Raw genomic sequence first — 226,389 nt, 5'->3', positions numbered from 1 at the left:
GGGCGCTGGCAAGGATGGCAGCAGCGCACAGGGCAAAGGCAACGGCAATGGCAATGGCAACGGCAACGGCAACGGCAACGGCGCCGTGACCGGCACGGGACAACGCATCGCCGCCTTCTTCAACCGCGACATCCCCAGGCCGGACAAGGCCTCGGTCCGCTACGGCGGCGACGGCCAGGACCTGTTCGACCACGGCAGGGGCCAACTTTCCACAGTGTTCGCGCCGGCCATACGCAAGGGCGCCGGACGCAAACTGGGCAAGGGCGGCGAGCTCGCCAACCGCTTGTTTGTGAACAGCTGGTACATCATCGGCCCGTTCGAGGGCAAGCATGGGCGCGAGATGTTCGCCACCGACAGCTATCCGCCGGAGCAGGCCGTGATCCTGGACGCGGCCTATCGCGGCAAGGACGGTCGCGTGCTGCGCTGGCGCTACGTGGACACGCCGGGCTATCCGCTGGTGCCGCCGGACCCGGTGGAGGACAGCGTCTACTACGGCTACACGGAATTGATGGTCGACGAGGCGCAGGATTTGTCGGCGTGGATAGGCGCCGATGACGACGTTCAGCTATGGCTCAACGACCAGCAGGTCTGGGCGGGCGGCAACGTCAACAAGCTGTGGTTTTTCACCCAGGTCTACGACACGCAACACGACATGGTGCCGAACTATAACCTCACCGAGGGCAGGGTGCCGGTGCATCTAAGGAAGGGGCGCAATAAATTGTTTTTCAAGCTGTCCAACGGGCCCAACGGCCTGTTTTTCTCGCTGGTGCTGACGCCGCGCTAGGCTGTGGCTTTCTCAGTTGTAATGCAGCCGTGACAAAGTGTGTATTTCCGAACCAGACTGGTTCGGTAGAATCGCTGCCCTACCATAACCTCTTTTTTCGGGCTGTACGTTGAAAAAATCGATACTCGCAGTAGCCGTTGCCGGCGCCTTGCTGGCGCAGATTCCCACCCAAGCCGTCGAGCAGGCGCCGCCTTCCCAGGCGCAGTCGCCGGCGCCGGCCACGCCAGTCAAATCCACCTTCTTCGAGACCATCCTGGCCGCCGCCAAGGAACTCTCGGCGGCGATGGGCACGCAGCCCGATGTCGCGAAGCAGATGGAGATTTTTTCGAAATTTGAATTCTCGCCTGCGTTGCGGCCCAAGCTGAAGGAAGTGTTCGGCAGCGAGCACCTGATGCCGGTGCAGCGCACCAACGGCCCCAAGGGGCAGGTCATCTACACGGCCAAGCTGGTGCCGCACACCTACCTGGACGAGAATGCGGTGGCGTTTTCGTGGGCCGAACTCATGTCCAAGACCACCGTCAATAAAGCCGGTACCACGCTCGATTCCGTCATGACCTGGCCGTCCGTGTCCATCGTCGGCACCTCTGCCAGCGGCACGATGGAGAAGATGAGCGGGGACATGCGGAAAACCCGCGCGAAGGATGGCGTCTGGTATGGCCCCTTCGGGATGAAAATTGGCGCCGTGTCGTTGCGCGGCGCCGCGCCGGGCAGCTCGGAATTCAAGGAAAACACGCGGCTGGAGGACATCGCCGTCAATGCCGGGGTTGCGCAACACGGCAAGAAGGCCGACGTGAACTATGCGTTCTCGATCAAGTCGATCGTATTCGGCGGCGACCATATCGACCGCGCCAATATTGGCCTGCACATCGTGAACCTGCCGGCGCAGGCCATGGCGGACATCAACCGTCAAATTAGAACGGTGCAGGGCAGCGGCCTGGCGGCTGACGCCCAGGCTGAGGTGATGATGCGGTCCATGAAGTCGTTCGGCAAGAGCATAATGACCAGTGGCGCCAGCCTGGTGATCGACGATATCAGCGCCGCCTATCACGGCAATACGGCTTCGATTAAAGGCCGCGTGGATTTCGACAAGGTGGTGGAGGCCGATTTCAACGCGCCGATTGAGCTGGGCAAGAAGGTCATCGCGCGCTTCGACGTGCGCCTGCCGGTGGCGATGGTGAACGATGTCTCGCGGGTGGTGGCGGGCAAACAGGTGAATGCCTCGGCACCCAACAGCGCCGAGCAGATCGACCTGGCGGCCAAGAACATCGCCGGCATGGTGATCGGCAAACTGGTGAACGAGGGCTTCGCCGTGATGGAGAAAGGCGAACTGCGTTCGACCATCGAAATCAGGAACGGCAAGCTCACCTTCAACGGCAAGATCATCCCGATTCCCGGCATGCCGAACGGTGACCTGGTGCAGGTCTATCAAAATGCGAAGGCGGCGCCTGCACCTGCTCCCGCTCCGATTCCGGCGCCAGCCAGGCAGTAAGCGTTAGCGCAGCATGTCGCCCGCGATCCAGTCCAGCACTGGCGGGCGATGCGGCTTCCAGCCCAGTTGCGTGCGCGCCCGTTGTCCGCGCACGCGGCTGTTGCAACCCAGGCCGTACGAGGCCATTTCATAGCCCCATTCTTCCTTGGCCTGCTCCAGCGGCCAGTCCTGCGGCTCGCCCAGGTTCAGCGCGCGGGCGATGGCGGTGCTCATATCGCGGAACGAAGCCTCGCCGTTTTCGACGAAGTAGAACGCGCCCGCCTCGGTCTTCTCCAGCGCCAGCAGATACAGGTCGACCACGTCGTCGATGTGGACGTTGGACCAGATGTTCAAGCCGCGGCCCACATGGCGCACGATGCCGCTCTTGCGGGCCTGCTTGAGCAGGCGTGGCAGCTGCACGCTGTCGCGCGGCAGCGCGCCGTGGCCGTAGATCAGCGTATTGCACAGCACCGCCGAGCGCACGCCCTTGCCGGCGGCGGCCAGCACCAGGTTGTCGATGGCGACGCGCGCCGCCTTGTCGGCGGTGGGGGCGGGGAGTTGGTCTTCGAAGTAGATGCGGTCCGTGCCTTCGCCGCCGGAGGCGTCGCCGACGATGCTGGAACCGCTGGTGTGCAGGAATACCTTGCCGGAGCCGGCCAGCGCGTCGACGAACGCTTCGACGGCCGCGCGGTTGTCGCTGGAGGCGGCGTTGATGACGGCATCCGCCGCCTGCGCCTGGGCGATCAGCAGATCGCGGTCGTCAAGGGTGCCGACCACGCCGGTCACGCCGATGGAGGCCAGTTCCTGAAGCTGCTCGGGCTGGCGTACCAGGCCGGTCACCTGATGGCCTGCGCGCACCAGGCCCGCTGCGATGGAACCGCCGATAAAGCCTGCCGCGCCGGTAACGAATATTTTCATGCTGTGCTCACTAATCAAATTGGGGAGCCAGCAGTATGGGGACGAACGCCGCGCGCAAACAGCCCGCGCGGCGCAAAGTACTTTTGAATATCAGGCAAAGATCAAGCTCAACCCTTGCGCTGCTTGCGCTTGGCGACCACGCCCAGCACGGCCAGGCCGCCCAGCAGCATGGCGTAGGCGTCCGCTTCCGGCACCGGCGCGGTGGCCACGGCGAAGGACAGGTTGTCGGCGTAGCCGTCGTTGTAGGAGCCGGCTTCGCGGGTCATGGTCAGCGTGATGCCGACGTTGAGTGCGCCCACCGGAATGTAGCCTTGCGCGTCGCGCAGCAGCAGGCCGGTCTGGTTGGCGCGCTCGCCGTTGGAGACGGGACCGATGCTGGCGCTGCCCAGCGCCGTACCGCCGCTGCCGAAGAAGGTGGCGGTCAGCGTGGCGTTATCGTTCTGCGACGCATAGCCACCCAGCCAGGCCGACAGGTCGTAGCGCGATGCGCCGGTGTTGATCGCGGCGCTCAGCGACGACAGGTCGATGGTCTGGCTGGCGGTCGACAGCGCGTTGCTGTCGCCGCCGGCGAAGAAGTAGCTGCCACGGTCGGACGGGCCCGGATCGGCCGGGAAGGGGAAGCCGCCGCTGGCGCCGTATTGCACGACGGTGAACGCGGAGGTGGTGGCCCAGCCGGTGGTGCCGGTTTCGGCGTTGCCGTTGGCGATCAGGTTGGCACCGAACGAGGTGGCTTGTGCTGCAGGCGCCAGCGCCAGCGTGACCGCTGCGGCAGCGGCAAAAGTGGAGAATCGCATTGCAGTCCTTAAAATAGGATGAAAAGTGATGCTTATTTTACTAGCAAAAAAAGCAAAAGTAAAATCGGGTGGCGGGGTGTTTTGCACTGTAGTGGTGCATCGGACTCGCTTTGGTGCGAAAAATGTCTTTACGCCGCCGCCAGCCCTCCACAGAGCTGGCATGACGCTTGCATTACGTTAGGCATGCCTGATACCACCGCATCCAGAGAACTCGCCGCCGGCCACAATGCGTGGCAGGCCAGCCTCACCCTCGGCTTTGCCGACGATGGCGGCACCACGCGGCTGTTCGACAATCTGCACCACGGCCCGCTGCGCGTGCAGAAGGCGCTGTACCCGGAAGACGCCAAAGTGTGCCACGCCATCGTGGTCCATCCGCCGGGCGGCGTGGTGGGTGGCGACCAGCTGGCGATCAGCGTCGGCGTCGGCGCGCAGGCGCATGCCTTCCTCACCACGCCCGGCGCCGCCAAGTGGTACAAGGCCAACGGCAAGGTGTCGCGCCAGAGCGTGCGCCTGACCGTGGGCGCGGACGCCGCACTGGAATGGCTGCCGCAAGAAACCATCTTTTTTGATACCGCTAACGTGGTGCTGGAACAGCACGTCGAACTGGCCGCCGGCGCCACCTACATCGGCTGCGAGATCCTGTGCATGGGCCGGCGCGGCTCCGGCGAAACCTTCGACACCGGCACCGTGAGCCAGCGCAGCAGCATCCGCCGCGACGGCAAATTGATCTGGTGGGAGCAGGGCGCGATGCTGGGCGGCCGGCTCGACAGCCCGCTGGCGCTGAACGGCAAGACCGTCTGCGCCACGCTGATCGCCGCCGGCAAGCAGCTCAGCGCCGCCGTGCTGGCCGAGATCCGCGCCGATATGCAAGCCGACGGCGAGCACGTATTCGGCGTCACCCAAACCAGGGGCGTGCTGGTCGCGCGCCACCTGGGCGACGACAGCGAAACCGCGCGCCGCCTGATGCTCACCATCTGGCGCCGTTTGCGCCCGCACCTGCTGGGTCGCGCGGGCGTCACGCCGCGCATCTGGCAAACCTGAAAACCTGAGAAACACCATGGACCTGACACCAAGAGAAAAAGACAAGCTGCTGATTTTCACCGCCGGCATCGTGGCGGAACGCCGCCTCGCGCGCGGCCTGAAACTGAACTACCCGGAAGCGGTGGCGCTGATCACCTGCGCCATCATGGAAGGTGCGCGCGACGGCAAGACCGTGGCGCAGCTGATGTCCGACGGCACCCGCATCCTCACGCGCGCCGACGTCATGGAAGGCATCCCCGAAATGATCCCGGACATCCAGGTCGAAGCCACGTTCCCCGACGGCAGCAAGCTGGTGACCGTCCATAACCCCATCCCCTAAAGGAGGTCATCATGATCCCAGGTGAATACATGCTCGAAGAGGGCGAGATCGGCCTCAATGAAGGCCGCGCCACCGCGACCGTCGTGGTGACCAATCAGGGCGACCGGCCGGTGCAGGTCGGATCGCATTTTCATTTTTTCGAAGTCAACACGGAGCTCAAGTTCGAGCGCTGGAAGGCCTACGGCATGCGGCTCAATATCGCCGCCGGCACCGCCGTGCGGTTCGAGCCGGGGCAGCAGCGCACGGTGGAACTGGTGAAGCTGGGCGGCGACCAGAAGGTCTTCGGCTTCAATGGCAAAGTCATGGGCAAGCTCGATCCCAATCCACCGAAGGGCTGATATGGTTACAATCTCGCGCCGCGCCTACGCGGAAATGTTCGGCCCCACCAAAGGGGACCGCATCCGCCTGGCTGACACCGAACTGTTTATCGAAATCGAACACGATTACGCCACCTACGGCGAAGAAGTCAAATTTGGCGGCGGCAAAGTGATCCGCGACGGCATGGGCCAGTCGCAGCGCGTGGCCGCCGAGGTGATGGACACGGTGATCACCAACGCGGTGATCGTCGACCACTGGGGCATCGTCAAGGCCGACATCGGCCTGAAAAGCGGCATGATCGCCGCCATCGGCAAGGCCGGCAATCCGGATATCCAGCCGAATGTGACGATGGCCATCGGTGGCGCCACCGAGATCATCGCCGGCGAAGGCATGATCGTCACCGCCGGCGGCGTCGACACGCACATCCACTTCATCTGCCCGCAGCAGATCGAGGAAGCGCTGATGAGCGGCGTCACCACCATGATAGGCGGCGGCACCGGCCCCTCGGCCGGCACCTCGGCCACCACCTGCACGCCTGGCCCGTGGCACCTGCACGCAATGCTGGGCGCGGCCGACGCCTTCCCGATGAACCTGGGCTTCCTGGGCAAGGGCAATGTGTCGCTGCCGGAGCCGCTGGAGGAGCAGGTGCGCGCCGGCGCCATCGGCCTCAAACTGCACGAGGACTGGGGCAGCACCCCGGCCGCCATCGACAACTGCCTGTCCGTGGCCGACCGCATGGACGTGCAGGTCGCCATCCACAGCGACACGCTCAACGAAGGCGGCTACCTGGCCGACACGCTGGCCGCTTTCAAGGACCGTACTATCCACACCTTCCACACTGAAGGCGCGGGCGGCGGCCATGCGCCGGACATCATCGCGGCGGTGGGTGAATCGAACGTGCTGCCGTCGTCGACCAATCCGACCCGCCCGTTCACCGTCAACACGCTGGACGAGCACCTGGACATGCTGATGGTGTGCCATCACCTCGACGCCGCCATCGCCGAGGACGTGGCCTTCGCCGAATCGCGCATCCGCCGCGAGACCATCGCGGCCGAGGACATCCTGCACGACATCGGCGCGATTTCGATGATGTCATCCGACTCGCAGGCCATGGGCCGGGTCGGCGAAGTGGTGATGCGCACCTGGCAGACCGCGCACAAGATGAAGGTGCAGCGCGGGCCGCTGGCGCCGGATTCCTCGCGCAACGATAACTTCCGCGTCAAGCGCTACATCGCCAAGTACACGATCAACCCGGCCATCACGCACGGCATCGCGCACGCGGTGGGTTCGCTGGAAGTGGGCAAGATCGCCGACCTGGTGCTGTGGAAGCCGGCCTTCTTCGGCGTCAAGCCGCAGACGATTTTAAAGGGCGGCATGATCGCCGCCGCGCAGATGGGTGATCCGAACGCCTCGATCCCGACGCCGCAGCCGGTGCATTACCGGATGATGTTCGGCGCCTTCGGTGGTGGCTTGAAGAAGTCCTTCACCTTTGTCTCGCAGGCGGCGTTCGACGCCGGCATCGGCGACCAGCTCAAGTTGAACAAGACGCTGATCGTCGCGAAGAATATGCGCTCGCTGCGCAAGTCCGACATGATCCACAACGGCGCCACGCCGAAGATGAGTGTCGATCCCGAAACCTATGAAGTGCGCGCCGACGGCGAACTGCTGGTCTGCGAAGCCGCGGCCGTGCTGCCGATGGCGCAGCGCTATTTCCTGTTCTGACTATGCTGACACTGCACACAAAAATCCCTCACGCCGACATCATCGCCGCGCAGCTGGTGCTGCCTTACGAGCTGCGCGAGAAGTGCCGCCTGCGGGCCACGCTCGACACCGGCGAGGACGTCGCGGTGTTCACCGTGCGTGGCACCGTGCTGCGCGACGGCGACCTGTTGACCGGCGAGGACAAGCGCGTGGTCAAGGTGGTGGCCGCGCCGGAGCCGACCTACAAAGTCACCTGCGCCGATGCCCATACCTTGCTGCGCTGCGCTTTCCATCTGGGTAACCGCCACACGCAGGCGCAGGTCGGCGACGGCTTCCTGCGCATCCGCGCGGATGCGGTGTTGAAGGAGATGCTGGCCGGCTTGAGCGCGACGGTGGTGGAGGAGATGGCTGCCTTCGAGCCGGAGTCGGGCGCCTATGGCGGCGGGCATGCGCATCATCACGACGGCAATCCGCTGGCGCCGATTCCGCTGCGCCAGAAGATCCATCGTCCCGGCGACGCCAAATGATGGCCCCAGCGCCGTCATTCCCGCGCACGCCGGAATCCATAGAACGCCGGCATGCACGCTCAGCATGGATTCCCGCCTGCGCGGGAATGACGGGATGATGCAAGCCTCGGCGCTGCTTCATCTGCTGCAATTCGCCAGCCCGGCCCTGCCGATCGGCGCGTACAGCTATTCGCAGGGGCTGGAGGCGGCGCTGGAAACCGGCATCGTCCACAACGCCGACACTGCGCGCGCCTGGATACTGCGCCATCTGCACGAAGTGGTGGCGCAGTGGGAGGCGCCGGTGTGCTGGCGCCTGATGCAAGCCTGGTCGCGGCGCGACTGGCAGGCCGTATCCGAATGGAGCGAACGCTTTATCGCCTCGCGCGACAGCGCCGAGTTCCGCGCCGAGACCATCCAGATGGGCTACTCGCTGACCAAGCTGGTGGCGGAACTGGGCTTCGTCGACGCCGAAATGCTGGCGCGGCTGCAGGGCGAAGCGGAAGTCGCGCTGCCGACCGCCTTCGCCTGCGCGGTCGCCGCGCTGGACATCCCGCACGACGCCGCATTGCTGGCGATGCTGTTCGCATGGGCCGAGAACCAGGTGCTGGTCTGCGTCAAATCCGTGCCCCTGGGGCAGGTGGCGGGCCAGCGCATGTTGCTGTCGCTGCGGGCCGACATCGAAGCGGCCGCCCGCCACGCGCAAACCGTCGCCGACGACGACATGAGCAACTGGGCGCCCGGCCTGTCGCTGCTGTCGATGCAGCATGAAGTGCAGTACAGCCGTTTATATAGATCCTGAAGAGAGAACCAACATGACATCAACTTCCAATCCCCTGCGCGTCGGCATCGGCGGCCCGGTCGGCTCCGGCAAGACCGCACTGTGCGAAATGCTGTGCAAAGGCATGCGCGATCACTTCGACATGGCCGTCATCACCAACGACATCTACACCAAGGAGGACATGGAGATCCTGCTGCGCGCCGACGCGCTGCCGGCCGAGCGCCTGATGGGCGTGGAGACCGGCGGCTGTCCGCACACGGCGATCCGCGAAGACGCCTCGATCAACCTCGAAGCGATCGCCCGCATGCAGGCCGACTTCCCCAATCTTGATCTGATACTGGTCGAATCGGGTGGCGACAACCTGGCCGCCACCTTCAGCCCGGAGCTGTCGGACCTGACGATCTACGTGATCGACGTGGCCGGCGGCGAGAAGATCCCGCGCAAGGGCGGCCCCGGCATCACCCGTTCCGATCTGCTGATCATCAACAAGACCGACCTGGCGCCGCACGTCGGCGCCGACCTCGATGTGATGGCGCGCGACGCCAAACAGCAGCGCGGCGCGCGGCCGTTCGTGTTCACCAATCTGCGCAGCGGCGACGGCGTGGCCGCCGTCATCGATTTCATCCGCGAGCAGGGCTTGCTCGGCCAGACTCCACACTTTGCAAAGGAACTCCAATGAAGAAGCGACACATCGCGGCGGCAGCCTTGCTGGCACTGGCCGGCGCAGCGGCATCGGCCCACCCGCAAACGGGCGGCGCGCACACGCATGGCTGGTTCGACGGTTTTGCGCATCCGTTCACCGGCCTCGATCACCTGCTGGCGATGCTGGCGGTGGGGATCTGGAGCGTGCGCCAGTCCAACGCGCGATGGCTGTCGGCGACCTTCCTCGGCATGATGCTGGCCGGCGTGCTGACCGGCGCGGCGGGGCTGGCGATCCCCGGACTGGAAACCGGCATCGCGCTGACGGTGGTCTTGATGGGCGTGCTGGTCGCGACCGCGGCGCGTTTGCCGGTGGCGATGGGTGCGCTGATGGTGGGCGCGTTCGCGCTCTTGCACGGCAACGCGCACGGCCACGAATTGCCTGAGGCGGCAAGCGCCGTCGGGCTGCTGGCCGCCAGCGCGCTGCTGGTCTACGGAGGAAGGATGTTGGGGCGTGTCAGCCCGACGCTGGCGTTGAAGTTGTCCGGTGCCGCGATCGCCGCCACCGGCGTGATGCTGGTGGCGACGGCCTGAGTTCAGTCGCGCGCTTCGGTGCGGCGTTCCTGCAGCACGATGGGCGCCGCCTTGGCGGGATACAGGCCCTGGTGGCCTTCGAAGCCGGCGCGGATGGCGGCCAGGTCGGTTTCCTGGTCGCCGGTCAGGACCAGGTGATCGACCAGGCCCAGCGTCTTGTTCGGATAATCGATATACACCAGCACCAGCGGCACCTTGGCCTCCAGCGCCAGATGGTAGAAGCCGCTCTTCCAGTTGGGACGATAGCCGCGCGTGCCTTCCGGCGTGATGCCGACCCAGTACCAGTCGGCCGCGTTCATGCGCTGCGCCTGCAGCTTGATGGTGCCGCTGGGCGTGCCGCGCTCGACCGGCTCGCCGCCCAGCGCGCGGAACCATGTGCCCAGCAGCGGGATTTTGAACAGCGCATCCTTGGCCAGCCAGCGGAACGGCAGGTTCAGCGCCCACTTGCCGAACAGGCCGACCATGAAATCCCAGTTGGACGTGTGCGGATAAATCACGGCGATGCCACGCGGGCCGGGAAGCGGACGGAACAGCATGCGCCAGCCGAACAGGCCCAGCACGCGCAAGGCGGTGCGCTGGCCCCAGCTCGGCAGATCGGCCGGCTTCAGTTGAAATTCGCTCATGTCCTGCTCCTGTCTTTGTTTTTAACTTATTTTCACTATTGACAGGCTGGCATATCCCTCGTCAAAAAAACCGCGCAGGCATTCTATATGGACGCCGAAGGCGCGGCAAGCTCCTTGTTTTTTGTTTTATTTGAAAGGTTGAACTTTTTCTACTCTTTTTCGTCCAACGCTCATGACGAAAAAAACCATACTCTGCCTGGCAATCGGGTGTCCCGCCATACCGGACACGCTCAAGGCCGCAGTAGAGGGATGGGAAGTATGCAGCGCGGTAACGCTCGCCGAGGCGCGCCGGCAATTGAGGTCGCGTCCGCTGCCAGTGGGGGTGCTGTTGGTGGAGGCGCATGACGAGCAGCTGTGTATCGCGGTGGACGGCTTCCTGCACGAGCACGGGGATGTGCACTGGGTGGCGGTATTGCATGCGCCGGCGCTGGAGTCGCCGGCCTGGCGCCAGCTGGTGCACGATCACTGCGGCGATTTCCACACCTGGCCGCTCGACGCCCAGCGGCTGCGACACACGCTGGGGCATGCGCACGGGCTGGCGTTGTTGCGTCCGCCATCATCGTCATCGCCGCTGGCGGGGCGCGCGCATGCCACGCAGGGCCCGACGCTAACCGGACAATCGGCCGCCATCGCCAGGCTGCGGCGGCAGATCGTCAAGGTGGCGAGCGCCAGCGCGCCGGTGCTGATCGGCGGCGAGAGCGGCAGCGGCAAGGAGCTGGCGGCGCAGGCCGTGCACGCGCATTCGCCGCGCCGCGACGGGCCGTTCGTGCCCATCAATTGCGGCGCGATCCCGGCCTCGCTGATCCAGTCCGAACTGTTCGGCTACGAACGCGGCGCCTTTACCGGCGCGGCGCGCGAGAAGCGCGGGCTGATCGAGACGGCCCAGGGCGGTTCCATCTTCCTCGACGAGATCGGCGACCTGCCGATGGAGCTGCAAGCCAATCTGCTGCGCTTCCTGCAGGAGAAGACCATCTACCGGCTCGGTTCCACGCGCAGCATCGCGGTTGATGTGCGGGTGATTGCGGCCTCGCACGTCAACCTGGCGCAGGCGGTGGCGCGCGGCGCCTTCCGCGAGGACCTGTACTACCGGCTCAATGTTCTGGCGCTGGATGTGCCGCCGCTGCGCGAGCGGCGCGAGGATTTGCTGCCGCTGGCCGAACAGTTTTTCCACACCTATGCCAGCGAGCGGGCGCCGCGCGTGCGCGGCTTCAGCGGCCGGGCGGCGCAGGCCATTCGCGACTACGACTGGCCCGGCAATGTGCGCGAGCTGCTCAACCGCGTGCGGCGGGCGATGGTGATGGCCGAGGGACGGCTGATCCTGCCGCACGACCTGGGCCTGAGCGCGGAGCCGGCGCCGCGCATCGCCGCGCCGCTGGACGACGCCCGCATCCGCGCCGAGCGCGACGCCATCGACGCCAGTCTGCAGCGGGCCGGCCGCAACATCACGCTGGCCGCGCGCGACCTCGGTGTCTCGCGCATGACGCTGTATCGCCTGCTGGCCAAGCACGGCATTGCGGCGCCGTCGCGTAGTTGTTACACCGCCGCGCCGCCCTCGAAATAGCCGCTGGCGCTGGGACGGAGCGCGCGGCGCCACTGTCGCGTTGTCACATCGGTGTGACGTTCTGCGTCGGAGTGTGCGTGACGGCATGGCCGGCCGGCTAGCGGCGCCGCCGAATTGTTCAGTGTTTTCAACGGTTTGCGCGCGCGGCACTGGCGGTGGCATCAAGTTTGCAGAAGAGGTGAGGGCCGGGAGATCGGTCCCCTGGCACCCATTCCATCAACCGTACAACCTGTTAGGTAGGGAGCAGCTATGAAGAAAACTTTGATCAGTGCGGCCATCGCGCTGGCGTTTGGCGCAGGCGCAGCGTATGCGCAAACCACCACGCCACCAACGGTGACGCAATCCGGCGCGGGCGCGCATGCGAACGACAACTCTTTGGCGGTGCAGGACAGCAGCAACAAGAACAACAATAACAACAGCACCGGCGGCGCGAGCGCCAGCCAGCTCGGCGCCGCCGCTGCCAACAACGGCGGCACGGCCACCGCAACGCTCACCAACGCGTTCAACACCTCGTCGGCCAACGCCACCAGCACGCTGAACGGCACTGTCACCGGCAACACCGTGCATGACATCGGCAACAACGCCAGCAATGCCGGCAGCAGTGTCGGCGGTGTCGGCAATGGCGGCGTCGGCGGCTCGGCGACGGCAGGCGCGGCGACCGGCACCGGCGGCTATGGCGGGGACAGCTATGGCGGCAATGGCGCGGCAGGCGGCGCGGGCGGCAACGCCACCAACGGCAGCGCCAGCAACGGCTCGCCGTCGGTAGGTGGCAGCACTGGTGGCATCGGTGGTAGCGGCGGCGCGGCTACGGGCGCCACCAGCGGCGCAGGCGGTGCCGGTGGCGCCGGCGGTGCGGGCGGCGCGGGTGGACGCGGCGAGTTGGCGGCCGGCGGCGCCGGTGGCTTTGGCGGCGCCAGCGGCGCGGCCACGGGCGGCGCGGGCGGCGCCAACGGCGGTTCGACCGGCGGCAACGGCGGCATGAGCGGCGCCGCCACCGGCAGCAACGGCGGCAGCGGCGGCACGACCGGTAACGGTGGCGCGGCAACCGGCGGCGCCGGCGGCATGGCGGGGGCGGGCGGCGCGGGCGCTGCCGGCGGCGGGGCCGGCAGCGGATCGGGCGCGGCTCACACTACCGGCACCGGCGGCGGCGCCGGCTCCGGGGCGGCGTCGTCGGCCAACAACAGCGGCATGCCAGGCGGCACCGAACCCACGGCCACGACACCACCGAGCCAGACCTCGACCGGCACCAGCGGCGCAGGCACGGGGGGGGCCGGCACGTCGGGTAATGCGACCAGCAGCACCGGCACCGCCACCGGCGGCGCGGGCGGCGCCGGCGCGGCGGGCGGCGCCAGCGGGGCCGGCGCGGCAGGCACGGGCGGCAGCAATACGGCCGGCAACGGCGCGGCAGGCGGCGCGGCCACCCGCGGCGCCGGCGGCGCCGGCGCGGGCGTGACGCAGCCCGGTGGTGCCGGCGCGGCCGCCACCACGGGCGGGGGCGGCGCGGGCGGCACCGGTGGTGCGGCCACCAGCACCGGCGCGACGGGCGGCGCCGGCGCGGCCGGCGGTGCCGGCGGCAACAGCGGTGCGGCCAGCAACACGGCCGGCAATGGCGCGGCAGGCGGCGCGGCCAGCGGCGGCACGGCCAGCAATGGCAATCCCACCAACGGTAGTTCGACCGGCGGCGCCGGCGGCACCGGCGGTGCTGGTGGCGGCGGCAACACCGCGGGCGCGGGCGGCAGCGGCGGCACCACGACCGGCGGCGCTGCCACGGGCGGCGCGGCAGCTGGCGGCACTGGTGGCGCGGGTGGCGCCGTCTCGGTGTCGGCCGGGACGTTCAACATGTCCAACACCATGAGCAATGTGGGCCAGTCGGCGGCCGGCATCATGGTCACGGCGCAGAACAGCGGCATCGCTTCACTGGTGCAGCAGAGCGTCAACGTCCAGGCCAACCTGTCGGTCGGCAGGTAAGGCGGGCGCGGGACGCGGGCGCGGCGGTACAGCGCGTGCGTCCCGCCATCTACAGGGGGTACGGTATGCAGATACCAGTCATCATGAGTGTATGTGCCGCGTGTGCCGCGCTGGCGCTGGCCGGCCAGGTGGCGGCGGCGCCGGTGATTCCACCGCTGGCGGAGCCGGTCGCGCAATCCCTTCCGGCGCTGCTGCCGGATGCCATTGTCATCACGGCGGCCGATCCCGCCGGCTTTGACGGCACCGCCGTGCCGGACGCCAAGCTGGCCGGCAAGCGCGCGGGAGCGGAGGCGGTCAACAGCGATATGCAATTAAGCGGCGCCGTCAGCGGCAACACGGCGGTCAATGTCTACACCGGCGCCAACGCCATCAGCAGCGGTGCGTTCAGCAACGCCTCCGGCTTGCCGGTGGCGATACAGAACTCCGGCGCCAATGTGCTGATCCAGAACGCCACCATCATCAATATCCAAATGCAATGAACAAATCAGCATGCATCATCGTCCTGGCCGCCCTCGTGGGCGGCCAGGTACGTTCGGCGGACCTGCCCGGCGTGGCGGGCGGCAGTTACGCGCTGCACGTCACCAGCCTGAAGGAGGCGCGCTTCCGTTCCACCGTGCGCCAGCAATTCGACTTCAGTTGCGGCTCGGCGGCGGTGGCGACGCTGCTCAGCTACCACTACGACACACCGGTCAACGAACGGCAGGTGTTCGACGCCATGTACGCGCAGGGCGACCAGCAGAAGATACAGCGCGAAGGCTTTTCGCTGCTGGACATGAAGCGCTACCTCGCCACGCAGGGCTTTATCGCCGACGGCTACCAGCAGCCGCTGGACAAGCTGGCCGAGGCGGCGTTCCCGGCCATCGTGCGCATCCGCGAAAACGGTTATGAACATTTCGTCGTCATCAAGGGGCTGGAGCCGGACCGCGTGCTGCTGGGCGATCCGGCCGGCGGCACGCGGGCCGTGCGGCGCGCCGATTTCGAGGCGCTGTGGCAAGACCGCTTGCTGTTCGTGATCCACAACTGGCAGGGCAAGCCGCACTTCAACCAGGCGGCGGACTGGCACGTCGCGCCGCGCGCGCCGCTGGGCGAGGGCATCAACCGCACCAGCCTGACCGACATCACCCTGCCCAAGAACGGCAGCGGCAATTACTGAACGGAGGCGCGCATGCGCATTAGCATCCTGACCGTGCTGCTGGCCTGCGGGGCGGCGGCACACGCCGGCGATATGCCGGACCCGACCGACGGCTGGACCGCCGTCGACGATGCGCGGCTGGAACAGGCGCGCGGCGGCTACGACCTGGGCAACGGCCTGGTGGTCTCGCTAGGTGTCGAACGTTTGGTTTCGATCAATGGCAGTGTTGTAGCGAATAGTCGTTTCGCGATCGCCGATGTGACAAAGTTGAGCGCTGCGGAGGCACAGACGGCCAGCGATGCGCTGGCCGCCGTGGTGGTGCAGAACGGCGCCGGCAATGCGGTCGATCCGCTGCCGGCCACGTCGGGACTGGGCGCCTTGCTGATACAAAACAGCGTCAACGACCAGGCCATCCGCAGCCAGACCACGATCAGCACCACCGTCAGCAACCTGGCGTTGCTCAAGGCCGTCAACTTTGAAAGTCTGTTGCGCGATGCCCTGAGCGGGGCGGTGGGGCCGAAATGAACGCGAACACAACTCAGGAGGGCAGCGATGCGAGGTGCAAGATGGCAGGGCGGCGCGGTGGCGCTGTGGGCGTTGGCGGCATGCGCGGCGGCGCAGGCGCAGGGCGGCGGGCCGCCGCCGGGCGGCGATGCGCAGCCGCCGGCGGTGGCGCCCCTGTTCGAGCAGCCCGGTGTGCTGACGCCGCGTGGCAAGCTGGTGCTGGAGCCGTCGGCGCAGTTCGGCTATTCGTCGAGCAACCGGGTGGTGCTGGTCGGCTACACCATCATCCCGGCCTTGCTGATCGGCCTGGTCGATGTGCGCGAGGTCAAGCGCAACACGCTGACCGGCGCGGTCAGCCTGCGTTACGGCCTGAGCAATCGCGCCGAGCTGGAGCTCAAGCTGCCGTATGTGTACCGCTCCGACTCCACCGTCAGCCGCGAGATTTTCACCGGCACCGGCGTCGACAATGTGTTCGAGACCAGCGGCAAGGGTGTGGGCGACGCTGAGCTGGCGGTGCGCTACCAGCTTAACCAGGGCGCGCCGGACCGGCCGTACTACGTGGCCGGGCTACGCGTCAAGTCGCGCACCGGCACCGATCCCTTCAGCGTGATCACCGATTGCACCAAGCGCTGCGTGGGCCCCAACGCCACCGGCACCGGCCTGCCGCTGGAACTGCCGACCGGCTCGGGCTTTTACGCGGTGCAGCCCAGCCTGACCTGGCTGTACGCCAGCGACCCGGCCATCCTGTTCGGCAGCATCAGCTACCTGTACAACATCAAGCGCAGCAACGTCAACCGCAAGGTCCTGAACGGCGAGTGGGAGCCGCTGGGCACGGTGGCGCCGGGCGCCGTGGTGGGTTTCAATTTCGGCGTCGGCCTGGCGCTCAACGACAAGGCGCTGATCAGCCTGGGCTACGACCACAACTCGATCGCGCGCACGCGCCAGAACGGCGTGCCGGTGCCGGGCTCGGTGCGCACCCAGCTGGGCACGCTGTTGATGGGCCTGTCGTACCGCCTCAGCGACAAGCGCACCATCAACATCGCGGTCGGCGCCGGGCTGACGCGCGACACCCCCGATGTGCAACTATCGTTCCGCATGCCGATGACGTTCTAGGCGCGTGACCGGGGAAGCGGATTTTGCGGTATCGTAGCGTCTCTTGACAGGCAAAATAACAGGGACGCTATGATCACGACCACCTTGACCCGATCCGCCGCCGTGCTGGCGCTGGCGGCCGCTTGTTCGATGGCGCAGGCCGCCGCGCCGATGGCCAGGGTCCAGGCGCCCGGCTTTTACCGCGTGATGCTGGGTGAATTCGAGGTGACCGTGCTCAACGACGGCAGCATCGACCTGCCGGTCGATCATTTGCTCAAGCAGCCGCCGGCCAAGACCAACGCGGCGCTGGCCAGGGCGTTTCTGAAGAGCCCGGTGGAAACCTCGGTCAACGCCTTCCTGATCAACACCGGCAGCAAGCTGGTGCTGATCGACGCCGGCGCCGCCAGCCTGTTCGGCCCGACCGCCGGCAAGATGCTGGCCAACTTCAAGGCGTCCGGTTACAAGCCCGAGCAGGTGGACGAGATCTACATCAGCCACATGCACGGCGACCATGTCGGCGGCCTGGCGGCCAACGAGCAGCGGGTGTTCCCGAACGCGGTGGTCCGCGCCGGCAAGCTGGACGCGGATTACTTTCTGAGCCAGAGCAACCTGGACAAGGCGACCGGCGAAGAGAAGGAAGACTTCCAGGGCGCGATGATGTCGCTGAATCCCTACATCAAGGCCGGCAGGTTCCAGCCCATCATCGCCAACAGCGAGCTGGTGCCGGGCATCAAATCGTATCTCAACGGCGGGCACACGCCGGGCCATATCACCTACGTGGTCGAGAGCGCGGGGCAGAAGCTGGTGCTGCTGGGGGATTTGCTGCACGTGCAGGCGGTGCAGTTTGAGCATCCCGAGGTCGGCGTCAACTTCGACAGCGACAGCAAGGTGGCCATCGCCGAGCGCAAGGAAGCGTTCGCGGCGGCGGCCAAGGGCGGATACCTGATCGGCGCCTCGCACCTGTCGTTCCCGGCGCTGGGCCATGTGCGCGTTGACGGCAAGGGCTACGACTTCGTGCCGGTCAACTACTCGTTGCCGCGTTAGACAAACCCGCCAGCCTTAAGCGATACGCCTGCCGCGCCACTTAGGGGTCGGACCCCGCATGGGGTCCGACCCCGCCTGGCCGTGCGGGTCAGGCCAGCGCCGGATAGTCGGTGTAGCCTTCTTCCGCGGGCGCATAGAAGGTTTCGGCCTTCCACTCGTTCAGCGGCGCGTCCAGCTGCAGGCGGCGCGGCAGGTCCGGGTTGGCGATGAAGGCCTTGCCGAAGGCGATGGCGTCGGCGGTGCCGGCGTCCAGCACTTGCTGCGCGGTCTGCTTGTCCATCTTTTCATTGGCGATGTACACGCCGCCGAATGCCTTCTTCAGCACGGGCCCCAGGCTGTCCTCGCCGACCGCCTCGCGCGCGCAGATGAAGGCGATCTTGCGCTTGCCCAGCTCGCGCGCCACGTAGCCGAAGGTAGCGGCCGGGTCGGAGTCGCCCATGTCGTGCGCGTCGCGGCGCGGCGCCAGGTGCATGCCGACGCGGCCCGCGCCCCAGACGTCGATACAGGCGTCGGTCACTTCCAGCATCAGCCGGGCGCGGTTCTCGATCGGGCCGCCGTAGTTGTCGCTGCGCTGGTTGGTTTTGTCTTGCAGGAACTGGTCGAGCAGGTAGCCGTTGGCGCCGTGGATTTCCACGCCGTCGAAGCCGGCCTTCTTGGCGTTTTCCGCGCCCAGCTTGTAGGCGGCGACGATGCCGGCCAGCTCCTCGGTGTCGAGCGCGCGCGGCACCGGATAGGCGCGCTGCGGACGCAGCAGGCTGACGTGGCCGTTGGCGGCGATGGCGCTGGCAGAGACCGGCGCTTCGCCGTTCAGGAAACTCGGATCGGAGATGCGGCCCACGTGCCACAGCTGGGCGAAGATCACGCCGCCGGCCTGGTGCACCGCGTCGGTCACCAGCTTCCAGCCTTCGACCTGCTCGTCCGACCACAGGCCCGGCGTGTCGGCGTAGCCCACGCCCTGCGGCGTGACGGCGGTCGCCTCGCTCAGGATCAGGCCGGCGCTGGCGCGCTGCACGTAGTACCTGGCCATCAGCGCGTTCGGCACGCGGGCGCCGCCGACGGCGCGGGCGCGGGTCAGCGGCGCCATGACGATGCGGTTTTTCAGCGTGATGTCGCCGAGGATGAGCGGGTCGAAAAGATTTGCCATGATGAGTTTCCTATAAAGTCATTTGATCGATGAAGGCCCGGATGGTCGCTTCGTCGCGTTTGAAATAATTCCATTGCCCCACGCGGTGCGACGTGATCAGGCCCGCCTTGAGCAGGGTGGCCAGATGCGCCGACACCGTCGATTGCGACAATTCACAACGCCGGTCGATGAGGCCGGCGCACACCCCCAGGCTCAGCGGGTGCTGCTGCTCCGCGAAATACACCTCGGGCTCCTTCAGCCACGCCAGGATCTGGCGCCGCATCGGGTTGGCGAGGGCTTTATGAATAGCGTCTATGTCCATTTGCATGTAACGATATATGGATCGTCTTTTTCCGATTTCAATATCGTGATCTTACGATATAAAAGAAAAACGTGCTGACGGCCAAAAAATCATTTATGTTATGGGAACATTGTTCGAAGTTTAATGAGGGCCGTATGTCGAGTCATTACCTGGATGTGGCCATCGGGCTGTCCTACACCTTCCTGGCCGTGAGCCTGCTGTGCAGCGCCACGCGTGAAGCCATCGCCTCGCTGTTCCAGACCCGCGCCAAGGTGCTGCTGGACGGCGTGCTGACCCTGCTGCACGAGCCGGCCGGCAAGCATCGGCTGCGCGGCATCGTCCCGTCGGTCATGCGCTTCCTGCGCATGGACAAGGGCTTCGACCTGGCCAAGCTGGGGCCGGATTCGCTGTCGGCCGCCGTCATGACGCATCCGCTGATCACCGGCCTGGCGCAGCAGGGCCGCATGCCGTCTTATATTCCTTCGGCGATTTTCGCGCGCGCGTTCATGGCGACGCTGACCGCCAAATACGGCAAGGGCCAGACGGCTACGCGGCTGCTGGCCAACATCGGCAACGAAGGCCTGAGCCGCACGCTGCTGGCGCTGATGGGCGAGGGGCCCGACGACCTGGGCGCGCTGGAAAGCGCCGTGCGCACCTGGTACGACACGGTGATGGACCGCATCACCGGCTGGTACAAGCGGCGTTCGCAGCTGGTGCTGTTTTGCGTCGGCCTGTTCTACGCGGGCGCAATGAATATCGATGCGCTGCAGCTAAGCCAGCGCCTGTGGCGAGACAACGGCGCCGCCGCCGCGCTGGCGCAGCAGGGCGCCGACGCCATGGCGACCGGCCGCATGAAGCCAACGGCGGCCGCGCCCACCGACACGCCGATGAGTCAGGTGGTCGAAGTGAAAAAAGATGTGCAAGCGATGCAGGCGCTGCCGATCGGCTGGCCCTCGTCGCGCTTTGACGGCGTTGCCGGCAAAGGCTACGGCGCCTTCATGGCCGCGCTGGCGTTCGCGTTGATGGGTTGGATCGTCACGGCCTTCGCCTCGTCGCTGGGCGCGCCGTTCTGGTTCGACGGCATCGGCTGGCTGCTGGCCTTGCGCGGCAGCGGCGCCAAGCCGGCCGCCGAACCGGCGCCGGTGGTGGTCGAGACCATCACCTTGCCCAGCCTGAACGGCGTCAAGCCGGCCGGCAGCTAAGCGCCCAGCTTGGCCTCAGGCGAAGTGCAGGGCCAGCGCGATTAGCGCAGGCAGGGTCTGGATCAGCAGGATGGAACGCTTGACGGTGACGCCGCCCCACACGCCGGCCACCGCCACGCAAACCAGGCCGAACACCGTGAAGGCCGAGCCGATCGCCGGGTTCGGATGCGCAAAGCCGACCACCAGCGCCGCCACCAGGAAGCCGTTGTAGCACCCCTGGTTGGACATGGCCGGCTGGACGATGTCTGCCTTTTCCTGCGTCAGCCCGAACACGCGGCGGCCGCGCGTTTGAAACAGCACGGTCTCGAGCAGGACGATGTAGACATGTATCAGCGCCACCAGGCCGGTGACGATCTGCGCCAGTAATTGCATGGATGCTCCTCCTTGTTATTGATGGAGCATTATGGCCTGTGGCGGGCGCGGCGGGAAGTCGCCAGCAGAGTTTAGCCGTCAATGCTATAGTTTCCGCCAATTTTGGAGACACTTGATGACCTGGATAATCCTCATCCTGGCCGGCCTGCTGGAAGTGGCGTGGGCGGTCGGGCTCAAATACACCGACGGCTTCAGCAAGCCGCTGCCGACGGCCCTGACGCTGGCCGCCATGGCCGGCAGCGTCGCCATGCTGGGCCTGGCGCTGCGCACGCTGCCGCTGGGCACGGCCTACGCCATCTGGACCGGCATCGGCACGGTCGGCACGGTGATCTTCGGCATCGTCGTGCTCAACGAACCGGCCAGCGCGCTGCGCCTGGGCTGCATCGCCATGATCGTCGGCGGCATCGTCGGCCTGAAACTGTCGACCGTCTGATCAGAAACCGGGATTGGCGCGCGTGAGGTAATACCATTCGCTGTGGGCGCCGGCCGCCGCGTCGGGGAACAGGATGCGGCCGTCGAACTCGGCCAGCACTGCCGTACCGTCGGCGCGCGTGCCGATCTGCTCGCCTTGCCGCACCGGATCGAAGCTGGACCAGGCGCGGCTGAACTGATCGTCGGCATGCTGCTTGTCGTAGACCGCCACCATGCTGAGCGCCTCCATCGCCTCGTCGGCGATGGGCTCTGGTGATGGCGCATCGATCAGGCCAAGGAAGGCGAGGGTGTTGACGATGGCGCGATAGCCGACCTCCGGCGCCTGCGGATCGGCGTGCTGGCCGCATTCGAGCGTCAGCGCGTAGCCGCCGGTGCTGCGCATGTATTCGGTGGTGCCCATGCCGTAGCGCAGCACGGTTTCCAGCTGGCTGTCGCCGCGCAGGCGGCGCTGCACGCCGGCACCGTAGGTGCGCAGCCAGCCATCGACAAAGCGCCGCACGCCAAGCCGGCGCGCCATCGCGCGCTCCTGCTGCTGGTGCCTGAACGGCTCCAGCGGACCGTCGTTGTTGCGCGGGCCGACCATGACGAACGGTTCGCTGGCGGCGTTGAACGAGTGCAGGTCCAGCAGCACCTCATGCTGCGCCAGCAGCGGGCATAGCCAGTTGGCCACGCGGTCTTCGAAGTCTTGCGGATTCGGATTGGGGAACAGGTTGCGGTTCAGATTGCGTTCGCCGGAGCGCTCGCCCTTGGCGTAGGCCAGCGGATTGGCGATAGGGACGAAGGTGACGCTGCCCTGGCGTATCGTCAGCGCGCCGCTGTCGAGCTGCTGCATCACGCGCGTGATGGCCTTGGTGCCGCAGGTCTCGTTGCCGTGTACGGCGCCGGTGACGATCAGCCGGGCGCCGGGGTGTTGGCCGCTGTACTGGTGGGACTTGAATTGCAAAGCGCCTGCTGCCGTCATGCCTGTCTCATCGATATCTCGAAAAGTGCAGTTTATACTGATTGACTGCCGAGGGTAAGATGAATCGAGGTGACTGAGAGCATGCTTTGTTGCTTGGGCGTTGCATAATCGATGCGCCTCCAGTAGCATGCGTTTTGAATTCGACAAGTGCATTCTGCATACTCCCCACCATGCTATGGACGCGCGGGCGCCCATTTTTTTATCCGACGAAAGAAATTGATGAGTCGATTGTTTCGGCCCGAAGCGGTCGCGCATAAGAACCAGCGTCTGCATGGAGTGGTGATCTTGGCGCACACATGGTCGAACGTGGCCTTGACAGCATTTTTCTGTTCGATCGTGATAGCAATTGTGGTGTTTGCTTGTACCCACGGCTTCACCCGCAAGGAGACGGTCAGTGGAGTAGTGGTACCTGACCGCGGAGTGATACGGCTGGTGGCGCCCCAATCCGGCGTCGTGACGAATATCCAGGCTAAGGAAGGCGAGTTGCTTCGGGCGGGTGATCCTGTGTTTGTGCTGACCAGCGAGCGCACCAGTACAAAAGGGGATACTCAAGCATCCATTAACGACGCGCTGTCTTCACGGATGGCGCATCTGCGCAAGGAAATCGAACAGCAGGGCCTTCAGACGAACAACAAAGGACAGGACATTGCTGTGCGATTGGATAGCCTTAACGCCAGCTTGAAGCAACTGGATGGAGAACTATCCTTGCAGCGCCGCAAAATAGAAATCGCGCGTAACTTGTCGGCAAGCTTGAATAGCCTTGCGGCAGAAGGAAACGTTTCAAAGAACGCCGCCAGCCAGAAGACCGCCGAACTGCTTGAGCAGGAAGCTCGAATGTCCAGCACCGAAGGGCAGCGTCTGGGCGTCTTGCGCGACATCTCCGCGCTTTCGGCACTGCGCAGCGACCTGCCGCTACAGCGTGGCCGCGAAGCCTCTGAACTCCAGCGCAGCCTTGAAGAACTCAAGCAGCAAGCCAGCGAAAGCGAAGCCAAGCGCCAACTGGTGGTGCGCGCCAATGAAAGCGGCAAGTTGGCTGGCATCCTCGTCGATCAAGGGCAAGCCGTTTCGGGCGAACAACGACTGGCCTCGCTGCTGCCGAAAGACAGCAAGCTCGAAGCCGAACTCTATGTGCCCACACGTGCCGCCGGTTTTGTCCGGCCGGGCACGGAAGTGCTGCTGCGTTATGACGCCTTCCCTTATCAAAAATTTGGACAGTTCCGCGGCCGCGTACGCGACGTCTCGTTGACCACTGTCGCGCTTGGCGACTTGCAGCCGAACGCTGCCGCTTCATCCGAACCTGTCTACCGTGTGCGCGTACTGTTGGATGCCCTGGACGTGAAATCGCCGAGAGGCGTGCATGCATTGAAACCAGGAATGCAGTTGTCGGCCACGCTAGTGCTGGAGCATCGCACATTGGTGGAGTGGGTATTGGAACCCTTGCTCGGCATTTCCGGCCGCTTATGATGGAGCTGTACTGAATGGAACGGATAGGACTGTACCGTAGCGTGCCGATTTATTTGCAGACCGAGGCCAGCGAATGCGGCTTATGCAGTCTGGCGATGGTGGCAGACTACCATGGCTATCGCACGGACCTGGCATCCCTGCGACTGCGCTTCCCCATTTCGCGCAAGGGGGCGACGCTGGAAAGTCTGATCCGCATTTCGCAAGTGTTGAAGCTGGACAGCCGGCCGGTGAAATTGGATATGCACAATCTGCCGGAGCTTCGGCTGCCGTGCGTAATCCATTGGGACATGGATCACTTCGTTGTGCTGGTGTCGGTATCCTCCCGCCGCGCGGTGATTCATGATCCGGCCATCGGTGTGCGCACCTTCACGATGGCTGAGTTCAGCAAACACTTTACAGGTGTCGCGCTGGAACTGAGCCCCGCTTCGGATTTCGCACCGGCCAATCACAAGCTGCAATTTACATTGCGCGGTTTGATGGGAAACGTGACCGGTTTGAAGCGGGGGCTGACGCAGATTCTGCTGCTGGCATTGGCGCTGGAAATTGTATCAATCTCATTGCCTTTTTTCTTGCAGTGGGTGGTGGACCATGCGCTGGTCTCCGCAGATCGGGATCTGTTAACGACGCTGGCGTTGGGCTTCGGCCTGCTCATATTGATACAGGGCGCGATTGGCGCCGTGCGCGGGTGGTCGGTCGTGGCGATCAGTACCCAGCTCAATTTCCAATGGCTGGGAAATGTCTTTGGCCACATGGTCAAGCTGCCGTTGGAGTATTTTGAGAAGCGGCATGTTGGCAACATCATGTCGCGTTTCGGTTCCATCACCACCATCCAGAAAACCCTGACGGGTGGCTTTGTACAAGCGATGGTTGATGGTGTCATGGTCGCCGGCACGTTTGGCATGATGCTGCTGTATAGCCGGCGTCTGGCTTGTATTTCCTTGATCGCGGTGGCGCTGTATGCCTTGATGCGCTGGGTTTTGTTCCACAGTTTGCGGGCGGCGACCTCCGAACAGATCGTTCATGCCGCGAAACAAACCACCCATTTCTTCGAAACCGCAAATGGCATTCAAAGCGTGCGCCTGTTCGGCAAGGGCGAGCAACGGCGCTCGGGATGGTTGAATATTCTGGCGGAACAATTCAATGCCGAACTGCGCATCCAGCGTATCCGCATCAGCTACGAAACGGCGCAGACCTTGCTCTTTGGTCTGGAGCGTGTGCTGATAGTCTGGCTTGCTGCCACTGCGGTTATGAATAATGTGTTCACGACCGGGATGTTGTTCGCGTTCGTCGCCTACAAGGATCAGTTCTCGACCAGGCTGGCGGCACTGGTCGATAAGGTAGTGGAGTTCAAGATGTTGAAGCTGCACGGCGAGCGCGTGGCTGACATCGTATTGGCCGAGGTTGAACTGGCGGGGCCACATGATGCGGACGAAGTCGATATTGAGCATGTCTTGCCGAGCATCGAGTTGCGGGGTATTTCATTTCGCTATTCGCCGACCGAGCCTTATGTGTTCGAGAATATCGATCTTAAAATTGAAGCAGGGGAGAGCATTGCGATTACTGGTATCTCAGGCGGCGGCAAGACGACCCTGGTCAAGGTCATGCTGGGTCTGCTCACGCCTACACATGGAGAAGTGCTGGTCGGTGGCCAACCAATTCGGAAGCTGGGGTTGGCCACCTATCGGAACATGGTCGCGACTGTAATGCAGGAGGACCGCTTGTTCTCCGGCTCTATCGCGGAAAATATCAGTTTCTTTGACCCTATGCCCGAATGGAAGCGCATCAAGGAATGCGCGCGACTGGCAGCGATCGCGACGGAAATTGAAAGCATGCCGATGGGGTACAACACCATCACTGGTGATAGTGGAGTGGGCATCAGTGGTGGACAAAAGCAGCGGATATTGTTGGCACGTGCGTTGTACCGGCAACCGCGCATACTTGTTCTTGACGAAGCGACCAGCGAGCTGGACATCGACAACGAAAAGAACGTCAACACCACAGTCAAATCGATGGGACTCACGCGGATTGTCGTGGCTCATCGGACGGAGACGATTGCTAGTGCAGATAGAGTGGTTGGACTAAAGGATGGCAGGCTGATCGCTTCAGGGGAGCATGCTGACTTGCGCGTTGCAGGCGCGTAGTCCGACGCCTCGTATGACGGCGTCGGACTGAACGTGCTGACTCTTACTGTTGCGGCTCGTTTATTATTTGCGGACCACCGGTAACAGCCGAGTATTCGTTGAACGAAAGGTGTTGAATTTCGGTTGGGGTAGTAACGCCTGGACTTTTCTCGATAGCTGCTGAGCGAATTTCTTTCAGCGATACGAATAATGGATTTTTGGCGTTTGCGAAAATCGAATTTTGCATAATTTTCCCTAATTTAGAGTTGGGGATCATTTCCCACTTGGAAATTCGAAACTTACTTATCAGTTTTCTGGTACATTTTGGACTTGTGGGGCGCCGGCTACAGCCGAGCATTCCTCAATTGCCAGAGGGGAAATCTTGGTCAGAGTATCGGTGATCGGATTTTGCTCGGCCGTGGACGACTCAACTTTTAGTACCGATGTCGACAAGGATTTTTTGATATTTTTAAACAATGTATGGTTCATAATTTGATCCTATGATTGTTGAGGAGATAGTGAGTCACATTGAATGCGTAATCTTCATTGCGCCCCAATTACTATTGGCAGACGTACATGATCCACACAGCATTCGTTTATTGCTGTCCTGGTCTATTGTCCACTTACGACCATCCGGCAACAGCCGAAATCTTTAACTGATCTGGTAAGGAGAGTGTGCCAAGACCAGGCTGTTTGGTCACTTAATTAGGTTCGTTCCTGACTTGTGGAGCACCCGCAACAGCCGAGTATTCTTTGCTGGTCAGGGACTGAATGCCGTGCATTGCGATAATGGTCAGATTTTCTTCGACAGCTTCCGAGCGAATTTTTGGCGCCGACGTAGAGAAGACTTCTTTGATGGATGTAAAGAATGTATTGCTCATAGCAACTAAGACTTTCTAATGTTGTGATTTATATTCACGCTGACCATCGACGCCCTACAAAAACTTGATATTCCAAGGTTACTGTTGTGGATCGTTCTGGACTTGTGGGTCGTGCATGAATTCCACGCCGTCTTCGTCTTTGAAGTTAAGTGTGATGTACAGTGTCACCTTGGAAGTGTTGGCGTCGCTGAAGGTCAGCTGTTTTCCGCTGGTGCTGACACTGGCTGCGCTAAGCTGATCATTATTCTCGGGAACGACGGTCATGCCGGTAAAGACGATGTTGCTTGTTCCGCTGTCAAAGATCTGGTAATTGACCACGGTATCGGCCTGCGTCACGACAGGCATCGTAGGCGCGCTTTCTACTTTGTAAGTGCCGGCGGTGCTGCCTGGTTTAACTTTAACCAGAACGTTGATGAATTGGGTCGATGGATGCAGTTTGCTCATTAGTTTACTTTCTTCAGTGGGTGGGTGGACAGGTAACGCAGGTATTCAGGGTCACGGTAGGACATTGTTTCTAGTTGTGTACGTACTGACGCCGCAGCCTCGTGTTGATTCAGGCAGAATTGAGCCTTGACCCACGGCGCGAGCACACGGAAATCCGCGCTGCCCTTGACGAGCGGACTTAGCATAGCCTGTGCGGTGCGGCAATGTCCGCGCCCAACTTCATTTTCTTGTGATTCTTGAAGTTGCGAGCTAAGCAGCAGCGCATCGACCAGCACGTTGCGGATCACCTGATCGTTAGGTGCCGAAGCATGCAGCCGCTGTAATTTCTCGACTGCAGGTACTAAATTGACTGTTGCTTCCACTTTTCTTCGATTATGTAGATAGATAGCTGCCTTGCGTTGTTGCACATTAGCCAGCATAGCCTGTAGGTTGAGTTTTTTTGGTTCAAGCTGACTCAGTTCTTCGAACCGCTGTGCCAACCAGTCTAGTTGTCCCAAGATTAGATCGGAGCGCTGTTCGCTGTCATTGGTTTCAATGATGCGCAATTGAGCTAAATACAGATTGCGTTGCCAGATGCGATTGCTCGGATCTTTTTCCACGACTTGCTTTAGTAGTGCCTGGGCTTGGAGAAGATCGCTATGGCTGGCTTTCATTTTGCCGCGCGCCTGTTTTACTTCGGATTGGTGCGACCAAGCCGACGACAATTGCTTGACCCATTGACTCTCTTCTGGATATGTCTTGTGTAGCTCTTGTAGTAGCGCCAGTTCGCGGTCATACAATGTCTCCGCCAATGCCAATTGGCCCAGTTGCAACTGCGTACTAGCTTGCCATGATAGGCTATCAGCTAGATCCGAGGTTAATTGCTTGTCCTTGGGCGCTTTGGCATATGCGCTCGTCTTAAGGTCCACAGAAAGTGCGAACTCGCTGGCTGCACGTGGTATATCGCCGCGCCGCAACGCCACGGTGCCGAGGTTGTTGTGCGCGTAAGATTGTTCGATCCATGCCTCGACCGCTAGAGGCGCAGCGGCGGCCAGGCGGTCAGCGTAACCACGATACTCTTCAAAATACTGTTGAGACTTCTCCCATGCTTTCTGATCCAGCTGAATCTGGCCAAGCCAGAATGCGTTCTCACCTGCGCTCTTGAGCAACACTTGGTCGGTTGATTTTTTTTGTAGCTGGGTCAGTAGTATGCGGCGGCCAGCTAGCAGGGCTGTGCTGGCGCCGACCGGATCTCCTCGTGCGATCCTGACTTCGGAAATCAATTGCAGTGACTTGGCGCGTTGCGCCTGTGCGGTATCACTATCGTCGCTACGTGCTGGATCGGACAGGTACTTCAACGCGCGATTGCTCACGCTGTCGAGCAAATCCAGCTTGCCCAGTGGCCGCAGCTTGTCGACGAAGTCGCCCAGCATATAGCCCATTAATTCCTCGGCCTCGGTGCGGTGCCGCTCGGCCGCCTGTTGCGCCGAGCGCGCCATCAGGAACAGGCCGCCGGCCAGCAGCGCCAGGCCGGCCATCACAATCGTGATCGTCAACCGCAGCCGCTCGCCGCGCCGAACGCCCTGCAGCGAGGCCTGGACGAAGGCTTGCTCCTGCGGCGTGAAGCTGAAGCCGCTGGTCTTGAGCAACTGGCGCGCCTGGTTCGCCTGGGTGCCGGACGGCAGCAGCATGTCGAGCTTGCGGCCGCTGTCCTGCCAGCGCCTGGCTTGCGCGCTGATGCGGCTGCGCACCTGCAGGGCCTGGCGATGTTCCTCGATCCACGCCACCACGCGCGGCCAGCGCCGCAGCAGCGCTTCGTGGGCGATGCCGAATGCCGGCGCGCCGCCGTGCAGATCGCTGACGAACAGGTGGGCGTCGACCAGCGCCTGCACCAGCGCGTGATCGGCCTCGTTGCGCAGCGCCGACCACGGCACGCGGCGCGAGGTGACGGTGGACTCGTCCTCGGCCACCAGCACCAGTTGCGACAGCACATGCGGCAAGGCGGCGATCTGCGCGCTGCCCAGCGCCGAGATGACTTGCTCCGCGCGCGCGCCGATCGCGCCCTCCAACCCGCCCAGCGCGTGGAAGCTGGCGTGGCTCAACTCGCCGTCGGCGCTGCGCAGGCGATACAGCTCCTGCAGGCAGTATTGCAGCAGCGGCAGCGTGTCCGGGCCGGCCCTGGCGGCGTCGATCAGCACCTGGTCCAGCGATTCGCCGCTGGTCGCGTCGACCGTGTAACGCAGCTGCGCCACCTGCACCGGGTGGCGGATGATCTGGGCGATGTCGGCCGCGCCGGGCGGCGCAAGGTCGAAGTGGCCGCCGCGCAGCTTCATGCTCATCAGCGCCGGGTAGGCCGTCAGATGCGGGTAGAAGTCGTTGCGGCAGGCCAGCACAAACAAGATGCAGCCGGAGCGCGCCAGCTGGTCGAGCACGTGGATGAACACGGCCCGTTCCTGCTCGCCGATATGCGGCAGCCGGAAGATGGCTTCGAAGCGGTCGATGAACAGCATCAGCCGTATCGTCGGCAGCTGCGCCTGCAACTGGGCGATCAGGCCCGGCAAGTCTTGCGCCATGCGCTGGGCCAGCGCCGCGGCGCTGGTGTGCTCAAACAGCAGACGGCCGTCCAGTTCGGCGTCGAGCAGCACGCTGGCCAAGGTGTCGAGCAGGCTGGCCTGGCCCATGTCGGCGCAGTCCAGCTGCAGGTGGCTGGCGATCGCCAGCCCGGACTCGGCCGGGGCGGCGCCCGCTTTCAAGGCGGGAATCAGGCCAGCCTGCACCAGCGAGGTCTTGCCGGCGCCCGACGGTCCCAGCACCAGCACCATCGCGCAGGCCGCCTGCACCTGGCTGACCACCACCTGCACCAGCTGGTCGACGCCGAGCTTGCGGCCGAAGAAGATCGCGGCGTGCTGCTCCTCGAACGCTTCCAGCCCGCGGAACGGCGAGGCATGCAGCCAGCTGCCGTTGCTGACGTCGTCGTCATAACTCAGCTCGGCCAGCAAACGATAGCCGCGCTTGCGGATGGTTTCGATATAGCGCGGTTCGAGCGCCGAATCGTCCAGCGCCCGGCGCAGCTGGGTAATGATTTTGTGGACCGCGTTGTCGCTGGGGGAGATGTCGCCCCAACACGCGTCGAGCAAGGTTTCGGCGGACACCACCACGTGCGGATGCTTGCATAAATGCAACAAAACATCCATGGCGCGCGGCTCCAGTTGGCGGTTCAGGTCGCCGCAACTGAGGGTATTGGTGGCCGGATCGACCCGCCACTGCCCGAAACGAAAGCTCTTATGGTTCACACGGACCTTCTTTGTTTGAAAATAAATGCTTTGTAATCAATCACTTGAGCTTCGGAAGGTTTTCGGAAGGCCAAATCTGGATGGAATGACTACAGTTGTTCCATATCTACATCTTTTGCAAATACTAACATTAACGCGGGGAAACCACAGCCCCCATCTACTGGAGATGTCATGATTGTTCTGACTGGCCTGAAAGCGCCATTTGAATTGACGCAGCACGCCATTGCCATCAAACAGCAGGGGATTGATTTCGCGATCCGTTATTACAGCCACCAGGCGGGCAAGAGCCTGTCGCTGGCCGAGGCGCGTTCGCTGACCGACGCCAGCATCCAGATCGGCGCGCTGTGGCAGGCCGGCGGCGACCACCTGAACTATTTCAGCCGCGCCCAAGGCTGCGCCGACGGCGCCGCTGCCTACCTGATGGCGCAGCAGGTCATCACGCAGCCGTCCGGCTCGGCGATTTACTTCGCGGTGGATTTCAATCCTTCGGTGGACGCCATCGGCGGCCCGGTCAGCGCGTATTTCGAAGGCGTCAACCAGGCCTTCCGCGCGGCCGGGCCGGGCGAGCCCAAGTACCAGGTCGGGGTGTACGGCTCGGGCGCCTGCTGCGAGGCGATGTTGCGCAGGGGCTTGGCGGCGCTGAGCTGGTTGTCGCAGTCCCCGGAATACCACGGCTCGCACGACTATGTCGGCTTCAACCTCAAGCAACTGGCTGCCGCCAGCCTGCCGGTCGATGATGGCAAACACATCAGTGTTGACCTGACGCGCACTAACGACGGCTATCCGGCAGGTCTGTTCAGGGTGCTGTGATGCAGACGATACAATTCACCGAAGCGGTCTCGCTGAAGACGGTCAAGCCGGCCAAGACGATTTTTCTCAACAACACGGGGCAGGATGTGGTGCTGAAGTTCGTGACCGCGCCGGACATGCTGCTGTCGGCCTACACCATCAGCAATGGCGTCAGCGCGGCGATCGACTGTATCCGGCTGGGTGCGGTCGAGTACTATTCCGGCCACAGTCACAATTACGCGATCGCGGCCGGCAGCACGGCGGTGCTGAGCGTGGCCGACAACGTCGTCAACATGGTGATCTCGCCCTGATTTGTTAAGATGCGGAATGAATCCAACTTCCCAGGGCCGCAATGCCGGCCTCGACACCTTGCGTGCGCTGGCTATTGCGCTGGTGTTTGCCAACCATTACATGCTGTTTGTCAGCGGTAGCCCGACCTTCGGCTGGTTCAGCGAGATTGGCTGGACGGGTGTCGACTTGTTTTTCGCGCTCAGCGGCTATTTGATCGGCAACCAGATTCTCGGCGGCATCCGGCGTTCGCGGCGGTCGGACGAAGGCGAACGCTTTTCGCTGGCGCGCTTTTACGCGCGCCGCCTGCTGCGCACCTTGCCGAATTTTTACTTCGTGCTGGCGCTGTACGCCTTGTGGCCGGCCTTTCGCGGCACGAACGTGCTGCCGCCGCTGTGGAAGTTCCTGACTTTTACCCAGAATATCCAGCTGATGCCGGGCACGGCGTTCTCGCATGCCTGGTCGCTGTGCGTCGAAGAACAGTTTTATTTCCTGCTTCCGGCCGTCGCGTTGGCGATCGCGGCATGCCGCAAGCCGCTGCTGCTGGGTTGGCTGGCGGTGATCGGCACGCTGCTGGCCGGCATGGCGATTCGTAGCCATCTGTGGATTGAGTATGTCGGGCCGGAGGAGCAGGGCGGTTTTCATTACTACACGCTGATTTACTACTCATCGTTGTGCCGTTTCGATGAATTGGTGGCCGGCGTTGCGCTGGCGCTGCTGAAAAACCACCATGCCGGCGCGTGGACACGGCTGACCTCGCGCGGCAACTGGGCGCTGGCGGCAGGCGCAACGATGCTGGCGTTGACCTGGTCGCTGTTCATCGAAGATCACTACGGCTATCCGATGACGGTGATCGGCTATCCGATGCTGGGCTTGAGTTTTACGCTGCTGCTGGTGGCGGCCTTGAGTCCCGGCTCGCTGCTGCAACGGCTGCGGGTGCCGGGGGCGGCCAGCATTGCGCTGTGGTCGTACGCGATCTACTTGACGCACAAGACGCTGTGCGTGCTGCTGCGGGCGCCGCTGCAGGCCGAGGGGTGGGGGCCGGATAGCTGGCAGGCCATCGTGCTGATGAGCGCGGCCAGCCTGCTGGCGGGCTGGCTATTGCATCTGCTGGTGGAGACGCCATTCATGAAGCTGCGCGACCGCTACGTGCCGGGCAATTTCGCCCGGTCGGCCGCTCCGGCTGGCGCCGTCGCTTAAGTTGATTGAGTAGTCGCGCCATCCGACTACCTCAAGTAGCGGGCGATATCCGAACCTTGGTCAGGCTTCCGAGCGCTCCACTACCACCTCGCTAATTTGCAGCAAGGGTTGTATGTCCGTGTAATTGGCTATGTCGCCCCTGATCTCCAGCGCGTGCGGGGCGCGGGCTGCCAGGTAAGCTTCGACAGAAGTGCAGATGAAGTCGCACTTGGCCACGTAAACAGGGGCGGAACCTGGAGCACCACCGGTGATGCCCTTGTCCACCGTGTAGTACAGACACGCAGCGCCGAGCCGTTGTTTCACCATCGGCATATGCGTCTCGCGGTAGTAAGCATGGTCGAATCGCGCGCCTGCGGCGTACGGGTACATGACACTGACTTTGATCATCCGGTTTTCTCCTATGGTTGCACGGTAATCGAGGCGCCGCCACCCGCGAAGGCGACATCGAAGTCGCCGGTATCGGGCGTGGTCAAGGGTGGAGGCCTCGATCGTAGCATGGGCTTGCCGAGCTTGCTTCAATTCAGCTCGATCACGCTGCTGGCCATCATGTTGCCGGCCGCAGGATCGCGGCCGCCTCTATGCTTTCTGGTCCAACTTTCGAGGCCGCGACCTGCGGTCAGCCTTCACTTGGGAAAAGGCGCGGGATTTGCCAGGTAGTCCTTGAGCATGCGCGCGAACTGGCCGCCGTCGTTCGTGATGTCCGTCGACGTGTCACCCCCGGGACTGAAGCTGATCGCGAATACGCCGGCGTCCGAGTACTGCTTTGTATGCGTCAGCATGTAGTGGACGTGGTTGTCCCGATAGTGCTTCGGAGTTCCGCCGGGAGTGTTCGAGGGCACGCCCATTGGTGTCTGCCAGAACAGGATCGGTATGCCGCCCATGCGGTTTCGCACCGTGGTCCACGTATCGAGGGCTGTGTTGAAATTCGGTGTGGTGACGTTGTTCTCGTCCAAGTAGAACGGGCCGGTGCCACGATTCGCACACTCGGCCACGGGCACGGGGACTTCAAAGCAGCCTGCGTCGCGATCACTCGTCTGCGCCACGATGAAGTCGGCCTTGTCTGCGCCGAGTTTTGCCATGAAGCCGCCGGTTTTGTCCGGGTCCCCATACCACAACGACACGGGGAAGCCCATCCTCGTCTTGGGCGCTAACGTCCGTCCGAGCTTCAACAGGCAACCGACGACGCCGACGACCGTATTCGGTTCGCTGGCGCATTCCGGCACCGAGGTCACGAGCGCCGGAATCTTCATCGGGTCGCCGCCGGGGGCAGCGCCCTCTGCGAAGCCCCAGAAGTCAGGCTCGAGGTTGACCAGGGCGGGACGGCCGGTATCGTTGATCTTCTGGAACATCAACCTGACTTGCGACCAGTAGGCGGCCATGAACCCCGCGTCGACAAGGACGGTCATGTCGTTACCCCGCCAGGAAGGCATCTGGAACAGGGTGAACATCGGCACGGCGCCCACGGCCGCGACGTCGCCGGAGAATTTCGTGATGACGCCACCGTCCGGATAGCCGTATTGCCATTGAGGCCATGCGTTACCGCCGCCGCCAGAGTTGTAACCCGTGACCGCCACCAGGTAGGTATCGATGATGTCCGGACGGATCCCCTGGGCCTGCATCTCTGGGATAGGACTGGCCGCGCCGAGGCCCACGAGGAGCCGGGCGGGCTTGCCGAGGGCTTCGCTGAGGGCTGCGCTGGACGACGGAGCGGGAGTCGGGGTCGGAGTCGGGGTTGGAGTCGGAGTCGGAGTAGGAGTAGGAGTAGGAGTAGGAGTAGGAGTAGGAGTAGGAGTCGGAGTCGGAGTCGGAGTCGGCACGGCGCTGTCGCTCGAACCGCCCCCGCCGCAACCGGCCAGAATCAGCGACAGCAAGAGCGCGCGAGAGATAATCTTTGTTGTCATGAAAATTTCCTGATTACTTATTGAAAAAAAAAGGGCCCACGCGGCCACGCGTGTTCCAAGCACCGGAAGCCAAGCTTGCATACGAACTGGCGATCCAGGCCCAGTAGCTGGTCAAATAAAAAGCCGGCTTCTGGTACGAAACCGGCTGCAAAGTGGAAATTTTATGGATTTTTAATTACGGCACTTTTAATAGTGACGGAACCTGCCGTTGCAGAGAATAGGATACCTACTCCAGCCGCATTCGGAATGCCAAAAGCAGCACACGTAAATTCCGTATCTTGACCTGCAACCAATGTTTTATTGCCAGTCACGCACTTAAATTCAGCAGCAGCCCAATCGGCGGAGTATGTATAGAACTGGAACAATTCAGTCATCCCGCCATTTCGATTTGAAACAAACGTTTGATCAAAATTAAGGACGACTTTCAAGGTTTTGCCACTCCAATTCACTGGATTGGCAAAAGTATAAGCGGCAGCAGCCCCCCCTTGGTTGAGAGTAAATTGCATATCCGCAGTTGAACTATTATTTGTAGCGTTGCCATTCAAGGTCCAACTATTTGGGCCGGCAGCCAATCCGACAGCTTTCCCAGCGCCTACTAAAAGTGCATTCAGTATTTGTGGATCACCCACCGCCGGAATACTACGGTCGAATATGAGGGCTGGAGTAACCCCGATCTCCCATGCGAACGGCAACATGCCATTTGCAAGCGCCGCCTTGGCGACATATTGATTGTAATATGCACGCGAAGCGCGATGCATGGGCATATCAGCGCAAACTGACGGCGAACGCAACATCGCAGCAAACTCCCCCAGCACAACTGGAATCCCCTGGTCCGCAAATTTCGCTTTCATTTTGGCAAAATATTCATCGACAAAAGGCTCTTCTTCCCGAGTCGAGTTGCGGTAAGTATCTGTAATCGAATGGAAGCCGTTACCCCAGTAACAAAACACCTGTGAATACGATGCGTCTTCACCCTGGTTAGTAAAACTCCATGGGTACCAATGAACTTCAGCCATTTGACGACCCGTTACAGTGTCGGACGGCATGGAATACCAATTATCGACAGCCAGACCGATGTCGGTTCTTGGGGCTTGGATCACCAGCACGCGATGAGCGTTTCTGCCGCCCGTCGAACGAACCGCATCGACAAATGTTTGGTGATAGCTATTTAGAATGTCTATTTCCCCTGACTCGACAGCATCAGGCTCGTTGGCGCTGGCAAACAAGACATGCTCGTCAAAGTCACGCAGATGCGTGGCAATTTGCTCCCAGTAGGCTTTCTGTTTCGCGTTGACAGCGGCTTGCGTTTGTGCGGAAAAATTAACTCTGTTCTCCAACCAACCGCCATCCCAATGGATGTTAAGGACTACGTACAACCCGTTATCCACCGCATACTGCACCACTTGCTTTACGCGGTTGAGCCAAGCGTCGCTAATCTTTCCAGTTGCCCGATCGGCATACTGATCCCAGGATACGGGGATCCGAATCGCGTCAAAACCGCTGTCCTTTACCAATTTGACATACGCGGCAGAAACCATCGGCTGGCCCCAGCAAGTCTCTCCCGGCGTGTCGCAACCCCAGGCCTCCATTGTGTTTCCAATGTTAGTTCCCAGCTTTATTTTGGCAGCCAACTGGGTAGCGTCACTGCTCATGCCAGTCGCATCCGGGGCAATGGGGTTGGTGTTGTAGCTAGGATAATGAGGAATCGTAATCGTAAAAGCTTGCGTGGTCTGTGCGCCGCAATCATTGGTATAAACAGCTGTTGCAGTACAGCTAGCACTCGGTGTTACGTATTGTTCACGCGCCGAACCTGATGTCCCACAGCCACTCCATGACCAGGCCCCGCCTTCTGTTGGTCGCGGTCCAAGTATGAGTTGATTTCCATTAAACGTTGCAGCTGTTTTTATATTCCAGTTGCCATTTGCATAAATATAGGGTGTTACCGCAGTTGGCGTGCAAGTCTGAGCATGCGCGTTCACAACGCTTCCTAATAAAGCCATTAGAACGGATGTGAATACTAAACCTTTTTTCTTCATTTTAATTACCTCATCATTATTAATATGACAGGCATACGTAGAAAGCATGCCCGCGAGCCAGCCACTTCTGGAATATTCAGGTACTACATCCTTTTATTGCCGGAATTTGCGGTGTGGCATGCGATGGTGGAAGCAACTTCTTCATGAAACTCGCTTTCGTTAAGGGCCGTTAACGGTGATGTTGTGTGGCGCCAGACGCGACAGGGGCGAACAGGCGCACGCGTCCGTTCGACCGGGGCACTTCAGGCCGCCGAGGAATGGGCCAAGCAAACGGCCGGATTGCTCAGGATGGCGTCGGCCTCGAAGACGAAGGCGATCGCGGCAACTGCCACGGCCAGCGGAACTGTCCTCATTATTTGCGTCGGCGACCGGGGCGGTAGCGGAATCTGGTCCACGTCTGGAGCATAGGCAGTCCATTTTGCGCAACCATATCGCTGGCAAGAAAATTTCTTGCAAACCGCAGAAATTGCAAGGTATTGTTGCTGTAGTGTAAATCCGTCGTGACATCTGGCGGTGGGGCGGGCAAGCGGCGCGGAAGAAATGGCTGCCATGTCACGGTCCAACCGTGGAGCCAGCGGTTCAGCCGGGGTGTTCAGGCTGAGTGGTTGCGATGAGGCGGTTCAGGAGAGTGATTCTGATGGGACGCTGACGGCGGGCTGCTCGTGCTGCCGCTGCTGGGTGGCAAGGATCCGGAATGACTTCGGCGTGCATCCAAATTCTTCCTTGAACAGCTTATTAAAATAAGGAACATTCGAGTAGCCAACCATATACGCGATTTCCGACACAATGGCGCTGCTTTTCTCAGCCAGCAGCCTGGATGCTTCAGTCAGCCGCAGTTTATTCAGGTAAGCGGTGAATGTCATGCCAAGTTCGGATTTCAGCACTTCATTGATTTTATAGCGTGTCGCGCCGGTCCCTTCCGCCACGGTTTCCAGGTCCAGGTTGGGATCGGTATAAGAGCTGCCGATATACCGCAAGACCGACGCCTTCTCCTTGTCCTTATACGCTTCCACAGTTAACTGGCGATAGGCCGCCAACGGCAAATTGATTTTCATTTTTGAATCCACACTGGCCAGCAGTGCGCGGGAATAGGCCAGAAAAAACCAAACGCCAAATGCCATCCATCCACCCAGGATAATGACCACCAGCGCGACCACATAGCGGTAATCGCGGCCATGCAATGTCAGTTCGCTGATTTCAATATAGACATCGACATTGCGTGGAGTAGCGGCGGTGGTGCCAAACATGACTTTCCCGACCCTGTCCAGTTTATAACCCGTGCCCCCCAGGTCCTGCTTCATCGTAGGAAACCACCATTCTGGAATAAGCAGCCGGGCCAAGTCGAGCGTCACCCGCATGCCCTGTTCATTGCACGAAAAATACGTTCTAGGTGGACGGTAAGTCCCGTACTTGCCTGGCTCGGAAAATTTTTCATCGAAGGTGGACACCTCGAACGCCATGGAAGTGGCCAGTGAACATTTGGCAACGAAGGAAATGGTACCGAACTTCGACCAATCCTCGTGGATCTGCCGTCCTTTGCCGTCATAGAGTTTCAGGTCGCCGGCGGCAAAAGGAGGCGCGTTCACGTCCTTCAGCTTGAAGTCGAAGCGCAGCCGGTCACGCGACGTGTCGTGTAAGCGCACTGACGACGCTCCGCCAGCTTCCACGTCGGAATACGTTCCGGAATGCCAGCCGGAGTCATATTTACCCACCGGCGACAACGTCTGTTTCGGAAAGGCCCGGGAAATAAAAAAAACTGCCAGCAGCGCGTCCACGACGAGCAAGGAAATCAGCGTCAGCAGCGCCTTTTTATAGAACTCATGCATATAGTTATGGGTATTGAACTGTCTCGGGGCAGCACGTTTTGACGGCTACGGTCCGGGCATCATAGCAGGCGAAATATGGACGGTTCCAAGTATTTTCGTAGCGGACGAACCTAACGCCGACGTGCGGATGCCGAAGCGGGTGTCGTAACGGTCGATCACGCGGCCGCCCTGCAGCACCGTTGTGGTCCAGGCGTAGAGATTCGGCTGCTCCGTGCTGTTGCGGCAGACGCCGTCGAACTCGAGTGAAATGCGCCGTCCCTTGTCGGCGGCGGGAATGTGGAACAGCTTACGCTACCGGCCGACGGGTGCCGTGACCGGAGTCCTTGGCCGTATCGCGCGGATGGCCGAAGGCGAAGCGCCAGCCGCTGTCGATGTTGATGACTGCCGCTTGCGGCCACTGCGGCGGCAGCCGGCACGCAGGCGGCGCTTGCCAGCACGAGTTTTTGTTCAAGATAATACTGATGGAGACGGTGCCGCGCGGCACCGTCTTATCGACCTATTTGTCGAACCTCACGACCATGGTTTGACCGCCGTAGACCACCGATTTGGTCGCCTGGCCACTCGCGATTCCCTTGCCATTGGTGTCATCGGCCATCACCAGACTGAAGGTGCGCTGTTTTACCATGCCAGGATACGCGCCCTGGCGCGCGCCTATCGTCAGCGTCCTGGCCGCGTCGTTCCACACCAGCGTGGTGCGGGCAGACTGGCCCTTCTCATAGTTGTAGGTTTCGTTGTCATCGTCGTAGAGCGTGAACTTGCCGTCTGCGCCAGGATAGATGCGGATCTCATACGCCGCCTCCGGTTTTTCGGTCGCATATTGCAGCACTGGCCCCATCGGAAGAATGCTCCCGGCGCGCACATACAGCGGAAAAATATCGAGCGCGGCCTGGCACGTGACCGTCGTGCCGCCGGCGTGGCGCTGGTTGGTCCAGAAATCGTACCAGCCGGCCGAGTTGGAAATACGGGGCAGGTAGGTCGTCATCGCCAAGTCCAATGCCGGCGTAGCCTCCTTCTGCGCGCGGATGGCGCTCGGCGTGCGCCAGGCCAGCCGCAGGTTGCGATCCAACGCGCCCTGATAGTACTCAAGCTTGACGTTGATGCGCTGCCCTTTGTGCAAGGTCTGGCTGGTGCTGCGCAGCCGTTTGGCGCCATCGGTCCAGTTGTCGATGACCAGCGCGCCATCGAGGTACAAGCGGGTGCCGTCGTCGCCTTCGGTGGCAATTTCATACTCGCCATCCTCGGGCGCCTCCAGCGTGCCGGTCCAGCGCGCCGAGAAGTTATCGAGCGAGCCAAGGCCCGCGGGAATATCGGCCAGCGGCGGTCCGGGCCATGCATGGTCTATCGTCGCGTCAACCACCTGGCCCTTGGCCGTTTCGAAGTTGCTGCCCTCAAAATACTGGCCCGCCAGGCCTGGCTTGCCATCCGGCGTGCGAAGGTAGGCGGCCGGGATCGTCGCCGGGGGCGGTGGGTCGATGCGATACATCTGCCGCGTGACCGGGTGCACCAGCAGCGAAGGCCCGAACATGAAGGCATCATTGATGCCGAAGGTTGCCTTGTCGTCCGCAAAATCCATCGGCAAAGGACGCATCATCGTGTAGCCATCGCTGGTGACCTTGGCGCTCAAGCCGTAGATGTACGGCAGCAGCCGGTAGCGCAAGTGTACCGCGTCGAGCAGCGACTTGTAGACCTGCGGATCGAGCGTTTTGAAGATGTACGGCTCGCGCTCGATGTCCGTTCCATGCACGCGCATGATCGGATTGAACGCGCCATACTGGAACCAGCGCGCAAACAGTTCGCGATAGGCCGGACTCTTTTCGCCTTCCGGGTAGTCGCCGCGAACGAAGAATCCTCCGGTATCCTGGGTCCAGTACGGGTTGCCCGTGACCGTCACGTTGACGCCGCCGCTGATCTGCTTGCGCAGCGTGTCCCAGCTCGAGCGGATGTCGCCCGACCAGGACGCCGCGGCAGTGCGCTGGGCGCCGGCCCAGGCCGAGCGGGTCAGCGTGAATACCCTTTGATTGCTGGTGGCGCGCTGGCCGTCGTAGGTGCCCAGTGTCGTCATGAGGGAGTAGGGATTGAGGTAGCGCGTGAAGTCGCCCAGGGCATTGCGTCCGAGCGCCTTGATGTCTTCCTCGTTCTGGACCGGATCGCCGGCGGCCGAACCGACTTCCACTTCGGTGCCATCCATCCAGAGCGCGTCCACGCCCTTGTCGAACAGGCCCGACTTGACATGCTTGAAGTAGATCTGGCGGCCTTGGGCGCTGTAGGCATCATAGATCCTTGCCTTCTTCGAAATCCAGTGCAGCGGCTCGAAGCGCAAGCCGTGCTGATCGAGTTCCTTGGCAAGCGCGGTGTCGTTGCCTATCGACGGCCAGATCGAGACCATCAGTTTCATGTTGAGCTTGTGGATGCTGTCGACCATGCCTTGCGGATCGGCATAGCGGACCGGATCCCAGGTCATGCCGCTCCAGCTACCGTCCTTGTCGCTGCCCCAGTACTGCCAGTCTTGGACGATGTAATCGAGCGGGAACTGCTCCTTGCGGAAGGTTTCGGCAACCCGCACGATATTGGCCTGGTCGACATAGCGCTCCTTGCTCATGAACAGGCCGAACGCCTGCTTGGGGAACATCGGTGCGGCGCCGGTCAGGGCGCGGTAGTCGGCCACCACGTCATCCATCGACGCGCCGCCCATGAAGTAGTAGTCGACGCCGCCGGGGGCGCTTTCCGCCCACAGTCTGGCGCCGTCGGCCCCATCGTGAAAGCGCATCTTCGAATAGGTATCCCACAAGATGCCGTAACGCTCGGACGACATCATCACCGGGATGATAATGCCCAGGTTGGTCTGGACCAGCAGCAAATCCTTGTTGCGCCGGTTGATATCATCGCTGTCGGTGTAGCCGAAGCCGAGGATCGCTTCGTCGGGCTTGAGCGTAAACCGGTTTTCTACTTCGTAGGTCGGCGCGCCCGAGATGTCGACCTGCTTGATCGATTGCGGATCGTTGGCCTCGCGGGTGTACAGCCGGCCGGTGCCGTCCATGAAGCTCAGGGCGCCGGTCTTGCGGTCGATGCTAACGCGCAGTTTGGCGCTCTTGAGCGTCACCGTGTCCGCAGACTCCTCGATAACGAAAGCCACGTTGGCCGGCTTGTCGACGATGACGATGCTGCGGTTCTTCCAATGGTTCTTGCCCAGGTTGGCGTTCACGCGTACGGTGGTGGGGCCATAGAAAATCACGTTCTTGCTGACCGCGCCGATGCGGAACTGGACGCCATTCTTCAGGCGAACGAAGCCGAAGCTACCCTGGCTGGCGAGCTGTGCCGCAGCAAAATGTCCGTTCAGGTCAATGCCGGTTTGCACCGGCGCAGCAGCAACTGCCGCCGAGAGCCCAAGTGCAGTGACGGCAATGGTACTACGTAGTGGTCTCATGCTAGGCAATTGCGTCCCCTCTCTCAGTTGAAATCGTTTTCTTTAGCAATCCGATTATGCACCCATGCAAAGGTTCTTGAAAATAGTGAAACTCGCCAATTCTCATACTCAAAATTAGCAGGAGTTTCGGAGGTTTCCACATTTCACGCCAGCATTGATAGAACGCCAGGGCTGTCGATAGCGGCGACGATGAGAATACGCGGCTGATACCGGAACTATGTGGTTCCCATGGAGCAGGGGAGTGGTGGGGAGCGGATCGGTCATTGCGGGAAGTACCGTGGAGCCGGGCGGCGCTCCCCATATGCATACGTCTGAGCGTGACGAGCTTGCTTTAATTTAGCTCGATCACATCGAACGGCGACTGCATCGAACTGAGGAAGGCCATGACGCTGCGCGCGCGTTCGCCCATGTCCTCGTGGCGGGTGGCGGCGATGGCGGCGCGCAGGCCGGGGATCACCTCGGTGATATGCGGACTGTCGTAGGCGGCCACCAGCAGCGCCGCCAGTTCGCTGGCGCGGCCACGGTTGTTGCGCATGCGCTCTTCCAGCATTGCCAGCAGCGCGCGCTGCATGCGCGGCGTCGGGTTGGTGATGTAGCCGAACACCAGCGGCGTATTGTCGATCGCCTCGCACAGGCGGCCCTCGATCTGGTCCGGCTTGACGTCGGAGGCGATGTCGAAATAGGCGCCGTCCCAGTGTGTCCGTTCGTACGGATGGCCGGGCGGGAAGGAGTCGGCCGTCTCAAAGCCGAGAACGTGGCTCAGGTAACGTAGCCATTTGAGGATAGTGGGCATCATGTCGGCATTTTATCCTGAGTGACGACACTCTACCGGACCTGATGCGCATCAGACGCTTTTGCTACGGTGTCCGGGCATTTGCCATCAAGACGTAAAATCACGTTAGCACTGCCAATTCGCCAGGAGTCGATAATGTTTGATCGCGTTGCGCTACTCGTTGGAAGGAAGCTGCGTTGAAGCGCTTGATGCGTGGCTTGCTTGCGGTACGCGACAAGCACAAGGAAAGCTAGAGGACCTTATCGAAATAGGCAGCCGCCGGGCAGTGTATTTGTCCGGCGGCTGTTGCAACCTTATGCGTGGGCTTCCTCGCCCAGCTTGCCGGCGCGGAAATCTTCAACGGCGGCGAAGATCTCGGCCTGCGTGTTCATCACGAACGGGCCGTACTGCGCGATCGGCTCGTTCAACGGCTGGCCGGCCACCAGGATCAGCCGGCTGGCTTCCGCCGCGTGCACCGTCACACCATCGGCGCCTGCGGTATTCGCCAGGATCGCCATCCGGCCCGACGCCACCGCCTTGTCGCCGACGCTCACCTCACCACGATACGTGAAGATGAAAGCGTTGTGGCCTTCCGGCAGCGCCTGGCTGAAGCTGGCGCCGGCAGGCAGATGGATGTCGAGGTAGATCGGCTCCGTCACCTCGCGCTGCACCGCACCTGCCACGCCGTGGCTGCTGCCGGCGATGACTTTGACCGCCACGCCGTCGGCCGTGGTAAAGGCCGGCACATCGGCGCCATTGAAATCGCGGTACCACGGCGCCTGCATCTTGCTCTTGGCAGGCAGGTTCAGCCACAGCTGGAAGCCTTCCATCACGCCTTCTTCCTGCTCGGGCATCTCCGAGTGGATCACGCCACGGCCGGCGGTCATCCATTGCACGCCGCCGTTGGTCAGCAAGCCTTCGTTGCCGGCGCTGTCCTTGTGACGCATGCGGCCTTCGAGCATGTAAGTCACGGTTTCAAAGCCGCGGTGCGGATGGCTGGGGAAGCCGGCGATGTAGTCGTTGGCCTGGTCGCTGCCGAAATTATCCAGCATCAGGAACGGGTCCAGCCGGCGTTGCAAGGGCTGTGTCAGAACGCGATTGATCTTGACGCCTGCGCCGTCCATTACGGCCTGGCCGCTGATAACGCGCTCTACGCTGCGGGGGGTGTTTACTTGATCGGTCATGTCATGCTCCTTGGTTTTCGTTGCTGTTAACCCGCACTGCCAGGCAGGGTCAGACCCCGCACGGGGTCTGACCCTTAAGTGGTGAGGCAGGCGTATCGCTAAACGCTTGCGGGGGGGGGCTTACACCAGTACTGCGTTGATCTCTGCTTCTGCCGACGCCTGTGCCTTGGCCACCGCTTCCGGGCCCATGCCCAGGCCTTCGGCGAAGACATATTGCACATCGGTCAGGCCCACGAAGTTCAGGAACATCTTGATGTGTGCCAGTTGCGTGTCGGTCGGCGCGTCGCGGTGCATGCCGCCACGGGCCAGCGCCACATACACTTTTTTGCCGGTCAGCAGGCCGACCGGGCCGGTCGGGCCGTACTTGAAGGTCACGCCGGCGCGGGCAATCGCGTCGAACCAGCTTTTCAGCTGCGCGGTGATGCCGAAGTTGTAGGTCGGCGCACCGATGACGATCACGTCGGCAGCCTGGACCTGGGCGATCAGCGCGTCGTCCAGCGCCACGCGGGCGGCCTGGGCTTCGGTGCGCTGGTCGGCCGGGGTGAACAGGGCTTGCAAGGTCGGCTCGTCGATCACCGGATGCGGATCGGCTGCCAGGTCGCGGCGCTGCAGCGTCGCGGCTGGATTGGCGGCGCGGACCTTGGCGACGATGGCGTCAGCCAGGCGGGTGGATTCGGAACCGGTGCTGCGGGCGCTGGAGTTGATTTGCAAGATGTTCATGGTTTTGCTCCTGATGTTGGGTTTGTGCTGCGATGGAGTTACTTTAATCGTTTCAAATTCATTCCGGAAGTCGTTAAAATGGATAACATTAATCCACTGATGGAACAATGAAGGAGAAAATGCGTGGAAATCGACCCTGGCGACCTGCTGTTATTTGCCCGCATCGTCGAATGCGGCAGCTTCAGCCTGGCGGCGCAGCGGGTGCAGCTGCCCAAATCGACGGTATCGCGCCGGATTTCGGCGCTGGAGGCGCATCTGGGCGAGCGCCTGCTCCAGCGCACCACGCGCAAGCTGGTGCTGACCGAGTTCGGCGCCAGTCTGCTGGAGCACGCGCGCCGCGTGGCGGACGAAACCGAGCAGGCCGGTGCCTTGGCGCAGCACCGGCAGGGCGCCCCCAGCGGCCTGCTGCGGGTATCGATGCCGGCCGACTTCGCCAACGTGGCCATGGGCACGATGATGACGCGCTTCATGAGCCAGTACCCGGCCATCTCGCTCGAGCTGGACCTGTCGCCGCGCCGGGTCGACCTGGTGGCGGAAAATTTCGATCTGGCCATCCGCATGGGCAACCTGCCGGACGATTCATCCCTGGCCGCGCGCCGCGTCACGCTGAGCAAGATCGCCTTGTACGCTTCGCCGCTGTACACCTCGCTGCGCGGGCTGCCCGAACATCCGGACGACCTGTTCAAGCACGACTTGCTCAGCCTGCCGCCCCGGCTGAACGGCCTGATACGCTGGAAGCTCTTGCGCGGCAAGACGGAGTGGGAGCGCGAGTTGCCGGTGCGTCTGCTGGCCAACTCGCCGGAGCTGCTGGTGCGCATGGCGACCACGGGCGTGGGGATCGCCGCCTCGACCGAGCTGTTCGCGCGCGAGCATTTACAGACGGGGGCGTTGGTGAGGGTGCTGCCGGAGTGGTCGTTCCCGGTCGTCACCGGGTGGGCGGTATTCCCCGGCCGCCGGCTGATGCCGGCCAAGACCAGGGTCTTCCTCGATATGCTGGAGGCCGCCTTCGAGGAAGGCCGGCCGGTTGTTGCCTAGTAAATTATCAAGGAGGCGTTCAGTAGTGATGTTGCGTTAGTCGCTATACTTGTAGTTAAGAATTTCACTGGAGATGTGATGGAAATACCTATGGAGCGTACTGAGTTATGGAAAACAGCGTTCAACCCAAAAAACCGGCAAGACCATGCGTTGCAATGTGACCTTCTTATTGTTGAATTGGCAAAATTTCGAAGCAAGGTTGGTCATTTGGTCAGTCGAATTGCACAAGTTTTACCTGGATTAACGGTACATGACCTAACACATTTGGATGCGCTTTGGAATGTTGCTGACATGATTGCGGGTCCTCAATACCCCCTAAATCCCTTAGAAGCATTTATTTTTGGTGGATCCGTTCTCTTACATGATTCGGCAATGTGTTGGGAGGCATATTCTGATGGACAAATTGGAGTTCGTGCTGGAAATGTATGGCGCGATTGCTATGCGGTAGAGTGTGACAGAATGGTTAACGCGACTTCCGCAGAGCGAGAGTTGGCAGCGGATTTTTCTGCTCTTCGGAGTTTACATGCGCAACAGGCCAGTATCTTGACAAAAAGGAAGTGGAAACATCCCGACACAGGAAAAGAGATAACGCTAATCGATGATCCAACTTTAGATATTCATATTGGGCCACTGATAGGAATGATTGCTGCTAGCCATCACTGGGATATTCAGACATTAATCGACAAACTGCCAAGGCAATTCAATCCGCCCCCAGACTATTCACAATGGCCTGTTGACCCTGTAAAAATTGCTTTGTTGCTTCGATGTGCAGATGCAGCCCATATCAATCACTCACGCTCCCCCGATTTTTTATATGCATTAATTCGGCAAAAAGGAATATCAAAGTCGCATTGGCAGGCTCAAAATAAAATGATGGGGCCTAATATTGATCAGATGGATGTAAATAGAGAATCTATTCTATATACCTCAAGTACCTCCTATCTAGAGGATGACTGTGATTCCTGGTGGGTGGCATATGATTCGATATCGATCGTGGACTCTGAAATAAAAGCGTCTAACTTGCTATTGACTTCAAGAGGAAACCATAATGCTCCAGCTTTTAAAATCCGTTGCGTAAAAGGAGCTAATAATGTTGATGATATCTCAAGAATGCTTAACACGGAAGGCTGGGATCCTTGTAATGCCAAAATACATGTTAGTAATATCGAGGCATTGGTAAGGAATCTCGGCGGTGAGAAGTTGTATGGTGAAAATGCCAATAAGGTTGAAGTTGTTTTGCGGGAAATTATCCAAAATTCACGCGATGCGATCGCCGCGCGACTTTTCTTTGATGACATGTTCCAAGGACTTATAACTATTCGGTTGAAGGAAATCAATTCCGAGAAATGGATATATATTGAAGACAACGGGTTAGGCATGTCCTACGATGTGCTCACAGGAACTTTGTTGGATTTTGGAACAAGTTTTTGGAAAACAGCATTGGTTCAAAAGGAGTTTCCCGGCCTTCGGGCGTCAAAATTTAAGCCTGTTGGTCGATTTGGAATTGGTTTTTATTCAATATTTATGATTGCGGAAAGTGTAACCGTAGCTAGTAAAAAATGGGATGCTGGTGCTGATGATGTAAATTCTCTGGTATTTAAGAATGGTTTGACCTTTAGGCCAACCCTTAAGAGAGGACGGGTATCTGATTTTAATCCCACACTCTCTACCCAGATTCGGATAAAGTTAAAGAATGAATTTTTTGACTTGGAAAGGCCGATAGAAATACACTCGGGACACGCGGGAGTGCCTAATCTCTATCCCAATATTCAAGCGCTAATCGGTGCACTTATTGCTGGGTTAGACGTTGATTTGAAAATCTTTGACGAACTCGGGGAGAGTACGTTCTTTGAAAAAGTAAATTTTTCTTCAGAGCTGAATTCTTCTAATTTTCTTAAGCGAATTTCATTCGCGAAATATCAGTTTTCGGCAACTGAAACTAATGCATATATCGAACAACATTCTATTAGGATGCGTCCCTTGTATGTTGATGGGAAAATTTTAGGCATGGCTGCGATATCAACGATGGTTCATAATAAGAATAGACTGGGACTTCGAACAATCGGGGGGCTAGCAGCATCATTGCAAGGTGGGATTCCAGATGAATTTATTGGATATGTTAACTTTGAAGTGAATTCGGCAAAGCGGGATGCGGGATCAATGTCTGTTCCAAAAGATGTTTTGATGAATTGGTGTATGGAGCAGCTTCAAATACTGAATGGCCCCCAATACGAGATTTTTGAGCGTGCGATCGCTGCAATACATGCCTCAAATCTTGGTTTCGATCCGATTGAACTAGGAACTGTTTGTATTAGGCAAGCTGGGGTAGTGAAATTAATGAGACACCGTGATGTGGTGGATTTGCTATTATTGGAACCGCTGGTGATTTTTAAAATGATCGAAGCGGCTCATGTAGATGTATATTGTGATACATCTAAGATAGATGATTTATGTCATCTCGTTCCCTTGTGTTCGGGGCCGTATTTATCCTTGGAGTTCGATGGAGCAACACCTCGGAGAAATAACGGTCTTATTGGTTGCTTGCATCGCGCTATTCTAGATCGAGGATTATTGCCTGTTTGGACTGTTGAAAGTTCCAATGTAAAATCCGTCTTCGGTATGGCAGAGAAGTTAGTGCTGTCGATCTCAAGTGAAAACAAGAGTCAATAAAGACAATTGAATCAGCGAGTTAAATTAGCCATGGCCTGGCCCAGCTGGACGGCGCCGGCCGGTTGCCACGCCGGATTGAAGCTCAGCACGTCCTTCGGGAACAGCATGACGACGGTCGAGCCCAGCAGGAAGCGGCCCAGTTCCTCGCCTTTTTTCAATACGATATTCTGGTCGTCGTACTGCCATTCGCACACATGCGGCATGCGCGGCGGATTGACCACGCCGTGCCACACGGTGGCCATGCTGCCGACGATGGTGGCGCCGACCAGCGTCATCACGAACGGGCCGTGGGCGGTGTCGAACACGCACACCACGCGCTCGTTGCGGGCGAACAGGCCGGGGATGCCGCGCGCGGCCGCCGGGCTGACCGAGAACAGCTCGCCCGGCACGTAGATCATGCGGGTCAGCTTGCCGTCGCAGGGCATGTGGATGCGGTGGTAGTCGCGCGGGCTCAGGTACAGGTTGGCGAAGCTGCCGTTCTGGAATTTGGCGGCCAGCTCGGCGTCGCCGCCGACCAGCGCGGTGGTGCTGAAATTGTGGCCCTTGGCCTGGAAGATCTGGTCGTCCTTGATGTCGCCGAACTGGCTGATGCGGCCGTCAATCGGGCAGATGAAGTCGGCGTCTGCGATCGGCCGGGCCTCGGGGCGCAGCGCGCGAGTGAAGAATTCGTTGAAGCTGGCGTAGTGGGAGATGTCCGGATCGAGCGCCTCGTCCATGTTGACGTTGTACTTGCCGACGAACCAGCGTATCAGCCAGGTGGTCTTGCTGCCGCCCTTGGCACCGGCCACGCGGCCGGCAAAATTGGTCAACGCTCCCTTGGGAAGCAGGTAGTGTGGCAGGACTGCAAGACGAGACACGATAGGGTATCCATACAATGAACGATCGCGCATTATAGCGCCGGGGTTTAGGAATTCGCACTAAACAATATGGCTGTCTTGTTAAATGCGGAACATTTTGAATCAAACAAGGCATAATGCAAGCTCCCCACTTGTCCGACAACTTGCCTTTCTAGAATTATGCCCGCCCGCCAACTCCGCCTGACGCAGATCGCTGCCGCTGTTTTGTCCATTTTCATCGCCGGCGCCGCCCGTGCCGAGGCCCCGGAAGCGCCCGCCAAACCGGCCGAAGCCGCGCCGATGCAGAAGGTGGAAATCAAAGGCGCCGCCGCCACCTACGACGCGCGGCGCGACGATACCGCCAGCAAGACCGTCATCTCCAGCGCGGAAATCCAGAAATACGGCGACACCTCGGTCAACGACGTGCTCAAGCGCGTACCCGGCATCACCGTCAGCGGCGCGGCCGGCCGCAGCGGCGGCGAGATCCGCATGCGCGGCCTGGGCAACGGCTACACCCAGATCCTGATCAACGGCGAGCGCGCGCCGGCCGGCTTCGCTATCGACAGCCTGTCGCCCGACGTCATCGAGCGCATCGAGGTGCTGCGCGCCGCCAGCGCCGAGTTCAGCACGCAATCGATCGCCGGCACCATCAACATCGTGCTGAAGAAGGCGCTGAAGGCGGCCCAGCGTGAAGTCAAGTTCAGCGAGGCCAAGGGCAGCAAGTTCAGCTCGCCGTCGGCCAGCCTGCAGATGTCGGACAAGCTCGGCAGCACCTCCTACTCGTTCGGCGGCAACGCCTGGCGCTATATGTACAACCGCATGACGCCGTCGTTCGACAGCGGCACCGACGCCGCCGGCATCCCCAACCTGGACCGCGCCGCCACCTCGCGCGACCAGGGCCGCGCCAACGGCATGAACCTGTCGCCGCGCATCAACTGGACGCTGGACAACGGCGACACGCTGACCTCGCAAACCTTCGTCAACCTGAACCAGTTCGCCAGCAACAGCCACAGCCGCACCACCACCACGCTCGGCAAGGGCCCGGACTACGACCGCATCGACAGCACCTTCAGCAGCTACAACGCCTTCGGCCGCACCGACCTGAACTGGGTACACAAGCTGGAGGAGGGTGCCAGGCTGGACTTGAAGGCCGCCGTCAGCGACAACCGCAACACCGCCGATTCCCTTCAGTTCGGCGGCAACAACGGCATGCCGGCCACCTTGGAGCGTACCGTCGTCTCGACCAGCAGCGAGCAGGGCTTCAGCACCCAGGGCAAGTATTCGCGGCCGCTGACCTTTGGCGAGGCGCCCGCCGAGCACGCGCTGGCGATGGGCTGGGACGCCGGTTTCACCCAGCGCGACGACAGCCGCAGCCAGCGCGAGGCGGCGCTGCCGGGCAGCACGCCGGACAACAGCGACGAAGGTTTCTCGGCGCAAGTCACGCGGCTGGCGCTGTACGGCCAGGACGAATGGAACCTGACGCCGCGCTGGTCGCTCTACACCGGCCTGCGCTGGGAGGGCCTGGACACGCGCAGCGACGGCAACACCTTCGACGCCGTGCAGCAGCGCTCCAGCGTGTTCAGCCCGCTGATGCAGACCCTGGTCAAGCTCCCCAACAAGAAAGACCAGCTGCGCCTGGCGCTGACCCGCACCTACAAGGCGCCGTCGACGGCCAGCCTGACTCCCCGCAAGTTCACCTCGACCAACAACAGCCCGACCGAGCCCGACCGCCGCGGCAACCCGCACCTGAAGCCGGAACTGGCGCTGGGCCTGGACGCGTCGTTCGAACACTACTGGGGCGAGGGCGGCCTGCTGAGCGCCAGCGCCTCGATGCGCCGCATCGAGAACTACACGCACCAGGGCTTGCTGTATGAAGACCAGCGCTGGGTCTCGACCTCGATCAACGACGGCCGCGCCGAAACCCGCGGCATCGAACTGGAAGCCAAGTTCCCGGTGCGCGCGCTGATCGAGCACGCGCCGGCGCTGGATGTGCGCGCCAGCGTCAGCCGCAACTGGTCGCGCGTGGAAAGCGTGCCCGGCCCCGACAACCGCCTCGACCAGCAGACCCCGCTCAGCGCCACGTTGGGCGTCGACTACAAGAGCCCGGACGGCATGCTCAGCACCGGCAGCAGCTTCAGCTTCCGCAACGGCGGCCTGGCCCGCCTGAGCGGCACCCAGGGCGGCTACACCAGCGTGCGGCGCGACCTGGACCTGTACGCGTTGTGGAAAATAGACACCCAGAACAATCTGCGCTTCGCCGTGTCCAACCTGCTGGCACAGGACTACACCACGGAAAGCCTGTACAGCGACCCCAGCGGCACGCTGAACCGGCTGACGGTGGCCAGCGGCGAAACCCAGTTGCGCGTCACGATCGAAAAGCGTTTTTGAGGGCATGATTCCTTGGTGCGATTCCATGGTGATATGATGCTGCGATGTACTTCTTGCAGCGGGCCTCCCCTGAAAAAGCCTAAAGTTACCGAGATTATCCAGTCCGACGACGACAGCCTGCGTCTGGCGCTGGCCGAGGTGCGTGATTTGCAGCGCACCGTGGTCGTGCTGCGCTCGGAGCTGGAGCTGTCCCACAACGAACGCCAGCACGCGGTGCAGGACGCCCTGTCCTTCGCCCACAGCGAGATCGCCCAGTTGCGCGAGACCGTCGCCGCCCTGCGCACCAGCCTGGAACGGCTGACGCAGGAAAAGCTCGACGCGCTGCAACAGGCCAGCACGCTCCACCACGGCGAGGTCGCCCAGCTGCACGACACTATCCGCGCCCTGCGCGACACGCTGGAGGCCCGCGCATGAGTGCCAAGCCCGCGATCCGCAGCGTGCCGGCCAAGCCGCTCGTCAAGAGCGAGGCCGCATCGGCGCAGGCGATGGCCGGGGCCCAGCGCAAGCGGCTGCGCCAGGTCGAGCTGCTGCTGGAAGTGTCGCGCCGCATGGCCGCCTACGATACGCTGGACGAAATCCTCACCGCGCTGATCGACGTCACCACCGAGGAGCTCGACGCCGAACGCGGCACGCTGTTCCTCAACGATGCCGAGACGGGCGAGCTGTTCTCGCGCGTCGCGCAGGGCAATATCCAGCGCGAGATCCGCTTCCTCAACCACACCGGCATCGCCGGCCACGTGTTCACCACCGGCGAGGCCGTGAGCATCGCCGACGCCTACGCCGATCCGCGCTTCAACCGTTCCATCGACGAGCAGACCGGCTTCGTCACCCGCAACATCCTGTGCGTGCCGATCAAGACCTTCAAGGGCGAGATCATCGGCGTGTCGCAGACGCTGAACAAGCGGCGCGGCAAGTTCACCCGCGCCGACCTGCAACTGCTGGAGGCGCTGACCACGCAGGGCACGCTGGCGCTGCAAAGCGCGCGCTTCCTTGAAAGCATGAAGAAGATCCGGCGCCAGGAGATGGAATTCATCGACGTGGTGTCCGAGGTGACGGCCGATATCAAGCTCGGCTCGCTGCTGCAGAAAGTGATGGGCGAGGCCACGCGCCTGCTCAACGCCGAGCGCTCAACCCTGTTCCTCAACGACGAGAAGACCGGCGAGCTGTGGTCGGAAGTGGGGCAGGGCCTGGAGTCGCTGCAGATCCGCCTGCCCAACACGGCCGGCATCGCCGGCGCCGTGTTCACCTCCGGCAAAACCATCAACATCCCGTACGCCTACGCCGACCTGCGCTTCAATCCGGCCTTCGACAAGCGCACCGGCTATTTCACGCGCTCCATCCTGTGCGTACCGATCGTCAACAAGGCCGGCAAGATCATCGGCGTGACGCAGGTGCTCAACAAGCGCGGCGGTCCGTTCACCCACGAGGACGAATCGCGGCTGCGCGCCTTCACCGCGCAGATCTCGATCGCGCTGGAAAACGCCAAGCTGTTTGCCGACGTCCAGCAGATCAAGAACTACAACGAGGCCATGCTGGAGTCGATGTCGAACGGCGTCATCACGCTGGACGGACAGGAGAAGATCGTCACCTGCAACGCTGCCGGCCTGCGCATCCTGCGCACCGCGGCGGACGGCATCGTCGGCCGCCAGGCGGCGGATTTCTTCGGCGCCGCGAACACCTGGGTGATGGACAAGCTGCACCACGTCGAGGAAAACCAGTCGGCCGAACACCTGATGGACGCCGAGCTGGTGCTGGACGACGCCACGCTGTCGGTCAACTTCAGCGTGCAGCCGCTGCTGTCGATGGAGAAGAAGCGCATCGGCTGGATGCTGATGATCGAGGACATCTCCAGCGAGAAGCGCTTGCGCTCGACCATGTCGCGCTATATGGACCCCGGCATCGCCGACCAGATGGTGGCCAACGGCGCTGAAATGCTGGGCGGTAAAAACGTGCCGGCTACGGTGCTGTTCTCGGACATCCGCAGCTTCACCACCATCACCGAGCAGCTGGGCGCGCAGGGCACGGTCACGCTGCTCAACGAATACTTCACGATGATGGTCGACTGCATCCAGCGCGAAGAGGGCATGCTGGACAAGTTCATCGGCGACGCCATCATGGCCGCCTTCGGCATCCCGGTCGGCCACGACGACGACGCCGACCGCGCGCTGCGCACCGCCATCGCCATGATGAATGAGCTGAGCGCGTGGAACCAGCTGCGCGCGCGCGAGGGCAAGCCGCCGGTGGAGATCGGCATCGGCCTCAACACCGACCAGGTCGTGTCCGGCAACATCGGCTCCAAGAAGCGCATGGACTACACCATCATCGGCGACGGCGTGAACCTGGCGGCGCGGCTGGAATCGGCCTGCAAGCAGTACGGCGCACGCATCCTCATCAGCGAGTTCACCTACCGCGCGCTGCGCGGCACCTACCGCCTGCGCGAGGTGGACATCGTGGTGGTCAAGGGCAAGACCCAGCCGGTGTCGATCTACGAAGTGATGGACTTCCACAGCGAGGACAGCTACCCGAACCTGGTGGAGGCGATGGGCCTGTTCCGCAATGGCCTGCAGAGCTACCGCAAGCGCAACTGGGCCGCCGCCGGCAAGCTGTTCGACGAGGTGCTGGCGCTCAATCCGCACGACAAGGTGGCCGCGCTGTACATCGAGCGTTGCGGCCACATGGCGGCCAACCCGCCGCCCGACGACTGGGACGGCACCTTCGTCATGGAATCGAAGTGAAGATCCCCCGCAGCACGCTGGAGCAATGGCAGGTATTGCAGGCGATCGTGGAGTGCGGCGGCTATGCGCAGGCGGCCGAGGCGCTGCACCGCAGCCAGTCCTCGGTCAGCTACATGGTGGCCAAGCTGCAGGAACAGCTGGGCGTGGAATTGCTGGAGATCGACGGCCGCCGCGCGCGCCTGACAAAAAGCGGCGAGGCCTTGCTGGCCAAGGCGCGCGAGCTGCTGGGCGACGCCTTCCAGCTGGAGCAGCTGGCCGTCAGCCTGTCCGAAGGCTGGGAGCCGCAGGTGGGCATCGCCGTCGACAGCCTGTTCCCGGTCGAGCTGCTGGTGCAGGTGCTGCGCGATTTCGAGCCGTGGGCCAGGCACACCCGCGTCAACCTCGAGGAGACCGTGCTGTCCGGCTCCGAGGATGCGCTGCTGGAAAAGCGCGCCGACATCGCCATCGTCAGCCGGGTGCCGCCCGGCTTCCTGGGCGATACGCTGATGGATATCGAGTTCGTCGCCGTGGCCCATCCGTGCCACCCGCTGCACGCGCTGGGCCGCGAGCTGGAGGTGGACGACCTGAGCCGCAACCTGCACATCGTGGTGCGCGACTCCGGCACGCTGAACCCGCGCGACCACGGCTGGCTCAGCAGCACCCAGCGCTGGAGCGTCACCAGTCCGCACACGCGCATGGAGATGATATGCAGCGGCCTGGGCTTCGGCTGGCTGGCCGAGCACAAGATACAGACCCAGCTGGAGCAGGGCTTGCTCAAGCCGCTGCCGCTGCGGGTGGGGCAGCGCCGCAAGCTGTCGCTGTCGCTGATCGTCGCCAACCCGGAAGTGGCCGGCCCGGCGACCTGCCGCATGGCCAATCTGATACGCAAGGTGGTGAAGGACGGCATCGTGCACCGGCCGCTGTGCGAATGATTTTGTAACTGAGAATTATTCGCATCCTTGGTGAGCTTTTAGTATAATCGGCCTCCTCTTTTGAAGCCGAGTCCAATGTCCGCAGCCCACCACCACGCTCACCGATCGCCGCGCCGCCTGCGCCGGACCATCCGTCCCGGCGTGCTGTGGCTGCACCGCTGGCTGGGGCTGACGCTGGGTTTGCTGCTGGTGCTGGCCGGCTTGAGCGGCAGCCTGCTGGTGTTCCGCCACGAGCTGGACGCCGAACTGAACCCCCAGCTGGTCCATAATTCCGTGCCCTGCGACGCCGCGCTGGATGTGGCGGGCGTGGTCGCCAGCCTGCAGCGCGTTTGGCCGCAAGCCAAGGTCAGCTCGGTATACCTGCCTACCCATGCCGGCGCCAGCTACGGCCTGTATTTCAAGGCGCCCGGCGTCGCCGACAACGAAGCCATGCTGGACTCATGCAGCGGCGCCTTGCTGGGCAGCCGCAATCGCGATGAAGTCGGATTTGACGCCCTCCATCTGGTGCCGACCGTGCTGCGCTGGCACGACAGTCTGCTGCAAGGCAAATCCGGCCGCGCCGCACTGGGATGGCTGGCGCTGGCCTGGGTGGCGCTGCTGATCGCCGGCCTGCTGCTGGCCTGGCCGGCGCCGGCGCAAGGCTGGAAGCGCGCCTTGCACGTCAACTGGCGCCAGAACGCCTATCGCAGCCATTTCGACCTGCACCGCTCGGCCGGCTTGCTGGCGATGGTGCTGATGCTGGTGGTTGCTGTCACCGGCTTCTACAACGGCTTGCCGGAGCTGGCGCGCGTGCTGGTGGGGCAGGTGGCGCCGGTCAGCACCGCGCACCGCGGCGTCGCCATGCCGGCCGTGCAAAAAGGTGAAACCACGATCTCCTGGAACGACGCCAAAGCCATCGCCGAGCAGCGCCTGAGCGATGGTGCCGTGCTGCTTGCGCTGCAAAGCTTGCCCGACCGCGGCCTGTACCAGGCCCGCCTGCGCCGCGCCGACGACTGGCAGCGCACCGGCACTTTGCGCCTGCTGATCGATATCCGCAGCGGCGCGGTAATTGAAACAGTTAATCCCCTGGCCGGTACCGGCGGCGACCGCTTCCTGGCGTCTTTATTCCCGCTGCATTCAGGCCAACTTGGCGGCGCCATAGGCCGCTGGCTTATGGTGATTGCTGGTTTGCTGCCGGCACTATTCTTTATAACGGGACTTTCCACCTGGGTATTGCGGCGCCGTCGTAAAAGCGTCTGATACGCGCTTCATTTGAACGACAGTTGTGGAAATTATTCGTTTTTATCGCTATATTGGTATTTGTCACATATATCTCTGGAGAATCAGCGCAAAGTTATGGTAAATTGCGCTAATCAATTCTCACACATTGTCACTAGTGGTTTTTTTAGAATCTAACCCGCCGATAAGAAGGAAATAAGATGACGACTTACCAGGAATACAAAGCAAAGATCGCCGAGCTGGAAAATCTGGCCGAAACTGCCCGCAAAAATGAAATCGCGCAGGCCAAAGAGAAAGTCACGGCTATCATGCGTGAATACGGCCTGACCGTGGCGGATCTGGGCGGCGTGGCCAAGGTGAAGACGGTCAAAACCCGCGCACCGGTGCCAACCAAATATCGTGACGATGCAACCGGCCAGACCTGGACCGGCCGCGGCCGCGCGCCGAAATGGCTGGAAGGCAAGGACAAAGAGCAGTATCTGATTAAGTAAGCCTTACTCAGCAAGCGCGCTGCAAGGCCGGGGTCGGGGTTTATATTCTTATAAACCCCGACCCCGGCCTTTCTCTTTTGGGACGCGATCCGTGATGCGCGGTGCCGCAGTATTATTCTCCGCTTTAATTTCCACCGTTACTCCGGCCGCGCAGACTGCCGCCATATTGTGCAGCGTTGCTTTTGTGATGAAACGCGGCCTTGTTTTGCGCCGACCTTAAGGAAGCGCTAAGGTTAGTGCAGTCTGTCTAGACCGAGCACAGCCATTTCATGCGATGATAGCGGAATGGCATCAATCCCTCTTTTTCCGCTTAATACCATCCTGTTCCCGGACGGGCATTTGCCGTTGCAGGTATTTGAAGTGCGCTACCTGGACCTGGTCAAGCGCTGCATCGCCAACGGCGAGGAATTCGGCGTGGTCCCGCTGCTCGAGGGCAGCGAAACGCGCATCCCCGACATGCAGGAAACCCTGTCCGACGCCGGCACCATGGCCCGCATCCTGGAGTGGACCGCGCCGCTGCCGGGACTGCTGCAAATCTCCTGCGTCGGCACCACGCGCTTCCAGATCAAATCGGCCGAAAAGCTCAAGCATGGCTTATGGGTGGCCGAGGTCGACGAGGTCGCCGAAGACATGGTGGTACCCGTCCCCACCGAGCAGCAGGACGTCGCCAACGCGTTGGGCTCGCTGATCCGCTCCCTGCAGAAGAAGCAGATCTCCACCGCCAACATGCCGCTGGCGCCACCGTACCGGCTGGACGAAGCCGGCTGGGTGGCGAACCGCTGGTGCGAGCTGCTGCGGCTGGACGTGGGCGAGAAGCAGCGCCTGCTGCTGCAGGAGAATCCCGTGCTGCGCCTGGAGCTGATCCAGGACGTGCTGAGCGAGAACGGCCTGCTGGATTAGGCCTGGCACCATGGCGGCGCTCCTGGCTGGCCCTATTGGCAGCGCGGCGCCGCTGCTACACTTGCCTTATTGTCCACATCATCCGGCCCGCCATGTACCTGCAACCCGCTTTCGCCGAAGACCGTCTTGAAGTCCGCCACGGCCTGATGCGTGCCTTTCCCCTGGCCACGCTGATCCTGGCCGATGCCGACGGCGTCACCGCCGACCTGATTCCCTTCATGCTGTACGCCGACGAGGGCGACAGCGGCCTGGGCGTGCTGCGCGCCCATGTGGCGCGCGCCAATCCGCTGTGGCGCAAGCTGGAGACGGCAACGCAATGCCTGGTGGTCTTCCAGGGACCGGACGCCTACATCAGCCCGAGCTGGTACGAGACCAAGCGCACCACGCACAAGGTGGTGCCGACCTGGAACTACGCGATGGTGCAGGCACGCGGCGCGGGCAGGGTGGTGGACGATCCGTTCTGGCTGCGCCGCCTGCTCGACCACCTGACCGCCGCGCACGAAGGCGGCCTGCCGCAGCCGTGGGAACTGGACGACGCGCCGGCCGATTTCATGGCCGCGACGATGAAGGCCATCATCGGCATCGAGATCCCGATCGACAGCCTGGTGGGCAAATGGAAGGTCAGCCAGAACCGCAGCGGCGCCGACCAGCGCGGCGTGGTGGCGGGCTTGCAGGATGGCGCGATGGCCGGGCTGGTGGCGGAACGCCTCAAGCCCGACTAATCAGCCGGCGTGCGCCTCGCTGGCCTCGTCCAGCGCGTGCACGCGCATCGACCACGTCACGCCGGCCACCAGCAGCAGCATGGCGGCGATCTCCAGCCCGCGCGGCAGCTGCTGCTTGTAGATGCAGCCGTACAGCAGCGCGAACAAGGTCTCGAACAGGAGCAACTGGCCGGACAAGGTCAGCGGCACCTTGCGGCTGGCGATATTCCACAGGTGGTTGCCGATCACCGATGCGCCCAGTGCCAGCAGCGCATTGACGATCCAGAACAGCGTCCAATCGCGGCCGCTGGCCACAGCCCCGGCGCCGGTCACGTCGGCATGGAACAGCGCCAGCCCCGCCAGCGCAATCGCCAGCGCGATCACGCCGCTCGACAGGCCGTACAGGGCCGACCACTCGCCGCTGCTGAAATGCGGATTGCGCTTCAGGTAGCGCGCATTGTCCACCGAATACCAGGTCCAGCACAGCAGCGCGCCGGCGGCGCACAGCACGCCGAGGGTCTTGTCGGCCAGCGGCGCGCCGTTGCCAGCGTCGTGGGTGAAGACGTCGACGTTGACGCAGATGATGCCGGCCGCCACCAGCAGCAAGGGCAGCATCAGCTGCTTGAGCGGTACCGAGCCGTGGTCCTTCTGGCCGACCAGCGTGACGGAAATCGGCAGCACGCCGATGATCAGCGAAGTGGCCGCCACGCCGGCGAACTTGACGCCCAGCGCTAGCAGCATGTAGTAGACGATGTTACCGGCCAGCGCGTGCTTGAGCATCGCGATCATGTCGCCGCGGTCGAGCTGGCGCAGCAGCGCGGGCAGGCGCGACGCCATCAAACCGCCGGCGATCAGGCCGTAGGCGATGTAGCGCCCGCAGGCCATCTCCAGCGGCGTGAACGCCGTCAGCAATTCCGGCACGATGAACACCATGCCCCACATGGCGCCCGCCAGCAAGCCGCACAACACGCCATGCCACATGGTCGATATCCTCAGTAGTTTGTGCGCAGCCACCACACGGCGGCCAGCGCGGACAGGTTCAGCGCGACGCTGCACCAGTAGGCGATCTGGAACGAGGTCTTGACCGTCTTGTGACGCAGCCAGCGCTGCGCCAGCAGGCCACCGGGCCAGCCGCAGGCCAGGCCCCACAGCAGCAGCGTGCTTTCGGGCGTGCGCCGCCGGCCCTTGATCGCGGCCGACTTGTCGACCGCGTAAGCGATGAAGCAGATGACGCTGGCGACGCCGTACGCCGCCGCAAGCCACAGCAGCGCAAGCTGCGAGGGCAGGGCGTCCGGCGTCACCGGGTTCAGAAGTAGCTCAGGCCGAGGGCGGCCTTGACTTCGTCGGTGGTGCGGGCCGCCACTTCGCGCGCGCGCATGGTGCCTTCCTTCAGCATCTGCATGATGTAGCCCTTGTCCTGCGCCAGCGCTTCGCGGCGGGCGCGGATCGGCGCCAGCATCTCCTGCAGCACCACTTCCAGGCGCTTCTTGACGATCGAGTCGCCCAGGCCGCCGCGCACGTAGTGGGCCTTCATTTCGGCCAGCTTGTCCTGTTCAGGATCGAAGGCGTCCAGGTAGATGAAGGCGACGTTGCCCTCCAGGTGGCCCGGATCTTCCACGCGCAGGTGCAGCGGATCGGTATAAACCTTTTTCACGGCGGCGGTGATCTCGGCGGCGGTGGCGCCCAGGTTGATCGTGTTGCCCAGCGATTTGCTCATCTTGGCCTTGCCGTCGGTGCCCGGCAGGCGGCCGATTTCCGGCACCAGCGCCTTGCACTCGACCAGGATGTCGCGGTTGGCCAGGCGGTTGAAGCGGCGCACGATCTCGTTGGTCTGCTCGATCATCGGGATCTGGTCATCGCCGACCGGCACGATGGAGGCCTTGAACGCCGAGATGTCGGCCGCCTGCGAGGCCGGGTAGGTCAGGAAGCCGGCCGGGATGTCGCGCTCGAAGCCGCGCAGCGCGATCTCGGTCTTGACGGTCGGGTTGCGCTCCAGGCGCGCCACGGTCACCAGGTTGAGGTAGTAGAAGGTCAGCTCGGCCAGCTCCGGGATCTGCGACTGGATCAGGATGGTCGACTTGGCCGGGTCGATGCCGACCGCCAGGTAGTCCAGCGCCACTTCGACCACGTTGCGGTGCACCTTGTTGGTGTCGTCCATATTGTCGGTCAGGGCCTGGGCGTCGGCCAGCATGATGAACTGCTTGTATTCGTGCTGATAGGCGACGCGGTTGCGCAGGCTGCCGACGAAGTGGCCCAGGTGCAGCGGGCCGGTGGGGCGGTCGCCGGTCAGGATCACGGTCGGGCCTTTGGGCGCTGCTGGCGTGGTGGCGATTACTTCGGACTGTTCGGTCAGGCTCATCAGGGGTTCCTTTACGTTGCCCCGGTCTGGCGCGACGAATATAAAAAACGCCACCAGATGAGGGCGGCGTTGATAAAAATATCACATCACTATGGGTAGACAGTGGCCGCGCGCTAGGAGCGGCGCCAATTCAGGCAGGCGTGAAGTGTGGTGTAAAAAATCATGCGCGTATGGTTGCAGTTCAGCGCCGGTCTGTCAAGGTGTGCGGCGCCGCAAGGCCGGCAGCGGGATTCGGAACTGGATTGATTACTCGCGGTCTGATACAAAGGAGATTAAAATGGCCGACAACTTCGATTCCGTCGCATTTATGGATACCCTGACTGAAGGCGGCATGCCCGAGAAGCAGGCCAAGGCGCTGGCCTCGGCGATGTTCCAGCTGATCGACACCCACCTGGTGACCAAGAGCTATCTCGACATGCGCCTGGCGCAGCTCAAGTCCGAGTTGACCCAGTGGATGGTGGGAGCGATGATCGTCCAGACCGGGTTCACCGCCGTGCTCTTCAAGCTCATGCACTAATCGTAACGATAAGGTAGTATTGCCGATCCCGAGCAATACCCCCTTACCGGAGCAGATATGCGTGACCTTGCAGTTGCAGTGCTTTCCACCCTGATGGTCTCCGCCGCAACGGCGCAAACGCCCACGGCGCCCACGCCGCCGATGGCGCCCGATATCCCCGCCAAGTTCGACACCGCCGTCCCCAACGCCGACTACGTCAAGCGCGACCTCATGATCCCCATGCGCGACGGCGTCAAGCTGCACACCGTGATCGTCATCCCCAAGGGCGCCGTCCACGCGCCGATGGTGCTGAGCCGCACCCCCTACAACGCCAGCGGCCGCACCCAGCGCAACGTCAGCCCCAGCGTGCTGGCCACGGTCGGCCAGGGCGACGAAGTGATGATGGAAAACGGCTACATCCGCGTCTACCAGGACGTGCGCGGCAAGTACGGCTCCGAGGGCGACTACGTGATGACCCGCCCGGTCAGGGGCGCGCTCAACGACACCCGCACCGACCACTCCACCGACGCCTGGGACACCATCGACTGGCTGGTCAAGAACGTCCCCGAAAGTAACGGCAAGGTCGGCATGATAGGCTCGTCCTACGAAGGCTTCACCGTGCTGATGGCACTGGTCGATCCGCACCCGGCGCTCAAGGTCGCGGTGCCGATGAGCCCCATGGTCGACGGCTGGCGCGGCGACGACTGGTTCCACAACGGCGCCTTCCGCGTGCCCAACCTGAGCTACATCGCCGGCCAGACCGCCGCCAAAGGCAGCGGCAAGACCATGGCCACCGGCGTCTACGACGACTACGAAGGCGTGCTGCGCGGCGGCTCCACCGCCGACTATGCCAAGCAGTTCGGCCTCGACCAGCTCAACTTCACCCGCAAGCTGTTCGAGCATCCCGCCTACGACAGCTACTGGCAGCAGCAGGCGCTGGACAAGATCCTGGCCAAACGCCAGATGAAGGTGCCGACCATGACCGTGGTCGGCTACTGGGACCAGGAAGACATCTACGGCGCCTACGCCTTCTACTCGGCGGTCGAGCCGCAGGACACCGCCAACAACAAGAACTTCCTGGTGGTGGGGCCGTGGCGCCACAGCGGCGTCAATTACGAGGGCTCGAGCCTGGGCGCGTTCAAGTTCACCGGCGACACCGCGCTGGAATTCCGCCGCGACGTGATGCAGCCCTTCCTCGACCAATACCTGAAGGACGGCGCGCCGGCCGCCGACACGCCGCCGGTGCTGTTCTACCAGACCGGCGTCAATCGCTGGCAGCGGCTGCAGCGCTGGCCGCTGGCCTGCGAGGCCGGCTGCCCGGCGCCGCTGAAACCGATCTACCTGAAGCCCGACTTCAAGCTCGACTTCGACGCCCCGCAACCGGGCGCCGGCTTTGACGAATACGTGTCCGACCCGGCCAAGCCGGTGCCGTTCGTGCCGCGCCCGGTGCACATGAACGATGCGAACGTGTGGCGTCCGTGGCTGGTCAGCGACCAGCGCGGCGTCTCCGACCGCACCGATGTGCTGAGCTACGTCACCGAGCCGCTGAAGGCGCGCCTGCAGATCTCCGGCGCCCCCATGGTCAACCTGTACGCCTCGACCACCGGCACCGACACCGACTGGGTGGTCAAGCTGATCGACGTCTACCCGGACGAGGTGCCGTCGCAGCCGGAGCTGGGCGGCTACCAGCTGGGCATCGCGATGGACATCTTCCGCGGCCGCTACCGCAACAGCTTCGAGCATCCGTCGCCGATCACGCCGGGCGCCGTGGAGAAGTACCGCTTCGCGCTGCCGAACGCCAACCACGTCTTCCTGCCCGGTCACCGGGTGATGGTGCAGATCCAGTCCAGCTGGTTCCCGCTGTACGATCGCAACCCGCAGACCTACGTGCCGAACATCTTCTACGCCAAGCCGGCCGACTACAAGAAGGCGACGCTGCGCGTGTACCACGCTGGCGCCGAGAGCAGTGCGCTGGAGCTGCCGGTGGTGGAGGGAAAATAAGCTAAACGGAATAAACCGTTTAGCCTAGCGCGGACGCACGTTGTCGTTCAGTATGTCCGAGTGGAAGTGGCGGCGGTAGCCCTCCATCACCTGGTTCGACTTGCCGATTTTTTCCAGCATGTCGAGCAGCACCCGCTGGTCTTCCGGCTTGAGCGCGCGCGACACGTAGGCGCCGCTGTCGTGCCACGGCAATTCCGGGATGGCTTCCATGCGCAGCTTCTCCTGCAAGCCCTGGACCCGCGGATCGCGCCGGATCGCGCCGGCCATCAGCGTCGGTCCCATGATGGTGAGGTCGGCCGAGCCGGCATTGAGCAGGCGCGCCACCGCCACCACGTCGACCTCGACGAACAGGCGGCCCTGCTTGGCCAGCTCGTTGACCAGCGCCGTATATTCCTCGCCGTAGTCGAAGCCGCGCACCACGGCCACGCGCAGGTCGCGCCGTTCCAGCAGGTCCTTGGCGTTGGAGATGGGGGCGCGCTGGCCGGCCACGGAAATCAGCATGGCGCGGTGGCTGATCATCGGCACGAAGGCGCCCAGCAGATCGCGCGACGGCGTGCGCGAAGCCGGCACCAGCAGGTCCGCCTTGCCGTCCTTGAACATGGCCACCTGGCGCGCGCGCGGCACCACGGTGAAGACGAAGTTGCAGCCGTTTTTGGCGCCCAGGATGCGCAGCAGGTCGGGATAGATGCCGCCGATATGCGAGCCCTCGATTTGCACGCTGGCGCCGCTGGCCGACACCGGCACGGCGATGTCGCGCGAACAATCGGCGGCTACAGCGGCGCTGGCGGCCTGCAGCAGGCCGGCCGCCAGCAGCATGACGAAACCGCGCCGCTTCATGGCGTGGCGGCCTGCAGGTGGTGGCGGCTGAAGTAGCGCTGCGCCACCACGATGGCCAGGGCCTGCATCACCGCGCACAGGTAGAAGGTGCTGCCGATGCGCCAGTCGTCGGACGGCAGGTGGCTCACCTCACCCAGGATGGCGGCGCCCAGCAGCGGCATGAAGATCACCCACAGGCTGCTGACCGATTGCAGGGATCCCATCAACTCGCCCTGTTCATTGGGCGCGGTGGCTTTGGAGATGATGCCTTGCAGCGCAGGGCCGACCGCGAACGACAGCACATTACAGAGGATCAGCACATACATCATCCAGCCGTGCGTGGCCAGGCCGTACAGCAGATAGGTGATACCGCCGGAGCACATCCCCAGCAAGGACAGGCGCACTTCGCCGAAGCGCTTGATCAGGAGGCCCAGCAGGCCGGCCTGCACCACGGCCGCCGTCAGGCCGACGCAGAACAGCGCCGCGCCGTTCTGGCCCGGCGTCCAGGCGAAGCGGAAGTGGGTGTACAGCACCCAGGTCGTCTGCAGCATCATCTGCGCGCAGGTGACCAGCGCGAAGGTGATCACCAAGCCGCGGATGTCGGTGCGGCGCGCCAGCTTGAACAGCGCCGACAGCGGATTGATCTTGGCCAGGCTGAACGGCGAGCGGCGCGCCGCCGGCAGCGATTCCGGCACCACGAAATAACCGTAGACGAAATTGGCGGCCGACAGCGCGCCGGCCACGTAGAACGGCAGGTGCAGGTCGACGCTGCCCAGCAGCCCGCCCAGCATCGGGCCGCAGATGAAGCCCAGGCCGAACGCCGCGCCGACCTTGCCGAAGCTCTTGGCGCGGTTCTCCGGCGTCGAGATGTCCGACGCGTAGGCCGACGCCACCGACATGCTGGCCGACGACATGCCGCCCACCACGCGGCCGATGAACAGGCAGGCCAGGTTGGGCGCCCACGCCGTGGTCAGGAAGTTGATGCACATGCCGGCCATCGAATACAGCAGCACCGGGCGGCGGCCGATGCGGTCGCTGACGGCGCCCAGCATGGGCATGAAGATGAACTGCATCAGGCCGAACACCGCGCTCATGATGCCGTACCAGTAGGCCTGGTTCTCGCGCGAGCCGACAAATTCGCCGACCAGCATCGGCAGCACCGGCACGATCAGGCCGATGCCCAGCATGTCGATGAAGACGCAAATCAAAACGAAGTTCAGATTGCCGGCGGGCGCGGCGGCCGGTATGGCCGTTGCTGCGGTATCGGGAGGGGTCATGTGATCGGTAGGCAGAGGGTCAGGGCGCCGCCGGGCTGGCGGCCCACTCGGCGATGAAGCTGTCGCGGAAGGCGGCCAGCTCGCTGAAGCGGTTTTGCGCCAGGCGGCGTCCGGCCGCCGTCTGCATTTTGCCGGGCAGGGTGGCCAGCTTGGTGTCGATATGGTCGAGCGCATAGGCCTTTTCGTCGAGCTCGCGGTGCAGCGCCATCGGATCGTCGGCGTGCGCCAGCGCGGTGCCCATGCGGCCGGCCGTGTAGAACAGCCGCGCCAGTCCAACCGCACCGAGCGCGTCGAGGCGGTCGGCATCCTGGACGATCTTGGCCTCGATGGTTTCGGCGCGGATGGCGGCGGAAAAACTGTGGCTTTCGATCGCATGCGCGACGGCGGCCAGTTTGTTGGGCGGGAAATCGAGTTCGGCCAGCTGGCGGCTGGCCAGCAGCGCCGCCTTGCGCGAGGCCAGGTGGCGTTCGGGATCGTTCTTGGGCAGGTTGACCAGGTCGTGCAGATAACAGGCGGCCAGCACGACCAGCGCGTCGGCCTCGGGATAATCGTCCAGCAGCAGGGCGGCGTTGCGCCAGACCCGGTGCAGGTGATTGGTGTCGTGTGCTCCATCGGCTCCGGCGGCGGCACTGGCCAGGCGAACCAGGCGCGGGTGCCAGCTGTTCAGCAAGCTGTTCATCATTCTCCAGTGATGTCTTCGGCGATCAGTGTTCAGATCATACAGCCTGATTCCGCCGTTGTGCAGGGTTACGTGGCGACGATTAAAAATTGTTTGCTTGCCAAGTACGATGAGATTGTGCAAAATGCAACCATATTTGATAATAACAGGCATGATGATGCGTAACTTGCTGGCGCTTGTACCGATATTGACGGCCCTGGTCTGCGGCGATGCCCTGGCACTGGACGACACGCCGACCGTGGCGCCGCATTTCCAGATCAAGGGTGAGGACATGCGCCAGGCCAGCGCGCGCCCGAACACCCCCACCGGCACGCCAGCGCCGGCCAAACGCGTCGAAGCCGAGGCCCCCAAACCGGAGCCGCAGGCCCTGAACCCGCGCGCCGTGGCCATCACCGTGCTGCGCCCGCTGCCGGCCCAGGCATATCAGCTGGTTGAAAAACCGAGGTGGAAACTGCGTTAAGGTTATTTATTGCTTTGGCGCATTTATTTGCTGCGCCTTTACTTGACTTGAGGTAACATTGCTGTCAATCACTTTGGCAATGAAGGAAACCCCATGTCTGCTACCGTAAGCGAACTGCACGCAACGACTCCCGCCGGCGAGTATTTGGCCTTCACGCTGGGCCAGGAAGAATACGGCATCGATATCCAAAAAGTAGCCGAGATCCGCAGCTACGAAACCCCGACCCGCATCGCCAACGCGCCCGATTTCGTCAAGGGTGTGGTCAATCTGCGCGGCCTGATCGTGCCGATCGTCGACATGCGCATCAAGTTCAGCCTGGGCACGCCGTCGTACGACCAGTTCACTGTGGTCATCATCCTCAACATCGGCCACCGCGTGGTCGGCATGGTGGTGGACCGCGTCTCCGACGTCACCACGCTGATGCCCGAACAAGTCAAGCCGGCGCCGGAAATCGGCTCGGCCATCAACACCGACCACATCGTCGGCCTGGGCACGCTCGACGAGCGCATGCTGATCCTGATCGATATCGACAAGTTGATGTCCAGCGCCGACATGGGCCTGGTCGAAAAAACCGCGCTGGCTGCGTGATGACGATGCCGGCGTTGCGCCTGACCAGCCGCGCTTAAACGTCGCCGCTGTCGCCGGGCGATCTATCGATTGCCTGCTGCGACAAGCGGTCCGCGTCACCGTTGCGGTGGCGCGGCACCCAGCGCAGGCTGACGGTGCCCAGTGGCGCCATCAAGTCCATCACGTGCTGGCGATGTTCTTCCAGTCCCTTCGCGCCGCGGCCGGCGGCCACCGCCTGCGCGGTCAGGTTCACATCATTGACCACCACCTGGCTGTCGCCATGCACCATCAGGCCGGTAGCGCCCAGGCGTGCGGCCGCTTCCAGCAAGGCCGCCAGCGCCAGGTATTCCGCCTCGCCGCTATTGCCATATCCGGCGCGGCGGCTGATTTCCACCCGCTCGCCATCCGGTCCGCACAGCAGCGCGCCAATCCCGATCTGCCCCGGATTCGGACGCGCCGAACCGTCGAACCATCCACGCCAGCCGTCGGTGGCGGGCCGCATGCGCGCCGCGCGCTGTTCCAGCAGCCGCGCCTTCTCCGCCGATTTTGCCAGGCGCCGCTCCTCATCCCGCAGGCGCAAGGCGCTGCGTTCGGCCAGCAGCAGCGACAGACCGTGCATGCCGGCCGCCTGCGCCAGCACCTGATGCAGCGCCTGCGCCTCGCTCACATTGGAGCGCGCCGCCAGACGACGAGCGGCCACGCGCTCGCCCTTGTAGGCGGCCGTGGCCAAGATCTCGAAATCAGCTTCGTTCATCAGTCGCGACGCGGATTGTCCGGATGGCGGTCGTGGCGGTTAGGCACGCCGTCGCCGTCGCGATCGCGGTCATAACGGTTCGGGACGCCGTCGTGATCCTTGTCGCCCCGGCCGTGGCCGCGGTTGTCGTGATGGTCGTAGCGGTTGGGGATGCCGTCATGATCGCGGTCGCCGTTAGGGCCGCGCTCCCAGCGCGCTTCCTCGCGCAGCCAGCGGCCATCGTGTTGCACCCAACGCGGCTGCGCATACACATAACCCGGACGCTCGGCGACCCAGCTGCCGCCTATCCATTCGTGGCGGTTGCCGCGCCAGTCCCAATAGCCGGGCGCCCAGATGTAGCCGTAACGCGGCGCAGGGACTCGCTCATAACGCGGGGGCGGCGGAGCGACTGTCACATAGTCGACCGGCACCGGGGCGGAGCCCACGGTGACCCAGCCGCCCGGGTCCAGGCGCCAGTTGCCGCCATCGCGTATCCACTCGGCGCGGCGATACTGCGCGCCGACGCGTTCAGATTCCCAGCGGCCGGCCAGCCATACGTGGCGATAGCCGTCCCAGTTCCAATACCCGGGCGCCCAGACGTAGCCGCGGCGCGGCGCCGGCAGGCTTTCGAAACGCGGAGCCGGCGGGGCATTGCTGATCACGACGCTGACGCCGACTTGCGCGGACGCGATGGCTGGAGCGAATGCTGCTGCGCTCAACGCGAGCATGGCGGCAGCGTAAATGGTGTGCGAGCGTTTGATCATGATGTGTTCTCCGTTTGCGCGTTTTCGTGCAACGCTTGAAACGAACTATAGCAAGCAGAGTCAGGGATGGCTCCCCATGATTCAACTTTTTACATCTGACACAAAGGTGAGTTGGTGTGTGCGGTGGCGCACAGATGGGACGACTGAGGCGGGGATGGCGAAGGGGGGCGTGGAACGGCGCCAGGCAGTGAAAGGCTTCGCCTGTTACGCGGCGTTTCGGTGGCGCGTACAGGCGAAGGGATTACGGGCCTTCAAATTTTTCTCGCTGCGGTGGTGCCTGCGGCCAGCACGGATTTGCCTTCATCGATCAGCGACTGTTTTTTCTGTTCGGCGGTCAGGCGCTTGGCGGTGACGACGACCACTTGCATGTCCTTGGCGGCTGGCGCGGTGTAGCTGGCCAGTGCTGGCGCCTGCGTTGGCGCTGCGGTGGTTTCGTCGAGTACGTAGTTGGCGGCGCAGGCCAGGCCCAGGGTCATGACAAACAGGGCTTCGAAGTTTTTCAGGACGTTCATTTTGCTTCCTTTCGGTGGTTAAAAGTGTGTTTCGATGTGCTCACTTTATGCAAAGGCCCGTCCCGTCGCCACGGGATTGCGACGAGACGCGATTTTGGCGCCCCGAAATGCAGATAGGCGCGATAAGGCGATAGCTTTTCGACCACGGAATGCGGGTTTTCACCGTCCCTCCGCTAAGGCTGGGCAGATACCGTCCACCAGCGCGAGGGGCTTATGCCGCGATTCATCACCACCATCCTGCAAGCCTGGGCCGAGCGCCGCCGCGCGCGCCGCCGGCAGGCTAATCTGCGCGCCGGAACGCGCGGCCGTCCGTTCATGCGGCTGGTGTCGTCCACGCGCGCAAGGCCCGGCGCGAAGGATGACGCGCAGGCGCTCGGACGGCAGCGCGCCATGTGGATCGCCGTTGTCGGCGTTGGCGTGGTGGCGGCTGGTGGCGCACTGATCGCCGGCCACGCCCGTCATTTGGCCGCCGCGACGGCCAGCACGCCGCAAGCCGTCAACAGCGTGCGCGCGGCCTATGCCTATCAATCCGTGCTGCCCGGCGCGGCATTCACCGTGCCGGCGCAGGCGGGCCTGAGCACCAGCATCCATCCCGGCGGCGCCTTGCTGGTGGCAGCCGGCATGCAAGCCGCGCCGGCGGTCCGCGTGGACCTGTGCAGCCAGATGCGCAGTCCCACCGACGCGCGCCTGCTGCCGCTGCGCCTCGGCTACCGCTTCGACGACGTCAAGCGCTGGGTCAAGCGCAATGAAGAATCGAAGCTGCAGATCTCGCTGCGCAATGTGCTGCTGGTGGCCGATAGCGGCGCCGGCGCCGACGCCGTGCCGGAAATACAAATCGAAGGCACGGCCCGTGCGGATTTCGCCGATCCACTGAGCGAACCGCTGCAACTGAGCTGGCGCGGCGCGCAGGCTGGCGCGCGTGAGGCGCGCTGGATCAGCGACGCCAGCTTCGGCCAGGTCGAGCAGGGCGCCAGCGGCCAGGTCGCGTTGCGCCAGCAGGGATGGCTGTTGTGGGGCGCCGCCTCGGCGCTGCGCATAGAACGGCGCGCCAACGCCATGTGCCCGCAAGCGGGTGAACTGTTGGTGCAGATGTATCGCCTGGCGCCGCAAGACGCCGCCTCCGCCAATATACCGGCCAGCGCGCTGGTGGTTGCCTTTCCCGCGCGCGGCAGCGCGGTCAGCACAACGCTTGCGGCGGGCTCGTATCGGGTGCCGGCAGCCGCGCCGGCGGCGCTGGAGGACCAATCGCTCTTCAACGAGCTACAAGATCAGGGGTTGGTGCGCCTGTCCGCCAGCGGCGCCATCGAATTGGCGCCGCGCGATCTGCCGCAATGGCAGGCCGCAGGCGCCACCGAACGCGCTGCCGAATTGGATAACTGGAAGCAGGTCAAACCCGGCGCCGCCACGCACAAGCTGTTCAAGCGCCTGTACTACCAGGCCGACGGTGCCTACGTCCGTCAGCAGATCGACATCTACAACAGCGAGCGTCGTTTGCTGGCCTGGCGCGTCAAGGCGCCAGCAGACATGGTGCTGGACTGGAGCGCCAGCGCCGGCGGCGATTCGGCAGCCGGCGGCGCGCCGACCATGGTCGCCACCACCAGCCAGATGCCGGTGGCAGCCTCACGGCTATTCGCGTCGCTGCCGCAGGGATGGCAGCCGTGGACCCGCGTGGCGCGCTGGCCTCAGGCCGGCGAAGGGCCGGGCGGGCGCCCGGTGGTGCGTCTCAACCTGGCGCTGCCGCGTGCGGCGGCCGGCGGTGAAGTGATGCAGCTGCTGCTGGCCGGCCGTGTCACCGGCGCCATCGGCGCCAGCGCGCAGCTGGCGTCCGCCTGCACGGGGCGCGCCTGTGTCGGCGGCGCGGATGTCCAGCAGGTCACGCTGACGCTGCAGGCCGGTGCGCACAGCGTGCAGTTGACGGCGCAACCGTTGGACTTCAGCGCGCCGGAAGATCAAAAATACCGTCACCTGCGCGTCGCCGGTGGCCGCCTGGTATGGCAAGCGCTGTCGCCGGCCGCCGGGAGCGCAGCGCCCGGCCAGCCTGGGCCCGCGCCACCGTCGCCGGTGCAGCTGGAAGACCGCAACGGCACGCTGCTGTGGGCCGATGGCGCACCGACACAGCCCGCCATCGAGGCCGGCCTGGCGCCGCTGCTGGGCGTGAGCGGCGACCATGCAAACAGCGTGGCCGGCATGCTGGCGCGCCTGCCGGTATTGGCCGCCACGGTCTCGCGGGCGTCCGGCGCGGCGGTCGGCGCGCGCCTGACGCTGGACCTGCCCTTGCAGGCCTTGAGCCAGCGCGTGCTGGACTGCATCGGCATGCATCGCGGCCGCTGGGACGGCAAGGCCTGCATCGGCAGCCAGCCGGCGCCGGAAGGCCGCCACGCCGGCCTGGTCATCCTCGATACCGAAACCGGCGACGTGCTGGCCGCCGCCGGCGCTGGCGCGGGCGAAGTCAGCGCCGCCAACTGGGCCGAGGTGCGCGACTTCGACCGCACCAGCCCTGCACGCAGCCCGCTGCGCCTGCCGGCCTTGCAGCACGACGGTGGCGCGCACCAGAGCCCCGGCTCGACGTTCAAGGTGGTCAGCGCGCTGGGCCTGGAGCTGGCCGCGCAAAGCGATCCGCAGATCGACGCGCTGTTGGGAGGCATGCCGCTGCCCGCCATCAACCGTCTGGCGCAACAGCGCGGCTTTGGTTTCCAGACCGATGCCGCCAGCTACCCGCTCAATCCGCGCCTGGCCCACATCACCAACTACCACGAGCAAAGCCTGGACCGGCGCGCGCAGGAAGGCCGTCTGGGACTGGCGCAGGCGCTGACCTACAGCCTCAATACCTGGTTTGCCTGGTCCAGCGAATTGAGCGACCATAGCCTGTTCGGCCGCGCCGATGGCGGCGCCCCCGACTTGCAGGCGCTGGACGCCGACGCGCTCGATACGGTGCGTCCCATCGTCGCTGCCGCGCACCGGCTGGGCTTCGAGCAAACGCTGCGCCTGGACGGCGGCCTGCTGCCGGCCGATTTCAACTGGCGCAGCTGGGATGCGCTGCAAGCGACGCCGGCGCATATCGACCCTATCCACACGCGGCACGAGCTGCGCCAGATGGCGATCGGCTTGCGCATGCAGGTCACGCCGCTGCAAATGGCGCTGGCCGCGGCAGCGGTCGGGCAGGGCAAGGTGGTGGCGCCGCGCATGTTGCTCACCTTGGGCGGCACCGACAGCGCTGTGCCGGCGATGAAGCCGCTCGGCATCCGCCTCGACCGCATCAGGGCTGGCATGAAAGGCGTGGTCGATGTCGGCACCGGCGCCGGCGCGTTCGGTGGCAAGGCGCTGGCCGGTGTGCGGCCTGGCCTGTACGGCAAAACCGGCACCGCGCCCAGTGGCGACGACACGGCCACCGTCTGGTTCACCGGCTGGCTGGAGCCGGGCAGCCTGCCCGGCCAGACGCACCGGCTGGCGATGGCGGCCTTCGTCAGCCACTCCGACGCCACCGGCGGCGAACACGCGGCGCCGGTGCTGGCGGCGGTGCTGTCCACGCTGGCGGCGCAGAACCGCGAACAGAAGGGGAAATAGGCTTGTAAACGGGATAATGAAATCGCGGCGTTTATGGCATGATTTCGAAGCGTCCGCCATCGCGCGCGCATTTTCGTTTTTCTATTATTGACAGGACTGTATGCGCTTGCCAGGAACCCGGTATCAGGAGCACGGCTGGGAACAAGTGCGCAAGCTGTTGGGACATTGCTCGTTGCAGGCGTTCCGGCGGCTTGAGATGCACCGGTTGCTCGACCCAGGGCAGCACGCTGCGCTGCTCGATAGCTATACCGATGCGGTAGCCGCAGCCCTGCGCGCGGGCGCCCGTTCGGTGCGCGCCGAGGCCGAGGGCAACAGCTACGGCGACAGCGTCTATGAACTGTCGCTTAGCCTGATGTTTGAATTGCAGGCGCAGCCGGCGTTCTGGCTGGCGTTCGCCGCCGCCGTCGGCGCCGAACATGCGCGCAGCGGCGCCTTCTGGCTCGATGCCGCCGCCGAGGGTGTGATGCGCAAGAAGGTCAACGACATGTACGCCGGCCTGCGCGACAAGGTTGACGCCGACAACTACATCGTCGCCACGGGGCGCGACTGCTCGCCCAATAAAATCTACACCTATCGCATGCTCGACACGGCGTACCGCGAGATCGCCGGCCTGTTCGCGGACTGGCGGCAGCACGCAGCGCAGGTGGGCGATATCCTCGGTCGCCCGCTGGACGGCAGCCCGATCGAAGTGCGGCAGATGAAGTCCATCGGCGGCTGCAAGGCGGAGTGGATCGTCCGCTGGAGCGAGTCGCAGGAGCGCTACGCCGGTTCGCCTGGACCGCTGCACACCAAATCCAAGCGCTTCGCCAGCCTGAAAAACAGCCCGGAGAAAATCGCGGCGATGCTGGCGGAAATCGGCGATTATGAAGAGCTGTCGGCCAATATGGACCGCGCCGACGACTGGCAGGGCGACGCCGGCGAGGCTGCACTGTGGCTGGAAGACTACTGGCGCGTGATTGGCGAGTCCGAACAGGGTGAGGCGCAGGATGAGGACCGCATCCTGCCGGAACCGGCCACGGACGAAGACTCCAGCCGTGCGGACGACGTGGCGGAAGAGGGCAGCGACGATGGCGCCGGGCCGGCGGATGAATTCAAGGCGCACGACCTGGCGGCCGAACAGGCGCTGGCCGGCACGCTTTCCCTGCCCCCCCGCTATCTGGAATTGGCGCGGGCGGCGCAGGAAGCCGGCAGTTGGGCGTTGCGCATCCTGAGCGACGAGTCGCTGCCGATCCGCCTTGCCGTGTACCAGAAACTGCTGGGCGCCGCCGACGATACCTACCCGGAAGCCTGGCTGGACCCGGCCACCGGCGAGCTGCCGACCTTGCAGCAACTGGCGGCGCTGGACCAGATATCGATGCCGACGCTGCGCAAGCGCCGCAACGAAGCGATCGACAAGCTGTACGCGGTCAACGCCGCGTCGGCGAAATGAAGGAGAACGAATTGAAATCAGCACAAGATGAGCAAGACGCACGGCTGCGAGAGCGCATGCTGCTGGCGCGTGCCGTGCCGGGCGATCGCCTGATGCTGGCCGACGCCACCTTGCTGGCGGCGCTGGACGGCAGCCGGGCGCTGACGCCGAACGAACGGCAAGCACTGTCGGCATCGCCGCTGACGCTGCGGCGCTTCCGCCAATTGTCGCTGGAGCGGCGCGCGGCCGCGCAGGCCGCCAACGACCCCGTGTGGGCAGGCAGCGGCGGCATGCTGCGCGCAGCCGCCACCGCTGCGGTGCTGGAGTCGCTGGTCACCGATGATAGCTGCTGGACGCTGCATTTCCTGCCTGTGGGCGAGGGCGAAGGCTGGCAGGTGATCCTGAGCCTGTCGGCGGAGGCGCCGTTTGCCGCGCGTCTGTTGCGCGAACGCGTAATGGTGCGTGTGATCGACGGCGGCGGAGCGATCGTCCTGCAGGGACGCCTGGACGCCGACGGCGAGTGCGAGTGCAACTGGCCTTTTGCCACCGCGCCCGCGCGCCACTTCCAGATGTACGGCGCGGGCTTCGCCGTCGAACCGGTGGCGCCTTAGATCATGGGCTTGTTTTCCCGGCGCCGCAAGCCAGCCGTCGACATCGACGGACTGGGAGTCGACCTGATCGCGCTGCGGCTCGATGCGGGGGACTCCGCGCCGGTTCATAGCACCGTCGTGGTTTTCAATGCCGGTGGCCATGCGCGCCGCGCGGCCACCGGCAAGGTGGTTTGCGAACCTGGTGAGATGGCGTTGTGTTTCCATGCGGGGCCATACACGGTACATCTGGCGCCGTTCGCAGCGGCGCCTGAGTGGGGACTGCGGCTGCGCTTTGTCGTCGATGTCGCCAATCCGCGCGTGACGCAGCAGCGTTTCGATTTGTATTTGTACAGCGAGATGGCTGAGCGGCTGGAACTGGAGACGTTTCGCACATCGGCGCAAGCGGCGCTGCAGACGGAGCTGGCACAAGGCGCGCTCGATCTGCCGCCTTGCACGACGCTGGAAGAGTGGCACGCTTTCCGCGCCGGTCTCAATCAGCTGATGTACACACGCTTCGGCGTAACGGTGGACGACTGCGTGCCGGTCGATCTGGGCGACCAGGTCGATTACGCCAATGTGCTGAAGGCCCGCGCCGCCGAAATCGCCGTCCGCACGCCAACCATGGCCGCAAGCGAGCCGCCCGCCGGCGCCGAACCTGTGCTGCACTCCCTGTCTGCGGTTGCGCCGGACAGCGCGTCTGCGGAACCGCATGTCTCGATGGAGCCGCCGTCCGGCGAGGCGGCCATCGGCCAGTCCATCGCCCAACAAGACGCGTTCGGCTTGCGCCGCTTGTTCATCGAACTGCCGAACGTAAGCCGTGAGCTGCGCCTGCTCGTCCTGCCCGACGGTGGGCCGATCTTCCAACAGCACCAGGCCCTGTTGCTACGCCTAGGCATGGCCACGCTGAACGTCAACACCATGCCGTCGTTGGCCTGGGCCGCACCGGACCAGCCGCTGGCGCATGCGGAGCAAGCCCGGCGCACCGCCCAGACCCTGCTCGCTGTACAAACGCTGGACGAAGCCTGGGCGCTGCTGGCCCGCTTCCAGCGCGCCGGGACTGCGCAATGGCCCGCGCTGCTGGATGAAGCAGACCGCATCTGCGCCAATCTGGAGACCGGCCTGGCCTTCCGCCGCGCCCCGCATGCGCCGCGCATGGAGCCATCGCTATGACCACGCTGTCCGCCGCCACCGTACCGACCAACGCCGAATGCCGCAGCATACTGTGTGATGGCCGCGTACTGACGATTACCGCCAGCCGCCGCCCGCGCGCCAACCGCGCCGATGTCAAATGCAGCGTCGCCGGCGCACCGGCCACCGGTGAGCGGATGCAGGAAGTGGTCCGTCTTGCCCGTCACACCGAAATGCGGCTCGACAGCCGCGACCAGGTCGTCCTCAGCATGGACGTCACACCCGGCGCCGCAGACCGCGACTGGGAACTGGCAGCGGTGCTGGCGGACCGCATGGTGCGCGGCCTGTTCCAGCCTGCGCAGGCCGGCCGCCAGTACGCGCAAGGCTGGTCCGACGCATGGCATCTCGGCCGCGTCCAAGGCGCCGCAACCGTCGCCGCGACGCTGGTCCATCCGCAGATCGGCCCCGGCGACGGCATCATCGCCGCTGGCGAATCCATCGACAGCGCAGGGCGCATTCTGTGCATCAGCCACCTGGGCGCCTTGAGCGGCCACGCCGATCCGTCGGCCGGCGTCTCCACTGTGCGCGCCTGGTTCCCGCTGCACAGCGGTGGCGTCAACGACAGCCTGGCATGGGTGGAGGTGAGCGTCTTCGCCATCGATGGCGATGCCGCAGCGGAGGGCGTATCCGCCGGCGCCACCCACAACCCGGCCGCGACGACGGAGGAAGACAGCATCGCCGCACCAGGCCTGGACCTGAGCGCCCAGCTGGAAGTGCGCCAGACGCTGACCGGCGCCCGTCACTTCGACGGCAAGGGGCTGGGGCGCTGGCGCAGCGTGGTGCGCTTCGGCCAGCCGCGCTTCCAGGGCGGATCGTATCAACTGGCGCTGGTGATGGCCGACCGTCTCGCGCGCGGGCGCGAGTTCGTGCCGCGCGGCCGCATCATCGCCACCGGCTGCTCCAGCGCCTGGCATGCCGGCCGTGTCGACACCGTCGAAGGCCGCGAACCCAAACTGGAATTGATACTTATGCAAGCGGTAGCGGGCGACCGCGTGCTGCTGCCCAAGGCCTGGCAGGATGAACTGCCGGCCGGATTCGCGGCTGAGTTGCGCCAGAAGGGGGCAAGCCTGGCCTGTATCGACCGGATCGGCATGATTTGAAGCGGCACAGTATCGTGCGCAGAATGAAAACGGGCGTGCCCTGCTAAAATCGGCAGATGCCAGGGCGGCCCGGAAGATGAATCGAAGAAGGAGTCTGACATGTTCCAAATGTTTGGTTTTGGCGGCGTAAAATGCCCGCGTTGCGAGCACAAAAACGACGACCAGTCGGGCTACTGCAAGCATTGCGGTTTGACCTTGGGCGCGCCGCGCAGCGAGCCTGTGCTGCGCGATAACCGCTGGATACCCGGCGACGACGAACTGGCCGTGTATTTCGGCGTCAGCGCCTTGTCCGGCATCTTCACCAAGACGCTGCGTGTGCCCGCCACTTCGCGCGCCTACATCCTGCAAGCCGACAAGGCTACCGAGGTACCGCAAGGCGAATACGAAATCGAAGGCTTCTTCACGCGCCTGAACCACCTGCTGCGCAACCAGAACGCGGAAATCCTGATCACCCGCAGCGCCGCGCTGCCGGTTGAGTTCTCGTTCGGCGACTTGCAGACGGCGGAGCACCTGAAAGTGGCGGCCCGCTTCACGGTCGCCATCCGTATCGAAAATGTGCCGGCCTTCGCCCAGCACTTCATGACCGTGCCGGGCACGGTCAGCACGCAGCATCTGCATGACCTGCTGGGGCCTTCGGTGCATCAGGTCGCGTCGGAATTCATCGGCAGCCGCTCGATGCGCGACATGGCGCACAACGCCGACCTGCGCCTGCAGCTGGACGAGCGCCTGCAGGCGGCGTTGAAGCTGCGCCTGGCCGGCTACGGACTGGCGGTCGATCGTGTGGAAACCGCCGCGCTGCGCCACGACAAATTCGATCACAACCGCGAACGCATCGGCACCCTGTGGCTGGTGGCGGACGAACGCCATGTGCAGCTGGAGCACGTCAAGCAGCTGGACCAGATCTACGACGAAGAGGAATGGCAGGCCATCTGGCGCGAAGAGCAGAAGATGCGCTCCGACCTGCGCCGCGCCGAACTGCGCCAGGACGCCGGCGTCAACAAGGCCGAGCTGACGTTCAAGGAGTCCGAGCGCATGCAGGCGCTGCGCGCGCGCGAAGTGGACTTGTACAGCCGCGTGATGGAATCGAAGACCCGCAAGGTCGCCGTCGATAAAGGTGCCGGAACCGTACTGGCCGACCTGGAACACGAGCTGGCGAAGAACAAGTCCCACCGCGCCGGCGAGCAAGCGGACTGGGAACATGTGCGCCATCTGGCCCAGATCAAGATGCGCACCGAGCTCGAAGTGCTGCAACAGACGGCCGCCGAACAACGCCAGTTGGCGCAGCAGCGCCTGTCGCACCAGCTTCGCCAGCAAGCCATTGAAAACCAGATGGCGCAGGCGCTGCTGATCGAAGACGAATCGCATCGCCGCAGTGAGCTGGCGGCGCTGCGCCAGCGCGAGAAGGCTGAAAAAGAGCGCGAGCTGCAGATCGAAGCCGAAGGCCACAATGAACGCATCCAGGGCCTGACCCTGGCCAGCGCCGCGCGCCGCCGCGAGGCCGAACGCGTCCAGGAATGGGAGGACCAGCTGCAACTGGCCCGTCAGCGCGAACTGCTGCGCGGCGACGCCGTCAAGGACGCGGCCAACGCCGTGCAGGTGGCCGAGATCACTCAGAAGATCGAACAACTGAAGCGTGACGGCGCGCAGGCCGATTCGGTGGCCCAGTACGAAAAGCTGCTGCGCACCATCGAGGCGGACGGCGTGCATCAGCGCCAGAACCTGGCCGTCAACAAACAGGCGATGCTGGATCAGCTGGAAGTGGACGAGCAGCGCCAGATCCTCAAACAGCAGGAACAGGAGGCGCAGTGGCAGCGCGAACTGAAAAAACTGGAGCACGATCGCGACGAGAAGTTCGCGCGCTGGAAAGGCGAGTACGATGTGCTGCTGGCGCAGCAGTCGCATGAGCTCACGCGCATCGAAACCATCGGCCGCTTGAGCGACACCGGCAAGGTGGCCACCGCCGCCGCACCGAATGCGGAAGCGCTGAAGCAGATCATGAAGATGCAGATCCAGGGCGGCATGACGGCCGAGCAGATACAGGCGTTGGCGCAGGTGGTGGCGGCGGAACACGGCGTCACCCCGGCCGAGGCGGCGCAGCTGGCGTATGAGCGGGTGCGGGAGGAACGTGCGCATCGCGACACCGAAATGGACAAGGACCGCCGCCACCAGCTCGATCTGCTGAATGTGCAGAACACGGCCAGCGCCAGTGCATTGACCACGCAGAGCCAACTGGGCATCGGCGTGGCGCAGGCCGGCGTCGCGGCTTCCGCACCGGCGCCGGCGCGCTACTGCGCCAACGGCCATCCGACGCGGGCCGGCCACCCTTTGGACAAATTCTGCGCCCAATGTGGCGTGCCTTTAGCTTAGCCGGCTTTATGCAGGAACGGGTACACTTCGTTTAATGATGCAGACAGCAAGAGACAAGATCCGCGAACTGCGGGCCTTACATGATGACGGTCTACTGAGCTTGCAGGAGTTCGACCGCCGCAAGAACGCCATCCTGGATGCGGAATACGCGCCGCCGGGAGGCAGTGTCACGGCTGCGCCACTGGAGCGGCGGGGTACGGAGCTGGGACTGATGTCCGGCCAGGAGATCGGCCCGCAGAACCGCCGCTACCGGCTGGAACGTCTGATAGGCATGGGCGGCATGGGCCAGGTGTGGCAGGCGACCGATCTGGCCACCCACGCGGAGCTGGGCCACAGCGACATGGTGGCCTTGAAGATCCTGCCGCCGCAGCTGACCCAAAGCGCCACCCACGCCAAGCTGCTGATCGAGGAAGCGACGCAGGCGCGCAAGCTGGCGCATGAGAACATCGTCCGCGTGTATGAATGGGCGCAGGACCCGGCCACCTCCAGCTATTTCATCATCATGGAATACCTGGAAGGCCAGGACCTCGACGCCTATCTGGCCGAACAGGGCCCGCTGCCGCTGGAAGCCATCTACCGCTTGCTGACGCCTGTCGGCGACGCCTTGCAATACGCATGGGACAAGCACAAGCTGGTCCATCGCGATATCAAGCCCGGCAACGTGTTCCTGACCCAGCGCGGCGAGATCAAGTTGCTGGACTTCGGTATCGCCTCGCGCGCGCGCAGCGCCGGCAGCAGCCTCGGTTTGCAGACGCCCAATGCCGGCACCGTCGGCTACCGCGCGCCGGAGGCGGGCACGCATCAGCGCCAGCCCTCGCCTAAGCTGGATGTCTACGCAGTCGCCGTGATGATCTACCAGCTGCTGGAAGGCCGCATGCCGTTCGACGACATGCGGCCGGCGGACTTCCATCCGTCGCCGCCGCAGGGACTTAATCCGGCGCAGTGGAAAGTGCTGCAAAACGGCTTCGCCTACGTGCAGGAACGCCGTCCGGCATCGGTCGGCGAGCTGCTGGCGGAGTTGCGCCGCGCCGACGGCCCAAGCGAAGAAGAGCTGGCGGCGCAGGCGCGCCAGGCGCGGGAGCGCGAACTGCAGCGCCAGTCCGAGCAGACGGCGCAAGCCGAGGCCAAGGCCGCGCAAGCGGAGCAGGCGCGTGCCGCGGAGGCGAAGCGCCAGGCGCTGGTGGCGGAATTGGCCGCGCGGCGCCAAGCCGAAGCCCAGGCAGCGGCGGCCGACAAAGTGAAGCAGGACCAGCAGCGCCGCGCGCTGGAGGCGAAACAGCGCGCCGAGGCGGAAGCCGCCGCGCAGGCCCGCAAGCAGGCCTTGCGCGAGCAGTTGCAGGCGCGCCGTGACGCCGACGCCAGGAAGGCGCGCGAAGAACGCGAGGAGCAGCAGCGCAAAGCCGCGCAGCTCAAGGCTGAAGCGGCGTATCGCACCGAGCAGGAACGCCACCGCAAGCAGCAGGCCGAACGCAACGCCGCCGAACTGGCCGCGCTGATGCCCACGGCGGGCAGCCCGGTCGCCGACGCCAACGGCGTGCTGCGCGACCGCTTTGTCGACGGCACCGGCGTCGGCCCCGATCTGGTGCTGATCCCCACCGGCCGCTTCCAGATGGGCTCACCCGAGCATGAGCAGGCGGCGGCGATCAAGGCCGGCGCGCAGAAAAACTGGCTGGAGCGCGAGACCCCGCAGCACTGGGTCGGCATCGAGCATTCGTTCGCGATGGGGCGTTCGCCGGTCACGGTCGGACAGTGGCGGCAGTTCGTGCGCGACACCGGTTGGGAATCGCAATCGGATACCGACTGGCGTGCGCCCGGATTTGCGCAGACCGACGAGCATCCGGTGGTCGGCGTCAGCTGGGTTGATGTGCAGCTGTATCTGCGCTGGCTGTCGGAGATGACCGGCCAGACCTACCGGCTGCCGAGCGAGGCGGAGTGGGAGTACGCCTGCCGCGCCGGCACCAAGACCGCCTTCAGCTTCGGCGACGCCATCACCACCGAGCAGGCCAACTACGACGGCCACTACACCTACAACGGCAGCCCTCGCGGCGCATACATCCAGGGGACCAACAAGGCCGGCGCTTTCCAGCCCAACCCTTGGGGCCTGTTCGACATGCACGGCAATGTGTGGGAGTGGACGCAGGATGTGGTGCACGACAACTACATCGGCGCGCCGGTCGACGGCAGCGCATGGGAAGAGGGCGGCGACCAGGTGCGGCGCGTGCTGCGCGGCGGCTCGTGGCTGTACAACCCGCGCTATCTGCGCTCCGCGGTGCGTAACGGTTTTTCGGCGGTGCTGGCCAACGACATCGTCGGCTTCCGGGTTGCGAGGAGATTGGTATAGAGTATACTGCTGCCTTCTTCAAAAAACTGGACCGTATCATGAGCGCTTTGCCACCTTGCCCAAAATGTAATTCCGAATTCACCTACGAAGACGGCACCCAGCTGGTGTGCCCGGAATGCGCCCACGAGTGGAGCGCCACCGCTGCGGAAGCGGCCGAAGAAGGCGCCAAGGTGTATCGCGACTCCGTCGGTAACATCCTCCAGGACGGCGATACTGTGACCGTGATCAAGGATTTGAAACTGAAGGGTGGTGGCGGCACCGTCAAAGTAGGCACCAAGGTCAAGAACATCCGCCTGGTCGACAGCGACCACGATATCGATTGCAAGATCGACGGCTTCGGCGCCATGAGCCTGAAAACCGAGTTCGTTAAAAAAGTCGTGTAATCACCCCAGCCGTTCCAGCGCAAAGTCGACGAAGCTGCGGACTTTGGCGCTGGGGCGCGCCTCCGGCCGGCGCAGTATGTGCATGGGCCGCGACGGCAGTTCCCACTTCGGCAGCAGCCGTACCAGTTTGCCCGCCGCCAGCGCAGGCTCCATCAGCAGGTCCGCCTGCATCGCGACACCCATGCCGGCGATGGCGGCCGACACCAGCGAGGTTCCCGTATTGCTGACGAAGGAACTGCGCACTGGCGCCTCGATCTGTTCCTCTCCTTTGCGGAAGCGCCACGACGCGTGCGGGCGCCAGTCGGAAAACACCAGGCAGTCATGCTTTTCCAGGTCCGACGGATGGCGAGGCGTGCCGCGCCGCTTCAGGTAATCCGGACTGGCGGCGACCAGCACGCGGCCCGGCCGCAAAGGCCGCGCGATCAAGCCGCTGTCCACCAGCGCGCCGGAGCGGATCGCGATGTCGACGCCTTCCTCCGCCATGTCGATCACACGGTTGGTCAGCATCAGATCAATTTTCACTTGCGGGTACAAGGCGGCGTAGGCGCCGATGACGGGCATCAGCCGATGTTCGCCGTAGGTGGCGGGCGCGGAGATGCGCAGGCTGCCTTGCGGCTCCGCGCGCAGATGCTCGGCCACGCGGTCGGCCGCTTCCACGCCGGCCAGCACGTCGCGACAGCGCTCCAGGTAGACCGCGCCGATTTCGGTCAGCGATTGCCTGCGCGTTGTGCGCTCGATCAAGCGCGCGCCCAGCTCCTGCTCCAGCGCCTGCACGTGTTTGCCGACCATGACCGGGGACATGTCCAGCGTCTGCGCGGCGGCGGCGAAGCTGCGCGCAGTGGCGGCGGCCACGAAGACCTGCATGCTGCGGAGTTTATCGCTCATATTCGAAAGTATTGGTTACGAGTCTATGAAATTCTAGCTCATTTATGCTGCCAATGATTCGAATAATAATGAAGCCTCGTTCAACAGCAAGGAGTTCATCATGGCAGCCTACGCAATCGGATATCTCACCTTACGCAACTCGGACTGGGTGGCCGAGTACAGCGCCCATATGCCCGCACTGGCAAAAAAACACGGCGGCAAGCCGCTGGCGAAAGTGGCACCGGTGGTCCTGGAAGGTTCGCCGCTGCTGTCGGAAACGCAGATCATCGTTGAATTCCCGTCGATGGAGCATGCACAGGCCTGGTACGACGATCCGGCACACGTGCCGCTGAAAAAACTGCGCCAGGGCGGCGCCGATTTTTCGATGGTTCTGCTGGACGGCCTCTGAACGTTTAGGAGAGGCGCAAGCTGGTCAAAGGGTGTAGAGTGACGGTTTTGATAATGCCGTTTTCGAGGACACCGTATGACTATCAAAGTACTGCGCGACCAGTCGCTGCCGATGCGCCACATCGTCCATGTGCGCAACCATATCCTGTCTACGGACGGCTCGGTGGAGGAGGGCGGCAGCGATGCCGGTCCTTCGCCCCACGACCTGTACGACGCCGCGCTGAGCGCCTGCAAGGCGCTGACCGTGGTCTGGTACGCCAAGCGCAAGAACATCCCGCTGGAGCATGTGGAAGTAAGCATGGAGCGCGACGCCAGCGAAGAGCGCCAGGGCACCTACCGCCTGGCCGCCACGCTGCACCTGACCGGCAACCTGACCGAGACCCAGCGCGCCGAGCTGCTGGCCGCCGCGCAAAAATGCCCGATCCATAAACTGATGACTTCCGTGACCACCGAAGTCACCACCATGCTGGGATAAGATCATGACGATTTCGAATCTGCTCAAGGGGCACGAAAAAGACCTGGGCGGCGGCTTTGTCGTACGCCGTTATTTGCCGTCCGCCGTCAAGCAGGCGGTGGGGCCGTTCATCTTCTTCGACCATTTCGGTCCGGTCGATGTGCCGCTCGACGCCGACCATGACGTGCGTCCACACCCTCATATCGGCCTGGCTACCGTGACCTATCTGTTTGAAGGCGCGATCGATCACCGCGACAGCATCGGCAGCGTGCAGCGCATCGAGCCAGGTGCGATCAACTGGATGACGGCCGGCCGCGGCATCGTCCACTCGGAGCGCACTCCCAAGGATTTGGTCGGCAAGCCGCACCGCACGCACGGCCTGCAGCTGTGGGCCGCGCTGCCGGTCGCGCATGAGGAGGACGAGCCGGGCTTCTGCCACACGGCGTCCGGGGATATTCCCGAATTCGATGTCGATGGCGCGCGCGTGCGTGTGCTGGTCGGCTCGGCGTTCGGCCAGACCTCGCCGGTGAAGACCTACAGCCAGACGCTGTATCTGGACGTGACGCTGAAGGCCGGCCATGAGCTGTCGCTGAGCGGCCTGCCGGCGGAAGCGGCGATCTATCCGATCAGCGGCGAGCTGCATATCGACGGCGCGCCGCTGGCGCTGCACACCATGGCGCTGCTGGATACGGCGGCCGCTGCGCAGCTGATCAAGGCGGATGCGGATGCGCAGTTCGTGGTGATCGGCGGAGAGCCGCTGGATGGCTACCGCTATATGTCGTGGAACTTCGTCTCGTCCAGCAAGGAGCGCATCGTCAAGGCCAGCGAGGATTGGGAGGCGCAGCGTTTCGACAAAGTGCCGGGAGAGACCGAGTTCATTCCGCTGCCGCCCCGCAAGCCGGCATCAGGCGGATAATTGTCGTTCCCGCGAAAGCGGGAATCCATGCTGAGCGGGTTAGGGAAGCGGCGTATGGATTCCCGCCTTCGCGGGAATGACGAGCCTTCGCGGGAGGGACGTGCACGCGCCTCAGGCGGTCGACATGGCGTTGGCCGCCACGGTGCTATACAGGTCGGTGGCGCCGGTGCGGATGATCCAGTGCTCAGGATACGGATCGCTGGCGAAGCGGTTGTGGCGCGGGACGCGGCTCAGCTTATCGAGCGAAACGGTCGGCGCCAGCGCGGTTTCCTTGCCGGTCAACTGGTCCAGGTGCCAGAAGCCGCCGTCGCGGTGCAGCAGCAGCGGCAGCGCGGCCGCGTGCGGCGCGGCGGCATACGACTTCACCGGATAGCCGGGATGCGTCTCCGGCATCAGCAGGTAGAAGCATTCGGCGTTGGCGCCCTGGTCGATGCGGTGCAGGATGACGCCGTGCGGCATGATGGCCGACACCGACAACACCACGATGCCCTTGATGCTGGCGCTTAGTTCGATGCGCATGCCCAGGCGCAGCGCGGTCGGCTTGTGCTTGCCGGGCCAGACGCCATCCAGCAGCAGGCCGTAGCGCGACACGTCCTCGATTTCAAAACCCTGGCCTGAACGGCGTATCACCGCGTGGCGGCCGGACAGGCGGCGCGTGAGGCCGTTGGTGTCCTGGCCGTCGGCGCCGTAGTGGGTCAGCAGCAGGTGCGATTCCGGGTCGACCAGTTCAAAGCGTCCCAGCACACATTCCTCCATCGCGAACAAGCGGATCTGGCGCTGGGCGCCGGCTTCCGGCGCGGCGTTGACCAGGCAGGCCGCGCGGCTCGGATGGGGATGCATGGCGGCTGCCAGCGGCATGTCGATCTCGATCAGGTCCTCGTCCCAGGCGATGGTGCTGAAGCCCAGGTCGACCTTGCCGGCTGGTGCGTTCAGGTCCAGGTGGGCGATGCCGGCGTTGCGCGCGGTGACATCGATATCGAGGCTGTCGCCGCCTTGCGCGCTGACGCGGGCGATGGAGGCGTCGTCCGCCATCACGCGCACGTTCTTGTGCGTGCTGAGGAAGATGCGGTGGATTTCAGTCAGCGTCGCGTCCAGGCGCGGCACCAGGATGACGAAGGTGCACACCCATTTGCGCGAGGCCAGCGCGGCGTGTTGGCTCAGCAGCTCGATGCTGATCTGGTACTGGCCGTGCTCTTTACCGCGCGAGGAGAACTCGACAAACACGGGACGCCATTCGCCGCTGGTGGCGCGCACGAACTGCTGGCGCGCGGCGCCGTTGGGGATCAGGTCGGACTGAACTTGCAGCGTCAGCTGCGGTGCGCAGGCCTCCGGCATGCCGCGCAATTCCATCTTCAGGGTCTGGCGGCCGCCCGCGGCGCGCGGGTCGAAGCCGCTGATGTGCAGCTGCGGGCGCTCGGACTGGGCGCGTTGCAGGGGGCGGGCGTAGGTGCTTGGGGCGGCGGTGTCGGCAGGCGCGGCATCCAGCATCGTGCCGGCTGCGCCGGAACGGGTGCTGCGCACGGCACTCAGCAGGTCAAAGCTGGAGGGCTCTGCTTGGGCGTGGCCGCCTTCGCAAGCTTGCGCTCCTGGCATGACCCAGTAGGTGCAATGCGGGTGCTGGGCATTACTGCATTTTTTCATGGTGAACCGACCGATGGGATACCCGTCAGTTTATGCGGTTTTCACTCTGTTTGGCAATCGATGTGGCGATCTCTGGGCCATTCAATCCGACGGCGCAACACCATGCGCCGCCAGTTGTCAAAAATGCGACGGCATTGATGCATGCGGCAGTGCCGTTTCGTCAACGTTGTCGCGTTGCGCGGAACCGTGGGCGGGCGGGAAGCGCAGCACGATGGCACTCAGGTTGTCGATGTGGAGGTTGGGCGGCGGGTGGTCGGCGTAGTCGTTGAACAGGGCGTCGAGCGCGGCGCCGGCCGGGTGGCCCGGCTGGGCCAGCAGCGCCGGCCAGCGCGCGGTCCACTGCAGCGGCCGGCCGCAGGACCAGAAGCCATCGGTGGCTAGCAGATAGGTAGCGTCGGCGCGCACGGTCAGCAGGCGGCGGTCGGCCAGGTGGCCCAGGAAGGGCGGCAGGTTGGCTGCGCTCAGCGGCAGCAGGCCGTCCTCCAGCACCTGCGGATTGGCGAAGGCGTTGCCGAGGATGTAGGCCTGCGAGATTTGCGCGCGGTGTTCGCCGTGGACCTGCTTCCACCATTCCTGCTCGCCGAGCAGGCCGTGCATGGCGAACGCGGTGGCCGGCACGTGGTCCACCGTCAGCGGCTGCGCGGCTTGCGCGGTGATCTCATAGAGGCGCGAATCGCCGACGTGGTACAGCATCGGCGCGGCGCCGGGCGGAATCTCCAGCAGCGTCAGCGTGGTACCGGGGCGGCGGAAGCTGTCGTCGTCGCCTTCGCTGCGGAACTGACGCTGCAGGCGGGTGTGCAGGGCGTCGAGGCGGGCGCCGAGTTCGTCCAGCGTGGCGCAGGCCGGGATCAGCAGCAGGCCGGTGGCCACAGCTTCGGCGGCCTCGCGGCCGTTGCCGTGGCCGCCCATGCCGTCCAATACCGCCAGCCGCACGTGGCCGCGCGGCCAGTCGGGCAGCGTGATGCTGTGTGGGGATTGGTCGCGCAGGAAGACGGCGTGGCCCTTGGTGTCGATGATGAGCAGGTTGTCCTGGTTCTCCGGCACTTGCAGCTTGCTGATGCTGGCGCTGCTGCGGGCGGCGATGTCCAGGCCGGGGCCGAAGTGCTGCTGGTCGGTGATTCGTGTCATCGGGTCGGACGCCTTGGCGCGGGATGCGAAAGGCCACAGCTTAGCCGAAAAAATGCTGGCGTGGGACGACGTGCTTGATCGTTCCGGCCTCATTCTCCGCTCCGGCGCAGCCACAGGCTGTTGACCCAGCCGGTGCTCTCGCGGCCGGCGACGCTGGCCCTGATCTGCCACCAGTCGCCGTTGCGCGCGCCGGTCGGTGTGACGGTGGCGCCGGCCGGCACGGTGAGCAGGCGGGCCGAGTGCACGCCGGCTGCGGCGCGCAGGTTCAGGTCGCGATGGACGGCGAACGATAGTCCGGCTATCGGGGCCGACGATGCGGGCATCGATGCCTCCCGTGCCGCGGCCTCCCGTGCCGCTGCCGCCGCCGCGATAGCGCGCGCCTCCGCGCCGCGGTCCGGCGTTGCTGCTGCGCCGATATCGTTCCCGGGCTGGCGGCCGTGCACCGCGTACAGAATCAGGCTGCCGAATCCCCATGCGCCGACCAGCATGATGAGCAGCGCGCGAGCGTTCGGACGGCGCCACCACTGGCGCGGCGTCAGGTAGGCAGCCAGGAACAGCGTGATCACCAGCCCCGCCGCGAAGGCGCCCGCTGCGTAGAGTTTAGCCGTTTCCATGCGGGCTCCGTTCAGGCGTCGAAGCGCAGCACATAATGGCCCGCCACCAAGTGATGACCATTGGGCAGCAGGTAGGGCGCGTCGCTGTCGGCGTTGCCGATGCTGGTGACGAATTCCAGCCTGTCGTCCAGGTGGTACAAGGCCTGCGAGGCGCTGAGGCGGCTGATCTTGTAGCCCTGCGCCGTCGCCTCGAAGCTGAAGGCGTCGCGCGACAGGCCGATGCGGTCGGCGCTGGCGGTGTTGGCGCCGTTGGCGCGCCTGAGGAAGCGCGGCGAATCGAGCAGGCGCAACGCCGCCAGCATCGGCGAGTTGCGGCCAAAGCTGAAGCGCGCACCGCTCGCCACCGCCGCACCGACCGGCTGCGCCAGGCAGATCATGGCACGGTAGCGGTCCGCCATTTGCGGCGCGGCCGCCAGCACGCGGATCGCCTGCGTATCGACCGGCGTGAAAGTGGCCGGCGCGGTGATGCGCTGCCGGCCTTCGGCGGTGCAGGCGTACAGTTCATCGGAGGCGTCGACCACGAAGCTGATGGCCGCCGGCCCGTCCGCTGACAAGGCCAGCGCGCGATTGAACGGCAGTTCCATCGCCTGCGCGCCGGTGTCGCGGTAGCGGCTCAGGCGCGGCATGGCCAAAGCCACCAGGCTGACGCGCTGCTGCGAGATCGGCGCATAGGTGGCGTCGCTTTCGCCGGCGTTGTTGGCCGGCTTGTGGCTGACCGGGATCGCCGTCATCTCCGGCGTTGCGCCGCCATTGGCGCGGCTTTGCCAGACCGCCGGCTTGCCGGCGATGGCGGCGGCGGTGGCCACGGGGTTGATGCTGATGGACTCGGCGGCCGCACTGGGCTGCGGACGCGGTGCGGCGGCGCCGGTACGGCCGATCTTGAGCATCAGGCGCGGGCTGCCACCCGGCGCTTCGCGCAGGGACTTGATGGTGTGGTAACCGCTGCGCGGATCGAAGCGGCATTCGAAGGCGTCCTTGGGGCGCATCTGCACGACGGGCGGCGCATCCGGGCCATCGTTGATGATGAGGATAGCGCCGTCGGGGCCGAACGGCCAGCCGCTGGCGACGAAACTCGCTTCGCCGCCTTCGCCGCCGATCAAGGCCAGGCGCTGGTTGGGATAGAGCGGGCACACCGGATGCCAGATCGCGCTGTCGCGCGAAACGCTGACGTTGTAGAGGATTTTCTCGTCGGCCCCCGGCAGGTACACGGCGTGGCCGAACTTGACCTCGATCTCGCCCGGCGCCAGCGACGAGGTGCCGATCACGTCGTACCGCACCTGGTCGCCGCCCAGCAGATCGCCGAAGTCCTTCTGGTGCAGCGCCGTCAGCGTCTGCGCCAGGTCGCGCGCGCGGGCGCCGCGGGTCAGGTGGTAGTCGTCGTCGACCTCTTCTTGCGGCAGCATCAGCGTCACATGGGAGAAGCAGCGCGTGGCGGCGCGGCCCCTGTGCTCGCGCGGGCTGCGCTCGAGCAGGTCGCGCAGCAGCGGACGGCGCGAGAACAGCGCCAGCCCTGGCGCCTGCCAGATCGCCTCGGCGTTGAAGACGTCCGGAATGCGGCCCAGGACTTCGTGTTGTACGTAGATCGGCATGATTCATTCTCCTTCTGAGGATTGCGCGCTGATGGCACTAAACGCTAGCAGGGGGCAAAGGAAAAACAGCAGGTGGCTGCCGCCGGCCGAGAGGAAGCTCATGGGCTGGCCCATGATGGGGAAGATGGAAAGGTTGGTGCCCCAGGACAGCAGGAAGTGGCCCAGCACGAAGGCGCCGTCGCCGCACAGCATGAAGTAGCGGAAGCGGCCCGACCAGGCGTGGCGGAAGTCGCGCGCCGTGGCGCCGGCCTGGCAGGCGCGGGCGGCCGTGTAGGCGATACCGGTCAGGAAAGCGGCTTGCGCCACCCACAGCAGCAGGCCGCCGATCAAGCCATGGCGGTTGAGGAAGAACGAGGCGGCGAAATCATCCTGCACGGCGGGGATCTGCACCGCGCCGCCGGCCGCCATGCCGAGCGAGCGCAGGCCGAGCCAGTGGTCGGCGCCCAGCCAGCCGCCGTCGCCGATGGCGCGCGCGCCCAGCAGCAGCTGCTGTCCGGTGTGCGGATGTTCGGCGGGATTGAGCCAGACCAGGAAGCGGTCGGCGTAGAAGCCCCAGCGTATCAGGTCGTCGGTGCCGACGCAGCGCAGGTAGACGATGGCGCCGGCGGCCGTCAGCACCACGCCGGCCAGCGCCGCCGCCAGCTTGCGGTTGCGCGCGGCCAGCGCGTAGGCGAAGGCCATGATGGTGCTCCATATGAGCAGCAGGATCAGCGGCGAGAAGTCGTCGACCTGCACCAGCGAGAGCCCCAGCAATGCCAGGAACAGCAGCGCGGGCGCGATCAGCTGCAGCCAGCGGGCGCCGTGCTCGGACAGTTTTTGCGGGCCGGCGTGCCAGTTAAAGCGCAGCGCCAGGCAGTGTGCGGTGAGGGCGGTGAGGGCGAGCTTGGCCAGCTCCACCGGTTGCAGATCGAAGACGCCTTGTTCGTCGCCCCACAGCACTTGCGCGGCCAGCGCGGCCAGCGCCACGCCGGCGAACAGCGCGAGCAGCAACTCGATGCTGCGCTGCTGAAGGTGGGCGCCGCGTGCGGCCTGGCGCTGTGCCCAAAGGCGCAGCAGGCCGCCAAGACCGGCGCCTATCGCCAGCATGGCTGCGCTTTTTTGATAGTAGCGCAGCCAGGAGGATTCGGGCGCGCCCAGGCCCAGCTCCAGTTGCGACAGCAGGCCGGCGGCCAGCAGCACGACGCCTGCGGCGGTTAGCAGCGTGAGACGGCCGGGCAGTGCGAGCCACAGCAGCAGCGCGCAGGCGGCCAGCAGCATCGAGCTGGCGGCGCTTGGTGCAAACCCCGCGCGCTGCGCGGCCAGTGCGGCGGTGCCGCAGGCCAGCACACCGGTGGTGGCCAGCAGCATGGCGATGCTGGCACCGGCATCGGCACCGGCGCGGCGGTTGGAGTGCGCGCCCAGTGCCAGGCTCGCCACCATGCAGGCCAGGCTGACTGCGAGGCCGGCGCAGAAGGCCCAGGATAGTCCACCGTCCCACAGCGCGCGCTGCTGCCAGTGCCAGCTGACGTGATCCGGCAGTTTCAGATCCGGCGCGCCGAACAGCTTGACGTGGCGGCTGGGGCGCAGCGTGAGTTGGCCGCCGTCGGCGTCGAGCTGGAAGCGGGTATGGCCGACCACAATCGCTTTCACATCAGCCAGCGAGGCCTGCTGCTTGCGCAGGTCGGTCTGCGAGCCGGCGCTGTGCACCAGCACCGCGGCACGGTCGCCATCGGGATTGCCGGCCGTGAGTTGAAGGCCGCCGTTGCTGCGCGCGATCTGGGCCGCGCCGGGCGTCACTTGCGCCAGTCCGAGGCGATTGTCGCAATACAGGTTGCCGCCGAAGGACAGCGGGCGCGAGACGGTCAGCATGCCCGGCATGGCGCGGTTCCATAGCGATAGCAGCCTGGATGCGACATGCGACTCCGGGCAGTTGGCCTGCTGGTGACCATCGCGATACAGCACTGCGCCGTCGTAGCGCCATTCGTGGCCGTCGCGGGCGAAGGTGACGCTGCCGGAATCGGCGGCCTGCACGTCGAACAAGGCATAGTCGATCTGGAAGCGCTGGCCGGCGATCAGCGGTGTGCTGCCCATGCGCTGTTCGCTGCCGTCGCGCAGCAGTATCACTTGCCGGGTCGCGCTCAGGTTGCGCAACGTCCACCCGTCCTGCGCGTCGCGGCGCAGGGACAGGTGGTTGCGGTCCGACTGCGGCGCCGCCAATTCGTGCTGGCCCAGCGAGATTGCTTCGCCAGGCGCCAGCTTGATGGTGATGGCGGCTGGCAGCCATGCGGCCGGCGCGCGCAGCAGGGCCAGTGCCTGCAAGCCGCATAGGGCGGCCAGCAGCGTGAGGGTGACGGCAAGGCCGGTATTGCTGGCGGCCGAGCGGGCAATGGCTGCGCAGATGTCGCCGAAGCCTCGTCGGTCGAACGTGGCGCGGCGCGCGGTGGATGGGCGGGCGGCCGATGTGGCGAAAAGGCGTAGCGAGATAGCCATCATGCCCCCTGAATATGACGCCAACGGTTGTCGGCCGTTGGGCGATTCATGCTGTGGACGGGGTCGACGGGATCCAGCGTGCCGCGCTGTGGCTTGACGCCCTGGATGGCGTGCAGCATGCGGCTGATCTGGATCGCATGGCGCGGACGTTGTGCCGGGTCGAGGTGCAGCAGCGCGCGCAGCAGGTCCAGCGCCGCATCGCGCGCCGGCGCCGGAATCGCGGCGGCGAAGCGCGCTTCTTCCTCGGCGTGCAGCGCCGCCGGAATCGCGCCGCCGTGCATGCTGCGCAGCAGATCGGCGCCGGCGGTGTGGTGCTCGCGATAGGCCTGTCCGCAGTCGCTGCAAAAGCGCAGCGGCAAGCCGTTGGTGGCCAGGAAGTAGAACATCGCGCCCAGCGAGAAATAGTCGCTGCGCGGGCCGGTGGCATAGCCGCCGCCGTCGGCCGGGAAGAACTGTTCCGGCGCCTGCCAATTGGCGGTGCCGGCATACGAGTGAGCTTGCAGGCTGCCCAGCTGGCGGTTGGTGCCGAAATCGGCCAGCTTGACGGTACCGAGTCCCCAGTCCAGCAGCACGTTGGCCGGTTTCAGGTCCAGGTAACGCCAGCCGTATTGGTGCACCTTGGCCAGCGCCTGGTTGATCTGTGCTATCCAGTTGAGTATCCGTGGCAGCGGGATCGACTCGCCACGGCCCCTGAGCGCGATCATGTGCTTGCCCAGGTCCGTCGCCATCAGCTCCAGCGCCAGCACCGGCAAGCCTTCGTGCCAGCCGCTGTCGAGCAGGCGCACGATGTGGCGTTCGTCCCACGGCTCCAGCGATTGCAGGAAGCCGATTTCATTGTTCGCGCTGGCGATCCAGCGGTCGCGCTGGGCGGGCAGGGCGCGTGCCATCTGCTCGCGGTTGATGAATTTGATGGCCACATCGCGCGTGGCCGGCGGCCCGCTGGCGCGCCAGATGATGCCGTAGGCCGATCCGCCGATCTGCTCGCGCAGCCGGTAGTGCCCCAATTCCAAAGCGATGATTGCCTCTGTTGTCGTCATGATTTCCCCTCGGCCCGCGCCGTTACGCAGGGCTAGCGGGGGGAGACGAAAAAAAACCGCCAGCCTGGGTGCAGGCTGGCGGCTTCGGTACTGGGCTGGAAGCTTAACGTTCCCAGCGATCGTAATGATGATGGCGGTGTTCCCAGCGTTCCTCGCGATACTCGCGGTAGTAAGGGCGGGCCGGTTCAACGTACACCACGCGTGGAGGCGGGGCATAGTAGCGTGGCGCCGGAGCGTAGTAGACCGGAGCCGGCTCGTAGTAGACCGGGGCAGGCTGCGTGTACACCCGGGTCTCGACGTAGCGGTCGCCGCGGCCGTAGTAGCGGTCATTGGTGTTGATGCTGTTGCCCACCGCCGCGCCAACCAGGCCGCCGACGATGGCGCCATCGCGGCCGCCGGCGCTGTGGCCGACTGCTGCGCCTACCACAGCACCGGCGACCGTGTTGAATTCACGGTCGCCTGCGTAGGCCGACGACGATACTGCTGCTGCGGCCAGTAACGCTACACCCAGAAATTTTTTGTTCAACATGGTATTTCCCCTTGCTGTGGCCCGGATCGGAATGATACGTCGGCCAGTGACTCCACTATAAAGCCTGAAGGGGAATACGCCACGTCTTATACACATGCTTACAAACCGGCCGCTCCGGTAATGCCTTGTAACATTTGGCCCTTGGCCCCATTCAGTCCCTGAAAGCTTCCCATTCGGGGCGCAGCAGGCTGAAAACCTGCACATCCTGGTAGCGGCCATTGATAAAAAAGCTCTGGCGCAGCGTGCCTTCGGCGCTGAAGCCGCATTTTTGCGCCACGCGGATCGAGGCCACGTTCTCCGGTGCGGTCAGCAGTTCCAGCCGGTGGAACTGGTGGACCTTGAACAGGTAATCGACCAGCATGCGGCATGCCTCGGTCACGTAACCGCGTCCCGCCAGCTTGGGGTCGAACAGGCGGTAACCGATTTCGCGCGTGACCGGCGTGCGGCTTTTGAAGTGCGTGATGACACCGACGATGTGGTGCAAGCTGTCCTCGATCACAAACAGCTCGCTGTCGTCGGTGACGAAGCTGTTTTGCATGAACTCCTTGCGCATCGTTTCCGGCGACTTGAAGTGGGTCGAGAAGTAGTCGCCGCGCGACGGCAGGTCGTTGACCAGCGCGATGAAGGCGTTCAGGTCGGCGGTCAGCAGATGGCGCACGGTGCAGAGTGAACCCTTGAGCATAGGCGCTTCCTTCGCATGGTTGAAGATTCATGGTAGTGCAACGGCCATAACAAATCAACATTGATGACAAGATCTTCACGATAGGTTATCGTTTAGATCGTTTTTGTAACTCACCCACACATCCATAGGAAACGCATGAAATCCGCCTTCTTCAAATCCCCGTTGTCCCTGACCGTCCTTGCCGGCGCCTTGTTGAGCGCCGGCGCCATTGCCGCTCCTGCCAACGATCCGGCCACGCTGGCCCAGATCCGCGACAGCGCGATGAAGGACGACTGGGCCTACGAGCGCCTGGCCGACCTGACCGATCTGGTCGGACCGCGCCTGTCCGGCTCTCCGGGCGCCGCGGCAGCGGTGGAGCAGGTGGCGGCCGCCATGCGCAAGCTGGGCGCCAAGGTCACGCTGCAGCCGGTGAAGGTGCCGCACTGGGTGCGCGGCGTGGAGACGGCGGAACTGGTCGACTACAACGGCCGTCCGGCCGGCATCACGCAGAAGATCGTGCTGACGGCGCTGGGTGGTTCGGGCGCCACGCCCGCCGCCGGCGTGACCGCGCCGGTGCTGGTGGTGCGCAGCCTGGAGGAACTGAAAGCCAAGGCGGCCCAGGTCAAGGGCAGCATCGTGCTGATGGACGTGCCGTTCGACCAGGAGCTGGCCGATCGCGGCCACGCCGGCGCGGCCTACGGTCCGGGCGCGGGCTTCCGCTATATCGGTCCGAAGATGGCGGCGGAGCTGGGCGCGGCGGCGGCGCTGGTGCGTTCGGTCGGCGGCGCCAACTTCCGCATTCCGCATACCGGCGTGACCGGCCTGGTCGACGGCGCGCGCATCCCGGCCGCCGCCATCACCACCGAGGACGTGCTGTTGCTGGACCGCCTGATGGCGCGCGGCCCGGTCAAGATGCACCTGACGCTGACCCCGCAAACCCTGCCGGATGCCGACAGCTTCAACGTCATCGCCGACTGGCCGGGCAGCGACAAGGCCGATGAAGTGGTGATCGTCTCCGGCCACCTCGATTCGTGGGACCTGGCCACCGGCGCCAACGACGACGGCACCGGCGTGGCCGGCGCCATGGGCGTGATTGCGACGCTGAAGAAGCTGGACCTGCATCCGCGCCGCACCATCCGCGTGATCGCGTGGATGAACGAGGAGAACGGCACCCACGGCGGCAAGACCTACTTCGAGGCGAACAAGGGCAAGCTGGATAAGCACTTCGCCGCCATCGAGTCCGACAGCGGTGGTGGCCGTCCGTTCGGCTTTATCGGCAGCGTGACCCCGCCGATGGTGAAGTACTTCGCGCCGCTGAAGGATGCGCTGGCGCCGATCGGCGCGGGCCAGTTCGAGCGCCGCGACATCACCGGCCCGACCGACACCGGCCCGATGGAACACGCGGGCGTGCCGGTGTTCGAGCCGATGGTCGATTCGTCGGCCTACTTCAATTACCACCACACGCCGGCCGATACGCTGGACAAGGTCAGCCCGCTGGAGCTGAAGCGCCATGTGGCGGTGATGACGTCGCTGAGCTGGTTCCTGGCGAATATGGAGCAGCCGATCGGCCGCACCGCGCACCAGGACAGCGAGGACTGATCAGGCAGGCGCGCGGCGCATCCGTGCGCGGCGCGGCTGGCGCTTCGTGATAGTCTGTTTGCTTATCGAGGAGAGTGTCATGGACAAGATTCATTACAAGGGCTGGGAGATCGTGCCGACCGCGCTGCCGACCACCGACCGCCGCTGGACCGCCAGCTGCGACATCGAGCGCGCCGGCGTGGATGGGGTGGAAGTGTTCGAAGGCGCCACCATGCAGTTCATGCGCGACACCGAGGACGAGGCCATCGCCGCCGCCTGCGACGAGGCGATCCGCCAGATCGACAACATCATCGCCAACCCGCTGGTGCGGCTGGCGTGAGGCGGCGCTCAGGACGGGTTAAAAATCTTTGCGGCCAGGCCCAGCAGGAATAGCACGATGGCAAACTGGCTGCCCATGATCCAGCGGGTGATGTAGCGGAATTCAGCCCGGAGTTCCTTGATCTGGGCGGCTTGCTCTGCCATCTGTCGATCAAGGTCTTCGAGATGCTTTTCGACTTGATCTAAACGCAGGTCTACTTTGTTGAAGCGCAGGTCCACTTGGTTGAAGCGCAGGTCTACTTGGTTGAAGCGCAGGTTTGTTTCCTCCTGGTTCAGGGTAAACCGTTGGTCTATGTATAGCCGAAGATCGGCGATCTGGTTTGCCTGCGAGTCGAGCCTGGCTAAAATAACGTCAGTCTCGACTTTTTGCCGGCGCAGCTCGGCCAGTTGTGTGTCGACCAGCTTGAATCGATCGTTCATGTCAGTCCTCAGCGCAGCGACCGCCGCAACGGTGCTGTCGGATATAGCCTCAAGTTTTGCGATACGCTCTTCCATGGATGTTAGACCTGCTGGGTTTGGATTTGGTTCACCTTGGAAGCCAGATTGCCGCCATCTGATGAATTTGCTAGTATGCAAGTCAGATGAAATCACGCCGCTACCCAGAACAAATCGCCTTGCTGCCGTATATCGGCAAATGGACCTTCATCGCGGGCCTGATCGCGCTGCTGAGCGGGACCGCCTCGGCCCTCTTTCTGTTCGCGCTGGACCGCGCCACCGCCTGGCGCGAAACGCACGCCTGGATCATCTGGCTGCTGCCGCTGGCCGGCTTCGCGGTCGGCTGGGTGTACCTGAAACTCGGCCGTAGCGTCGAAGCCGGCAACAACCTGCTGATCGACGAAATCCACGACCCCAAGAATGTCGTCCCGCTGCGCATGGCGCCGCTGGTGCTGATCGGCACCGTGATCTCGCATTTATTCGGCGCCTCGGTCGGCCGCGAAGGCACGGCCGTGCAGATGGGCGGCACGTTGGCCGACCAGCTCACCCACGTGTTCCGCCTGCGCCACGCCGAGCGGCGCATCCTGCTCATGGCCGGCATCAGCGCCGGTTTCGCTTCCGTGTTCGGCACGCCGCTGGCCGGCGCCATCTTCGGACTGGAAGTGCTGGCCATCGGCCGCCTGCGCTACGACGCCATCTTCCCCTGCATGGTGGCCGCCATCGTCGCTGACCAGGTGGGCATGGCCTGGGGCGTGCATCACACCCATTACGCGATGAGCGGCGTCGTCGCGATCGGCTTCTGGAGCGTGGCCGCCGTGCTGGCAGCCGGCATGGTGTTCGGCTTGACCGGCATGTTGTTCGCCAAATCCACGCATGCCGCATCGGCCTTCATGAAGCGCCACGTGGCGTATGCGCCGCTGCGTCCCCTGATCGGCGGCGTGCTGGTGGCGCTGGCGGTATGGATGATCGGCACGCGCTACATCGGTCTCGGCATCCCGGTGATCGTCGAAGCGTTTCAGCAGCCGTTGGCGCCGTGGGACTTCCTTGGCAAGTTCGCGTTCACCGTGGCCTCGCTGGGCAGCGGATTCAAGGGCGGCGAGGTCACGCCGTTGTTCTACATCGGCGCGACGCTGGGCAACGCGCTGGCGCCGCTGCTGCATCTGCCGTTCGCGATGCTGGCGGGGATAGGTTTTGTCGCGGTGTTCGCGGGCGCCGCCAACACGCCGCTGGCGTCGACCATCATGGCGATCGAATTATTCGGCCCGCAGATCGGGCCTTACGCGGCGCTGACCTGCGTGGTGGCCTATCTGTTCTCCGGCCACACCGGCATCTACCGCGCACAGAAGGTCGGCACCCTCAAGCACCGCCTGCCGCCGGTGGCGCGCGACCGCGAGCCGCCGTCATCCAGATAAATCACCATCCATGCAGGCTGGCGTGGGTGCGGACCATCAACCATCAGCTCTTGGGCTGGAAGGATTTCTGTATGGCCCGCACGTTGTAGTAACGCTTGGAGAGGTCCATCTCCAGCCCAACGATCTCCTTGGACGGTATGCAGATGTCACGCGAGAATACGTTGTTCTTCGCTCTCTTCGGATCTGAACCTGCTATTTTCAAATAGGTTTCGGTTCCGATGCGCGACATGACGTAAGCGCCGTAGATCTTGTTTTTCTTTGCTGGATCCTTATCACAAGGGCTACCCGCTTGATCCGCGACCACAGCGCAGCCGGCCGGCGTCAACGTGATCTCGATCGTCGCGAAATTTCCGATTTTAAGTATGTGTGCGATAGTGGCTGGTAAAAACGGCGCGTTCCCGCCAAAAAAAGTAATCAACAATGGGGTGCACAAGCACGCTACTGTCGAGTAGAGCTTGTGAACGGGCCGCATGGCCACGTCGCGCCACGAGGTTATGACGTATGCGCCGATTGCCTGGATGATGACGCCGACAAAAAACACTTGCTGTAGGACGGCAGGCCAATTGATGTGGTTGTCGTCTAACTGGGGAGCGTCGCGCATGAATAACCAATAGGTTTGCAGGGGTAATATCTGCATCAGGCAGACAAATGACATGGCCGATGCGGTTTTTACGACGATGGCGTTTTCCTTAAACCACGGCGTCCAAACTGAACCGACGAAAGTCCATGCGCGGGCGGCAGTCCAATTGCGCCAATTTTCGGGTTTGTTGTTGGCATATGCCTGCCCGATGTAGGCCTGCAGCTTCGAGAAGACTTTTTTTAATAGCAAGTAGGTGGTCAGGCAAAGCGCAATAAGTACGAACAGATCGTGGGCGGGTAAATCGACGAACACGCTGAGGAAAATGAAGAGGCATAAGCCATAGAAGCCCAGGCCTGCCATGAAAAAGAACTTGGCGATGCGGGTTCTGACATCGACCGGGTTTTTCTCTGCGGCGGGAATGAACCAGGCGCCGATGATTATGGCCGGAACGAAAATCACAATACTACAGGCGATGAACAGCGACAGCCCTACATAGGCAGACGAGAAGACTATGCTGGCCAGCGACTTTAAGTCGAACGCCGGAGCATATTCGATGTGACTGTGATACGCAAATATGCACATCAATCCGATCAGCGTCAGCGATGAGCTAGTGCAGATAATCGGATTTTTTTTAAAATAGTCGACTACCCAGTATTCTATCTTCTCGACTTTTGCGTCCTTGCGCGCCTTCCACGGTTTTGCGGGCATTGGAATTCTCCGGGTCATTTGATCATTGTTTCGACATCGGCTGGCGCGACGGCTGGCGCCGGGTGCCAGTTCTCTTTCGGGATCACATGCAGCGTGGCCGGCTCTTGCGTGAAATGCGGCGACGTGATCTGCACGCCGAACTCGTTGAACACATCGACGATGTACTGGTGCAGCTGATTCAGCACTTCGGCGCGGCGGCGTGGCGTTTCCACGGTGGCGTAGGCCACCAGCCGGTATTCAACGTAAAAATCCGACAGCCCGATCTGCATCACATAGGGCTTGGGTGTGGCGGCGATGTCCCCGGTCCTGGCGGCCGCCAGTTCCAGCATCGCATGCACCTGGCGCCATGGTGTGTCGTAGCCGATGGTGACGGTGGTGTCGAGCACAAAACCGGTGCCGGCATGCGCGCGCGAATAGTTCTTGGTGGTGTTGGACAGTACCCAGGCGTTGGGCATGGTGATCTCTTCTCCGAGGCCGGTGCGCAGGCGCGTCTCGAACATGCCCAGTTCGACCACGGTGCCCTCCGACTCGCCGATGCGTACGTACTCGCCTTTGCGCAGCGATCGTGCGTACATAAGGATCAAACCGCTGGCGCCCTGGCCGACGATGCTGGAAGCGCCGATCGACACCATCAGGCCCACCAGCACCGACACGCCCTGGAACGCCGCCGTGTGCGCGCCGGGTAGGTAAGGGTAGGCCATCGCCAGTGCGAACAGCCAGATCACCACGTTCAGGATGCGGCGCGTAGGCGTGGCAGTGTCGCGGTCGAGCCAGGCGATTTGCAGCTCACCGCTTTCCACGCGCTGGAACACCGAGCCGACGGTCAGCATCACCAGCCGCGCGATAGCGGCGATGACGGCCACCAGCACCAGGCCAGGCAGCGCTTCGATGATGCCTTGGGCGACACTGGCGGCGATGTCGATCAAGTAGTCTTGCAGGCGCTCGCCCCAGCTGCGCGAGTAGGGGATTTTACCCATCACGAAGGCCAGCCACAGATAGGTCGCCATCAGGCGCAGGCCCCAGATTAGTAGGTTGACCAGCTGGCGCATGAAGGCCACGTAGTGCTCGGCGTCGAGGATGCGCACGTTCTTGAGTTTGACCTGGCCGAGGCGGCGGCTGATGACCTGGGTCGAACGCTTGCCCACCCAGCGGTGCATCATGCGCAGGCCGTGCAGGATCAGGCCGTATGCCAGCGTGGCAGCCACGCACAGGGCCGCCGCGATCAGCAGGTAGCGCGGGCTGGCCTGTTCGCGGCGTTCCAGCAGGGCCTTGCCAAGTGTTGCCGCGCTTTCGCTGGCGACGCTGTCGGCGGTGTCGCCGGCCAGCGGGTTGATGTCGGCCGGCGTGACCAGGAACAACAGGGCGCCATCCAGCGTCACCTGCGTGCCTTCGCTGATCGCACGGATGCCGGGCTGCTGCGGACCGTTGCGGGCCAGCGCCGCCTCCAGCCGCTTGCGCGCGCCCTCGGCGCGTTCCTCCGGCGGATAGCCGGTCAGCACGGAGCGGAAAACGAAGATGGTGCGGTTGGCGAAGACCAGTTTGGCCGGAGCGGTTGCGGCGGCGGGCGTGCCGGGTGGCGGGGCGGGCGGGGAGTCGGCGGAGGAGGCCAGGCAGTGGAGCATCATCAACAGCATTGCGACGAGCAGGCGGCGTAAAAGGGGCATGGCTATCCTTGAGAACTAGATATTGCCAATGATGCCATGTTATCGGATTTGACAGTTGCCGGTATGGCAGTTACGCCCGGTTCGTGGCATAATCACGGGCTCTGTCGCTCCGATGGTGAAATTGGTAGACACTGGAGACTTAAAATCTCCCGCCGCAAGGCGTGCCGGTTCGATTCCGGCTCGGAGCACCAGTCCGCTTTTTTGATAAAGATCATAAAACGCCATAAAGCCTTGTAAATCAAGGGTTTATGGCGTTTTTTGCTTTGCGCCATTCCCGACAAAACGCCATTAAAAAACACTGTTTTCTGCTACGCTTTACACAAAATTCACACACGATTTACACACTCGGCAGCCATGGCTAGCTTTAGCAAAACAGGTAAGGGATGGCGTGCTGCCGTTGCGATACGTGGCACGCACCGTCCGGCGCTTTCTGCGCTCGGAAATCACCGAACCTGCCTATGCGGAACGCCAATCCGCTAGCGCAATCGATCCATACGCCTTCCAGCTTTCAGGCTGGCTCAAGACCGAGGCGGATGCTAAAGCAAAAGGCTACCGTGCTGACCACGGGAAGGCCTGCACGAAATAAAGGATGGGACGTCAGCAATGCCTTGCGATGCTGACGTGCGCGACGCTTGCTCAGGCGAGCTTTTCTTTTAGGAATGCGGTGATGTACGGTGTCCCTGCGGCCGCGACGGTGGATGCCGTGCCTGGATCGATGCCCATGCGCTCGGCTAATGCCGCAGTCACCTTGCCGGACAGGATACCCTCGCCGCCGTCCAGCAGCGATTTAAAGAAACCGTCACCTCGGACCAATCCAGCCGCGAAACCTGCAAAAAAATTCCGGCCAGTATGTTCTTCTCCGGAAGCTTCGGATTGCTCCTGGACATGGGCGTGCGTCACATCAACGGCCTGGCTCAACATCTGCTGGGCGTCGTCTGTATTGATACCGTGTGCTGCCAGTGCCTGGCTCGCTTGTGCTCCATGTTCAGACGATAGAAATTCCGAGATGAGTTCCTGCGCATCCATTTAATACCTCTTTCTGTAAGAACTACTGTTGGGGAAACCCGGCAAATCGGAAGTGCAGAATATCCATGTTCGATGCGCAGTGTCAATGGTGCGGTGAAATTGTCTAGTTGCACCAACCGCAAGGGGCGGACCCCAAGTCGCCACCGTTTTGACGTGTTCCCTTGTCTACCGTGTTTCTTCGGTAGGTGGCTCGCGGGCCGGACAGCGATGTCGCGGCCAACGACGGGTAGTTCCTCAATTGACCAGGGCTGCCTTCGGCCATGTGGAGATTTGTCGGGCGGAGGCGTAGCTGAATTCAGATCTCTGCTCAACGAACTGGACCGGACGCCATTTGAGCAGGCGAATTTCCAGTACGGTCAGCAGGTACTCCGCCGCCAGTGTCACGACGGGCAACACGATCATTTGCGCGAAGACTTGTAAAAATTTTAACATCAACGTAGCATGGTACTGAGGATGATTCGCGGCACTTGCTCTTTGGGAACGTTAGCTGCTCTTTCGCATTGAGCTTTCTTTTCAAGCAAGTCGTTCGAGACGATGCTAACAATTCAAGGAAAGATTTGATGAAAACGACAAGACCCGCAACGCGCTGCGAAAGCCAAGGCAACGGTTTTAAACCAAGCGCGCTCATTCAACACCTGCTGCAAAAAAAGCACGCGGCCAAACGCAAGGTCATCCCGCTGAGCCTGATGCTGGGCCTTTCCGCAACCGCCATGCAGGCGCACGCGGGAAGCTTGCATTGTCCCGTCGTCTCCACAACAATACTGAAGGGGAGCAATGCCACCAATAACGTGCGTTGTGAAATTAGCGGCACGCTGACCAATAACGGCACACTGGACAACCTTTCCCGCGGCATGCTGGGCAACGACGGCACCGGCAGTCTGTCCAATAGCGGCGTATTGACAAATGACGGCAAACTGGACAACGCCGGCACGTTGTACAACTTTTCCGGCGGCACCCTGAACAACAACCGCGTGCTGTTCAACGCCGGCATGCTGCACAATCAAGGTACCCTGAACAATTACGGCGTGCTGACCAACGGTGAGGCGTATCGCGGCGGCACGCTGTTCAACAGCGGCACGCTGAACAACCATTCCGGCGGCACACTGACCAACATTGGCCAGCTGGACAACGCCGGGACGCTTATTCTAGCGAAGGGAAGCCACTATCTTTTCGCCAATGGCACGATCAATAACAATGGCGTCATCGAGCTCAATACAAACTTCGATTTTGGGGCTTACCCTGCGGGCACGGTGATCCTGGGCCGGAGCGGCACGCTGAATAACTACGCCAAGCTCGGTAACTTGGCTGGCCATACCCAAAACAACTTCGGCACGCTGAATACCTATTCCGGCGGCAGACTGGACAACTATTCCACGCTGAAAAACGTCGGCACGCTGAACAACCATTCCGGCGGCAAGCTGACCAACTCCAGCGTGCTGAACAACACCGGCAAACTGAACAACGCCGGCGCGCTGGACAACACCGGCACGTTGAACAACTCCGGCTCTTTCACCGTCAGCGCGGGCGGGCAAGTCAGCGCCCTCAACTCGTTCAGCGGCAGATTCAACCAGACCGCCGGCTCGACCTCGGTCGACGGCACGATGAAGCAGGGCAGAGTCAACATCACCGGAGGCTTGCTCAACGGCGCGGGCGCGATCACCTCACCGTCGATCACGATCGGCGCTGGCGTCACGGTGGCCCCCGGCAGCGCAGCGGCGGCGGGTACACTGGCATTGGTGGGCACCGTCGATTTCGCTGGTAAGCTTAACATCTTGCTCGCCGGGCCAGGTAATTCCAGCAAGCTCGACGTCACCGGCCCGATGACGCTGGACCCACACGCAAACTTCAACTTTGCGCTCAATTTCGGTTTGACCGACGCGCTGTACACATTTGATCTTCTCCATGCCAGCGCTGGCATTGTCGGCTTCGATCCGTCCAACTACAGCATCGCCGGCAATATGACCGGCTACACGTCGAAAATGCTGGACGTATGTGGTGTCGGTGGCAGTTGCGATGTCGAGCTGGAGCTGATCGCCATGCCAGCCAACGTGCCTGAACCAAGCATGCTGATGCTGACACTGGCAGGTCTGGGGTTGATCATGGGATGGCGTCGCGTCGAGCGCCGCAAATAAATTGCTGAGCAAGTCTCATGATCCCCGTCTTATGGATGTGAATCGCCCCGGGTTTGAAGGAGGCTCCAACATTTGAGAGAATGGAGTCACCATGAAGAAATCAGTCTGATATTCCCCCGAAGTGATGGAACGCGCCGTGCGCATGGTCCAAGAGGCCGGCAGCGAGTACGACCGCGCTCCCTGGAAGACGCGTGAAGCCGTCGAACTGGCGACGCTGGAATGGGTGACCTGGTTCAATCATCATCGCTTACTCGAACCGCTTGGCTATATACCGCCGGCCGAAGCTGAGGCAAACTACTATCGACAACTTTCCGAGCAGGCTAGAAATGAAGGGATAAGAGGAGGGCGTTTGAAATATCTGGTGCACGCCGGGCACTTGCATAGGGTTGGTGCGGCTGTCGACGCTCTGTCTGCGCTTGCTATGCCGCTGGGTATCGCGTGTAATGGAGTATCTTCAGCAGAACTTCTGAGTTGATGCGCGCGGCCAGCCCCAAACTAGTCGCCCGCCTAAAATCGTGTGGTAAGACGGTAGATCAATGGAGCGGGAAGGCGGCGCCATTGATCCAAGAAGACCAAGCCCCGGGAACGGGCTTACAAGCTCTTCGATGGCGGCGGGCTCTACCTTGAAGTCATTCCATCCGTTTTTTTTAGATTGGCTTCGCCCTTGAGGCATCCTTCCCCTGAGGACGATGCGCGTCACATCGTGCGGGTTCATGCACCGTCCCCACCTCACGCGGCGATCTGCCGCCGCGTGCATGTCGATACGCCGCCATAGTCTGCGGCGCAAATCGCGCGTCGTTACTGGAGGCGTGCTGCCCGACAAGGTGTGCGAGGCACACTCCATGGCCCCTGGTAACTGGTGGTGGCCAGAAACACTTGCCAAATTCGATTACACCATGTTGTTTGACCCAGCGGTTCCTGCTCAACTTATGCCGTTGCGCTTCGCGGTAGGAAGAGATAGATTTGCGGTGACAATTTGTGTTTTTTTCGTACGGCCAAGCTGCTATGCTGCCCCCGTAGACCAGGTCCGGCCAGGAACTGACGGCTAGATGCGGCAGACACGGAAGCCTGACTAAAAAAGATCGGAGTGATTCAATGGCAGCAGATGTTGAGATGATGCTGTTCCCATCCCAGGGAGCGTTTGCGCATTGGCTTGCTACCCACCACGACGGCTCTGACGGGGTGTGGCTGCAGCACTCAAAAAAAGGGGCCCTGGTCCCTAGCGTAAGCTATCAAGAGGCCTTGGAAGTTGCGCTATGCTTCGGGTGGATTGACGGCCAGAAGCGCTCGCTCGACGCCCATCACTATTTGCAGCGCTGGACACCGCGTCGCCCACGCAGTCTATGGTCCAAGGTCAACCGCGAGAAAGTGCTTAGGTATATTGAGGAGGGTAAGATGCAGCCGAGCGGCTTGGCTGAAATCGAGCGAGCAAAAAAAGATGGTCGATGGGATGCGGCATACGAATCGGCTAGCATGGCGAGCGTGCCGCCCGAACTTCATACTGCATTCGCTGACCACCCTGGGGCAGCCGAATTTTTCGCCACTCTCAATTCGCAAAGCCGCTATGCAGTGTTGTTCAGGGTTCAGACGGCAATCAAGCCTGAGACCAAACTACGCAAGGCTCAGGAGTACGCAGCCATGCTGGCTCGGCATGAGACGCTTCATCCGGTCATGGCGAAGAAGCGGAGCAAGGCTGACCAGGACGCGACATAAGCAATAAAGGGCGACTCATCGCGATGACGAACGCAAGCGGCCAAGTGCAGATCGGCTGGAGACTCAAGCAGTCGATGGTGGGCGCTGCCGCCCAATATCTAACAGCAAGTAAAGGAAATTAGCATGACCGTTGGGAAAAAACCGGACGCCGCGCGGCTGGACAAAATTGTGGCCGACGCACGGCGCGCGGCCGACCAGCGCGAGCTGGGCTATCGCGAGCGCTCGCTGAAAATGTATCCGTGGGTGTGTGGGCGCTGCATGCGCGAATTCACGCACACGAATGTGTCGCAACTTACAGTGCACCATCGTGACCACAATCACGACAACAATCCGCCTGACGGCAGCAACTGGGAATTGCTGTGCCTTTACTGCCGCGATAACGAACACTCGCGTTATCTCGAGGCCGACCGGGGACTAAGTCTGAAATCGGCCGAGGTCGCGCCGGCAACGCATAATCCATTTGCCTCATTGGCCGGTTTGATGAAAAAGAAAGAATAAATCAGGGTGATGCGGACGGCACATCGTCTTAAACGATTTGCGTGAAAAGGAAACTCGGACCGGGAATCACCCTGCATCATATTAAAATTTTTACAATCCTTTCGTGCAGGGGCATCGATAGTTCATCCCACTTGCTCTTGCGTCTATGCCTGCATGAGCGATTCAATATTTCTGCTGTCTTCTTGACCTTGAGAATTTAAAGGAGTACTCTGAATACATGTTTGTGATCCGGCCGATTACAGCTGTTCGAAGAACGTTTAATCAAATACTGGGAGCATGACATGAAAGCACTTAACGACACTCACACGATGGCCGAACACCGCGCAGCCCGTAATTTTTCAGATCGTTTAGCACTGGGAATCACACTTGCGCTGCGTTTTTTTGCTGACACCTTTTTCGCTAAACGCTACGGCAACCGCGCGATTGTCCTGGAAACCGTGGCTGCCGTGCCGGGCATGGTCGGCGGGATGCTGGTTCACTTACGCTGCCTGCGCTGGATGGTTGAGGACCAAGGTTGGATACGCACTTTGCTGGACGAAGCCGAGAACGAACGCATGCACCTGATGACCTTTGTGCAGATTGCTAAACCAAACTGGTTCGAACGCTTCGTCATTCTCACTGTCCAGGCCTTGTTCTTTATCGCGTTCTTCTCGCTGTATCTGGCCTCGCCACGTACCGCCCATCGTTTGGTCGGCTATTTTGAAGAACAAGCGGTTATCAGCTACACGCTGTATCTGGCCGAAATCGATGCTGGTCGCGTGGGAAACGTACCGGCACCCGATATCGCCATCTCGTATTGGAAACTGCCTGCAGATGCCCGCCTGCGTGATGTGGTGCTTGCTGTGCGCCAGGACGAGATGGGACATCGCGACGTGAATCACGAATTTGCGGATACGCTCAATTCCGTGGAAGTGCATCAAGCGATTTGAGGAAAATAGCCTTCCTGCTACAGGTGCCACGACTGAACGCGGTGCCGATGCGGGGTAATCGACTCTGAGGATCAAATCATGACGCATCACGCTACGGAATCAACGCTTCTGTCCTGGGCTGTCACGCCTTTTAGCCGTGGTCCACTGCTACGGGTATCGCCCGTGATCGCTCAAACCGTGAGGTTACGTCAGCCCGGCATTTTTGCGAGGGTTTTTCACAAAATTAAGCTATCACTTTTTTCGCTGCCGGCAAATCGGGGAGCGTGTGCAAACGAAGTTGGCGGCGACTGCAATATATGCCGCGGCGCGCACTTCGAAATCGGCGCAATCTCCGTCGGACAAGAGTACTTGTGAAGCGGCTGGATCCCGTTTAATCCTTTTTTCCCGCCATACCGGTAGCTGCGCGGCAGCTCACCATGCCACTTCGCCCCCCCGCTCGCCATCATTTTTGTCATGCCGTCAGAATTTTGACGAAACTAGGTTGGTCCGATGCGCCGCCGGTCGAAGCGAGCCGTCGACGCGCTGACTGGCGTAGCAGTGCGCTCCGCGGCTGAGCTGCCGACCGGACCTTCATCTTGCGGGATTCAGGGTGTGCCGCCGACGGGGCCCAGGCGCGCCGTGCGCATGCGCCTGGTCTCCGTGTCGCTTCCTTACTTGAAATCGTATTGCAGTTCGGCGAGGACAGTACGCTGCGTGTAGGGATGGTAGGCCCAGTACTTTTTATTGCCCAAATTGTCGATACCTAACGAGCCGCTCCATTGTTTGTCGAAGCGGTAGCGCAGGCGGACGTCGGTCACGAAGTAGCTCGAGACGCCCGTATAGCTCGAGCTGTTCGGGTCGGAGTTATCCAGAGTGCCCCATTGCTTTCCGCTGTAGCGCGCGCCGAAACTTGCCGACCACTTATCAGTCGGGTGGTAACTTGCCAGCAGCGTGGCGCGCTGGCGCGGTACCCTTGGCTGGTCTTTGCCCACGCTGGCCGGGAAGTTCGGATTGTCGACGATGGTGGAGTCGGTATAGGTAACACTGCCATTCAGCTCAAGGCCCTCGAACAGGACGTCATCGGCCTGCGCCGCCAGTTCCAGGCCGTTGGTGCGCATGCGGCCCACGTTCTGGACATTGGTTACATTCGGCGTGACGTTGACGTTGCGCTGAGAGTACAGGGCGTCGCGCGTGTTCTCGAAGAAGTAGGTCGCGCGGAGCAGGCCTTGCTCAAGTTTTCGTTCTGCGCTGAGCTCGCTGGTGACGGAACGTTCCGGCTTCAGGTTCGGATCGTTGTTCATCAAGGTGTCGCCGACGAGCGCGCCCTGGAATAGTTCAGACACGGTCGGATAGCGCACCGCGCGACCGGCCGAGGCCTTGACCGTCCAGTTGTCGTTCAGTTCGTGGGAAAGCGCGAATTTTGGCGAGAAGCTGGTTTCTCTGCGGTCGGCGAATATGCTGGTTGCGGTGCTGCTCCCCAGGCTGCCGTTCCGCGCTTCCCAGCGCTCAAGGCGGCCGCCGATGGTGGTCTTCCAGTCGGGAGCGAAGCGCCAGGTGTCCTGGGCATACAGGCTCTCCAGGCGCGTATCGCCGCTGAAGCTCGATATCTTCGTGCCGGCGCCCGCCGACGTCCACTCTCCGGTGTTGGAGACCAAGCTGCGCAAGCGGAAACTGTCGCGCTGTACGCCGAAGTCGACGATATGGCTGTTATCGGGATACGGGCGCCAGATCCCCCTGGTCGTGAGTGTGCTCCAACCGCTGCCGCCCATGTCGGTCAGCGTACCGGTTTTCGCACCTGGAGTCGACAAGAGCACAGCCGGCGTGCGGACTTCGTCCTTCTTATAATCGTAGTTGCTGACTGCGAGCTCCCAGTCCCATTTGCCCTTGGTGTGGCTCTTGAGCGAGAGACCCTGCATCCAGTGTTCCAGCTCGCCAGTTGCTGGCGCAAAGTCCGCCGGCGTCAGCGTGTACTGGCGTCCCGCGATATTGATTGCGCCGCCAGTGACTGGATTGCCTGCGCCGTCTCGAAGGTAGGAGTTGACGTGGCGGTCCGCGTCGTTCTTCCACCATCCCAATGTGTAGCTGGCCCGCACCGTCGACGAGATGTCGTACGCCAGTTTGATCTTGGCGTGGTCCTGAACGGTATGGATCTGGTTGGTGTCGCCCAAAATCAACCAGTCCGCGTTCGACGGGTTCTTGTCCGCCACAGCCCCGGTGACCGGCGTGCCGCCTTTGCCTGGCGTGCCGGCGCCAGGCAATTTGTTTGCGAAGGCGATGGGCTGGCCATCATTGGCCAGATGGCTCAAGCTCACCCACCAGGACAGGGCATCATTCTTGTCGCCTAACGACAGGCTGCCCTGGCGTCCCGTGAATCGCTCGTTTGTCCCGTATTGTTTGAAGCCCTGGCTAAAACCCGAAAGGCGTGCGTGAGCTTCAAACGATGTTGGCATCCTGGTCAGGTAATCAACCACCGCACCGGCGGAGTTGCCTGGATACGCGGCGGAGAAGGGACCATAGAGCACATCGACCCGCTCGATTTCGTCAGGGGCGACCATACCCCAGCGTGGCGTGAATGTGGCGCCGTTACCGAGCAGGTTGGAGAGCAATATCCCATCCGCGTAGACCAGCGACCGCGCGCTATTGCCGGTGCCGGAAGCACGGCTGGCCAGCACGGCGTGGTCGTAGTCGCCGACGTAGCGTTTGCGCACGTTCAGGCTGGGGAAGTATTTCAGCGCATCTTCGGCATCAACGGCGTTGATGCTCTGCTCAATTTGCGCACCGGTGATCCCTTCAATCGTGGTCGGGATCTGAGTCGGCAGCGAAGTGGGGCGGCCGCCGCTGATTGTGACCATGGCCATGGTCTGCGCCGAGCCGGTGCCGGCTTCGCCATCTTCGGCATGGGCGGTACGTGCGCCCAGCACAGCCGCCGCCATTGCCGACAGTGTGAAAAGGGCCGCGAGACCATGTTGCAGATCGCGGCGGTTGAAAACAGTTTTAGAAGACATTGTGATTCCTTGGTATCGGAGGCGGGATTATTGTTTTGGGGGATGCGGAATGCATAGCAGGTGGCGCCAGACGATGCCGGGGAAGGAAAGGACAGCGAACAGCGCGGAGGTGATCGCCCACACCTCCCAGCTCTTGTCTGTGGTTCTTCCCGATGCTGCTTCGAGCATCAGCGAGGCCGACATCCACACAGCGTAAGCCGCTATCCAGCCGAAGAAGTCATTCCACGCCGGGGAGCAGCGCCGGATCGTGGCCAGCCGCAAAAAGGGTAGGTTGGCCAACACTATTGCGGCCGCAAGATTTAGAACGGCGGCTTGAGTCATGTCCACGGCCTGCCTCACAGACTGCCGTACGAGTGCAAGCCGGACAGGAACATGTTCACGCCCAGGAAAGCAAACAAGGTGATGAGAAAGCCTGCCAAAGACCACCAGGCGAGCAGGGCGCCGCGAACGTTTTTGACTAGGCGCGTGTGCAGCCACGCCGCGTAGTTTAGCCAGACGACCAGCGCCCAGGTCTCCTTCGGGTCCCAGGACCAGTAGCCGCCCCAGGCCTCGGCCGCCCACAGCGCGCCCAGGATGGTGGCGATCGTAAAGAACACGAATCCAAGCGCAATCGCCTTGTAGGAGAGCTCGTCGAGCCATGCACGGCTCGGAAGCCGGCTGGCGAAGAAGGGGCGCCCGGACAGCAGCCATGCCGCGCCGAACATTGCCGCCATGGAGAAGGCGCCGTACCCGATGAAGTTGGCGGGCACGTGTATCTTCATCCAATAGGATTTCAATGCCGGAATCAGCGGTTGAATTTCGTGCGCGCCCATGCCGTACTTGAACATGAACACCACCGCCGCGCTGACCAATGCCATCGCGAACAGGCCCAGCTGGCGGCTGCCGAAGTGCTGCTCGATATGCAGATAGAGCATCGTGGTGAGAAAGCTGAACAGCACGAAGACTTCGTACAGGTTGGAGACCGGTATGTGGCCGATGTCTGGCCCCATCAGGTAGGATTCATACCAGCGCGTCAGCAGTCCAGCCAGGCCGAGCAGGCTGCCCGCCCAGGCGGCGCGCGTGCCCAGGCTCATCCAGTAACTGGCTTTGCGCATCCAGCCCCAGGCGTACAACACCGTGGACGCCCAATAACTCAGCCCCATCCACATGATGGCGGACTGGCTCGACAGAAAATATTTGAGGAGGAAAACATGGTCCGCAGCAATCAGCTGATTCTTGTAGAGCGCGATGGCTGTGAGGGTAAGTGCCGCGGCGCCGATGGACAGCGCCTGGAGAGCCGGCCATGCCACGGCCATCAAGCCCAAGCCGATAGCGCTCGCCACGAGGATGGCGCCGTCGAACATGTCCATCTGTGACGAATAGCGCAGCAAGGCAAAGCAGGTGGCGCTCAGCAGGGCCGCGACGAAAAGTCCGTGCCGTAGTGGACCGTTCCGACGCCCGGCGTCGGTGAAAAATGAGTTTGAATTCGCAAGCATCTTGGTTTCCTTATGGATTCCGGTTGGAGGTCGGTTGTTCGTGTGGGTTGCGCAGCAGGCGCGCGATCGCTTCGGTGTGTCGATCGAATTCAGCCTGCAAGGCCGGGGAGTGACGGTTTGCGCTGAAAGCCATCAGCAGGCTTGCTCCTTGCGTATGGAGCCACATGCGACGCTCTCGAATGAAATACATCGCGACCACCCCCGCTGCGAGAAGTGCCGCGCCCAGGTACACCAATGCCGCGCCCGGTGCATGTGTGGCCTGCAGCCCCGTCGCGTTGACCTGCTCGAAGCTCTCGAAGGTGAACAGCGCGGGAAGCTTCATTTCCAGCGTGTCGTTGTACGCAGTCAGCGCATCGTGAGTGAAACGTTGGCCGGGTTCATCCTGCCGGTCCAATAAGAGCGAAGCTGAGCGTTCCAGTAGTTGCAGGTAAAGCTGGCCGACCTTGATTTCGTTTTCGCTGTCGGCATTGGCCTGCACCATCTCAAGCAGCGCGCGGTATCCCTGGGCATGGAAGCCAGCCATCAATGCTTCGGATGTTTTTTCCAGCGTCGAGGCGAGCCGCACATCGACCACCTTTTCGGCCATTTTCCGGGCTGCGCGGGTACGCAACTGTGGATTCCCCATCGCTGCGATGAGGCGGGTATAGGGCGCCAACGAGCCGTCGGCATTTGTGGGTATCCGCAGGTAGCGCATGGCGTCCTCTTGCGCACGTCGACGTCCGATCAAAACATAGCGGGCATTGTCGATCTCCACGGCGCGCTGATAGGCGAGCCATTCGTCGGACTGGCCAAGCTTGTCCCTGAGGCGAAACGCGACCGAAGGCCCGACATTGCGCGTCCGGTCGCCCGGTTTGCCGCGGGAATTCCAGGTCTTCTCGACGACGTCTTCCCGGTTGAACACATTGATTGCCCGCAGCTCGGTGAACTCCAGGGTGGCGGGTTCGCCTTCTATCAACAGCGGCGTTGCGTGGCCGATGGCGCCGCTGACAAGCTGGTGTGGGCCGGGATAGCCTCTGGATGGAAGCATGTCCAGCTTGACCTTGCTGCCGCCGTCAGCAAATCCCGACTGGAACAAGGTCACGCCGCGATAGGTATAGGGATGGTTGACTTGCAGCGTGGCCGGAATGACTTGTGCGCCGTCGATAATCTCGATATCGCTCGCGAAATCCTTGGGTTGTCCATTTGCATAATGGTCGATGCGGAATTGCTTCAGTTTTATCCCGAACGGCAAATCTTGTTGAAGATAGCCTTCACCCATTGGAAGCAGGGCGGTATGAGCGACCTGACCTTGAGGGATAGTCATACTCGCGTGGTACGAGCCTTCCGACGTCCCCAGTCTGCTCACCGCTGGCACCTGCTCCGGCGGCAGCTCGCGGGTCTCGACTTTCAAGTCGCCCGTCCACAGCCGCAGCCTCAGCAATACGTTGCCGTCGATGAGGCCGCCCACGCAGATGAGCACCATTGCGCCATGCACGAGCAGGTAGCCAAGACGCCTTGCGCCGCCGGTCCGTGCGGCCAGCATGGCGCCGCCGGCGATAGCCGCGTGCTTGTACCTGAAACCTTGGGACGTGAGGTAGGTCGTCAAACCGGCCGATGCCGATTTCTCCGTGCCGAGATCGAATTCCACGTGATGCTCGAGCCGGCGCAGACTCGCTATGCTCTTGTTCTCCCGATAGCTGCGCATGTCGCGCAGCATGGAGGGAAGATGCTGCCAGAGGCAAAGCGCCGTGGAAGACGCCATGAAGCCGAGCAATACAAAAAACCACCAGGCGTGGTAGACGTCGTTTAATCCGCACAAGTTGAAGAACGTGGACCAGAACTCACCGTACAGGCCTACATACACGACTGCGGGCCGGCTCTGCTCGAGGATGGACCCCGTGGTCGCCGCCACGGCCACCACGGCGAGTATGGCGATCGCGAACCGCATTGAGCGCACCAGGTTCAGCAAGGCCTTCATGCCGGCGTCCCCTGGCGGGCTGCGGCCAACCCGGGACGCAGCGTCAGCCAATACACCGCGGGAATCACGATCAGCGAGAACACCGGCGCCGTGATCATGCCGCCGATAAGGGGCGCGGCGATGCGCTTCATGACATCGGCGCCGGCGGCGTCGGAAAGCATCACCGGGAGCAGCCCGCCCAGGATCACGGCGACCGTCATGGCTTTGGGGCGCAGGCGCAGCAAGGCCCCGGACAGAATCGCCGAGTAGGGATCCGCCGGCTGTTCTTCCAGTGCCTGGTCCAGGTACAGCAGCATCACGATGCCAAATTCGGTGGCGACGCCGGCCAGCGCGATCAGGCCGATGACCACCGCGACAGACAGCTGATAGTCCAGCAAATAGGTCAGCCAGATGCCGCCGATCACGGAGAACGGAAGGCAGGCGAGCACCAGCGCGACCTTGCGCACATCACGGAAATGCAGGAACAGCAGCGCAGAAACGAGCAGCAAGGTCATGGCGATCGCACTCCACAGGCGGGCCTTGCCCTCCTTGAAATTCATGTATTGACCTTGCCAGGACAGGGTGTAGCCCGGGGCCAGGACAAGATGCGTGTCCAGCAGCTCCTGTGCCTGCTGCAGATAACGACCAGCGTCGGCGTCGACCAGGTCGACGAACACATAGGCGACCGGGCGGGCGTTTTCGCTTTTCAGCTCGGTAGGACCGTCTGCTATCGTCAGGCGGGCGACCTCTCTCAACGGCACCACCGAACCGCCCGCGCCTTTTAGCCGGATCTCCTCCAGGGCTCCAAGTCCGTCGCGGTCGCCGCGCGGAAAGCGGAGCGTGACCGGATACCGTTCACGGCCGTCGATAACGGTGCTGATACTTTCCCCGCCGATCGCCAGCTGCAGGGCGCGCTGGATGTCGGCGACCGACAGCCCATACCTGGCGGCGTTTTCACGCAATACTTCGATATCGATGTAGCGGCCCGACTGCACCCGTTCGGCAAAGACAGAGCGCGTCCCGGGCAGGGTGCGCAACATGGCTTCGACCTCTTGGGCCTGGCGCTCCAGCGTAGCCAGGTCGGGGCCGCTGATTTTTACTCCCAGCGCACTGCGGATACCGGTCGACAGCATGTCGATGCGCGTCTTGATCGGAAAGCCCCAGGAGTTCGTCAGCCCGGCCAAGCGTACCGTCTCGTCCAGCCTGGCGATCAGCTGTGCGTTATTCGCGCTCGAGCCGGCTGGCCACTGCGACTTGGGCTTGAGCATGATGGTCGTTTCCAGCATCGACAATGGGGCGGGATCGGTGGCGCTGTCCGAGCGTCCGGCCTTGCCGAAAACGCGCGCCACTTCGGGCATGGCGGCAATGATGGCGTCGGTCCGTTGCAGCAGGTCCGCCGCCTCGGGAGCGGAAATCGCGGGCAAGGTCGTCGGCATATACAGCAAGTCGCCCTCGTCCAGTGGCGGCATGAATTCGCTGCCGATGCGGCTGAAGGGAATGACCGCCGTCGCCAGCAGGACGGCCGCCAGCAGCAAGGCAGTCCAGGGATGACCCAGTGCGCTGTTCAACACGGGCCGGTACAACCGTTTCAGGCAGCGGTTGACCGGATTCGCCGACTCGGGTGGGAGTTTGCCGTTGATGGCGTATCCCATGAGGACCGGCGTCAGGGTGATTGCCAGCATCGCCGCAGCGGCCATGGCATAGGTTTTGGTGTACGCGAGCGGGGCGAACAGGCGCACCTCCTGGCCGCTCAGCGTGAATACGGGCAGGAAGGAGATCGTGATGATGATGAGGGAGAAAAACAGGGCGGGGCCGACTTCCGTGGCCGCCTTGCGCACCACCACCCATATGTCGCCGGCCTCCTGCTTCTCCAGATGCCGGTGCATGTTTTCAATCATGACGATCGCGCCGTCCACCATCGCGCCAACGGCGATGGCGATTCCGCCCAGCGACATGATGTTGGCGGACACGCCTTGAATGCGCATGATCCACAGCGCGGCCAGTATCCCGAGGGGCAGCGTCACGATGGCAACCAGGGCCGAACGCACCCGGAACAGAAAGACCCCGCAGATGATCGCCACGACCAAGGATTCTTCGAGCAGCTTGTCGCGCAGTGTGTGTACCACGCGTTCGATCAGGCCGGAGCGGTCATAGGTCGTCACAATCTCCACGCCTGGCGGCAAGCCTTTTTTCAGCTGTTCCAGACGTTGTTTCACGCCGGCGATAGTGGACATCGCGTTCTCGCCGTGGCGCATAACGATGATGCCGCCGGTGACGTCGCCCGCGCCGTTGAGATCGGCGATGCCCCGGCGTTGCTGCGGGCCGGTGGTGACGTTGGCGAGTTGCTTCAAGCGCAGTATGCCGGCCTCGGTCTGCACCGGGATGTTGTCGAAGTCGGCGGTGTTTTTTAGATAGCCGTTCGAGCGCACCAGGTACTCGGCGCTGGCCATTTCGACCGGCGCGCCGCCGCCCGCCAGGTTCGCATCCTTTACGGCTTGCGCAAGCTGCTCCATGGTGACGCCATGTGCGGCCAGGCGGGCCGGGTCTGCCTCGACCTGGAATTGGCGCGCCAGGCCGCCCAGCGTCGCCACCTCCGCCACGCCCGGCACAGATTGCAGTTCCAGCTTGAGGTAGAAGTCCTGCAAGGCGCGCAGCCGGGCCGGGGAGGTCTTGCCCGATTTGTCGACCAGCGCATATTCAAATACCCAGCCTACGCCGGACGCGTCCGGTCCCAAGGTTGGCGTCACACCGGCCGGCAACTTGCCGGTCGATTGGCTGAGGCTCTCCAGGATGCGGGAGCGTGCCCAGTAAAGGTCCGTCCCGTCTTTGAAGATCACATACACATACGATTCGCCGAACATCGAGAAGCCGCGCACGGCTTTTGTGCCGGGCACTGAAAGCAGCGACGCGGCCAGCGGGTACGTGAGCTGGTCCTCCACCAGCTGCGGCGATTGGCCCGGCAAGTCGGTCTTGACAATGACTTGTACGTCGGACAGGTCGGGAAGGGCGTCGAGCTTGAGCCGGAACAGGGACTCGATGCCGCCTGCGAGCAGCAGCAGGCACAATGCCAGCACGATCAATCGGTTGCGCACCGACCAGTCGATGACGCGGGCGATCATGGATACGCTCCCATGTTGGCGCGATCGTGCATGGCCGCGGCGCCGTCCAGCAGGAATTGGCCGTTCACAGCCACCTGCTCGCCGGGCTTGAGACCCGACTGGACCGTTGCGAGTTCACTGCTTTCCATGCCCAGTTGTATGCGTGCGCGGCGAAAGTGCTCGTTCGCCTCCGCAACGACAACGAAATCGCCGTGACCGGTGCGGATCACCGCGTCACGGGGGATGGCCAGACTGTGCGCGGCGTTGGACTGGATGTCGACGTCGGCGAAGGCGCCCGGCCGGAACGCGCCGTGCGGGTTATTCAGCGCAAGCCTCAGCTTTGCGGTGCGCGTGGCGGGGTCAATCTGTATCGTGGCGGTGTTGACTTTTCCGGTCTGAATGGCGGTCTTATCCATACCAGAGCGAAAGACCATCTTGTCGCCATTACGGATCCATTCAAGTTGGTCGGGGAAGAGCGCCACCTCGGCCCAGACCACGGCGTAGTCGGCATAGGCGAGGATTTGCTGCATCGGATTGACGTAATTACCTTCGTGCATACCCAGCACCGTGACCACGCCATCATGCGCGGCACGCACCGGGATCACGTCGATGACGCGGCGGCTTTTTTCCAGCTGGTCGATCAGGTCTGCGCTCATATCGGCGGACAGCAGGCGCTCCCGGGCGCGGAATTTTTCCTTGGACAGGCTGCCGACCATGGCCGCGTTCGAGCTGACGATGGACATGCTGTCGCCCAGTAATCCGTCTTTTCTTGCCAGAAGATCGATGTATTCGCGCTGGCGCTGCTGGAGTTCGGGCGAGTAAATCTCGTAAAGGACCTGGCCGCGATGCACCGGTTGGCCCAGGCCCTGGACGTTCACGCGGCGAAGGAAGCCTTCGACCTTCGGGTTGACGGACACGGTGCTGCTTTCGTCGGCCGTGATGGTCGCGAACGCGTGTATCGAACGGCTGATGCCGGTGACATGGGCTGTCGCCAGCTGGATACCCATGTGCTTTTGGGTGGCGGCGTCGACGTGAACCAGGTCCGAGTGCCTGACCATCGCCCCGCCATGGGTGGGGACCAGTGCCATGTTGCAGACAGGGCAGTTACCAGGATGGTCCAGAAGTACTTGAGGATGCATGGAGCAGGTGTATCGGGCTTGCGAAGTGTCCATCTTCGGCGATGCCGCCGATGCCGCCGATGCCGCAGGTTGTGCCGGTGCGGCGAGGCCGCGGCCGACGCCGTAGCCGGCCAGGGCGGCGGCGGCGACCGTAAGGCCTATCCCGGCCAGGAGCGTTCTTTTCGTATTGCCCATGATTTCACTCTGATTTTTCTGATGGATTAAATGGCGGGCCGCAGCCCGCCATGTGCCGGATTAGCGCACCAGGATGTTGTCGCCGCGACCCATTTTCGGATCGGCGTCTTTGGTGTATTGCAGAATCGCGATACCGCCGGTCAAAGCTTGCTTCATCGAGTGGGTCACCAGCGCGTTGGCACCTTCAACCGGGGAGATGATGTCGAACGACGAGGCGTCGCCGGGACCGACGACGTAGCTTTGCAGGCCGTGCAGCACGTTCTTCGGATTGCCGCTCGGGTAGACCCGGTCCCAGATGCCGGCGATGGCGTGGAAGGACGCGAATTCGTTGGCGCCGGCGTTGATGAAGTAGATGCGCACGCGCTCGCCCGGCTTCGCTTGCAGCATGCGGGTCGCTGCGGGATCGTGGACCGGGTCGTACTTGAAGATGCCGCCGTTGAACATGACATTCGACCACTTGTTCGCCATCATGGCTGCCGTGTCATCCGGGTTTTGATACAGTTCGGACTGGATCAGGACGTATTCGCGGTCCGCCTTGGGCATCGCCGACTTGTCTTTCGGGTCGACGATGATGGCGCCGTACATGCCGCGGGCGATGTGCTGGATCATGGGATCGGCACCGCAGTGATAGTAGAAGATGCCCGGGTAGTCCGCGCGGAAGGTATAACTGCCTTTCTCGCCCGGCTTGACCTGCTCGAAGTCCTTGACGACGTCAACGCGTGCGGCGTGGAAGTCCATCGAGTGGGAGTTCTTGCTGGACTTGTCGTTGGTCAGGGTGAACTCGACAACGTCGCCTTCCTCAACGTGTACCACGGGGCCCGGCACCATGCCTTCGTAGGTCCACGAGCGGTACATGGTGCCCTTGTTGTCGATCGGGGTTTCGACTTCCTTGGCCGTCATGCTGATTTTAACGGTCTTGGCCTGCACGGCCGCCGAACCCAGCAGCGCCAGTGCGACTGCCATGGCTATACTTACTTTTTTCATTGTTTTCCCTAATGTTAGTTTATTCGTTGATTACTTCGAGGTCGTCTTGCTCACGACCCGCAAGTAGGTGACCAGCTCTTTTACTTCGTCGTCGTTCAGTACTCCTTCCCATTTCGGCATCAAAATTGATTTACCTACCGCCAGGCCACCGCCCTTGATGGCCTTGAAGAGCGTCTCGTCGGGGGTGTCGCCCATGGCCTTGGTATCGGTGTGGTCGCGCGGCTTGACAGCCATCGACGCGCTGTTGATGCCGTTGCCGTCGCGGTTGATGCCGTGGCATTGGACGCAGTAGGTGTTGTAAAGCCTGGCGGCGTGGGCGGAGTCTTGCGCCCTGGCCGCATCCATTGAGCACAGCGCGATGCCAGCTGCGACCAGTGCGTAAAAATGGTTCTTGTTCAGGAAACGCATTATTTTTTCTCCGATTTCAAGGTGCCGATGTAGCTGGTCAGCTTTTGAATGTCGGCATCGTTCAAGCCCAGCGATGGCATCCAGGTATGCGCATCGAACTTCTGAGGATTGCTGATGTAGGCATGTACAAAGTCCGGCTGCAGGCGATCGCCGCCCGTGTACAGCTCGGGCCCGGAGGTCGGCGCGCCGCCAGCTTTGGCGGTATGGCACGAAGTGCAACCGCGCAGCTTGGAGAACAGCATCGAGGCCATGGAACCGGCGGGTTCGTTCTTGAACGCGCCCGGGGTCAGCAGCCCATCGCCCTTGAGCGCCATCAGCAGGTCCGCCGCGGTGGCGGCATCCGCAGCGGACAGCTTCGGGTGCGCAGGAAGCTGGGCCGCGTCGATGGTGTCGACCGTATGGTCGGCGCCAGCCTTGACCGCTTTGGCGTACATCACACCGCCACCGCGTATGGTGGTCGGGTTCTGCAGCCAGCTGATCAGCCATGGCTTGTTGAACTTCGAGCCGGCGTAGTAGAGGTCTGGCCCTTTCCGCTCCCACAGCCGCTCAAGCGACGCCTTCTCCGGCTTGCTCACCGCGTGGCAGGCGACGCACTGCTGGCTCAGCAGGTCGGCGGCGGACGCCTCCGCAGCCATCGCCACGCCGATGGTTGCCAGCCCCATCATTGCGCCCATCAATATCTTCAATCGCATTTTGAACTCCTACGTTATTGGACAGCCTGGCCCTTGAAGCCGTCATTGGTGTAAATACCAGGGCCTTTCTTGAGCGATTCTTCGTAATAGAAGTTCGGCTCGAATTTCTTGTTCTTCCAGTCGTAGAAGTCGTCGGGCTTGATTTCGTTGTATTCGAGGACGCTCATGATCCCGCCCATCGGGCGGTCGCCGTTCATGACGTGGGAGTCGACGTGGTCGTGTATCATCCAGCGGCCAGGGTTGTCGGCGGTGAAGATGACGTCGTAGCGCTCGCCTGGGGCGACCGCGATCGTGTCGGCCTTGTACGGAGCGGGCAGCGGGAAGCCGTCTTTGAAGGCGACCGTCATCACGTGGCCATGCAGGTGAATGCTGTGTACCAGGTCACCGGCGCCGATCAGGCGCAGACGGACCACATCGCCTTTGTTGACCCGCAGTGGCTGGTTGTCCGGGAACGACTTGCCGTTGATGGTGAAGAAGTCGAACTTGTCGCCCGGCAGACCGCCGAAGCCTGGCTTGTCAGCCCACTTCGAGTCCCAGTCGGACAGCATCATGATGAATTCCTTGGTCACCGTCTTCTCAAGCGCGGTGGGCTTTTTCGGGCGCACGATAAATGGCCCCCACATGCCGCGCAGGACCACGTGCTCGTTGACGTTCACATGGCAGTGGTACCACATGGTGCCCGATGGTTCGGCGGTGAATTTGTAGAGGAAGGATTCGCCGGGCTTGATGGCCTCCTGCGTGGTGCCGGCGATGCCGTCCATTTTCCAGCTGCCTTTTTGCAGCATGCCGTGCCAGTGTATCGAGTGGGGCAGGGCGGTGACGTTGTTGACGTTGACTTCGATCTGGTCGCCCTCGTCGACATAAAACAAAGGACCCGGGACCTGGCCGGAAAACGCGAAGGTGTGGTACTGCTGCTTCTCCACCAAAGTAATCTTGGTATCTTCAATGTTCATGTCGTACTTGCGTACGGCGGCCAGCGCTTCCGAGGAGATGACGGCGGCGGCGGCGAACACCGCCGCGAGCGCAGCAAATCTGCGGAAGGTGGAAAGGTGCGGCTTCATGTGGACTCCTGTGTGATGGATAGGGCATTAACAAGTAAATTAAATACATGTTAAATGGCAGAAAAAAACGGCGGCTAGCCGTCCGGCGTTTCTCAATCATTAATGAAGTAGATAATATACTTCTTTATGCTGTAAATCAAGTTGTATCGAGACACCGCGTTCCATCGATTTTTTCGCGAAAGCTGGATTGATGTCGCATCAACCGGCTGGCTTTACTTTATTATCCGCTCCCGCCCGCAGGTTTTTATCTGCCGAACCAGAAAGGATACATTATGAGCAATCGCATGCCCGGCAGCGATCAACCCGCCCAAATGACGGCCCATGCGCCGGCCACGGCCAGCCTGTCGCGCGGCCAGCGTGCCATGTGGTTCTTGTGGAATCTGAATCCCGACGGCGCGGAGTACAGCCTGCCCATGGCCTGGAGCGTCCACAGCGCGCTCGACCTCGCCGCGTTCGAAGCCGCCTTGCATGAGCTGGTCTTGCGCCACCCCGTGCTGCGCACCACCTACGCCGCACCGCGCGGCGAGCTGGTGCAGCTGATACACCCGCAGGGGCGGGCCGGCTTCCAGCACACGGACGCCGCCGGATGGGACGCGCAACGGCTGCACGCCTGCCTGACCGAGGCGGCGCACCGGCCTTTCGATCTGAAGAACGGCCCGGTGTTCCGCTGCCACCTGTTCTCCCGCGATGACAAGGAACACGTGCTGCTGCTTAACAGCCACCACATCGCCACCGACACCTGGTCGCTGATCCTCCTGATGGAGGAGCTGGGCGTGCTCTATCGCGCCCGCCTGACGGGGCAGGTGCCCGTGCTGGCGCCGGATAGCCTGTCGTACACCGACTACGTCGCCTGGCAGGACGACCTGCTGGCCTCGCCGCGCGGCGAGCTGCACGGGCGCTACTGGCAATCGCGGCTGGCCGCTCCGGCCAAGCTGGACCTGCCGACCGACCGCCCGCGTCCGCCGGTCCAGCGCCACGCCGGCGCCGGCCACGCGTTCCAGCTGAGCGAAGCGCTGACGCGGCAGGTGCGCGCCCTGGCCAGGCAGGAGGACGTGACGTTCTACACGGTGCTGCTGGCGGCGTTCTACGCGCTGCTGTACCGCTACACCGGACAGGACGACCTGGCCGTCGGCTCGCCGCGCTTCGGCCGGCCGCCGCAGGGCTATGAGCGCACCGTCGGCTACTTCGCCAGTCCGTGCGCGCTGCGGGTCCAGCTGGACGGCGCCACCCCGTTCGCGCAATTCCTGCGGCAGGTGCGGGAGGTGCTGGTCGGCGCCAAGGACCACCAGGACTTTCCCTTCCCCCTGGTGGTGGAGCGCCTGGGCCTGCCGCGCGACCTGAGCCGCAGCCCGGTGTTCCAGGTCGCCTTCACCTATCAGAAATCGCAGCTGCCGCACATGCAGGGCGTGGCGGCGGCGCGCATGGGCCTGGCAGGCGCCAGCCTCGACCTGTCGGGCCTGCGGTTGGACTCCTATCCGCTGGCGCTGCGCAGCGTCAAGTTCGACCTGGACTTCGTGGTGGAGGAGGTCGATGGCACCTTGCGCGGCGTCTGCTGGTACAACACCGACCTGTGGGACCAGCAGAGCGTCGCCAGCCTGGTCGAGCATTACCAGACCCTGCTGCTTGGCGCCACCCGCGCGCCGGAGGTCGCGCTGGACCGGCTGCCGATGCTGACGCCGCGCGAGCTGCGCAGCCACGCCGAACACAACGCCACCGACACGCCGTTCCCGCAGACCTGCGTCCACCGCCTGTTCGAGCAGCTGGCTGCGCGCGCGCCATCCGGGCCGGCGCTGCGCTATGGCGACGAGGCCATGTCCTACGAGGAGCTGAACCGGCGCGCCAACCGCCTGGCGCATTATCTGCGCGGACTGGGCCTGCGGCCCGGCCAGCTGGTCGGCCTGAGCATGGAACGCGGGCAGCCCGAACTGGTGATCGGCGTGCTGGCCATCCTGAAGGCCGGCGCTGCCTACCTGCCGCTCGATCCCGAGTATCCGCCCGAGCGGCTGGCCTACATGCTGGAGGACGCCGGCGCCGCCGTGCTGCTGACGCAGGCGTCGCTGCGCGCGCGCTTGCCGGCCGGCGCGGCGCGGCTGGTGTGCATGGACACCGAGCGGGAGGCGATCGCCGCCATGCCGGACGATAATCCATCGGGCTGCCCGGCGCCGACCGACCTGGCCTATGTGATCTACACGTCGGGCTCGACCGGGCGCCCGAAAGGCGTGATGCTGGAACATCAGGGCCTGTCGAATCTGGTCCATGCGCAGATCGCCGGCTTCCAGGTGGGGCCGGCCAGCCGCGTGCTGCAGTTCGCCTCGTTCAGCTTCGACGCCTCGGTCAGCGAGATCTTCATGGCGCTGTGCGCCGGCGCCAGCCTGTGCCTGGCGCCGAAAATGGACCTGATACCGGGCCCCACGCTGGTCCACACCATCAACCGCCATGCGGTCACGGTGGTCACGCTGCCGCCGTCGGTGCTGGCCTTGCTGCAGCCGGCTGAGCTGCCGAGCTTGCGGACGGTGGTCACGGCGGGCGAGGCCTGCAGCCTGGAGCTGGTCAGGCGCTGGAGCGCCGCATGCCGCTTCATCAACGCCTACGGCCCGACCGAAACCACGGTGTGCGCGACGATGGCCGTGCTGCACCCGCAGACGCAGTGCGTGAGCATCGGCCGGCCGCTGGCGAATACCCGGCTGTATGTGCTGGACCCGCGCCTGCAGCAGGTGCCGCGCGGCGTCGCCGGCGAGCTGTATATCGCCGGCATCGGCCTGGCGCGCGGCTATCTCGGCCGCCCGGATCTCACCGCCGAGCGGTTTATCGACTGTCCGTTCGGCGCGCCCGGCGAGCGCATGTACAAGACCGGCGACCTGACCCGCTACCTGCCCGACGGCAGCCTGGAGTTCCTGGGCCGGCTCGATCACCAGGTCAAGCTGCGCGGCTTCCGCATCGAGCTCGGCGAGCTGGAGGCGGTGATCGGCGAGCATCGCGGCGTGCGCGAGGCGCTGGTGCTGGCGCGGCGCGAGGCCAACCACGACCAGCGCCTGGTGGCCTACGTGATCGCGCAGCCCGGGGCAGCCCTCACCAGCGCCGGGCTGCGCGCCCAGGTGCAGGCCAGGCTGCCGGACTTCATGGTGCCGTCCGCCTTTGTGTTCCTCGATGACTGGCCGATGACGCCGAACGGCAAGATCGACCGGCGCGCGCTGCCGGCGCCTCCCGGCAGGGCCGCGGACGCCGCCCTGGCGCCGCCGCGCGACCAGCTCGAGCAGCAGATCGCGGCCATCTGGCAGCAGGTGCTGAACCTGGCCGCCGTCAGCATCGACGACAGCTTCTTCGACGTCGGCGGCCATTCGATGCGCATCGTCGAGGTCGAGGTGCTGCTGGAACAGAAGCTGGGGCTCGCCGTGCCGACCATGGACCTGTTCCGCTTCCCGACCATACGCGCACTGGCCAACCACCTGCGCACCTCGCTGAACCAGGGCCAGGACCTGGATGCGCAGTCGCGCGAGCACCGCGACGCCGTGCCGCAGAGCGTGCCAGTCGCGCCGGGCACCGGGATCGCCATCATCGGCATGGCCGGCAAGTTCCCCGGCGCCGCCAACGTGGACGAGTTCTGGCGCGCGCTGCGCGCCGGCGCGGAATCCATCACTGAGCTGACGGACCAGCAATTGCTGGACGCCGGCGTCGACCTGCAACTGCTGAACGAGCCGCGCTATATCAAGCGCAAGGGCATCCTGGACGACGTCGCCTGTTTCGACGCGCCGTTCTTCGGCTATCCGCCGCGCGAGGCGCAGCTGATGGATCCGCAGCAACGCCTGTTCCTGGAGCTGGGCTGGCAGGCGCTGGAACACGCCGGCTACGGCGGCGACGCCAATGCCGGCCGCATCGGCGTGGTCGGCGGCACCGGACGGGCGGGCTATCTGCAGCATTTCCTCAACACCCGGCCCGATTCCGCCGCCGAGCTGTTCCAGACCACCATCCTGAACGAAAAGGATTTCCTGTCCACCCGCCTGGCCCATAAGCTGAACCTGCGCGGCCCCGCGCTCACGGTGCAGACCGCGTGTTCGACCTCGCTGGTGGCCGTCCACCTGGCGTGCCAGCAACTGGTGCAGGGCGACTGCGACATGGTGCTGGCCGGCGGAGTCTCGATCGAGGTGCCGCACGGCACCGGCTATCTCTACCAGGAAGGCCACATCCTGTCGCCGGACGGCCGCTGCCGCGCGTTCGATGCCGATGCGGGCGGCACGGTGCGCGGCAGCGGCGGCGCGCTGGTGGTGCTCAAGCGCCTGAGCGACGCGCGGCGCGACGGCGACACCATCTGGGCCGTGATCAAGGGCTCGGCCATCAACAACGACGGCAATGGCAAGGTCGGCTTCACGGCGCCCAGCGTGGACGGGCAGGCCGACGTGATCGAACAGGCGCTGCGGCGCGCCGGCGTCGAGCCGCGCAGCATCGGCCTGGTGGAGGCGCATGGCACGGCCACGCCGCTGGGCGATCCGATCGAGGTGGCGGCGCTGACCCAGGCGTACCGGCGCTACACGGCCGACCGCGGCTATTGCCTGCTGGGCTCAGCCAAGGCCCATGTCGGCCACCTCGACACGGCGGCCGGCGTGACCGGCCTGATCAAGGCGGTGCTGGCCCTGCACCATGGCGAAGTGCCGGCCATGCCGCATTTCCAGTCGCCCAATCCGAAACTCGGGCTGGAGCACAGCCCGTTCCGCATCAACACCGCCCTGGCCGCCTGGCCGGCATCGGATACGCCACGGCGCGCGGCGGTCAGCTCGTTCGGCATCGGCGGCACCAATGCCCACGTGATCCTGGAGCAGGCGCCGCCGGCCCGGCCCGCGGCGAACGGCCTGCCGCATCAGTTGCTGACGCTGTCGGCCAAGTCCGCCACGGCGCTGGACGCGATGGGCTGCAACCTGGCGGAGTATTTGCGCGCCCACCCCGAGGCCAACCTTGCCGATGTCGCCTACACGCTGCAGCTTGGGCGCGCGCACCTGCCATACCGGCGCGCCGTGGTGGGCGCGGACGCGGCCGGGGCGCTGGCGGCGCTGGCGTCCACGCCGGCCGATCCGGTGCCGGCGGCGCTGCCCGACGGCGCCGCGCGGGTGACCTTCCTGTTCCCGGGCCAGGGCCTGCAGCAGGTCAACATGGGGCGCGAGCTGTATGCGACCCTGCCGGAATTCCGCGCCTGCGTGGACAGCTGCGCCGAGCTGCTGCAGCCGGAGCTGGGACTGGACTTGCGCACGCTGCTGTATCCGGCGCTGGACGCCGGCGAGGAAGCGGCGCGGCGGCTGGCGCAAACGGCGATCACGCAGCCGGCCATGTTCGTGGTGGAGTATGCGCTGGCGCGCCAGCTCATGCACTGGGGCGTGCAGCCGCACGCCATGATGGGCCACAGCCTGGGCGAATACGTGGCGGCCTGCGTGGCCGGCGTCATGTCGCTGGCCGACGCGCTCAAGCTGGTGGCCGCGCGCGGGCAGCTGGTGCAGGGTTTGCCGGCCGGCGCCATGCTGGCGGTCGAGGCGGACGCCGATCAGCTGCAGCCTTTCCTCGGCGCCGGCGTGGAACTGGCGCTGGTCAACGGCCCGCGCGCCTGCGTGCTGGCCGGGACCGTCGAGGCGATCGCCGCGCTGTCGGCGCCGCTGGCCGGGGCGGGTCTGCGCAGCAAGCGCCTGCCCACCTCGCACGCCTTCCACTCCGCCATGCTCGACCCGATCCTGGAGCAGTTCCGGGCGCGGCTGGCCGAGGTCGCGCTGCACGCGCCACGCATCCCCTATATCACCAACGTCACGGGCGCATGGGTGACGGCGGCGCAAGCCACCGATCCCGGCCACTGGGTGCGGCACATGCGCGAGACCGTTTGCTTCGCCCAGGGTCTGGACCTGCTGCTGGAGACGCCGGACGGCATTTACCTGGAAACCGGCCCTGGCCAGACTTTCAGCGCCATGCTGCAGCGCCATCCCAACCGGCACCATGTGCGCTTCGCCGGGCCCACGCTGGCCGGCGCGGCGCAGCCATCCGACTGCGCGGCGTTGCTGGGCAGTCTGGGGCGGCTCTGGTGCAACGGCGTCGCGCTGGATGGGCGGCGCTTGCATGGTGACGCGGCGCGGCGCCGGATCGCTTTGCCGGTGTATCCGTTCGACCGCTACCGGTATTGGCCCGAAGCGCAGACGACGGCGGTGCCGGCCGCCACCCGCTTCGAGGCCGTGATGCGCGCCGAAGCGCTGCCGGCGCCGGCGCCGTCCGCGCAGCACGGCGCGCCGCGCGATGTGTTTGAACTGGAAGTGGGCAAGGTGTTTGCAGAGATCCTCGGCGTCGGCCACGTGGCGCTGGGCGACAACTTCTTCGAACTCGGCGGCACTTCGCTGTCGTCCCTGAGCCTGATGCTGCGCCTGGAGCAGATCTTCAACCGCAGCCTGTCCAGTGCGCTGCTGCTGGAGCATCCCTCGGTCGAAGCCTTGGCGCAGGCGCTGCGCGCCGGCGGCGTCCCGGGCGACTCGCGCCTGGTGGGCATGCGGACCGGCGGCAGCCGCGACCCCTTGTTCTGCATTCATCCCTACGGCGGCCATACGATGGGCTATGTCGAGCTGACCCGCCATCTGGGCGAGGACCAGCCGGTGTATGGCATCCAGGCCCGCGGCTTGCAGGGAGAAGCGGCGCCGCTGGACAGCATCGAGGACATGGCGGCCGACTATATCGCCCTGATCAAGTCGCGCCAGCCGTCCGGCCCGTACCGCCTGGTCGGGCATTCGATGGGCGGCTGCATCGCGTACGAGATGGCGCGGCAGCTGCGGCAGGCCGGCGAGGAGATCGGCCTGCTGGCGCTGATCGACGCCAGGGCGCACAACGCCAGCGCCGAGCCGCTGTATCGCAACGGCGCCTACGGCCAGCTGGCCGACAAGGACTGGCTGCATGACGACGCGGTCTTGCTGGGCATACTGCTGCCGCGGATGACGATGGATTGGGACAACCTGCGCGGCGTGGCGACGGACCAGCAGTGGCTGCGGGTGCTGGACGCGGCCACGCGGCAGGGTCTGCTGTTGCCGGGGGCGGGGCGGGAGCAAGTGGCGCGGATGCTGGCCGTGACCAAGGCCAACGATACGGCACTGCGCAGCTATCAGCCGCCGCCATGCGATACGCCGGTGCTGCTCTTGCGCGGCACGGAGGGGTTCGCCCGGCAATTTGGCGAGCCCGAACTGGGGTGGCGCGAACTGGTCGCCGGCGCGCTGGAGGTGGTGGAGATCCCGGGCAATCACCACACCGTGATGTCGGGGGAGGGGGCGGTGGCGATGGCCGGGCGCTTGGGTTCGCTAAGGCTTGTCTGATTTTGTTTTCAAATTGGCAGTTTTTATAATTGCGACGGCATGCCGCTACTCGCAGAATATAAGGTCAATAATCGTCAGAGGAAGCTGAGAAGTGAGGACTAGGACAATGCTGAAATTGGTGGCGGGTGCGATCACCTTGTGGGGCGCGGTTGCGCCGGTGGCGTTTGCCGGGCCGGTGATCGTTTCATCGCCGGACGGCCGTACCGCCATCCGCATCGAGCGCGACGGCAGCGGCTACTCGATCGCGCGCCACGGCGAGGCCGTGATCGCGGCGTCGCCGCTGGGTCTCGAATTCGACGGCGCCCCCGCCTTGGGCGCCATGACGCTGGAAAAGCGCGAGGACGTCGCGGTCGACCGCAACATCCCTCTGGTCGCCACCAAGGCCGCCTCCGCCCGCGACCATTATCGGGGCGCGACCCTGGTGTTCCGCGAACGCGCGGAAGGCCGGCGCCGCCTGCTGCTCGACGTGCGCGCCTACAACGATGGCATCGCCTTCCGTTACCGCATGGATGATAGCGCTCCCGTGCGCTTGCGCGGCGAACAAACCGCCTTCGTGCCGGCGGGCGATCCCGCCTGCCTGGTGTCGGTCGCGGAAGGAGCGCACGAGGTGCCGTTCGAGCGCAAGCAGATCTCGCAGCTGCGCGAAGGCGTCGGCTATGACGTGCCGGTGGTCTGCACGACGGCTTCGGGCCATACCTCGTACGCCATCACGCAAGCGCATCTGGAAGGCTACACCGGGGCCTCGCTGTGGCGCGAAGGCGGCGCTTTGCGGCTGCGCCTGTCGGCGGTTCCGAACCGTCCCGGTCCGGCATTCGAATCGCGCGCGGGGCTGACGACGGCCTGGCGCGTGGTCATGATGGGCGACCGCACCGGCGACATGATCGCCTCCCAGCTGATCGGCAACCTTAATCCAGCGCCCGAGGGCGATTTCAGCTGGGTGAAACCCGGCAAGGCAGCGTGGGACTGGTGGTCGGGTCCGCTGGACGGCATGAAGCCGGACATGGCCGCGTATCGCCGCTTCATCGACTTTGCGGCAGCCTCCGGTTTCCCGTACTACCTGATCGATGCCGGCTGGGCGTGGGGCACCGGCGCCGGTTGCTGCGAAGCCCAGCCAACCACCGATATCACCCGCGCCGCCGAGGGCATCGACATGCCGGCGCTGGTGCGCTACGCGGCCGACAAGGGCGTCGGCCTGATACTGTGGGCGCACTGGGCGCACGTGGCGCCGCGCATGGATGAGGTGCTCGACACCTACGCGCGCTGGGGCATCAAGGGCGTGAAGGTGGACTTCATGAACCGCGACGACCAGGAAGTTGTGGCGTTCTATCACCGCATGGCGGCCGCCACGGCCAGCCGCCACCTGCTGCTGGACCTGCACGGCGCCTACGTCGCGGCCGGCCTGCAGCGCACCTATCCGAACTTCATCACGCAGGAAGGCGTGATGGGGGCCGAATGGAACAAGATGGAAAAGAAAATCACGCCGCAGCACAACCTGATGCTGCCGTACACCCGCATGCTCACCGGTCCGATGGACTACACGCCGGGCGGCTTCCACAACGCCACGCCGGCGACCTTCAACGTGCGCGCCGTGATGCCGTTGACGCAGTCCAGCCGTGGCCAGGGGCTGGCGATGTATGTGGTCTACGACAGCCCGCTGCAGATGGTGTCCGATGACCCGGAAGCCTACCGCGACGCGCCCGGCTTCGACTTCATCCGCCGCGTGCCGACCGCCTGGGACGAGACGCGTTTCGTGTCCGGCGAGCCGGGGCGCGACATCGTGCTGGCGCGGCGCCTGGGTAGCACCTGGTACCTCGGCGCGATGAAGGCCGGCGAGGGCGAGCAGGTGCAGAATGTGGCGCTGCGCTTCCTGCCTGCCGGGAAGTACCACGCCACGGTCTGGGAAGATGGCGACACGCCCAACGAGGTCCGGCGCCGTGAACTGGATGTGACGGCCGACGCGGCGCTGGCCCTGCGTCTGTCGACTGCCGGCGGCGCCGCGGTCATCCTGGAGCGGAAATGATCTTCTGTCGATACAAAGAGAGCGAGTACCTGATGCGCAAACTGCTTTTGGCCCTGTTGTTCTTCGTCGCTGCCGGCGCGCAGGCCCAGACCAAGGTGATCACGCTGTGGCCGGAAGGCGTGCCGGGCGCGCGGGCGAATCCCGGCCCCGAGCATCTCGACGACGAGCGCATCAGCAACGTCTCGCAGCCGACGCTCACCGTCTATCCGGCCTCTTATGACCGTCCGGCCAAGGCCGCGGTCATCATTTGCCCGGGCGGTGGTTACTCGATCCTGTCGTTCACGCGTGAAGGGCACCAGTACGCCCAGTGGCTGTCCAACCTGGGCATCACCGCCTTCGTGCTCAAGTACCGCTTGTCCGACTACGGCCATCCGGCGCCGCTGCAGGATGTGCTGCGCGCGATCCGCACCGTGCGTTCGCAGGCCGCGCAATATGGCGTCGCGCCGGACCGCATCGGCGTCATGGGCAGCTCGGCCGGCGGTCACGTCGCCGCCACCGCGGCCACGCTGTACGATAACCCGGCGGGGCGTACCGGCAACGCGCTTGACGCGGTCAGCGCGCGTCCGGATTTCCTGATGCTGATGTATCCCGTCATCACGATGGAGCTGCCGACCACGCACGCCGGCTCGCGCCACGCCTTGCTCGGGGCGTCGCCATCGCCGGAACTGGTGCAGCTGATGTCGGCCGAGAAGCAGGTCACGGCCAGGACGCCGCCGACGCTGCTGATCCATTCGCAGGATGACGGCGCGGTATCGCCCGACAACAGCATCCTGTTCTTCCAGGCGCTGACCCGCGCCCATGTGCCGGCCGAGCTCTACCTGTTCGAGCGTGGCGGGCACGGCATGGGGATGCGCGCCGGCCAAGGCAACGCGTCGAACTGGACCCGGCGTGCGGAAGAGTGGCTACGCGACCGCAAGCTGATCCAGTAATTGCATGTCGTCGGCTTAGCGTTTGCAGATGGCAGGGCGCTGGCGGCGTGTCTCAGGATAGGCCAGCACCCTGCGTATCGCTTCGAGCGGCACGCGATAGGTCTGCATATACGTCCAGGCCACGGCCGAGCCCTGCGAGTTGGCCAGCCAGATGCCATGTTCGACCACCGCGCTGATGACTTTGTTTGTACGTTGGTCTCCATCCATACTTCGCTCCCTGGCTAAAAGCGCAACGATATTACACAATCGAAAAACGTGTCGCGCTATAGGAGCCCAGCAGTAGCAGGGCTTACTTGCCCGACCGGGGCCTGCCAGCCGGCACGTCGCGCGGGCTGGCCGCGCCGAACAGGGCTTCGACCATCGGGTCGCGCCGCACCGTCAGCTTGTTGGCGCGCAGCGGCAGGGTGATGTCGTCGATCAGGCGGTGGATGCGGCTGCCTTCGCGGCTGATGGTGACGCTCAAGGTGGGGCCGGTGTAGTAGTCCACTGTCATAGCTTCCATGATTTTTTCTCCTAAGCCAGCCGGCCAATGCCGGGCTGGACGTTTCCATTGTCGCCTGCTGCCGATGGCTGGGGCAATCGGCAAGAAGTAGTAGTCGCCTTTACGCCGTGATCAGCTTGTCCGATGAGAGTAGCGGCCGCCGCAGCTTTGCGGCAGGGGCAGGCGGGATGTCGTTGGCGCCGGTGGTCAGCGCCAGGATGTGGCGGCGCGCCTGTCCCGCGCAGCGGCAATACAGCGCAGCGTAGGTCTGATAGGCCGCCATCGCCGGCCATGCGGCGGGCAGCAGTTCCTCAGGCAGCAGCGGATCGCTGCGGCGGCAATGCTGATAGCCGTGGCTGACCAGCAGCCGTATCATGAAGGCCTGCTCGTCGCTGACCGCGCCCGGTTGATCGAGCAGCGCGCGCAGGGGCTCGAAGCGCTGCAGGAATTGCTGGTACAGCGCGGCGGTGCTGTCGAGGTCCCAGTCGGTGCGCCCGAACAGCGGTTGCCGCGTCGCCGCGGCCAGTTGCGCGCCGCTCACGTCGAACAGGGCCAGCCCCAGTTCCTCCGCCGCCGGCATGGCGCCATCGAGCGCGCTGTGATAGGCCGTCGGCCGCGCCAGCAGGTTGGGCGCCAGCAGGCAGTAGTCCAAGGCCAGCAAGCGCTTGCGCGTGGCGGCATAGCGCGCCGCGTTGATGCCGCCGCTGTTGACCAGGATAGTCCAGTCCTCCGTGAAGCTGCGCGCCGGCGGGATGTTGTGGCGCTGGCGCGCGGCCCACACCGCCGCCGCCGTGGCCGGAGCCAGCTGGCACAGGCTGCGCCGGCCATGCCGTTCGACCCGGATCGCCTGGTGCTCGGCCAGGCGGCACAGCGCCGTGCGGATCGCCCGCTCCTGGAATCCCAGCGGCTGCATCAGGGTGATGGCGCTGCCCAGCCATTGGCTTTTCTGCCCGAACAGCTGGGCTTCGCTGAACATCAGTATCAGCATGGTATTCAGGCGTGGCCTGGCTAGGCGCAGGCAGTTGTCGACGCAGCTGGCGGTGGTATTGCTCATGTGGCGGCCGTTACGGTAAGTGGGAATTTGGAAGCTGGACGCAAACGCCGGTACAAGCGCAGCGCCGTCGCCAGGTTGTACCAGAGCCACAGGCAGGCGATGCCCGTCAGCGCCGCGGCCGGCCGCGCCAGCGCTGCCGGGCGCCAGCACGCGCCGGTCAGCAGCAGCAAGGCCAGCGTATGGCTCCAGAACTGCCGGTGTGCGGCGGGATCGGGAATGATCTTGTTAATGCCGGGCAGCTTGGGCTGGCCGGGCGCGGCGGTTTCCTGCAGGTGGTACCAGGTCAGGAAGGGCACGATCTTGTACAGCATGCCGGCGATGGCGGACAGCGCGAAGCCGGCGATCAACAGCACGCCCAGCAGCAGCGGCCGCAGGTTGTCGTTGGCGTCGCCCGGCCATAGCCACACCGCCAGCGCGGCAAGCAGGCTGGCCATCGCCGTACGCCAGTACAGCGTGGTGGCGTCGGCGCTCGGACGCTTGCGGCGCGCCAGCAGGCGCAGTGTGCCGGCGCCGAACAGCGCGTAGCCCGCCGCCAGCAGTAGCAGGCAGGCGTAATGGAAGAGCTGGCCCGGCCCGCTCAGCCCGCTGCTGAGCGAAGCCGCCACCAGCAGCAGGAACATGATGGTCGTAAAGCCGCCGCTCAGCAGCGGCGGATAGGGCGGGGTCACCATGAACATCGGCACCACCTGGTAGGCGATGGCGATCACCAGCAAGCCCACCCAGCCCAGCAGCCCCCACATCGCGTGCAGGTCGGTCAGCGGTTGCAGCGGCAGCGATGCCAGCGCCGGCCAGACGAAGGCGCCGGCCAGCAAGCCGCCCAGCATGGTCGTGATCGCCAGCGCGGCCAGCGCCAGCCGTATGCCCGGCACCACCGGGCCGGTGCTGGCTCCGCTTCGGCGCGAGAGCGCGACCGTGCAGGCGCCGAGAAACAGCAGCAAGGTCGTCAGCAGCAGCGCCAGTGCGCTGCGGAACAGCACGGCCTGCTCCAGCCAGAAGGCGGCCGCCAGCATCAGCGCACCCAGGCACAGGCCCGCATGGACCACGCCGCCGACCGCGCCGACCCGCGGCAGCGCGACGCCGGCCACCACCGGCAGCAGCTGCAACAGCGCGCCCACCATCGTCATGCTGAGGCAGCCGAGCACCATCAGATGCGTCAGCGCCAGCGTCTGCGGCGACCAGCGCGTCACCAGCGCCGCCGGCCCCTGCCACGCCAGCAGCGCGGCCGCCAGCGCCGCAAACAAGGGCGCGCTGAGGAAATAGCGCAGCGGCAGCGACAGGCGGGGATTGAGGTCGAACGACAGCGCGCGTTGTGGAGCGTCGGCGGATTTCATGCGGCGGGCGCGTCGGGAACCAGCCAGATCAGCACTTCATAGCGCAGGTCGGGCTGCGGTGTGGTGCGGTGCTGGTAGCCGTAACGCCGCAGTACCTGGTACAGCGGCAGCGGGTCGCGGTCGATCAGCACGCGCAGGCGCTCGTCGGGGCCCAGCTGGTCGACCGCGTCGAGGATGCGCACCATCGGCTCCGGCGGTTCCAGGCCGCCGACATCGAGCAGACGAACCTTGCCGGCCTGTTCCTGCAGCGCGCTCATGCTAAGGCCTCGGTGCTTGCCGTGTTGCGTTCCAGCGCGTCCATGCTGGCGATGACGGCATCGGCCTGCTCGTGCAGCATGCGGTCGGCGTAGGGGTAGAGCACGCCTTCCTCCTTCAGGTTATGCTGGTGCATCAGCACCCGCAGCATGTCGGCGTGATCGAAGTAGGTCGCGCTGTCGCGCTGCGCCAGCGCCTCGCCCATGCTGTGCAAGGTTGCGCGCAGCTGGCCATGTTCCATGCGCATGACGCTGGTCGGTCCGCAGGCGTTTTGCGTGACGCGTTCCAGCCGTGCGAACAGCACCCGTTCCTCCTTGTCCAGATGGCATTCGAACTGCCGCAGGAAGGCGGCGAAACCGCTGGCGGCGGCGGCCCAGTCGCGGCCCGTGACGCTGGCTTCGGCAAGGTTGTACAGCTCGTCGCAGCGGCGATGATCCTGTTCGAGGTAATTGGCGATCGTTTGCATGGGCTAGTCCTTGATATTGTGCAAGGCAATTGTCCCACCGGCACAAGCTCAATTTCTTTGATTCAGATCAAGGATTTCAGGCTTGACGGCGCGATACAGTTCGTCCGCCGTTTGGCAATGAACTTTTATCCATGCTTGAGTCTCATGAAACCTTCCGATATTCCCCCAGCCGCAGGCCAGCGTCCGATCGAGCTGGTGTGTCCCGCCGGCAGCCTGCCGGCGCTCAAGACCGCCGTCGATCACGGCGCAGACTGCGTGTACCTGGGTTTCCGCGACGCCACCAACGCGCGCAATTTCGCCGGTCTCAATTTTGACGACGCCGCCATCGCGGCCGGCATCGCCTACGCGCACGAGCGCGGCCGCAAGGTGCTGCTGGCGCTCAACACGTATCCGCAGCCGGACACCAGCGCCCTGTGGCGCAGCGCCATCGACCGCGCCGCCGCGGCCGGCGTGGACGCCGTGATCCTGGCCGATCCCGGCCTGATGCGCTACGCCTGCGACCACCACCCGGCGCTGCGCCTGCACCTGTCGGTGCAGGGCTCGGCCACCAACGCCGAGGCGATCAATTTCTACCACCAGCACTTCGGCATCGCCCGCGCGGTGCTGCCGCGCGTGTTGTCGCTGGCCCAGGTCGAGCATGTGGTGCGCAACACCAGCGTCGAGATCGAAGTGTTCGGCTTCGGCAGCCTGTGCATGATGGTCGAGGGCCGCTGCGCGCTGTCGTCCTATGTGACCGGCGAATCGCCCAACACCCACGGGGTCTGTTCGCCGGCCAAGGCGGTGCGCTGGCAGCAGAATGCCAACGGCTTGGAGTCGCGCCTGAACGGCGTGATGATCGACCGCTACACGCCGCAGGAGAACGCCAGCTATCCCACGCTGTGCAAGGGCCGCTTCGAAGTCGACGACGAAACCTATTACGCGGTCGAGGAGCCGACCAGCCTGAACACGCTGGAACTGCTGCCGCAGCTGCTGGGGATGGGCGTGCGCGCGGTCAAGATCGAGGGGCGCCAACGCAGCCCGGCCTATGTGGCGCAGGTGACGCGGGTGTGGCGCGAGGCGCTCGACCAGTGCCTGGACCACGCCGCGCGCTACTCGGTCAAGCCGGGCTGGATGTCGGAACTGAACACCCTGGCGGAGGGGCAACAGCACACGCTGGGCGCCTATCACCGTTCGTGGAAATAACACCTGGAGTCACCATGTTGAAACTAGCCTTAGGGCCGCTGCTGTATTACTGGCCTCGCGCCCAAGTGATGGAATTTTATGAAGAGATCGCCGCCACGCCGGTCGACATCGTCTACCTGGGCGAGACGGTGTGCTCGCGCCGCCACGAGCTGCGCAGCGCCGACTGGCTGGCGATCGCCGGGCTGCTGGCGTCGCGCGGAAAGCAGGTGGTGCTGTCCTCGCTGGCGCTGATCGAGTCCAGCGCCGACCTGGGCGCCCAGCGCCGGCTGGCGTCCAACGGCCAGTACTTGGTCGAGGCCAACGACATGGCCGCCGTGCACCTGCTGTCCGGCCAGGGCGGCTTCATCGCCGGCCCGCACCTGAACGTCTACAACCCGCCCACGCTGGCGCTGCTGCACGAGCTGGGCGCGCGCCGCTGGGTGATGCCGCTGGAGATGGGGCGCAGCGGCCTGGGCCACATCCAGCAGCGGCGTCCGGACGGCATGGAGACCGAGGTGTTTGCCTTCGGCCGCATGCCGCTGGCGTTCTCGGCGCGCTGCTTCACCGCGCGCAACCGCAACCTGCCCAAGGACGACTGCCGCTTCAGCTGCATCGAGCATCCCGACGGCCTGATGATGCGCACCCGCGAACAGCAGGACTTCCTGGTGCTGAACGGCATCCAGAGCCAGTCGGCGCTGGTGTACAACCTGGTGGCCGAAGTGGCCCAGATGCAGGCGCTGGGCGTCGATGTCGCGAGACTGAGTCCGCAGTCGCAGCACATGCCGCAGATCATCGCCGCGTTCGACGCCGCGCGCGGCGGCGCCTCGACGGCCACGCCGACGGCGCAGGCCATGGAAGGCTTGCTGCCGGCCGCCGCCTGCAACGGCTACTGGTACGGCCAGCCCGGACTCGACTATTGGACGGAGCACGCGGCATGAATCCTGTCACCATCAATCAAGCTGGCGGCGCCATGCCGTTGCCGGCGCCACTGGCGGCGCTGGGCCGCTTGCTGCCGGCCTATCCCGGTGCGCTGCTGTGCGTGGCGGCGCTCAACCTGGTGCTGCGGCCGCACCTGCCTGAGGATGTGCGCGCCAGCCTGCGCGACAAGCACTTGCGCGTCTGCGTCACCGATGCCGGCGTGGCGTTCGACTTCACCTGGCGCGGGCAAGGCTTCGCGGCCGTGCGCGCGCAAGGCGAGGCCGACCTGGAGATCGGCGCCTGCACACGCGACTTCATCGCCCTGGCGCGGCGCGAGCTGGACCCGGATACCTTGTTCTTCTCGCGCCGCCTGTCGATGCAGGGCGATACCGAGCTGGGCCTGCTGGTCAAGAACACGCTGGATGGCATCGCGCTGCCAGTGACAGAGCTGGGCAAGCAGGCATTGACCCGGCTGCTCAACAGCCTGCCGGGCCGGCGCACACGGACCTAGTGGTTGCGGCGCACGCTGAAACGGGGGAATAGCGGCCGGATGCGTTCCAGCAGCTCGTCTCCCGGGTAGCCGGCGACCGCGCTGCTCAACAACGCCTGGTCCTGGCAGCCGGTGGCGCGGAACTCCTGCAGCACATAATGCCCGACACCGAGCGCCGACAGGGCGCGCGCCAGCGTCACCAGCTGCGAGGGCGGCAGCTGCGCCGGATGCACGGTGGTGCGGCATTCATAGGCAACGCCGCTTGCCTGCACTGCCGCGATGCTGGCCAGCACCGGATCGCCGCTGCCGGGCACGCCCGTCACGACCGGATACAGCGAGAACGGCGCCTTGACGTCCAGTCCCACCCAATCGAGCCAGGGCAGCACGCTGGCCAGCCGGTCGGGGTAGATGCCGGCCGTTTCCAGTCCGACCCGGTATCCCATCGTGCGCACCTGGGCGATGGCCTCGCCCAGCGCCGGATCCATCGTGGCCTCGCCGCCGCAGAACACCACCGCGTCCAGCAAGCCCACGCGCCGCGCCAGCGCGGACAGGATGGCGTCCCACGGCAGCGGACTGGTGCCGGTGCGCGGCTGCAGGTGCGGATTGTGGCAATAGCCGCAGCGCCACGGACAGCCCTGCACGAACACCACGGCCGACAGCAGGCCGGGATATTCGGTGGCGCTGAACGGCGTATAGCCGCCCACCTTGAGCGTGGCGTGGCCCATGTCAGCGGCCGGCGTTCGCGGCGGCTTCGCTGAAGAATTTCCGTTCATGGAATTCCCCCTGCTTGCCGATGTTGAACGAGGCCAGCGGGCGGTGGTAGCCCATCACGCGGGTCCAGATCTCGCACGGCTGGCGTTCGGCGTTGTCCAGTTCGGCGATGGTGGTTTGCGGCAGATTGTTCATGTCGTTTCCTTGGTTGAGATAAAAAAGGGTCAGGCGAGTGGTCAGGCGCTGAGGGCCTGCTTGCGCGCCAGCAGCTCGGCGTCGCATTTCGGGCAGTAGGCGTGGCTGCCGTTCAGGTAGCCGTGCTTGGGGCAGATCGAAAAGGTTGGCGTGACCGTGATGTAGGGCAGGCGGAAGCGGCTCAGCGCGCGCCGCACCAGCGAGCGGCAGGCGTCGGCGCTGGTCAGCGCTTCCGTCATGTACAGGTGCAGCACGGTGCCGCCGGTGTACTTGCGCTGCAGGGCGTCCTGCTGTTCCAGCGCCTCGAACGGATCGTCGGTGTAGCCGACCGGCAGCTGCGACGAGTTGGTGTAGTAGGGCATCTCCGCCGTGCCAGCCTGGCGGATGGCCGGGTAGCGCTTGCGGTCTTCCTTGGCGAAGCGGTAGGTCGTGCCCTCGGCTGGCGTGGCTTCCAGGTTGTACATGTGGCCGGTCTCGGCCTGGAACTCGACCATGCGCGCCCGCACGTGGTCCAGCAGGCGCAGCGCCAGCGCGCGGCCCCATTCGCTGGTGATGTCGTGCTCGCCGCTGGGGTCGAAGTTGCGCACCATCTCGTTGATGCCGTTCACGCCCAGGGTGGAGAAGTGGTTGCGCAGCGTGCCCAGGTAGCGCTTGGTGTACGGGAACAGGCCGTTGTCCATGTGGCGCTGGATCACCTTGCGCTTGATCTCCAGGCTGTCGCGGCCCAGTTCCAGCAGCCGGTCCAGCGCCGCCAGCAGGCCGGCCTCGTCGCCGCGGTGCAGGTAGCCGAGGCGGGCGCAATTGATGGTCACCACGCCCAGCGAACCAGTCTGCTCGGCCGAACCGAACAGGCCGTTGCCGCGCTTGAGCAGCTCGCGCAGGTCGAGCTGGAGGCGGCAGCACATCGACCGTATCATATTGGGCTTGAGCTCGGAGTTGATGAAGTTCTGGAAGTAGGGCAGGCCGTAGCGCGCCGTCATCTCGAACAGGCGCTCGGCGTTCGGGCTGTCCCACACGAAGTTCTCGGTGATGTTGTAGGTCGGGATGGGGAAGGTGAAGGCGCGGCCCTTGGCGTCGCCGGCCATCATGATCTCGATGTAGGCCTGGTTGATCATGTCCATCTCGGCCTGCAGGTCGCCGTAGGCGAACGGCATTTCCACGCCGGCGATGTGGGGGATCTGCTCGCGCAGGTCCTCCGGGCAGACCCAGTCGAAGGTCAGGTTGGTGAACGGCGTCTGCGTGCCCCAGCGCGACGGCACGTTGAGGTTGTAGATCAGCTCCTGCATGTACTGCTTGACTTCGTCATAGCTGAGGTTGTCCTTGCGCACGAAGGGCGCCATGTAGGTATCGAAGGAGCTGAACGCCTGCGCGCCGGCCCATTCGTTCTGCAGCGTGCCGAGGAAGTTGACAATCTGGCCGATCGCGCTCGACATGTGGCGCGGCGGGCTTGATTCCACCTTGCCCGGCACGCCGTTCAAGCCTTCGTTGAGCAGCGTGCGCAGGGACCAGCCCGCGCAGTAGCCGGCCAGCATGTCGAGGTCGTGGATGTGCAGGTCGGCCTCGCGGTGGGCCTGGCCGATGGCGGGCGGGTAGACGTGGCTGAGCCAGTAGTTGGCGATCACCTTGCCCGACACGTTGAGGATCAGCCCGCCCAGCGAATAGCCCTGGTTGGCGTTGGCGTTGACGCGCCAGTCCTGGCGGTCCAGGTATTCGTTGATCGAGGAGGCGACATCGACCAGCGCGTGGCGGTCCTGGCGCAGCGTGGCGTGCTGTTCGCGGTAGACCACGTAGCGGCGCAGGGTCTGGCGGTAGCCGGCGTCGTAGAGTACGCGCTCGACCGTGTCCTGTATCAGTTCCACCGTCAGCTGGTCCTGCGAGCGCAGCGACGACAGGTGCAGCAATGCACACTCGGTCAGATGCCGCGCTTCGGGCAGGTCGAACTCGCCGCTGGCGCGGCCGGCTTTCAACAGCGCGGCCTCGATCTTGGCCTGCGTGAAGGCTTGGGTGCCGCCGTCGCGCTTGATAATCTGGGCGTGAATTAATCCTTGCATGCTTGCTCCTTGATCCCGTATCTAGTTGGTCTGACTAGGTTATGCACTAGATATAGTGTCGTCAACGAAAGTTGGAGCGACTTTGAAATTCCTTGATATGGATTGTCTTTGATCGAGTTTTTGTATGCTTGTATAGCGTATCTATACACGATACAATCATTTCTATGATTAAGAGCTTTCGCCATAAAGGACTGCAACGGTTCTTCGAAACGGGCAGCAAAGCAGGAATTCAAGCGGCGCATGCGACAAAGCTGCGGCTGCAGTTGGCCGCACTCGATCAAGCGGTGCGGGCAGAGGATCTTTCGGCCCCATCATGGGGGCTTCACGCCTTGAAAGGCGACTTGAAGGGACATTGGGCGGTCACGGTGAGTGGAAACTGGCGCCTGATCTTTTCCTTCGAGGGGGGCGACGCGACTCTCGTTGACTATTGCGATTATCATTGAATTCATGGGAGGATGTAGATGACTAGGATGCATAACCCGCCCCATCCTGGCGAGGTACTTAGAGAGTATTTGGGCGATTTAACGGTAACGGATGTTGCTGCACGCATTGGCGTCGGACGTGTCACGCTGCAGCGCGTAATCAGCGGTGCCGCAGGTATTTCTCCAGACATGGCGTATCGGCTTGGTGCTGCTTTTGGTACCACTCCTGAGCTGTGGGCTGGCATGCAACTGCAATTTGATTTGCATCAGGCTAGCAAAGTCAAACGGCCGAAAATAGAACGCATCACCGCCAGTTGTTAAATGCGGTGCTCCGATACACCATTCAAATGGAGGAATCAGCATGACGCGAGTTCGAGTTGAAAGTTTTACGATTTCCATAGACGGATATGGAGCGGGGCCGGATCAGGACCTCAACGAGCCGCTCGGCGTGGGCGGGAAGGAGTTGCACCAGTGGTTCATCCCTACGCGCACCTTCCAGCAGGCTCACGGTGCGGGCGATGGCACGACCGGCGTCGACGACGATTTCGCCGCGCGCGGATTTAAGAACGTCGGAGCATGGATCCTGGGGCGGAACATGTTCGGACCGGTTCGCGGACCCTGGCCCGACATGAGCTGGAAAGGCTGGTGGGGAGATAACCCACCTTATCACGTTCCAGTGTTTGTCCTGACCCATTATGCGCGGCCGTCCATCGAGATGGAGGGCGGCACGACGTTCCACTTTGTCACGGGCGGGATACACGAAGCGCTGGACCGGGCCCGCGAAGCCGCGAACGGCATGGACGTGCGCATCGGCGGCGGGGCCGACGTGATCAGACAGTACCTTCAAGAAGGTCTCATTGATGAACTGCATATCGCCATCTCGCCGATTCTGCTGGGCAGTGGCGAGCGCCTGTTCGAGGGGGCGGACCTGCGGGCCCAGGGATATGAATGCGTCGAATTCGTAGGAACGGAGAAGGCGACCCATGTCGTGCTTCGGCGCCGCGAGGCCGAGGGCGGTTAGGATCGGGAACGTCGGGGGCGGTGCTAAAATGCGGCTTCACTTTTCGAAGGGAGTCCCATGCGCCGCCTCGCCTTGCTGTTGCTCTTGCTCGCTCCAATGGCCTTCGCCCAGGTCGACCTGAATGTCGCTACCTACAATCTCCGCTACGACAATCCCGACGACGGCAAGAACGTCTGGCCCGCCCGTCGGGATGCGGTGCGCGCGCTGGTGCGCTATCACGAGTTCGACCTCTGGGGCACGCAGGAGGGCCTGGGCAATCAACTGACGGACCTGGACGCGCTGGGCGACTATGCGCGCGTCGGCGTCGGCCGCGACGATGGCCTGCATGCCGGCGAACACTCGGCGATTTTCTATCGCAGCGCGCGCTTCACGCTGGAGGACCACGGCGACTTCTGGCTCAGCGCCACGCCCGAGAAGCCGTCCCTGGGCTGGGACGCGCGCTGCTGCAAGCGCATCGCGACCTGGGCGCGCCTGCGCGACAAGCCGAGCGGCCAGGTGTTCGTCGTCTTGAATGCGCATTTCGATCACGAAGGCGTGGTGGCGCGGCGCGAGTCGGCGCATCTACTGCTCAAGCGCGCCCGCGCGCTGGCTGGGACCTTGCCGCTGATCGTGATGGGCGACTTCAACAGCACGCCCGACAGCGAAGCGTTCGCCACCATCGGCGCCGCGCTGCGCGATGCCAGGGCCATCAGCCAGACGCCTCCCTATGGACCGGTCGCGACCTTCAATGATTTCGACGTCACCAAGTCCGCCCGCGAGCGCATCGATTACATCTTTCTCAGCCCGCAGTGGCAGGTGCTGCGCTACGCCGTGCTCACCGATTCGGTGGACGCGCGCTACCCGTCCGACCACTTCCCGGTTGTGACGCGACTGCGGTTGCGCTAGTTTCTACCTGATTAACGCAGCCACCCGCTTGACGAACGCAGGATCAGGTTCGGCGTCGAGCCGGGTGCTGTCGGCCTGCACCGTGCCGCTGGCGTCGAGCAGCGCGATGCGGGTGGTGTGGTTGATCTCGCCGCTTTCCAGCATCCGGTACTTGATATTCAGCGTGGCCGCCAGCGCGCGCGTCTGGCTGTCGCCGTCTGCCGCGACCAGCCGGAACTGCGCCGGATCGAGCTGGTGCATCTTCAGCAGGCCGGACAGCGAGGCCGGCGTGTCGTGGCGCGGATCGAGGCTGATCATCAACACCCGCAGCCGCTTGCCGTCGGGCCCCAGCGCGGCCACCGTGCGCTTGAGCGTTTCAATGATCACCGGGCAGGCCGCATGGCAGTCGCCGTAGAACATGGTGACCAGCACCGGCGTGCCCGCCATGTCGTGCAAGGCGAAGTGCTGGCCGGCGGCGTCGGTCAGCGTGGCGTCGAGGCGGTAGATGGAGGTGCCGGGCAGCGCGGCGGACGAGGCCGGCCAGGCGCACACGGGCAGCAGCAGCGCGGCGGCCAGGGCGGCGCGGCGCAGGGAGACGAGGTAGTTCATGGTTTGCTTCCTTGACGTTGAGGGACGGGATCGCGCGCGCAGCGGAATCCCAGGTTGGCGCCGTCCTGCCGCGCTTCCATCGCGGACAGCAGGGCCAGGCGCATCAGCACGGCGTAGTTGCGGCGGTCGGCCAGCGAGACTGCGGCGCCGCCGCAATAGTCGAGCAGTTTTTGATCGCCGCTGGCGCGGCTGTCGGCGTTGACGAACAGGCCGCTGTAGTCCTCGACCCATTCCCACACCAGCCCGTGCAGGTCGTGGATGCCGTAGTAGTTGGCCTGGCCGGCCGCCACGCTGTGCGGCGGCTGCTTGCCGGCGTCGGCATACCAGCCGAGGATGTGGGCCAGCCAGGCCGGGTCGTCGCGGGCGTCGGGCCGATGCTCGTCGGCGGCGGCCGCGAACTCCCATTCATACCAGCGCGGCAGGCGGCCGCCTTCGGAGGCGCAAAACGCCTGCGCGGCGAACCAGCCCACGCGCACCACCGGCGCGTCGGCGGCCAGCGGCGCGTAATCGATGGCGCCGCGCCAGCCGGACAGATAGCTCGGCGCCGCCAGCAACGCCGGTGCCTGCCCGCGTTGCCAGGCCGGCGTGCGCCGCACGAAGTCCGCGTACTCGGCGTTGGTGACCAGCCGGCTGCGCAACAGATAGGGCGCCACCACCGCCGGCGCAGCCACACCGTCGGCCGGCAGCACGCTGCGCAGCATGCCGCCGGCGATGGCGATGTAGCTGGCCTCGCCGGCGTTGGCGCCGCCAGCCAGCGCCGCCAGCATCAGCAGCACGCTGCCGGACGCGGCGCGGGGTTTCATGGCTGGCGTGACCTGCGCATGTCACGCACCTGGGCCGGCGTGACCGCGGGCGTTCCCTTGTTCAGCTCGACGCCGACGTAGTTGATGACGGCCGCGATGTCGTCGTCGCTCAGGTCCTGCGGCGGCATGACGCCGTTGTAATGCTCGCCGTTGACGACGATCTCGCCATTGCGTCCGTTGAGCACGATGTGCGCCATCTCATACGGCCGCTGCTGGAAGAAGTCGGAATTGGCGAGCGGCGGGAACACGCCGGCCACACCCTTGCCGTCCGCCTGGTGGCAGGCCGAGCAGTTGCTGTCATAGACCGCCTTGCCGCGCAGTTGCTGGGCGCGGTCGACGTTGGCCACCACAGGTTTGGCGACCGACGGCGCGGCCTTGGCTGCGGCCGGAACGGCCGTGCCCGCCAACGCCTTCTTGACGCCCTTGCTGTAGATTTCCGGCCGCTCCGGGCCGCTCACCGCCAGCAGGCCGATGGCGCCCTTGTTGAAGGCGCGCGTCAGCGAATGGTCGACCAGGGTCAGGTTGCCCGGCACGCGCGGAACGAATTCGACGATGGTCGAGCCGCCGGCCGGCACCATCGTGGTCTGCACGTTTTCCTGGTACTTGCTGCCGCCCTCGGTGTACACGCGGTCGAAGATGGTGCCGATGATGTGGAAGCTGGACGTGATGTTGGGGCCGCCGACGCCGAAGAACATCCGCACCTTCTCGTTGGCCTTGGCGGTCAGCGCGTTGGCGCCGGTCAGCGCGCCGTCGGCGCCGTTGAACAGCACATAGGTCGGCTTCTCGTCGATGGCCTTCTGCATGTCGAAGCCCTGCACGCCGGGCGTGCGGTAGGCGCCGCTGGTGTAGAAGTCGCCCTGCATCACATAATATTCGCGGTCGACCGGCGCCATGCCTTCCTTGGGCTCGACCAGGATCATGCCGTACATGCCGTTGGCCACGTGCATGCCGACCGGCGCGGTGGCGCAGTGGTACACGTACAGCCCGGGCGACAGCGCCTTGAAGGTGAAGCTGGCTTCGTTGCCGGGCGCGATCAGGGTCTGCGCGGCGCCGCCGCCGGGGCCGGTCACGGCGTGCAGGTCGATATTGTGGGGCAGCTTGTTGTCCGGCAGGTTAAGCAGGTGCAGCTCGACGGTGTCGCCTTCGCGCACCCGTATCATCTTGCCCGGCACGGTGCCGCCGAAGGTCCAGAAGGTGTAGCGGCTGCCGGGCGCGATCTCGCGCTCGACTTCCTCCACCGTCAGGTTGACGACCACCTTGGCCGGCGTCTTGCGGGTGATGGGCGGCGGCAGCAGCGGCGGCGCCAGCAGTTCCTGGGTGATGGTGGGCAGGGTCGGCTCGGCCGCCGTGGCAGGGATCATGGCGAGCACGGCGCTGGCAAGGCCGGCCGCGACCAGTTTCAATTGCGTTTTCATTGTTATGTCGCCTTGTAGTTGCGGGACGCACTCACAGGTGAGTGCGTATCCATGCTAGGGGAAGCAAACGGCAAAATCCTTAACCTGGGTTATCGAATCTGAAGTCCCGGCAAGTTCAGTGCGCGGTGACCAGGAAGTCGATGATGATCTGGCCGGGCACGCGCGACACATACGCCGCCTCGATGCGCGGCCCGTAGCGGTGCTGGATCTGCGCCAGCAGCGGCAGCGGGTCGTGGTCGTTACAGAAGCGCATGATCTCGCCGGGGTTGAGCGCGTCGAGCGCGCCGAAGATGGCCGCGTGGCGCATGCGGCGGGCCACGCCGCGGGCGTCGAAGGGATAGATGCCATCCGGGATGGCGGGCTGGGAACAATCGTGGGACATGGTGGACTCCTAGAATGAGAAAACAGGCGGCGCTAAGCCAGGTCATTCCCGCGAAAGCGGGAATCCATAGAACCTGCCTGGGGCCGTATGGGTTCCCGCTTTCGCGGGAACGACGGAGACGGAGCTAACGGAATCAGGCGCGGTCGGCGGCGACGGCCGCCAGGCGGGCCTTGCCGCGCGTGCTCAGCAGGCGCCAGGCGAACAGCGCCAGGAACAGGGTGCCGATGGCGAACACCACGTCACCGGGCACGCGCATCCAGACCAGGGTTTCCATCAGCTTCGAGTGGATCACCTCCGGCGAGCGGGCGAACCACATGCCGGTGCTGACGCTGGCCCAGGCCTGGTAGATGCCGGCCGGTACCAGCGAGATGAACACCATCATCGCCAGGCCGATGTTCAGGCACCAGAACATCGGTTTCAGCAGCGCGTCGGACCAGGCCAGGCGGTCGCTCAGGCCGCGCAGGCAGAACAGCAGCAGGCCGATGCCCAGCATGCCGTACACGCCAAACAGCGCGGCATGGCCGTGGGCCGCCGTCATGTTCAGGCCCTGCATGTAGTACAGCGCGATCGGGGTGTTGATCGAGAAGCCGAGCAGGCCGGCGCCGACGGTGTTCCAGAAGCCCACCGCGATGAAGCACAGGATCGACCACTTGTAGGTCTGCACCCAGGGCGCGGCCTTGGAGCGCTGGTAGTTGCGCCAGGCTTCGACGCCGATCATCGACAGCGGCACCACTTCCAGCGCCGAGAACATGGCGCCGATGGCGATCACGAAGGTCGGCGTGCCGGTGAAGTACAGATGGTGCAGGGTGCCGAGGATGCCGCCGAACAGGAACACGATGGTTTCCAGCACGATGGCGCTGTTGGCGGTGGACGCGCGGATTAGGCCCAGGCGGGTGAACAGCAGCGCGATCACTGCGGTGGCGAACACTTCAAAGAAGCCTTCGACCCACAGGTGCACCAGCCACCAGCGCCAGTATTCGATCATCGAGTAGTGGGTGTGCCGGCCCCAGGTCAGCGAGGTGGCGTAGAAGCCGCCGATGCACAGCGCGGCCAGGAACACCATGACGATCAGGCCGCGGCTTTCCGATTTTTTGACCAGCGCCGGCCACAGCGCGCGGCCCAGCAGCGTGACCCAGAACAGCAGGCCGACGAACAGCAGGATCTGCCAGATACGGCCCATGCTGGTGAACTCCAGGCCCTGGTTGCCGATCCAGAAGGCAAACGCGGAACCCTTGTGTTGCAGCGAACCGAGCCAGCCCATCGCGGTCGAGCCGACCACGATGAACAGCAGCGCGTAGAACAGCAGGTTGACGCCCAGCTTCTGGAACTTCGGTTCGTGGCCGGAAATGGCCGGCGCGATGTACAGGCCGGTGGCCAGCCAGGCGGTGGCGATCCACAGCACGGCGAACTGGGTGTGGATGGTGCGGCTGACCACGAACGGCAGGATCTGCGCCAGCGGGTAGCCGAAGAAGCTGTGGCCCTCGACCGCGTAGTGGGCGGTGATGACGCCCATGCCCACCTGCGCCAGGATCAGGCCGATGACGACGAAGAAGTATTTTTTGGTCGCCAGCATCGACGGCGTCGGCTTCAGGTTGAACAGCGGATCGGCCTTCGGCGGCACCGGATCGGCTTCCTCCTTGGCGGCCGAATGCACCATCACCATGGCGGCGATGGCGCCTATCATCAGGATCACGCTGGCGATCGACCAGATGCCGGCGCCGGTGCTGGGACGGTTGTCGATCAGCGGCTCGTGCGGCCAGTTGCTGGTGTAGCTCAGGTCGACGGCGCCGGGACGGTCGGTGGAGGCCGCCCAGGCCGACCAGAACACGAAGGCCGGCAAGGCTTTCAGGTCGTCCGGATCGGGCAGCGAATTGGCGTTCATCGCATACTTTTCACGCAGCTGGTCCAGCGCACGGTCGTCGCCGAACAGGCCGGTGTAGTGGCGCGCCACCTCGCGCACGGCGGCGGCACGGTCGGCCGACAGGGTGATGGTGCCGCTAGCCGCGTCATAGGTGTTGCGGCGCATTTCTTCCTTCAGGCGGGCGTTCAGCGCCGCCTGGTTGGCCTTGCTCAGGTCGTCGAAGCGGGCGCCGAAGTCGCGCTGGGCCCAGATCTGGCGCAGCGCCAGCGCTTCGCGGTGCAGCCAGTCGGCCGACCAGTCGGGCGCGACATAGCTGCCGTGGCCCCAGACGGTGCCGAGCTGCTGGCCGCCGGCCGACAGCCAGGCTTGCTGGCCGCGGTCGACCTGGCCTTCGTCGAACAGGACGGTGCCGTCGACGCTGGTGATGTGTTTGGGGATGGGCGGCGCGGTCAGGTAGATCTCCGCGCCCACCCAGCCGAGGACGGCGAAGGAGAGGGCGCAGATGACGGCGAGCCAGGTCCAGAGCTTGCGTGTGGCGTGCATGGCATGGTTCCTTAAGTTGGCGTATGGGATGAGGCGCGAGGCGGTGATGACCGGATCGACGGAGCCGATTCTAGGCGCGGCGTTTAAACATGTATATTCGATCCCAGTTTTTCATGATCTAAGTTATGAACAAATATTTACGATGCATGAATAATGGCGCTGCCATCTCCGCTGGAGCAAAAACTGGAGCAGACCATGCGCCTGACCGCCTTTACCGATTACACCCTGCGCACCCTGATCTACCTGGCCGGCCAGCCTGAGCGGCTGGTCACCATCACCGAAATCGCCGACCACCACGGCATGTCCAAGCACCACCTGACCAAGGTGGTGTACCAGCTCGGCTTGACCGGGGTGATCCGCACCGTCCGTGGCCGCCACGGCGGCATCGCGCTGGCGCGGGCGCCGGCGGCGATTAGCATCGGCGCCGTGGTGCGCGCCAGCGAGCCGGATTTTTACATGGCCGACTGTTTCGACCCGCGCCGGGCCAGCTGCGTGCACGCCGGCCGCTGCTGCGTGCAGGGCATGCTGGGGCAGGCGGTGCACGCCTACCTGGCCGCGCTGGACGCGGTCACGCTGGCCGACCTGACGTGCGCGGCCGGCGCGCCGGAGGCCGTGGCGGCCTAGTTCTTTCGGCCTAGGCCGCTAGCCTGATTGCCTTGCCGCTTTGGCCGTCCTGCCGATAGTCGGAGCGGACCGCGCCGCTTAAGCTGATGCCATCCCCATGTCCGTCAGGAGATTGAAAGTGTCTAACAATAACAAGGCCGTCCGGGTACTGGCCAGCAGCACCCTGTCGTTCACGATCTGTTTCGCGATCTGGATGATGTTCGCCGTGCTCGGCATCCCCATCAAGAAGATGCTGGGCCTGAACGAAACCGAATTCGGCCTGCTGGCCGCCATGCCCGTGCTGAGCGGCTCGCTGGTGCGGGTCCCGCTGGGCATCTGGTGCGACAAGTACGGCGGCCGCATCGTGTTCTTCCTGCTGATGCTGGCCACCGTGCCGGCCATCTACCTGGTTGGCCTGGCCACCGCCTACTGGCAGTTCCTGGTGCTGGGCCTGTTCATCGGCCTGGCCGGCGGCTCGTTCTCGGTCGGTACGCCGTATGTGGCGCGCTGGTTCTCGCGCGAGCGGCGCGGCCTGGCGATGGGCATCTTCGGCGCCGGCAACTCCGGTTCGGCGCTGACCAAGTTCGTCGCGCCGGCCATCATCGCCGGCTGGGGCTGGCAAGCGCTGCCCACCGTGTACGCGGTGGCCATGCTGGTCACGGCGCTGCTGTTCTGGGCGTTCTCGGCCACCGACCCGTCACACCAGAGCGGCGCCAGCGTGCCGTTCGCCGAGCAGCTCAAGGTGCTCAAGGACCGCCGCGTATGGCGCTACTGCCAGTACTACTCGGTGGTGTTTGGCGGCTACGTCGGCCTGGCGCTGTGGATGACCAAATACTACGTCGGCGAATACGGCTTCGACCTGCGCCTGGCGGCGCTGCTGGCGGCCTGCTTCTCGCTGCCGGGCGGCGTGCTGCGCGCGCTGGGCGGCTGGATCGCCGACCGCTACGGCGCCTACAAGGTCACGTGGTGGGTGATGTGGGTGTGCTGGGTGTGCTTCTTCCTGCTGTCCTATCCGCCCACCGCGATGACCGTCAAGACCACCCACGGCGACCTGCAGCTGCAGCTGGCGCTGACGCCATGGATGTTCACCGCGCTGTTGTTCGTGGTCGGCACCGCGATGGCGATCGGCAAGGCCTCGGTCTTCAAATTCATCGGCGACGACTTCAGCGACAACATCGGCGCCGTGTCCGGCGTGGTCGGCCTGGCCGGCGGCCTGGGTGGTTTCGTGCTGCCGATCATGTTCGGCGCGCTGCTGGACCTGACTGGCGTGCGCTCCAGCGCCTTCATGCTGTTGTACGGCACGGTCTGCGTATCGCTGATCTGGATGCATTACTCGTTCCGCCCCACGGCGGCGCCGCAGCCGCTGGCCGGCGCGGCCGTCGCCTGAGCTAACACCCTTCTAGGAGAAAATGATGAGCAAATACATGATTAACACGTGGGAGCCCGAAAGCCCCTCGTTCTGGGGCAGCGGCGGCAGCAGCACCGCCAACCGCAACCTGTGGATCTCGATCCCCGCGCTGGCGCTGGCGTTTGCCGTGTGGATGGTGTGGAGCGTGGTGGTGGTCAACCTGCCGGCCATCGGCTTCCAGTACAGCACCAACCAGCTGTTCTGGCTGACGGCGCTGCCCGGCCTGTCCGGCGCCACGCTGCGGATTTTCTATTCCTTCATGGTACCCATCTTCGGCGGCCGGAAGTGGACCACCATCTCCACCGCCTCGCTGCTGATCCCGGCAATCGGCATCGGCTTCGCGGTGCAGGATGTCACCACCGGCTATCCGACCATGCTGGTGCTGGCCCTGCTGTGCGGTTTCGGCGGCGGCAACTTCGCCTCGTCGATGGCCAACATCAGCTTTTTCTTCCCCAAGGCGCAGAAGGGCTACGCGCTGGGCATGAACGCCGGCCTGGGCAACCTGGGCGTGTCGGCGGTGCAGTTCGTGGTGCCGCTGGTGATCACCGCCGGCGTGTTCGGCAGCCTGGGCGGCGAAGCCCAGAGCGCCACCAAGGCTGGCCAGACCACCACGCTGTGGTTGCAGAACGCCGGTTTCATCTGGGTGCCGTTCATCGCCGTCAGCAGCCTGCTGGCGTGGTTCGGCATGAACGACCTGGCCTCGGCCAAGGCCTCGTTCGCCGACCAGGCGGTGATCTTCAAGCGCAAGCATAACTGGCTGATGTGCTGGCTCTACACCGGCACCTTCGGCTCCTTCATCGGTTACTCGGCCGGCTTCCCGCTGCTGATCAAGACCCAGTTCCCGGACGTCAATCCATTGCAATACGCCTTCCTCGGCCCCTTGGTCGGTGCGCTGGCGCGCGTGGTGGGCGGCATCATTGCCGACAAGCTGGGCGGCGCCCGCGTCACCGTCTGGACCTTTGCCGCCATGATCGCGGCGGTGTTCGGCGTCATCACCTTCCTGCCGCACGGCGGCACGGGCGGCAGCTTCAACGGCTTCTTCTGGATGTTCATGCTGCTGTTCGCCGGCACCGGCGTCGGCAACGCGTCGACCTTCCGCATGATCCCGGTGATCTTCATGACCGAGCGCCAGCGCGCGGCCGCCGGCAAGCCGGCCGCCATGCAGCAGCAAGCCATCATCGACGCCAACAAGGAGGGCGCGGCGGTGCTGGGCTTCACCTCGGCGGTGGCGGCCTACGGCGCCTTCTTCATCCCCAAGAGCTATGGCACCTCGATCGCCATGACCGGCGGGCCGGACGCCGCGCTGTGGTGCTTCATTACGTTCTACGTCAGCTGCATCGCCATTACCTGGTGGTGCTACGCCCGCAAGAACGCGGCCATGCCTTGCTGAACGGAGCCCGACCATGCCATCCGCCCGAGTGATCGCGCTGACGCCGTCGGTGGAGTTCGACGCCGCGCTGGTGCGCAAGTTGAACCAGATGGGACCGCGCTACACCTCCTATCCGACCGCCGACCGCTTCGACGGCGGCTTCGGCGCCGCGCAGTACCGGGGCGCCGTCGCCGGCGTCGACCCGGCGGCGCCGCTGTCGCTGTATGTCCACATCCCGTTTTGCGCCTCGCTGTGCTACTACTGCGGCTGCAACAAGATCATCACCCAGGACCGCGACAAGGCGGTGGAATACCTGGACTACCTGTACCACGAGATCGCGCTGCAGGGCGATGTGCTGGGCAGCCGGCGGCGGGTCGACCAGTTGCACTTCGGCGGCGGCACGCCGACCTACCTGAGCGACGCGCAGATGGACGAACTGCTGGCCACGCTGCGCGGCCAATTCGATTTCGCGCCGGACGAGGAGGGCGAGTTCTCGATCGAGGTCGACCCGCGCACGGTGACGCCGGCGCGCATCGCCACGCTGCGCCGGCAGGGCTTCAACCGCATCAGCCTGGGCATCCAGGACTTCGATCCGGCGGTGCAGCAGGCGGTCAACCGCATCCAGTCCTACGAGGAGACGATGGAAGTGCTGCGGGCCGCGCGCGACTGCGGCTTCCGTTCCATCAGCGTCGACCTGATCTACGGCCTGCCGCTGCAAAGCGTGGCCAGCTTCGGGCCGACGCTGGACAAGATCGTCGCCGCGCGGCCGGACCGCATCGCCATCTACAACTACGCCCACATGCCGCAGCTGTTCAAGTCGCAGCGCCTGATCAACAGCGCCGACCTGCCGGACGCGGAAACCAAGCTGGCCATGCTGGGCCTGTGCATCGAGCGCCTGACGGCGGCCGGCTATGTCTACATCGGCATGGACCACTTCGCGCTGCCGGACGACGACCTGGCGCGCAGCCAGCGCGAAGGCAAGTTGCAGCGCAATTTCCAGGGCTATTCCACCCATGCCGACGCGCCGATGGTGGCGCTGGGCGTGTCGGCCATCAGCGCGGTCGGCGCCAGCTACAGCCAGAACGAGAAGTCCCTGTCGGCCTATTACGAGCGGCTGGACCGGGGCGAGCTGCCGATCGCGCGCGGCATCGTGCTCAGCGCCGACGACCTGCTGCGGCGCGCCGTGATCTGCCAGCTGATGTGCGACTTCGAACTGGACTACGCCAGCCTGCCGCTGCCGCAGGGGACCGCCGCCACCGAATACTTCGCCGACGCGCTGGAACGCCTGAAGCCGCTGGAGGAGCAGGGCTTGCTGTGCACAGGCAGCAAGGGCTTGCGCGTGAAGATGCGCGGCCGCCTGCTGATACGCAATATCTGCATGGCCTTCGACAGCTACCTGCACGCGCCGCCGGTGGAGGGCCCGCAGCCGACGCGCTATTCGCGCACCATCTGAGGCGAGATCATGGAAAAAAACAAAATCAAGGTACAGACTTTCCTGGCGCGGGTGCCGCTGTTCAACTCCATGGGACCGGAAGAACTGGCGCGCATCGCGCTTGGCACCACCGAGGTGCGGGTCGAGCGGGGCGGCATGATCTTCCAGCGCGGCGACCCGTGCGTGGGCTTCCACCAGGTGCTGTATGGACAGGTCAAGCTGGCGTTCACCTCGCTGGCGGGCGGCGAGAAGGTGATCGAGCTGATCGGGCCGGGGCAGAGCTTTGGCGAGGCCCTGATGTTCATGGGCAGCCCCTACATCGTCTCGGCCCAGGCCACCGAGGACACGCTGCTGCTGCACGTGGCCAAGCCGGCGATCTACCGCGAAATCCACAACGATCCTGAATTCGCCTGCAAGATGCTGGCCGGCCTGAGCCAGCGCATGCACGGCCTGATGTGCGACATGGAGTCGTTCTCGCTGCGCTCCGGCACCCAGCGCGTGGCCGGCTACCTGCTCAAGGAATTGCACGAGGAAGAAGGCGGCCTGCTGACGCTGCCGGCCACCAAGGCGGTGCTGGCCTCGCGCCTGAACCTGACGCCCGAACATTTTTCGCGCATCCTGGCCGATCTGTGCACGCAGCAGATGATCACCTTCAAGGGCCGCAAGGTCAATATTCTCGACGTGCCGGCCTTGCGCCGCTGCGCCGCCTGAAGGACGCTTATGCAAGACCTCGAAAAATTCGTCAGCGGCTTCAGCCGTTTCCAGCAGCAGTACTTCAACAACGACGACAGCCCCTACGGCAGCCTGCGCGCCGGCCAGCGCCCGCGCACCCTGCTGATAGGCTGCTGCGATTCGCGGGTCGATCCGGTGCTGCTGACCGGCAGCGATCCGGGCGACATCTTCGTGGTGCGCAATATCGCCAACCTGGTGCCGCCGTGCACGCCCACGGCGTCGGCCGGTGTCAGTTCGGCGATCGAGTTTGCCGTCTGCGAGCTGGAGGTGGAGCGCGTGATCGTGCTGGGCCATGCGGGCTGCGGCGGCATCCGCGCGCTGCTGGCGCCGCGTCCGGCGCAGCGCGAGACTGATTTTGTCGGCCAGTGGATGCGCATCGCCGAGCCGGTGGCGCAGCGCGTGCGGCGCGACCTGGCCCATCGCGGCAGCGCCGAGCAGCACCACGCCTGCGAGCTGGCCAGCATCCTGCTGTCGTTGGATAATCTGCTGACCTATCCATGGCTCAAGCGCCGCGTCGACGAGGGCAAGCTGAAGCTGCACGGCTGGTATTTCGACCTGCAGAGCGGGGCGCTGATGGCCTATTCGCCGCGCCGCCAGCAATTCCTGCCGCTGGTGTGCCCGCTGACGGCGCGCGAGGCCATGACGGCCTAGCGCGGGATCAAAGCGCAGCCGTCGTTCCCGCGCAGGCGGGAACCCATACTTCGCGGCCGTTCATGCGGCGTATGGATTCCCGCGTGCGCGGGAATGACGACAAATTGGCGACTATTTCGAACTGTCCTTGGGTTTCGGATCCGGCGCGTTCAGGCCGAAGCTTTCCCAGCCCTCGCCGGAACCCATACTTCGCGGCTGTTCATGCGGCGTGTGGATTCCCGCGTGCGCGGGAATGACGACAAATTGGCGACTATTTCGAGCTGTCCTTGGGTTTCGGATCCGGCGCGTTCAGGCCGAAGCTTTCCCAGCCCTCGCCGAACAGTTCGTACGGATGCTGGCTGCGGTCCGCGCCGTTCCCGCAGATCATGGCGTTGGCGGGGCAGTAGCGGTCGCAGCCCCAACAGATCAGCTCGGGCTTGGCTGGGCGCAGCGGAAAGATCTTGGCCATATCAGGCGTAGCTCATCAAGTCGCCGCTGCGGTCGAACGCCAGGAAGCGCTCCATGTCCCCTTGCTGGATGGCGCCCAGCATCTTGTTCAGCGCGGCGTCGGTCTGCTGCGGGTCGGGCAGGCGTCCTTCCTTGCCGGACAGGGTGGTGATCAGCAGCACATCCCAGGGCTGGCCCATGCCCTGGGCTTCCTCCGCCAGATTGGCAAACGTGTCGAGCTCGCCGACCTGCTTGTCCACGCACATGACCGGCACCAGCGTGCTGCGGTCCGGCGCGTCGGGATCCGGCTCGGCCAGCGCGAAGGCCAGCAGCAGGCGCTGCGGCTGCGGCTGCAGGGCGGCGGCGATCAGCAATTCTTCAAATGTGGCGATATTCATATTCTTTCCTCGATGGTCGGTGGTCCAGGCTGTATGTATAACCCGTGCCGGTCCAGCTGCCCATTGCCATGAATGACTAGTAGGGGTAGTCAGTTTGCCTTAGATCCGCGCCGCAATTCCATGACTCAGATTAAGGACTGGCGCGCGGACGGCGGCGAATAATGTTCGCGTGGCCCGTACGGCGGCCGCGTTGAAAGGACAAAGATGAAAAGCTTGATCGATCGCCCGGCATATCTGCTGGCGCTGGTGCTGACCGCCGGCGCCGCTGGCGTCATGCTGAAAAATTACGGCTCGGCCTACACCGGGCCGCTGGCGCCGGCCTACGCCGCGCACTGCGATGCGGCGGCGGAGCAGCACGGCCCGGCGGGGCGCGCCATCGAAGGGCAGATCCGTTACGACAGCGGGCTGGTGCTGCGCTACTACAGCCTGGACGCCATGTTTGCCCAACTGGGCGCGATGGAACAGCCGGGCATGGTGCGCGGCGTCTACGTACGCGGCGCCGACGGCCGCTGGCTGGCCGCGGCGGGCGCCCGCTACGGCCGCCGCGAGCGGGACGCCTCCGCGTCCTTGCTGGCTTACTCCGGCAGCGCCGCCGAGACAGAGCACGGCCGCCTGTTCAGCTACCGTGAATTGCTGGCCACCTGCGCCGGCGGCGATTGCTCGCGCGATCGCTGAACTAGTCACTTCGGCATAGTCCGCCTAGTCCTTCTCGCGCCGGGCGGCCACCATCTTGCCGATTCACACCAGGCGCCGCGCTGCTTAGACTGCAATCATCGTCGAGTCCATGCATGTTGCATGCGACCGCATGCCCGGCAGGCGCCGGGTGCAAGTTAGGAGGCAGCATGAGTCACTTTCTGGATCGCCTGAAGTTCTTCAATAAGACGGTATCGACCTTTTCCGACGGCCACGGCGCCGTCGTGCACGAGGACCGCACCTGGGAAAACGCCTACCGCCAGCGCTGGCAGCATGACAAGATCGTGCGCTCCACGCACGGCGTCAACTGCACCGGCTCCTGCAGCTGGAAGGTGTATGTGAAGAACGGGCTGATCACCTGGGAAACGCAACAGACCGATTATCCGCGCACCCGTCCCGACCTGCCCAACCACGAGCCGCGCGGCTGCCCGCGCGGCGCCAGCTATTCGTGGTACGTGTATTCGGCCCAGCGGGTCAAGTACCCGATGGTGCGCGGCCGCCTGATGGAAATGTGGCGCGAAGCGCGTAAGACCATGGACCCGGTCACCGCCTGGGACTACATCAGCCAGAACCCTGAACGCGCCGCGCTGTACAAGTCGGTGCGCGGCCTGGGCGGCTTCGTGCGCGCCACCTGGGACGAGAGCAACGAGATGATCGCCGCCGCCAACGCGCTGACGATCGAGAAATACGGCCCGGACCGCATCGTCGGCTTCTCGCCGATTCCCGCCATGTCCATGGTCAGCTACGCGGCCGGCACGCGCTACCTGTCGCTGATCGGTGGCGTGGCCCTGAGCTTCTACGACTGGTACTGCGACCTGCCGCCAGCCAGCCCGCAGGTGTGGGGCGAGCAGACCGACGTGCCGGAATCGGCCGACTGGTACAACTCGACCTACCTGATGGTGTGGGGCTCGAACGTGCCGATGACCCGCACCCCCGACGCCCACTTCTACACCGAGGTGCGCTACAAGGGCACCAAGACGGTGGCGGTGTCGTCCGACTTCGGCGAGATGGCCAAGTTCGGCGACATCTGGCTGGCGCCCAAGCAGGGCACCGACGCCGCGCTGGCGATGGCCATGGGCCACGTGATCCTGAAGGAATACCACACCTCGCACCAGTCGGCCTACTTCAAGGAATACGCCAAGCAGTACACCGACTTCCCGATGCTGGTGCTGCTCAAGGAACAGAACGGCACCCTGGCGCCGGAATACTTCCTGCGCGCCTCCCACCTGGCCAACAACCTCGACGAGACCAACAACCCGGACTGGAAAACCCTGGTCATCGACGAAGCCAGCGGCCGCATCGTGGCGCCGGCCGGTTCGATCGGCTTCCGCTGGGGCGAGTCCGGCAAGTGGAACCTGGAAATGAAAGAGGGCGGCAACGGCGCGCCGGTCGATCCGCTGCTGTCGCTGATCGGCTGCAGCGACGAGGTGCTGCCGGTCGGCTTCGCCTACTTCGGCGGCAAGGACGCCAGCGACCTGTTGATGCGCAACGTACCGGTCAAGCGCCTGACGCTGGCCGACGGCAGCTCCGCGCTGGTCGCCACCGTGTTCGACCTGACGATGGCCAACTACGGCATCGACCGTGGCCTGGGCGGCGGCAACGTCGCCACCAGCTACGAGCACGACGTGCCTTACACTCCGGCCTGGCAAGTCAAGCACACCGGCGTCAAGGCTGCCGATGTGATCACCGTGGCCCGCCAGTTCGCAGAGAACGCCGACCAAACTCGTGGCAAGAGCATGGTCATTGTCGGCGCCGCGCTGAACCACTGGTACCACATGGACATGACCTATCGCGGCATCATCAACATGTTGATGATGTGCGGCTGCGTCGGTCAATCGGGCGGCGGCTGGGCGCACTACGTGGGCCAGGAAAAGCTGCGTCCGCAAACCGGCTGGACGCCGCTGGCGTTCGCCCAGGATTGGAACCGTCCGATGCGCCAGATGAACGGCACCTCGTTCTTCTACAACCACACCAGCCAGTGGCGCCACGAGAAGCTGCACACCGAGGAAATCGCCTCGCCAACGGCCGGCGACGACGTCGCACCGATGACGCTGCTGGACTACAACGCCAAGGCCGAGCGCCTGGGCTGGCTGCCATCGGCGCCGCAGCTGCAGACCAATCCGCTGGAAGTGACCCGTGCGGCAGCCGCAGCCGGCGTCAACCCTATCGACTACGCGGTCAGCCAGATCAAGGACAAGAAACTGGAATTCTCCTGCGACGATCCGGACAATCCCGCCAACTTCCCGCGCAATATGTTCGTGTGGCGCTCCAACATCCTGGGCAGCTCGGGCAAGGGCCACGAGTACTTCCTGAAGTATTTGCTGGGCACGCAGAACGCGCTGATGAGCGACGAGGACCACTGCATCAAGCCGCGCGACGTCAAGGTGCGTCCAGCCGCCGAAGGCAAGCTGGACCTGCTGGTGGTGCTGGACTTCCGCATGTCCACCACCTGCCTGTACGGCGACATCGTGCTGCCGACCGCCACCTGGTACGAGAAGGACGACCTGAACACGTCCGACATGCACCCGTTCATCCACCCCTTGTCGGAAGCGGTGCAGCCGCTGTGGCAGTCGAAGTCGGACTGGGAAATCTACAAGGGCATCGCTAGGAAGTTCGAGGAAATCGGCGGCGCCTATCTCGGCACCCAGCAGGATCTGGTGCTGACCCCGCTGATGCACGATACCCCGGGCGAACTGGGCCAACCGTTCGATCCCAAGGACTGGCGCGCCGGCGAGTGCGAACCAGTGCCGGGCAAGACCATGCCCAACTTCACCGTGATCGAGCGCGACTACACCAAGATTTACCAGAAGTTCACCTCGATCGGCCCGCTGCTGGAGAAAATCGGCAACGGCGGCAAGGGCATCAGCTGGAAGACCGGCCATGAGGTCGAGGTCCTGCGCGGCATCAACCGCACGGTGACGGCACCGGGCGTCGCCCAAGGCCAGCCGCGCCTGGATACCGCCATCGACGCGGCTGAAATGATCCTGTCGCTGGCGCCGGAAACCAACGGCCACGTGGCGGTCAAGGCCTGGGATGCGCTGTCCAAGATCACCGGACGCGACCACACCCACCTGGCGCTGCCACGCGAGCACGACAGCATCCGCTTCCGCGACGTGCAGGCCCAGCCGCGCAAGATTATCTCCTCGCCGACCTGGTCGGGTCTGGAGTCGGAAGAGGTCAGCTACAACGCCTGCTACACCAACGTGCATGAACTGATCCCCTGGCGCACGCTGACCGGCCGCCAGCAGTTCTACCAGGATCACCGCTGGATGCGTGATTTTGGCGAGGGTTTGTGTGTGTACAAGCCGGCGATCAACACCAAGACCACGGCGGCCATGCTGGGCGCCCAGCCGAACGGCAACAAGGAGATCGCGCTGAACTTCATCACGCCGCACCAGAAGTGGGGTATCCACTCCACGTACTCGGACAACCTGCGCATGCTTACGCTGTCGCGCGGCGGTCCGCACGTGTGGCTGTCGGAGACCGACGCCAAGGCGGCCGGCATCGTCGACAACGACTGGATCGAGGTATTCAACGTCAACGGTACGCTGACCGCCCGCGCCATCGTCAGCCAGCGGGTGCCGGAAGGGATGACGCTGATGTACCACGCACAGGAAAAGATCATCAACGTGCCCGGCGCGGAGATGTCGGGCAAGCGGGGCGGTATCCACAACTCGGTGACGCGCGCCGTCACCAAGCCGACCCACATGATCGGCGGTTACGCGCAGCTGTCGTGGGGCTTCAACTACTACGGCACGGTCGGTTCCAACCGCGATGAATTCGTGTTGGTGCGCAAGATGAACAAGGTCGACTGGCTGGAAGGTCCGTTGAAAGAAAAGACTGGGAGCAAAGCATGAAAATTCGCGCACAAATCGGCATGGTGCTGAACCTGGACAAGTGCATCGGCTGCCACACCTGCTCGGTCACCTGCAAGAACGTGTGGACCAGCCGTGACGGTGTCGAGTACGCCTGGTTCAACAACGTCGAGACCAAGCCCGGCATTGGCTATCCTAAGGAATGGGAAAACCAGGACAAGTGGAACGGCGGCTGGCGCCGCACCGACGCCGGCAAGATCGAGCCGCGCCAGGGCAGCCGCCTGAAGATCCTGGCGCAGATTTTCGCCAACCCCAACCTGCCGCAGATCGACGAGTACTACGAGCCGTTCACCTACGACTACGAGCGCCTGCAGAACGCGCCGCTGTCGGAGACGCCGCCGACCGCCCGTCCGATCTCCGTCCTGACCGGCAAGAAGATGGACAAGATCGAGTGGGGGCCGAACTGGGAGGACGACCTGGGCGGCGAATTCGCCCAGCGCAGCCAGGACAAGCTGTTCGACAATATGCAGAAGGAGATGTACGGCACCTTCGAGAACACCTTCATGATGTACCTGCCGCGCCTGTGCGAGCATTGCCTCAACCCGACCTGCGTCGCCTCCTGCCCGTCGGGCTCGGTGTACAAGCGCGAGGACGATGGCATCGTGCTGATCGACCAGGACAAGTGCCGCGGCTGGCGCATGTGCATCTCCGGCTGCCCGTACAAGAAGATCTACTACAACTGGTCGTCCGGCAAGGCCGAGAAGTGCACCTTCTGCTACCCGCGCATCGAGGCGGGCCAGCCCACCGTGTGCTCGGAAACCTGCGTCGGCCGCATCCGCTACCTCGGCGTGCTGCTGTATGACGCCGACAAGATCGAACAGGCGGCCTCGGTGGCCGATCCGCGCGACCTGTATCCGTCGCAGCTGGGCCTGTTCCTCGATCCGCACGATCCGGCCGTGATCGACGAGGCGCGCCGCCAGGGCATCCCGGACTCGTGGCTGGAATCGGCCAAGCGTTCGCCGGTGTACAAGATGGCGGTGGAGTGGAAGGTGGCGTTCCCGCTGCATCCGGAATACCGCACGCTGCCGATGGTGTGGTACATCCCGCCGCTGTCGCCGATCCAGGCCGCCGCCGAATCCGGCCGCATGGGCAAGAACGGCATCCTGCCGGACACCGCCAGCCTGCGCATTCCGGTGCAATACCTGGCCAACCTGCTGACGGCGGGCGACCAGCAGCCGGTGATCCGCGCGCTGGACCGCATGCTGGCGATGCGCGCCTATATGCGCAGCAAGCATGTGGCGGCGACGCCGGACCTGGAGGTGCTCAAGCAGGTCGGGCTGGAGCCGGAGATGGTCGAGGACATGTACCACATCATGGCCATCGCCAATTACGAGGACCGCTTCGTGATTCCAAACAGCCACAAGGAGATGGCCGAGGACAGCTTCAACGAGAAGGGCAGCTGCGGCTTCAGCTTCGGCAACGGTTGCTCGGACGGCGTCAGCGACGCCAGCCTGTTCGGCAAACGCAAGCATGGTTCGGAGATCTTCATCTCGATGCCGAAATCGCGTAAGAAAAAGGAGAACCTCGATGTCTGATCATGACCACACCGGCGCCAGCGCCGGCGACGGCGCCTTCGGCTACAGCGTGCTGTCGGCCCTGCTGCTGTACCCGGAGCCGGAGCTGCTGGCCGAGCTGCCGGAGCTGGAGCAGCGCTTGCGCGACAGGCTGCCGCAGTGGCATGCGGCGGTGGCGGAGCTGCTGGCGCACCTGCGCCGCACCGCGCTGATCGACCTGCAGCTGCAGTATGTGACGACGTTCGACCGCAACCCGTCGCACTCGCTGCACTTGTTCGAGCACATCCACGGCGAATCGCGCGACCGCGGCCAGGCCATGGTCGACCTGATGGCCGAGTACAGCAAGCACGGCCTTCAAATGGTCGGCAACGACCTGCCGGACTACGTGCCGCTGTTCCTGGAGTTCCTGTCGCAGCTGGAGAACGAACAGGCCGAGCGCATGCTGGGCGACGCCATCCATGTGCTGGCCTACATCGGCCGCAAGCTGCGCGCCAACGGCAGCCCGTACGCGGGCCTGTTCGACCTGCTGCAGACCCTGTCGCCGGTGGCGGCAGAGGAACTGAGCGAGCCGCCGGTGCGCGACATGGACGAGGCGCTGGAAACCTTCGGCCCCGGCGCCGACGGCATCGAACCGCTGCTGGCGCCCACGCTGGCCGGCGGCGCACATCCGGTCCATTTTTATCCGAAGGCGGCGGCGCCACAGCGTCATTGAGGAGCACACCATGAACTACGTAAATCAATTTTTATTCGGCATCTATCCCTATATCGCGCTGGCGATTTTCCTGGTCGGCAGCCTGATCCGCTTCGACCGCGAGCAGTACAGCTGGAAGTCCGAGTCCAGCCAGACGCTCAACAGCGGCATGCTGCGGCTGGGCAGTCCGCTGTTCCACATCGGCGTGCTGGGCCTGTTCTTTGGCCACATGGCCGGCCTGCTGACCCCGGTGTGGGTGTGGGACACGCTGGGCGTCACCCACGGCGCCAAGCAGCTGGTGGCGATGGTGGCCGGCGGCGTGATGGGCTCGCTGTGCCTGGTCGGCCTGCTGATGCTGGTCGCGCGCCGCCTGAGCAACGAGCGGGTGCGGGCCCGCAGCACCTTCAAGGACAAGCTGGTGCTGGGGTGGCTGCTGGCCACCTTGCTGCTCGGCCTGTCCTCGATCTTCGCCTCGGCCTCGCACCTCGACGGCCATATGATGGTTCAGCTGATGACTTGGGCGCAGCACGTGGTCACGCTGCGCGGCGACGCCGCCGGCTTCATCGAGGACGCGCCGCTGGTGTTCAAGCTGCATCTGTTCATGGGCATGTCGCTGTTCGCGATCTTCCCGTTCACCCGCCTGGTGCACGTGTGGAGCGGCTTCGGCGCCGTCACCTACCTGAGCCGCGCCTATCAACTGGTGCGTCCACGCTAAGGAGAAGATCATGGGTATCGCAGTGAACGGCGTCGACATCGACGACAGCGCCATCGCGGCGGAACTGCCGCACCAGGCGCAGGCGGACAACCCGCTGCGCCAGGCGGTGCACGAGGTGGTGCTGCGCACCGTGTTGTTGCAGGAGGCGGACCGGCTGGGCATCGCCGGCACCGACGACGACCAGCGCATCGAAGCCCTGTTTGCGCAGGAGGTCACGGTGCCGGAAACGGACGAAGCCAGCTGCCTGCGCTACTACCTGAGCAAGGCTCAGCGCTTCCGCAGCGGCGACCTGGTCGAGGCGCGCCACATCCTGTTCCAGGTGACGCCGGCGGCGCCGCTGGAGCTGCTGCGCCAGACGGCCGAGCTGATCCTGGCGGAGCTGCAGGCGCGGCCGGAGCGGTTCGAGGAGCTGGCGCGCCAGTATTCGAACTGCCCGTCGGGCGCGGTCGGCGGCAGCCTGGGCCAGCTGGCGCGCGGCCAGTGCGTGGCGGAATTCGACGAATTGTTGTTCAGGTTGCAACCGGGCGAGCTGGCCGGGCGCCTGCTGGAGACCCGCTTCGGCCTGCACATCGTGCAGGCGCGGCGGCGGGGGGAGGGCGCGGTGGTGCCGTTTGCCGCCGTCCAGGCCCAGATCGCCGACGAGCTGCGCCGCCAGTCGTGGCAGCGCGCCTTGCACCAGTACCTGCACATCCTGGTGGGCCGGGCCGACATCGCCGGCGTGGAGCTGGAGGGCGCGCAGTCGCCGCTGGTGCAGTAGATAAGTGGTCGTTCCCGCGAAAGCGGGAATCCATGCGTCGTGGCTGGAGCAGGCGGCCTATGGGTTCCCGCCTGCGCGGGAACGACGGGGGCTATCTAGTCATTTCGGACTAGGCCCGCTAAGCCGTCATGCCCAGTGGCAGGGCGCTTGCCGGCCGCTACAATGACATCACAACCATCATGACAGGAGAGCGACGATGTTAAGCGACCGTTTTGGTCGATCGATCGACTATCTGCGGGTGTCGGTCACGGATCGCTGCGATCTGCGCTGTACCTATTGCATGCCCAAGGACTTCAAGGGCTACGAGGACCCGCCCGACTGGCTCACTTTCGACGAGATCGAGCGGGTGGTGGCCGCCTTCGCCCGCCTGGGCACCACGCGCGTGCGCCTCACCGGCGGCGAGCCGCTGACCCGCCGCAACCTGCCGCAACTGGCGACCCGCCTGTCCAGCCTGGACGGCGTGCGCGACCTGTCGCTGTCGACCAACGGCACCCGGCTGGCGCGCCACGCCGAGGCGCTGGCCGCTTCCGGCATCACCCGCGTCAACGTCAGCCTCGATACGCTGGACCGCGAATGCATGGCCGGCATCACCGGGCGCGACTGCCTGCCGGCCGTGCTGGACGGCTTGCAGGCCGCCAAGGCGGCGGGGCTGGCGCCGATCAAGATCAATATGGTGGCCATGCGCGGCGTCAACGATGCCGAGATCGAGGCGATGGCCGCCTTCTGCATTGAACAACATTTCGTGCTGCGCCTGATCGAAGTCATGCCCATGGGCGAGACCGGCCGCAACACCTCCTACCTGAACCTGGCGCCGGTGCAGCAGCGGCTGGCCGAGAAATTCCAGCTGGTGCCGCAGGCGCTGGAGCTGGGCGGCGGGCCGGCGCGCTACTGGTCCACCGCCGACGGCAGCGCCAGCATCGGCTATATCACGCCGCTGTCGCAGCATTTCTGCGCCACCTGCAACCGGGTGCGGCTGGCGGTGGACGGCACCCTGTACCTGTGCCTGGGCCAGGAGCAGCAATATCCGCTGGCCCCGCTGTTGCGCGGTGGCGCCAGCGACGCCGAACTGGAGCAGGCGATCCGCGAGGCCATCGAACTCAAGCCCCAGCAGCATGACTTCGGGCGGGAACCGACCAAGATCGTGCGCTTCATGTCGCAGACCGGCGGTTAGATGGGCAAGCCGGGCGTGTATACTCAGCCGTTGTCACAGATACCAGGAGTTGCCATGTTGAAGCCAGGACTGTTCGCCGGTTGGCAGAAACTGTCGACCCGCATCGTCGGCCTGTTGCTGGGTTTTCTTGCGATCGCGCTGGTCGTGATCGGTTCGACGCTGCTGTTGTCCTGGCAGCTGGAGGGCAGCGCCGCCGCCATCAACGTGGCCGGCAGCCTGCGCATGGACAGCTACCGCCTGGCGCTGCTGGCCGCGCAGCACGACGGCGGCGCGGCCGACAGCCGGCAGCTGGGCGAGCAACTGGCGCGGATGGAGCGCACGCTGGATCAGTTGCGCCGGGGCGATCCGCAACGGCCGCTGTTCCTGCCGCCGACCGCGGCGATCCGCGGCGCCTATGCCGAGGTGCAGCAGCAATGGCAGGCCGAGCTGGCCCCGCCGGTGCGCGGCCTGCTGGCGGCCGGCCCGCGCGACGGCGCCCAACAGAAATTGATCCGTGAGCGCAGCGAGCAGTTTGTCCAGCGCGTCGACCAGCTGGTGCACCGCATCGAGCGCGACAGCGAAAGCCGCACCTTCTGGCTGCGCGCCTCGCAACTGCTGTTGCTGGCGCTGGCCCTGGTGGGCACGGTCAGCATCATCTACCTGCTGTTCGACATGATCGTCGCGCCGGTGACGCGGCTGCAGGGCGGCATCGAGCGCATGCGCGAGCAGGATTTCAGCGTGCGGCTGGAGGTCGACAGCAACGACGAGTTCGGACAGCTGGCGCATGGTTTCAACCAGATGGCCGACAAGCTGCAGGATTCCTACAGCAACCTGGAACAGCGGGTCCAGCTCAAGACAAGCGAGCTGGAACTGCAGAACCGCGAACTGGCGCTGCTGTACGACGTCGCCTCCTTCCTGCAGCAGCCGCAGGCGGCCGAACCCCTGTGCCAGGGCTTCCTGCAGCGCATCAGCGAATATTTCCGCGCCGACGGCGGCTCGGTGCGCATCCTGGACCCGCTGCGCGGCAACCTGCACATGCTGGTGCACCAGGGGATCTCGGAGCAGCTGGTCGAGGGCGAGCGCTGCCTGAAGGTGGGCGAGTGCCTGTGCGGCGAGGCGGTGGTCAGCAAGCTGGCGGTGATCCACGACCTGCGGCGCCGCGACGGCGGCCACATGCTGCAATGCCACCGCGAGGGCTTCGCCACGATTTCGATCTTCCACATTTTCGCGCAGCGCCAGCACATGGGCTTTTTCAACCTGCACTTCCGCACCCCGACCACGTTTACGGCGGCCCAGACGGCGCTGCTGGAAACGCTGGGCCAACTGCTGGGGACGGCGATCGAGAACCAGCGCCTGCAGGGACGCGAGCGCGAGCTGGCCATTTCGGAAGAGCGCAACCTGGTCGCCCAGGGCCTGCACGACAGCATCGCCCAGGGCTTGAACTTCCTCAATCTGCAGGTGCAGATGCTGGAGCAGTCGCTGCAGCGCCAGCGCATGGACGAGGTGGAGAGCATCGTGCCGGCCCTGCGCGCCGGCGTCGAGGAGAGCTACCAGGATGTGCGCGAGCTGTTGCACAACTTCCGCACCCGGCTGCAGGAGGGCAACCTGGTGACGTCGCTGGAGACGGTGGTCGACAAGTTCCGGCGCCAGAGCGGCATCGCGGTCGATTTCAGCGCCGATTCCGACGGCGCGCCGTTCCCGCGCGAGCATCAGCTGCAATTGCTGTTCATCGTGCAGGAGGCGCTGTCGAACGTGCGCAAGCACGCGTCAGCCAGCCAGGTGTGGGTGCGGCTGACGGACGAGCAGGACTTCGCGCTCAGCGTCAAGGACAACGGCCACGGCTTCGACCTGGCGGCGCTGGAGACCCAGGGCGAAGCCCATGTCGGCGTCAACATCATGCGCGAGCGCGCCCAGCGCATCGCCGCGCAGTTGCAACTGCGGTCGGCGCCGGGCGCCGGCACCGAGGTGCTGCTGCGCCTGCCGCGCGCCCAGCGCCGCGCGGCCTAACCCTATCAAGAAAGGCGGGAGTGGATGGACAAGGAAGCAAGTACGATCAGCGTGTTGCTGGTCGACGATCACACGCTGTTCCGCAGCGGCATACGCTCGCTGCTGCAGCGCCACCCGGAGTTTGCCGTGGTGGGCGAGGCGGCCGACGGCTTCGAGGGCGTCAAGCGGGCGCAGCAGCTCAAGCCGCAGGTGATCCTGCTGGACCTGAACATGCCGGGCATGTCGGGGCTGGAGACGCTGGAGCTGCTGCGCCAGGACAGTCCCGACAGCGCGGTGGTGATGCTGACCGTGTCGGAGGACGCGGAAGACCTGAGCGTGGCGCTGAAGGCCGGCGCCAGCGGCTATCTGCTGAAGAATATCGACACCGAGTTCCTGGTGCGGGCGATACGCCGCGCCGCCGCCGGCGAGACCGTGCTGGCCGAGTCGATGACGGCCAAGCTGGTGGCGCAGTTGCAGTCGGGCGCGGTGCCGGCGGTGGCCTCCGAGCTCGACAAGCTGACCCCGCGCGAACGGGAAATCCTCGACTGCCTGGCGCGCGGCGAAAGCAACAAGGGCATAGCGCGCACGCTGGACCTGGCCGAAAGCACGGTCAAGATCCATGTGCAGAACGTGCTGAAAAAGCTCAAGCTGAGCAGCCGGGTGCAGGCGGCCGTGTATGCGGTCGAGCACCGGTTGAGCAACGGTTGAACAACGGCGCCTGAGGCGCCGTTCAGCTCAGCCGCCGCAGCAACCGCCGCAGCAGCCGCCGGCCGTGGCGGCGGACGCCTCCGCCGGCTGCACGCTGGCGGGGTAGCCGGCCAGCGTCAGCATGCGCATCAGCCGGTGCGGCGAGGTGCGCGTTTCGTCGATGCGCGCGCTGGCCAGGCGGTCGCGCAGCGAGACGCGCACATCGCTGACACCGTCGAGGCCGGTCAGCAGCTTGGTGATGGTGTCGGCGCATGCTTCGCCGTCCATGCCGTCGATGAGAAGTTCCGTTTGCATAGCATTCCTTTTGATGTTGAACCCGATTGAAAACCACAACGACAGCCTAAGCCAAAGCACGCCGACGGGCGAAGGTGTTTTGGATTTTCTTGATCCAGGTTATGCAATGCAGGCGCCGGCCTTCACGCCGCGCGCGGCCGCGCCGACAATGGCACGTACTCTTACAGGATGTAGATCATGAGCTTGCTTCAAATCGAAGAACCCGCCGGCACCGGTGCCGCGTGGGACAGCAGCCACCCCTTGTGGGGACTGGGCTTCCGGCCTTTCTATCTGGCGGCGGCGGGGTTTGCCGCGCTGGCGATACCGCTGTGGATGCTGCGCTACCTGGGCTGGTGGAGCGCGGACGCCGCCTGGCTGCATGTGGGCTTCAACTGGCATATGCACGAGATGGTGTTCGGCATGGCGGCCGCGGTGGTGGTCGGTTTTCTCTACACCGCCGCGTTCAACTGGACCGGCTCGTGGACGCCGGTGCGCAGCCGGCTGGCGGCGCTGGTGGCCTTGTGGCTGCTGGGGCGGCTGGCGATGCTGATGGCGCCGCCGCTGGCCGGCGCCGTGGTCGACTGGCTGTTCCTGCCGGCGGCGGCGTGGCCGCTGTGGCGCGTGCTGCACAAATCCGGCAACAAGCGCAACTACTTCCTGGTCGGCCTGCTTGCCCTGATGGCGGCCGCCAACGGCGTCTTCCACGCGATCACGCTGGGCTGGCTGACGGCGTCGCCGATCGCGCCGGTGCAGGCGGCGATCCTGGTCATCGTGCTGATGGAGGCGGCCATCGGCACCCGCATCATCCCCATGTTCACCCGCAATGGCGCGCCCGGCAGCGCGCCGCTGGTCCAGCCCCGGCTGGACCGCTGGTCGCTGGGCCTGGTCGCCGGCTTCGCGCTGGCCTGGATCGCGGCCGTTCCGGCCTGGCTGGTCACGCCGCTGGGCGTGGCCGCGGCGGCGCTGGTGCTGCTGCGCCTGTGGCGCTGGCAGGCGCTGCGCACCGGCGCTTATCCGCTGCTGTGGATCATGCACCTGTCGTATGCGTGGATCGCCGCCGGGCTGCTGTTGCTGGTGCTGTCGCGCTGGCAAATGGTCAGCGCCAGCGCCGGCTTCCATGCGCTGACGGTGGGCTCGATGGCCGGCCTGATCCTGGGCATGATGACGCGCACCACGCTGGGCCATACCGGCCGGCCGCTGCGCGCGGGCCGCGGGGAAACAGCGATGTTCGGCCTGATACAGCTGAGCGCCCTGGGCCGGGTGCTGTCGGCGCTGGGCTGGGACAACGGGCCGGCGCTGCTGGTGTTCAGCGCGCTGTGCTGGACCGGCGCGTTTTGCCTGTACGTCCGGGTGTACGCGCCATACCTGGCCAGGCGGCGCGTGGACGGCAAGCCGGGTTAGCCGGCCGATCCGGGCTGTTGCGGCGCTAGCCCCATGCCCGCGCCAGCATGAATCCGATCATTTCTTCCGCATCGGCGAAACGCTTCCACACCGGACGTCCGACGTATTCAATGGCGCAGTACAGCCTGGAGCGCACATCGTAAACGTAGAGCTCTTCATCCATCGAACCGAAATAAAGGAAATCGTCCGAGAAGCTGTCGCGCAAATCGCGGTTGGCGCTGATGACGGTGTCGTGGAACAGCGGTGCCGGCAAGACCGCTGGCCATATCACCAGCCCGTTGTGCTGGACGCCGTTGGCGCGCCGCAGCACGCGCTGGTAGGCCAGCGGCAGGTCATGGCCGAACTCGGCGGCAAAGGCGCTGGCCGTGGCGCTGATGGTGGCCTCGCTGCACGGCGACGGGATGGAGGCGGCGGGAAGGTCGGCCAGCTCGGCGGTCATTTGGTCGACCAGGGATTCAATCGTCATGATAGATATCTAAAAAGTCCGCGTGCGGTACGATCTCGGACACATAGCCGAGCGCCGGGTTGGGGTAGATGATAGTGTCCGCCGGCGGCACGGCTAATGCAACCGGCGCACTGGCGCCGTAGGCCAGGCGGTCGATCTTGAGCTCGGCGGGATTGTAATAGCCGTGCACGGCGCGGTGTTCGACGTCGTCGCGTATCAGGATCAGGTTGGCGTGCGCATTATTGCCGCCGTCATCCAGCGGCGTGCGGTGATGGACTTGATAGGCCTTGCCGTCACTGTCGCGCGGGGTTTTGCCGTACTTGGCCATTTGCTGGATTTCCTTCGCGGCCAGGCCGGCGGCGGCCAATTCCTGCGCATGGGTAAGCGCGATCTCCTTGATCCAGGCCCTGCGGACCGTGTTGAATTCACGCTCGCGTTGTTGTTCATAGACGACGCGGTCGGCCTTGCGCTCATACTGAACCATGACGATCCGGAAGCCATGCAGCATCCTGACGCCGCTATGATGATAGACCAGCGCCGCATCGGCTTGACCGGCTTGCCGCCGTTGTTCTTGCCACGCGAACAGCTTGTTGTTGAGCTTGTCGATCGCGTGGTCGTCGTGGCGCCGTTCCTGGAAGACATGCTTCAGAAAGCCGCGCAGATTGACGCGCAGCTTCTTCTCGCGCAACAGGCGCAGCACTTCGTGGTAGCCCAACGATAAAACTTCGCGCAGTTCCGCGGCCGTTCTGGGGTAATTGATGAAGCCCATTAGTGTGCTAGTCCCGCTGGTCTAAAGTACATGCTGGACCTGGAGGGCAAGGTCACGTAGCTGCGTCGCCGTGTCCGGCGCAAGCAGTGCCAGGCGCGGCTGTTCCAGTTCGCTTTCGCTGAGCGGCGCTTCCTGCGGCGCAAGATCGATCCACCAACGCAGGACGATGTCGCGCGCGGCCATGCGCAGCAAGCCGTCGTTGCCGTCGACAGCGGGCGACAGTCCCAGCACGGCCAGGCGGTGCGCGGCCCGGTCCCGGGGGCGCAGGCGTCGCCAGCGTTTCGGGTCCGGCGCGGCCAGCAGTTGATCGATTTGGGCGCGCAGAGCCAGCGCCGCGGCGGATTCGCGGGCCAATTGTTCCGGCGCCATGCCGTCGGGCAGGGCGAACGATTGCCAGCCGTCGGCGGGCGGCAGCATGGCTTCGGTCCTGGCCATGGCATATGCAAAACTGTCGCCGTCAATGATCAGCTCGTCGAGCCAGTCGGCCAGGTCGGGCACGGCGTCCAAGGCGCGCGCGCTGAATGCGCGCAGCGCGGCGCCAGCCTTCGACGGGCTGGTCTCTATCGACGCCAGCGCGTCTTCGAGTTCGCTGCTGAAGCGGGCGTCCACGGTGGGCCCGCCCGCCATGGCCGACAGCACCCGCCGGCCATAGTCCCCAACGTTCAAGCGCCCGTCATGCGCCTGGATCAAGTCGTTGTCGAGCGCTGCCTGGAAGCGGCTGGCATAGGTCGAGGGCCGGCCAACGCCATGCTGCGCCATCGATTCGATCGCTTCGTCCACGCTGAGCCCGCAGGCGCCGATGGTGGTCGCCTGCGCTTGCCAGTCGGCAGGCGCGGCAAGCAGCGGCAGCAAGGGGGCGCATTGCCCGGCGTCGCGCTGGCGATAGCCTTGGCCGTCAAGCCGGCCCGCGCCGGTCTGCGCCAGTGCGGCGGCCAGCAGGGCTGGCAATGGCGCCGCCGCGTCGGCGCCGCTCAGACGTTGGAGTTCGGACGGGAGCAGGCTGCCCCAGCCGGCGTCGACGCAGAGGCGCTGCAGGGCGCGCAGGGTGATCGGCTGCGCGGCATCATCGCCGTGGCCGAAGTTCAGGCGGCATTCCAGCGCTTCTGGCCGCAGCGCCGGACCATCCATTGCGGTGGCCAGGGCGGCGTTCCAGATCCAGGTGTAGGTGGAGAGCAGGTCGCCCTGCAGCTGGGCGGCGGCCAGTTCGGGGCTGAGCGCATAGTCCAGCGGCTCGAGCATCGGGTGGGCGGAAATGGGCGTGCTGCTCATGATCTGTCCCCGGCGGCGATGCCGCTTGTCGGCGCCAGCTCGGTCGTCCCCTCATAGAGGGCCTGCAAGGCCGCCATGGTGCGCCCCGGCGCGAGGCCCCCGGCGCGCCACGCCAGTGCCAGCATGCGCCCGGTGTTCAGTCCCGGGTAGGGCGGGTGTTGCACCAATGGCGCACTGCTCGACTGCAATGTGACGTCGACCGGATGCCGGCGCAGCTTTTCCTGGATGCGCGCGGCGGCCTCGTCGGCGGTGCTGCGCTGCCGGCTGCGCCAGACGGTCGCGGCCTGTCCGGCGGCTGCCGGCGGCGCGAGCGCGTAGCTGCGCAGCTGCGATCCGTCGGCCAGCCGGATGGTCACAGCCACGGCGTAGCTGGCGCCGGCGCACTGCGCGCAGTGCACCAGATCGAGTACGCCCAGTTGCACGCGGCCGATGCCGCGGGCGTAGGCGTTGGCTGGCCCCATGCCGATGCGTTGAGGATATTCGGTGGCGATCAGGTGGTCGAGCAGGGTGCGCGCGAGCGCGCTCTTGACCATGCCGGCGTCCAGTCCGTCGGCTGCGCTGGCATGGGCGCGCCGTATTTCCCCGGCCTCCAGGGTGTAGAAGCGCATGCGTTTGATGCGCGGCGCCTTGCTGTTTTCGCTGGCAATCTCGCCATTGCACTGACGCGTGCGCAGGATGCGCAGTATGTGCCATGCGATGGCTTCGCCTTCCGGATCGGGATCGGTGGCCAGGTAACAGGATGCCAGATCCGGCCACAGCGTCTGGATCGCGGCAAAGACTTTTTCACCGGCGGCGCTGAGGTCGCCCCAGCACGGCTGCCTGGCGGTCAGCGCATGCCACTGCTCCGGAGCGGCCAGTTCGGCGATGTGGCCCTCGGTGGCCAGCACCTCCAGCTCGATGCTGTTGCCCAGGGCCTGTTTGAGCAGGGCGCACTTATTGGGGGATTCGACCACGATCAGGTGGCGCTGGTTGAGGCGGGAGCCCCGGGTGACGGCCGCTTGCCATAAATAGTCGCTGGGCTTGTTCAGTTGATTGGGGTCGAGGGCGCGCGCGTAGTCGACGGCCTTTTGCGACAGGGCGACAATGAACATCTCTTTGGCGCGCGAAACGGCGACATTGATCAGGTTGGAGCCCTTGTCATAAAACTGAAGGCTGTGCGGATCGCAGGTGTCCACCATGGCAAAGATGACGATCTGCTTCTCCGCGCCTTGCAAGGTGTGGACGGTGTCGATGGTCAGTTTGTTATAGATGGCATCGCGGTCGTACTCGTCAAACGCCAGTCCGTATTGTCTGGCAAGGGCCTGCTTGAGGCCGCGTTTCTGGCCGCTGTAAGGCGTGACGATGGCCAGGATGTCTTCCAGTGCGACCGGCGTTTTCTTGCTGTAGTGCCGCACCAGGCTGGCATGGTTCTCGTGTACCCAGTGTGCGATACAGGCGGCCTCGCCGGGGTTGTGGCGTGAGCCGGCCGGGTTCTTGGTGTCGCTGACGGGGGCGGTCACCAGGAAGCCCAGGCGTGCCAGTTCAGGCCGCCAAAGCTGGTCCGGCGCCGTGGTTGCGACCTGTAGCGCGTCGCGGTAAACCATGCGGTTGCAGATATCGATAATGGCCGGCAGACACCGGTAGTGGTTGCTCAAGGTCAGGCCCGGCGCGCCAGGGAAGGCGGGATTGGCCCAGGTGGTGGCGCGCTGTGCCATCCGCATGACGCTGCCGCGCGCCAGCAGGACGCCGGTCGGGAGCAGCGCCTGGTAGCCGGTCTGGTCCGCGGGGAGCGCGCCGGGCGCCAGCCGGTAGCGGTGCACCAGCGCTTGATCGGGCGAGGGCCCCATGCTCCATACCGGTTCCAGCTGGGCGGTATCGCCAACGACGATGGCGCGGCGGGCAAACAGGAAGGCGCTGGCGCCAATTTCCGCCGTGCCCTGGCCCGCTTCGTCGACAATCAGCAGATCTGCTTCGCCGAACAGGTAGGGTGGCAGGTCTTGTTGCACATTGCGCAGGCTGCGCCGCATCAGTTTAGGCGCCGAGTAGGCGGTGACCACGAACACCGGCGCCAACATGGCGAGCTGGCGCAACTGCGCCTGGCTGGACGGCACGTCGTCGGGGTCCTGGCGCAGTCTTGCCGCCTCCTCGATGCGCGAGACGATGTAACGCCCCTCCCAATAGCGCGCGGCGTAATGGAACAGGCGCGTGCGCACATGGCTGTCCAGCCAGTCCTGGACGTGCCGCTGCAGGTCGAACTGGTGTTGAACGAGGCCGGCGGCGGCGCGCGCGCCGGTTCGGCTCAGCTCGTAGCCGCGTTGCATCACGCGCCGCAGCTTGTGGGTGGACTCCGCCGGGGCGGGCCAGCGCGCCAGCGTTGCGCACAGCGCGGCATCGGCCTGCTCGACCTCCAGGCAGGCTTGGGCGTGCACCTTTCTGCGTTGCTCGAGTGCGCTGCGCCGGGCATTGATGCCGGCAAGCGTGGTGCCGGTCGCATCGAGTTCGAGCATCAGCCTGGCGCGCTGTTCGCGCAGCGCCAGGCGATGCAGTTCAAGTTCGGATGGCCAGACGCTGGCGTAGTCCGGCGTCGCGCTCAGTTTGACGCCGAGGCGCTGCAGGTGGAGCCGCATGCCCTCCGCTGCCGCGCGCTGCAGGGCGAGCTTGAGCTGGCGCTGCCGCTGGGCGATGGCATTGCTCCAGGCGTCCAGATCGGGCCGTCCCTCGCCGGCCTCGAGGTTGACGGCATGCATGGCGTCGCGCAGGGCGTCCCAGCGCCGCCTGGTGGCGTCGCCATGGAACAGCTGGGATACCGCCGCCTTGAGGCGTTGCGTGAAGTTGAGGTGGCGGGTTTTTTCCAGCTCGGCGGCCAATGCCTGCAGATCGCCGGATTGCCGCGCGATGGAGGCAAAGTCGGTGTCGGTGCGCAGCGGGTCGTCCGGCGCCAGAGTCGCCAACAGCGTCCGGTATTGCGTGTCGATGGCATGGAAGTCGTTAAAGCGCGCCAGCCCGTCGATGGCGAGCTCGTAACGGGCGACATCCAGTTGCAGCTGAGCGCACCGCCCCGACTTGCCGGACAGCGGTTCGGCCTGCAGCAGCAATTGGTCTGCCAGATCCTGATCGTGTTCGGTCCATGGCGCGGTGCGCGTGAGCTGGCGCAGTCGATCCAGCCATTGCTCGATATCCGCCTGCAAGTCCGCCATGTGTTGCTCGCCGAGCTGGACCTGGTCGCGCAGGCGTTGCAGGACGGTGGGCATATCGAGCCGGGCGCCAAAATGCTGTTGCGCGCACAGCAGATAGCCGGCCTCCAGCTGGCCGGTGGTGAGCTGGCCGAACGGGGCGGCGACCGCTTGGAATTCCCAGGGCAAATGCGCGCTCTTGCGCCAAAGGAGCTGATAGGCGGCATAGTCCGTCAAGACCGTGCCGGCCAGGTTGGCGGGGACATACCAGCCGTAAGAGCCCAGGTAGGGCAGCCAGCGGTTGTCGACCCCTGCCGTGCTTTCCGCTAAAAATTCACCATCGGTGTCAAAGAGCCGCGGCCCCGGTGTTTCGTCGAAGCTGGAAATGATGTTGGTCACAGCCTGGTTGGTGGCGGCGCACGCCAGCAGCAAGGGGCAGGGCGGATGCGACGCCTCGGTGAGCAGGGGGGCGACCCATGCGCTGGCGATCACGCCGCGCAGCAGGCTGGTCTTGCCGGTGCCGGGCGGTCCATTCACGGCCAGCAGTTCGCCATCGGCGGTCATCGCCAGCGCGATCAGGGCGTCGCGTTGGGCCGGGTCCAGCGCGAAGGCGGAGCGCTTGCCGTCCTTGCAGGAATCCATATGCCCGGCATAGCGCGCGATGTGGTCCGGGTTCAGTCCCTGTTCGGCGGTGTCGTAGCGGTGCGGCTGCAACGTCACGGTGTCGGCGATGCGCGCAAACAGCGCCAGTTCCGCTTGTGCCAGCAATTCAGGCTCGGCCAGCACTTGCCGGTAGGCGTTACAGACATGCAGCGAGCTGCCGCTGACAGCCCCGCCGTCGACCAGGCTGAAGACGGGCCGCAGTTTCCTGGTTTGCCATGCCTGGCTGCGACCGGCCATGAAGCGCCGTATCCAGCCGTCGACGCCGCCGTGGCCAGGCTCGGCCAGGATGGCGAATGCCTGGTCCCACAGGGCCAGGGCGGCTTGCAGATTCAATGTGGCGTCGGATTCCGGCTCGTCATTCTCGCCGATCAGGATTTGCTCCAGGCACCAGTTGTCGTAGGCGTCCACATGGTTGAGGAACAGCCCCGGCAATCTGCTTGTCTCACCTAGCAGGTCGCGATTGAACTGCGGCGTCCGTTCGCGCGTGGGGGCCCACCGGTAGCCCAGCGCCTGCTGCGGATCTTTGATTGCCGCCAGCGGCAGCACGCCAAGGACAACCGGGGCTTTGTTGTCGGCGGTTTTCTCATAAATCAATTTCAAGACCAGATGGCGAACGGGGGCTTGTGGCTGGTCGAATTGCAGAGCGTCGCCGGGGAGCGTCGACAACATGGAACCGATGTCGGCGTAGGCAAAAGTACGGTCAGGAGCACCGACCAAATTGGGGAGTTTCCCCATGGCCTCGAACGCGGTGCTTTGCAAGCCTTCAATCCAGTAGCCGATCAGCTTTTCCGCGGTTGTATTGAGTTGGCTTGGATCGAGGCGGGCGAAGCCGCTCTTGCCGGCCTTCTTGATTTCCTTGACCAGCGCCTTTTTTTCCACGGTGGTTGCCGCGGCGGCGATGGTGGCGCGCATGTGCGGAGTGAGGCAACCGATGCCGTCCAGATCGCCCCATAGTTCCTGGCGCGATCGTTGCTCCCTGGCCTGCTCCTGGCTGGCGCGGAGGGCGGCGTAGGCGTCCTTGTGCTTCGTGATGAAGAGGCCGCACCGCTGGACGTCTGTGCTGGCGGCCTCAAATTCCGCCTGGTCGATGGCGTCGCCGAGTGTATTGCGAATTGCAGTGGCATAGCTTAGCTGCTTGGGGCTTGGCGGCGTTGATTCTATTGGCATAGTGTCTTGATCGGTTGCTTGTCCTTGCAAGGTGCAGCGGCCCCACGGTGTTTTTTGTTGCCTTCGTATGAAGAGCCAACATACTAGCGGTTAATACAGGATGAAAATACGCACTTTGTAACGCCGATGTCATATCGGCGCGGGCAGGCGGCTGGCAGCGCTGTCCCAAAACCCGGGGCCTCGGTTCGGGTATAAACGGTATTGACGATTTTTACCGAGGCGCCGGCCGATCGCCGGCGACGCATATGATCGCTACCACGCATCCATCGAAAGAAGCCGTGCGCGCATACATGGCGCGACGTATCCACGGGGCGCTGGAACCGCCGCCTCCGCCGGAAGAGATTCGCCGTCAGCTGGGCTGGTATCTGCTGTCGCGCAAGGTCACCCAGGCATGCCTCGGTGCGGCCGTTGCTCGTGTGCTTCCTGGCACGGCAGGCATTTCAGCGCGGTGGGCTGGACCCGCAAACGCTCCGGCGCGATCGGCGCGCCGCAGTTGAGGCAGCGGCCATAGCTGCCGTCGGCCAGGCGGGCGCAAGCGGCATCGACGCTGCGCATGGCGGCCAGTTCCTCGGCCAGCCGTACCAGGTCGCAAGCGGGCAACTGGCGGATCACTGCCGGGTCGTCCAGCGTTGCCGCGCCGTTGAGGATGAGCGGCGCGAGCGCCTGCGGCGCAGGCGTCAAACGCCGTCGCAGCTGTGCTTGCAGCTCGCCGCGAAGGCGCTGCAGGCGCGCGGCCAGCCATTCCTGTTCGGGTGGGAGTGACGGATTCATGGCGCCACTGTAAGGCCATGCCGGGGCGCCGTCTGTAGGGGCCGTTGATCCAGATCAAAATGCCCGGGAATACTTCGGGTACGGCTGGCCGGATTGACAATCAGGCATTTTTTTTTGTGTTCCGGGGCATTCAATCGTATGATTTAGGTCTGGATGCCGGATGGGCATCGTTTTACGGGATGCGCTGTTGAAAAATCTTGGGATAGAGGGCCTGAGCCTGGAATGGCTGCTGGCGTCGGCCACCGAGGCCATGCTGATCGTTGACCAGGCCGGCAACATCGTACTGGCCAATCCGGCGCTGGAGCGGCTGTTCGGCTACGGCCCCGGCGCGATGCACGGGCTGGCGCTGGAGGCGCTGGTGCCGGCCCGCTTCCATGCCGCCCACGTGGCCCAGCGGGGCGAATTCTTCGGGCAGCCGCGCGCGCGCGCGATGGGCGCGGGCGCCGAGCTGTTCGGACGCCACCGCGACGGCCACGAGTTCGGCGTCGAGGTCAGCCTGTCGCCGCTGCGCACCTCGCACGGCTTGCAGATGGTGCTGGCCACGGTGCGCGACGTCACCGAGCGCAAGCTGGCCGAACAGGCGCTGCAGGAAAGCGAGGCGCGCATGCGCGCCATCTTCGAGACCGCGGTCGACGCCATCATCACCATCGACGAGCTGGGCGTGCTGGAGCGGCTCAATCCGGCCGCAGAACGGCTGTTCGGCTACACCGAGGCCGAAGCGGCCGGCCAGAACGTCTCGATGCTGATGCCGCAGCCGCACCGCCGCCAGCACGACGCCTACCTGGCGCACTACCGCGACACCGGCGAGAAGCGCATCATCGGCAAGGGCCGCGAGGTGGAGGGCCTGCGCAAGGACGGCAGCGTGTTCCCGATGGAGCTGTCGGTGGTGGAGATGCAGCTGGGCGCGCGCCGCATGTTCACCGGCATGGTGCGCGACATTTCCGAGCGTAAGCAGGTGGAGGAGCACAACCGCCGCCTGATGCAGGAGATCAGCAGCGCCAACGAGGAGCTGACCAACTTCGCCTATGTGGTGTCGCACGACCTGAAGGCGCCGCTGCGCGGCATTGGCTCGCTGGCCGACTGGCTGGCCACCGACTACGCCGATCAGTTCAACGACGAGGGCAAGGAGCACATGCGGCTGCTGATCAACCGGGTGCACCGGATGAGCAGCCTGATCGACGGCATCCTGCAATACTCGCGCGTGGGCCGGGTGCGCGAGGCGCAGCTGCCGGTCGACCTGAACCAGCTGCTGGTGGACGTGGTGGATTTGCTGGCGCCGCCGCCGCAGTTCCGCGTCACGGTGGCGCCGGCGCTGCCGACGGTGCTGATCGAGCCGACCCGCATCCAGCAGGTGTTCCACAACCTGATCTCCAACGCCATCAAGTATATGGACAAGGCCGACGGCGTGATCGACATCGGCTGCGAGGACGACGGCAGCCACTGGCGCTTCAGCGTGCGCGACAACGGTCCCGGCATCGAGACCCGCCACTTCGAGCGCATCTTCCAGCTGTTCCAGACGCTGGCCTCGCGCGACCGGGTCGAGAGCACCGGCGTCGGCCTGGCGCTGGCCAAGAAAATCGTTGAAATGTACCACGGACGCATCTGGCTCGAATCGCAGATGGGGCAGGGCTGCACCTTCTGGTTCACGCTGCCCAAGTCCGCCGCCCACTTATCCCGAACAGGAAGCCCTGCATGAAAGTCAGTAACAAACCCATCCTGCTGGTCGAGGACGACCACGTCGACATCATGACCATCAGGCGCGCGCTGAAGGAAATCCATGTCGGCAACGCGGTGGTCAGCATGGAGCACGGCGAGGCGGGCCTGGCCTATCTGCGCGACCCGACGCAGGAGCGGCCCTGCATCATCCTGCTGGACCTGAACATGCCCATCATGAACGGCATCGAGTTCCTCCAGCAGATCAAGCTCGACCCGGCGCTGCGCCGGATCCCGGTGGTGGTGCTGACCACGTCCGAGGAACAGCAGGACAAGGTGCGCAGCTTCGACCTGGGCGTGGCCGGCTACATGGCCAAGCCGGTCGACTACCGCCGCTTCGTCGAGATGATGCGCTCGATCGACCTGTACTGGACCATCAGCGAGATGCCGTGAACAGCCCCGTGCGCGTGTTGATCGTGGAAGACGACGCGGTCGACCGCATGGCCTGCCGGCGCGCCTTCGCTGCCGCCGGCGCCGCCACCGACGCCGCCTCCGCGTTCGAACTGCTGGAGGCCGACAGCGGCGAGCTGGGCCTGGAGCTGGCCCGCAGCGAACGTCCCGACTGCATCCTGCTTGACTATCATTTGCCCGACCTGACCGGCCTGGAGTTCCTGGCCCACCTGTACGAGGACGATGCCGCCCAGCGCGTCCCGGTGATGATGCTGACCGGCGCCGACAGCGCCGCCGTGGCGGCCGGGGCCATGCGGCGCGGCGCGCGCGACTACCTGGTCAAGGACGTCGACGGCTACTACCTGGAATTCCTGCCCGGCGCGATCCACCGCATGCTGCGCGAGCAAGGCCTGCTGGACGACAAGCGCCGGGTCGAGGCCCAGTTCCGCACCCTGGTCGAGCAGATGCAGGCCATCAGCTATATCGCCGAACTGGGCGGCAGCGGCGCGCTGCGCTACATCAGTCCGCAGATCGGCCTGCTGGGCTACAGCCCTGCCGAGTGGCTGGCCGACGCCGCGCTGCACGGCCGCCTGATCGACCCGGACCAGCGCGAGGCGGCGCTGGCGGCCCTGCAAGGCAGCCGCCGCGACGGCACGCCGCTGCATCTGGAATACCGCGTGCACGCGCGCGACGGCCGGGCGCTGTGGTTGCGCGACCAGGCCGAACTGGTGCGCGACGAGCAGGGCCAGCCGCTGTTCATGCAGGGCCTCATGATCGACATCACCCAGACCAAGCTGGGCGAGCAGGCCCTGCTGGCGTCGCAGCAGGCGCTGCGCAGCCTGTCGGCGCACCAGGAACAGATCAAGGAAAACGAGCGCAAGCGCATCGCCCAGGAAATCCACGACGAGCTGGGCGGCCTGCTGACCGGCATCAAGGCCTATATCGCGGTCAGCATCGAGCGCGCCGAGGCGGCCGCCGCGCCGGTCGAACCCTTGCTGGCCGAGGCGGCCGGACTGGCCCAGGACGCGATCGCCACGGTGCGGCGCGTGATCACCGACCTGCGGCCCAGCGTGCTGGACCAGCTGGGCGTGTGGGCCGCGCTGGAGTGGTATGCGGAGCAGGTCGAGCAGCGCTCGGGACTGCACTGCCAGTGCACGGTGGCCGCGGCCGCCGCCGAGCTGGAGCTGGACGCCGGGCGCAGCACGATGCTGTTCCGCATCGCCCAGGAAGCCCTGACCAATGTGGTGCGCCACGCCGGCGCCAGCCAGGCCGCGCTGCAGGTCGACTACGCCGACGGCGTGCTGACCTTGCGCATCAGCGACGACGGCCAGGGCATCGCGGCCGAGCGCCTGCTCAACCGCGAGTCCTGGGGCATACTGGGCATGCACGAACGCTGCCGCCATTTCGGCGGCGAATTGAAAATTACCGGCCGGCCCGGCCAGGGCACGACCCTGCTGCTGCGCCTGCCATTGGACGACGAATATGAGTACTAATCCCATCCGCGTGCTGCTGGTCGACGACCATGCGATCGCGCGCAACGGCGTGCGCCTGATGCTGAGCTCGGCCGACGACATCCGCGTCGACGGCGAGGCCTGCAACGCGCAGGAAGCGCTGCAGCTGGTCATGGCCCAGGAGTTCGACGTGGCGCTGCTCGACATCACCATGCCCGGCAAGAACGGCCTGGAGCTGCTCAAGCAGCTGCGCAGCGAGCGGCCCAAGCTGGCCGTGCTGATGCTGAGCACCTATTCGGAGGATATCTACGCGGTGCGCGCGCTCAAGCTGGGCGCGGCCGGCTACCTGATCAAGGACGCCCCGACCACCACGCTGGTGGCGGCGGTGCGCAAGGCCGCCTCGGGCGGCAAGCACGTCAGCCCGGCCTTGCTGGAGAAGCTGGCCAGCCTGATCGGCGGCGGCGGCAACGCCGGCCACGAGGCCCTGTCCAACCGCGAGCTGGAAGTGTTCAAGCTGATCGCGGCCGGCGAATCGCTGGTGCGCATCGGCGAAGCCCTGCACCTGAGCCCCAACACCGTGACCACCTACCGCTCGCGCATCCTGGAAAAAATGGGCCTGGACAGCAACGCCGAGCTGACCCGCTACGCGCTGGAGCACGGCCTGATCTAGTTGTAGGGGATCCCCTACAGGATTTTGTCGGCCGCCCCCTACACGACAGGGCAGCGAAGCCCGATGCGCAGCGCGCCCCCCATCGTCGATACTGATCCCATACCAAAGCCATCGCCACGACGCGGTGGCTTGCACAAAAAGGAGTATGGACATGACGACGAATCTACAACTGGCCGCATCGGGCGGCACGGCGAGCCCAAGCCAGATCAAGTGCGCGATGTGCGGCTTCAAGAACCTGTGCCTGCCGCAGGGGCTCAACGAAAGCGAGATGGGCCGGCTCGACAAGATCATCGGCCGCCGCCGCCGCGTCGAGCGCGACGAAAACCTGTGCCGCATGGAGCAGCCCTTCCACAGCCTGTACGCGGTGCGCTTTGGCCATTTCAAGACCTCGCGCGTCAACCACGGCGGCCAGCAGCAGATCACCGGCTTCCAGATGGCCGGCGAGCTGCTGGGCATGGACGCCATCGGCAGCGGCCAGCACGCTTGCGGCGTGGTGGCGCTGGAGGACAGCGAAGTGTGCGAGATTCCGTTCGCCCGCCTGCAGGAACTGTTCGCCGAAGTGCCGCAGCTGCTGCGCCACTTCCACCGCATCATGAGCCAGGAGATCATGCGCGAGCAGAACGCCATGCTCTTCCTCGGCAATATGCGCGCCGAGCAGCGCTTCGCCACCTTCCTGCTGAACCTGTCGACCCGCTACGCCGCGCGCGGCTACTCGCCAAACAGCTTCCAGCTGCGCATGTCGCGCGAGGACATCGGCGACTACCTGGGCCTGACCATCGAGAGCATCAGCCGCCTGCTGTCGCGTTTCCGCGCCAGCGGCTGGATCGCGGTCGACAAGCGCGAGCTGACCATCCTCGACCACCCCGGCCTGGAATCGCTGGCCACCGGCATGCCGGCACCGGCCGCCGCCGCCCGCCCGGCCCGCATGATGATGCAGGTCGCGAACGCCTGATGCGGCCGTCAGCGCGGCGCCATTTTCGAGCCGCCGCGCAGTTCCAGCTCCGCCTGGCAGTCCCGGCACATTCCGGCCTCGGGCTGGGCCAGTAGGCGCGCTTCCAGGATGGCCTCGCCGCAGCGCGAGCACTGTCCATAGGCGCCATGGTGCAGCCGCGCCAGCGCTTCGTCCACGCTGCGCAGTTCCAGTAATTCATGATTGAGCAGCGCGATATCGGTATCGTTGAGCTGGCTGGCTTCGGCCAGGTCGGCGTCGATGGCGTAGTTGTTGAACAGGGCCATTTCCTGCTGCTCGTCGGCCTGGTGCAGGCGTTGCCGCAACTGGACGGCCAGCTGCTCGCGCCGTTGCTGTAGCCGGTTGCGCAATACTTGCATGATGTTGGCGCTGACGGTACTCATGGTGTTCTCCATTGTCATTCGATTGTAGGGGGGCTGCTTCAGTGGGCCATCAGGACCGGCAGCGTCATGCGGCGCAGCATGGTCCGCGTGGCGCCGCCGAGCAGCCATTTATGCAGGCGCTGGTGGCCGTAGCCGCCCATCACCAGCAGGTCGGCGCCGCTGCTGGCTGCCAAGGCCAGCAGCGCCTCGCTCGCGCGGCGGTCCGGGTCCGGCTGGGCCAGGGTGACGGCCACGCCGTGCCGGGCCAGGTAGCGGGCCAGTTCGGCGCCTGGCAGGTCGGTCTGGCGGCCGTGGCAGCCGGCTTGCGGCGCGGTGGCGACCGTGACGGCGGCGGCTCGCCTGAGTATCGGCAGCGCGGCCGTGACGGCGCGCATGGCCGAGACGCTGCCGTTCCATCCCACCAGCACGTGCTTGCCGATCTGCTCGAACTGGCCGGCGTGCGGCGCGATCAGCACCGCGCGGGCGCTGTGGAACATGACAGTTTGCGGCAGGCGGGCCAGCAGGCTGTTGCCGTAGTCCTGCGGGTCGGCCTGGCTCAGCACCAGCAGGTCGGCGTAGGGGCTTTGCAGTATCAGGCCGTCGTCTGCGGCGTCATCGACCAGCCGCGCTTCGATGGACGGCACGCCGAGGCGGGAGGCGCAATCGGTGAACTGGGACAGTGCCGCGTCGGCGCGGCCATGCAGCAGGCGCAGGTCGAACGGGAAGGGCGTGCCGACCGCGGCGATCGAGCCGTCGGGCAGGGCGTGGCGCGACAGGCCGGTCATGGCGGCGCCGATCAGATGGGCTTCGTGGACCAGGGCCAGCAGCGCCGCCAGCCGGATGCGCTGCGGCGCCTGCGGCGTGCCGTCGGCGTGCACGAGTATGGTTTTATAGGACATGGTGTCTCCCTGATGACCGGGACAAATTCAGCGATGCGATTGCGTCGCATCAAGTACCGCCATCGTAGAGACTTGAGAGTGAAATTTGATTGATCCAAATCAAGCGGGACGTATTACAGGGGCAGCGCCGTCTCGTACTTCACTTCGCGCAGCGCCACGCTGGTGTTGACCTGCGCCACGCCGTTCAGCTTGACCAGCACGTTGTGCAGGAAGTCGTGGTAGGCGTCCATGTCGGCCAGGACGACCTTGACCATGTAGTCCGAGCTGCCGGTGGTCTCGTAGCACTCCACCACCTCCGGGCGCATGCGCATGGTCGCCTCGAACTGCTCGACCACGCCTTCCTCGTGCCGCGCCAGCGAGATGTGCAGCAGGCACACCACGGACAGCCCCAGTTTGCGGCGGTCCACCAGCGCCGTGTAGCGGACGATGTAGCCGTTGTCCTCCAATTCCTTCTGCCGGCGCCAGCACGGACTGGCCGACATGCCGATCTTCTCGGCCAGCTCGTTGGATGAAATCCTGCCGTTTTTCTGCAGTTCGGCGAGGATTTTCACCGAGGCTGGGTCAATAGAAGTGTTTTTCATGATTTTTGCCGATTTTCGAAAGATTTTCGCCATTCTAGCCTTGTGGGCGGCACAGATAGAAATAATTTTTCGCTCCGGCGGACATATCCTGTCTCATCAAAAAAACATAACGAGACCATGAATACTCTGACCCTGCCCGTGCCATTCCTGGCCGATCCGCACTACGCGCTGGACGACAACCTGACCCGCGCCGAAGGCCGCGTGTTCCTGACCGGCACCCAGGCGCTGGTGCGGCTGCTGTGCATGCAAAAGCTCAGCGACGAGGCGCAGCAGCTGAATACCGCCGGTTTCGTCAGCGGCTACCGCGGTTCGCCGCTGGGCGCGGTGGACCAGGAACTGTGGCGCGCCAAGGACCTGCTGCAAGGCCACCATATCGAATTCCTGCCGGCGATTAACGAGGAACTGGGCGCCACCGCCGTCATGGGCTCGCAGCAGGTCGAGGCCGACCCGACGCGCAAGGTCGACGGCGTGTTCGCCATGTGGTACGGCAAGGGGCCGGGCGTGGACCGCGCCGGCGACGCGCTCAAGCACGGTCACGTCTACGGCTCGTCGCCCACCGGCGGCGTGCTGGTGGTGCTGGGCGACGACCACGGCTGCGTGTCGTCGTCGATGCCGCACCAGAGCGAGCAGGCGCTGATCGCCTGGAGCATGCCGGTGATTAATCCGGCCAATATTCAGGAGTACATGGAATTCGGCCTGTACGGCTGGGCCATGTCGCGCTACTCGGGCGCCTGGAGCGGCTTCAAGGCCATCTCGGAGACGGTGGAGGGCGGCGCGGTGGTCGAGCTGCCGCCGCTGCCGCAGTACGTCACGCCGACCGACTATGTGGCGCCGCCCGACGGCCTGCACAACCGCTGGCCGGACCTGCCCGGCCTGGCCCTTGAGCAGCGCGCCGCCGCCAAGCTGGAAGCGGTGCAGGCCTTCGCCCGCGCCAATTCCATCGACCGGCTGGTGGTGGCGGCGCCGCGCGCCACCATCGGCATCATCAGCGCCGGCAAGGCCTACCTCGATCTGCTGGAGGCGCTGGAGCGCATGGAGCTGCCTTTGCAGCGGCTGGAGCAGCTGGGCGTGCGCCTGTACAAGCCGGGCCTGACCTATCCGCTGGAGCGCACCCGTTTGTCGGCGTTCGCCGCCGGCTTGAGCGAGATCCTGGTGGTCGAGGAGAAGGGCGCCGTCATCGAGCAGCAGGTCAAGAACCTGTTCTACAACCTGCCGCAGGAACAGCGCCCCATCGTCATTGGCAAGACCGACCGGCATGGCGATCCGCTGCTGTCGGCGCTGGGCGAGCTGCGGCCGTCGCGCATCGCGCCGGCGCTGGTGCAGTGGCTGGCGCCGAAGTTCGCGCAGCTCGACCTGGCGCGCATGCTGCCCGACTTCTGCGCCGCCGAGCTGCTGTCGAACGGCGCCGATGGCGTCAAGCGCACGCCGTACTTCTGCTCCGGCTGCCCGCACAACACCTCGACCCGCGTGCCGGAAGGCAGCCGCGCGCTGGCCGGCATCGGCTGCCACTTCATGGCGACGTGGATGAAGCGCGACACCAACTACCTGGCGCAGATGGGCGGCGAGGGCATCGCCTGGGTCGGCTCCTCGCGCTTCGTCGGCGAGCCGCACGTGTTCCAGAACCTGGGCGACGGCACCTTCTACCATTCGGGTTCGCTGGCGATACGGCAGGCGATCGCGGCCCGCACCAACATCACCTACAAGATCCTGTACAACGATGCCGTGGCGATGACGGGCGGGCAGCCGGTGGACGGCAGCCTGTCGGTGCCGCAGATCGTGCAGCAGGTTTGCAGCGAGGGCGCGAAGAAGGTCGTGGTGGTGACCGACGCGCCGGAAAATTACCAGGGCGTGAGCCTGCCGCCAGGCGTGACCGTGCATCACCGCAGCGAGCTCGATGCGATGCAGCGCATGCTGCGCGAGATCGCCGGCGTGACGGTGCTGGTGTACGACCAGACCTGCGCCGCCGAGAAGCGCCGCCAGCGCAAGAAGAACAAGCCGGACAAGGTGGTCTTCCCCGACCCGGCGCGGCGCATGGTGGTCAACCCGGCCGTGTGCGAGGGCTGCGGCGATTGCGGCGTGCAGTCGAACTGCCTGTCCATCCTGCCGCTGGAGACGGAACTGGGCCGCAAGCGCCAGATCGAGCAATCGTCCTGCAACAAGGATTACTCCTGCGTCGAGGGCTTCTGCCCGAGCTTCGTCTCGGTGCTGGGCGGTTCGCTGCGCAAGCCGGAAAGCGTGAAGCTGTCGCTGGCCGACCTGGAGCGGGCGCTGGCAGCCTATCCAGCGCCGCCGCGCCACGCGCTGGCCAAGCCGTTCGAGATCCTGGTGGCCGGCGTAGGCGGCACCGGCATCGTCACGGTCGGCGCCTTGATCTCGATGGCAGCACACCTGGAGGGCAAGGGCGCGTCGACGCTGGACTTCATGGGCTTTGCGCAAAAGGGCGGGGCGGTGCTGTCGCATGTGCGGGTGGCGTCGTCGCCGTCATGCCTGAACCAGGTGCGCATCGACCTGCGCCAGGCCGACGCGGTGTTCGCCTGCGACCTGGTGGTGGCCGCCATGCCGGATAGCCTGTCCGTCATGCGCGAAGGGCATACCAGGGTGGTGGCCAACGAGCGCGAAATCCCGACCGCCGATTTCACCCGCGATCGCGATGCCTCGATCAACAAGGCCGGCCTGCTGGAGAAGCTGGCCGCATCGGCCGGCGCGGCCAACGTGCTGCAGCTGGACGCGCAGGAGACCGCGCAGCGCTTCCTCGGCGATCCGATCGGCGGCAATATCCTGTTGATGGGCTTTGCCTGGCAACTGGGGCTGGTGCCGGTCGGGCTGGAGGCGCTGATGCGGGCGATAGAGCTGAACGCCGTCGCCATCGACATGAACAAGCGCGCCTTCATGCTGGGCCGCCTGGCCGCCGCCGACCGCGCGGCACTGGAGCGCCTGGTGCAGGCGCCGCAGCAGGTGATCCAGTTTGCCGCGCCGAAGTCGCTGGCCGATATGGTGGCCTTCCGCGTCGACTGGCTCACCAGCTATCAGAACGCCGCCTACGCCCGCCAGTACGCGGACGCGGTGGCCGCCGTCGAGCAGCGCGAGGTCGCGCTCGAGGGCAGCGGCTCGCGCAAGCAGTTGAGCAAAGCCGTGGCGCGCAACCTGTTCAAGGTGATGGCCTACAAGGACGAGTACGAGGTGGCGCGGCTGCATGCCGATCCGGCCTTCCGCGCGCAGATCGCCGCGCAGTTCGACGGCGACTACAAGCTGGCCTTCCACCTGGCGCCGCCGCTGCTGGCGCGCCGCAAGCTGGGTTCCGGCGTGCCGGTCAAGATGCGCTTCGGCGGCTGGATGATGCCGGCCTTCGGCGTGCTGGCCAGGTTCAAATCGCTGCGCGGCACGCCGCTCGACGTCTTCGGCTACACGCAGGAGCGCAAGCGCGAACGCGCGCTGCGCGACCGCTACCTGGCGTTCGCCGCCGAGCTGGCGGCCAGCCTGAAGGCCGACAACAAGGAGGCCGCGCTGAAGCTGGCGCAGTTGCCGGACCAGGTGCGCGGCTACGGCCACGTGAAGCTGGCGGCGCTGGACCAGGCCGACGCGCAGTGGACCGAACTGGCGGCCCGCTTGCGCGCCGCCCGTGTGGTGGAACTGAAGCGGCAGGCCTGATCAGTTTTTGGCCGGGTCGTAGGACAGCGTGGCCTTGTAGCCTTCCGGCGCGATCGAGGTATCGAAGGGATAGCCGCTGAAGTTTTGCTGGTCGACCAGTCCGAGGTCGATCAGGATGGTGTGCGGCAGGTTCTTGCCGCGTCCCTCCAGCAGATTGACGGCGGCGTTGATCGCCACCCGCGCCTGGCTCACGCCCTTGGTGTCGGCGGCGGCGTAAATGTCGCCGCTGCGGATCAGGCGGGCGATTTCGTCGGTCAGGTCGTAGGCCACCACGCGCAGCTTGTTGTTCAAGCCGGCCGCCTTGATCGGCTGCACCGCAGCCGGCGCGCAGCCGGTGCAGCCCAGCAGGTAATCGAGTTTGGTGCCGTGCTTGGCCAGCATCTGCGTCGCCAGCTGCGTCTGTATCTTGCGGTCGCTGTCGCCGTAGCGGATGTCGATGATGTTGACCGCGATCCCGGCTTCCGCCGCGGCGATCCGCGTGCCGTCGACTTCTCCCTTGACCCAGCCCGCGCCCATCGGACCAGGCAGCAGGCCGATGTTGACCGACTTCAGCCCGCGCTGCTGGGCATCGCGCACCATCCAGCGGGTCGCCTGCGTCCCCATCGCACGCAGCGAGGTGGTGACCTTGATCGCCAGGTCGTCGCTGCGGCTGTCGTTGGCCAGCTCGAACACCGGTATGCCGGCGGCGCGCGCCTTGGCGATCGAGTTGTTATTGGCCGTCATGCCGATCGGCGAGATGACGATGGCGTCATATTTGGCCGCGATGGCGTTGTCCATCTGCTGCAGCTGGCCTTTGAGGTCGTCGTAGCCGGTGGCGGGCAGGATGTCGACCGCCACGCCCAGCCGGCGCGCCTCGCTGATGACGCCATAGCTGCAGCCGACCCAATACGGGTCCTTCAGGTGCGGGAACAGGAAGGCGATGCGCCAGTGCTTGCTGGCCTTGGGCGCCATCGCATAGCTGCCGGCCACCACGCGGCCGCTGGCCAGCGCGTCGTCGGCCGAGCCGTTCGCTTGCAGCGGGCGGAAAATCGACACCACCGGGACCGGCGCAAACTTGGCCGCCGGCGCCACCGGCGCGGCGGCCGCCAGCGTCATGGACGTGCACAGCGCGCCCAGGCCGGCTAATGTTCCTAAGCGGTGATTCGTCAAACTAGGCATACTGTGTTTTCTTCCGTATCGGCGGACTGCGCTTGTTTAGTACAATTCTAACCGCATCGGCGGGCATGATGGGACAAGCTGACAATTGTCATGCCAAAGTTGTGGCATTTGCTTCTGGCCGGCCTGGAGCCATCGCGGCACACTGTCGTCATACCAACCCGGAGACTTCAATGAACCCTGTACTTTCGAAGATGCTGTTCGCCTGTGGCCTCGGCCTGTCCCTCCCGGCGCTGGCCGATACCTGGCTGATACGCGACGCCCGCGTGTTCGACGGCGAGCAGATGCACGCCAGGCGCTCGGTGCTGGTCAAGGACGACAAGATCGCCGACGCCGATTTTCGCGGCCCCGTGCCGGCCGGTGCCCACATCGTCGACGGCGCCGGCCGCACGCTGCTGCCTGGCCTGATCGACTCCCACGTCCATGCCTTCCGCGACTTCGAGCTGCCGCTGATGTTCGGCGTCACCACGCAGATCGACATGTTCACCAGCGTGGCGGCGATGCAGCAGATCAGCGCCAAAATGCGCAGCAACGACAACCACGGCCAGGCCGACATGTACTCGGCCGGCACGCTGGTCACCGCGCCGGGCGGCCATGGCACCGAGTACGGCATGCCGATACCGACGCTGACGCGGCCGGAGGAGGCCCAGGCCTTCGTCGACGCCCGCATCGCCGAAGGCTCCTACTTCATCAAGATCGTGATGGAAGCGGGTTCTCCTGGCCATCCGATGGCCACGCTGGACCTGCCGACCGTCAAGGCCGTCATCGATGCGGCCCACCTGCGCGGCAAGCTGGCGGTGGTCCACATCAGCAACCTGGCCAGCGCCCGCGCCGCGCTGGAAGCGGGCGCCGACGGCCTGGCCCACCTGTTCAACGGCGAGCGCGTGGGCGACGAGGAACTGGCCGGCTTCGTCAAGCTGGCGAAGCAGAAGCACGCCTTCGTCATCCCGACCTTCAGTGTGCTGGAGAGCATCGCCGGCCTGCGCGAGGACGACGTGATGGGCGACACCGGCCTGGCCGCCTTGCTCACCAAGGAGCAGACCGGGCCGCTGAAAGTCAGCTACGGCCGACAAGCCCACACCGTGCTGATGACGGTACCGAAGCAGGTGACGGCGGCGCTGAGCAAGGCGGGCGTGCCGCTGTTGGCCGGCACCGACGCCGGCAACTCCGGCACCCAGTACGGCATCAGCCTGCTGCACGAGATGGCCGCGCTGGCGCAGGCGGGGTTGACGCCGCAGCAGGCGCTGGTCGCCGCCACCTCGGCGCCGGCGCTGGCCTTCAAGCTGGCCGACCGCGGCCGCATCGCCAAGGGCTACAAGGCCGACCTGCTGCTGGTGCAGGGCGACGCCGGCAGCGATATCGGCGCCGTGCGCAGCATCGTCGAGGTGTGGAAGGATGGCGAGGCGGTCAGCCCGCTGCGCAAGGCGCAGCAGGACAAGGTGGCGCGGGAGCTGGCGCCGCGCACCCAGCCGCCGCTGGCGCTGCCGGCCGGCGGCCGCATCAGCCTGTTCTCGGCCGACAAGCTGGCCAGCCCGATCGGGGTCGGCTGGGTGCCGTCCACCGACCAGTTCATCGGCGGCAAATCCAGCGTCGAACTGAAGCTGCAGGAGGCGGGCGCGGACGGCCTGCGTCCGCTGGCGGTGAATGCGAAAGTGCAGCAGGGCTTTGCCTACCCATGGGCCGGGCTGGCCTTCATGCCGGGCGCGCAGATGATGCAGCCGGCCGACCTGCGGGGCGCCAGGGTGCTGCGTTTCCGCGTCAAGGGCGACGGCCAGCGCTATAACGTCGGCATCCTGTCGAGCGGCGTGACGATCCCGGTCAACCAGGCGTTCGCGACCTCGGACGAGTGGCAAGAGGTGGCGCTGCCGTTCGACGGCTTCAAGGGCATAGACTTTGGCGCGGTGACCATGATAGCGTTCAACGCCGGGCCGCGGTTGGGCGAGTACCGGTTCCAGATCAGCGATGTGCGCCTGGTGAACGAGTAAACTGAGCGAAGGACGGAGGTGGGAATACTACACAGCTTGAAGAGCATGCTGGCCAGGCCGCTGGTGCCGCCGGCCATGGGCAAGGGCCCGTATCTGTGGGCATGGTCGCTGCTGTTCATCCTGTGGAAGTATATCTTCATCGCCCCCGGCCCGTGCGAGTTGGTGTGGCTGGTGCTGACGGTGCTGGCGTTCCTTCCCGTGTATTTCGCCAGCTTCTGGCGCTGCAATCTGCGGGTGGTGCCGCTGCTGCTGGTGGTGGTGCTGATGGGCGTGCTGTGGGCGCCGCACAATGCCGGCGCCAGCACTTTCTTCATCTTCGCCAGCGCCATGTGCTCGCGCTTCGAGCGGCGCGCCCACGCCTATGCGGGGATCGCCTTCGTGCTGCTGTGCGCCTGCCTGATGACGCCTTACGTCGCGCTGAAGATCAATTTCCTGCTGCCGGCGCTGGTGGTCGGCGGGCCGGTCGGATTCGCCAGCATCATGGAGGAAAACATGCGGCGCTCGCGCGACCAGCTGCTGCGCAAGCAGGAGGAGGTGGCGCACCTGGCGCGCATCGCCGAGCGCGAACGCATCTCGCGCGACCTGCACGACCTGCTGGGCCATACGCTGTCAATGATTACCCTGAAGGCCGAGCTGGCGGGCAAGCTGCTCGAGCGCGACGCCGCCGCCTGCCGCAGCGAGATCCGCGATATCGAACTGAGCGCACGCCAGGCCTTGAGCGAGGTGCGCTCGGCCGTGACGGGCATCCGCCAGACCGGCTTCGCGCATGAGCTGGCGACGGCGCGCGCCAGCCTGGCGGCGGCCAAGGTCGGCTTCACCGAGCAGGTGCAGCCCTGCGCCTTGCCGGCCGCGCTGGAGAACGTGCTGTCGCTGGCCTTGCGCGAGGCGGTGACCAATATCCTGCGCCACGCCGGCGCCTCCCATTGCGAGGTGCGGATGGCGCTGGAATCGGGCATGGTGGTGCTGCGCGTGCGCGACAACGGCCGCGTGCTGGACCAGGGCGCGGCCATCGCGCACGGTTCCGGCCTGAGCGGCATGAAGGAGCGCGTGGCCGCGCTGGGCGGGCGGCTGGCGCTGCATGTCGACCGCGGCCTGGCGCTGGAACTGAGTTTGCCGATGGGAGCGAGTGCATGACAATGATTACCGTGGTGATCGCCGAAGACCAGGCGCTGGTGCTGGGCGCGCTGGCGGCGCTGCTCAAGCTGGAGGGCGACCTGGACGTGGTGGGCAAGGCGGCCAACGGCCAGGAGGCGCTGGCGCTGTGCCAGTCGCTGCGGCCGGACATCCTGCTGACCGATATCGAGATGCCGCTGATGACCGGGCTGGAACTGGCCGCCGCGCTGGCCGCGCAAAGCCTGCCGACGCGGGTGATGATCGTGACCACCTTCGCCCGCAGCGGCTATCTGCGGCGCGCGCTGGGCGCGGGCGTGCGCGGCTACCTGCTCAAGGACGCGCCGGCCGAGACGCTGGCGGCGGCGATCCGCACCGTGCACGGGGGCGGCCGCGCCATCGCGCCGGAACTGGCGCTGGAGAGCTGGAGCGGCAAGGAGGATCCGCTCAACGAGCGCGAGCGGCAGGTGCTGCGGCTGGCGGGCGAGGGCCGCAGCAGCGGCGACATCGCGCGCCAGATCCATCTGTCCGAGGGCACGGTGCGCAACTATCTGTCGGAAGCGATCAGCAAGCTCGACGCCGGCAACCGGGTCGAGGCTTTCCGCCTGGCCCGCGATGCCGGCTGGCTGTAATAGAATAGCGCGACTTTTCCCACCTTCGGAGTTCCCATGCATCGTCACCTCGCAGCGCTGCTGCTTGCCGTAGCCGCGCTCGACGCCGGCGCCAGCGAATCGGCCAGCGGTCAATTCACCGCGACCCAGTCCTGCGAGGCGTTTGCGTCCTTCGCCAAGCGCACCAATCCGGGCGATGCCAAGGTGGCCGCCGGCACCGCCTACACGGTGCGCGAGATTAACAAGGTCGATTACGACTGGCTGCGGGTGGAAGTGCCCGGCGCCGAGCCGTCGCTGCGCTGGGTGCAGCGCAGCTGCGGCACGCCGGCGCTGGCCGAGCAGGCGGTCAAGGCGCCGTCCGGCGGCAACGACGGCGGCAGCTGCAGCATCGCCAACAAGCAGGACAGCTATGTGCTGGCGATCACCTGGCAGCCGGGGTTCTGCGAGCATGTGCCCTACAAGGGCAAGAAGCCGGAGTGCGACGCCATGAACAGCGGCGCGCTGGAAGCGAAGACCCTGAGCCTGCACGGCCTGTGGCCGAACCGGAAGGAATGCGGCACCCGCTACGGCGACTGCGAGGGCGCGCCGTTCGCGCTGACCAGGGAAACCATGGACAAGGTCGCGCCGTGGATGCCCAATTTCTACTTCGAGCGCAGCTTCGGCGCCTATGAATGGAACAAGCACGGCAAATGCCAGGCGCTGCCGCCGGACGAGTATTTCATCAAGGCGGTGTCGGCGGTGCGGGTGGTGAACGATTCGGAAGTGGGCAAGATCGTGCTGGGCAGCGTCGGCAAGAGCTTCCGCGTCGGCGAGTTTTTCGACCGCGTCAAGGCGCGCTATGGCGAGCAGGTGGCGGCCAGCATCACGCTGGTGTGCACCCAGCACAAATACCTGCAGGAGATACGGGTGGCGCTGCCGCTGGACTTCAGCACCGGCGGCGAGCTGCCGCAACTGGTTGGCAACGCCGCCGCCGCGGCACCGCGCGAGATCGGCTGCGACGACCAGGTGGTCGTGGAGGCGGCCGGCAGGAACTAAATGCGACGATTAGCAACGTCCGGCCACGCTTGCGTCAAATATATTCATTGGCGTACGACAATACCCCTATAATTATTTCGACATAGGCCCGCCAGGGGAGGGGGGATGAACGGCTTGCTGAATCGGCTTTTGCTGAGGCAGAAATTCCTCATGCTCGCGCTATTGGCTGCGGCCGTGGTGGCGCTGCCTTCGGTATTGTTCCTCCAGGAAGCGCGCAAGGCGGTCCTGATCGCCGAGATCGAGGCGCAGGGCGTGGCCCCGGTGCGCACGGTGTTGCGGCTGGTGCAGCTGGTTCAGCAGCACCGGGGGCTGCAGGCGATGCGCCTGAACGGTTTTCACGATGTCCGGCCGGAGCAGGAAGCCAAGCACGCCGAGGCCGACCGGGCGGTCGCCACGGTGGAAGGCCAGGTGCGCCGCTTGGACGACCGCGGCGTCAATCTCGCCTGGCAGCGGATCCGCGAGGATTGGACCACGCTCAGCAATGACATCACCCGGCAAAGCCAGTCGGCCGAGGCCAGTTTCACGGCGCACACGGAACTGATCGAGCGCCTGCTCAAGCTGCAATTGCTGATCGCCGACCTGTTCAAGCTGCGGCTGGATCCCGAACCGGAGACCTATTTTCTGATCGACGCGGCGATGGTGCGCGCGCCCGCCCTGCGGGAGACGCTGGCGCAGCTGCGTGGCCTGGGCAGCGGCATCCTGGTCGAGCGCAAGGTCGATCACGCCCAGCGCATGCTGATCCGTTCGCGCTCCGACCGCGCGCTGGACTACTACGACAATATCGACGATGCCCTGTCGCTGGCGATGGGCAGCAACGAGGCGCTGCGCGACACGCTGGCCGAGGTGGTCCAGGCCAACCGCAACGCCGGCGCGCAGGTGCTGCAGCTGGCGCACGAGCAGATCATCGCGCCCGAGCAGCTGGGCTTTCCCTCGCTGGAATACTACCGCCTGTATAGCGAGACCATCGACGGCCAGTACCGCGTGAGCGAGCTGGTGCTCGACCAGTTGAGCGCCTCGCTGACGCAGCGCGCCAGCCGCCTGACCCGCGTCACCAATATGCTGATCGCTGCCATCGTGCTGCTGTCGCTGCTGGCCGTGGTGCTCGGACGGCGGATCGTGCGCTCGGTGACGGCGCCGCTGGGCGTGGCGCTGGACCTGGCGCGTGCCATGACCGCCGGTGCGGCCGACAAGATCGCCGTCACCCAGGCCATCGCCAGCGGCGACCTGACGCGGGATCTGGTGCCGGCCGCGGCGCCCTCGGTGGCGCCGGACGCGATACCCGGCGACGAGGTGGGCGAGCTGCTGCGCTCGGTGCTGCGCATGAGCGAGGTGCAGCGCTCGCTGGACCTGGCGTTCGGGCAGATGACGCTGGCGTTGCGCGCCAACAGCGCGGCCGAGAGCGCCCGCGACTGGCTCAAGTCGGGCCTCAACGAGTTGAGCGACCTGATGCGCGGCGAACACGAGACCGGGCCGATGGCCGAGCAGGTGCTGTTGTGTCTGGCGCATAGGCTGCAGGCCCAGGTCGGCGCCTTTTATCTGTACGACGCCGCCGCGCAGCAGCTGTACTTGTGCGCCAGCTACGCCTACACCCGCAGGAAAGCCCTGGGCGAGCGCTTCGCGTTGGGCCAGGGCCTGGCCGGCCAGGCCGCGCTCGAACGTTGCTGCATCTGCATCGACGAGGTGCCGCCGGACTATGTGAGCATCGCCTCCGGCCTGGGCGCGGCGGCGCCGCGCAACGTGAGCGCCGTCCCGCTGCTGCACGGCGATACCCTGGTCGGCGTGCTGGAAATCGGCGCCTTCCATGTCTTCACCGATGCCGAGCTGGAATTCCTCGAACGGGCGCGCGACAGCATCGCCGTCGGCTTCGACGCCAATCTGTCGCGCCAGCGCATGCGACAGCTGCTGGGGCGCTTGCCGCAGCAGGGCGGCGGACCGCTGAGCCCGGCCTCACTGACAGGGAGTAGCGCAACGTGAGATCCTTGCTGACACGGTCGATGTTCTGGAAGCTGTTCGCGCCCATCGGCGCGCTGTTGCTGCTCAGCGCCCTGGCCGCGGTGGTCCTGCTGCCGCTGGTCATACAGCACAACGCCGAACAGGAAGCCATCGTGGCCGGCCAGGAAACGGTGCGGCAGTTCCAATTGCTGCGCAAGTATTACACCGACAACGTGGTGTCCAAGATCATGGCGGACGGCAAGCTGCGGGTCTCGTTCGACCATCTGGCGCGGCCCGACACCGTGCCCCTGCCGGCCACCATGATCCTGGACCTGAGCGCGCTGCTCAAGGAATCGGGCACCAGCCTGCGCTTGTACAGCCCCTATCCCTTCCCCAACCGGCGCGACCGGGTGGTCGACCAGTTCGGCGAGGACGCCTGGGCCTTTCTGCAGGGCAGTCCCGACCAGGTGTTTACCCGGGTCGAGAACGTCGGCGGCAAGACGGTGGTGCGGGTGGCGATGGCGGACCGGATGGTGGCGCAGACCTGCGTCAGCTGCCACAACAGCTGGCCCGGCAGCCCGCGCACCAACTGGAAGCTGGGCGATGTGCGCGGCGTGCTGGAGGTCGACTCGAGCCGGCAGCTGGCCAGCGGCCAGTCCATCATCAACCAGGTGCTGGCCGGGCTGGCGCTGATGTTGCTGCTGCTGGCGGTGTTCATCCGGATCTTTTATCAGCGCAGCATCGCGCGGCCCTTGTCGACGGCGCTGGAGACGGCCCGCGCGTTGAGCGCCGGCAGCGCCGAGAAGGTCCAGGCGGTCGAGGCCATCGCCGGCGGCAACCTGGAACGGGAGATCGCGCTGGCGCGGCTGCCCGACATCGATCGCCAGGCCATTTCCGCCGACGAGGTGGGGCAGCTGCTGCAGTCCGTGTGCAGCATGGGGGAAGCCCAGCTGGCGCTCGACGAGGCGATGCGCAAGATGAGCCATTCCCTGCGCGCCAGCCGCGACGCGGAGCAGGCGCGCGACTGGCTCAAGAGCGGCCAGAACGAGCTCAACACTCTGATGCGGGGCGAGCAGGAGACCGCCTCGCTGGCCGACAAGGTCTTGCGCTACCTGGCCACGCGCACCGGCGCCGGAGTCGGCGCCTTCTTCCTGCATGGCGAGCAGAGCCAGCAGTTTTATCTGGCGGCGGCGTACGCGCTGCCGGGCGGCGTCGACATGGGCGCGCGGATCGCCAGCGGCGACGGCCTGCTGGGGCAGGCCGCGCGCGAGCGCCGCATCCTGCTGGTGGACAATGTCCCGCCCGGCTATCTGCCGGTCGGGTCGGCGCTGGGCCATGCCGATCCCGGCAACCTGATGCTGGTGCCGCTGCTGCATGGCGACAACCTGGTGGGCGCGATCGAGCTGGCGGGCTTCCGCGCCTTCCGAACGGCCGAGCTGGACTTGCTGGAATCGGTGCGCGAGGCCCTGGCGGTCGGCTTCGAGGTCAATCAATCGCGTCAGCGCACCAAGGGCTTGCTGCTCGAGACCGAGCAACAGGCCGAGGAGTTGCGGGTCCAGCAGGAAGAACTGCAGCAGACCAACGAGGAACTGGCCGAACGGGCCGAGCTGCTGGAAACCCAGCGCGAGCAGCTGCGCCTCAAGCATGCCGAGCTGGAGCAGGCCAGCCGCGACATGTGGCGCAAGGCCGAGGAGCTGCAGAAGGTCAGCGCCTACAAGAGCGAGTTCATGGCCAATATGTCGCACGAGCTGCGCACGCCGCTGAACAGCATGCTGATTCTGTCGGGCCTGCTCAAGGAGAACAAGAGCCAGACGCTCAGTCCGAAGCAGGTCGAGTACGCCAGCACGATCAATGGGGCCGGCAAGGACTTGCTCAACCTGATCAACGATATCCTCGACCTGTCGAAGGTCGAGGCGGGCCAGGTGGAATTCAGCTATGAGCTGGTGCAGCCGGCCCAGCTGTGCGCGGCCATGCAGGACCTGTTCCATTCGCAGGCCGAGCAGAAGGGGCTGCGCCTGTGGACCGAGATCGCGCCGGACGTGCCGCCGCGCGTGGCGCTCGATGTGCAGCGCACCGAGCAGATCCTGAAGAACCTGATCGCCAACGCCATCAAGTTCACCCCCGCCGGCGAGGTGGCCTTGCGCGTGTCGCTGGCCGCCCCGGCCGCCAACCCGCTGGGGCAGCCGGCCGTGTGCTGGGCCGTCTGCGACACAGGCATCGGCGTGCCGGCCAGCAAGCAGGAATTGATCTTTGAGGCGTTCAAGCAGGCCGACGGCGGTATCAGTCGCCACTACGGCGGCACCGGCCTGGGCTTGTCGATTTCGCTGCAGCTGGCGTGCAAGATGGGCGGCAGCCTGAGCCTGCACAGCATCGAGGGCCAGGGCAGTACCTTCACCTTGTGCCTGCCGCTGGCGGCGCCCGCCGCCGCGCCCGCCGTGGCCGCCAGCGACATGCCCGCCGCCATGCCGCCGCCGTCCGCGCCGGCGGCCGGCGGCGCGCCGCTGCCGCCCCAGGTGCTGGCCGATGACCGGGCCACGTTGCAGGCGGAGGCGCGTTGCATCCTGATTATCGAGGACGACCGCAACTTCGCCGCCATCCTGATGGACTTCGTGCGCCAGCGCGGCTTTGCCGCCCTGGTCGCGGTGGATGGCGCCGGCGGTATCGCGCTGGCGCGGCACTACCTGCCCAGCGCCATCCTGCTGGACGTGATGCTGCCCGGCATAGACGGCTGGGGCGTGATGCGCAGCCTGAAGGACAGCGCGGAGACGCGCCACATCCCGGTCCACTTCATCACCTGCCTGGAGGAGCGCCAGCGCGCCATGGAGATGGGGGCGATCGGACTGGTCACCAAGCCGGTCAGCGCCGGGCAGCTGGACGAGGTGCTGGGCACGGTCGAAGGCGCGCTCGACCATGCGCTCAAGCAGTTGCTGATCGTCGAGGACAACCCGGCCGAGGCGGCCAGCCTGAAGGCCCTGCTGGGCGAGCGCGACGTAATGCTGACCGTCGCCGCCAGCGGCCGCGAGGCGATGGCGCTGCTGGCGGCCGGCCGCTACGATTGCATGGTGCTGGACCTGGGCCTGGCCGACATGTCGGGCTTCGAGCTGCTCGAGCATATCCAGGGCATGGAGCTGGCGCGCCGTATCCCCGTCATCATCCATTCCGGCCGCGACCTGACGCGCGAGCAGGAGCGCCAGTTGCAGCGCTATGCCGAGCGCATCATCATCAAGGGCGCCAAGAGTCCGGAGCGCCTGCTGAACGAGGTGACGCTGTTCCTGCACATGGTCGAGAGCAAGATGGAGCCGTCGCGGCAGCGCATGATACGGGCCGCGATCGACAAGGAGGCCATGTTGACCGGTAAGACCGTGCTGATCGTCGACGACGATATGCGCAACGTCTTCTCGCTCACCAGCCTGCTGTCCGAGAAGGGCATCGTGGTGCTGGAGGCCGACAACGGCCGCGAGGCGCTGCGCCGGCTCGACGAGCATCCCGACATCAGCGTGGTGCTGATGGACATCATGATGCCGGAGCTGGACGGCTACCAGGCGATGCGCCTGATCCGCGCCGACCGCCGCTTCAGCGACTTGCCCATCATCGCGATGACCGCCAAGGTGATGCAGGGCGACCATCAGAAATGCCTGGAGGCCGGCGCCAGCGATTACCTGGCCAAGCCAATCGACACCGACAAGCTGATGTCGCTGTTGCGGGTCTGGACCAGTCGTTAGGAGCCCGGCCATGGACCAGGACGCCGTCGAGGATGTGGAAATCGGCCTGCTGCTGCAGGGCGTGCGCCAGGTGTACGGCCACGACTTCGGCGGCTACGCGGAGGCCTCGCTCAAGCGCCGCCTGCGGCAATGGCTGGCCGGCTCCGGCCACGCCACGTTTTCCGAGGCCCAGGCCCGGCTGCTGCGCGATCCGGCCTGCTTCGAGACGCTGCTGCAGGGGATCACCGTGAACATGACGGAGATGTTCCGCGACCCGGCGTTCTTCCTGGCGTTGCGGCAGAAGGTGATCCCCTTTCTGCAGACCTATCCCTTCGTCAAGATCTGGCACGCCGGCTGCGCCAGCGGCGAGGAGGCCTATTCGATGGCGATCCTGCTGCAGGAATCCGGGCTGGGCGGGCGCTACCGCATTTACGCGACCGACCTCAACGAGGCCGTGCTCAAGCGCGCGCGCGACGGCATCTACCCGCTCAGGAGCATGCAGGCGTCCACCCGCAACTACCAGCTGAGCGGCGGCACGGCATCGTTCGCGGACTACTACACGGCCTGCTACGACCATGCCATCCTGGCGTCCAGCCTGCGCGACCATCTGGTGTTCGCCCAGCACAACCTGGTCACCGACAGCGACATCGGCGAAATGCACCTGGTGTTGTGCCGCAACGTCATGATTTATTTCAAGGGGGAGCTCAAGGACCGCTGCCTGGACCTGTTCCAGCATTGTCTGCAGCCGGGCGGTTTCCTGTGCCTGGGCATGAAGGAGCGGCTCGACAGCCGTCCGCAGGGCAAGCAATACGAGCGCTTCGCTGCCGATCTGAGCATCTACCGGAAGCCCTATGTCTAAGCGCACGCCATACCGGGCCGTCGTGCTGGGCGTGTCGGCCGGCGGCGTCAGCGCGCTCAAGTCGCTGCTGGGCACCTTGCCGGCCGACCTGCCCTGGCCCTTGCTGGTGGTGCAGCATATGTCGGCCGACTCGGACGGATCCCTGGCCGGCATATTGGGCCGGGGCTGCCCGCTGCGCGTCAAGGAGGCCGAGGAGCGCGAGCGCATCGAGGCCGCCACGGTGTACCTGGCGCCGGCCAACTACCATTTGATGGTGGAGCGCGACGGCACGCTGGCGCTGAGCACGGACGCGGCCGTCAGCTACGCCCGGCCGTCGATCGATGTGTTGTTCGAGTCGGCGGCCCGTGCTTTCGGCCCTGCGCTGATCGGCGTAATATTGACGGGAGCAAACGCCGACGGCAGCCAGGGATTACGGGAGATCAAGGAAAAGGGCGGCCTGGCCGTGGTCCAGGACCCGGCCGACGCCGCCAGCCCGAGCATGCCGCTGGCGGCGCTGGCCGCAGTGCAGGCGGACTACGTGGTGCCTCTTGCCGGCTTGGGCGCGCTGTTCCAGGCCCTGGCTGGCGGTCATGGACGAAAAGGAAAACACGGTGGACGCTAACAAGATTCCGGTGCTGATGGTCGACGACCGTCCCGAGAACCTGACGGCGCTCGCCGCCTTGCTGTCGGATATGGAGCTCGATCTGGAACTGGTGGCCGCCCACTCCGGCAACGAGGCCCTGCGCCACAGCCTGAAATGCGATTTCGCCCTGATCCTGCTCGATGTCCAGATGCCCGAGATGAACGGCCTGGAAACGGCCGAGCTGTTGCGCACCAATCCCAAGACCTGCCACTTGCCGATCATCTTCGTGACGGCCGGCATGAACGAGAAAAATCATTTGTTCAAGGGCTACGAATCCGGCGCGGTCGACTACCTGATCAAGCCGATCGAGCCGCTGGTGTTGCGCAGCAAGGTCAGGGTGTTCTGCGACTTGTACACGCAGCGCATGGAGATCGAATACCGCAAGGTCAACCTGGAGGGCATGGTGCGCGAGCGCACAGCCGAACTGTCCGCGCTGGCCGATAACCTGGGGCAGGAGTGCCGGGTGCGGCAGGCCACCGAGGAGGCGCTGAAGGAGAGCGAGCTGCGCCTGCACCGGGTGCTCGACAGCGCCTACGAAGCCTTCATCGGCATGGATGGCGAGGGCATCGTGTTCGACTGGAACCATCAGGCCGAGGTGATGTTCGGCTGGCAGCGCGCCGAGGCGCTGGGCCGTCCGGTGGGCGAGCTGATCGTGCCGCCGCAGTTCCGCGAGGCGCACAGCCGCGGCTTGCGGAATTTCCTTCGGACCGGACACGGGCATGTGCTCAACGAGCGTGTCGACCTGACGGCCTTGCATCGCGACGGGCGCGAGTTTCCGGTCGAGCTGAGCGTGTGGCAGATCCCGAGCGCCAACACCCGCCTGTTCGGCGCCTTTATCCGCGACATCACCGAACGCAAGCGCTCGGTGGAGGCGCTGCGCCAGCTCAACGAGGACCTGGAGGGGCGCGTCGAACAACGGACCCAGGAGCTGCGGCGCGCGATGGACCAGATCGTCGAATCGGAAAAGCTGGCTTCGCTGGGAGGCATCGTGGCGGGCGTGGCGCATGAGCTCAACACGCCGATCGGCAATATCGTCATGATGGCGTCGGCGCTGGGCGATCGCTTGGCCGAGCTGTCGAAGTCGGTGGCCGAGGGCACGCTGACCAAGAGCTCGCTGCATACCTTCGTGGACGAGTGCCTGAACGCCAGCGCCATCCTGGTACGCAGCGCGCAGCGGGCCGGGGAGATGATCGATAGTTTCAAGAAGGTGGCGGTGGACCAGACCAGCCAGCGCCGCCGCGTGTTCGACCTGCGCGACACGGTGGCCGATATCCTGCACACGCTGGGTACGGCGATGCGGCATGCCCATGTGGGCGTGGATTTACGGATACCGGCCGGCATCGAGATGGATACCTATCCCGGCGACCTGGAACAGATTTTCAGCAATCTGATCATGAATTCGATCCGCCACGGCTTCGGCGCCGACGGCGGCAGCATCATGATCGACGCCCGTCAGCTGCAGGGGCAGATCGAGATCGTTTACCGGGATGACGGCGCCGGCATCGCACCGGAGTTGCACCGCAAGGTGTTCGAGCCGTTCTACACCACCAAACTGGGGCAGGGCGGTTCCGGCCTCGGCATGTTCATCGTCCACAATCTCGCCCATGGCGTGCTCAAGGGCGATATCAAGCTCGACAGCGAGTGCGGCAAGGGGGTCACGTTCACCCTGACCGTGCCCGCCGTCACGCCTTAGCCGGCACCGGTGCTCAGGCTGCCGGCACTTCCTTCAGCCCGCTCCAGGACAGCGATGCTGCTTCCGTCACCAGCACCGAGGCGCCGGGGTGGATGGTCTCGGCCAGGCGGTGCACGGCGTCCCGCACTTCATTGATGGTCTCATTGCCGTAGTACATGAAGGTGGCGGGCGGCAGGTGGTAGGCGCGCCCATCGTCGGCCTTGACGCCGGCGGCGATATTGTATTTCGACAACTCGTAGCTCAGGCGCACGATGGTATCGGACGCGGCTTCGGTAAAGGATACATTAATAATGTAGTTGATCATGGTCAGGCCTTGGTTGAGGAAGCTGAATCATGCAGCAAGGCCCGGGCAAAAGCAATCCTCCAAGGAAAAGCCCCGATCAGGCTGTGGACCTGTCGGGGCTTAGCGTCAATTGGCGGAGAAAGCTTGTTGACTGGGACGAATAATAATGAAGATTTCTTAAGATTTCCTTAGTAGACACCCGGGCGTGGGGCTTTGGCGGCGTGCGCGGATGGTGTAGCATGCTGGACGGCGATTTGGCCGGGCGCATTGGCGCCGGTCCGCCGGTAATTCGAGGATAACTATGCAAATCAAAATTAACGACGTGTTGCGCGCCTACATCGAGCCGCTGACCGAGGCCGAATACGCGGCGCTGGAGCGCAGCATCCTGGTGGAAGGCTGCCGCGACGCGCTGGTGCTGTGGGAAGACGTGCTGGTCGACGGCCACAACCGTTACCAGATCTGCCAGCAGCACGGCATTCCGTTCAAGGTCACTGAAAACACCAGCTTCCGCAACCTGGACGACGTCAAGCTGTGGATGATCGATAACAACCTGGGCCGCCGCAGCATTTCCGACTACCAGCGCGGGGTGCTGGCGCTGCGCAAGAAGGAGATCGTGGCAGCCCGCGTGGCCGAGCTGGCCGCGCAGGCCGCCGCCGAGGATGCGGCCATCGCGCCGCCGGAAGGCGAGGCGGGCAAGGCCAGGCCGGCCGCCATGCCGCTGACCTCGCGCGAGGACATCGCCCGCGCCGCACGCCTGAGCAGCGCGACCATCAGCCAGATCGAAAAGATCCAGAAGACGGCGACGCCGGAGCTGGTGGAGGCGGTCCGTTCGGGCACCATCTCGATCAACGCCGCCGCCACGGTGGCCTCGCTGCCGGAAGCCGATCAGGTGGCCGCGGTCGCCGGCGGCAAGAAGGAGTTGCAGAAGGCCGCCAAGGAAGTGCGCGAACTGCGCGCCGCTTCGCGTCCCGCCAAGGAGGCGAAGGAGGGCGGCGGCGAGTACGGCCGGCCGCTGACCGAGGTCGAGGAGCTGCGCGCGGAGAACGCCTCGCTGAAGGAAAAGAACGCGGCGCTGCGGGCGGAGATCACCGCGCTGCAGCTGCGTATCTCGGAGCTGGTTGACGCCAGCTAGGTCGTTCCCGCGCAGGCGGGAATTCAGGCATTGCCTGAATTCCCCCCATAGACCGCTGATTGTTCATATGGCGTATGGATTCCCGCCTGCGCGGGAATGACGATGCTGCTTTCACCACCGGAGTCTCTCGATGCGTTCCAGCCTGGCTTTAATGTGTTGTGTTGCGATGAGTACGGCGGTGGCGGCGCCGCCGGCGCCCGAGGCAGCGCGCCTGAAGGCCGCCGCCCAGCGCGTGACCATCCTGCGCGACAAATGGGGCATCCCCCACGTCTACGGCAAGACCGACGCCGACGCCGTGTTCGGCCTGATGTACGCGCAGGCCGAGGACGACTTCAAGCGGATCGAGCGCAATTACATCAACGCCATGGGCCGGCTGGCCGAAGTCGAAGGCGAGGCCGAGCTGTATCGCGACCTGCGCATGAAGCTGTTCATCAATCCTGCGGACTTGCAGGCGCAGTACCGGCAAAGCCCGGCGTGGCTGAAGCGGCTGATGGCGGCCTACGCCGACGGCTTGAACTACTACCTGGCCACGCACCCCGACGTCAGGCCGGCGCTGATCACCCGCTTCGAACCGTGGATGGCGCTCAGCTTCAGCGAGGGCAGCATCGGCGGCGACATCGAATCGGTGGACGTGAAGCAGCTGCAGGAACTGTACGCCAACGGCGCCAAGCTGCCTCTGGCGCCGCCGGTGCTGCTGTCGATGGGCCGAGACGTCATCGGCGTCGACCTGGACAAGGAGCCGGGCGGCTCCAACGGCTTCGCCATCGCGCCTGCGCTGAGCAAGGACGGCCATGCGCTGCTGCTGATTAATCCACACACCTCGTTCTACTTCCGTCCCGAAGTGCATGTGCACAGCGAGCAGGGACTGAACGCCTACGGCGCCGTGACCTGGGGCCAGTTCTTCGTCTACCAGGGCTTCAACGACCGTCTGGGCTGGATGCACACCTCCGGCGGCGGCGACGTCATCGACGAATACCTGGAGACCATCAGCGAGAAGGACGGCCAGTTCTACTACCAGTACGGCCAGGAACTGCGGCCGTTGAAGGCGGTCGACATCACGCTGCCGTACAAGACGGAGGGCGGCATGGCCAGCAAGGTGGTCAGGGTCTACTACAGCCACCACGGCCCGATCGTGCGCGCCAAGGACGGCAAGTGGATCGCCGTGCGGCTGATGAACGAACCGCTCAAGGCACTGACGCAATCCTTCATCCGCACCAAGGCGCGCAGCTACAAGGAGTTCTACAAGGCGATGGAGCTACGCACCAACTCGTCCAACAACACCGTGTATGCGGATGCCGACGGCAATATCGCCTACTTCCACGGGAACTTCATCCCCAGGCGCGATCCGAGGTTCGACTGGAAGCATCCGGTCGACGGCAGCGACCCGGCCACCGAATGGCAAGGCCTGCACGAGGTGAAGGACACCATCACGTTGTTCAATCCGAAGAACGGCTGGATACAGAACACCAACAACTGGCCGTACACGGCGGCCGGTCCGTACAGCCCCAAGGCGCGCGACTATCCGGCCTATATGTCGATGAACCCGGAGAACCCGCGCGGCATCCATGCGGTGCGGGTGCTGGAGAACAAAAAGAACTTCACGCTCGACAGCCTGATCGCCAGCGCCTACGACACCCAGCTGCCGGCGTTCGAGCCGCTGCTGCCGCAGCTGTTCGCGGCATGGGACGAACTGCCGGAGGGCGATCCGCTCAAGGCCAGCCTGGCGCCGCAGGTCGCCGCGCTGCGCGGTTGGGACATGCGCTATTCGCTGGCGTCGGTGCCGACCTCGCTGGCGATCTTCTGGGCGCAGGACCTGTCGGCCACTTACGGCGCGGCGGCCAAGGCGCGCGAAGCGCTGGTGCTCGATTACCTCCAGGCGGCGATCACGCCGCAGCAGCGCTTGCAGGCACTGGAGCGCGCTTCGGCCAAGCTGGAGGCGGACTTCGGAACGTGGCAGACGCCGTGGGGCGAGATCAATCGCTTCCAGCGCCTGACCGGCGACATCGTCCAGCCCTTCGACGACAGCAAGCCCAGTTTGCCGGTGGCGTTCGCGTCAGCCAACTGGGGCTCGCTGGCCGCGTATGGCATGACGTCCAAGACCAAAACCAAAAAGATCTACGGCGAACGTGGCAACAGCTTCGTGGCAGCGGTGGAGTTCGGGCCGCGCATCAAGGCGCGCAGCATCCTGGCGGGCGGGGAGAGCGGCGATCCGGCCTCGCCGCATTTCAGCGACCAGGCCGCGATGTACGCGCGCGGGGAATTCAAGGACGTGTTGTTCTACAAGGCGGACGTGGAAAAGCACCTGGAACGCAGATATCACCCCGGTGAGTGAGGCCTGCCGCCGGGCAGGGCGTCGCCGATAGTCGGCGCCGGCGCCGGCGCAGAGCTTGCCGCCGCATCTGCCGCTGCCGCGGCCAGGGCTGCGGCGGCCGCCCGCGCCTCGGGCGAGGCATAGCGTGTCTGCGGCGGCGCCGGGACCGGAGGCGGCGCCGGCGCAGCTGCTGCGGGTGGAACTTCCGGCTCCTTGCTCCACGCCAGATTCTCAACCTTGTTGTTGCGCCGGTTGCCGTCCTTGTGGCGTACCCACTTCAAACCCGATGGATTGGGCAGGTGCGCCTCGGCCACCAGGTCGTGCACCAGGAATTCGCCGGTGCGGTTGCCGTTGCGTAGCTTGACCATCAAGCCTTCCGGCGTGACCTTGGGCCGCAGCGCCGTTACTTTGGGGCCGCCGGCGGCCAGCACGCGGCCATCCTTCGACACCTTGTAAAAGTCGCTGCCGGCCACCGGCTTGGCGCTGGCCACGCCGACCGAGTAAAGGGCGCCGATGGCCAGCACGCCGATGATGATCAAGATGAATTCCATAGGGGATAAGGCTGATGTCGCAATTCCCGGATACTAGCATCTAAATCGCATCGAGCGAACGGCGAATATCGGCCCTTAAGTCCTCTATATCCTCGATTCCCACTGACAGCCGTATCAAACCGTCGCCGATGCCCAGCTTTGCACGCGTCGCCGGCGGGATGGTCGCATGCGTCATCAGCGCCGGATGCTCAATCAGGCTTTCGACGCCGCCCAGGCTTTCGGCCAACGCGAACACCGAGCAGCTTTCCAGGAAGCGGCGCGCGCCCGGCAGGTCGGTCTTCAGGTCGATCGAGATGATGCCGCCGAAGCCGTCCATCTGGCGCTTGGCCAGTTCGTGCTGCGGGTGCGATTCCAGGCCGGGGTAGTAGACCTTGCGCACCTCCGGCTGCTGCTCCAGCCAGCGCGCCAGTTCCAGCGCGCTGCGGCAGTGGCGCTCCATGCGGATCGCCAGCGTCTTCACGCCGCGCAGCGCCAGGAAGCTGTCGAACGGGCCGGCGATGGCGCCCACCGAGTTTTGCAGGAAGCCGACCTGCTCGCACCAGGCTTGCTGGTGCGGCTCGCCGCCCACCACGGCGATGCCGCCGATGATGTCGGAGTGGCCGTTGAGGTACTTGGTGGCCGAATGCACGACGATGTCGAAGCCGTGTTCCAACGGCCGCTGCACCAGCGGGCTGGCGAAGGTGTTGTCGGCCACGGCGATGATGCCGCGCTCGCGGCAGATCTTGCCGATCGCCTTCAGGTCGGCCAGCTTGAGCATCGGGTTGGTCGGCGTTTCGACCCACACCATCCTGGTTTCCGGCTTGATCGCGGCCAGCAGGTTTTCCGGATTGGTCAGGTCGACGTAAGTGAAGTCGTGGCCCGCGCTGCGCCGGCGCACCCGCTCGAACAGGCGGTAGGTGCCGCCGTACATGTCGTCGCCGGCGATGATGTGCGAGCCGGCGTCGGCCAGTTCCAGCACCGTCGATATCGCCGCCAGGCCGGAGGCGAAGGCGAAGCCCTGCGCGCCGCCTTCCAGATCGGCCACGCAGCGCTCCAGCGCCCAGCGGGTGGGGTTGTGCGAGCGGCCGTAGTCCAGGCCCTTGTGCACGCCGGGGCTGTCCTGCACGAAGGTGGAGGTGGCGTAGATCGGCGGCATGATGGCGCCGGTCGACGGGTCGGGCGATTGGCCGGCGTGGATCACGCGGGTGGCCAGGGCGGCTTTTTTATTCGGATGGCTCAAGATAAAGTCCTTCTCAGGTGGTTCAGCAAATCGAAGCGGGTGATCAGGCCGTAGAAGGCGTCGCCGTCGGCCACCACGGCGGTCAGGCCGCGGTCCAGCGTGCTGCGCAGCGCCTGCACGCTGGCGCTGGGGTGCAGCGTTTCAAGGCGCGAGGTCATGGTGGCGCCGACCAGGCTGGAAAACTGTTCCGCGTGGTTGTCGACCTTGAGCAGCAGGTCCGATTCGTCGATGATGCCGACCAGCTTGCCGTTCTCCAGCACCGGCAGCTGCGCCAGGTCGGTGCTGCGCATGCGGTTGAAGGCGGTCAGCAAGGTGTCGCCGGGCGCCACGCTGACGACGTCGCCCTCGTCGTAGCGGCGGCCGATCAGGTCGCGCAGGTCGTGCAGCGGTTCGCGCCGCAGCAGGCCCTGGTCGTGCATCCAGCCGTCGTTGTAGACCTTGGACAGGTAGCGGGTGCCGGTGTCGCACACGAAGGTGACCACGCGTTTGGGCGTGGTCTGCTCGCGGCAGTATTTGAGCGCGGCCGCCAGCAAGGTGCCGGTCGACGAGCCGCCCAGGATGCCTTCGGCGCGCAGCAAGGTGCGGGCGCTGTCGAAGCTTTCCTGGTCGGTGACGGTGTAGGCCTTGCGCACGCCGCTCAGGTCGGCGATCGACGGAATGAAGTCTTCGCCTATGCCTTCCACCGCCCACGAGCCGCTGGTGTCGGACACGCGGCCGGTGTTGACGAACTCGGTCAGGATCGAGCCCTTGGGATCGGCCAGCACGAATGCCACCTGCGGCGCGGCCTTGCGGAAGTAGTTGGTCAGCCCGGTCAGGGTGCCGGACGAGCCGACGCCGACCACGATGGCGTCCAGCTCATGGCCCATCTGTTCCCAGATCTCGGGGCCGGTGGTGGTCTCGTGCGCCAGCGGGTTGGCCGGGTTGTTGAACTGGTCGGCGAGGAAGGAGCCCGGCAGCTCGCGCGCCAGCCGCGCGGCATAGTCCTGGTAGTACTCGGGGTGGCCCTTGCCGACGTCGGAGCGGGTGGTGCGCACTTCGGCGCCCAGCGCCTTCAGGTGCAGCACTTTTTCGGTGGACATCTTGTCTGGCACCACCAGCAGCACGCGGTAGCCCTTGAGGCGGCCGACCAGCGCCAGGCCCAGGCCGGTGTTGCCGGCGGTGGCTTCGATGATGGTGCCGCCCGGCTTCAGGCGGCCGTCGGCCTCGGCAGCTTCGATGATGGACAGGCCGATGCGGTCCTTGATCGAGCCGCCGGGGTTCTGCGATTCGAGCTTGAGGAACAGCTGGCAGGGGCCGGTGTCCAGGCGCGTGACCTGGACCAGGGGCGTGTTGCCGATGAGTTTAAACAATGCGGGGGTGGGCATGCGGTTCTCCTTGCGAACAGTGGGCAGGGGCGGATTGTGTCCGCTCGTGCTTTTTTGTAAAGAGCGGATGGTAGGCCGCTCCGTAGGCGCTGGAAAGGAATGATTCCGAGTTTACATATGCAAAAAAAATACACGTTTCACTATGCTGCTGGAAAAGCAAGTATGCTCCTTTTTCAGGGGCGGCGGTTTATAATCGCGCTCTTCAAAAAGGGGTTGTAGTGGCTAAACTTTATTTCCGTTATTCTGCGATTATTGGGGGTTAAAGAAATACATAGTTCTTTCCAATTGGCGTTGCCAGCGCTATACTAGTGGCGCACTGTGATACCTGCACGGGGGAGATTCCGGCAAATTTCCAAGTCATCGAATGTCAATGATTCGTCTGCGGGGAGCTAAAGTGCAAAGTTTTGCATCGAGGTGCGCGCCTTTGATGCTCCCCTTTTAGCTCAATTTGGAGACCGCATTGGCCCGCCTTTGGTTCAGATATGCAGCAATGAATGCTGGTAAGACGAGTTCGCTTTTGCAGGTGGCCCACAACTACGAAGAGAACGGCGAGAAGGTCTTGCTGCTTACCTCGGCACTGGATGACCGGGACGGTCAGGGTGTCATCTCTTCCCGCATTGGTTTGAAGCGCGACGCTGAAACGTACAACACACGTACCAACTTCCTGGAGCGGTTCAAAGACATCGACGTCGCTTGCGTGCTCATCGAGGAGGCACAGTTTCTTACTGTGGATCAGGTCCGTCAGCTCCATCGGTGGGTGCATACCAATAACGTCCCTGTAATGTGTTTTGGTCTCCGGTCGGATTTCAAAGGGGATTCTTTCCCTGGCGCCGCCGCTCTCCTGACTCTCGCGGACAATCTGGAGGAAATCCGGACTGCTTGCCGATGCGGGAAGAAGGCCACAATGAACATTCGCATTGACGAGAATGGCGAGCGGGTACAAGACGGTGATCAAGTGCTCATCGGCGGCAACAGCCGCTATCGCCAGGTCTGCGCACGTTGCTTCTACAAGTGACGTTGGCGCTTCCTACTTGATTGCGTCGAAGGGGGCCGAGTGTTCGTTAAGGTGAAGCTTCAGGTTCAGCAGGATAGCACTGGCAACAGGATCGAATTGCCGGGACTGCTGACTCCGGCCGGCTTACTTACTCCCCTTCTGGACTACTGCCTTGCGAGGGAGCTGTCCCGCAGCATCTCATGGATGGATAAGGTGCTCAGGTCTGTAAAGTTGTTTTGCGAGTATATGCAAGCCAATCGAGGGCAACGGGACACTCTGCAGCTCTTTGACAACTTCGCAAACGCGCTCGTCAAAGGAACCTTCGACCTTGAAACATTCGAGGACCCGAGTGGCCTATGTTGGCGGCCGCGGAAAAACAAGGATGTGAGCGGCATCCTTACCGATCTTTCGCTGTTCTTCGACTGGCTCGGTGAAAACAACCCGATTGCGGCAGGCATCAACCCCATGGTCGCAGCAAACCCCTACGACCAACGGTGGAACGAGGCGGCTAGACGGTATCGGCGCGATAACGCGCTCCTTGGGCACCTTTGGCCGAACCCCGCAAGCGATAAAAAGACTCGCAGAGTGAGGGTCAAGGGGGAATCGACGCCAGCCCCGGCGGAACCTCCAGCGTTTCCAGAAGACCGGTTCATGGACCTTATTAACGATGGTTTTCGGGTTGGCAGCCGAGTCGATCACCGGGGCATCTGCATATCGCTTCTCCTGCACGGGGCAGGATTTCGGCCGTCTGAGCCGTTCCATTTGTACGCCCACGACGCGATGCCTCATCCGGCAAACCCTGCGACCGCCCTTGTGCGCATCCACCACCCATCTGACGGCTATGCACCTGAGGACTGGAAACTCTCGGGAGATAGAAGCGTTGCGAACCGGGCAGACTATTTGGCGACGGTGTATGGTTTGCAACCCCGCCATAAGATGCTTGGCGACCTTCAGGCGGGTTGGAAGGGCGGGAGTTACGATGCGGATAACTATAAGCAAGCGCACTGGTTTGTGTCGTGGTATGGCGAGTTATTCCTTTATCATTGGAACCGCTACATCGAGCAGATGGTGCACACGAGGCGAGATCATCCATTTCTGTTTGTTAATTTGGGACGCGGAGATATCGGTAGCATGTATAAGCTACCGACCTTTAATGACGCGCATGCTAACGCATGCCGTCGCATCGGTCTTGAGCCAGCTAAGCACTTGGGGACCACACCTCATGGTCATCGCCACGCCTATGGCCAGCGCGTCCGGAAGGCTGGATTGGGCGAAAACTATATCAAGATGATGCTCCACCATACCTCTCTGGAAAGCCAGAAGGTTTACACACAACCGGGCGCGAAAGAGCTTGCCGAGCAAATGCAGGCCGCTAGTGACCGTCTGGACCAGACAGTTCGACGCCCCGCGATCCTACTCACTGCCGATTAAGGCCCTTTATCGAATGATCGAACTCGTCCATCCCGATGCACATTTAGATGCCTTGCTGGCATCTGCAAATCTAAGCCCGTCTAAGAGGTTAAAGTTGCAGAGCCTTCACCAGGTTTGCCGTGCACGTTTCGACCGCGGTGAACGTAGCTTCCAACCCGCAGAAGTAGCGGGAGAAGTTGCGGCGGAGGGTGTTATGTCCGTCAGCACCTACATGAGCTCGAAATACACGACATACCTCGAGCTTGGTAAGGTGTGGCAGGACTATTCCGATGCTGTTGACTTAAGTCTCGAACCCGATGCTCCTCCAAGTCACCCTGATGCGGTCCTGAGGGACCTACTCGCAGCCCCTAAGCGCAGAGGAAATGCCGCCTCGGCCCTACGTTCCTTGCACAAGTTGTGTAGGGAGCGTTTCAAACGTGGCGAGAGGAATTTCAGTCCAGCCGCAGTCGGGAGGGATGGTGCAGCGTCGGGCATTATCGCCGGCGCTGCTTCAATTAGGCGACATGACAACCTGTTGCAAGCTTGGCAAAAATTGGCCGACGAGCGCGGACCGTTAACTGTGGAAGGCATTCATGAAAGCGATCCCAACGCCGTGCTTCAGGAACGTCTACGCGAGCGTGGCGTTAAATCCTCCACGCTTGAGCTCCTAAAGCGAGTCCAGGAGGTCTGTGAAGAGCGCTTTGACCGCGGAGAGTACGACTTTGGCACATCAGTGATGGCAAGGGCTTTGATTGAAGCAAAGGCGTTCACTTCCGGAGGGGCTTTGCTTAATCGGCTTCGCTTAAATGAACGCTGGTTTTCCATATTGCAGGCTTGGCAATCCAAAGCCGATGCGCTCTGGATTGACAGTGATCCGAACCTGGAACCAACCAATCCGCACGCGGTATTCCGCCGGCTTAAGGGCAAAACCAATCGAGCTGATAAGCTGGAAACGCTCCTCGGGGTTCACCGGGTTTGCTATCTGGAGCATGCTGCTGGACAGAAGGACTTCTCTAAGCTGACGGTCGGAAAATTGCTCAATGCTCGTGGCATATTGGCAGAACGGTCTCTGTTCAATAGTGCCTACGACGATCTCCGCATCCTTACCAACGCCTGGGATGAGTACGCTCGGCCGTGGCTAATCAAAGAAGGTTCAGCGCCGCCAAAAAATAAATCGAAACCGCGCAAGTCGCACGATCATGACCTGGAATGGGTGCGCCGGGACTACCCTCAATTGGAAGAATGGCGGGAGTTGGCTTCTGAATGGTTGCAAACGGCAGCGGCCGGACTGGGGCCTCGCTTGGCCGCCATTAATGCGTTTTTTGAGCAATATCTCAATAGAGAGGATGTGCCAAGCGAACCAGCCGAACTGTTTCGGCGTGGGGCGCAATTCCCGGACTTTGCCGGCTTGGCCAGCAAGATGGCTTCGACCAAAGATCGAGTCACGCGCCTGAACTATCTGTCCGACTTCTTCGAGTGGGTTTTGCTACGTGCTTTCAGTGTAGAAGCTGATGATGGTGAGTTGGTCGTTTCTCCTGAGTTCCGGAATCCGCTTGCCCGCGCCGTCGTGCCGAAGGGCTCCGCTGCTCTCTCCGAATCTGTCCGCTCACCGTTACCTTATGGGTACATTCATACTTTGCGCCGCACTCTTGCCCAGGGACTGACCTTTCGGGAATGGAGTTTCGCCCAAGGGGCTCAAGGTGTGGAGGAAGGGGGCATTGGTCGACCGGCTCGAGATTGGTTTGAAGTCGACCGCTCATTGATTGACGAAGATGACCCTGACTGCGTTTGGCGCATCCGAACAATGTATGGGGGACGGGTTGTCTATCAGATGTGGAGTCCAGTGCGGTGGGTGGCCCTGTTGGTGAAGCTGCTGCTCCCTTTACGCACAGGACAGGTCCGGATGCTAGATTCGGGAGAATCTGATACTTGGACGTACAAGGCTGGCCAATGGACCCCTAACACTCATCCTATCGCTAGCAAGAACACACGTGAGCCTTGGCAGCAGGGTGTCCTCCGTCGCCATCCCGATCCAGCCAACCGGGAAATGGCCACGACGGTGTTATACATCAACACGAACAAGACGGCGGATAAGGATAAGGGTGGTCCCAGTAAGGGCTACACCATGCCGTGGTTTGCTGCGCCGGACTCACTGGACAACGTCTACTACTGGCTCGAGAAGCTTCGGGACTGGCAAATGAAGTACAACCCCATCAAACGTCGGACTGACTGGTCTGAATTAGGCGGGAAGCACATTGGCGCTAAAACGGACGGGCAACTGGCGTCCTATTCGCCCACATGTTTTCTATTTCGTTTGCCTGAAGAGCTGCCTGAATTGCGCGGTTTACCCATCACAGATGGAGTTCTGGCATATGCGTGGGCCAATTTGCTCGAGCATCTGCAATCTGAGTTGGCGGCCAAGGGGGAGACGCACCCTGGTGGGCAGCCGATTATCTTCATGGGGCGCGGTGAACAAGGGCGGATCGCATTCAACGACTTTCCGCTTCATTCCTTGCGTGTCTCGCTCATTACCGCGTTTGCTCTGGATGGGGGTGTTCCTTTCGCCATTCTTCAGAAGCTCGTGGGTCACGCCCGCTTGCTTATGACCCTCTACTACACCAAGCCTGGGCAAGCACGTATGACTCGTGTACTTGCGGAAGCAGCTGGGAAGTTGGAAGGAAACAAGGACGAGAGCATCCACAGCTTCCTTCTCGATACAGAGCACGACGTCCTTGTTAAAAGGGGAATCTGCAATAATTCGGCGGCATTGGCGACCGCAATTCCCGTCCGCCCGGTTGATCGGAATCCCGCCGGCTGGATGCTAATGCACCATGGTCTTTGTCTGGTCGGTGGAAATGTCAGCGAGATTGAGGATAACAAGAAGATCGGTGGTTGCTATAACGGTGGGCCTGATATTGGCTCAACCAGTCATCCTATGAATGCTCCCGTTCCTGGCGGTAGCCGCAACTGCGTCCGATGCCGCTGGTTTGTTACCGAGCCTCACTACCTTGCTGCGCTGGCTGCGCACTTCAACACGATTGCGTACCACTTTGATGAATCTCGAAACCGTGCGATTGGCGCGGAGCGGGGCTATCAGGAACTGCTTCGACAGAAGGCCGAACAAGAGTTCGCAGGGGCGGTGTTCTCGAATCAAAAGCAGCTACTTCAAGCTGAGCGCGTTATGGAATCGACAATGCGGGAATTCAGTGACCGCGCTGAAGATTTAGTGGCGACCTGGCGGCTTATTGAGCGTTGCAAGAATGTTCTGAACTCAGGCCCTTCCGATGGATGGCGGCTGCTTATACAAGGCGAAGTGAGCGACGTCGAGGCGGTGTTTGAAGAAACCGAATCTGAACTGCTGCAGCTTTGCGGGGTCTGCGACAGCGTCGAACTCTATCCTGATCTTGAGGCGGACAAGGCGGTCCTTCGGCGTAGCCAATTGCTTGACTCGGCGCTTTACAACGAGGGACTTCCGCCTATGTTCTTGAAGCTTGGGCAAGAGGAGCAACTGAAAGTCGGCAATGCATTCATGCGGAGCCTGTCACGTTGCGCCGCGCCCGATAGTCCATTTATTGGGCAGCGGAAGGTGGTTGAGGTCATTGACGCCGGCGGGAAGCTGGGGGAAAGCCTTGGCGTTAACTTGGTGAGCACTATGTCTGAACTGAAGATGGCCGGCGCGACGTCCCATCGTATGAAGCTAGAGGTCATAGAAAGATGAGTAACGCTAACACTCCTGATGAAGTAATGGCGGAGATTTTGGCTGGGTCTCCGCGGCCACAGAAGGTCCGTAACCTGCAGGCTATGCACGACGTGTGCAAGGCATTGTACGAGGTAGGTCCCCGCGACTTTTCGATTAGCAACGTAGGTAGGCTATGCGAGGCGAAAGGCATCATGAAGGCTCGTGGGCTATATAACGAGGCGGCCGAGGACTACCGCAAACTTGTGGGCGCTTGGGCTGACTTGGCCGGCCCTTTACCTCCCAAACTGGTTGACAAGGAGAAGCCTTCAGAGGCCTATGTCAGCCAGATTCAGGACCCCGTTCTCCGCATGCTGGTGAAGCGCGACCTCGCCAAACTGAACCGCGTGACAGCGGAGCTCAATGTGCTTAAGGCCAGTAAGACCATCTTCGTGGATCGGCGGCCGATGGTTGAGGGCGCTCAGCCCGCGCTGGCCAATATGGTGAAGAGGTTGGAAGATTCGGAGTTTAGGGCGCTCAAGAAGGCCCTTTCGCCCGAATCTTTAAAAGCCAAGGGCTGGGAAGAGACCAAATTGGGCGAAATCGTCAACGACAGAGGCCGGACCGTTTTTGATCCAGGCTTTGCAACGGGACTGCGGAAGCTGCTAGGCGAACTCTAATCGTGAGCGTGGGTGAGACGTAGCATGCATGGCAGGCCAAGTCACAGTTGGGGTGTCCACCGAGTGGTCCAGTTCACTGAGGGGTAATTTGAATACCTACAACCATTATGATTGAATGTAAAACGACCAACACTATTGTGAGTCCTAACCACGCAAAAATACTGCGCGGTCTTTTACTAAAGATGAATCCAGCTATGCCAAATAGAATCGACGGTCCAAAATACACCACTACTAACACTAGATTGAGCAAGGTATCAGGTTTGCAGGTGTCTATACCAGGGCATGGACCTGTGTAGACTTTACAGAAATTAGCGAAGTGATGGCACATCCAAGTATAGGTTAGATTTGCAACTAGCAGGCTTGCAAAGCCGATCAACACGAACACAAATGCGATGATAAAGCGGCGAGTCATTTAATCTCCCAGAACAAGATTTTCTTGGAATTCCGCAAGTCGGAAAAGCCAATCCGAGTTCCAGGAAAGAACTCATTCATCCCCACCCTACGGCCGAGGGTAGCGAAACCGTCCCAAAAGCCGCTTATCGTTAAACGCGAGCCGTTCCACAAGTCGATGTGTCCACCGCTCGCGTTCACGGGAATCTCTCCGGAACGCGTCCAATAGCCATGAAACATAATAATACCAGTCCGTCCTTTTACTTCTGTTTCCCAGTCCTTACTGGTGAGATGTTCCGAATTCTGCGGCAAGCCACAGAATGGCTGAAGTTCCAGCCACTCTCCTAGCTCATAGGCGCGCACGGCGGCAGGATATCCGTCCATCATGACGCGCCCAAGCACCTTTGCCCCCGGCATCGGCTTAACGCTTTTTTGAGAGAACGAGAGCATTTTAATTCCGATCTTGTGGAATGTTGCACTCATGCGCAGTGCACATTGATTGCTATAGTCTCCTTTATCATCGGGGGCGGGTTTATACGGGCTTCCAGTCACGTAGTTGCTCCATAAATCGGAAAACTTCACCGCTGGCACGTCTATTTTGCAGACAGAGTCTTTAAGTGTATTGGTCTTTACTATGGCATGTTGCTTGAGCACTTTCCCCATTATTTTGCACCCGCCATTCTTGCAAGAGCATCATCTCCCCAGTAGACAACGTATTCTTCTTCGTCATACGTTTCGATACGCGGTAGCATGCCATCTGATTTGGCGCGGCCCGAAAGCGTTCGGCCGTCCTTGGTCTCGACCAGGTACGGAATGCCTGTAATCGCATCATCCTGAAGCTGTGGCTGTTCGTCGAATTTTTCCATTTCTTTCCGCGTCACGCCTCCATTTTCTGACGTACGTAATGGGAGTGCGCCAAGAACGAGTGGAATGGTGGTTGATTCTAAGGCCGCCGAAGACTGCGTCCCCCCGCTGGAGCCGCCGCCGCTCCATTCAACCGTATCCGTAAATTGGGAAGCAATCAGCGTTGCGCCGCATGAGGTTTTCATCCCTGCTACGGCAACACCTTTACCGTAGAACGTGGCCGACATCACTCCTTCCACGATGGGAAAGTCGCCTTTGCACTTCGGACAATGCACCTTGTGCCCGATGTAGGCAATTGGTTGACCCATGCAGATGTCTGCAGGCGAGCCCTCCAAAACTGTTCCACCATGACTAGTTGAATCTCCCTTGCGAATTATTTCGGGCATGTTGGCCATTCAAAGTTTTATATCTGAACATTGTAGTTGAATTGCTTTTTCCGCATCGCACGAACCGAGTTGCTAGGGGTATGGCGAAATGGGGGAAGGCGCCGCTTTGCCTCATCAATTCTGCGGTCGGCTTGACGCCGATTAAATCACCTTATCAAACAAGCCATACCATGTACAAGCTTCAAGATCAATCCCTCACCATTTGCTTTTTCTCAAATGAAAGGTATTTAAAATGAAACCTGCAATGCGGAAACTCAAATCATCCCGGAAACAACTCGGCCAAGGGATGACGGAATACATCGTTATCGTTGCGCTCATCGCTGTCGCCGCCATCGCGATATACCAATTATTCGGCGCAACGATACGTAACCAGACGGCCGGCATGGCGCTTGAAGTCTCCGGGAAGAACGGAAGTGCAGCCATCGCCAAGGCCGGGGATGCGGCGACCAAAGCCGAGACAGCGGCCAAGGACACTACGAAGAACTCACTTTCCACCTATGGAGACCAAGCGACCACTGGCAAACAGAACTGACTCATTCCGTTCCGCGTAAACGTCACCTCTTTGTCTGCCTGAGCGTCCACTTACACACCTCAAGTCCAACGCCAATCGAACCATGAAACCGGCACATTCATCCCTCATGACCAGGATAGTGAAACGCCATCAACAGGGCCAGGCGCTCGTCTACGGCATCTTCGTACTCATGGGCGGCTTGGCCGCCCTAATATTCCTCTTTAATACGGGCCAACTCACCGCTGAAAAAACCAAGCTCGTGAACACCGCCGACGCCGTGGCCTACAGCGCCGGTATCATGCATGCGCGAGCTCTGAATTTTGATGCCTACACCAACCGCGCGCTGATGGCCAATGAGGTCATGATTGCACAAGCCGTCAGCATCGCTTCGTGGTCCGCGCATGTCGTGGAGCACACCAAGAACGTTCCGCCACTCAGCTGCTATACCTACTATTCGGTACCAGTTGCCTTGGCACTGACAGAATACATCCCTGTCTGTTATCTGCTCAGCCTGTATGGCGCCGACGTGGCCGCCGACGGCGTGAATAGCGGCGTTCACGTCGCAGCACAGGCTACAGTGGTGGCGTCCGAGATCGCAAAGGGTATCCTGCAAGGCGCGCAGGCCAACATGGCCGCAACCTTCCTGATCGAACGAAAAACGCTGATGCAGCAGGTGGCTGACGCCAACTATGCCGGCGATGGCGCGGTCCATGTCGATACCATTCCCCTCACCGACAATTTCGTGGCGTTCGACGGCGAAACCTTCATCCATTCCTATTCCGGCACCGACCGGGGCCGCTTCAAGGACGCGGTGGTGGAAGCCGCGAACCGGGACCCGTTCGTCAAGCAACGGTCCTGGACCTCCGCCAATAGCTTCGCCTGCATTCTTGGGAACAAGGCGGCCTTCCGTCGTCGGGGCGGCACCGAACTCATCGACTTCGACGAATGGAAAGCCATGGACACGGCGTCCCTGCATCGGTGGACGTGGCACACGCACGGCATTTTGCGCTTGCCCACGTGCGATGACGATGAGATGGCATTGGGCTACGGCACGCAGGGAGCGGCCAATGGTTCACCTGATGACTCGGCCGCGAACTATGGTAACTCCCGCTCCGACAACCCCAAGGCTAGCGCAGCGGCCAGCGCCACGGATTGGGGTTACAGCGGCCTCCCCACGTTCTACGACATATCCTCGTCCGCGCTGGCGTACGCCTCGACGGACCCGAACCCACGCTTGAGATTCGCGATACGACTTACGCGGGCCAAGGACCAATTAAGAACCTCGGATGCCGCTTCTGGCATCAAACCGACCGGCAGGCTCGCCATCATCGCCGGCAAACCTGCCTCCGATGTGCTGGCGGCAGTCGCCACCTCGGAGGTCTACTTCGAACGTCCAAGCGGCCGCAAAGACGGTAAGGCGGAACTTGCCAGTCTGTTCAATCCGTTTTGGCAAGCGCACCTTATTTCCACCTCGACGGCCGACATGGCGCTGGCAATGACCTTAGGAGGTCCACGATGAACACCCATCACCCCAACCAGGGTGGCCGGCTCTGGCCCCCCTTGTCCGTGGAAACCCTGTGCCGATTGCTGGTCTTATGCATCTGCGCGGTGCCGTTGGCGGCTCGCGCCACCACGCAAGCCGAGGATGATATGGCCAAGGCGCCCATGCCGCACGAGGTACTCGGCTCGCATGGCGCGCCAGTCAAGGTGCACCTGGCCAGTTCGCAAGGCTATGTGATCGGGCAACCCGACGACGCCGCACGCCTGACCATGCTGCACGCGGAAGTCGAGGACTGCGTCCGGCGCAACAGCGCGGCTGGTGTTGCGTCGAAGCCGCCGCGCGCGTGGCCCGATCATGTCGACAGCCTACGTAGCGACATCTATTCGGCCATCAATCGAACCATTCATTACTCCAGCGGCGTGACCTATGGCGCCAACCAGCTTGATTGCAGTTTGATCGAGATTCGGCGCAGTACCGCCAGTCTTTACTCTAGCCAAGGCGTCTGCGATATTGACCTGCGCAAGAAAACGGCCCGTGGTGCCTGCGACGCCACCGGGCAAGCGAGCGCAAAACCGCCGAGCCGTCTGCCGGGACTGACTGCAGTGCAAATCGCGGCCATCGAACGTAACGCGGCCACCAATCCAGCCATGGCCGCACTGGCGGCTGCCGTGCGCGCGCACCCACCGTCAGGCACGGGCGAACACAAGACTATTGTCGGCCTCGAGTGCGACGTATGGAAGAATCCGCTTGACCCTGAGGGCACGATTTGCCTTTCGCGCGGAGGCTCGTTTGCCGCATCTAACGTCCCCGGCGATATGAAGCAATCAGGTATGGCACTGGAGGCCACATCCATCGTGGGCATCAAAATGCAGGCCACGAAGGCGAAACTGGACGCGTTCGTCAGCAGTTCCGTATTCACTCCTTATCTGGCCGGTGACTTCCGCATTACTAACACGGGAGCGCACCCATGAAGGCCAGCTATTCCCCCGCGCGGCGACATATCAGGGGCCAGGCGCTGACTGAATTTCTCGCGCTCGCCGTTGCTCTCGTGCCGTTGTATCTGCTGATACCAATCATCGCAAAATACCAGGACGTTTCAAGCCAGGTCGCTATGGCCAGCCGATACGTCACATTCGAGGCAATGACACGCAATGACGCGCAAAGCACCTGGAAGGCACCTGCCGACCTGGCAGGAGAAGTACGTCGCCGCTTCTTCAGCAATGCGGACGCCCCTATCAAGACGGGCGACGTTGCCGGCAATTTTCTCGCCAATCAAAACCTGTTCTGGCGCGGCCCTGACGGTGCCGCGCTCATCGCCGATTTCGACAGCGACGTGGCGGTCAGTTTCGGTCCCGACCAGAAACCGACGCACGACGACGCCTTTACTCCGGCCAGCGATGGCAAACCGTTCAATGGAACCTTGACTACCACACTCGGCATTCATACCGCCGAAAAGTTGGGGCTCGCAAGCCGGGGCATCTACACCGGTAACGTCACGGTCCGCTTGGCCAATATGCCCGCCGGCCTCACAGCCTACAAGCCGCTTGATAGCATCAACCTGGCGATTTCCCGTCACACCAGCGTCGTCATCGATGGCTGGGTAGCCAAGTCTCCGGCGCTTGTCCAGTCACGCATCGACAGCGGCGTGCTCGTACCAGCCACCAAGCTCCGCGGCATCGCGCCGGTGGTCAACGGCAGTGTCGCGGTGGTCGAAGCGGGCCACTTCACTGGCCCCAAGCTGGGAGAACTCGATTTCTGGACCGATGTCGTGCCGTCCGACCGACTCAAGTAGCTATCGGTACGCTTGGGTCAAATGTTCTCCTAGTCGGTGTTCGTCAATGGATCAAAGTTTGCGGCAAGTCAGTTATCTAAATGCTATTGATTGTTAAATAGGCTATGCGCTTCGCAGTCTGAGGCGTGTGTATAAGCACAATTGGAAGGCAAAAACCATGGCAACGCAGAGCAGGAAAATCATCGCGACCATCGGACGGATGGTCTTCCGCCAGGTTCCGACAGCGCTGGCTATCTTGCTGCTGCATGACGCCACCGCGTCAGCCGAGTTGCCTTGGCCCACAGTACACGTCCCTCAGGGTATCGAAACCTTCGCTATAGGCGAAGAGGTGGTCGTCAACGGACTTCCACTACGCATGCGTGGCGTGCTATCCAACCAGGCCCCCGTGGAAGTGGCGGCACTTTTCCGCGCGAGCTTGGGACGTCCTCTGATCGAGAATCCGCAAGGACCCAAGCTGGTGCTAGGGCGAGCACTGGGAGAGTTCTACGTGACGGTGCAGCTGGAGCCCGCAGGTGCCGGAACGCGCGGCGTGGTTGCCGTCACCAGACTGAGCGCCGCGATTAGCGGGCGTGATACATCCAAGGAGGCCGGACAGCGTCTCCTCGCCCGTTTTCCAGCAGGCTCCAGGTTGGTAAGCCGAATGAGCTCCGTGGATGGCCTGCACCGCAGCGATGCCCTCACGCTCAGTAATGCGCTGGACGTCGAGCTCAACGTCCAGCATATCAAGCACACGTTGGACGCCGAAGGCTACCAGTTTGCGCGTGCGGCGTCGCCAGCGTCAGGAACCGGCACGACGCTGTTTTTCACAAAGCGCGGCGCGCAGGCGGTCGCTGTAGTTTATCGCGAACGAGGCGGGAACACGGCCATCGTCCTGAACACCGTCACCGACCTGGAGCGCGCGAAATGAATCTCCACACGATAAATCATCGCGGTCAGCACGGCCAAACGAGCATGGAATTCGTCATTGTGTGCGCTGCTCTTGCCTTCGCCCTGGGTGTCGGAATGAGCGGAGATACCAGCATTCTGAAGCAGCTACTCGACGCGTTCAAGACGGCGTATCAGGATTTCAGCCACGCCATTTCACTTCCGGGCTAGTCATGAAACTCAACCTTACCTCTCTATCCAAGGTCAACAAAACGTGGGCGGTTCTTGGCACAGCGCTCGCCATCGGTCTGCTGGCTGCCATGGCCACACGCAGCTTCCTGAGCACCCAGGTGGCCGAGATTGAGGCACGCAACCAGCACGAAACCGTCAGCGTCGTCGTAGCCAAAACCGAGCTGGCGCAAAACACTGTGCTGACAAACAAAAACGTCGCCGTACGCAAGATACCCGTGGAGTTTGCGCACTCGGGCGCTGTGCTGCCAGCCGACTTCGAGCGCATCGATGGCGGCACCATCGCCTTTCAAGTCAAGGCGGGCGAGATGATTATGTGGAGTCAGATGGCGGGCAAGCGGGCGCCAACCTTTTCCGCGCGCCTGGAGAAGGGACAACGCGCTATCACAGTCGTGGTCGACGAAATCAATTCCATATCCGGCATGCTGGAGCCTGGCGATCTGATAGACCTGATGTTCACCGTTGACCAGAACGGCAAGAAGATCGTCCTTCCGCTGCTACAAAGCATGCAGGTCATAGCCACTGGCCAGCGTTCGGCCGACGATCCGAAAAGCGGTGAACGCACGCAGTTCGCCACCGTGACGCTCGACGCCACGCCGGACCAGGCCAAGAATATCATCATCGCGCGAGAAACCGGCAAGCTAACCGCCTTGCTTAGAAACCCCGCAGACAAACAACCTATCGGCAACAAGAGCTACGACTTGAGCTCCCTGTTCGATGCTCAGCCTGAAGTGAGACCAACTCGTCGCGACGAGGGAGTCCCCGTTTTGTATGGCGGTAGTGGTACGAAATATCCCCAAGAAGCATTGCATCTCAGTCGCTATCGAACTGGTGGCAGACCATACCCGCCACCGCCGGTCGCCGCGCCACCGCCGTCCCGGTCGGCTACTTCACCCTGAACTGAAAATCCGACGCAACTCAATCGCGCGGCACCGCCGCGTGTAGGACTACTCACGCCCATTTTTGGACTGAACGCCATGAAAAGCCCTCGCTGTAAATCGTTTTGCGCCCTGCTAATAGCGAATCCGGTCGCCGCCGTCTTGAAATGGGGCGTCTACGTCTCGCGTCTTGCGCTCGCCGTCGGACTGGGCTCAAGCCTTTTCGGCGCGGCAGCAATCGCTCGCGCGCAAATCCCACCTCTAGGCATCGTCCAAGGCAATGCGCCGGTCACGGCGCCTCAGCCACGCGTGAAGCAGGTTCCCATGCCAACGATCACCAAGACGACCGAACGCTACGCCCCCATCAAAAAACAGGAAGACGCCGAGCCGGTGCCAGAACTTGAACTGTTCACCGGCGAGTCGCGCGTGTTCTCGACGCCCGGCGTCGCGCGCATCGCGGTGGGCAATGGCCAGGTCATCACGGCCAATGCGCTCGACGACAAGGACGTCATCATCTTTGCCAATGGCGCGGGTACCTCGACACTGTTCGTGTGGAACCAGGAAGGGCATTTTCAGCGCGTGAAGGTCACCGTGCTGCCGGTCGATATGAGCAGGTATGCGCGCGACGTCGCCACCTTCCTCACGACGATACCGAAGGCAAAGGCCACCGTAGTAGCCGATAAGGTCATCGTCGAAGGCGAGGAACTCTCCGATGCTGACCGCGAAAAGATTGCGGAGCTGGCTAAGCGCTATCCGCTTATCGTGAATTTCACCAGTCCCATCGGATGGGAGCAGATGGTGATGATGGACGTGAAGGTCGTCGAATTTCCTAAGACGGAGTTGCGCGAATTCGGTTTGAAATGGAGCGCAACCGGCGGCGCGGCAATTGGCGGCATCTGGGCCCCCTCCAGCCGCGGCGACACTGGTGGTTACGCGATCACGGTCAGGGCGGGGGACGCCAACGCTCCGCCGATTACTGTGCCGAGCGGAAACGGTGGAGGCTTCGGACCGCTGCCGTCTAACCTGACCATCCTGAGCGCTATCAACATGGGGTTGAACGCGCAGCTGCTTGCTCTCGAGCAGAAAGGAATGGCGAGCATATTGGCGGAGCCACAATTGTCGACTCGAAGCGGTTACAAGGCCAGCTTCCTGGCAGGTGGCGAAATTCCTTACTCGGTCGCCAGCATCAATGGCGTGACGGTGCAGTTCAAGCCCTACGGCGTAAAGCTGGACATCGAACCCAAGGTAGGCAGCAACGGCATCATCCGCGCCATCGTCGAATCGGAGGTTAGTTCCATCGACGCCTCCCTCTCCACAGCCAACGGCCCCGCTCTGCTGACGCGGCGCACCAAGACGGAATTCAATGTCCGGCAAGGAGAAACCATCGTCCTGTCCGGACTACTACAACGCAACAGTAGCACCGATATCGACAAGGTGCCGCTGCTCGGCGACATCCCGATTCTCGGCGCACTGTTCCGTTCTAAGCGCTTCCAAAATAAGGAAACCGAGTTAGTGGTGTTCGTCACGCCTACTATCGTTGACAGCCATAGCGCCGGTCTGCAGGACAAGGTGCAGCGCGCCACCGAACGCCTGGGAAACAACTTGGGCAGGCAGCCCTATCTGAGCAATCCCCTCCAGCCCGGCGCCGATGCAGCCCGATTCAACCAGGCGCCGGCTTCCGCCGACGTACCTGACTCGCCAGCGCACTAACCGGGGGCATCATGTTCCAGGTCGACATCCTCAACCCTGACGGCAGCGCCAAGCAGGTCAATGTGCCTGACGACTGCATGGTCGGAAGCAAGACCAGTAACGATATCTGGCTCGACAGCTGGCGGGTGGCGAAGGAGCATGCACGCCTGCTGCGCACACCCTCCGGCGTGCTGCTGGAAGACATGGGTTCATACACCGGCACCAGCGTCAACGGCGTACGCATTACCACCCAGCATGGGCCGCTGGCCGCATCGGATGTCGTCGCCATCGGCCCCTACAAATTGCAGGTGCAGGACCAGCCCAGCGCAGTGAAGCCCGTGCAGGCGGCTGCTCCGAACTCCCGCTCAACAAGTGCGGCCACACGCAACCAACGAGCGACAGCGGAAATCCATGCATCGCGCCTGGCGGCCGAGAGGGCCCAGCAAAAGGTACAACAGGCCCCGGTGAACGCCGACACGAGTGCGGAGATGCCGGCGGATGGTTATCCGCTGGTGCTGGCTCCGCTGGCCCGGCAGCAGCTCGAATTCGAATGGCGCCAGCGCCTGCACGCCATTCTGCTGGAAACGATGGACCTGCGCCGGCACGACGTTTCGAAGATGAGCGACGAGCAGCTGCGCACGGAGACGCGGCGCTACATCCACGACATCATGCGCGAAC

General features: G+C 64.0%; 201 protein-coding genes, 1 tRNA gene and 1 pseudogene (2 of these 203 running past the window's edge). 115 read left to right on the top strand and 88 right to left on the bottom strand.

Annotated features, from left to right (window positions below; all coding sequences use genetic code 11):
* Both ACEN9O_RS27715 and ACEN9O_RS27710 read left to right on the top strand, forming a co-directional pair.
* Positions 1 to 784 carry the 3' portion of a hypothetical protein gene (locus tag ACEN9O_RS27715; protein ID WP_495615007.1) on the top strand. 647 nt of this gene lie to the left of the window's left edge, so only the last 784 of its 1,431 coding nucleotides appear in the window; the start codon falls outside the window, past its left edge; it ends in the stop codon at positions 782 to 784.
* A 109-nt stretch (positions 785 to 893) separates the two neighbouring features.
* Positions 894 to 2,273 (top strand): DUF945 family protein, encoded by a 1,380-nt coding sequence (locus ACEN9O_RS27710; protein ID WP_495615006.1) that lies wholly within the window; start codon positions 894 to 896, stop codon positions 2,271 to 2,273.
* 3 nt (positions 2,274 to 2,276) lie between these two features.
* Here the strand turns inward: ACEN9O_RS27710 and ACEN9O_RS27705 are convergent, their stop codons facing one another.
* Positions 2,277 to 3,170 (bottom strand): NAD-dependent epimerase/dehydratase family protein, encoded by an 894-nt coding sequence (locus ACEN9O_RS27705; protein WP_495615005.1) that lies wholly within the window; start codon positions 3,168 to 3,170, stop codon positions 2,277 to 2,279.
* A 107-nt stretch (positions 3,171 to 3,277) separates the two neighbouring features.
* Positions 3,278 to 3,964 carry a PEP-CTERM sorting domain-containing protein gene (locus tag ACEN9O_RS27700; protein WP_495615004.1) on the bottom strand — a complete coding sequence of 229 codons (687 nt, stop codon included), beginning with the start codon at positions 3,962 to 3,964 and terminating at the stop codon, positions 3,278 to 3,280.
* Between the two features lie 183 nt (positions 3,965 to 4,147).
* Here ACEN9O_RS27700 and ACEN9O_RS27695 point away from each other — a divergent pair, with 183 nt between their 5' ends.
* The 8 genes from ACEN9O_RS27695 to ACEN9O_RS27660 all read left to right on the top strand — a co-directional run bounded on the left by ACEN9O_RS27695 (position 4,148) and on the right by ACEN9O_RS27660 (position 9,860).
* Positions 4,148 to 5,005 carry an urease accessory protein UreD gene (locus ACEN9O_RS27695; protein WP_495615003.1) on the top strand — a complete coding sequence of 286 codons (858 nt, stop codon included), beginning with the start codon at positions 4,148 to 4,150 and terminating at the stop codon, positions 5,003 to 5,005.
* Positions 5,006 to 5,021: 16 nt separating this feature from the next.
* Positions 5,022 to 5,324: an urease subunit gamma gene (locus ACEN9O_RS27690; protein ID WP_117010090.1), complete on the top strand. Its 303-nt coding sequence runs from the start codon at positions 5,022 to 5,024 to the stop codon at positions 5,322 to 5,324.
* An 11-nt stretch (positions 5,325 to 5,335) separates the two neighbouring features.
* On the top strand, positions 5,336 to 5,662 hold the full coding sequence (locus ACEN9O_RS27685; protein WP_117010091.1) for an urease subunit beta: 327 nt from the start codon (positions 5,336 to 5,338) through the stop codon (positions 5,660 to 5,662).
* Between the two features lies 1 nt (position 5,663).
* Positions 5,664 to 7,364, top strand: coding sequence for an urease subunit alpha (ureC, locus tag ACEN9O_RS27680; RefSeq protein ID WP_495615002.1), 1,701 nt, complete (start codon positions 5,664 to 5,666; stop codon positions 7,362 to 7,364).
* Between the two features lie 2 nt (positions 7,365 to 7,366).
* Positions 7,367 to 7,870: an urease accessory protein UreE gene (gene ureE / locus ACEN9O_RS27675; RefSeq protein WP_495615001.1), complete on the top strand. Its 504-nt coding sequence runs from the start codon at positions 7,367 to 7,369 to the stop codon at positions 7,868 to 7,870.
* Positions 7,871 to 7,967: 97 nt separating this feature from the next.
* Positions 7,968 to 8,648, top strand: a complete 681-nt coding sequence (locus ACEN9O_RS27670) for an urease accessory protein UreF (protein WP_495618550.1) — start codon at positions 7,968 to 7,970, stop codon at positions 8,646 to 8,648.
* Between the two features lie 13 nt (positions 8,649 to 8,661).
* Positions 8,662 to 9,306: an urease accessory protein UreG gene (gene ureG / locus ACEN9O_RS27665; RefSeq protein WP_495615000.1), complete on the top strand. Its 645-nt coding sequence runs from the start codon at positions 8,662 to 8,664 to the stop codon at positions 9,304 to 9,306.
* A complete protein-coding gene (locus ACEN9O_RS27660) occupies positions 9,303 to 9,860 on the top strand; it encodes a HupE/UreJ family protein (RefSeq protein WP_495614999.1) in 558 nt (185 codons plus the stop codon). The genes ureG and ACEN9O_RS27660 overlap by 4 nt, the downstream gene beginning before the upstream one ends.
* Before the next feature lie 2 nt (positions 9,861 to 9,862).
* Here the strand turns inward: ACEN9O_RS27660 and ACEN9O_RS27655 are convergent, their stop codons facing one another.
* Positions 9,863 to 10,483: a 1-acyl-sn-glycerol-3-phosphate acyltransferase gene (locus ACEN9O_RS27655; protein WP_495614998.1), complete on the bottom strand. Its 621-nt coding sequence runs from the start codon at positions 10,481 to 10,483 to the stop codon at positions 9,863 to 9,865.
* Between the two features lie 172 nt (positions 10,484 to 10,655).
* Here ACEN9O_RS27655 and ACEN9O_RS27650 point away from each other — a divergent pair, with 172 nt between their 5' ends.
* The 7 genes from ACEN9O_RS27650 to ACEN9O_RS27620 all read left to right on the top strand — a co-directional run bounded on the left by ACEN9O_RS27650 (position 10,656) and on the right by ACEN9O_RS27620 (position 17,784).
* Entirely contained in the window at positions 10,656 to 12,044 is a 1,389-nt protein-coding gene (locus ACEN9O_RS27650) for a sigma-54 dependent transcriptional regulator (protein ID WP_495614997.1), read from the top strand.
* A 249-nt stretch (positions 12,045 to 12,293) separates the two neighbouring features.
* On the top strand, positions 12,294 to 14,012 hold the full coding sequence (locus ACEN9O_RS27645) for a hypothetical protein (protein WP_495614996.1): 1,719 nt from the start codon (positions 12,294 to 12,296) through the stop codon (positions 14,010 to 14,012).
* A 65-nt stretch (positions 14,013 to 14,077) separates the two neighbouring features.
* A complete protein-coding gene (locus tag ACEN9O_RS27640) occupies positions 14,078 to 14,491 on the top strand; it encodes a hypothetical protein (protein ID WP_495614995.1) in 414 nt (137 codons plus the stop codon).
* Positions 14,488 to 15,165, top strand: coding sequence for a C39 family peptidase (locus ACEN9O_RS27635; RefSeq protein WP_495614994.1), 678 nt, complete (start codon positions 14,488 to 14,490; stop codon positions 15,163 to 15,165). Before ACEN9O_RS27640 ends, ACEN9O_RS27635 begins: the two co-directional genes overlap by 4 nt.
* Before the next feature lie 12 nt (positions 15,166 to 15,177).
* Entirely contained in the window at positions 15,178 to 15,669 is a 492-nt protein-coding gene (locus ACEN9O_RS27630; protein WP_495614993.1) for a hypothetical protein, read from the top strand.
* Between the two features lie 27 nt (positions 15,670 to 15,696).
* Positions 15,697 to 16,761 carry an acetate kinase gene (locus ACEN9O_RS27625; RefSeq protein ID WP_495614992.1) on the top strand — a complete coding sequence of 355 codons (1,065 nt, stop codon included), beginning with the start codon at positions 15,697 to 15,699 and terminating at the stop codon, positions 16,759 to 16,761.
* Positions 16,762 to 16,830: 69 nt separating this feature from the next.
* Entirely contained in the window at positions 16,831 to 17,784 is a 954-nt protein-coding gene (locus ACEN9O_RS27620; RefSeq protein ID WP_495614991.1) for an MBL fold metallo-hydrolase, read from the top strand.
* A gap of 88 nt (positions 17,785 to 17,872) precedes the next feature.
* On the opposite strand, the gene ACEN9O_RS27615 is transcribed toward ACEN9O_RS27620, so the two are convergent.
* Positions 17,873 to 18,928: an alkene reductase gene (locus ACEN9O_RS27615; protein ID WP_495614990.1), complete on the bottom strand. Its 1,056-nt coding sequence runs from the start codon at positions 18,926 to 18,928 to the stop codon at positions 17,873 to 17,875.
* A gap of 10 nt (positions 18,929 to 18,938) precedes the next feature.
* Positions 18,939 to 19,229, bottom strand: coding sequence for an ArsR/SmtB family transcription factor (locus ACEN9O_RS27610; protein WP_495614989.1), 291 nt, complete (start codon positions 19,227 to 19,229; stop codon positions 18,939 to 18,941).
* A gap of 134 nt (positions 19,230 to 19,363) precedes the next feature.
* Here ACEN9O_RS27610 and ACEN9O_RS27605 point away from each other — a divergent pair, with 134 nt between their 5' ends.
* Entirely contained in the window at positions 19,364 to 20,410 is a 1,047-nt protein-coding gene (locus ACEN9O_RS27605; protein ID WP_495614988.1) for a hypothetical protein, read from the top strand.
* Between the two features lie 15 nt (positions 20,411 to 20,425).
* Here ACEN9O_RS27605 and ACEN9O_RS27600 read toward each other — a convergent pair whose 3' ends face one another.
* Positions 20,426 to 20,782: a DUF1304 domain-containing protein gene (locus ACEN9O_RS27600; protein WP_495614987.1), complete on the bottom strand. Its 357-nt coding sequence runs from the start codon at positions 20,780 to 20,782 to the stop codon at positions 20,426 to 20,428.
* Between the two features lie 115 nt (positions 20,783 to 20,897).
* Between ACEN9O_RS27600 and sugE the strand changes: the two genes are divergently transcribed.
* Complete coding sequence (gene sugE, locus ACEN9O_RS27595) at positions 20,898 to 21,215, top strand: quaternary ammonium compound efflux SMR transporter SugE (protein ID WP_495614986.1); 318 nt, start codon at positions 20,898 to 20,900, stop codon at positions 21,213 to 21,215.
* Here sugE and ACEN9O_RS27590 read toward each other — a convergent pair whose 3' ends face one another.
* Positions 21,216 to 22,175 carry a M14 family metallopeptidase gene (locus tag ACEN9O_RS27590; RefSeq protein ID WP_495614985.1) on the bottom strand — a complete coding sequence of 320 codons (960 nt, stop codon included), beginning with the start codon at positions 22,173 to 22,175 and terminating at the stop codon, positions 21,216 to 21,218.
* Between the two features lie 219 nt (positions 22,176 to 22,394).
* On the opposite strand from ACEN9O_RS27590, the gene ACEN9O_RS27585 reads away from it, so the two are divergent.
* The gene (locus ACEN9O_RS27585; RefSeq protein ID WP_495614984.1) at positions 22,395 to 23,639 is read left to right on the top strand and encodes an HlyD family secretion protein; all 1,245 of its coding nucleotides are present in this window, start codon (positions 22,395 to 22,397) and stop codon (positions 23,637 to 23,639) included.
* Positions 23,640 to 23,653: 14 nt separating this feature from the next.
* Positions 23,654 to 25,780: a peptidase domain-containing ABC transporter gene (locus ACEN9O_RS27580; RefSeq protein WP_495614983.1), complete on the top strand. Its 2,127-nt coding sequence runs from the start codon at positions 23,654 to 23,656 to the stop codon at positions 25,778 to 25,780.
* 43 nt (positions 25,781 to 25,823) lie between these two features.
* On the opposite strand, the gene ACEN9O_RS27575 is transcribed toward ACEN9O_RS27580, so the two are convergent.
* From ACEN9O_RS27575 to ACEN9O_RS27555, 5 genes are all read right to left on the bottom strand, one after another.
* Positions 25,824 to 26,006: a hypothetical protein gene (locus tag ACEN9O_RS27575; RefSeq protein ID WP_495614982.1), complete on the bottom strand. Its 183-nt coding sequence runs from the start codon at positions 26,004 to 26,006 to the stop codon at positions 25,824 to 25,826.
* Positions 26,007 to 26,065: 59 nt separating this feature from the next.
* Positions 26,066 to 26,248, bottom strand: a complete 183-nt coding sequence (locus ACEN9O_RS27570) for a hypothetical protein (RefSeq protein WP_495614981.1) — start codon at positions 26,246 to 26,248, stop codon at positions 26,066 to 26,068.
* A 212-nt stretch (positions 26,249 to 26,460) separates the two neighbouring features.
* Complete coding sequence (locus ACEN9O_RS27565; RefSeq protein WP_495614980.1) at positions 26,461 to 26,640, bottom strand: hypothetical protein; 180 nt, start codon at positions 26,638 to 26,640, stop codon at positions 26,461 to 26,463.
* Positions 26,641 to 26,718: 78 nt separating this feature from the next.
* Entirely contained in the window at positions 26,719 to 27,084 is a 366-nt protein-coding gene (locus ACEN9O_RS27560; RefSeq protein WP_495614979.1) for a DP-EP family protein, read from the bottom strand.
* Positions 27,084 to 30,356 carry an nSTAND1 domain-containing NTPase gene (locus ACEN9O_RS27555; RefSeq protein ID WP_495614978.1) on the bottom strand — a complete coding sequence of 1,091 codons (3,273 nt, stop codon included), beginning with the start codon at positions 30,354 to 30,356 and terminating at the stop codon, positions 27,084 to 27,086. The genes ACEN9O_RS27560 and ACEN9O_RS27555 overlap by 1 nt, the downstream gene beginning before the upstream one ends.
* 171 nt (positions 30,357 to 30,527) lie before the next feature.
* Between ACEN9O_RS27555 and ACEN9O_RS27550 the strand changes: the two genes are divergently transcribed.
* From ACEN9O_RS27550 to ACEN9O_RS27540, 3 genes are read left to right on the top strand one after another with little or no spacing between them, the layout of a single operon-like run.
* The gene (locus ACEN9O_RS27550) at positions 30,528 to 31,166 is read left to right on the top strand and encodes a DUF1906 domain-containing protein (RefSeq protein ID WP_495614977.1); all 639 of its coding nucleotides are present in this window, start codon (positions 30,528 to 30,530) and stop codon (positions 31,164 to 31,166) included.
* The gene (locus ACEN9O_RS27545) at positions 31,166 to 31,456 is read left to right on the top strand and encodes a hypothetical protein (RefSeq protein WP_495614976.1); all 291 of its coding nucleotides are present in this window, start codon (positions 31,166 to 31,168) and stop codon (positions 31,454 to 31,456) included. Before ACEN9O_RS27550 ends, ACEN9O_RS27545 begins: the two co-directional genes overlap by 1 nt.
* A gap of 16 nt (positions 31,457 to 31,472) precedes the next feature.
* Positions 31,473 to 32,633, top strand: coding sequence for an acyltransferase family protein (locus ACEN9O_RS27540; RefSeq protein ID WP_495614975.1), 1,161 nt, complete (start codon positions 31,473 to 31,475; stop codon positions 32,631 to 32,633).
* Positions 32,634 to 32,693: 60 nt separating this feature from the next.
* Here ACEN9O_RS27540 and ACEN9O_RS27535 read toward each other — a convergent pair whose 3' ends face one another.
* The 10 genes from ACEN9O_RS27535 to ACEN9O_RS27490 all read right to left on the bottom strand — a co-directional run bounded on the left by ACEN9O_RS27535 (position 32,694) and on the right by ACEN9O_RS27490 (position 44,496).
* Positions 32,694 to 33,020, bottom strand: a complete 327-nt coding sequence (locus ACEN9O_RS27535; protein ID WP_495614974.1) for an EthD family reductase — start codon at positions 33,018 to 33,020, stop codon at positions 32,694 to 32,696.
* A gap of 236 nt (positions 33,021 to 33,256) precedes the next feature.
* Positions 33,257 to 34,252 carry a hypothetical protein gene (locus tag ACEN9O_RS27530; RefSeq protein ID WP_495614973.1) on the bottom strand — a complete coding sequence of 332 codons (996 nt, stop codon included), beginning with the start codon at positions 34,250 to 34,252 and terminating at the stop codon, positions 33,257 to 33,259.
* Positions 34,253 to 34,695: 443 nt separating this feature from the next.
* A complete protein-coding gene (locus ACEN9O_RS27525) occupies positions 34,696 to 36,570 on the bottom strand; it encodes a glycoside hydrolase family 5 protein (protein ID WP_495614972.1) in 1,875 nt (624 codons plus the stop codon).
* 620 nt (positions 36,571 to 37,190) lie between these two features.
* On the bottom strand, positions 37,191 to 38,396 hold the full coding sequence (locus ACEN9O_RS27520) for a helix-turn-helix domain-containing protein (protein WP_495614971.1): 1,206 nt from the start codon (positions 38,394 to 38,396) through the stop codon (positions 37,191 to 37,193).
* Positions 38,397 to 38,441: 45 nt separating this feature from the next.
* The gene (locus ACEN9O_RS27515) at positions 38,442 to 38,645 is read right to left on the bottom strand and encodes a hypothetical protein (protein WP_495618549.1); all 204 of its coding nucleotides are present in this window, start codon (positions 38,643 to 38,645) and stop codon (positions 38,442 to 38,444) included.
* A gap of 37 nt (positions 38,646 to 38,682) precedes the next feature.
* The gene (locus ACEN9O_RS27510; RefSeq protein ID WP_495614970.1) at positions 38,683 to 38,847 is read right to left on the bottom strand and encodes a hypothetical protein; all 165 of its coding nucleotides are present in this window, start codon (positions 38,845 to 38,847) and stop codon (positions 38,683 to 38,685) included.
* A gap of 45 nt (positions 38,848 to 38,892) precedes the next feature.
* Entirely contained in the window at positions 38,893 to 41,820 is a 2,928-nt protein-coding gene (locus tag ACEN9O_RS27505; protein ID WP_495614969.1) for a glycoside hydrolase family 31 protein, read from the bottom strand.
* A gap of 331 nt (positions 41,821 to 42,151) precedes the next feature.
* Positions 42,152 to 42,616, bottom strand: a complete 465-nt coding sequence (locus ACEN9O_RS27500; RefSeq protein ID WP_495614968.1) for a hypothetical protein — start codon at positions 42,614 to 42,616, stop codon at positions 42,152 to 42,154.
* Between the two features lie 290 nt (positions 42,617 to 42,906).
* Complete coding sequence (locus tag ACEN9O_RS27495) at positions 42,907 to 43,776, bottom strand: pirin family protein (protein ID WP_495614967.1); 870 nt, start codon at positions 43,774 to 43,776, stop codon at positions 42,907 to 42,909.
* A 120-nt stretch (positions 43,777 to 43,896) separates the two neighbouring features.
* Positions 43,897 to 44,496, bottom strand: a complete 600-nt coding sequence (locus tag ACEN9O_RS27490) for an FMN-dependent NADH-azoreductase (protein ID WP_495614966.1) — start codon at positions 44,494 to 44,496, stop codon at positions 43,897 to 43,899.
* 123 nt (positions 44,497 to 44,619) lie between these two features.
* Between ACEN9O_RS27490 and ACEN9O_RS27485 the strand changes: the two genes are divergently transcribed.
* Entirely contained in the window at positions 44,620 to 45,531 is a 912-nt protein-coding gene (locus ACEN9O_RS27485; RefSeq protein ID WP_495614965.1) for a LysR family transcriptional regulator, read from the top strand.
* Between the two features lie 78 nt (positions 45,532 to 45,609).
* The gene (locus tag ACEN9O_RS27480) at positions 45,610 to 48,201 is read left to right on the top strand and encodes an HD domain-containing protein (protein WP_495614964.1); all 2,592 of its coding nucleotides are present in this window, start codon (positions 45,610 to 45,612) and stop codon (positions 48,199 to 48,201) included.
* 11 nt (positions 48,202 to 48,212) lie between these two features.
* Here the strand turns inward: ACEN9O_RS27480 and asd are convergent, their stop codons facing one another.
* The gene (gene asd, locus ACEN9O_RS27475) at positions 48,213 to 49,061 is read right to left on the bottom strand and encodes an archaetidylserine decarboxylase (protein ID WP_495618548.1); all 849 of its coding nucleotides are present in this window, start codon (positions 49,059 to 49,061) and stop codon (positions 48,213 to 48,215) included.
* A 201-nt stretch (positions 49,062 to 49,262) separates the two neighbouring features.
* Here asd and ACEN9O_RS27470 point away from each other — a divergent pair, with 201 nt between their 5' ends.
* The 8 genes from ACEN9O_RS27470 to ACEN9O_RS27435 all read left to right on the top strand — a co-directional run bounded on the left by ACEN9O_RS27470 (position 49,263) and on the right by ACEN9O_RS27435 (position 58,402).
* Positions 49,263 to 51,425, top strand: coding sequence for a TonB-dependent receptor plug domain-containing protein (locus ACEN9O_RS27470; RefSeq protein ID WP_495614963.1), 2,163 nt, complete (start codon positions 49,263 to 49,265; stop codon positions 51,423 to 51,425).
* 33 nt (positions 51,426 to 51,458) lie between these two features.
* Positions 51,459 to 51,839 carry a hypothetical protein gene (locus ACEN9O_RS27465; protein WP_495614962.1) on the top strand — a complete coding sequence of 127 codons (381 nt, stop codon included), beginning with the start codon at positions 51,459 to 51,461 and terminating at the stop codon, positions 51,837 to 51,839.
* Positions 51,836 to 54,160, top strand: coding sequence for a GAF domain-containing protein (locus ACEN9O_RS27460; protein WP_495614961.1), 2,325 nt, complete (start codon positions 51,836 to 51,838; stop codon positions 54,158 to 54,160). The genes ACEN9O_RS27465 and ACEN9O_RS27460 overlap by 4 nt, the downstream gene beginning before the upstream one ends.
* Positions 54,157 to 55,071 carry a LysR family transcriptional regulator gene (locus tag ACEN9O_RS27455; protein ID WP_495614960.1) on the top strand — a complete coding sequence of 305 codons (915 nt, stop codon included), beginning with the start codon at positions 54,157 to 54,159 and terminating at the stop codon, positions 55,069 to 55,071. Before ACEN9O_RS27460 ends, ACEN9O_RS27455 begins: the two co-directional genes overlap by 4 nt.
* A 75-nt stretch (positions 55,072 to 55,146) precedes the next feature.
* The gene (locus tag ACEN9O_RS27450; RefSeq protein ID WP_495614959.1) at positions 55,147 to 56,310 is read left to right on the top strand and encodes a PepSY-associated TM helix domain-containing protein; all 1,164 of its coding nucleotides are present in this window, start codon (positions 55,147 to 55,149) and stop codon (positions 56,308 to 56,310) included.
* A 179-nt stretch (positions 56,311 to 56,489) separates the two neighbouring features.
* A complete protein-coding gene (locus ACEN9O_RS27445) occupies positions 56,490 to 56,780 on the top strand; it encodes an H-NS histone family protein (RefSeq protein WP_161085055.1) in 291 nt (96 codons plus the stop codon).
* Positions 56,781 to 57,065: 285 nt separating this feature from the next.
* Positions 57,066 to 57,680: an LON peptidase substrate-binding domain-containing protein gene (locus tag ACEN9O_RS27440; RefSeq protein WP_495614958.1), complete on the top strand. Its 615-nt coding sequence runs from the start codon at positions 57,066 to 57,068 to the stop codon at positions 57,678 to 57,680.
* Between the two features lie 92 nt (positions 57,681 to 57,772).
* A complete protein-coding gene (locus ACEN9O_RS27435; protein WP_495614957.1) occupies positions 57,773 to 58,402 on the top strand; it encodes an FMN-binding negative transcriptional regulator in 630 nt (209 codons plus the stop codon).
* Here ACEN9O_RS27435 and ACEN9O_RS27430 read toward each other — a convergent pair whose 3' ends face one another.
* From ACEN9O_RS27430 to trpS, 3 genes are read right to left on the bottom strand one after another with little or no spacing between them, the layout of a single operon-like run.
* A complete protein-coding gene (locus tag ACEN9O_RS27430; protein ID WP_495614956.1) occupies positions 58,403 to 59,362 on the bottom strand; it encodes a DMT family transporter in 960 nt (319 codons plus the stop codon).
* A gap of 11 nt (positions 59,363 to 59,373) precedes the next feature.
* Positions 59,374 to 59,682: a DUF1294 domain-containing protein gene (locus ACEN9O_RS27425; RefSeq protein ID WP_495614955.1), complete on the bottom strand. Its 309-nt coding sequence runs from the start codon at positions 59,680 to 59,682 to the stop codon at positions 59,374 to 59,376.
* A 5-nt stretch (positions 59,683 to 59,687) separates the two neighbouring features.
* Positions 59,688 to 60,740: a tryptophan--tRNA ligase gene (trpS, locus tag ACEN9O_RS27420; RefSeq protein ID WP_495614954.1), complete on the bottom strand. Its 1,053-nt coding sequence runs from the start codon at positions 60,738 to 60,740 to the stop codon at positions 59,688 to 59,690.
* 307 nt (positions 60,741 to 61,047) lie between these two features.
* Between trpS and ACEN9O_RS27415 the strand changes: the two genes are divergently transcribed.
* Both ACEN9O_RS27415 and ACEN9O_RS27410 read left to right on the top strand, forming a co-directional pair.
* Positions 61,048 to 61,257, top strand: a complete 210-nt coding sequence (locus ACEN9O_RS27415) for a hypothetical protein (protein ID WP_495614953.1) — start codon at positions 61,048 to 61,050, stop codon at positions 61,255 to 61,257.
* 57 nt (positions 61,258 to 61,314) lie between these two features.
* A complete protein-coding gene (locus ACEN9O_RS27410) occupies positions 61,315 to 63,237 on the top strand; it encodes a CocE/NonD family hydrolase (protein ID WP_495614952.1) in 1,923 nt (640 codons plus the stop codon).
* 24 nt (positions 63,238 to 63,261) lie between these two features.
* On the opposite strand, the gene ACEN9O_RS27405 is transcribed toward ACEN9O_RS27410, so the two are convergent.
* From ACEN9O_RS27405 to ACEN9O_RS27395, 3 genes are read right to left on the bottom strand one after another with little or no spacing between them, the layout of a single operon-like run.
* A complete protein-coding gene (locus tag ACEN9O_RS27405; protein ID WP_495614951.1) occupies positions 63,262 to 64,074 on the bottom strand; it encodes a substrate-binding periplasmic protein in 813 nt (270 codons plus the stop codon).
* Complete coding sequence (locus tag ACEN9O_RS27400; RefSeq protein ID WP_495614950.1) at positions 64,071 to 65,330, bottom strand: TCR/Tet family MFS transporter; 1,260 nt, start codon at positions 65,328 to 65,330, stop codon at positions 64,071 to 64,073. Before ACEN9O_RS27400 ends, ACEN9O_RS27405 begins: the two co-directional genes overlap by 4 nt.
* Before the next feature lie 19 nt (positions 65,331 to 65,349).
* The gene (locus ACEN9O_RS27395; protein WP_495614949.1) at positions 65,350 to 66,009 is read right to left on the bottom strand and encodes an HD domain-containing protein; all 660 of its coding nucleotides are present in this window, start codon (positions 66,007 to 66,009) and stop codon (positions 65,350 to 65,352) included.
* A 151-nt stretch (positions 66,010 to 66,160) separates the two neighbouring features.
* Here ACEN9O_RS27395 and ACEN9O_RS27390 point away from each other — a divergent pair, with 151 nt between their 5' ends.
* Both ACEN9O_RS27390 and ACEN9O_RS27385 read left to right on the top strand, forming a co-directional pair.
* A complete protein-coding gene (locus ACEN9O_RS27390) occupies positions 66,161 to 66,469 on the top strand; it encodes a hypothetical protein (protein WP_495614948.1) in 309 nt (102 codons plus the stop codon).
* A 93-nt stretch (positions 66,470 to 66,562) separates the two neighbouring features.
* Positions 66,563 to 67,057, top strand: a complete 495-nt coding sequence (locus ACEN9O_RS27385) for a chemotaxis protein CheW (protein WP_495614947.1) — start codon at positions 66,563 to 66,565, stop codon at positions 67,055 to 67,057.
* Between the two features lie 34 nt (positions 67,058 to 67,091).
* On the opposite strand, the gene ACEN9O_RS27380 is transcribed toward ACEN9O_RS27385, so the two are convergent.
* The 3 genes from ACEN9O_RS27380 to ACEN9O_RS27370 all read right to left on the bottom strand — a co-directional run bounded on the left by ACEN9O_RS27380 (position 67,092) and on the right by ACEN9O_RS27370 (position 69,045).
* A complete protein-coding gene (locus ACEN9O_RS27380; protein WP_495614946.1) occupies positions 67,092 to 67,790 on the bottom strand; it encodes a reverse transcriptase-like protein in 699 nt (232 codons plus the stop codon).
* Positions 67,790 to 68,533 carry a hypothetical protein gene (locus tag ACEN9O_RS27375; protein ID WP_495614945.1) on the bottom strand — a complete coding sequence of 248 codons (744 nt, stop codon included), beginning with the start codon at positions 68,531 to 68,533 and terminating at the stop codon, positions 67,790 to 67,792. Before ACEN9O_RS27375 ends, ACEN9O_RS27380 begins: the two co-directional genes overlap by 1 nt.
* A 251-nt stretch (positions 68,534 to 68,784) precedes the next feature.
* A complete protein-coding gene (locus ACEN9O_RS27370) occupies positions 68,785 to 69,045 on the bottom strand; it encodes a hypothetical protein (RefSeq protein WP_495614944.1) in 261 nt (86 codons plus the stop codon).
* A gap of 213 nt (positions 69,046 to 69,258) precedes the next feature.
* Here ACEN9O_RS27370 and ACEN9O_RS27365 point away from each other — a divergent pair, with 213 nt between their 5' ends.
* From ACEN9O_RS27365 to ACEN9O_RS27330, 8 genes are all read left to right on the top strand, one after another.
* Positions 69,259 to 72,609, top strand: coding sequence for a penicillin-binding transpeptidase domain-containing protein (locus tag ACEN9O_RS27365; protein WP_495614943.1), 3,351 nt, complete (start codon positions 69,259 to 69,261; stop codon positions 72,607 to 72,609).
* Positions 72,610 to 72,709: 100 nt separating this feature from the next.
* On the top strand, positions 72,710 to 74,038 hold the full coding sequence (locus ACEN9O_RS27360) for a hypothetical protein (RefSeq protein WP_495614942.1): 1,329 nt from the start codon (positions 72,710 to 72,712) through the stop codon (positions 74,036 to 74,038).
* Between the two features lie 11 nt (positions 74,039 to 74,049).
* The gene (locus ACEN9O_RS27355) at positions 74,050 to 74,628 is read left to right on the top strand and encodes a hypothetical protein (RefSeq protein ID WP_495614941.1); all 579 of its coding nucleotides are present in this window, start codon (positions 74,050 to 74,052) and stop codon (positions 74,626 to 74,628) included.
* 3 nt (positions 74,629 to 74,631) lie between these two features.
* A complete protein-coding gene (locus tag ACEN9O_RS27350) occupies positions 74,632 to 75,777 on the top strand; it encodes a hypothetical protein (protein WP_495614940.1) in 1,146 nt (381 codons plus the stop codon).
* Entirely contained in the window at positions 75,774 to 76,895 is a 1,122-nt protein-coding gene (locus ACEN9O_RS27345) for a hypothetical protein (RefSeq protein WP_495614939.1), read from the top strand. The genes ACEN9O_RS27350 and ACEN9O_RS27345 overlap by 4 nt, the downstream gene beginning before the upstream one ends.
* A 99-nt stretch (positions 76,896 to 76,994) precedes the next feature.
* Complete coding sequence (locus ACEN9O_RS27340) at positions 76,995 to 79,262, top strand: hypothetical protein (RefSeq protein ID WP_495614938.1); 2,268 nt, start codon at positions 76,995 to 76,997, stop codon at positions 79,260 to 79,262.
* A gap of 34 nt (positions 79,263 to 79,296) precedes the next feature.
* Positions 79,297 to 81,603 carry an SUMF1/EgtB/PvdO family nonheme iron enzyme gene (locus ACEN9O_RS27335; RefSeq protein WP_495614937.1) on the top strand — a complete coding sequence of 769 codons (2,307 nt, stop codon included), beginning with the start codon at positions 79,297 to 79,299 and terminating at the stop codon, positions 81,601 to 81,603.
* A 38-nt stretch (positions 81,604 to 81,641) separates the two neighbouring features.
* The gene (locus ACEN9O_RS27330; protein ID WP_020706313.1) at positions 81,642 to 81,986 is read left to right on the top strand and encodes a zinc ribbon domain-containing protein YjdM; all 345 of its coding nucleotides are present in this window, start codon (positions 81,642 to 81,644) and stop codon (positions 81,984 to 81,986) included.
* Here the strand turns inward: ACEN9O_RS27330 and ACEN9O_RS27325 are convergent, their stop codons facing one another.
* On the bottom strand, positions 81,987 to 82,871 hold the full coding sequence (locus tag ACEN9O_RS27325; RefSeq protein ID WP_495614936.1) for a LysR substrate-binding domain-containing protein: 885 nt from the start codon (positions 82,869 to 82,871) through the stop codon (positions 81,987 to 81,989). It abuts the gene before it with no gap.
* A 100-nt stretch (positions 82,872 to 82,971) separates the two neighbouring features.
* On the opposite strand from ACEN9O_RS27325, the gene ACEN9O_RS27320 reads away from it, so the two are divergent.
* The 3 genes from ACEN9O_RS27320 (at position 82,972) to ACEN9O_RS27310 (ending at position 84,628) form a co-directional block, all read left to right on the top strand.
* The gene (locus ACEN9O_RS27320; protein ID WP_495614935.1) at positions 82,972 to 83,259 is read left to right on the top strand and encodes a DUF1330 domain-containing protein; all 288 of its coding nucleotides are present in this window, start codon (positions 82,972 to 82,974) and stop codon (positions 83,257 to 83,259) included.
* Positions 83,260 to 83,334: 75 nt separating this feature from the next.
* Complete coding sequence (locus tag ACEN9O_RS27315; protein WP_495614934.1) at positions 83,335 to 83,733, top strand: OsmC family protein; 399 nt, start codon at positions 83,335 to 83,337, stop codon at positions 83,731 to 83,733.
* A gap of 4 nt (positions 83,734 to 83,737) precedes the next feature.
* On the top strand, positions 83,738 to 84,628 hold the full coding sequence (locus ACEN9O_RS27310) for a pirin family protein (RefSeq protein WP_495614933.1): 891 nt from the start codon (positions 83,738 to 83,740) through the stop codon (positions 84,626 to 84,628).
* 111 nt (positions 84,629 to 84,739) lie between these two features.
* On the opposite strand, the gene ACEN9O_RS27305 is transcribed toward ACEN9O_RS27310, so the two are convergent.
* From ACEN9O_RS27305 to ACEN9O_RS27270, 8 genes are all read right to left on the bottom strand, one after another.
* On the bottom strand, positions 84,740 to 86,269 hold the full coding sequence (locus tag ACEN9O_RS27305) for an FHA domain-containing protein (RefSeq protein WP_495614932.1): 1,530 nt from the start codon (positions 86,267 to 86,269) through the stop codon (positions 84,740 to 84,742).
* A 117-nt stretch (positions 86,270 to 86,386) separates the two neighbouring features.
* Complete coding sequence (locus ACEN9O_RS27300; RefSeq protein WP_495614931.1) at positions 86,387 to 87,397, bottom strand: PP2C family protein-serine/threonine phosphatase; 1,011 nt, start codon at positions 87,395 to 87,397, stop codon at positions 86,387 to 86,389.
* 89 nt (positions 87,398 to 87,486) lie between these two features.
* Positions 87,487 to 88,011 (bottom strand): SH3 domain-containing protein, encoded by a 525-nt coding sequence (locus tag ACEN9O_RS27295; protein ID WP_495614930.1) that lies wholly within the window; start codon positions 88,009 to 88,011, stop codon positions 87,487 to 87,489.
* Positions 88,012 to 88,022: 11 nt separating this feature from the next.
* The gene (locus tag ACEN9O_RS27290; protein WP_495614929.1) at positions 88,023 to 89,600 is read right to left on the bottom strand and encodes a hypothetical protein; all 1,578 of its coding nucleotides are present in this window, start codon (positions 89,598 to 89,600) and stop codon (positions 88,023 to 88,025) included.
* Positions 89,601 to 89,603: 3 nt separating this feature from the next.
* Positions 89,604 to 92,069, bottom strand: a complete 2,466-nt coding sequence (locus tag ACEN9O_RS27285; RefSeq protein ID WP_495614928.1) for an FtsW/RodA/SpoVE family cell cycle protein — start codon at positions 92,067 to 92,069, stop codon at positions 89,604 to 89,606.
* The gene (locus tag ACEN9O_RS27280; RefSeq protein WP_495614927.1) at positions 92,069 to 93,106 is read right to left on the bottom strand and encodes a protein kinase domain-containing protein; all 1,038 of its coding nucleotides are present in this window, start codon (positions 93,104 to 93,106) and stop codon (positions 92,069 to 92,071) included. The genes ACEN9O_RS27285 and ACEN9O_RS27280 overlap by 1 nt, the downstream gene beginning before the upstream one ends.
* Positions 93,107 to 93,209: 103 nt before the next feature.
* Complete coding sequence (locus tag ACEN9O_RS27275) at positions 93,210 to 93,635, bottom strand: YMGG-like glycine zipper-containing protein (protein WP_495614926.1); 426 nt, start codon at positions 93,633 to 93,635, stop codon at positions 93,210 to 93,212.
* 151 nt (positions 93,636 to 93,786) lie between these two features.
* Positions 93,787 to 94,317: a GNAT family N-acetyltransferase gene (locus ACEN9O_RS27270; RefSeq protein ID WP_495614925.1), complete on the bottom strand. Its 531-nt coding sequence runs from the start codon at positions 94,315 to 94,317 to the stop codon at positions 93,787 to 93,789.
* Positions 94,318 to 94,452: 135 nt separating this feature from the next.
* Between ACEN9O_RS27270 and ACEN9O_RS27265 the strand changes: the two genes are divergently transcribed.
* Together ACEN9O_RS27265 and ACEN9O_RS27260 are read left to right on the top strand one after the other, a co-directional pair.
* The gene (locus ACEN9O_RS27265; protein ID WP_495614924.1) at positions 94,453 to 95,895 is read left to right on the top strand and encodes a M20/M25/M40 family metallo-hydrolase; all 1,443 of its coding nucleotides are present in this window, start codon (positions 94,453 to 94,455) and stop codon (positions 95,893 to 95,895) included.
* 79 nt (positions 95,896 to 95,974) lie between these two features.
* Positions 95,975 to 96,214 (top strand): hypothetical protein, encoded by a 240-nt coding sequence (locus ACEN9O_RS27260; protein ID WP_495614923.1) that lies wholly within the window; start codon positions 95,975 to 95,977, stop codon positions 96,212 to 96,214.
* 8 nt (positions 96,215 to 96,222) lie between these two features.
* Here the strand turns inward: ACEN9O_RS27260 and ACEN9O_RS27255 are convergent, their stop codons facing one another.
* Positions 96,223 to 96,708, bottom strand: a complete 486-nt coding sequence (locus ACEN9O_RS27255; RefSeq protein WP_495614922.1) for a hypothetical protein — start codon at positions 96,706 to 96,708, stop codon at positions 96,223 to 96,225.
* An 86-nt stretch (positions 96,709 to 96,794) separates the two neighbouring features.
* Between ACEN9O_RS27255 and ACEN9O_RS27250 the strand changes: the two genes are divergently transcribed.
* Complete coding sequence (locus ACEN9O_RS27250; RefSeq protein ID WP_495614921.1) at positions 96,795 to 98,060, top strand: voltage-gated chloride channel family protein; 1,266 nt, start codon at positions 96,795 to 96,797, stop codon at positions 98,058 to 98,060.
* A gap of 43 nt (positions 98,061 to 98,103) precedes the next feature.
* Here the strand turns inward: ACEN9O_RS27250 and ACEN9O_RS27245 are convergent, their stop codons facing one another.
* Entirely contained in the window at positions 98,104 to 99,348 is a 1,245-nt protein-coding gene (locus ACEN9O_RS27245) for a hypothetical protein (RefSeq protein ID WP_495614920.1), read from the bottom strand.
* Between the two features lie 14 nt (positions 99,349 to 99,362).
* A complete protein-coding gene (locus ACEN9O_RS27240) occupies positions 99,363 to 101,012 on the bottom strand; it encodes a mechanosensitive ion channel family protein (protein WP_495614919.1) in 1,650 nt (549 codons plus the stop codon).
* A gap of 106 nt (positions 101,013 to 101,118) precedes the next feature.
* On the opposite strand from ACEN9O_RS27240, the gene ACEN9O_RS27235 reads away from it, so the two are divergent.
* Together ACEN9O_RS27235 and ACEN9O_RS27230 are read left to right on the top strand one after the other, a co-directional pair.
* Positions 101,119 to 101,203 (top strand) — tRNA-Leu (locus ACEN9O_RS27235).
* A gap of 215 nt (positions 101,204 to 101,418) precedes the next feature.
* Positions 101,419 to 101,598: a hypothetical protein gene (locus ACEN9O_RS27230; protein WP_495614918.1), complete on the top strand. Its 180-nt coding sequence runs from the start codon at positions 101,419 to 101,421 to the stop codon at positions 101,596 to 101,598.
* Positions 101,599 to 101,648: 50 nt separating this feature from the next.
* On the opposite strand, the gene ACEN9O_RS27225 is transcribed toward ACEN9O_RS27230, so the two are convergent.
* Complete coding sequence (locus ACEN9O_RS27225; protein ID WP_495614917.1) at positions 101,649 to 102,038, bottom strand: hypothetical protein; 390 nt, start codon at positions 102,036 to 102,038, stop codon at positions 101,649 to 101,651.
* A 234-nt stretch (positions 102,039 to 102,272) separates the two neighbouring features.
* A complete protein-coding gene (locus tag ACEN9O_RS27220; RefSeq protein ID WP_495614916.1) occupies positions 102,273 to 102,470 on the bottom strand; it encodes a hypothetical protein in 198 nt (65 codons plus the stop codon).
* Positions 102,471 to 102,598: 128 nt separating this feature from the next.
* Between ACEN9O_RS27220 and ACEN9O_RS27215 the strand changes: the two genes are divergently transcribed.
* The 5 genes and pseudogenes from ACEN9O_RS27215 to ACEN9O_RS27195 all read left to right on the top strand — a co-directional run bounded on the left by ACEN9O_RS27215 (position 102,599) and on the right by ACEN9O_RS27195 (position 107,310).
* Positions 102,599 to 104,170 (top strand): hypothetical protein, encoded by a 1,572-nt coding sequence (locus tag ACEN9O_RS27215; RefSeq protein ID WP_495614915.1) that lies wholly within the window; start codon positions 102,599 to 102,601, stop codon positions 104,168 to 104,170.
* Between the two features lie 172 nt (positions 104,171 to 104,342).
* Positions 104,343 to 104,645: pseudogene (locus ACEN9O_RS27210) on the top strand (hypothetical protein); the annotation flags it as partial.
* 620 nt (positions 104,646 to 105,265) lie between these two features.
* Positions 105,266 to 105,883 carry a YdeI/OmpD-associated family protein gene (locus ACEN9O_RS27205; RefSeq protein WP_495614914.1) on the top strand — a complete coding sequence of 206 codons (618 nt, stop codon included), beginning with the start codon at positions 105,266 to 105,268 and terminating at the stop codon, positions 105,881 to 105,883.
* A 123-nt stretch (positions 105,884 to 106,006) separates the two neighbouring features.
* The gene (locus ACEN9O_RS27200; RefSeq protein WP_495614913.1) at positions 106,007 to 106,381 is read left to right on the top strand and encodes a YajD family HNH nuclease; all 375 of its coding nucleotides are present in this window, start codon (positions 106,007 to 106,009) and stop codon (positions 106,379 to 106,381) included.
* Between the two features lie 281 nt (positions 106,382 to 106,662).
* Entirely contained in the window at positions 106,663 to 107,310 is a 648-nt protein-coding gene (locus ACEN9O_RS27195; RefSeq protein ID WP_495614912.1) for an alternative oxidase, read from the top strand.
* A 650-nt stretch (positions 107,311 to 107,960) separates the two neighbouring features.
* Here the strand turns inward: ACEN9O_RS27195 and ACEN9O_RS27190 are convergent.
* From ACEN9O_RS27190 to ACEN9O_RS27145, 10 genes are read right to left on the bottom strand one after another with little or no spacing between them, the layout of a single operon-like run.
* Positions 107,961 to 110,294: a TonB-dependent receptor gene (locus ACEN9O_RS27190; RefSeq protein ID WP_495614911.1), complete on the bottom strand. Its 2,334-nt coding sequence runs from the start codon at positions 110,292 to 110,294 to the stop codon at positions 107,961 to 107,963.
* A gap of 27 nt (positions 110,295 to 110,321) precedes the next feature.
* Positions 110,322 to 110,615 carry a DUF2818 family protein gene (locus ACEN9O_RS27185; RefSeq protein WP_495614910.1) on the bottom strand — a complete coding sequence of 98 codons (294 nt, stop codon included), beginning with the start codon at positions 110,613 to 110,615 and terminating at the stop codon, positions 110,322 to 110,324.
* Between the two features lie 14 nt (positions 110,616 to 110,629).
* Positions 110,630 to 111,769 carry a c-type cytochrome biogenesis protein CcsB gene (gene ccsB, locus ACEN9O_RS27180; RefSeq protein WP_495614909.1) on the bottom strand — a complete coding sequence of 380 codons (1,140 nt, stop codon included), beginning with the start codon at positions 111,767 to 111,769 and terminating at the stop codon, positions 110,630 to 110,632.
* 10 nt (positions 111,770 to 111,779) lie between these two features.
* Positions 111,780 to 113,726: a cytochrome c biogenesis protein ResB gene (locus ACEN9O_RS27175; protein WP_495614908.1), complete on the bottom strand. Its 1,947-nt coding sequence runs from the start codon at positions 113,724 to 113,726 to the stop codon at positions 111,780 to 111,782.
* Positions 113,723 to 116,824 carry an efflux RND transporter permease subunit gene (locus ACEN9O_RS27170; RefSeq protein WP_495614907.1) on the bottom strand — a complete coding sequence of 1,034 codons (3,102 nt, stop codon included), beginning with the start codon at positions 116,822 to 116,824 and terminating at the stop codon, positions 113,723 to 113,725. Before ACEN9O_RS27170 ends, ACEN9O_RS27175 begins: the two co-directional genes overlap by 4 nt.
* Positions 116,821 to 118,116 (bottom strand): efflux RND transporter periplasmic adaptor subunit, encoded by a 1,296-nt coding sequence (locus ACEN9O_RS27165; protein ID WP_495614906.1) that lies wholly within the window; start codon positions 118,114 to 118,116, stop codon positions 116,821 to 116,823. The genes ACEN9O_RS27170 and ACEN9O_RS27165 overlap by 4 nt, the downstream gene beginning before the upstream one ends.
* A 60-nt stretch (positions 118,117 to 118,176) precedes the next feature.
* A complete protein-coding gene (locus ACEN9O_RS27160) occupies positions 118,177 to 119,079 on the bottom strand; it encodes a multicopper oxidase domain-containing protein (protein WP_495614905.1) in 903 nt (300 codons plus the stop codon).
* Between the two features lie 51 nt (positions 119,080 to 119,130).
* Positions 119,131 to 119,508 (bottom strand): c-type cytochrome, encoded by a 378-nt coding sequence (locus ACEN9O_RS27155; RefSeq protein WP_495614904.1) that lies wholly within the window; start codon positions 119,506 to 119,508, stop codon positions 119,131 to 119,133.
* Complete coding sequence (locus ACEN9O_RS27150) at positions 119,508 to 120,200, bottom strand: cytochrome c (RefSeq protein ID WP_495614903.1); 693 nt, start codon at positions 120,198 to 120,200, stop codon at positions 119,508 to 119,510. The genes ACEN9O_RS27155 and ACEN9O_RS27150 overlap by 1 nt, the downstream gene beginning before the upstream one ends.
* Positions 120,201 to 120,214: 14 nt before the next feature.
* On the bottom strand, positions 120,215 to 121,261 hold the full coding sequence (locus ACEN9O_RS27145) for a multicopper oxidase domain-containing protein (protein WP_495614902.1): 1,047 nt from the start codon (positions 121,259 to 121,261) through the stop codon (positions 120,215 to 120,217).
* Positions 121,262 to 121,533: 272 nt separating this feature from the next.
* On the opposite strand from ACEN9O_RS27145, the gene ACEN9O_RS27140 reads away from it, so the two are divergent.
* The 3 genes from ACEN9O_RS27140 to ACEN9O_RS27130 all read left to right on the top strand — a co-directional run bounded on the left by ACEN9O_RS27140 (position 121,534) and on the right by ACEN9O_RS27130 (position 131,529).
* Positions 121,534 to 128,580 (top strand): hybrid non-ribosomal peptide synthetase/type I polyketide synthase, encoded by a 7,047-nt coding sequence (locus ACEN9O_RS27140; protein ID WP_495614901.1) that lies wholly within the window; start codon positions 121,534 to 121,536, stop codon positions 128,578 to 128,580.
* A 106-nt stretch (positions 128,581 to 128,686) separates the two neighbouring features.
* Positions 128,687 to 130,600, top strand: a complete 1,914-nt coding sequence (locus ACEN9O_RS27135; protein WP_495614900.1) for a glycoside hydrolase family 97 protein — start codon at positions 128,687 to 128,689, stop codon at positions 130,598 to 130,600.
* A gap of 32 nt (positions 130,601 to 130,632) precedes the next feature.
* On the top strand, positions 130,633 to 131,529 hold the full coding sequence (locus ACEN9O_RS27130; protein ID WP_495614899.1) for an alpha/beta hydrolase: 897 nt from the start codon (positions 130,633 to 130,635) through the stop codon (positions 131,527 to 131,529).
* 15 nt (positions 131,530 to 131,544) lie between these two features.
* Here the strand turns inward: ACEN9O_RS27130 and ACEN9O_RS27125 are convergent, their stop codons facing one another.
* From ACEN9O_RS27125 to ACEN9O_RS27100, 6 genes are all read right to left on the bottom strand, one after another.
* Positions 131,545 to 131,736 carry a hypothetical protein gene (locus ACEN9O_RS27125; protein WP_495614898.1) on the bottom strand — a complete coding sequence of 64 codons (192 nt, stop codon included), beginning with the start codon at positions 131,734 to 131,736 and terminating at the stop codon, positions 131,545 to 131,547.
* Positions 131,737 to 131,818: 82 nt separating this feature from the next.
* Positions 131,819 to 132,031: a hypothetical protein gene (locus tag ACEN9O_RS27120; protein WP_495614897.1), complete on the bottom strand. Its 213-nt coding sequence runs from the start codon at positions 132,029 to 132,031 to the stop codon at positions 131,819 to 131,821.
* Positions 132,032 to 132,131: 100 nt separating this feature from the next.
* Positions 132,132 to 133,064, bottom strand: coding sequence for a PaaX family transcriptional regulator C-terminal domain-containing protein (locus tag ACEN9O_RS27115; protein ID WP_495614896.1), 933 nt, complete (start codon positions 133,062 to 133,064; stop codon positions 132,132 to 132,134).
* Positions 133,061 to 134,395 (bottom strand): permease, encoded by a 1,335-nt coding sequence (locus ACEN9O_RS27110; RefSeq protein WP_495614895.1) that lies wholly within the window; start codon positions 134,393 to 134,395, stop codon positions 133,061 to 133,063. Before ACEN9O_RS27110 ends, ACEN9O_RS27115 begins: the two co-directional genes overlap by 4 nt.
* The gene (locus ACEN9O_RS27105) at positions 134,392 to 134,652 is read right to left on the bottom strand and encodes a DUF2249 domain-containing protein (protein ID WP_495614894.1); all 261 of its coding nucleotides are present in this window, start codon (positions 134,650 to 134,652) and stop codon (positions 134,392 to 134,394) included. The genes ACEN9O_RS27110 and ACEN9O_RS27105 overlap by 4 nt, the downstream gene beginning before the upstream one ends.
* Complete coding sequence (locus ACEN9O_RS27100) at positions 134,649 to 135,116, bottom strand: hemerythrin domain-containing protein (protein WP_495614893.1); 468 nt, start codon at positions 135,114 to 135,116, stop codon at positions 134,649 to 134,651. The genes ACEN9O_RS27105 and ACEN9O_RS27100 overlap by 4 nt, the downstream gene beginning before the upstream one ends.
* 144 nt (positions 135,117 to 135,260) lie before the next feature.
* Between ACEN9O_RS27100 and ubiU the strand changes: the two genes are divergently transcribed.
* Genes ubiU through ubiT form a run of 3 tightly spaced genes read left to right on the top strand, consistent with a single transcriptional unit; the run spans position 135,261 to position 137,706 of the window.
* Positions 135,261 to 136,298 carry a ubiquinone anaerobic biosynthesis protein UbiU gene (ubiU, locus tag ACEN9O_RS27095; protein ID WP_495614892.1) on the top strand — a complete coding sequence of 346 codons (1,038 nt, stop codon included), beginning with the start codon at positions 135,261 to 135,263 and terminating at the stop codon, positions 136,296 to 136,298.
* Between the two features lie 14 nt (positions 136,299 to 136,312).
* Positions 136,313 to 137,215 carry a ubiquinone anaerobic biosynthesis protein UbiV gene (gene ubiV / locus ACEN9O_RS27090; protein ID WP_495614891.1) on the top strand — a complete coding sequence of 301 codons (903 nt, stop codon included), beginning with the start codon at positions 136,313 to 136,315 and terminating at the stop codon, positions 137,213 to 137,215.
* Entirely contained in the window at positions 137,212 to 137,706 is a 495-nt protein-coding gene (ubiT, locus tag ACEN9O_RS27085; protein ID WP_495614890.1) for a ubiquinone anaerobic biosynthesis accessory factor UbiT, read from the top strand. Before ubiV ends, ubiT begins: the two co-directional genes overlap by 4 nt.
* On the opposite strand, the gene ACEN9O_RS27080 is transcribed toward ubiT, so the two are convergent.
* Genes ACEN9O_RS27080 through ACEN9O_RS27070 form a run of 3 tightly spaced genes read right to left on the bottom strand, consistent with a single transcriptional unit; the run spans position 137,703 to position 140,642 of the window.
* Complete coding sequence (locus tag ACEN9O_RS27080) at positions 137,703 to 138,410, bottom strand: anaerobic ribonucleoside-triphosphate reductase activating protein (RefSeq protein ID WP_495614889.1); 708 nt, start codon at positions 138,408 to 138,410, stop codon at positions 137,703 to 137,705. The genes ubiT and ACEN9O_RS27080 overlap by 4 nt on opposite strands.
* A gap of 1 nt (position 138,411) precedes the next feature.
* The gene (nrdD, locus tag ACEN9O_RS27075) at positions 138,412 to 138,591 is read right to left on the bottom strand and encodes an anaerobic ribonucleoside-triphosphate reductase (RefSeq protein WP_495614888.1); all 180 of its coding nucleotides are present in this window, start codon (positions 138,589 to 138,591) and stop codon (positions 138,412 to 138,414) included.
* Positions 138,592 to 138,632: 41 nt separating this feature from the next.
* Positions 138,633 to 140,642 (bottom strand): ribonucleoside triphosphate reductase, encoded by a 2,010-nt coding sequence (locus ACEN9O_RS27070; RefSeq protein WP_495614887.1) that lies wholly within the window; start codon positions 140,640 to 140,642, stop codon positions 138,633 to 138,635.
* Between the two features lie 164 nt (positions 140,643 to 140,806).
* Here ACEN9O_RS27070 and ACEN9O_RS27065 point away from each other — a divergent pair, with 164 nt between their 5' ends.
* Genes ACEN9O_RS27065 through ACEN9O_RS27050 form a run of 4 tightly spaced genes read left to right on the top strand, consistent with a single transcriptional unit; the run spans position 140,807 to position 142,970 of the window.
* The gene (locus ACEN9O_RS27065; protein WP_495614886.1) at positions 140,807 to 141,085 is read left to right on the top strand and encodes a type II toxin-antitoxin system RelE/ParE family toxin; all 279 of its coding nucleotides are present in this window, start codon (positions 140,807 to 140,809) and stop codon (positions 141,083 to 141,085) included.
* A gap of 18 nt (positions 141,086 to 141,103) precedes the next feature.
* Positions 141,104 to 141,385, top strand: coding sequence for a HigA family addiction module antitoxin (locus ACEN9O_RS27060; RefSeq protein ID WP_495614885.1), 282 nt, complete (start codon positions 141,104 to 141,106; stop codon positions 141,383 to 141,385).
* A gap of 40 nt (positions 141,386 to 141,425) precedes the next feature.
* Positions 141,426 to 142,085 (top strand): dihydrofolate reductase family protein, encoded by a 660-nt coding sequence (locus ACEN9O_RS27055; RefSeq protein WP_495614884.1) that lies wholly within the window; start codon positions 141,426 to 141,428, stop codon positions 142,083 to 142,085.
* Between the two features lie 57 nt (positions 142,086 to 142,142).
* Positions 142,143 to 142,970: an endonuclease/exonuclease/phosphatase family protein gene (locus ACEN9O_RS27050; RefSeq protein WP_495614883.1), complete on the top strand. Its 828-nt coding sequence runs from the start codon at positions 142,143 to 142,145 to the stop codon at positions 142,968 to 142,970.
* Positions 142,971 to 142,973: 3 nt separating this feature from the next.
* On the opposite strand, the gene ACEN9O_RS27045 is transcribed toward ACEN9O_RS27050, so the two are convergent.
* From ACEN9O_RS27045 to ACEN9O_RS27025, 5 genes are all read right to left on the bottom strand, one after another.
* The gene (locus tag ACEN9O_RS27045) at positions 142,974 to 143,558 is read right to left on the bottom strand and encodes an SCO family protein (protein WP_495614882.1); all 585 of its coding nucleotides are present in this window, start codon (positions 143,556 to 143,558) and stop codon (positions 142,974 to 142,976) included.
* Positions 143,555 to 144,361, bottom strand: coding sequence for a formylglycine-generating enzyme family protein (locus ACEN9O_RS27040; protein WP_495614881.1), 807 nt, complete (start codon positions 144,359 to 144,361; stop codon positions 143,555 to 143,557). The genes ACEN9O_RS27045 and ACEN9O_RS27040 overlap by 4 nt, the downstream gene beginning before the upstream one ends.
* On the bottom strand, positions 144,358 to 145,776 hold the full coding sequence (gene nirK / locus ACEN9O_RS27035; protein ID WP_495614880.1) for a copper-containing nitrite reductase: 1,419 nt from the start codon (positions 145,774 to 145,776) through the stop codon (positions 144,358 to 144,360). The genes ACEN9O_RS27040 and nirK overlap by 4 nt, the downstream gene beginning before the upstream one ends.
* Positions 145,777 to 145,891: 115 nt before the next feature.
* Positions 145,892 to 146,158, bottom strand: a complete 267-nt coding sequence (locus ACEN9O_RS27030) for a DUF2249 domain-containing protein (protein ID WP_495614879.1) — start codon at positions 146,156 to 146,158, stop codon at positions 145,892 to 145,894.
* Between the two features lie 133 nt (positions 146,159 to 146,291).
* Positions 146,292 to 148,562 carry a nitric-oxide reductase large subunit gene (locus tag ACEN9O_RS27025; protein WP_495614878.1) on the bottom strand — a complete coding sequence of 757 codons (2,271 nt, stop codon included), beginning with the start codon at positions 148,560 to 148,562 and terminating at the stop codon, positions 146,292 to 146,294.
* Positions 148,563 to 148,715: 153 nt separating this feature from the next.
* Here ACEN9O_RS27025 and ACEN9O_RS27020 point away from each other — a divergent pair, with 153 nt between their 5' ends.
* The 6 genes from ACEN9O_RS27020 (at position 148,716) to ACEN9O_RS26995 (ending at position 154,757) form a co-directional block, all read left to right on the top strand.
* Positions 148,716 to 149,186, top strand: a complete 471-nt coding sequence (locus tag ACEN9O_RS27020; protein WP_495614877.1) for an RrF2 family transcriptional regulator — start codon at positions 148,716 to 148,718, stop codon at positions 149,184 to 149,186.
* Positions 149,187 to 149,283: 97 nt separating this feature from the next.
* Positions 149,284 to 150,552 carry an MFS transporter gene (locus ACEN9O_RS27015; RefSeq protein WP_495614876.1) on the top strand — a complete coding sequence of 423 codons (1,269 nt, stop codon included), beginning with the start codon at positions 149,284 to 149,286 and terminating at the stop codon, positions 150,550 to 150,552.
* A 25-nt stretch (positions 150,553 to 150,577) separates the two neighbouring features.
* Positions 150,578 to 151,963: a NarK family nitrate/nitrite MFS transporter gene (locus ACEN9O_RS27010; RefSeq protein ID WP_495618547.1), complete on the top strand. Its 1,386-nt coding sequence runs from the start codon at positions 150,578 to 150,580 to the stop codon at positions 151,961 to 151,963.
* A 13-nt stretch (positions 151,964 to 151,976) separates the two neighbouring features.
* Entirely contained in the window at positions 151,977 to 153,395 is a 1,419-nt protein-coding gene (hemN, locus tag ACEN9O_RS27005; protein WP_495614875.1) for an oxygen-independent coproporphyrinogen III oxidase, read from the top strand.
* 9 nt (positions 153,396 to 153,404) lie between these two features.
* A complete protein-coding gene (locus ACEN9O_RS27000; protein ID WP_495614874.1) occupies positions 153,405 to 154,085 on the top strand; it encodes a Crp/Fnr family transcriptional regulator in 681 nt (226 codons plus the stop codon).
* Positions 154,086 to 154,094: 9 nt separating this feature from the next.
* Positions 154,095 to 154,757, top strand: coding sequence for a carbonic anhydrase (locus ACEN9O_RS26995; RefSeq protein ID WP_495614873.1), 663 nt, complete (start codon positions 154,095 to 154,097; stop codon positions 154,755 to 154,757).
* A gap of 250 nt (positions 154,758 to 155,007) precedes the next feature.
* Here ACEN9O_RS26995 and ACEN9O_RS26990 read toward each other — a convergent pair whose 3' ends face one another.
* On the bottom strand, positions 155,008 to 155,205 hold the full coding sequence (locus tag ACEN9O_RS26990; RefSeq protein ID WP_495614872.1) for a DUF3079 domain-containing protein: 198 nt from the start codon (positions 155,203 to 155,205) through the stop codon (positions 155,008 to 155,010).
* 1 nt (position 155,206) lies between these two features.
* A complete protein-coding gene (locus tag ACEN9O_RS26985) occupies positions 155,207 to 155,581 on the bottom strand; it encodes a hypothetical protein (RefSeq protein ID WP_495614871.1) in 375 nt (124 codons plus the stop codon).
* A gap of 204 nt (positions 155,582 to 155,785) precedes the next feature.
* Here ACEN9O_RS26985 and ACEN9O_RS26980 point away from each other — a divergent pair, with 204 nt between their 5' ends.
* The 9 genes from ACEN9O_RS26980 to narL all read left to right on the top strand — a co-directional run bounded on the left by ACEN9O_RS26980 (position 155,786) and on the right by narL (position 167,670).
* Positions 155,786 to 156,256, top strand: a complete 471-nt coding sequence (locus ACEN9O_RS26980; protein WP_495614870.1) for a hypothetical protein — start codon at positions 155,786 to 155,788, stop codon at positions 156,254 to 156,256.
* A 167-nt stretch (positions 156,257 to 156,423) separates the two neighbouring features.
* Positions 156,424 to 160,131, top strand: a complete 3,708-nt coding sequence (locus tag ACEN9O_RS26975) for a nitrate reductase subunit alpha (RefSeq protein ID WP_495614869.1) — start codon at positions 156,424 to 156,426, stop codon at positions 160,129 to 160,131.
* Positions 160,128 to 161,684, top strand: a complete 1,557-nt coding sequence (narH, locus tag ACEN9O_RS26970) for a nitrate reductase subunit beta (protein WP_495614868.1) — start codon at positions 160,128 to 160,130, stop codon at positions 161,682 to 161,684. Before ACEN9O_RS26975 ends, narH begins: the two co-directional genes overlap by 4 nt.
* Entirely contained in the window at positions 161,677 to 162,375 is a 699-nt protein-coding gene (narJ, locus tag ACEN9O_RS26965; protein ID WP_495614867.1) for a nitrate reductase molybdenum cofactor assembly chaperone, read from the top strand. Before narH ends, narJ begins: the two co-directional genes overlap by 8 nt.
* A gap of 10 nt (positions 162,376 to 162,385) precedes the next feature.
* A complete protein-coding gene (narI, locus tag ACEN9O_RS26960; protein ID WP_495614866.1) occupies positions 162,386 to 163,069 on the top strand; it encodes a respiratory nitrate reductase subunit gamma in 684 nt (227 codons plus the stop codon).
* A gap of 10 nt (positions 163,070 to 163,079) precedes the next feature.
* Positions 163,080 to 163,826, top strand: coding sequence for a peptidylprolyl isomerase (locus tag ACEN9O_RS26955; RefSeq protein WP_495614865.1), 747 nt, complete (start codon positions 163,080 to 163,082; stop codon positions 163,824 to 163,826).
* 196 nt (positions 163,827 to 164,022) lie between these two features.
* Positions 164,023 to 164,997: a GTP 3',8-cyclase MoaA gene (gene moaA, locus ACEN9O_RS26950; RefSeq protein WP_495614864.1), complete on the top strand. Its 975-nt coding sequence runs from the start codon at positions 164,023 to 164,025 to the stop codon at positions 164,995 to 164,997.
* A gap of 54 nt (positions 164,998 to 165,051) precedes the next feature.
* Positions 165,052 to 166,983: a type IV pili methyl-accepting chemotaxis transducer N-terminal domain-containing protein gene (locus ACEN9O_RS26945; RefSeq protein ID WP_495614863.1), complete on the top strand. Its 1,932-nt coding sequence runs from the start codon at positions 165,052 to 165,054 to the stop codon at positions 166,981 to 166,983.
* Between the two features lie 24 nt (positions 166,984 to 167,007).
* Positions 167,008 to 167,670, top strand: coding sequence for a two-component system response regulator NarL (gene narL / locus ACEN9O_RS26940; RefSeq protein ID WP_495614862.1), 663 nt, complete (start codon positions 167,008 to 167,010; stop codon positions 167,668 to 167,670).
* 27 nt (positions 167,671 to 167,697) lie between these two features.
* Here the strand turns inward: narL and ACEN9O_RS26935 are convergent, their stop codons facing one another.
* On the bottom strand, positions 167,698 to 167,964 hold the full coding sequence (locus ACEN9O_RS26935) for a heavy-metal-associated domain-containing protein (RefSeq protein WP_495614861.1): 267 nt from the start codon (positions 167,962 to 167,964) through the stop codon (positions 167,698 to 167,700).
* Positions 167,965 to 168,141: 177 nt separating this feature from the next.
* On the opposite strand from ACEN9O_RS26935, the gene ACEN9O_RS26930 reads away from it, so the two are divergent.
* Positions 168,142 to 169,344 (top strand): NnrS family protein, encoded by a 1,203-nt coding sequence (locus tag ACEN9O_RS26930; protein WP_495614860.1) that lies wholly within the window; start codon positions 168,142 to 168,144, stop codon positions 169,342 to 169,344.
* Positions 169,345 to 169,369: 25 nt separating this feature from the next.
* Here the strand turns inward: ACEN9O_RS26930 and ACEN9O_RS26925 are convergent, their stop codons facing one another.
* The 5 genes from ACEN9O_RS26925 to ACEN9O_RS26905 all read right to left on the bottom strand — a co-directional run bounded on the left by ACEN9O_RS26925 (position 169,370) and on the right by ACEN9O_RS26905 (position 177,580).
* Positions 169,370 to 169,810 carry a hypothetical protein gene (locus ACEN9O_RS26925; protein ID WP_495614859.1) on the bottom strand — a complete coding sequence of 147 codons (441 nt, stop codon included), beginning with the start codon at positions 169,808 to 169,810 and terminating at the stop codon, positions 169,370 to 169,372.
* Entirely contained in the window at positions 169,800 to 170,558 is a 759-nt protein-coding gene (locus ACEN9O_RS26920; protein WP_495614858.1) for an HNH endonuclease signature motif containing protein, read from the bottom strand. Before ACEN9O_RS26920 ends, ACEN9O_RS26925 begins: the two co-directional genes overlap by 11 nt.
* A 21-nt stretch (positions 170,559 to 170,579) precedes the next feature.
* Positions 170,580 to 171,827, bottom strand: coding sequence for a hypothetical protein (locus ACEN9O_RS26915; RefSeq protein ID WP_495614857.1), 1,248 nt, complete (start codon positions 171,825 to 171,827; stop codon positions 170,580 to 170,582).
* A complete protein-coding gene (locus tag ACEN9O_RS26910; protein ID WP_495614856.1) occupies positions 171,824 to 176,809 on the bottom strand; it encodes an AAA domain-containing protein in 4,986 nt (1,661 codons plus the stop codon). The genes ACEN9O_RS26915 and ACEN9O_RS26910 overlap by 4 nt, the downstream gene beginning before the upstream one ends.
* 381 nt (positions 176,810 to 177,190) lie before the next feature.
* Positions 177,191 to 177,580, bottom strand: a complete 390-nt coding sequence (locus ACEN9O_RS26905) for a TraR/DksA family transcriptional regulator (RefSeq protein WP_495614855.1) — start codon at positions 177,578 to 177,580, stop codon at positions 177,191 to 177,193.
* 160 nt (positions 177,581 to 177,740) lie between these two features.
* Between ACEN9O_RS26905 and ACEN9O_RS26900 the strand changes: the two genes are divergently transcribed.
* The 5 genes from ACEN9O_RS26900 (at position 177,741) to fnr (ending at position 182,756) form a co-directional block, all read left to right on the top strand.
* A complete protein-coding gene (locus ACEN9O_RS26900; RefSeq protein ID WP_495614854.1) occupies positions 177,741 to 179,276 on the top strand; it encodes a sensor histidine kinase in 1,536 nt (511 codons plus the stop codon).
* The gene (locus tag ACEN9O_RS26895; RefSeq protein WP_495614853.1) at positions 179,273 to 179,686 is read left to right on the top strand and encodes a response regulator; all 414 of its coding nucleotides are present in this window, start codon (positions 179,273 to 179,275) and stop codon (positions 179,684 to 179,686) included. Before ACEN9O_RS26900 ends, ACEN9O_RS26895 begins: the two co-directional genes overlap by 4 nt.
* On the top strand, positions 179,683 to 181,176 hold the full coding sequence (locus tag ACEN9O_RS26890; protein ID WP_495614852.1) for a response regulator: 1,494 nt from the start codon (positions 179,683 to 179,685) through the stop codon (positions 181,174 to 181,176). The genes ACEN9O_RS26895 and ACEN9O_RS26890 overlap by 4 nt, the downstream gene beginning before the upstream one ends.
* Complete coding sequence (locus tag ACEN9O_RS26885; RefSeq protein WP_495614851.1) at positions 181,166 to 181,804, top strand: response regulator; 639 nt, start codon at positions 181,166 to 181,168, stop codon at positions 181,802 to 181,804. The genes ACEN9O_RS26890 and ACEN9O_RS26885 overlap by 11 nt, the downstream gene beginning before the upstream one ends.
* Positions 181,805 to 181,955: 151 nt before the next feature.
* A complete protein-coding gene (gene fnr, locus ACEN9O_RS26880) occupies positions 181,956 to 182,756 on the top strand; it encodes a fumarate/nitrate reduction transcriptional regulator Fnr (protein ID WP_495614850.1) in 801 nt (266 codons plus the stop codon).
* Positions 182,757 to 182,764: 8 nt separating this feature from the next.
* On the opposite strand, the gene ACEN9O_RS26875 is transcribed toward fnr, so the two are convergent.
* From ACEN9O_RS26875 to ACEN9O_RS26865, 3 genes are all read right to left on the bottom strand, one after another.
* Positions 182,765 to 183,157 (bottom strand): TraR/DksA family transcriptional regulator, encoded by a 393-nt coding sequence (locus tag ACEN9O_RS26875; RefSeq protein ID WP_495614849.1) that lies wholly within the window; start codon positions 183,155 to 183,157, stop codon positions 182,765 to 182,767.
* A gap of 38 nt (positions 183,158 to 183,195) precedes the next feature.
* Complete coding sequence (locus ACEN9O_RS26870; protein ID WP_495614848.1) at positions 183,196 to 184,035, bottom strand: universal stress protein; 840 nt, start codon at positions 184,033 to 184,035, stop codon at positions 183,196 to 183,198.
* 113 nt (positions 184,036 to 184,148) lie between these two features.
* Positions 184,149 to 184,616, bottom strand: a complete 468-nt coding sequence (locus ACEN9O_RS26865; protein ID WP_161091890.1) for an Lrp/AsnC family transcriptional regulator — start codon at positions 184,614 to 184,616, stop codon at positions 184,149 to 184,151.
* Between the two features lie 117 nt (positions 184,617 to 184,733).
* Here ACEN9O_RS26865 and ACEN9O_RS26860 point away from each other — a divergent pair, with 117 nt between their 5' ends.
* Entirely contained in the window at positions 184,734 to 188,264 is a 3,531-nt protein-coding gene (locus ACEN9O_RS26860; protein ID WP_495614847.1) for an indolepyruvate ferredoxin oxidoreductase family protein, read from the top strand.
* On the opposite strand, the gene torT is transcribed toward ACEN9O_RS26860, so the two are convergent.
* The gene (gene torT, locus ACEN9O_RS26855) at positions 188,265 to 189,422 is read right to left on the bottom strand and encodes a TMAO reductase system periplasmic protein TorT (protein ID WP_495614846.1); all 1,158 of its coding nucleotides are present in this window, start codon (positions 189,420 to 189,422) and stop codon (positions 188,265 to 188,267) included.
* Positions 189,423 to 189,592: 170 nt separating this feature from the next.
* Here torT and ACEN9O_RS26850 point away from each other — a divergent pair, with 170 nt between their 5' ends.
* The 9 genes from ACEN9O_RS26850 to ACEN9O_RS26810 all read left to right on the top strand — a co-directional run bounded on the left by ACEN9O_RS26850 (position 189,593) and on the right by ACEN9O_RS26810 (position 202,967).
* Positions 189,593 to 191,404: a CIA30 family protein gene (locus ACEN9O_RS26850; protein ID WP_495614845.1), complete on the top strand. Its 1,812-nt coding sequence runs from the start codon at positions 189,593 to 189,595 to the stop codon at positions 191,402 to 191,404.
* Positions 191,405 to 191,449: 45 nt separating this feature from the next.
* Positions 191,450 to 192,538 carry a sensor histidine kinase gene (locus ACEN9O_RS26845; RefSeq protein WP_495618546.1) on the top strand — a complete coding sequence of 363 codons (1,089 nt, stop codon included), beginning with the start codon at positions 191,450 to 191,452 and terminating at the stop codon, positions 192,536 to 192,538.
* Positions 192,535 to 193,146: a response regulator transcription factor gene (locus tag ACEN9O_RS26840; RefSeq protein WP_495614844.1), complete on the top strand. Its 612-nt coding sequence runs from the start codon at positions 192,535 to 192,537 to the stop codon at positions 193,144 to 193,146. Before ACEN9O_RS26845 ends, ACEN9O_RS26840 begins: the two co-directional genes overlap by 4 nt.
* A 36-nt stretch (positions 193,147 to 193,182) precedes the next feature.
* Positions 193,183 to 194,160, top strand: a complete 978-nt coding sequence (locus ACEN9O_RS26835) for a ribonuclease T2 family protein (RefSeq protein WP_495614843.1) — start codon at positions 193,183 to 193,185, stop codon at positions 194,158 to 194,160.
* 150 nt (positions 194,161 to 194,310) lie between these two features.
* Positions 194,311 to 196,134 (top strand): GAF domain-containing protein, encoded by a 1,824-nt coding sequence (locus ACEN9O_RS26830; protein ID WP_495614842.1) that lies wholly within the window; start codon positions 194,311 to 194,313, stop codon positions 196,132 to 196,134.
* Positions 196,131 to 199,814 carry a response regulator gene (locus tag ACEN9O_RS26825; protein ID WP_495614841.1) on the top strand — a complete coding sequence of 1,228 codons (3,684 nt, stop codon included), beginning with the start codon at positions 196,131 to 196,133 and terminating at the stop codon, positions 199,812 to 199,814. Before ACEN9O_RS26830 ends, ACEN9O_RS26825 begins: the two co-directional genes overlap by 4 nt.
* Before the next feature lie 10 nt (positions 199,815 to 199,824).
* Positions 199,825 to 200,652 (top strand): CheR family methyltransferase, encoded by an 828-nt coding sequence (locus tag ACEN9O_RS26820; RefSeq protein WP_495614840.1) that lies wholly within the window; start codon positions 199,825 to 199,827, stop codon positions 200,650 to 200,652.
* Entirely contained in the window at positions 200,645 to 201,253 is a 609-nt protein-coding gene (locus tag ACEN9O_RS26815; RefSeq protein WP_495614839.1) for a chemotaxis protein CheB, read from the top strand. Before ACEN9O_RS26820 ends, ACEN9O_RS26815 begins: the two co-directional genes overlap by 8 nt.
* Positions 201,222 to 202,967 (top strand): PAS domain S-box protein, encoded by a 1,746-nt coding sequence (locus ACEN9O_RS26810; protein ID WP_495614838.1) that lies wholly within the window; start codon positions 201,222 to 201,224, stop codon positions 202,965 to 202,967. The genes ACEN9O_RS26815 and ACEN9O_RS26810 overlap by 32 nt, the downstream gene beginning before the upstream one ends.
* A 13-nt stretch (positions 202,968 to 202,980) precedes the next feature.
* Here the strand turns inward: ACEN9O_RS26810 and ghoS are convergent, their stop codons facing one another.
* The gene (gene ghoS / locus ACEN9O_RS26805) at positions 202,981 to 203,271 is read right to left on the bottom strand and encodes a type V toxin-antitoxin system endoribonuclease antitoxin GhoS (protein ID WP_495614837.1); all 291 of its coding nucleotides are present in this window, start codon (positions 203,269 to 203,271) and stop codon (positions 202,981 to 202,983) included.
* A 280-nt stretch (positions 203,272 to 203,551) separates the two neighbouring features.
* Between ghoS and ACEN9O_RS26800 the strand changes: the two genes are divergently transcribed.
* Positions 203,552 to 204,382: a hypothetical protein gene (locus ACEN9O_RS26800; protein WP_495614836.1), complete on the top strand. Its 831-nt coding sequence runs from the start codon at positions 203,552 to 203,554 to the stop codon at positions 204,380 to 204,382.
* Positions 204,383 to 204,512: 130 nt separating this feature from the next.
* Positions 204,513 to 206,714, top strand: coding sequence for an acylase (locus ACEN9O_RS26795; RefSeq protein WP_495614835.1), 2,202 nt, complete (start codon positions 204,513 to 204,515; stop codon positions 206,712 to 206,714).
* Here ACEN9O_RS26795 and ACEN9O_RS26790 read toward each other — a convergent pair.
* Genes ACEN9O_RS26790 through ACEN9O_RS26780 form a run of 3 tightly spaced genes read right to left on the bottom strand, consistent with a single transcriptional unit; the run spans position 206,699 to position 209,827 of the window.
* Positions 206,699 to 207,244, bottom strand: a complete 546-nt coding sequence (locus ACEN9O_RS26790) for an HNH endonuclease (protein WP_495614834.1) — start codon at positions 207,242 to 207,244, stop codon at positions 206,699 to 206,701. The two genes, ACEN9O_RS26795 and ACEN9O_RS26790, sit on opposite strands and share 16 nt — an antisense overlap.
* Positions 207,245 to 207,284: 40 nt before the next feature.
* Positions 207,285 to 208,463, bottom strand: a complete 1,179-nt coding sequence (locus tag ACEN9O_RS26785; protein ID WP_495614833.1) for a trans-sulfuration enzyme family protein — start codon at positions 208,461 to 208,463, stop codon at positions 207,285 to 207,287.
* Positions 208,460 to 209,827: a pyridoxal-phosphate dependent enzyme gene (locus ACEN9O_RS26780; RefSeq protein ID WP_495614832.1), complete on the bottom strand. Its 1,368-nt coding sequence runs from the start codon at positions 209,825 to 209,827 to the stop codon at positions 208,460 to 208,462. The genes ACEN9O_RS26785 and ACEN9O_RS26780 overlap by 4 nt, the downstream gene beginning before the upstream one ends.
* Before the next feature lie 460 nt (positions 209,828 to 210,287).
* Between ACEN9O_RS26780 and ACEN9O_RS26775 the strand changes: the two genes are divergently transcribed.
* The 4 genes from ACEN9O_RS26775 to gmtX are packed head-to-tail and all read left to right on the top strand — an operon-like array spanning position 210,288 to position 216,587.
* Positions 210,288 to 210,842: a thymidine kinase gene (locus tag ACEN9O_RS26775; RefSeq protein ID WP_495614831.1), complete on the top strand. Its 555-nt coding sequence runs from the start codon at positions 210,288 to 210,290 to the stop codon at positions 210,840 to 210,842.
* Between the two features lie 39 nt (positions 210,843 to 210,881).
* A complete protein-coding gene (gene gmtY / locus ACEN9O_RS26770; protein WP_495614830.1) occupies positions 210,882 to 212,252 on the top strand; it encodes a gamma-mobile-trio recombinase GmtY in 1,371 nt (456 codons plus the stop codon).
* 13 nt (positions 212,253 to 212,265) lie between these two features.
* Positions 212,266 to 215,949: a gamma-mobile-trio integrase GmtZ gene (gmtZ, locus tag ACEN9O_RS26765; protein WP_495614829.1), complete on the top strand. Its 3,684-nt coding sequence runs from the start codon at positions 212,266 to 212,268 to the stop codon at positions 215,947 to 215,949.
* Positions 215,946 to 216,587: a gamma-mobile-trio protein GmtX gene (gene gmtX, locus ACEN9O_RS26760; protein ID WP_495614828.1), complete on the top strand. Its 642-nt coding sequence runs from the start codon at positions 215,946 to 215,948 to the stop codon at positions 216,585 to 216,587. The genes gmtZ and gmtX overlap by 4 nt, the downstream gene beginning before the upstream one ends.
* A gap of 408 nt (positions 216,588 to 216,995) precedes the next feature.
* On the opposite strand, the gene ACEN9O_RS26755 is transcribed toward gmtX, so the two are convergent.
* Together ACEN9O_RS26755 and ACEN9O_RS26750 are read right to left on the bottom strand one after the other, a co-directional pair.
* Positions 216,996 to 217,640: a T6SS effector amidase Tae4 family protein gene (locus ACEN9O_RS26755; protein ID WP_495614827.1), complete on the bottom strand. Its 645-nt coding sequence runs from the start codon at positions 217,638 to 217,640 to the stop codon at positions 216,996 to 216,998.
* Positions 217,640 to 218,236: a PAAR domain-containing protein gene (locus ACEN9O_RS26750; protein WP_495614826.1), complete on the bottom strand. Its 597-nt coding sequence runs from the start codon at positions 218,234 to 218,236 to the stop codon at positions 217,640 to 217,642. The genes ACEN9O_RS26755 and ACEN9O_RS26750 overlap by 1 nt, the downstream gene beginning before the upstream one ends.
* Positions 218,237 to 218,459: 223 nt before the next feature.
* Here ACEN9O_RS26750 and ACEN9O_RS26745 point away from each other — a divergent pair, with 223 nt between their 5' ends.
* The 9 genes from ACEN9O_RS26745 to ACEN9O_RS26705 all read left to right on the top strand — a co-directional run.
* The gene (locus tag ACEN9O_RS26745; protein ID WP_495614825.1) at positions 218,460 to 218,759 is read left to right on the top strand and encodes a pilus assembly protein; all 300 of its coding nucleotides are present in this window, start codon (positions 218,460 to 218,462) and stop codon (positions 218,757 to 218,759) included.
* A gap of 118 nt (positions 218,760 to 218,877) precedes the next feature.
* Positions 218,878 to 220,257, top strand: a complete 1,380-nt coding sequence (locus ACEN9O_RS26740) for a pilus assembly protein TadG-related protein (RefSeq protein ID WP_495614824.1) — start codon at positions 218,878 to 218,880, stop codon at positions 220,255 to 220,257.
* The gene (locus tag ACEN9O_RS26735) at positions 220,254 to 221,210 is read left to right on the top strand and encodes a hypothetical protein (protein ID WP_495614823.1); all 957 of its coding nucleotides are present in this window, start codon (positions 220,254 to 220,256) and stop codon (positions 221,208 to 221,210) included. The genes ACEN9O_RS26740 and ACEN9O_RS26735 overlap by 4 nt, the downstream gene beginning before the upstream one ends.
* Positions 221,207 to 222,031 (top strand): hypothetical protein, encoded by an 825-nt coding sequence (locus tag ACEN9O_RS26730; RefSeq protein WP_495614822.1) that lies wholly within the window; start codon positions 221,207 to 221,209, stop codon positions 222,029 to 222,031. Before ACEN9O_RS26735 ends, ACEN9O_RS26730 begins: the two co-directional genes overlap by 4 nt.
* A gap of 157 nt (positions 222,032 to 222,188) precedes the next feature.
* Entirely contained in the window at positions 222,189 to 222,938 is a 750-nt protein-coding gene (locus ACEN9O_RS26725) for a hypothetical protein (protein WP_495614821.1), read from the top strand.
* The gene (locus ACEN9O_RS26720) at positions 222,935 to 223,126 is read left to right on the top strand and encodes a hypothetical protein (RefSeq protein WP_495614820.1); all 192 of its coding nucleotides are present in this window, start codon (positions 222,935 to 222,937) and stop codon (positions 223,124 to 223,126) included. The genes ACEN9O_RS26725 and ACEN9O_RS26720 overlap by 4 nt, the downstream gene beginning before the upstream one ends.
* 2 nt (positions 223,127 to 223,128) lie before the next feature.
* Positions 223,129 to 224,043 (top strand): Flp pilus assembly protein CpaB, encoded by a 915-nt coding sequence (gene cpaB / locus ACEN9O_RS26715; RefSeq protein WP_495614819.1) that lies wholly within the window; start codon positions 223,129 to 223,131, stop codon positions 224,041 to 224,043.
* Positions 224,044 to 224,121: 78 nt separating this feature from the next.
* Positions 224,122 to 225,732: a type II and III secretion system protein family protein gene (locus ACEN9O_RS26710; RefSeq protein ID WP_495614818.1), complete on the top strand. Its 1,611-nt coding sequence runs from the start codon at positions 224,122 to 224,124 to the stop codon at positions 225,730 to 225,732.
* A gap of 11 nt (positions 225,733 to 225,743) precedes the next feature.
* Positions 225,744 to 226,389, top strand: partial view of a TadA family conjugal transfer-associated ATPase gene (locus tag ACEN9O_RS26705; protein WP_495614817.1) — the 5' portion only. It continues 1,145 nt past the right edge of the window; the window shows 646 of its 1,791 coding nt (coding positions 1-646); the start codon lies at positions 225,744 to 225,746; its stop codon lies off the right edge, out of view.

Source organism: Duganella sp. Dugasp78, assembly GCF_059491455.1.
Note: the sequence above shows the minus strand (reverse complement) of the source record. Positions and strands in the feature narration are given on the sequence as shown.

Excerpts from the sequence above, each read along its gene's own strand:
- ACEN9O_RS27705 (WP_495615005.1), bottom strand. The coding sequence starts at position 3,170 with ATGAAAATATTCGTTACCGGCGCGGCAGGCTTTATCGGCGGTTCCATC.
- ACEN9O_RS27700 (WP_495615004.1), bottom strand. The coding sequence starts at position 3,964 with ATGCGATTCTCCACTTTTGCCGCTGCCGCAGCGGTCACGCTGGCGCTG.
- ACEN9O_RS27695 (WP_495615003.1), top strand. The coding sequence starts at position 4,148 with ATGCCTGATACCACCGCATCCAGAGAACTCGCCGCCGGCCACAATGCG.
- ACEN9O_RS27690 (WP_117010090.1), top strand. The coding sequence starts at position 5,022 with ATGGACCTGACACCAAGAGAAAAAGACAAGCTGCTGATTTTCACCGCC.
- ACEN9O_RS27685 (WP_117010091.1), top strand. The coding sequence starts at position 5,336 with ATGATCCCAGGTGAATACATGCTCGAAGAGGGCGAGATCGGCCTCAAT.
- ureC (WP_495615002.1), top strand. The coding sequence starts at position 5,664 with ATGGTTACAATCTCGCGCCGCGCCTACGCGGAAATGTTCGGCCCCACC.
- ureE (WP_495615001.1), top strand. The coding sequence starts at position 7,367 with ATGCTGACACTGCACACAAAAATCCCTCACGCCGACATCATCGCCGCG.
- ACEN9O_RS27670 (WP_495618550.1), top strand. The coding sequence starts at position 7,968 with ATGCAAGCCTCGGCGCTGCTTCATCTGCTGCAATTCGCCAGCCCGGCC.
- ureG (WP_495615000.1), top strand. The coding sequence starts at position 8,662 with ATGACATCAACTTCCAATCCCCTGCGCGTCGGCATCGGCGGCCCGGTC.
- ACEN9O_RS27660 (WP_495614999.1), top strand. The coding sequence starts at position 9,303 with ATGAAGAAGCGACACATCGCGGCGGCAGCCTTGCTGGCACTGGCCGGC.
- ACEN9O_RS27655 (WP_495614998.1), bottom strand. The coding sequence starts at position 10,483 with ATGAGCGAATTTCAACTGAAGCCGGCCGATCTGCCGAGCTGGGGCCAG.
- ACEN9O_RS27650 (WP_495614997.1), top strand. The coding sequence starts at position 10,656 with ATGACGAAAAAAACCATACTCTGCCTGGCAATCGGGTGTCCCGCCATA.
- ACEN9O_RS27645 (WP_495614996.1), top strand. The coding sequence starts at position 12,294 with ATGAAGAAAACTTTGATCAGTGCGGCCATCGCGCTGGCGTTTGGCGCA.
- ACEN9O_RS27640 (WP_495614995.1), top strand. The coding sequence starts at position 14,078 with ATGCAGATACCAGTCATCATGAGTGTATGTGCCGCGTGTGCCGCGCTG.
- ACEN9O_RS27635 (WP_495614994.1), top strand. The coding sequence starts at position 14,488 with ATGAACAAATCAGCATGCATCATCGTCCTGGCCGCCCTCGTGGGCGGC.
- ACEN9O_RS27630 (WP_495614993.1), top strand. The coding sequence starts at position 15,178 with ATGCGCATTAGCATCCTGACCGTGCTGCTGGCCTGCGGGGCGGCGGCA.
- ACEN9O_RS27625 (WP_495614992.1), top strand. The coding sequence starts at position 15,697 with ATGCGAGGTGCAAGATGGCAGGGCGGCGCGGTGGCGCTGTGGGCGTTG.
- ACEN9O_RS27620 (WP_495614991.1), top strand. The coding sequence starts at position 16,831 with ATGATCACGACCACCTTGACCCGATCCGCCGCCGTGCTGGCGCTGGCG.
- ACEN9O_RS27615 (WP_495614990.1), bottom strand. The coding sequence starts at position 18,928 with ATGGCAAATCTTTTCGACCCGCTCATCCTCGGCGACATCACGCTGAAA.
- ACEN9O_RS27610 (WP_495614989.1), bottom strand. The coding sequence starts at position 19,229 with ATGGACATAGACGCTATTCATAAAGCCCTCGCCAACCCGATGCGGCGC.
- ACEN9O_RS27605 (WP_495614988.1), top strand. The coding sequence starts at position 19,364 with ATGTCGAGTCATTACCTGGATGTGGCCATCGGGCTGTCCTACACCTTC.
- ACEN9O_RS27600 (WP_495614987.1), bottom strand. The coding sequence starts at position 20,782 with ATGCAATTACTGGCGCAGATCGTCACCGGCCTGGTGGCGCTGATACAT.
- sugE (WP_495614986.1), top strand. The coding sequence starts at position 20,898 with ATGACCTGGATAATCCTCATCCTGGCCGGCCTGCTGGAAGTGGCGTGG.
- ACEN9O_RS27590 (WP_495614985.1), bottom strand. The coding sequence starts at position 22,175 with ATGACGGCAGCAGGCGCTTTGCAATTCAAGTCCCACCAGTACAGCGGC.
- ACEN9O_RS27585 (WP_495614984.1), top strand. The coding sequence starts at position 22,395 with ATGAGTCGATTGTTTCGGCCCGAAGCGGTCGCGCATAAGAACCAGCGT.
- ACEN9O_RS27580 (WP_495614983.1), top strand. The coding sequence starts at position 23,654 with ATGGAACGGATAGGACTGTACCGTAGCGTGCCGATTTATTTGCAGACC.
- ACEN9O_RS27575 (WP_495614982.1), bottom strand. The coding sequence starts at position 26,006 with ATGCAAAATTCGATTTTCGCAAACGCCAAAAATCCATTATTCGTATCG.
- ACEN9O_RS27570 (WP_495614981.1), bottom strand. The coding sequence starts at position 26,248 with ATGAACCATACATTGTTTAAAAATATCAAAAAATCCTTGTCGACATCG.
- ACEN9O_RS27565 (WP_495614980.1), bottom strand. The coding sequence starts at position 26,640 with ATGAGCAATACATTCTTTACATCCATCAAAGAAGTCTTCTCTACGTCG.
- ACEN9O_RS27560 (WP_495614979.1), bottom strand. The coding sequence starts at position 27,084 with ATGAGCAAACTGCATCCATCGACCCAATTCATCAACGTTCTGGTTAAA.
- ACEN9O_RS27550 (WP_495614977.1), top strand. The coding sequence starts at position 30,528 with ATGATTGTTCTGACTGGCCTGAAAGCGCCATTTGAATTGACGCAGCAC.
- ACEN9O_RS27545 (WP_495614976.1), top strand. The coding sequence starts at position 31,166 with ATGCAGACGATACAATTCACCGAAGCGGTCTCGCTGAAGACGGTCAAG.
- ACEN9O_RS27540 (WP_495614975.1), top strand. The coding sequence starts at position 31,473 with ATGAATCCAACTTCCCAGGGCCGCAATGCCGGCCTCGACACCTTGCGT.
- ACEN9O_RS27535 (WP_495614974.1), bottom strand. The coding sequence starts at position 33,020 with ATGATCAAAGTCAGTGTCATGTACCCGTACGCCGCAGGCGCGCGATTC.
- ACEN9O_RS27530 (WP_495614973.1), bottom strand. The coding sequence starts at position 34,252 with ATGCAGGCCCAGGGGATCCGTCCGGACATCATCGATACCTACCTGGTG.
- ACEN9O_RS27525 (WP_495614972.1), bottom strand. The coding sequence starts at position 36,570 with ATGAAGAAAAAAGGTTTAGTATTCACATCCGTTCTAATGGCTTTATTA.
- ACEN9O_RS27520 (WP_495614971.1), bottom strand. The coding sequence starts at position 38,396 with ATGCATGAGTTCTATAAAAAGGCGCTGCTGACGCTGATTTCCTTGCTC.
- ACEN9O_RS27505 (WP_495614969.1), bottom strand. The coding sequence starts at position 41,820 with ATGAGACCACTACGTAGTACCATTGCCGTCACTGCACTTGGGCTCTCG.
- ACEN9O_RS27500 (WP_495614968.1), bottom strand. The coding sequence starts at position 42,616 with ATGATGCCCACTATCCTCAAATGGCTACGTTACCTGAGCCACGTTCTC.
- ACEN9O_RS27495 (WP_495614967.1), bottom strand. The coding sequence starts at position 43,776 with ATGACCGATCAAGTAAACACCCCCCGCAGCGTAGAGCGCGTTATCAGC.
- ACEN9O_RS27490 (WP_495614966.1), bottom strand. The coding sequence starts at position 44,496 with ATGAACATCTTGCAAATCAACTCCAGCGCCCGCAGCACCGGTTCCGAA.
- ACEN9O_RS27480 (WP_495614964.1), top strand. The coding sequence starts at position 45,610 with ATGGAAATACCTATGGAGCGTACTGAGTTATGGAAAACAGCGTTCAAC.
- ACEN9O_RS27465 (WP_495614962.1), top strand. The coding sequence starts at position 51,459 with ATGATGCTGCGATGTACTTCTTGCAGCGGGCCTCCCCTGAAAAAGCCT.
- ACEN9O_RS27460 (WP_495614961.1), top strand. The coding sequence starts at position 51,836 with ATGAGTGCCAAGCCCGCGATCCGCAGCGTGCCGGCCAAGCCGCTCGTC.
- ACEN9O_RS27450 (WP_495614959.1), top strand. The coding sequence starts at position 55,147 with ATGTCCGCAGCCCACCACCACGCTCACCGATCGCCGCGCCGCCTGCGC.
- ACEN9O_RS27445 (WP_161085055.1), top strand. The coding sequence starts at position 56,490 with ATGACGACTTACCAGGAATACAAAGCAAAGATCGCCGAGCTGGAAAAT.
- ACEN9O_RS27440 (WP_495614958.1), top strand. The coding sequence starts at position 57,066 with ATGGCATCAATCCCTCTTTTTCCGCTTAATACCATCCTGTTCCCGGAC.
- ACEN9O_RS27435 (WP_495614957.1), top strand. The coding sequence starts at position 57,773 with ATGTACCTGCAACCCGCTTTCGCCGAAGACCGTCTTGAAGTCCGCCAC.
- ACEN9O_RS27430 (WP_495614956.1), bottom strand. The coding sequence starts at position 59,362 with ATGTGGCATGGCGTGTTGTGCGGCTTGCTGGCGGGCGCCATGTGGGGC.
- trpS (WP_495614954.1), bottom strand. The coding sequence starts at position 60,740 with ATGAGCCTGACCGAACAGTCCGAAGTAATCGCCACCACGCCAGCAGCG.
- ACEN9O_RS27415 (WP_495614953.1), top strand. The coding sequence starts at position 61,048 with ATGGATACCCTGACTGAAGGCGGCATGCCCGAGAAGCAGGCCAAGGCG.
- ACEN9O_RS27410 (WP_495614952.1), top strand. The coding sequence starts at position 61,315 with ATGCGTGACCTTGCAGTTGCAGTGCTTTCCACCCTGATGGTCTCCGCC.
- ACEN9O_RS27405 (WP_495614951.1), bottom strand. The coding sequence starts at position 64,074 with ATGAAGCGGCGCGGTTTCGTCATGCTGCTGGCGGCCGGCCTGCTGCAG.
- ACEN9O_RS27400 (WP_495614950.1), bottom strand. The coding sequence starts at position 65,330 with ATGACCCCTCCCGATACCGCAGCAACGGCCATACCGGCCGCCGCGCCC.
- ACEN9O_RS27395 (WP_495614949.1), bottom strand. The coding sequence starts at position 66,009 with ATGAACAGCTTGCTGAACAGCTGGCACCCGCGCCTGGTTCGCCTGGCC.
- ACEN9O_RS27390 (WP_495614948.1), top strand. The coding sequence starts at position 66,161 with ATGATGATGCGTAACTTGCTGGCGCTTGTACCGATATTGACGGCCCTG.
- ACEN9O_RS27385 (WP_495614947.1), top strand. The coding sequence starts at position 66,563 with ATGTCTGCTACCGTAAGCGAACTGCACGCAACGACTCCCGCCGGCGAG.
- ACEN9O_RS27380 (WP_495614946.1), bottom strand. The coding sequence starts at position 67,790 with ATGAACGAAGCTGATTTCGAGATCTTGGCCACGGCCGCCTACAAGGGC.
- ACEN9O_RS27375 (WP_495614945.1), bottom strand. The coding sequence starts at position 68,533 with ATGATCAAACGCTCGCACACCATTTACGCTGCCGCCATGCTCGCGTTG.
- ACEN9O_RS27370 (WP_495614944.1), bottom strand. The coding sequence starts at position 69,045 with ATGAACGTCCTGAAAAACTTCGAAGCCCTGTTTGTCATGACCCTGGGC.
- ACEN9O_RS27365 (WP_495614943.1), top strand. The coding sequence starts at position 69,259 with ATGCCGCGATTCATCACCACCATCCTGCAAGCCTGGGCCGAGCGCCGC.
- ACEN9O_RS27360 (WP_495614942.1), top strand. The coding sequence starts at position 72,710 with ATGCGCTTGCCAGGAACCCGGTATCAGGAGCACGGCTGGGAACAAGTG.
- ACEN9O_RS27350 (WP_495614940.1), top strand. The coding sequence starts at position 74,632 with ATGGGCTTGTTTTCCCGGCGCCGCAAGCCAGCCGTCGACATCGACGGA.
- ACEN9O_RS27345 (WP_495614939.1), top strand. The coding sequence starts at position 75,774 with ATGACCACGCTGTCCGCCGCCACCGTACCGACCAACGCCGAATGCCGC.
- ACEN9O_RS27340 (WP_495614938.1), top strand. The coding sequence starts at position 76,995 with ATGTTCCAAATGTTTGGTTTTGGCGGCGTAAAATGCCCGCGTTGCGAG.
- ACEN9O_RS27335 (WP_495614937.1), top strand. The coding sequence starts at position 79,297 with ATGATGCAGACAGCAAGAGACAAGATCCGCGAACTGCGGGCCTTACAT.
- ACEN9O_RS27330 (WP_020706313.1), top strand. The coding sequence starts at position 81,642 with ATGAGCGCTTTGCCACCTTGCCCAAAATGTAATTCCGAATTCACCTAC.
- ACEN9O_RS27325 (WP_495614936.1), bottom strand. The coding sequence starts at position 82,871 with ATGAGCGATAAACTCCGCAGCATGCAGGTCTTCGTGGCCGCCGCCACT.
- ACEN9O_RS27320 (WP_495614935.1), top strand. The coding sequence starts at position 82,972 with ATGGCAGCCTACGCAATCGGATATCTCACCTTACGCAACTCGGACTGG.
- ACEN9O_RS27315 (WP_495614934.1), top strand. The coding sequence starts at position 83,335 with ATGACTATCAAAGTACTGCGCGACCAGTCGCTGCCGATGCGCCACATC.
- ACEN9O_RS27310 (WP_495614933.1), top strand. The coding sequence starts at position 83,738 with ATGACGATTTCGAATCTGCTCAAGGGGCACGAAAAAGACCTGGGCGGC.
- ACEN9O_RS27305 (WP_495614932.1), bottom strand. The coding sequence starts at position 86,269 with ATGAAAAAATGCAGTAATGCCCAGCACCCGCATTGCACCTACTGGGTC.
- ACEN9O_RS27300 (WP_495614931.1), bottom strand. The coding sequence starts at position 87,397 with ATGACACGAATCACCGACCAGCAGCACTTCGGCCCCGGCCTGGACATC.
- ACEN9O_RS27295 (WP_495614930.1), bottom strand. The coding sequence starts at position 88,011 with ATGGAAACGGCTAAACTCTACGCAGCGGGCGCCTTCGCGGCGGGGCTG.
- ACEN9O_RS27290 (WP_495614929.1), bottom strand. The coding sequence starts at position 89,600 with ATGCCGATCTACGTACAACACGAAGTCCTGGGCCGCATTCCGGACGTC.
- ACEN9O_RS27285 (WP_495614928.1), bottom strand. The coding sequence starts at position 92,069 with ATGGCTATCTCGCTACGCCTTTTCGCCACATCGGCCGCCCGCCCATCC.
- ACEN9O_RS27280 (WP_495614927.1), bottom strand. The coding sequence starts at position 93,106 with ATGACGACAACAGAGGCAATCATCGCTTTGGAATTGGGGCACTACCGG.
- ACEN9O_RS27275 (WP_495614926.1), bottom strand. The coding sequence starts at position 93,635 with ATGTTGAACAAAAAATTTCTGGGTGTAGCGTTACTGGCCGCAGCAGCA.
- ACEN9O_RS27270 (WP_495614925.1), bottom strand. The coding sequence starts at position 94,317 with ATGCTCAAGGGTTCACTCTGCACCGTGCGCCATCTGCTGACCGCCGAC.
- ACEN9O_RS27265 (WP_495614924.1), top strand. The coding sequence starts at position 94,453 with ATGAAATCCGCCTTCTTCAAATCCCCGTTGTCCCTGACCGTCCTTGCC.
- ACEN9O_RS27260 (WP_495614923.1), top strand. The coding sequence starts at position 95,975 with ATGGACAAGATTCATTACAAGGGCTGGGAGATCGTGCCGACCGCGCTG.
- ACEN9O_RS27255 (WP_495614922.1), bottom strand. The coding sequence starts at position 96,708 with ATGGAAGAGCGTATCGCAAAACTTGAGGCTATATCCGACAGCACCGTT.
- ACEN9O_RS27250 (WP_495614921.1), top strand. The coding sequence starts at position 96,795 with ATGAAATCACGCCGCTACCCAGAACAAATCGCCTTGCTGCCGTATATC.
- ACEN9O_RS27245 (WP_495614920.1), bottom strand. The coding sequence starts at position 99,348 with ATGCCCGCAAAACCGTGGAAGGCGCGCAAGGACGCAAAAGTCGAGAAG.
- ACEN9O_RS27240 (WP_495614919.1), bottom strand. The coding sequence starts at position 101,012 with ATGCCCCTTTTACGCCGCCTGCTCGTCGCAATGCTGTTGATGATGCTC.
- ACEN9O_RS27225 (WP_495614917.1), bottom strand. The coding sequence starts at position 102,038 with ATGGATGCGCAGGAACTCATCTCGGAATTTCTATCGTCTGAACATGGA.
- ACEN9O_RS27220 (WP_495614916.1), bottom strand. The coding sequence starts at position 102,470 with ATGTTAAAATTTTTACAAGTCTTCGCGCAAATGATCGTGTTGCCCGTC.
- ACEN9O_RS27215 (WP_495614915.1), top strand. The coding sequence starts at position 102,599 with ATGAAAACGACAAGACCCGCAACGCGCTGCGAAAGCCAAGGCAACGGT.
- ACEN9O_RS27205 (WP_495614914.1), top strand. The coding sequence starts at position 105,266 with ATGGCAGCAGATGTTGAGATGATGCTGTTCCCATCCCAGGGAGCGTTT.
- ACEN9O_RS27200 (WP_495614913.1), top strand. The coding sequence starts at position 106,007 with ATGACCGTTGGGAAAAAACCGGACGCCGCGCGGCTGGACAAAATTGTG.
- ACEN9O_RS27195 (WP_495614912.1), top strand. The coding sequence starts at position 106,663 with ATGAAAGCACTTAACGACACTCACACGATGGCCGAACACCGCGCAGCC.
- ACEN9O_RS27190 (WP_495614911.1), bottom strand. The coding sequence starts at position 110,294 with ATGTCTTCTAAAACTGTTTTCAACCGCCGCGATCTGCAACATGGTCTC.
- ACEN9O_RS27185 (WP_495614910.1), bottom strand. The coding sequence starts at position 110,615 with ATGACTCAAGCCGCCGTTCTAAATCTTGCGGCCGCAATAGTGTTGGCC.
- ccsB (WP_495614909.1), bottom strand. The coding sequence starts at position 111,769 with ATGCTTGCGAATTCAAACTCATTTTTCACCGACGCCGGGCGTCGGAAC.
- ACEN9O_RS27175 (WP_495614908.1), bottom strand. The coding sequence starts at position 113,726 with ATGAAGGCCTTGCTGAACCTGGTGCGCTCAATGCGGTTCGCGATCGCC.
- ACEN9O_RS27170 (WP_495614907.1), bottom strand. The coding sequence starts at position 116,824 with ATGATCGCCCGCGTCATCGACTGGTCGGTGCGCAACCGATTGATCGTG.
- ACEN9O_RS27165 (WP_495614906.1), bottom strand. The coding sequence starts at position 118,116 with ATGGGCAATACGAAAAGAACGCTCCTGGCCGGGATAGGCCTTACGGTC.
- ACEN9O_RS27160 (WP_495614905.1), bottom strand. The coding sequence starts at position 119,079 with ATGGCAGTCGCACTGGCGCTGCTGGGTTCGGCGGCCGTGCAGGCCAAG.
- ACEN9O_RS27155 (WP_495614904.1), bottom strand. The coding sequence starts at position 119,508 with ATGCGTTTCCTGAACAAGAACCATTTTTACGCACTGGTCGCAGCTGGC.
- ACEN9O_RS27150 (WP_495614903.1), bottom strand. The coding sequence starts at position 120,200 with ATGCGATTGAAGATATTGATGGGCGCAATGATGGGGCTGGCAACCATC.
- ACEN9O_RS27145 (WP_495614902.1), bottom strand. The coding sequence starts at position 121,261 with ATGAAGCCGCACCTTTCCACCTTCCGCAGATTTGCTGCGCTCGCGGCG.
- ACEN9O_RS27140 (WP_495614901.1), top strand. The coding sequence starts at position 121,534 with ATGAGCAATCGCATGCCCGGCAGCGATCAACCCGCCCAAATGACGGCC.
- ACEN9O_RS27135 (WP_495614900.1), top strand. The coding sequence starts at position 128,687 with ATGCTGAAATTGGTGGCGGGTGCGATCACCTTGTGGGGCGCGGTTGCG.
- ACEN9O_RS27130 (WP_495614899.1), top strand. The coding sequence starts at position 130,633 with ATGCGCAAACTGCTTTTGGCCCTGTTGTTCTTCGTCGCTGCCGGCGCG.
- ACEN9O_RS27125 (WP_495614898.1), bottom strand. The coding sequence starts at position 131,736 with ATGGATGGAGACCAACGTACAAACAAAGTCATCAGCGCGGTGGTCGAA.
- ACEN9O_RS27120 (WP_495614897.1), bottom strand. The coding sequence starts at position 132,031 with ATGGAAGCTATGACAGTGGACTACTACACCGGCCCCACCTTGAGCGTC.
- ACEN9O_RS27115 (WP_495614896.1), bottom strand. The coding sequence starts at position 133,064 with ATGAGCAATACCACCGCCAGCTGCGTCGACAACTGCCTGCGCCTAGCC.
- ACEN9O_RS27110 (WP_495614895.1), bottom strand. The coding sequence starts at position 134,395 with ATGAAATCCGCCGACGCTCCACAACGCGCGCTGTCGTTCGACCTCAAT.
- ACEN9O_RS27105 (WP_495614894.1), bottom strand. The coding sequence starts at position 134,652 with ATGAGCGCGCTGCAGGAACAGGCCGGCAAGGTTCGTCTGCTCGATGTC.
- ACEN9O_RS27100 (WP_495614893.1), bottom strand. The coding sequence starts at position 135,116 with ATGCAAACGATCGCCAATTACCTCGAACAGGATCATCGCCGCTGCGAC.
- ubiU (WP_495614892.1), top strand. The coding sequence starts at position 135,261 with ATGAAACCTTCCGATATTCCCCCAGCCGCAGGCCAGCGTCCGATCGAG.
- ubiV (WP_495614891.1), top strand. The coding sequence starts at position 136,313 with ATGTTGAAACTAGCCTTAGGGCCGCTGCTGTATTACTGGCCTCGCGCC.
- ubiT (WP_495614890.1), top strand. The coding sequence starts at position 137,212 with ATGAATCCTGTCACCATCAATCAAGCTGGCGGCGCCATGCCGTTGCCG.
- ACEN9O_RS27080 (WP_495614889.1), bottom strand. The coding sequence starts at position 138,410 with ATGGGCCACGCCACGCTCAAGGTGGGCGGCTATACGCCGTTCAGCGCC.
- nrdD (WP_495614888.1), bottom strand. The coding sequence starts at position 138,591 with ATGAACAATCTGCCGCAAACCACCATCGCCGAACTGGACAACGCCGAA.
- ACEN9O_RS27070 (WP_495614887.1), bottom strand. The coding sequence starts at position 140,642 with ATGCAAGGATTAATTCACGCCCAGATTATCAAGCGCGACGGCGGCACC.
- ACEN9O_RS27065 (WP_495614886.1), top strand. The coding sequence starts at position 140,807 with ATGATTAAGAGCTTTCGCCATAAAGGACTGCAACGGTTCTTCGAAACG.
- ACEN9O_RS27060 (WP_495614885.1), top strand. The coding sequence starts at position 141,104 with ATGACTAGGATGCATAACCCGCCCCATCCTGGCGAGGTACTTAGAGAG.
- ACEN9O_RS27055 (WP_495614884.1), top strand. The coding sequence starts at position 141,426 with ATGACGCGAGTTCGAGTTGAAAGTTTTACGATTTCCATAGACGGATAT.
- ACEN9O_RS27050 (WP_495614883.1), top strand. The coding sequence starts at position 142,143 with ATGCGCCGCCTCGCCTTGCTGTTGCTCTTGCTCGCTCCAATGGCCTTC.
- ACEN9O_RS27045 (WP_495614882.1), bottom strand. The coding sequence starts at position 143,558 with ATGAACTACCTCGTCTCCCTGCGCCGCGCCGCCCTGGCCGCCGCGCTG.
- ACEN9O_RS27040 (WP_495614881.1), bottom strand. The coding sequence starts at position 144,361 with ATGAAACCCCGCGCCGCGTCCGGCAGCGTGCTGCTGATGCTGGCGGCG.
- nirK (WP_495614880.1), bottom strand. The coding sequence starts at position 145,776 with ATGAAAACGCAATTGAAACTGGTCGCGGCCGGCCTTGCCAGCGCCGTG.
- ACEN9O_RS27030 (WP_495614879.1), bottom strand. The coding sequence starts at position 146,158 with ATGTCCCACGATTGTTCCCAGCCCGCCATCCCGGATGGCATCTATCCC.
- ACEN9O_RS27025 (WP_495614878.1), bottom strand. The coding sequence starts at position 148,562 with ATGCACGCCACACGCAAGCTCTGGACCTGGCTCGCCGTCATCTGCGCC.
- ACEN9O_RS27020 (WP_495614877.1), top strand. The coding sequence starts at position 148,716 with ATGGCGCTGCCATCTCCGCTGGAGCAAAAACTGGAGCAGACCATGCGC.
- ACEN9O_RS27015 (WP_495614876.1), top strand. The coding sequence starts at position 149,284 with ATGTCCGTCAGGAGATTGAAAGTGTCTAACAATAACAAGGCCGTCCGG.
- ACEN9O_RS27010 (WP_495618547.1), top strand. The coding sequence starts at position 150,578 with ATGAGCAAATACATGATTAACACGTGGGAGCCCGAAAGCCCCTCGTTC.
- hemN (WP_495614875.1), top strand. The coding sequence starts at position 151,977 with ATGCCATCCGCCCGAGTGATCGCGCTGACGCCGTCGGTGGAGTTCGAC.
- ACEN9O_RS27000 (WP_495614874.1), top strand. The coding sequence starts at position 153,405 with ATGGAAAAAAACAAAATCAAGGTACAGACTTTCCTGGCGCGGGTGCCG.
- ACEN9O_RS26995 (WP_495614873.1), top strand. The coding sequence starts at position 154,095 with ATGCAAGACCTCGAAAAATTCGTCAGCGGCTTCAGCCGTTTCCAGCAG.
- ACEN9O_RS26990 (WP_495614872.1), bottom strand. The coding sequence starts at position 155,205 with ATGGCCAAGATCTTTCCGCTGCGCCCAGCCAAGCCCGAGCTGATCTGT.
- ACEN9O_RS26985 (WP_495614871.1), bottom strand. The coding sequence starts at position 155,581 with ATGAATATCGCCACATTTGAAGAATTGCTGATCGCCGCCGCCCTGCAG.
- ACEN9O_RS26980 (WP_495614870.1), top strand. The coding sequence starts at position 155,786 with ATGAAAAGCTTGATCGATCGCCCGGCATATCTGCTGGCGCTGGTGCTG.
- ACEN9O_RS26975 (WP_495614869.1), top strand. The coding sequence starts at position 156,424 with ATGAGTCACTTTCTGGATCGCCTGAAGTTCTTCAATAAGACGGTATCG.
- narH (WP_495614868.1), top strand. The coding sequence starts at position 160,128 with ATGAAAATTCGCGCACAAATCGGCATGGTGCTGAACCTGGACAAGTGC.
- narJ (WP_495614867.1), top strand. The coding sequence starts at position 161,677 with ATGTCTGATCATGACCACACCGGCGCCAGCGCCGGCGACGGCGCCTTC.
- narI (WP_495614866.1), top strand. The coding sequence starts at position 162,386 with ATGAACTACGTAAATCAATTTTTATTCGGCATCTATCCCTATATCGCG.
- ACEN9O_RS26955 (WP_495614865.1), top strand. The coding sequence starts at position 163,080 with ATGGGTATCGCAGTGAACGGCGTCGACATCGACGACAGCGCCATCGCG.
- moaA (WP_495614864.1), top strand. The coding sequence starts at position 164,023 with ATGTTAAGCGACCGTTTTGGTCGATCGATCGACTATCTGCGGGTGTCG.
- ACEN9O_RS26945 (WP_495614863.1), top strand. The coding sequence starts at position 165,052 with ATGTTGAAGCCAGGACTGTTCGCCGGTTGGCAGAAACTGTCGACCCGC.
- narL (WP_495614862.1), top strand. The coding sequence starts at position 167,008 with ATGGACAAGGAAGCAAGTACGATCAGCGTGTTGCTGGTCGACGATCAC.
- ACEN9O_RS26935 (WP_495614861.1), bottom strand. The coding sequence starts at position 167,964 with ATGCAAACGGAACTTCTCATCGACGGCATGGACGGCGAAGCATGCGCC.
- ACEN9O_RS26930 (WP_495614860.1), top strand. The coding sequence starts at position 168,142 with ATGAGCTTGCTTCAAATCGAAGAACCCGCCGGCACCGGTGCCGCGTGG.
- ACEN9O_RS26925 (WP_495614859.1), bottom strand. The coding sequence starts at position 169,810 with ATGACGATTGAATCCCTGGTCGACCAAATGACCGCCGAGCTGGCCGAC.
- ACEN9O_RS26920 (WP_495614858.1), bottom strand. The coding sequence starts at position 170,558 with ATGGGCTTCATCAATTACCCCAGAACGGCCGCGGAACTGCGCGAAGTT.
- ACEN9O_RS26915 (WP_495614857.1), bottom strand. The coding sequence starts at position 171,827 with ATGAGCAGCACGCCCATTTCCGCCCACCCGATGCTCGAGCCGCTGGAC.
- ACEN9O_RS26910 (WP_495614856.1), bottom strand. The coding sequence starts at position 176,809 with ATGCCAATAGAATCAACGCCGCCAAGCCCCAAGCAGCTAAGCTATGCC.
- ACEN9O_RS26905 (WP_495614855.1), bottom strand. The coding sequence starts at position 177,580 with ATGAATCCGTCACTCCCACCCGAACAGGAATGGCTGGCCGCGCGCCTG.
- ACEN9O_RS26900 (WP_495614854.1), top strand. The coding sequence starts at position 177,741 with ATGGGCATCGTTTTACGGGATGCGCTGTTGAAAAATCTTGGGATAGAG.
- ACEN9O_RS26895 (WP_495614853.1), top strand. The coding sequence starts at position 179,273 with ATGAAAGTCAGTAACAAACCCATCCTGCTGGTCGAGGACGACCACGTC.
- ACEN9O_RS26885 (WP_495614851.1), top strand. The coding sequence starts at position 181,166 with ATGAGTACTAATCCCATCCGCGTGCTGCTGGTCGACGACCATGCGATC.
- fnr (WP_495614850.1), top strand. The coding sequence starts at position 181,956 with ATGACGACGAATCTACAACTGGCCGCATCGGGCGGCACGGCGAGCCCA.
- ACEN9O_RS26875 (WP_495614849.1), bottom strand. The coding sequence starts at position 183,157 with ATGAGTACCGTCAGCGCCAACATCATGCAAGTATTGCGCAACCGGCTA.
- ACEN9O_RS26870 (WP_495614848.1), bottom strand. The coding sequence starts at position 184,035 with ATGTCCTATAAAACCATACTCGTGCACGCCGACGGCACGCCGCAGGCG.
- ACEN9O_RS26865 (WP_161091890.1), bottom strand. The coding sequence starts at position 184,616 with ATGAAAAACACTTCTATTGACCCAGCCTCGGTGAAAATCCTCGCCGAA.
- ACEN9O_RS26860 (WP_495614847.1), top strand. The coding sequence starts at position 184,734 with ATGAATACTCTGACCCTGCCCGTGCCATTCCTGGCCGATCCGCACTAC.
- torT (WP_495614846.1), bottom strand. The coding sequence starts at position 189,422 with ATGCCTAGTTTGACGAATCACCGCTTAGGAACATTAGCCGGCCTGGGC.
- ACEN9O_RS26850 (WP_495614845.1), top strand. The coding sequence starts at position 189,593 with ATGAACCCTGTACTTTCGAAGATGCTGTTCGCCTGTGGCCTCGGCCTG.
- ACEN9O_RS26845 (WP_495618546.1), top strand. The coding sequence starts at position 191,450 with ATGCTGGCCAGGCCGCTGGTGCCGCCGGCCATGGGCAAGGGCCCGTAT.
- ACEN9O_RS26840 (WP_495614844.1), top strand. The coding sequence starts at position 192,535 with ATGACAATGATTACCGTGGTGATCGCCGAAGACCAGGCGCTGGTGCTG.
- ACEN9O_RS26835 (WP_495614843.1), top strand. The coding sequence starts at position 193,183 with ATGCATCGTCACCTCGCAGCGCTGCTGCTTGCCGTAGCCGCGCTCGAC.
- ACEN9O_RS26830 (WP_495614842.1), top strand. The coding sequence starts at position 194,311 with ATGCTCGCGCTATTGGCTGCGGCCGTGGTGGCGCTGCCTTCGGTATTG.
- ACEN9O_RS26820 (WP_495614840.1), top strand. The coding sequence starts at position 199,825 with ATGGACCAGGACGCCGTCGAGGATGTGGAAATCGGCCTGCTGCTGCAG.
- ACEN9O_RS26815 (WP_495614839.1), top strand. The coding sequence starts at position 200,645 with ATGTCTAAGCGCACGCCATACCGGGCCGTCGTGCTGGGCGTGTCGGCC.
- ACEN9O_RS26810 (WP_495614838.1), top strand. The coding sequence starts at position 201,222 with ATGGACGAAAAGGAAAACACGGTGGACGCTAACAAGATTCCGGTGCTG.
- ghoS (WP_495614837.1), bottom strand. The coding sequence starts at position 203,271 with ATGATCAACTACATTATTAATGTATCCTTTACCGAAGCCGCGTCCGAT.
- ACEN9O_RS26800 (WP_495614836.1), top strand. The coding sequence starts at position 203,552 with ATGCAAATCAAAATTAACGACGTGTTGCGCGCCTACATCGAGCCGCTG.
- ACEN9O_RS26795 (WP_495614835.1), top strand. The coding sequence starts at position 204,513 with ATGCGTTCCAGCCTGGCTTTAATGTGTTGTGTTGCGATGAGTACGGCG.
- ACEN9O_RS26790 (WP_495614834.1), bottom strand. The coding sequence starts at position 207,244 with ATGGAATTCATCTTGATCATCATCGGCGTGCTGGCCATCGGCGCCCTT.
- ACEN9O_RS26780 (WP_495614832.1), bottom strand. The coding sequence starts at position 209,827 with ATGCCCACCCCCGCATTGTTTAAACTCATCGGCAACACGCCCCTGGTC.
- gmtZ (WP_495614829.1), top strand. The coding sequence starts at position 212,266 with ATGATCGAACTCGTCCATCCCGATGCACATTTAGATGCCTTGCTGGCA.
- gmtX (WP_495614828.1), top strand. The coding sequence starts at position 215,946 with ATGAGTAACGCTAACACTCCTGATGAAGTAATGGCGGAGATTTTGGCT.
- ACEN9O_RS26755 (WP_495614827.1), bottom strand. The coding sequence starts at position 217,640 with ATGGGGAAAGTGCTCAAGCAACATGCCATAGTAAAGACCAATACACTT.
- ACEN9O_RS26750 (WP_495614826.1), bottom strand. The coding sequence starts at position 218,236 with ATGGCCAACATGCCCGAAATAATTCGCAAGGGAGATTCAACTAGTCAT.
- ACEN9O_RS26745 (WP_495614825.1), top strand. The coding sequence starts at position 218,460 with ATGAAACCTGCAATGCGGAAACTCAAATCATCCCGGAAACAACTCGGC.
- ACEN9O_RS26735 (WP_495614823.1), top strand. The coding sequence starts at position 220,254 with ATGAACACCCATCACCCCAACCAGGGTGGCCGGCTCTGGCCCCCCTTG.
- ACEN9O_RS26730 (WP_495614822.1), top strand. The coding sequence starts at position 221,207 with ATGAAGGCCAGCTATTCCCCCGCGCGGCGACATATCAGGGGCCAGGCG.
- ACEN9O_RS26725 (WP_495614821.1), top strand. The coding sequence starts at position 222,189 with ATGGCAACGCAGAGCAGGAAAATCATCGCGACCATCGGACGGATGGTC.
- ACEN9O_RS26720 (WP_495614820.1), top strand. The coding sequence starts at position 222,935 with ATGAATCTCCACACGATAAATCATCGCGGTCAGCACGGCCAAACGAGC.
- cpaB (WP_495614819.1), top strand. The coding sequence starts at position 223,129 with ATGAAACTCAACCTTACCTCTCTATCCAAGGTCAACAAAACGTGGGCG.
- ACEN9O_RS26710 (WP_495614818.1), top strand. The coding sequence starts at position 224,122 with ATGAAAAGCCCTCGCTGTAAATCGTTTTGCGCCCTGCTAATAGCGAAT.